Annotated in this window: 202 protein-coding genes, 6 pseudogenes and 1 riboswitch (1 of these 209 cut by a window edge); of the genes and pseudogenes, 96 read left to right on the plus strand and 112 right to left on the minus strand. The window is 69.2% G+C overall.

Annotated elements, in window-relative coordinates:
• The 3 genes from ACFYXH_RS20715 to ACFYXH_RS20725 all read right to left on the minus strand — a co-directional run.
• Nucleotides 1–388: DEAD/DEAH box helicase (locus tag ACFYXH_RS20715; protein WP_389564803.1), on the minus strand; the 388-nt coding region annotated here is incomplete at its 3' end.
• Between the two features lie 359 nt (nt 389–747).
• Entirely contained in the window at nt 748–951 is a 204-nt protein-coding gene (locus ACFYXH_RS20720; RefSeq protein WP_069775160.1) for a cold-shock protein, read from the minus strand.
• A gap of 429 nt (nt 952–1,380) precedes the next feature.
• Nucleotides 1,381–1,731: a MerR family transcriptional regulator gene (locus tag ACFYXH_RS20725; RefSeq protein WP_389564806.1), complete on the minus strand. Its 351-nt coding sequence runs from the start codon at nt 1,729–1,731 to the stop codon at nt 1,381–1,383.
• Nucleotides 1,732–2,535: 804 nt separating this feature from the next.
• Between ACFYXH_RS20725 and ACFYXH_RS20730 the strand changes: the two genes are divergently transcribed.
• A complete protein-coding gene (locus tag ACFYXH_RS20730; protein WP_389564809.1) occupies nt 2,536–4,242 on the plus strand; it encodes a ricin-type beta-trefoil lectin domain protein in 1,707 nt (568 codons plus the stop codon).
• 91 nt (nt 4,243–4,333) lie between these two features.
• The gene (locus ACFYXH_RS20735) at nt 4,334–4,720 is read left to right on the plus strand and encodes a DUF4440 domain-containing protein (protein WP_389564812.1); all 387 of its coding nucleotides are present in this window, start codon (nt 4,334–4,336) and stop codon (nt 4,718–4,720) included.
• A gap of 27 nt (nt 4,721–4,747) precedes the next feature.
• Here the strand turns inward: ACFYXH_RS20735 and ACFYXH_RS20740 are convergent, their stop codons facing one another.
• Nucleotides 4,748–5,629 (minus strand): YegS/Rv2252/BmrU family lipid kinase, encoded by an 882-nt coding sequence (locus ACFYXH_RS20740; protein ID WP_327327782.1) that lies wholly within the window; start codon nt 5,627–5,629, stop codon nt 4,748–4,750.
• A 29-nt stretch (nt 5,630–5,658) separates the two neighbouring features.
• Entirely contained in the window at nt 5,659–7,254 is a 1,596-nt protein-coding gene (locus ACFYXH_RS20745) for an FAD-binding oxidoreductase (RefSeq protein WP_389564816.1), read from the minus strand.
• A gap of 69 nt (nt 7,255–7,323) precedes the next feature.
• Between ACFYXH_RS20745 and ACFYXH_RS20750 the strand changes: the two genes are divergently transcribed.
• The 8 genes from ACFYXH_RS20750 to ACFYXH_RS20785 all read left to right on the plus strand — a co-directional run bounded on the left by ACFYXH_RS20750 (nt 7,324) and on the right by ACFYXH_RS20785 (nt 14,036).
• Entirely contained in the window at nt 7,324–7,923 is a 600-nt protein-coding gene (locus ACFYXH_RS20750) for a TetR/AcrR family transcriptional regulator (RefSeq protein WP_389564818.1), read from the plus strand.
• Nucleotides 7,920–9,476, plus strand: coding sequence for a glycerol-3-phosphate dehydrogenase/oxidase (locus ACFYXH_RS20755; RefSeq protein WP_389564821.1), 1,557 nt, complete (start codon nt 7,920–7,922; stop codon nt 9,474–9,476). Before ACFYXH_RS20750 ends, ACFYXH_RS20755 begins: the two co-directional genes overlap by 4 nt.
• A 622-nt stretch (nt 9,477–10,098) precedes the next feature.
• Nucleotides 10,099–10,557, plus strand: a complete 459-nt coding sequence (locus ACFYXH_RS20760; protein WP_389564824.1) for an Asp23/Gls24 family envelope stress response protein — start codon at nt 10,099–10,101, stop codon at nt 10,555–10,557.
• 848 nt (nt 10,558–11,405) lie between these two features.
• Entirely contained in the window at nt 11,406–11,834 is a 429-nt protein-coding gene (locus tag ACFYXH_RS20765; RefSeq protein WP_389564827.1) for a hypothetical protein, read from the plus strand.
• Nucleotides 11,828–12,061: a helix-turn-helix transcriptional regulator gene (locus tag ACFYXH_RS20770; RefSeq protein WP_327327788.1), complete on the plus strand. Its 234-nt coding sequence runs from the start codon at nt 11,828–11,830 to the stop codon at nt 12,059–12,061. Before ACFYXH_RS20765 ends, ACFYXH_RS20770 begins: the two co-directional genes overlap by 7 nt.
• Nucleotides 12,058–13,029 carry an NAD(P)-dependent alcohol dehydrogenase gene (locus ACFYXH_RS20775; RefSeq protein ID WP_389564831.1) on the plus strand — a complete coding sequence of 324 codons (972 nt, stop codon included), beginning with the start codon at nt 12,058–12,060 and terminating at the stop codon, nt 13,027–13,029. The genes ACFYXH_RS20770 and ACFYXH_RS20775 overlap by 4 nt, the downstream gene beginning before the upstream one ends.
• A gap of 127 nt (nt 13,030–13,156) precedes the next feature.
• The gene (locus tag ACFYXH_RS20780; protein ID WP_389564835.1) at nt 13,157–13,447 is read left to right on the plus strand and encodes a YkvA family protein; all 291 of its coding nucleotides are present in this window, start codon (nt 13,157–13,159) and stop codon (nt 13,445–13,447) included.
• A gap of 136 nt (nt 13,448–13,583) precedes the next feature.
• The gene (locus ACFYXH_RS20785) at nt 13,584–14,036 is read left to right on the plus strand and encodes a lamin tail domain-containing protein (protein WP_389564838.1); all 453 of its coding nucleotides are present in this window, start codon (nt 13,584–13,586) and stop codon (nt 14,034–14,036) included.
• A gap of 266 nt (nt 14,037–14,302) precedes the next feature.
• On the opposite strand, the gene ACFYXH_RS20790 is transcribed toward ACFYXH_RS20785, so the two are convergent.
• The 3 genes from ACFYXH_RS20790 to ACFYXH_RS20800 form a co-directional block, all read right to left on the minus strand.
• Nucleotides 14,303–16,201: an ABC transporter ATP-binding protein gene (locus ACFYXH_RS20790; protein WP_389564841.1), complete on the minus strand. Its 1,899-nt coding sequence runs from the start codon at nt 16,199–16,201 to the stop codon at nt 14,303–14,305.
• Between the two features lie 172 nt (nt 16,202–16,373).
• Entirely contained in the window at nt 16,374–16,931 is a 558-nt protein-coding gene (locus ACFYXH_RS20795) for a DUF6817 domain-containing protein (RefSeq protein WP_389564844.1), read from the minus strand.
• A 52-nt stretch (nt 16,932–16,983) separates the two neighbouring features.
• Nucleotides 16,984–17,739, minus strand: coding sequence for a sulfite exporter TauE/SafE family protein (locus ACFYXH_RS20800; RefSeq protein ID WP_389564847.1), 756 nt, complete (start codon nt 17,737–17,739; stop codon nt 16,984–16,986).
• Nucleotides 17,740–17,970: 231 nt separating this feature from the next.
• On the opposite strand from ACFYXH_RS20800, the gene ACFYXH_RS20805 reads away from it, so the two are divergent.
• Nucleotides 17,971–18,885 carry a LysR family transcriptional regulator gene (locus ACFYXH_RS20805; protein WP_389564850.1) on the plus strand — a complete coding sequence of 305 codons (915 nt, stop codon included), beginning with the start codon at nt 17,971–17,973 and terminating at the stop codon, nt 18,883–18,885.
• Nucleotides 18,886–19,164: 279 nt separating this feature from the next.
• Here ACFYXH_RS20805 and ACFYXH_RS20810 read toward each other — a convergent pair whose 3' ends face one another.
• Both ACFYXH_RS20810 and ACFYXH_RS20815 read right to left on the minus strand, forming a co-directional pair.
• Entirely contained in the window at nt 19,165–19,338 is a 174-nt protein-coding gene (locus tag ACFYXH_RS20810; RefSeq protein WP_389564853.1) for a CsbD family protein, read from the minus strand.
• Between the two features lie 94 nt (nt 19,339–19,432).
• Nucleotides 19,433–19,609 (minus strand): hydrophobic protein, encoded by a 177-nt coding sequence (locus ACFYXH_RS20815; protein ID WP_389564856.1) that lies wholly within the window; start codon nt 19,607–19,609, stop codon nt 19,433–19,435.
• A gap of 437 nt (nt 19,610–20,046) precedes the next feature.
• On the opposite strand from ACFYXH_RS20815, the gene ACFYXH_RS20820 reads away from it, so the two are divergent.
• On the plus strand, nt 20,047–20,838 hold the full coding sequence (locus tag ACFYXH_RS20820) for a DUF1206 domain-containing protein (RefSeq protein ID WP_389565771.1): 792 nt from the start codon (nt 20,047–20,049) through the stop codon (nt 20,836–20,838).
• Between the two features lie 4 nt (nt 20,839–20,842).
• Here the strand turns inward: ACFYXH_RS20820 and ACFYXH_RS20825 are convergent, their stop codons facing one another.
• The 7 genes from ACFYXH_RS20825 to ACFYXH_RS20855 all read right to left on the minus strand — a co-directional run bounded on the left by ACFYXH_RS20825 (nt 20,843) and on the right by ACFYXH_RS20855 (nt 26,234).
• Nucleotides 20,843–21,862, minus strand: a complete 1,020-nt coding sequence (locus tag ACFYXH_RS20825) for an acyl-CoA desaturase (protein ID WP_389564858.1) — start codon at nt 21,860–21,862, stop codon at nt 20,843–20,845.
• A gap of 118 nt (nt 21,863–21,980) precedes the next feature.
• Nucleotides 21,981–22,697, minus strand: a complete 717-nt coding sequence (locus ACFYXH_RS20830; protein ID WP_389564861.1) for a GAF and ANTAR domain-containing protein — start codon at nt 22,695–22,697, stop codon at nt 21,981–21,983.
• A 76-nt stretch (nt 22,698–22,773) separates the two neighbouring features.
• Entirely contained in the window at nt 22,774–23,550 is a 777-nt protein-coding gene (locus ACFYXH_RS20835; RefSeq protein WP_389564864.1) for a GAF and ANTAR domain-containing protein, read from the minus strand.
• The gene (locus ACFYXH_RS20840) at nt 23,547–24,149 is read right to left on the minus strand and encodes a hypothetical protein (RefSeq protein ID WP_327327797.1); all 603 of its coding nucleotides are present in this window, start codon (nt 24,147–24,149) and stop codon (nt 23,547–23,549) included. Before ACFYXH_RS20840 ends, ACFYXH_RS20835 begins: the two co-directional genes overlap by 4 nt.
• 56 nt (nt 24,150–24,205) lie before the next feature.
• Complete coding sequence (locus ACFYXH_RS20845; protein ID WP_389564866.1) at nt 24,206–24,649, minus strand: STAS domain-containing protein; 444 nt, start codon at nt 24,647–24,649, stop codon at nt 24,206–24,208.
• A gap of 770 nt (nt 24,650–25,419) precedes the next feature.
• The gene (locus ACFYXH_RS20850; protein ID WP_389564868.1) at nt 25,420–25,635 is read right to left on the minus strand and encodes a hypothetical protein; all 216 of its coding nucleotides are present in this window, start codon (nt 25,633–25,635) and stop codon (nt 25,420–25,422) included.
• 5 nt (nt 25,636–25,640) lie between these two features.
• Nucleotides 25,641–26,234 (minus strand): DUF5994 family protein, encoded by a 594-nt coding sequence (locus ACFYXH_RS20855; RefSeq protein ID WP_389564870.1) that lies wholly within the window; start codon nt 26,232–26,234, stop codon nt 25,641–25,643.
• A 260-nt stretch (nt 26,235–26,494) separates the two neighbouring features.
• Between ACFYXH_RS20855 and ACFYXH_RS20860 the strand changes: the two are divergent.
• Together ACFYXH_RS20860 and ACFYXH_RS20865 are read left to right on the plus strand one after the other, a co-directional pair.
• Nucleotides 26,495–26,720, plus strand: a pseudogene (locus ACFYXH_RS20860) (zinc-binding dehydrogenase); the annotation flags it as partial.
• Between the two features lie 297 nt (nt 26,721–27,017).
• Nucleotides 27,018–27,287: a WhiB family transcriptional regulator gene (locus ACFYXH_RS20865; RefSeq protein ID WP_389564873.1), complete on the plus strand. Its 270-nt coding sequence runs from the start codon at nt 27,018–27,020 to the stop codon at nt 27,285–27,287.
• Nucleotides 27,288–27,294: 7 nt separating this feature from the next.
• On the opposite strand, the pseudogene ACFYXH_RS20870 reads toward ACFYXH_RS20865, so the two are convergent.
• Both ACFYXH_RS20870 and ACFYXH_RS20875 read right to left on the minus strand, forming a co-directional pair.
• A pseudogene (locus tag ACFYXH_RS20870) lies at nt 27,295–27,489 on the minus strand (transposase); the annotation flags it as partial.
• Nucleotides 27,490–27,751: 262 nt separating this feature from the next.
• Nucleotides 27,752–28,405, minus strand: a complete 654-nt coding sequence (locus tag ACFYXH_RS20875) for a TetR/AcrR family transcriptional regulator (protein WP_389564876.1) — start codon at nt 28,403–28,405, stop codon at nt 27,752–27,754.
• 127 nt (nt 28,406–28,532) lie between these two features.
• On the opposite strand from ACFYXH_RS20875, the gene ACFYXH_RS20880 reads away from it, so the two are divergent.
• Nucleotides 28,533–29,510 carry an oxidoreductase gene (locus ACFYXH_RS20880; protein ID WP_389564878.1) on the plus strand — a complete coding sequence of 326 codons (978 nt, stop codon included), beginning with the start codon at nt 28,533–28,535 and terminating at the stop codon, nt 29,508–29,510.
• A gap of 53 nt (nt 29,511–29,563) precedes the next feature.
• Here the strand turns inward: ACFYXH_RS20880 and ACFYXH_RS20885 are convergent.
• The 3 genes and pseudogenes from ACFYXH_RS20885 to ACFYXH_RS20895 all read right to left on the minus strand — a co-directional run.
• Nucleotides 29,564–29,850, minus strand: a pseudogene (locus ACFYXH_RS20885) (IS982 family transposase); the annotation flags it as partial.
• Between the two features lie 92 nt (nt 29,851–29,942).
• Nucleotides 29,943–30,323: a hypothetical protein gene (locus ACFYXH_RS20890; protein WP_389564881.1), complete on the minus strand. Its 381-nt coding sequence runs from the start codon at nt 30,321–30,323 to the stop codon at nt 29,943–29,945.
• A 178-nt stretch (nt 30,324–30,501) separates the two neighbouring features.
• Nucleotides 30,502–31,062 (minus strand): hypothetical protein, encoded by a 561-nt coding sequence (locus tag ACFYXH_RS20895; RefSeq protein ID WP_389564884.1) that lies wholly within the window; start codon nt 31,060–31,062, stop codon nt 30,502–30,504.
• Nucleotides 31,063–31,294: 232 nt separating this feature from the next.
• Here ACFYXH_RS20895 and ACFYXH_RS20900 point away from each other — a divergent pair.
• Nucleotides 31,295–32,169 (plus strand): IS5 family transposase gene (locus ACFYXH_RS20900; RefSeq protein ID WP_389564886.1). Its coding sequence is split into 2 segments (ribosomal slippage): nt 31,295–31,685 and nt 31,685–32,169, totalling 876 coding nucleotides; the frame shifts between segments, so codons are not numbered across the junction.
• A gap of 21 nt (nt 32,170–32,190) precedes the next feature.
• Here the strand turns inward: ACFYXH_RS20900 and ACFYXH_RS20905 are convergent.
• Nucleotides 32,191–32,721: a GNAT family N-acetyltransferase gene (locus ACFYXH_RS20905; protein ID WP_389564889.1), complete on the minus strand. Its 531-nt coding sequence runs from the start codon at nt 32,719–32,721 to the stop codon at nt 32,191–32,193.
• 293 nt (nt 32,722–33,014) lie between these two features.
• On the opposite strand from ACFYXH_RS20905, the gene ACFYXH_RS20910 reads away from it, so the two are divergent.
• Nucleotides 33,015–33,392, plus strand: a complete 378-nt coding sequence (locus ACFYXH_RS20910) for a hypothetical protein (protein WP_385309748.1) — start codon at nt 33,015–33,017, stop codon at nt 33,390–33,392.
• A 111-nt stretch (nt 33,393–33,503) separates the two neighbouring features.
• On the opposite strand, the gene ACFYXH_RS20915 is transcribed toward ACFYXH_RS20910, so the two are convergent.
• From ACFYXH_RS20915 to ACFYXH_RS20940, 6 genes and pseudogenes are all read right to left on the minus strand, one after another.
• Nucleotides 33,504–34,226: a GntR family transcriptional regulator gene (locus tag ACFYXH_RS20915; RefSeq protein WP_389564894.1), complete on the minus strand. Its 723-nt coding sequence runs from the start codon at nt 34,224–34,226 to the stop codon at nt 33,504–33,506.
• Nucleotides 34,227–34,449: 223 nt separating this feature from the next.
• A complete protein-coding gene (locus ACFYXH_RS20920; RefSeq protein ID WP_389564896.1) occupies nt 34,450–35,451 on the minus strand; it encodes a proline racemase family protein in 1,002 nt (333 codons plus the stop codon).
• 16 nt (nt 35,452–35,467) lie between these two features.
• Nucleotides 35,468–36,376, minus strand: coding sequence for a dihydrodipicolinate synthase family protein (locus ACFYXH_RS20925; protein WP_389565774.1), 909 nt, complete (start codon nt 36,374–36,376; stop codon nt 35,468–35,470).
• Between the two features lie 72 nt (nt 36,377–36,448).
• Nucleotides 36,449–36,649: a hypothetical protein gene (locus ACFYXH_RS20930; RefSeq protein WP_389565777.1), complete on the minus strand. Its 201-nt coding sequence runs from the start codon at nt 36,647–36,649 to the stop codon at nt 36,449–36,451.
• 231 nt (nt 36,650–36,880) lie between these two features.
• Nucleotides 36,881–37,036, minus strand: a pseudogene (locus tag ACFYXH_RS20935) (FAD-dependent oxidoreductase); the annotation flags it as partial.
• Between the two features lie 133 nt (nt 37,037–37,169).
• The gene (locus ACFYXH_RS20940; protein ID WP_389564898.1) at nt 37,170–38,534 is read right to left on the minus strand and encodes an aminopeptidase P family protein; all 1,365 of its coding nucleotides are present in this window, start codon (nt 38,532–38,534) and stop codon (nt 37,170–37,172) included.
• A 171-nt stretch (nt 38,535–38,705) separates the two neighbouring features.
• Here ACFYXH_RS20940 and ACFYXH_RS20945 point away from each other — a divergent pair, with 171 nt between their 5' ends.
• On the plus strand, nt 38,706–41,027 hold the full coding sequence (locus ACFYXH_RS20945) for a collagenase (protein ID WP_389564900.1): 2,322 nt from the start codon (nt 38,706–38,708) through the stop codon (nt 41,025–41,027).
• 57 nt (nt 41,028–41,084) lie between these two features.
• Here ACFYXH_RS20945 and pgm read toward each other — a convergent pair whose 3' ends face one another.
• From pgm to ACFYXH_RS20965, 4 genes are all read right to left on the minus strand, one after another.
• Nucleotides 41,085–42,725 (minus strand): phosphoglucomutase (alpha-D-glucose-1,6-bisphosphate-dependent), encoded by a 1,641-nt coding sequence (gene pgm, locus ACFYXH_RS20950; protein WP_389564902.1) that lies wholly within the window; start codon nt 42,723–42,725, stop codon nt 41,085–41,087.
• Nucleotides 42,726–42,963: 238 nt separating this feature from the next.
• On the minus strand, nt 42,964–44,661 hold the full coding sequence (gene paaN / locus ACFYXH_RS20955) for a phenylacetic acid degradation protein PaaN (RefSeq protein WP_389564904.1): 1,698 nt from the start codon (nt 44,659–44,661) through the stop codon (nt 42,964–42,966).
• A 6-nt stretch (nt 44,662–44,667) separates the two neighbouring features.
• The gene (locus ACFYXH_RS20960; RefSeq protein ID WP_389564907.1) at nt 44,668–45,642 is read right to left on the minus strand and encodes a hypothetical protein; all 975 of its coding nucleotides are present in this window, start codon (nt 45,640–45,642) and stop codon (nt 44,668–44,670) included.
• Between the two features lie 36 nt (nt 45,643–45,678).
• Nucleotides 45,679–47,172 carry an APC family permease gene (locus ACFYXH_RS20965; RefSeq protein ID WP_389565779.1) on the minus strand — a complete coding sequence of 498 codons (1,494 nt, stop codon included), beginning with the start codon at nt 47,170–47,172 and terminating at the stop codon, nt 45,679–45,681.
• A 474-nt stretch (nt 47,173–47,646) separates the two neighbouring features.
• Here ACFYXH_RS20965 and ACFYXH_RS20970 point away from each other — a divergent pair, with 474 nt between their 5' ends.
• The 5 genes from ACFYXH_RS20970 to ACFYXH_RS20990 all read left to right on the plus strand — a co-directional run bounded on the left by ACFYXH_RS20970 (nt 47,647) and on the right by ACFYXH_RS20990 (nt 51,064).
• Nucleotides 47,647–48,474, plus strand: a complete 828-nt coding sequence (locus ACFYXH_RS20970; protein WP_389564910.1) for a class I SAM-dependent methyltransferase — start codon at nt 47,647–47,649, stop codon at nt 48,472–48,474.
• A complete protein-coding gene (locus tag ACFYXH_RS20975) occupies nt 48,471–49,022 on the plus strand; it encodes a nuclear transport factor 2 family protein (RefSeq protein WP_389564912.1) in 552 nt (183 codons plus the stop codon). The genes ACFYXH_RS20970 and ACFYXH_RS20975 overlap by 4 nt, the downstream gene beginning before the upstream one ends.
• A 1-nt stretch (nt 49,023) precedes the next feature.
• Nucleotides 49,024–49,185 carry a zinc-binding dehydrogenase gene (locus tag ACFYXH_RS20980; RefSeq protein ID WP_389565782.1) on the plus strand — a complete coding sequence of 54 codons (162 nt, stop codon included), beginning with the start codon at nt 49,024–49,026 and terminating at the stop codon, nt 49,183–49,185.
• A 164-nt stretch (nt 49,186–49,349) separates the two neighbouring features.
• The gene (locus tag ACFYXH_RS20985) at nt 49,350–50,435 is read left to right on the plus strand and encodes an S-(hydroxymethyl)mycothiol dehydrogenase (RefSeq protein ID WP_389564915.1); all 1,086 of its coding nucleotides are present in this window, start codon (nt 49,350–49,352) and stop codon (nt 50,433–50,435) included.
• Nucleotides 50,432–51,064 (plus strand): MBL fold metallo-hydrolase, encoded by a 633-nt coding sequence (locus ACFYXH_RS20990; protein WP_389564918.1) that lies wholly within the window; start codon nt 50,432–50,434, stop codon nt 51,062–51,064. The genes ACFYXH_RS20985 and ACFYXH_RS20990 overlap by 4 nt, the downstream gene beginning before the upstream one ends.
• Nucleotides 51,065–51,127: 63 nt before the next feature.
• Here ACFYXH_RS20990 and ACFYXH_RS20995 read toward each other — a convergent pair whose 3' ends face one another.
• Nucleotides 51,128–52,507 carry an L-serine ammonia-lyase gene (locus ACFYXH_RS20995; RefSeq protein ID WP_389564921.1) on the minus strand — a complete coding sequence of 460 codons (1,380 nt, stop codon included), beginning with the start codon at nt 52,505–52,507 and terminating at the stop codon, nt 51,128–51,130.
• Nucleotides 52,508–52,683: 176 nt separating this feature from the next.
• Here ACFYXH_RS20995 and ACFYXH_RS21000 point away from each other — a divergent pair, with 176 nt between their 5' ends.
• The 3 genes from ACFYXH_RS21000 (at nt 52,684) to ACFYXH_RS21010 (ending at nt 55,468) form a co-directional block, all read left to right on the plus strand.
• On the plus strand, nt 52,684–53,046 hold the full coding sequence (locus tag ACFYXH_RS21000) for a bifunctional 3-phenylpropionate/cinnamic acid dioxygenase ferredoxin subunit (protein WP_356233622.1): 363 nt from the start codon (nt 52,684–52,686) through the stop codon (nt 53,044–53,046).
• Entirely contained in the window at nt 53,043–54,206 is a 1,164-nt protein-coding gene (locus ACFYXH_RS21005) for an NAD(P)/FAD-dependent oxidoreductase (RefSeq protein WP_389564925.1), read from the plus strand. Before ACFYXH_RS21000 ends, ACFYXH_RS21005 begins: the two co-directional genes overlap by 4 nt.
• 128 nt (nt 54,207–54,334) lie before the next feature.
• Entirely contained in the window at nt 54,335–55,468 is a 1,134-nt protein-coding gene (locus ACFYXH_RS21010) for an aromatic ring-hydroxylating dioxygenase subunit alpha (protein ID WP_389564928.1), read from the plus strand.
• Between the two features lie 125 nt (nt 55,469–55,593).
• Here ACFYXH_RS21010 and ACFYXH_RS21015 read toward each other — a convergent pair whose 3' ends face one another.
• On the minus strand, nt 55,594–56,391 hold the full coding sequence (locus ACFYXH_RS21015) for an IclR family transcriptional regulator (RefSeq protein WP_327327839.1): 798 nt from the start codon (nt 56,389–56,391) through the stop codon (nt 55,594–55,596).
• A 144-nt stretch (nt 56,392–56,535) separates the two neighbouring features.
• Between ACFYXH_RS21015 and betA the strand changes: the two genes are divergently transcribed.
• Entirely contained in the window at nt 56,536–58,194 is a 1,659-nt protein-coding gene (gene betA, locus ACFYXH_RS21020) for a choline dehydrogenase (RefSeq protein WP_389564932.1), read from the plus strand.
• Entirely contained in the window at nt 58,191–59,015 is an 825-nt protein-coding gene (locus ACFYXH_RS21025) for a 5,10-methylenetetrahydrofolate reductase (RefSeq protein WP_389564935.1), read from the plus strand. The genes betA and ACFYXH_RS21025 overlap by 4 nt, the downstream gene beginning before the upstream one ends.
• A gap of 107 nt (nt 59,016–59,122) precedes the next feature.
• Here the strand turns inward: ACFYXH_RS21025 and purU are convergent, their stop codons facing one another.
• Nucleotides 59,123–59,995, minus strand: coding sequence for a formyltetrahydrofolate deformylase (gene purU / locus ACFYXH_RS21030; protein ID WP_327327842.1), 873 nt, complete (start codon nt 59,993–59,995; stop codon nt 59,123–59,125).
• A 220-nt stretch (nt 59,996–60,215) separates the two neighbouring features.
• Here purU and ACFYXH_RS21035 point away from each other — a divergent pair, with 220 nt between their 5' ends.
• The 11 genes from ACFYXH_RS21035 (at nt 60,216) to ACFYXH_RS21085 (ending at nt 76,434) form a co-directional block, all read left to right on the plus strand.
• Nucleotides 60,216–61,685 carry an aldehyde dehydrogenase family protein gene (locus ACFYXH_RS21035; protein WP_389564939.1) on the plus strand — a complete coding sequence of 490 codons (1,470 nt, stop codon included), beginning with the start codon at nt 60,216–60,218 and terminating at the stop codon, nt 61,683–61,685.
• Nucleotides 61,686–61,705: 20 nt separating this feature from the next.
• Nucleotides 61,706–62,794 carry a glycine betaine/L-proline ABC transporter ATP-binding protein gene (locus ACFYXH_RS21040; RefSeq protein ID WP_389564942.1) on the plus strand — a complete coding sequence of 363 codons (1,089 nt, stop codon included), beginning with the start codon at nt 61,706–61,708 and terminating at the stop codon, nt 62,792–62,794.
• Nucleotides 62,794–64,785 (plus strand): ABC transporter permease, encoded by a 1,992-nt coding sequence (locus ACFYXH_RS21045; protein ID WP_389564945.1) that lies wholly within the window; start codon nt 62,794–62,796, stop codon nt 64,783–64,785. Before ACFYXH_RS21040 ends, ACFYXH_RS21045 begins: the two co-directional genes overlap by 1 nt.
• Nucleotides 64,786–64,831: 46 nt before the next feature.
• Nucleotides 64,832–65,830, plus strand: coding sequence for an ABC transporter substrate-binding protein (locus ACFYXH_RS21050; RefSeq protein ID WP_389564948.1), 999 nt, complete (start codon nt 64,832–64,834; stop codon nt 65,828–65,830).
• Between the two features lie 198 nt (nt 65,831–66,028).
• The gene (locus tag ACFYXH_RS21055) at nt 66,029–68,467 is read left to right on the plus strand and encodes an FAD-dependent oxidoreductase (RefSeq protein WP_389564951.1); all 2,439 of its coding nucleotides are present in this window, start codon (nt 66,029–66,031) and stop codon (nt 68,465–68,467) included.
• Between the two features lie 27 nt (nt 68,468–68,494).
• Nucleotides 68,495–69,346: a bifunctional methylenetetrahydrofolate dehydrogenase/methenyltetrahydrofolate cyclohydrolase gene (locus ACFYXH_RS21060; protein ID WP_389564954.1), complete on the plus strand. Its 852-nt coding sequence runs from the start codon at nt 68,495–68,497 to the stop codon at nt 69,344–69,346.
• Nucleotides 69,343–70,620: a serine hydroxymethyltransferase gene (gene glyA, locus ACFYXH_RS21065; protein ID WP_389564957.1), complete on the plus strand. Its 1,278-nt coding sequence runs from the start codon at nt 69,343–69,345 to the stop codon at nt 70,618–70,620. The genes ACFYXH_RS21060 and glyA overlap by 4 nt, the downstream gene beginning before the upstream one ends.
• Nucleotides 70,617–71,849: a sarcosine oxidase subunit beta family protein gene (locus tag ACFYXH_RS21070; RefSeq protein ID WP_389564959.1), complete on the plus strand. Its 1,233-nt coding sequence runs from the start codon at nt 70,617–70,619 to the stop codon at nt 71,847–71,849. The genes glyA and ACFYXH_RS21070 overlap by 4 nt, the downstream gene beginning before the upstream one ends.
• A 12-nt stretch (nt 71,850–71,861) precedes the next feature.
• A complete protein-coding gene (locus ACFYXH_RS21075; protein ID WP_389564962.1) occupies nt 71,862–75,110 on the plus strand; it encodes a sarcosine oxidase subunit delta family protein in 3,249 nt (1,082 codons plus the stop codon).
• Entirely contained in the window at nt 75,103–75,696 is a 594-nt protein-coding gene (locus tag ACFYXH_RS21080; RefSeq protein ID WP_389564965.1) for a sarcosine oxidase subunit gamma, read from the plus strand. Before ACFYXH_RS21075 ends, ACFYXH_RS21080 begins: the two co-directional genes overlap by 8 nt.
• A 228-nt stretch (nt 75,697–75,924) precedes the next feature.
• Entirely contained in the window at nt 75,925–76,434 is a 510-nt protein-coding gene (locus ACFYXH_RS21085) for a hypothetical protein (RefSeq protein WP_389564968.1), read from the plus strand.
• Nucleotides 76,435–76,730: 296 nt separating this feature from the next.
• Here ACFYXH_RS21085 and ACFYXH_RS21090 read toward each other — a convergent pair whose 3' ends face one another.
• Nucleotides 76,731–77,099, minus strand: a complete 369-nt coding sequence (locus ACFYXH_RS21090; RefSeq protein WP_389564971.1) for a low affinity iron permease family protein — start codon at nt 77,097–77,099, stop codon at nt 76,731–76,733.
• A gap of 230 nt (nt 77,100–77,329) precedes the next feature.
• Between ACFYXH_RS21090 and ACFYXH_RS21095 the strand changes: the two genes are divergently transcribed.
• From ACFYXH_RS21095 to ACFYXH_RS21130, 8 genes are all read left to right on the plus strand, one after another.
• Nucleotides 77,330–79,114, plus strand: a complete 1,785-nt coding sequence (locus ACFYXH_RS21095) for an enoyl-CoA hydratase-related protein (RefSeq protein WP_389564974.1) — start codon at nt 77,330–77,332, stop codon at nt 79,112–79,114.
• 60 nt (nt 79,115–79,174) lie between these two features.
• Nucleotides 79,175–80,263 carry a hydrogenase expression protein HypE gene (locus tag ACFYXH_RS21100; protein WP_389564977.1) on the plus strand — a complete coding sequence of 363 codons (1,089 nt, stop codon included), beginning with the start codon at nt 79,175–79,177 and terminating at the stop codon, nt 80,261–80,263.
• A 79-nt stretch (nt 80,264–80,342) separates the two neighbouring features.
• Complete coding sequence (locus ACFYXH_RS21105) at nt 80,343–82,127, plus strand: nickel-dependent hydrogenase large subunit (protein ID WP_389564980.1); 1,785 nt, start codon at nt 80,343–80,345, stop codon at nt 82,125–82,127.
• Nucleotides 82,124–82,738, plus strand: coding sequence for a hypothetical protein (locus tag ACFYXH_RS21110; RefSeq protein WP_389564983.1), 615 nt, complete (start codon nt 82,124–82,126; stop codon nt 82,736–82,738). Before ACFYXH_RS21105 ends, ACFYXH_RS21110 begins: the two co-directional genes overlap by 4 nt.
• A 53-nt stretch (nt 82,739–82,791) precedes the next feature.
• Nucleotides 82,792–83,403 (plus strand): DUF5947 family protein, encoded by a 612-nt coding sequence (locus ACFYXH_RS21115; RefSeq protein WP_389565784.1) that lies wholly within the window; start codon nt 82,792–82,794, stop codon nt 83,401–83,403.
• Entirely contained in the window at nt 83,400–84,098 is a 699-nt protein-coding gene (locus ACFYXH_RS21120) for a DUF6084 family protein (RefSeq protein ID WP_389564985.1), read from the plus strand. Before ACFYXH_RS21115 ends, ACFYXH_RS21120 begins: the two co-directional genes overlap by 4 nt.
• Nucleotides 84,095–85,534, plus strand: a complete 1,440-nt coding sequence (locus tag ACFYXH_RS21125) for a hypothetical protein (RefSeq protein WP_389564987.1) — start codon at nt 84,095–84,097, stop codon at nt 85,532–85,534. The genes ACFYXH_RS21120 and ACFYXH_RS21125 overlap by 4 nt, the downstream gene beginning before the upstream one ends.
• Complete coding sequence (locus ACFYXH_RS21130) at nt 85,531–86,079, plus strand: hydrogenase maturation protease (RefSeq protein ID WP_389564989.1); 549 nt, start codon at nt 85,531–85,533, stop codon at nt 86,077–86,079. Before ACFYXH_RS21125 ends, ACFYXH_RS21130 begins: the two co-directional genes overlap by 4 nt.
• Nucleotides 86,080–86,227: 148 nt before the next feature.
• Here ACFYXH_RS21130 and ACFYXH_RS21135 read toward each other — a convergent pair whose 3' ends face one another.
• Nucleotides 86,228–87,034, minus strand: a complete 807-nt coding sequence (locus tag ACFYXH_RS21135; protein ID WP_389564993.1) for a transglycosylase SLT domain-containing protein — start codon at nt 87,032–87,034, stop codon at nt 86,228–86,230.
• A 4-nt stretch (nt 87,035–87,038) separates the two neighbouring features.
• Nucleotides 87,039–87,227: riboswitch (cyclic di-AMP (ydaO/yuaA leader) on the minus strand.
• A 652-nt stretch (nt 87,228–87,879) separates the two neighbouring features.
• On the opposite strand from ACFYXH_RS21135, the gene hypA reads away from it, so the two are divergent.
• The 6 genes from hypA to hypE are packed head-to-tail and all read left to right on the plus strand — an operon-like array spanning nt 87,880 to nt 94,054.
• Entirely contained in the window at nt 87,880–88,275 is a 396-nt protein-coding gene (gene hypA, locus ACFYXH_RS21140) for a hydrogenase maturation nickel metallochaperone HypA (RefSeq protein ID WP_389564997.1), read from the plus strand.
• Between the two features lie 3 nt (nt 88,276–88,278).
• Nucleotides 88,279–89,043 carry a hydrogenase nickel incorporation protein HypB gene (gene hypB / locus ACFYXH_RS21145; protein ID WP_389565000.1) on the plus strand — a complete coding sequence of 255 codons (765 nt, stop codon included), beginning with the start codon at nt 88,279–88,281 and terminating at the stop codon, nt 89,041–89,043.
• The gene (hypF, locus tag ACFYXH_RS21150) at nt 89,040–91,442 is read left to right on the plus strand and encodes a carbamoyltransferase HypF (protein ID WP_389565003.1); all 2,403 of its coding nucleotides are present in this window, start codon (nt 89,040–89,042) and stop codon (nt 91,440–91,442) included. Before hypB ends, hypF begins: the two co-directional genes overlap by 4 nt.
• A 53-nt stretch (nt 91,443–91,495) precedes the next feature.
• Nucleotides 91,496–91,819: a HypC/HybG/HupF family hydrogenase formation chaperone gene (locus ACFYXH_RS21155; RefSeq protein WP_389565006.1), complete on the plus strand. Its 324-nt coding sequence runs from the start codon at nt 91,496–91,498 to the stop codon at nt 91,817–91,819.
• Nucleotides 91,816–92,940: a hydrogenase formation protein HypD gene (gene hypD / locus ACFYXH_RS21160; protein ID WP_362686015.1), complete on the plus strand. Its 1,125-nt coding sequence runs from the start codon at nt 91,816–91,818 to the stop codon at nt 92,938–92,940. The genes ACFYXH_RS21155 and hypD overlap by 4 nt, the downstream gene beginning before the upstream one ends.
• 31 nt (nt 92,941–92,971) lie before the next feature.
• Nucleotides 92,972–94,054 (plus strand): hydrogenase expression/formation protein HypE, encoded by a 1,083-nt coding sequence (gene hypE, locus ACFYXH_RS21165; protein WP_389565786.1) that lies wholly within the window; start codon nt 92,972–92,974, stop codon nt 94,052–94,054.
• Between the two features lie 20 nt (nt 94,055–94,074).
• On the opposite strand, the gene ACFYXH_RS21170 is transcribed toward hypE, so the two are convergent.
• Nucleotides 94,075–94,416, minus strand: coding sequence for a hypothetical protein (locus tag ACFYXH_RS21170; protein ID WP_389565009.1), 342 nt, complete (start codon nt 94,414–94,416; stop codon nt 94,075–94,077).
• A gap of 730 nt (nt 94,417–95,146) precedes the next feature.
• On the opposite strand from ACFYXH_RS21170, the gene ACFYXH_RS21175 reads away from it, so the two are divergent.
• Entirely contained in the window at nt 95,147–96,004 is an 858-nt protein-coding gene (locus tag ACFYXH_RS21175) for a GNAT family N-acetyltransferase (protein ID WP_389565788.1), read from the plus strand.
• Between the two features lie 97 nt (nt 96,005–96,101).
• Here ACFYXH_RS21175 and ACFYXH_RS21180 read toward each other — a convergent pair whose 3' ends face one another.
• From ACFYXH_RS21180 to ACFYXH_RS21195, 4 genes are all read right to left on the minus strand, one after another.
• Nucleotides 96,102–96,407 carry a hypothetical protein gene (locus tag ACFYXH_RS21180; RefSeq protein WP_389565012.1) on the minus strand — a complete coding sequence of 102 codons (306 nt, stop codon included), beginning with the start codon at nt 96,405–96,407 and terminating at the stop codon, nt 96,102–96,104.
• Nucleotides 96,408–96,412: 5 nt separating this feature from the next.
• Nucleotides 96,413–97,003, minus strand: coding sequence for a RimK family alpha-L-glutamate ligase (locus tag ACFYXH_RS21185; RefSeq protein ID WP_389565015.1), 591 nt, complete (start codon nt 97,001–97,003; stop codon nt 96,413–96,415).
• A gap of 332 nt (nt 97,004–97,335) precedes the next feature.
• The gene (locus tag ACFYXH_RS21190; RefSeq protein WP_389565018.1) at nt 97,336–98,097 is read right to left on the minus strand and encodes a hypothetical protein; all 762 of its coding nucleotides are present in this window, start codon (nt 98,095–98,097) and stop codon (nt 97,336–97,338) included.
• The gene (locus tag ACFYXH_RS21195) at nt 98,094–99,764 is read right to left on the minus strand and encodes a M6 family metalloprotease domain-containing protein (RefSeq protein WP_389565021.1); all 1,671 of its coding nucleotides are present in this window, start codon (nt 99,762–99,764) and stop codon (nt 98,094–98,096) included. Before ACFYXH_RS21195 ends, ACFYXH_RS21190 begins: the two co-directional genes overlap by 4 nt.
• Nucleotides 99,765–100,115: 351 nt before the next feature.
• Between ACFYXH_RS21195 and rpmG the strand changes: the two genes are divergently transcribed.
• Complete coding sequence (rpmG, locus tag ACFYXH_RS21200) at nt 100,116–100,280, plus strand: 50S ribosomal protein L33 (protein ID WP_389565024.1); 165 nt, start codon at nt 100,116–100,118, stop codon at nt 100,278–100,280.
• 68 nt (nt 100,281–100,348) lie between these two features.
• Here the strand turns inward: rpmG and ACFYXH_RS21205 are convergent, their stop codons facing one another.
• On the minus strand, nt 100,349–100,807 hold the full coding sequence (locus tag ACFYXH_RS21205) for a DUF5709 domain-containing protein (RefSeq protein ID WP_389565027.1): 459 nt from the start codon (nt 100,805–100,807) through the stop codon (nt 100,349–100,351).
• A gap of 249 nt (nt 100,808–101,056) precedes the next feature.
• Here ACFYXH_RS21205 and ACFYXH_RS21210 point away from each other — a divergent pair, with 249 nt between their 5' ends.
• The gene (locus ACFYXH_RS21210; protein WP_389565030.1) at nt 101,057–102,232 is read left to right on the plus strand and encodes a serine hydrolase domain-containing protein; all 1,176 of its coding nucleotides are present in this window, start codon (nt 101,057–101,059) and stop codon (nt 102,230–102,232) included.
• Between the two features lie 135 nt (nt 102,233–102,367).
• On the opposite strand, the gene ACFYXH_RS21215 is transcribed toward ACFYXH_RS21210, so the two are convergent.
• The 8 genes and pseudogenes from ACFYXH_RS21215 to ACFYXH_RS21250 all read right to left on the minus strand — a co-directional run bounded on the left by ACFYXH_RS21215 (nt 102,368) and on the right by ACFYXH_RS21250 (nt 113,643).
• A complete protein-coding gene (locus tag ACFYXH_RS21215) occupies nt 102,368–103,048 on the minus strand; it encodes a formyltransferase family protein (RefSeq protein WP_389565033.1) in 681 nt (226 codons plus the stop codon).
• The gene (locus tag ACFYXH_RS21220) at nt 103,045–106,224 is read right to left on the minus strand and encodes a non-ribosomal peptide synthetase (RefSeq protein ID WP_389565037.1); all 3,180 of its coding nucleotides are present in this window, start codon (nt 106,222–106,224) and stop codon (nt 103,045–103,047) included. Before ACFYXH_RS21220 ends, ACFYXH_RS21215 begins: the two co-directional genes overlap by 4 nt.
• Before the next feature lie 2 nt (nt 106,225–106,226).
• Nucleotides 106,227–107,261 (minus strand): NAD-dependent epimerase/dehydratase family protein, encoded by a 1,035-nt coding sequence (locus ACFYXH_RS21225; protein ID WP_389565040.1) that lies wholly within the window; start codon nt 107,259–107,261, stop codon nt 106,227–106,229.
• Nucleotides 107,258–109,225, minus strand: a complete 1,968-nt coding sequence (locus ACFYXH_RS21230; protein WP_389565043.1) for a fatty acid CoA ligase family protein — start codon at nt 109,223–109,225, stop codon at nt 107,258–107,260. Before ACFYXH_RS21230 ends, ACFYXH_RS21225 begins: the two co-directional genes overlap by 4 nt.
• Entirely contained in the window at nt 109,225–110,172 is a 948-nt protein-coding gene (locus tag ACFYXH_RS21235; protein WP_389565046.1) for a hypothetical protein, read from the minus strand. The genes ACFYXH_RS21230 and ACFYXH_RS21235 overlap by 1 nt, the downstream gene beginning before the upstream one ends.
• A gap of 2 nt (nt 110,173–110,174) precedes the next feature.
• Nucleotides 110,175–111,173, minus strand: coding sequence for a 3-oxoacyl-ACP synthase III family protein (locus ACFYXH_RS21240; RefSeq protein WP_389565049.1), 999 nt, complete (start codon nt 111,171–111,173; stop codon nt 110,175–110,177).
• 738 nt (nt 111,174–111,911) lie between these two features.
• Nucleotides 111,912–112,707: pseudogene (locus tag ACFYXH_RS21245) on the minus strand (oxidoreductase).
• Between the two features lie 240 nt (nt 112,708–112,947).
• On the minus strand, nt 112,948–113,643 hold the full coding sequence (locus ACFYXH_RS21250) for a L,D-transpeptidase (protein WP_389565052.1): 696 nt from the start codon (nt 113,641–113,643) through the stop codon (nt 112,948–112,950).
• 539 nt (nt 113,644–114,182) lie between these two features.
• Here ACFYXH_RS21250 and ACFYXH_RS21255 point away from each other — a divergent pair.
• Nucleotides 114,183–114,842 (plus strand): hypothetical protein, encoded by a 660-nt coding sequence (locus ACFYXH_RS21255; RefSeq protein WP_389565055.1) that lies wholly within the window; start codon nt 114,183–114,185, stop codon nt 114,840–114,842.
• A 267-nt stretch (nt 114,843–115,109) separates the two neighbouring features.
• Nucleotides 115,110–115,271 (plus strand): hypothetical protein, encoded by a 162-nt coding sequence (locus ACFYXH_RS21260; protein ID WP_389565057.1) that lies wholly within the window; start codon nt 115,110–115,112, stop codon nt 115,269–115,271.
• A 151-nt stretch (nt 115,272–115,422) separates the two neighbouring features.
• Here ACFYXH_RS21260 and ACFYXH_RS21265 read toward each other — a convergent pair whose 3' ends face one another.
• Nucleotides 115,423–115,968 (minus strand): hypothetical protein, encoded by a 546-nt coding sequence (locus tag ACFYXH_RS21265; RefSeq protein WP_389565060.1) that lies wholly within the window; start codon nt 115,966–115,968, stop codon nt 115,423–115,425.
• 296 nt (nt 115,969–116,264) lie between these two features.
• On the opposite strand from ACFYXH_RS21265, the gene ACFYXH_RS21270 reads away from it, so the two are divergent.
• Nucleotides 116,265–116,438, plus strand: a complete 174-nt coding sequence (locus tag ACFYXH_RS21270; protein WP_389565063.1) for a DUF6333 family protein — start codon at nt 116,265–116,267, stop codon at nt 116,436–116,438.
• A gap of 195 nt (nt 116,439–116,633) precedes the next feature.
• Here ACFYXH_RS21270 and ACFYXH_RS21275 read toward each other — a convergent pair whose 3' ends face one another.
• The 3 genes from ACFYXH_RS21275 to ACFYXH_RS21285 form a co-directional block, all read right to left on the minus strand.
• On the minus strand, nt 116,634–117,758 hold the full coding sequence (locus ACFYXH_RS21275; protein ID WP_389565066.1) for a glycoside hydrolase family 26 protein: 1,125 nt from the start codon (nt 117,756–117,758) through the stop codon (nt 116,634–116,636).
• On the minus strand, nt 117,755–119,503 hold the full coding sequence (locus ACFYXH_RS21280) for a glycosyltransferase family 2 protein (RefSeq protein WP_389565069.1): 1,749 nt from the start codon (nt 119,501–119,503) through the stop codon (nt 117,755–117,757). The genes ACFYXH_RS21275 and ACFYXH_RS21280 overlap by 4 nt, the downstream gene beginning before the upstream one ends.
• A 98-nt stretch (nt 119,504–119,601) precedes the next feature.
• The gene (locus ACFYXH_RS21285) at nt 119,602–121,638 is read right to left on the minus strand and encodes a PQQ-binding-like beta-propeller repeat protein (protein ID WP_389565072.1); all 2,037 of its coding nucleotides are present in this window, start codon (nt 121,636–121,638) and stop codon (nt 119,602–119,604) included.
• A gap of 435 nt (nt 121,639–122,073) precedes the next feature.
• Here ACFYXH_RS21285 and ACFYXH_RS21290 point away from each other — a divergent pair, with 435 nt between their 5' ends.
• Both ACFYXH_RS21290 and ACFYXH_RS21295 read left to right on the plus strand, forming a co-directional pair.
• Nucleotides 122,074–123,627 carry a serine/threonine-protein kinase gene (locus tag ACFYXH_RS21290; protein ID WP_389565075.1) on the plus strand — a complete coding sequence of 518 codons (1,554 nt, stop codon included), beginning with the start codon at nt 122,074–122,076 and terminating at the stop codon, nt 123,625–123,627.
• A gap of 424 nt (nt 123,628–124,051) precedes the next feature.
• Nucleotides 124,052–124,861: a hypothetical protein gene (locus ACFYXH_RS21295; RefSeq protein WP_389565078.1), complete on the plus strand. Its 810-nt coding sequence runs from the start codon at nt 124,052–124,054 to the stop codon at nt 124,859–124,861.
• A gap of 104 nt (nt 124,862–124,965) precedes the next feature.
• On the opposite strand, the gene ACFYXH_RS21300 is transcribed toward ACFYXH_RS21295, so the two are convergent.
• A complete protein-coding gene (locus ACFYXH_RS21300) occupies nt 124,966–125,316 on the minus strand; it encodes a hypothetical protein (protein WP_389565081.1) in 351 nt (116 codons plus the stop codon).
• A gap of 179 nt (nt 125,317–125,495) precedes the next feature.
• Nucleotides 125,496–125,894 (minus strand): hypothetical protein, encoded by a 399-nt coding sequence (locus ACFYXH_RS21305; RefSeq protein WP_389565083.1) that lies wholly within the window; start codon nt 125,892–125,894, stop codon nt 125,496–125,498.
• A 336-nt stretch (nt 125,895–126,230) separates the two neighbouring features.
• On the opposite strand from ACFYXH_RS21305, the gene ACFYXH_RS21310 reads away from it, so the two are divergent.
• A complete protein-coding gene (locus ACFYXH_RS21310; RefSeq protein WP_389565086.1) occupies nt 126,231–127,142 on the plus strand; it encodes an oxidoreductase in 912 nt (303 codons plus the stop codon).
• A gap of 214 nt (nt 127,143–127,356) precedes the next feature.
• On the plus strand, nt 127,357–127,905 hold the full coding sequence (locus tag ACFYXH_RS21315; protein WP_389565089.1) for a CchlQ: 549 nt from the start codon (nt 127,357–127,359) through the stop codon (nt 127,903–127,905).
• Between the two features lie 193 nt (nt 127,906–128,098).
• Here ACFYXH_RS21315 and ACFYXH_RS21320 read toward each other — a convergent pair whose 3' ends face one another.
• The 4 genes from ACFYXH_RS21320 to ACFYXH_RS21335 form a co-directional block, all read right to left on the minus strand.
• Nucleotides 128,099–128,980 (minus strand): oxygenase MpaB family protein, encoded by an 882-nt coding sequence (locus ACFYXH_RS21320; RefSeq protein ID WP_389565092.1) that lies wholly within the window; start codon nt 128,978–128,980, stop codon nt 128,099–128,101.
• 284 nt (nt 128,981–129,264) lie between these two features.
• Entirely contained in the window at nt 129,265–130,335 is a 1,071-nt protein-coding gene (locus ACFYXH_RS21325; RefSeq protein ID WP_389565095.1) for a PP2C family protein-serine/threonine phosphatase, read from the minus strand.
• A 487-nt stretch (nt 130,336–130,822) separates the two neighbouring features.
• Entirely contained in the window at nt 130,823–131,965 is a 1,143-nt protein-coding gene (locus ACFYXH_RS21330) for a DUF1266 domain-containing protein (protein ID WP_389565098.1), read from the minus strand.
• The gene (locus tag ACFYXH_RS21335) at nt 131,962–133,116 is read right to left on the minus strand and encodes a DUF1266 domain-containing protein (RefSeq protein WP_389565101.1); all 1,155 of its coding nucleotides are present in this window, start codon (nt 133,114–133,116) and stop codon (nt 131,962–131,964) included. Before ACFYXH_RS21335 ends, ACFYXH_RS21330 begins: the two co-directional genes overlap by 4 nt.
• A 436-nt stretch (nt 133,117–133,552) precedes the next feature.
• Between ACFYXH_RS21335 and ACFYXH_RS21340 the strand changes: the two genes are divergently transcribed.
• Complete coding sequence (locus ACFYXH_RS21340; RefSeq protein ID WP_389565103.1) at nt 133,553–134,548, plus strand: glycosyltransferase family 2 protein; 996 nt, start codon at nt 133,553–133,555, stop codon at nt 134,546–134,548.
• 346 nt (nt 134,549–134,894) lie between these two features.
• Here the strand turns inward: ACFYXH_RS21340 and ACFYXH_RS21345 are convergent, their stop codons facing one another.
• Entirely contained in the window at nt 134,895–136,325 is a 1,431-nt protein-coding gene (locus tag ACFYXH_RS21345; RefSeq protein WP_389565106.1) for a DUF6056 family protein, read from the minus strand.
• A 126-nt stretch (nt 136,326–136,451) separates the two neighbouring features.
• Between ACFYXH_RS21345 and ACFYXH_RS21350 the strand changes: the two genes are divergently transcribed.
• On the plus strand, nt 136,452–136,970 hold the full coding sequence (locus ACFYXH_RS21350) for an SDR family NAD(P)-dependent oxidoreductase (RefSeq protein WP_389565791.1): 519 nt from the start codon (nt 136,452–136,454) through the stop codon (nt 136,968–136,970).
• Between the two features lie 373 nt (nt 136,971–137,343).
• Here the strand turns inward: ACFYXH_RS21350 and ACFYXH_RS21355 are convergent, their stop codons facing one another.
• From ACFYXH_RS21355 to ACFYXH_RS21365, 3 genes and pseudogenes are all read right to left on the minus strand, one after another.
• Entirely contained in the window at nt 137,344–137,940 is a 597-nt protein-coding gene (locus tag ACFYXH_RS21355) for an ATP-binding protein (RefSeq protein WP_389565109.1), read from the minus strand.
• A gap of 284 nt (nt 137,941–138,224) precedes the next feature.
• Nucleotides 138,225–138,437 (minus strand): annotated as a pseudogene (locus ACFYXH_RS21360) (IS5/IS1182 family transposase); the annotation flags it as partial.
• Nucleotides 138,438–138,483: 46 nt separating this feature from the next.
• Nucleotides 138,484–139,182: a TIGR03086 family metal-binding protein gene (locus ACFYXH_RS21365; protein ID WP_389565111.1), complete on the minus strand. Its 699-nt coding sequence runs from the start codon at nt 139,180–139,182 to the stop codon at nt 138,484–138,486.
• Between the two features lie 52 nt (nt 139,183–139,234).
• Between ACFYXH_RS21365 and ACFYXH_RS21370 the strand changes: the two genes are divergently transcribed.
• Together ACFYXH_RS21370 and ACFYXH_RS21375 are read left to right on the plus strand one after the other, a co-directional pair.
• Nucleotides 139,235–139,765: a MarR family winged helix-turn-helix transcriptional regulator gene (locus ACFYXH_RS21370; protein ID WP_389565114.1), complete on the plus strand. Its 531-nt coding sequence runs from the start codon at nt 139,235–139,237 to the stop codon at nt 139,763–139,765.
• Between the two features lie 152 nt (nt 139,766–139,917).
• Nucleotides 139,918–140,511 carry a hypothetical protein gene (locus tag ACFYXH_RS21375; protein ID WP_389565116.1) on the plus strand — a complete coding sequence of 198 codons (594 nt, stop codon included), beginning with the start codon at nt 139,918–139,920 and terminating at the stop codon, nt 140,509–140,511.
• 233 nt (nt 140,512–140,744) lie between these two features.
• On the opposite strand, the gene ACFYXH_RS21380 is transcribed toward ACFYXH_RS21375, so the two are convergent.
• On the minus strand, nt 140,745–141,446 hold the full coding sequence (locus ACFYXH_RS21380; RefSeq protein WP_389565119.1) for an NAD(P)-dependent oxidoreductase: 702 nt from the start codon (nt 141,444–141,446) through the stop codon (nt 140,745–140,747).
• A gap of 89 nt (nt 141,447–141,535) precedes the next feature.
• Here ACFYXH_RS21380 and ACFYXH_RS21385 point away from each other — a divergent pair, with 89 nt between their 5' ends.
• Nucleotides 141,536–142,261, plus strand: coding sequence for a TetR/AcrR family transcriptional regulator (locus ACFYXH_RS21385; RefSeq protein ID WP_389565122.1), 726 nt, complete (start codon nt 141,536–141,538; stop codon nt 142,259–142,261).
• Nucleotides 142,262–142,530: 269 nt separating this feature from the next.
• On the opposite strand, the gene ACFYXH_RS21390 is transcribed toward ACFYXH_RS21385, so the two are convergent.
• Nucleotides 142,531–142,890, minus strand: coding sequence for a hypothetical protein (locus ACFYXH_RS21390; protein WP_389565125.1), 360 nt, complete (start codon nt 142,888–142,890; stop codon nt 142,531–142,533).
• Between the two features lie 483 nt (nt 142,891–143,373).
• Between ACFYXH_RS21390 and ACFYXH_RS21395 the strand changes: the two genes are divergently transcribed.
• The 5 genes from ACFYXH_RS21395 to ACFYXH_RS21415 all read left to right on the plus strand — a co-directional run bounded on the left by ACFYXH_RS21395 (nt 143,374) and on the right by ACFYXH_RS21415 (nt 147,094).
• Nucleotides 143,374–143,820, plus strand: coding sequence for a hypothetical protein (locus ACFYXH_RS21395; RefSeq protein WP_389565128.1), 447 nt, complete (start codon nt 143,374–143,376; stop codon nt 143,818–143,820).
• Nucleotides 143,817–144,563: a hypothetical protein gene (locus ACFYXH_RS21400; protein ID WP_389565131.1), complete on the plus strand. Its 747-nt coding sequence runs from the start codon at nt 143,817–143,819 to the stop codon at nt 144,561–144,563. Before ACFYXH_RS21395 ends, ACFYXH_RS21400 begins: the two co-directional genes overlap by 4 nt.
• 88 nt (nt 144,564–144,651) lie before the next feature.
• Complete coding sequence (locus ACFYXH_RS21405) at nt 144,652–145,485, plus strand: transporter substrate-binding domain-containing protein (RefSeq protein ID WP_389565134.1); 834 nt, start codon at nt 144,652–144,654, stop codon at nt 145,483–145,485.
• Between the two features lie 101 nt (nt 145,486–145,586).
• On the plus strand, nt 145,587–146,384 hold the full coding sequence (locus tag ACFYXH_RS21410; RefSeq protein ID WP_389565137.1) for a DUF5984 family protein: 798 nt from the start codon (nt 145,587–145,589) through the stop codon (nt 146,382–146,384).
• 182 nt (nt 146,385–146,566) lie between these two features.
• Nucleotides 146,567–147,094, plus strand: coding sequence for a GNAT family N-acetyltransferase (locus tag ACFYXH_RS21415; RefSeq protein WP_389565141.1), 528 nt, complete (start codon nt 146,567–146,569; stop codon nt 147,092–147,094).
• A 288-nt stretch (nt 147,095–147,382) separates the two neighbouring features.
• Here ACFYXH_RS21415 and ACFYXH_RS21420 read toward each other — a convergent pair whose 3' ends face one another.
• The 4 genes from ACFYXH_RS21420 to ACFYXH_RS21435 all read right to left on the minus strand — a co-directional run bounded on the left by ACFYXH_RS21420 (nt 147,383) and on the right by ACFYXH_RS21435 (nt 154,117).
• Nucleotides 147,383–148,795, minus strand: a complete 1,413-nt coding sequence (locus tag ACFYXH_RS21420; RefSeq protein ID WP_389565144.1) for an FAD-binding oxidoreductase — start codon at nt 148,793–148,795, stop codon at nt 147,383–147,385.
• 68 nt (nt 148,796–148,863) lie between these two features.
• Nucleotides 148,864–152,073, minus strand: coding sequence for a tetratricopeptide repeat protein (locus ACFYXH_RS21425; RefSeq protein WP_389565147.1), 3,210 nt, complete (start codon nt 152,071–152,073; stop codon nt 148,864–148,866).
• A gap of 351 nt (nt 152,074–152,424) precedes the next feature.
• Complete coding sequence (locus tag ACFYXH_RS21430) at nt 152,425–153,942, minus strand: glutamate synthase subunit beta (RefSeq protein ID WP_389565150.1); 1,518 nt, start codon at nt 153,940–153,942, stop codon at nt 152,425–152,427.
• A 16-nt stretch (nt 153,943–153,958) separates the two neighbouring features.
• Nucleotides 153,959–154,117: a hypothetical protein gene (locus ACFYXH_RS21435; protein WP_389565152.1), complete on the minus strand. Its 159-nt coding sequence runs from the start codon at nt 154,115–154,117 to the stop codon at nt 153,959–153,961.
• A gap of 147 nt (nt 154,118–154,264) precedes the next feature.
• Here ACFYXH_RS21435 and ACFYXH_RS21440 point away from each other — a divergent pair, with 147 nt between their 5' ends.
• From ACFYXH_RS21440 to ACFYXH_RS21455, 4 genes are all read left to right on the plus strand, one after another.
• Complete coding sequence (locus ACFYXH_RS21440) at nt 154,265–154,438, plus strand: DUF4259 domain-containing protein (RefSeq protein ID WP_389565155.1); 174 nt, start codon at nt 154,265–154,267, stop codon at nt 154,436–154,438.
• 321 nt (nt 154,439–154,759) lie between these two features.
• Nucleotides 154,760–155,251 carry a hypothetical protein gene (locus ACFYXH_RS21445; RefSeq protein ID WP_389565157.1) on the plus strand — a complete coding sequence of 164 codons (492 nt, stop codon included), beginning with the start codon at nt 154,760–154,762 and terminating at the stop codon, nt 155,249–155,251.
• Between the two features lie 435 nt (nt 155,252–155,686).
• Nucleotides 155,687–157,225 carry a S8 family serine peptidase gene (locus ACFYXH_RS21450; RefSeq protein WP_389565160.1) on the plus strand — a complete coding sequence of 513 codons (1,539 nt, stop codon included), beginning with the start codon at nt 155,687–155,689 and terminating at the stop codon, nt 157,223–157,225.
• 329 nt (nt 157,226–157,554) lie between these two features.
• Nucleotides 157,555–158,511: an aldo/keto reductase family oxidoreductase gene (locus ACFYXH_RS21455; protein ID WP_389565163.1), complete on the plus strand. Its 957-nt coding sequence runs from the start codon at nt 157,555–157,557 to the stop codon at nt 158,509–158,511.
• A gap of 252 nt (nt 158,512–158,763) precedes the next feature.
• On the opposite strand, the gene ACFYXH_RS21460 is transcribed toward ACFYXH_RS21455, so the two are convergent.
• Nucleotides 158,764–160,251 (minus strand): PLP-dependent aminotransferase family protein, encoded by a 1,488-nt coding sequence (locus tag ACFYXH_RS21460; RefSeq protein ID WP_389565166.1) that lies wholly within the window; start codon nt 160,249–160,251, stop codon nt 158,764–158,766.
• 101 nt (nt 160,252–160,352) lie between these two features.
• On the opposite strand from ACFYXH_RS21460, the gene ACFYXH_RS21465 reads away from it, so the two are divergent.
• The 5 genes from ACFYXH_RS21465 (at nt 160,353) to ACFYXH_RS21485 (ending at nt 163,597) form a co-directional block, all read left to right on the plus strand.
• A complete protein-coding gene (locus tag ACFYXH_RS21465) occupies nt 160,353–161,114 on the plus strand; it encodes a YitT family protein (RefSeq protein ID WP_389565169.1) in 762 nt (253 codons plus the stop codon).
• Between the two features lie 874 nt (nt 161,115–161,988).
• Entirely contained in the window at nt 161,989–162,423 is a 435-nt protein-coding gene (locus tag ACFYXH_RS21470) for a DUF5959 family protein (RefSeq protein WP_389565172.1), read from the plus strand.
• Between the two features lie 80 nt (nt 162,424–162,503).
• Nucleotides 162,504–162,767: a hypothetical protein gene (locus tag ACFYXH_RS21475; RefSeq protein ID WP_389565175.1), complete on the plus strand. Its 264-nt coding sequence runs from the start codon at nt 162,504–162,506 to the stop codon at nt 162,765–162,767.
• A 2-nt stretch (nt 162,768–162,769) separates the two neighbouring features.
• Nucleotides 162,770–163,141: a fic family toxin-antitoxin system, toxin component gene (locus ACFYXH_RS21480; RefSeq protein ID WP_389565794.1), complete on the plus strand. Its 372-nt coding sequence runs from the start codon at nt 162,770–162,772 to the stop codon at nt 163,139–163,141.
• A gap of 309 nt (nt 163,142–163,450) precedes the next feature.
• Entirely contained in the window at nt 163,451–163,597 is a 147-nt protein-coding gene (locus ACFYXH_RS21485; protein WP_389565178.1) for a hypothetical protein, read from the plus strand.
• A gap of 19 nt (nt 163,598–163,616) precedes the next feature.
• Here ACFYXH_RS21485 and ACFYXH_RS21490 read toward each other — a convergent pair whose 3' ends face one another.
• The 7 genes from ACFYXH_RS21490 to ACFYXH_RS21520 all read right to left on the minus strand — a co-directional run bounded on the left by ACFYXH_RS21490 (nt 163,617) and on the right by ACFYXH_RS21520 (nt 170,014).
• On the minus strand, nt 163,617–163,787 hold the full coding sequence (locus ACFYXH_RS21490) for a hypothetical protein (protein WP_389565181.1): 171 nt from the start codon (nt 163,785–163,787) through the stop codon (nt 163,617–163,619).
• Between the two features lie 375 nt (nt 163,788–164,162).
• On the minus strand, nt 164,163–164,915 hold the full coding sequence (locus ACFYXH_RS21495; RefSeq protein ID WP_389565183.1) for a hypothetical protein: 753 nt from the start codon (nt 164,913–164,915) through the stop codon (nt 164,163–164,165).
• A 144-nt stretch (nt 164,916–165,059) separates the two neighbouring features.
• Nucleotides 165,060–166,328, minus strand: coding sequence for an RCC1 domain-containing protein (locus tag ACFYXH_RS21500; protein ID WP_389565186.1), 1,269 nt, complete (start codon nt 166,326–166,328; stop codon nt 165,060–165,062).
• A gap of 242 nt (nt 166,329–166,570) precedes the next feature.
• Nucleotides 166,571–167,437, minus strand: coding sequence for a RimK family alpha-L-glutamate ligase (locus ACFYXH_RS21505; RefSeq protein ID WP_389565189.1), 867 nt, complete (start codon nt 167,435–167,437; stop codon nt 166,571–166,573).
• Nucleotides 167,434–168,402, minus strand: coding sequence for a RimK family alpha-L-glutamate ligase (locus ACFYXH_RS21510; protein ID WP_389565192.1), 969 nt, complete (start codon nt 168,400–168,402; stop codon nt 167,434–167,436). Before ACFYXH_RS21510 ends, ACFYXH_RS21505 begins: the two co-directional genes overlap by 4 nt.
• Before the next feature lie 228 nt (nt 168,403–168,630).
• Entirely contained in the window at nt 168,631–169,047 is a 417-nt protein-coding gene (locus ACFYXH_RS21515; RefSeq protein ID WP_389565195.1) for a nuclear transport factor 2 family protein, read from the minus strand.
• A gap of 28 nt (nt 169,048–169,075) precedes the next feature.
• A complete protein-coding gene (locus ACFYXH_RS21520) occupies nt 169,076–170,014 on the minus strand; it encodes an aldo/keto reductase (protein ID WP_389565198.1) in 939 nt (312 codons plus the stop codon).
• A 546-nt stretch (nt 170,015–170,560) separates the two neighbouring features.
• Between ACFYXH_RS21520 and ACFYXH_RS21525 the strand changes: the two genes are divergently transcribed.
• Entirely contained in the window at nt 170,561–171,607 is a 1,047-nt protein-coding gene (locus ACFYXH_RS21525) for a type III polyketide synthase (protein WP_389565201.1), read from the plus strand.
• Between the two features lie 78 nt (nt 171,608–171,685).
• Here ACFYXH_RS21525 and ACFYXH_RS21530 read toward each other — a convergent pair whose 3' ends face one another.
• The gene (locus ACFYXH_RS21530) at nt 171,686–172,528 is read right to left on the minus strand and encodes a creatininase family protein (RefSeq protein ID WP_389565204.1); all 843 of its coding nucleotides are present in this window, start codon (nt 172,526–172,528) and stop codon (nt 171,686–171,688) included.
• Nucleotides 172,529–172,832: 304 nt separating this feature from the next.
• Between ACFYXH_RS21530 and ACFYXH_RS21535 the strand changes: the two genes are divergently transcribed.
• From ACFYXH_RS21535 to ACFYXH_RS21555, 5 genes are all read left to right on the plus strand, one after another.
• On the plus strand, nt 172,833–173,381 hold the full coding sequence (locus ACFYXH_RS21535; RefSeq protein WP_389565207.1) for a GNAT family N-acetyltransferase: 549 nt from the start codon (nt 172,833–172,835) through the stop codon (nt 173,379–173,381).
• Between the two features lie 198 nt (nt 173,382–173,579).
• Nucleotides 173,580–174,026 carry a MarR family winged helix-turn-helix transcriptional regulator gene (locus ACFYXH_RS21540; RefSeq protein WP_389565210.1) on the plus strand — a complete coding sequence of 149 codons (447 nt, stop codon included), beginning with the start codon at nt 173,580–173,582 and terminating at the stop codon, nt 174,024–174,026.
• A 42-nt stretch (nt 174,027–174,068) separates the two neighbouring features.
• Entirely contained in the window at nt 174,069–175,301 is a 1,233-nt protein-coding gene (locus ACFYXH_RS21545) for an epoxide hydrolase family protein (protein WP_389565212.1), read from the plus strand.
• Nucleotides 175,302–175,802: 501 nt separating this feature from the next.
• On the plus strand, nt 175,803–177,914 hold the full coding sequence (fusA, locus tag ACFYXH_RS21550) for an elongation factor G (RefSeq protein WP_389565215.1): 2,112 nt from the start codon (nt 175,803–175,805) through the stop codon (nt 177,912–177,914).
• Between the two features lie 421 nt (nt 177,915–178,335).
• Nucleotides 178,336–178,842, plus strand: coding sequence for a DUF4232 domain-containing protein (locus ACFYXH_RS21555; protein WP_389565218.1), 507 nt, complete (start codon nt 178,336–178,338; stop codon nt 178,840–178,842).
• A 221-nt stretch (nt 178,843–179,063) separates the two neighbouring features.
• On the opposite strand, the gene ACFYXH_RS21560 is transcribed toward ACFYXH_RS21555, so the two are convergent.
• Nucleotides 179,064–179,603, minus strand: coding sequence for a WD40 repeat domain-containing protein (locus ACFYXH_RS21560; RefSeq protein ID WP_389565797.1), 540 nt, complete (start codon nt 179,601–179,603; stop codon nt 179,064–179,066).
• A 1,052-nt stretch (nt 179,604–180,655) separates the two neighbouring features.
• Between ACFYXH_RS21560 and ACFYXH_RS21565 the strand changes: the two genes are divergently transcribed.
• The 3 genes from ACFYXH_RS21565 (at nt 180,656) to ACFYXH_RS21575 (ending at nt 185,472) form a co-directional block, all read left to right on the plus strand.
• Nucleotides 180,656–181,936, plus strand: a complete 1,281-nt coding sequence (locus tag ACFYXH_RS21565) for a molybdopterin-dependent oxidoreductase (protein WP_389565221.1) — start codon at nt 180,656–180,658, stop codon at nt 181,934–181,936.
• Nucleotides 181,900–182,460, plus strand: coding sequence for a hypothetical protein (locus ACFYXH_RS21570; protein ID WP_389565224.1), 561 nt, complete (start codon nt 181,900–181,902; stop codon nt 182,458–182,460). The genes ACFYXH_RS21565 and ACFYXH_RS21570 overlap by 37 nt, the downstream gene beginning before the upstream one ends.
• Nucleotides 182,461–182,646: 186 nt before the next feature.
• On the plus strand, nt 182,647–185,472 hold the full coding sequence (locus tag ACFYXH_RS21575) for a LuxR C-terminal-related transcriptional regulator (protein ID WP_389565227.1): 2,826 nt from the start codon (nt 182,647–182,649) through the stop codon (nt 185,470–185,472).
• Between the two features lie 2 nt (nt 185,473–185,474).
• Here ACFYXH_RS21575 and ACFYXH_RS21580 read toward each other — a convergent pair whose 3' ends face one another.
• From ACFYXH_RS21580 to ACFYXH_RS21695, 24 genes are all read right to left on the minus strand, one after another.
• A complete protein-coding gene (locus tag ACFYXH_RS21580; protein ID WP_389565231.1) occupies nt 185,475–188,708 on the minus strand; it encodes a DNA/RNA non-specific endonuclease in 3,234 nt (1,077 codons plus the stop codon).
• Nucleotides 188,705–190,882 (minus strand): ATP-binding protein, encoded by a 2,178-nt coding sequence (locus ACFYXH_RS21585; protein ID WP_389565234.1) that lies wholly within the window; start codon nt 190,880–190,882, stop codon nt 188,705–188,707. The genes ACFYXH_RS21580 and ACFYXH_RS21585 overlap by 4 nt, the downstream gene beginning before the upstream one ends.
• 1 nt (nt 190,883) lies before the next feature.
• The gene (locus tag ACFYXH_RS21590; RefSeq protein ID WP_389565237.1) at nt 190,884–192,851 is read right to left on the minus strand and encodes a hypothetical protein; all 1,968 of its coding nucleotides are present in this window, start codon (nt 192,849–192,851) and stop codon (nt 190,884–190,886) included.
• Between the two features lie 60 nt (nt 192,852–192,911).
• On the minus strand, nt 192,912–193,499 hold the full coding sequence (locus ACFYXH_RS21595; protein ID WP_389565240.1) for a hypothetical protein: 588 nt from the start codon (nt 193,497–193,499) through the stop codon (nt 192,912–192,914).
• A 34-nt stretch (nt 193,500–193,533) separates the two neighbouring features.
• Entirely contained in the window at nt 193,534–194,748 is a 1,215-nt protein-coding gene (locus ACFYXH_RS21600) for a hypothetical protein (RefSeq protein WP_389565242.1), read from the minus strand.
• A gap of 14 nt (nt 194,749–194,762) precedes the next feature.
• Nucleotides 194,763–195,899 carry a hypothetical protein gene (locus ACFYXH_RS21605; protein WP_389565245.1) on the minus strand — a complete coding sequence of 379 codons (1,137 nt, stop codon included), beginning with the start codon at nt 195,897–195,899 and terminating at the stop codon, nt 194,763–194,765.
• The gene (locus ACFYXH_RS21610) at nt 195,896–197,245 is read right to left on the minus strand and encodes a hypothetical protein (RefSeq protein ID WP_389565248.1); all 1,350 of its coding nucleotides are present in this window, start codon (nt 197,243–197,245) and stop codon (nt 195,896–195,898) included. The genes ACFYXH_RS21605 and ACFYXH_RS21610 overlap by 4 nt, the downstream gene beginning before the upstream one ends.
• Nucleotides 197,242–198,681, minus strand: a complete 1,440-nt coding sequence (locus ACFYXH_RS21615; RefSeq protein WP_389565251.1) for a hypothetical protein — start codon at nt 198,679–198,681, stop codon at nt 197,242–197,244. Before ACFYXH_RS21615 ends, ACFYXH_RS21610 begins: the two co-directional genes overlap by 4 nt.
• 3 nt (nt 198,682–198,684) lie before the next feature.
• A complete protein-coding gene (locus ACFYXH_RS21620) occupies nt 198,685–200,844 on the minus strand; it encodes a putative baseplate assembly protein (protein ID WP_389565254.1) in 2,160 nt (719 codons plus the stop codon).
• On the minus strand, nt 200,841–203,000 hold the full coding sequence (locus tag ACFYXH_RS21625; protein ID WP_389565257.1) for a hypothetical protein: 2,160 nt from the start codon (nt 202,998–203,000) through the stop codon (nt 200,841–200,843). Before ACFYXH_RS21625 ends, ACFYXH_RS21620 begins: the two co-directional genes overlap by 4 nt.
• A complete protein-coding gene (locus ACFYXH_RS21630; protein ID WP_389565260.1) occupies nt 202,997–203,476 on the minus strand; it encodes a GPW/gp25 family protein in 480 nt (159 codons plus the stop codon). The genes ACFYXH_RS21625 and ACFYXH_RS21630 overlap by 4 nt, the downstream gene beginning before the upstream one ends.
• Nucleotides 203,473–204,201, minus strand: a complete 729-nt coding sequence (locus ACFYXH_RS21635) for a phage baseplate assembly protein V (protein ID WP_389565263.1) — start codon at nt 204,199–204,201, stop codon at nt 203,473–203,475. Before ACFYXH_RS21635 ends, ACFYXH_RS21630 begins: the two co-directional genes overlap by 4 nt.
• 7 nt (nt 204,202–204,208) lie before the next feature.
• Entirely contained in the window at nt 204,209–205,426 is a 1,218-nt protein-coding gene (locus ACFYXH_RS21640; RefSeq protein ID WP_389565266.1) for a phage late control D family protein, read from the minus strand.
• A gap of 6 nt (nt 205,427–205,432) precedes the next feature.
• A complete protein-coding gene (locus tag ACFYXH_RS21645) occupies nt 205,433–206,134 on the minus strand; it encodes a LysM peptidoglycan-binding domain-containing protein (RefSeq protein WP_389565269.1) in 702 nt (233 codons plus the stop codon).
• On the minus strand, nt 206,134–206,355 hold the full coding sequence (locus tag ACFYXH_RS21650) for a putative phage tail protein (protein ID WP_389565272.1): 222 nt from the start codon (nt 206,353–206,355) through the stop codon (nt 206,134–206,136). Before ACFYXH_RS21650 ends, ACFYXH_RS21645 begins: the two co-directional genes overlap by 1 nt.
• Before the next feature lie 63 nt (nt 206,356–206,418).
• Nucleotides 206,419–206,934 carry a phage tail protein gene (locus ACFYXH_RS21655; RefSeq protein ID WP_389565275.1) on the minus strand — a complete coding sequence of 172 codons (516 nt, stop codon included), beginning with the start codon at nt 206,932–206,934 and terminating at the stop codon, nt 206,419–206,421.
• The gene (locus tag ACFYXH_RS21660) at nt 206,931–208,544 is read right to left on the minus strand and encodes a phage tail sheath subtilisin-like domain-containing protein (protein ID WP_389565278.1); all 1,614 of its coding nucleotides are present in this window, start codon (nt 208,542–208,544) and stop codon (nt 206,931–206,933) included. The genes ACFYXH_RS21655 and ACFYXH_RS21660 overlap by 4 nt, the downstream gene beginning before the upstream one ends.
• 13 nt (nt 208,545–208,557) lie before the next feature.
• Nucleotides 208,558–209,013: a phage tail protein gene (locus ACFYXH_RS21665; protein ID WP_266484108.1), complete on the minus strand. Its 456-nt coding sequence runs from the start codon at nt 209,011–209,013 to the stop codon at nt 208,558–208,560.
• A gap of 61 nt (nt 209,014–209,074) precedes the next feature.
• Nucleotides 209,075–210,898, minus strand: a complete 1,824-nt coding sequence (locus ACFYXH_RS21670; RefSeq protein ID WP_389565281.1) for a phage tail sheath family protein — start codon at nt 210,896–210,898, stop codon at nt 209,075–209,077.
• 14 nt (nt 210,899–210,912) lie between these two features.
• Nucleotides 210,913–211,644, minus strand: coding sequence for a hypothetical protein (locus ACFYXH_RS21675; RefSeq protein ID WP_389565284.1), 732 nt, complete (start codon nt 211,642–211,644; stop codon nt 210,913–210,915).
• Entirely contained in the window at nt 211,641–212,264 is a 624-nt protein-coding gene (locus ACFYXH_RS21680; RefSeq protein ID WP_389565287.1) for a DUF4255 domain-containing protein, read from the minus strand. The genes ACFYXH_RS21675 and ACFYXH_RS21680 overlap by 4 nt, the downstream gene beginning before the upstream one ends.
• A gap of 390 nt (nt 212,265–212,654) precedes the next feature.
• Nucleotides 212,655–213,149, minus strand: a complete 495-nt coding sequence (locus tag ACFYXH_RS21685) for a hypothetical protein (RefSeq protein ID WP_389565289.1) — start codon at nt 213,147–213,149, stop codon at nt 212,655–212,657.
• Between the two features lie 328 nt (nt 213,150–213,477).
• Nucleotides 213,478–214,302 (minus strand): trypsin-like serine peptidase, encoded by an 825-nt coding sequence (locus tag ACFYXH_RS21690; RefSeq protein WP_389565292.1) that lies wholly within the window; start codon nt 214,300–214,302, stop codon nt 213,478–213,480.
• Nucleotides 214,251–214,448: a hypothetical protein gene (locus tag ACFYXH_RS21695; RefSeq protein ID WP_389565295.1), complete on the minus strand. Its 198-nt coding sequence runs from the start codon at nt 214,446–214,448 to the stop codon at nt 214,251–214,253. Before ACFYXH_RS21695 ends, ACFYXH_RS21690 begins: the two co-directional genes overlap by 52 nt.
• Before the next feature lie 44 nt (nt 214,449–214,492).
• Here ACFYXH_RS21695 and ACFYXH_RS21700 point away from each other — a divergent pair, with 44 nt between their 5' ends.
• Both ACFYXH_RS21700 and ACFYXH_RS21705 read left to right on the plus strand, forming a co-directional pair.
• Entirely contained in the window at nt 214,493–215,299 is an 807-nt protein-coding gene (locus tag ACFYXH_RS21700) for a sensor histidine kinase (RefSeq protein WP_389565298.1), read from the plus strand.
• A 947-nt stretch (nt 215,300–216,246) separates the two neighbouring features.
• Nucleotides 216,247–217,143, plus strand: a complete 897-nt coding sequence (locus ACFYXH_RS21705) for a serine hydrolase (RefSeq protein WP_389565301.1) — start codon at nt 216,247–216,249, stop codon at nt 217,141–217,143.
• A 341-nt stretch (nt 217,144–217,484) separates the two neighbouring features.
• Here the strand turns inward: ACFYXH_RS21705 and ACFYXH_RS21710 are convergent, their stop codons facing one another.
• Entirely contained in the window at nt 217,485–219,374 is a 1,890-nt protein-coding gene (locus tag ACFYXH_RS21710) for a hypothetical protein (protein WP_389565303.1), read from the minus strand.
• A gap of 557 nt (nt 219,375–219,931) precedes the next feature.
• Here ACFYXH_RS21710 and ACFYXH_RS21715 point away from each other — a divergent pair.
• A complete protein-coding gene (locus ACFYXH_RS21715; protein ID WP_389565306.1) occupies nt 219,932–220,225 on the plus strand; it encodes a hypothetical protein in 294 nt (97 codons plus the stop codon).
• Nucleotides 220,226–220,632: 407 nt separating this feature from the next.
• Here ACFYXH_RS21715 and ACFYXH_RS21720 read toward each other — a convergent pair whose 3' ends face one another.
• Complete coding sequence (locus tag ACFYXH_RS21720) at nt 220,633–221,292, minus strand: cysteine hydrolase family protein (protein ID WP_389565309.1); 660 nt, start codon at nt 221,290–221,292, stop codon at nt 220,633–220,635.
• Between the two features lie 55 nt (nt 221,293–221,347).
• On the opposite strand from ACFYXH_RS21720, the gene ACFYXH_RS21725 reads away from it, so the two are divergent.
• Both ACFYXH_RS21725 and ACFYXH_RS21730 read left to right on the plus strand, forming a co-directional pair.
• A complete protein-coding gene (locus tag ACFYXH_RS21725; RefSeq protein WP_389565312.1) occupies nt 221,348–221,860 on the plus strand; it encodes a PadR family transcriptional regulator in 513 nt (170 codons plus the stop codon).
• 386 nt (nt 221,861–222,246) lie between these two features.
• Nucleotides 222,247–222,807, plus strand: coding sequence for a GNAT family N-acetyltransferase (locus ACFYXH_RS21730; protein WP_389565317.1), 561 nt, complete (start codon nt 222,247–222,249; stop codon nt 222,805–222,807).
• 207 nt (nt 222,808–223,014) lie between these two features.
• Here the strand turns inward: ACFYXH_RS21730 and ACFYXH_RS21735 are convergent, their stop codons facing one another.
• The 4 genes from ACFYXH_RS21735 to ACFYXH_RS21750 form a co-directional block, all read right to left on the minus strand.
• The gene (locus ACFYXH_RS21735; RefSeq protein WP_389565320.1) at nt 223,015–223,608 is read right to left on the minus strand and encodes a serine hydrolase; all 594 of its coding nucleotides are present in this window, start codon (nt 223,606–223,608) and stop codon (nt 223,015–223,017) included.
• A 948-nt stretch (nt 223,609–224,556) separates the two neighbouring features.
• A complete protein-coding gene (locus ACFYXH_RS21740) occupies nt 224,557–226,089 on the minus strand; it encodes a SpoIIE family protein phosphatase (protein ID WP_389565322.1) in 1,533 nt (510 codons plus the stop codon).
• Nucleotides 226,090–226,770: 681 nt separating this feature from the next.
• Nucleotides 226,771–227,919, minus strand: a complete 1,149-nt coding sequence (locus tag ACFYXH_RS21745; RefSeq protein WP_389565325.1) for an XdhC family protein — start codon at nt 227,917–227,919, stop codon at nt 226,771–226,773.
• Nucleotides 227,912–228,337 carry the 3' portion of a xanthine dehydrogenase family protein molybdopterin-binding subunit gene (locus ACFYXH_RS21750; protein WP_389565328.1) on the minus strand. The gene runs 1,755 nt beyond the window's last position, so only the last 426 of its 2,181 coding nucleotides appear in the window; its start codon lies off the right edge, out of view — the gene reads right to left on this strand; the stop codon is at nt 227,912–227,914. Before ACFYXH_RS21750 ends, ACFYXH_RS21745 begins: the two co-directional genes overlap by 8 nt.

Here is a 228,337-nt window from a genome sequence, read left to right on the forward strand (position 1 = left end):
AGGCGAGCGTCTTGCCCGAACCGGTACGCCCGCGGCCCAGCACGTCCCGGCCGGCCAGGGAGTTCGGCAGCGTCGCCGCCTGGATCGGGAACGGCACGGTCACCCCCTCGGTGCGAAGCGCCGCCAGCAGGGGTGCGGGTATATCCAGTTCGGCGAAGGCTTCGACAGCGGGCAGCGCCGGCGTGATGGTGACCGGCAGCGCGAACTCCCCCTGCAGTGCGGCGGGACGGCGCCCGTAGCCGCCGGAGCGGCGCGGGGCCGCCGAGCGGCCCGGAGCGCCTTGGCGTCCCTGCGACTGCGAACGGAAGCCGTCGCCCCTGCCGGAGCCGGCGTTGCCGCCCTTGCGGGTGCGGGAGTAGCGGTCGTTCGTGCGAGCTGAGCGGTTCATGCAGAACCTTCCTCGATATGGCACGTATCGAGGGATTCTCGGCAGCAATGAGCGCCACAGAAATCGCAAGAACGAGCCGAAGTAAAAACGAAGACGAAGTCCGACCGCCGACGAAATAAGCGGGGGCCGGTACGTCAAAATGACTGATATGCGCCAGGGTGTGGGATGCCGAATCAGGGAAATCGGGCGTGTCTGTGACCGGCAGGAGCCGTGGACGGATCGACTGCCGTACGGTGAGAAAACGTATTGCCTCTCGCCTCGCGTGAAACCGCTGCGGCCCTGGCTGAAACCCGGAAAAAGTAACGAGCTGGGGCCCGCACCCCAAGGTGCGGGCCCCAGCTGCGTCGTGCGTGTCAGCGTCAGGCGGGAACGATGTTCTCCGCCTGCGGGCCCTTCTGGCCCTGCGTGACGTCGAAGTTCACCTTCTGGCCCTCCTGCAGCTCACGGAAGCCCTGGGCGGCGATGTTCGAGTAGTGGGCGAACACGTCAGCGCCGCCGCCGTCCTGCTCGATGAAGCCGAAACCCTTTTCCGCGTTGAACCACTTGACGGTGCCAGTAGCCATGTCATATCTCCTTCGGGGCAGTGCCCGGTGCCCGCACTGTGCGAGCTCCGCGTCGCCGCGATGATTGCCCCGTCCGGAAAGAATCCGGCAATACAGAAGTGCACGCTCCGGAATTAACGCCGGTACGAGCACTTGAAGTCTTTGGGAACCACAACTGCAACTGAGAACAACGGTAGCACGGCGCAAGCGGCCGGGCGCGGCGAGTAATATCACTCCGCCCGCCGTGCCATAAACCCTCATCGCGCATTGCCCGAATATCTGTGCCTGCGGCAATAGATACTCGAGTGTGCGGAGCGCATGGGAGCGGAACGGACTGAGCAGCCGACGCGGCGTCGGGCATGGGAACGCGGCCTCTTCGCCGGGCCGGCGAACAGCACGCCTGTCCGGCTTTCGTGGCCGGGGCGAGGGTTCGCCGATGCTCAGGCGCAGTCAGGAGCTGACTGCCCCGCCCGAGTCTGCCGTGGGCCGGCGCAGTTCCTCGTTGATGCGCATGGCTTCCTCGAGCTGGTCTTCCAGAATGACGATGCGGCAGGCTGCGTCGATCGGTGTTCCGCTGTCGACCAGTTCGCGTGCGCGAGCGGCGATGCGCAGTTGGTAGCGGGAGTAGCGGCGATGGCCGCCTTCGGATCGCAGTGGGGTGATCAGACGGGCTTCGCCGACGGCCCGGAGGAAGCCGGGCGTGGCGCCGATCATTTCGGCGGCGCGACCCATGGTGTAGGCGGGGTAGTCGTCATCATCGAATCGGTCGGTGGTGGTGTGCGGTGGAGTTTCTGGGGGCATCTGCACCTCTTTCCGGAACGCGCGTCGAGGGGCCCCGGCGCGTACACGCCAGGGCCCCGAGGGGTATCAACACCATCTGCCGGCGCTGTGCGCTGGCTTTCTTGTTCCGCGTGTCCGTCCCTGAGGGCGGAGGTGCGGGGATCGCGGATGCGTGACCGGGGACCACCTTCCAATCGGGGCCTGCGGTACCCGGGCGTACTTGATCCTCGCCCGGGCGATCCTGATGGCGTCTGCTCCTCTCTGGTTGTTCGGTCGTACTGCTCTGAGAACTGCGGTACTGCAGGGCGAACCCGGAGGCCGCCCGGGCCGACTCCGTCGCGTTCGCTGACTTCGTCGGCTACGCGAGAAACTCTAACCGTGGAGGCGGGTAATTTCTACCCTGGACGCGATAGATTTTCCTGGTCCAGGAGAGAAATTATCGTCGCACTGCTGCAGCGGTCCGAAGCCGGGCCACCGGCCCGGGCGGTGTACAGGGGCAGGAAGGCAGGACCTGCCGGTCTCCGGTGGCTGGGAGGGGGAGGGCCCCGGCGGGTTCAAGCACGGACGGTCGGCATCAGTTGACGGTGCGCCACTTGACGCATTCATCCAATGCCGCTGCCGCAGTCGCGCTTGCCGCTGATGCAGCACCTCCTGGGTGCAGGCACGGGCACGGGGTAGCCGTCGGCGACGACTTACCCACGGAAACACCTTTCCCTGCTGATCCGGCTGCTTCACTATGGGCTCTTGTTTCCTGCAGGTAACAACGGCGTGTTTCCGCCTGGGCAGGTGGGTCGGTCGCGCCGTAGTGAACGAGGAGTCAACAGGGTGCCAGAGCTCCACAAGGTCGGTCCCGCTTCCGGGGACGAGAAGCTGCTCTACACCGCCTTGTCGGACGCGGAGCTCACCGAACGCATCCGCGCCGGTGCCCCGCCCGCCTATCCCGCCATCCAGGAGCTCAAGCGCCGCCACCTGCCTGCTGTTCTCACCTACGCCCGGCTCTGCGGACGCAACCAGGTTGCTGGAAACCAGCTGGCCGTCCAGGCCTTCGACCTCGCCGCCCGGGAGGCGTGCCGGGGCATCGAGCCCCAGGGGAACTGGCGTCACCATCTGCTGATGCTTGTTCAGCGGGTGGGGCTCAGCTGGGCCGCCGACGGTCGCCGGGACCGGCTCGAATCCGACTTCGTGGCATGGATCGATGACACTGCAGACTTCAGCGCAACGGATCTGTCTGAATCCCGGCGCCTGCGGCTCGAGGCGTCGTCGGCCATGCTGACCGGCTTCTACCGGCTGCCGGAGCTGACACGGGGCGTCCTCTGGTACGCGGTGGTCGACGAGGAGTCGGACGCCACGGTCGCCACCTTCCTCAACGTCGACCCGAACCTCGTTCCCGAGCTGCGGGACAAGGCACAGAACGCCATGCGCCAGGCCTATCTCCGGGCATATCTGGAGCAGGGCGGGGACAGGAAGTGTCTGGGATTCCGCCGCATCATCGAGGCGGCGGCGCGGCCGGGGGACCGGCGGCGCAGCGAGGATCTGGCGCTCCATCTGGCGGAATGTCCCAGCTGCACACGGCTGGTCGCGGAACTGCCGCGGTTGGCGGACGCCCCCCGGACTGTGTTGGCTGAGGGACTGCTCCGGTGGGGCGGAGCGGCCTACGCGGCGCGCGGTCCCGTGCGCGGCCTGCTCGAGGCTGTACCGGCCCAGCCCGACCGGTCGGCCCCCACGGCAGGCATGTCCGCGTTCACCGCCTCGGCGGAGTCGCCGCAGAGCGAGCAGACGCCGCGGAACGGCGCGAGGCGGCTGTCCCGGACCGTCGTCCTCGTCGCTGTGGCGGCGGCGGCCGTTGTCGTCGCAGGCACTCTGCTGGCGACCGCATCCGAGGACTCCGGTCCGGCACGCGACCGCGCCGAGGAGCCCCCGCTCCGGGAAGCCTGGCCCACCGCGGCCGTGCCCGTTCCCGCCCCGTCGACGAGCCCCAGCCGGGAGCCGTCGAAGAAGCCCTCACGCTCGCCGAGCCCCACCACGTCGGCCGCTGCCTCCAATCCTCCTGCCGCCAATCCTCCGGCGCCCGCTCCGTCGAAGAGCGTCCCGCGCCGGCCGGTGCCGATCGTCCCGGGGGGCGGCTACACCCAGGTCGTCCACACGGAATCCGGTCTGTGCCTGGACATCGCGAACGGTGTGATGGCGAACCGCACCGATGTCGTCACCGCACGCTGCAGTGGTGCCCTGACCCAGCAGTGGAGTCTGGACTCCATCGGCCTCCTGCGCAGTAACGCAGATCGCGACTTCTGCCTGGACTCGCGCGGCGACACCGACCGCGGCGTCGGCATCTGGTCCTGCGCCTCCGTCAACGGCAAGAACGGCCTGAATCTGCTCTTCACCGTCGATGGATCAGGAGCCATACGCCCACAGATCGCGCCGGACTTCGCCCTTGAACCCCTGGGCAGCTCCGAGGGCGGTCTGCTCGACTTCGACCCGGTTGACGGAGACAGCGACCAGCGCTGGACCGCCGGCGTCTCCCCGCAGAACTGAAGCGTGTTGCGGAAAGCTGTGTGCGGGCGGGCCGGCGCCGCGCGGTATCTCGGTTTGCGAAGGACGTGGCTACCGGGACGAAGATGCCTGTATGAGCGGAGAGACGGATGAGGTACGCGAAGCGATCGCGGGCGAACTGCGTCTGATGGACCCCAGCGTGCGGTCGTCACGGTCGCTTACCCGGCAGCTGCTGGACCCGGAGTTCGTAGAGGTCGGTGCTTCGGGTCGGCGGTGGACGTATGAGGAAATGCTTGCCGAGCTGCCCGAGATGCAGGGCGGCGGAGAAAACGGTCCGCGCTTTGAGCCCTCTCGTGTGACCGGTGTTCTGCTGGCGCCCGGGCTGGTGCACCTCACCTACGAGACCACGATCGGTGGAGTCCGGGCACGGCGGGCTTCGCTCTGGCGCAAGCAGCCTGCGGATGGGACATGGCGCATGTACTTCCACCAGGCCACGCCCATTCCGCCCGAGTGTGTGTAACCCAACGGTGCGAGGCACACCTCCGCGTCAGCAGAGCACGGTGAGTGCCCCCGGCTGCACCCTTGCCGTCACCGGGAGCGTCGCCTCGATCTCGCCGTCCGCGCCGTAGGGGATATCGCGATCGGCCTCGATGCGAATCTCCTTGCCCCGCAGGATCTCCACCTCCGGCCGCTGCACGTGCGCCCCTGTCTTGAGCTCATTCATGATCGCGAAAAACAGCCGCTTGGGTGCATGCCGGATCACGACCACGTCCAGCAGGCCGTCGTCGAGCCGTGCGTCGGGGGCGATCTGGCGGCCGAATCCGTAGAAGCGGGAGTTGGCGGCCACGACCGTGTAGCCGCGTCGTTCGTGCAGCACGCCGTCCACGGTGATGCGGTAGGAGACGGGTCGCCAGGTCAGCACGGCGCGCATGCCGCCCGCGTAGTACGAGGCGGCGCCCCTCAGCAGCCGGGCGGTGTTGGCGTACTGGTTGGCCACCGCGTCGACTCCCGCGTACACACTGCCCAGCACGCATGTCCCGGGGTGCACGGCTGATTCGACCTGGATGGTGTCGATCGCCCGAGGCGAGCCGTTGAGCAGCACTTCGGCCAGGGCGGGTGCGTCGGCCGGAAGTCCGAGCGCGCGGGCAAAGTCGTTGCCCCGGCCGGCCGGGACGATGCTGAACAGGGTGTCAGTGCCACTCAGTGCCCCGCCGACACAGCCGGCAATCCCGTCGCCGCCCACGGCGAGCACGACGTGCCCACGCTCGCCGGCCTGCTGTGCCACTTCCCGTGCGTGTTCCAGGCTCCGGCTGTACTGGGTGTCGAGCTGCGCCCCGGCCTCCCGCAGGAGCCGGGCCAGCGGAAGCAGGGCCGCCGTACCGCTGGAACCGCCTGCGGTGGGGTTGACGATGGCTGTGAAATGTCGCATGAATGCGCCTCCGGTCGGCACGGGGCAAGTCAGCGGACGGGGATGAGGACGCCGGGGTTGAGGACCCCGGACGGGTCGATCTCGTTCTTGACGGCCTGCAGGATGTTGACTCCGACGGGGCCGATCTCCCGCGCGTACCAGTCGCGGTGGTCGGTGCCGACTCCGTGATGGTGGCTGATGGTGCCGCCGGCGAGAAGGATCGCGTCGTTGGCGGCCCGCTTCACGGGGGCCCAGTGGGCGACCGGATCGTCCCCCTGCGCCGAGACCACGGTGAAGTAGAGGGACGCGCCGTTCTCGTACACATGGGAGATGTGGCACATGACCAGGGGCGGGGTGCCTGCGTCGGTCAGGGTCGTGGTGAGAGCCTGGCGCACCGCGTCGTACAGCGCCGGCAGGCCGGACCAGAACGTCGCCGTCTCCAGGGTCTCGGCGAACGCGCCGGCGTCCAGCAGCGCGTCACGCAGATACGGGGCGTTGTAGCGGCCGTGGGCCCACCGGTCGCCCGGTTCTGCGCCGAGGAATTCACCGCCGCAGGCGAGCAGCACCTCCCGGGCCCGGGCACGCCGGTCCGCAGTGTCCTCAGCGGTGCCCTCGTAGCCGGCGATCGCCATGCACCCGGCCGCCTGCGGGGCATCGGACCCGCCGATGGCGTCCGGCTGCGCGAGGCCGATGAAGGTCTCCGTTTCGTCCGACAGCCGCAGTACGGTCGGCAGCGGACCGTCCTGGGCGAGCTTGCGCAGTGCCAGCGCGCCCGCCTCGAAGGACGAGAATCGCCAGCCCTCGTAGATCCTGGTTTGCGGCACGGGCCGGATCCGCACGGTCACCGATGTGATGACACCCAGCGCTCCCTCGGAGCCGAGGATCAACTGGCGCAGATCCGGTCCTGCCGCCGAGCGGGGCGCGCGCCCCAGTTCCAGGGTGCCCTCCGGGGTGGCCACGGTGAGGCCGAGCACCATGTCGTCGAACCGGCCGTATCCGGCCGAGGCCTGGCCACTGGACCGCGCCGCGGCGAACCCACCGATCGAGGCCCACTCGTACGACTGCGGGAAGTGGCCCAGGGTGAAGCCCTGTTCGTTGAGGAGCGCCTCGCACTCGGGTGCGCGCAGCCCGGGCTGCAGAACGGCGGTACGGGAGACCTCGTCGAGCGCGAGCAGACTGTCCAGTCGGCGCAGGTCCAGCGCGATGAAGCAGCGCTGCGCCTCGGGGGCCAGTCCGCCGACGACGGAGGTTCCGCCTCCGAACGGCACGGCGGACACGCCGTGTTCGGCGCAGACTCGCAGCAGTGCGAGTACCTCGTCGTGGCTGCCCGGCAGTGCGACAGCTGCCGGGATGTCGTCGACCTCGCCGGCCCGGATGCGCAGCAGGTCGGGGGTGGACTTGCCCCGGGTGTGCCGGATGCGTGTCTCTGCGTCGGTGCGCAGATGCGTGGCGTCCCCCAGGCAGTCGACGAGCGCCTGACGGGTCTTGTCGGTGAGGGGGGAGTCGGGAGCGGGGATGCTGCCGATGTGCGCGGGGCCGCTCTCCCTCGGCGTGACGCCCAGCAGGTCGCGCAGCAGGCCGACCACCGTGTCGGGCAGCGGGGCCGCCTTGGCCGGGTCTCCCCAGCCGCTCCACAACATGTCCACTTGGATCCTCACCCTCGGTTTTGCGGGTCGCCGTGCCGTACGGCCTGCACTGCGATTACACTGTGACAGATGACGCCCATTCGTCACAACCGTTCGGACGGAGATGCCGTTCTCGACGCGGCACGCGACTGTGTCCTGGCTGTCGGCGTACGCCGCACCACCCTGACCGACGTGGCCCGGCGCGCCGGAGTGTCCCGTATGACGCTCTACCGCCGCTGGCCGGACGTACGGACCCTGGTCGGCGACGTGATGACCCGGGAGTGGATCGCACTCGCCGTCGGCACGATGACCGGCCCGGAGCCCGACGTCCCCACCCGGACCCGGCTCATCGACGGAATGGTCGCCGGAGTCGCCGCCTTTCGCGCCCATCCGCTCTTCCGCAAGATCATCGACGTGGACCCCGAGCTGCTGCTGCCCTACGTGCTCGACCATCGGGGTACCAGCCAGGACGCACTGCTGGGGCTCGTCACCGGTGCCCTGCGGGAGGGCCACGCCGACGGGTCCGTCCGCCGGATGAACACCGATCTTCAAGCACGCTCGCTGCTGCTCGTCGCGCAGTCCTTCACGCTCTCGCTGCGCACGATGACCGACGAAACCGACCCTGAACTCACCGAAGCAGCCTTCCTCGAAGAGCTGCGGACCCTCCTGGAGAGGACCCTTACGCCATGAGCCGCTCGAGTGGCCGTGCTCCTGCCCCCTCCTCGCTCAGCGCGGCACGCCGACGCCGCGAGCTCACCGAACTCGCCGACGGAGCCCGCGTCGACGTCCTTGTCGTCGGACTCGGCGCGACGGGCGCCGGAGCCGCACTCGACGCCGCCTCACGCGGGCTGACCGTCGCCGCCATCGACGCCCATGACCTGGCTTTCGGGACCTCACGCTGGAGCTCGAAGCTCATCCACGGCGGACTGCGCTACCTCGCCACGGGGCAGCTCGACGTCGCCCACGAAAGCGCCGTCGAACGCGGCGTCCTCATGGAACGCACCGCCCCCCACCTGGTACGGGCCCAGCCCTTCGTCCTGCCGCTCACCCCACTGGTCTCCCGCGGCCAGGCTGCGCTTGCCTGGGCCGGCTTCAAGGCCGGCGACCTCCTGCGTGCCTCCGCCCGCACCTCACGCACCACTCTGCCCGCTCCCCGCACCCTCTCCACGGTGGAGACGCGGCACATGGTCCCGGCACTGCGGCCGACAGGCCTGCGCGGGGGACTGCTGTCCTGGGACGGCCAACTCACCGACGACGCACGCCTGGTGACCGCGATAGCCCGCACAGCAGCCGCGTACGGCGCCCGCATCCTCACCCGCACCCGCGCGCTCTCGCTCACCGGCTCCGGCGCCAGGGTCCGCGACGAACTCACCGGAGAGGAACTGGAGATCCGCGCCCGCACGGTCATCAACGCCACGGGGGTGTGGGCGGGCAGCCTCGTCGACGACGTACGGCTGCGCCCCTCTCGCGGCACGCATGTGGTCCTGCGCTCGGAGGAGATCGGCAGCCTCACCGCCGGTATGCACATCCCGATCCCGGGGGAGCCCAACCGGTTCGTGCTCGTGCTGCCACAGGGTGACGGCCGGGTCTACGTGGGGCTGACCGACGAGCCGATCGACGGCACCATCCCGGACGTACCGGAAGTGCCCGAGACGGACATCGGCTTCCTCCTCGACGTGCTGGGCTCGGCCCTCGACATATCCATCACCCGAGATTCGGTGGTGGGAGCATTCGCCGGGCTGCGCCCGCTCCTGGACACCACGGCGTCGGACACGGGCCGCACCGCCGACATCTCCCGAAAGCACGCCGTTGTGACGTCGACCCAGGGTGTGGTCACGGTCGTCGGCGGCAAGCTCACCACCTACCGGCGGATGGCCCAGGACGCCGTCGACGCCGCCGTCACCGGGAGCGGTCTGAGCGCCGACCGGTGCCGCACGACCTCGATCCCGCTTGTCGGCGCCGCCCGGCCCGGCACGCTCGCGACGCTTGCCGCGCCCCGACGCCTGGTCCGCCGCTACGGATCCGAAGCCCCGGCCGTCCACGCACTCGGACTCGCCGACCCGTCTCTGGCCCTGCCCGTGGTTCCCGGACACCCCGTCACCGGCGCCGAACTGGTGTGGGCGGTCCGCCACGAGGGAGCCCTCGACGAGTCCGACATTCTCGACCGGCGCACCCGTATCGGCCTCGTCCCGCACGACCGCCAAGTCGCGTGCGAAGCCGCCCGCAGCGCACTCGCCTGCTGAGCTCACACCGAGGCCGCGTCCGGCGTGGCCGGTCCTCCTCGTCGTCTTCGAGGCGTGACCGGGCAGGGGTCCTGGCCGTGAAGCTCCTCGCGGGTCACTGAGCGGGGGGCCGTCCGCTTGTGCAGCGGCGGTGCCGCCCCCTCGTACCCGCTATGGACACCAGGGGGACTGACAGACGGTTCATCAATGGCCGTTTCGAGCTGCTCGGCAGGCATGGCAACGGCGGTACGGGGACCGGGCGGCGGGCTCGCGACATCGTGCTGCACCGCGAAGTGGTACTGAAGGAGGTGTGCCTGTCGGATCCCGCGACGCAGGGGGCGGACCCGGCCCGCGCGCGCGTGTCTCGCCGCGGACTTCAATGGCGCAGTGCTGAACAAGTTCGCGGCCGAGAACTGACCGCCCCGCTCATGGCCCTATGGCCATGAGCAAGCTCTGCAAGCTGCGGGAGCAGTGATGTGCCGCGCACCGTGGCGTGGCGTGGCACGTATTGGTGATGGATTCGCCCGAATGGCGGATGCCAAAGGCCAGGAGCACAGTGGAGTGGGGGCTGGGGCGGTGAGGAATCCCTTGTCAGGGTCCACTCCGCCGATGAGAGGAACCGACTCTGTGCGGAGGATCTCCGATGGCCAGTATCGACCGCCCAGGCGCGACCACTCTGGAGGAGAGCGCTGACGGGGACAGCGTGCGCGGCACGACCACGATTGCCGATTCCGTGGTAGCCACTATTGCGGGAATCGCGGTCCGGGACACGTACGGCATTCATTCTGTAGGTGGAGGAGCTTCCAGAGCGATGGGCGCGGTCCGGGACAAGATGTCTCGGTCCTCCGACCCCGGTCGCGGTGTCAAGGCCGAGGTCGGGGAGAAGCAGACGGCCATCGACATCGGTATCGTCGTCGAGTACGGCGTTCCGATCATGGAGGCCGCCAAGAACATCCGCAGCAATGTGACGGACGCCGTTGAGACGATGACCGGCCTGGAAGTCGTCGAGATCAACATCAACGTGCTTGACGTCTACGTGCCCGGCTCCGACGACGATGACGACGAAGCAAACACCGGAGTCAAGGGCGCCAGAGTGCGGTGACGCCTGACGGCCGCACGGTCGAATACATGCAGCTGTCGCACGACAACCGCCCGGCCCAGGTCGACGGTCAACCACCGTTCAATCGATGCGAGTTGGCTGTCGCGCGACGGACTGTCCGTCTCAGCCCGAGCTCGGCATTCGGCTGGACTCCCCAACTGTGGAGCCATCCGCGTTTCCTGTACGACCTTGCCCAGGGGCACGTCACGTCGCCCCGGTGCCGAACGTGGCCGTGTCCTGGCCGGCAGTTCGCAGCGCCCACCCCGCCCTCACCGCGGCCCTGGCCGACATCGGCACGCTTCTGGAGCAGTTGCGCGCACCGCTGAGCGGGCCGTGGGACGCCGGACGCCGTATCGAATGGGTCGTCAACTCACTTGCACCATTGGGGAGTTGGTGGTCGTACTGGCCTCCTGGTTGGACGCGCCGGGCCCTTCCGGCGCCCCGGAGGGGAAAGGAGTGCAGGGCCCGGTACCGCGGTTGGAGATGATCTGCGGTCAAGGGATCGTTGATGGCCTGCTGCCGGATGAGTTGTGGGAGCTGAGAACTGTGCCGCGCACTGGATCAGCCCACGGAAGAACCACACTTCCCCGTGCTTGTTGCGCTCGTACGCCGGCAGCAGCCACGTGAGCGCGACGATCACCACCACGGCGTCGCGACATACCCGCCGGTCCGGGTTCGACTGAATCCTGGCGCGCAAGGTGAAGCGAAGGGGCACGCGCGGCAGGCGCGTTCGCTCCGGCTCGCGTCCCTATGTCACTGGTGGCACCCGCCTTGGAAGGGCCGGGGGCCGACCGCGCACGATCATGTCAAGAAACTTTGACACGGTGTCTGTGTTGCTTTACATTCGCGGTATGCCATTCGAAGAGAAGAGCGCATGGGTCATGGGGGTGCTCGCGGTCAGTACGTACGCGGGCTACCTCGTCGTCATTCTTGGGCGAACGGGGGATACCCCTCTCGTCGAGGTGTCGTATGTGGCGACGTTGTTGTGGGCCTTGGGCATCTCGATCGCAGCGTCGATCGTGCTCCATATGCTCATTGCGATGTTCTCGCCGAAGGACACCCACAAGAAGGATCAGCGCGACAGGGAGATCAATCGGTTCGGCGAACACATCGGCCAGTCATTCGTCGTCATCGGGGGAGTGGCAGCGCTCGGTATGTCGATGGCCGAGCTGGACTACTTCTGGATCGCCAACGCGGTCTACCTGGCGTTCGTACTGTCGGCGATCCTCGGTTCCACGGCCAAGATCGTCGCGTATCGCCGAGGCTTCCAGTCATGGTGAAGCCCACCAGGGTCACGAACGCGATCCGGGCCCTCCGGTTCGCGCACGGAGAGATGACCCAAGCGGATCTGGCAGAACGCATCGGTGTGTCACGCCAGACCGTCATTGCCATCGAGCAAGGCAGATATTCGCCTTCACTCGAATTGGCATTTCAGATCGCCAGGGTGTTCACCGTCCCGCTCGACACTGTGTTCCAGTACCCGGACAGCGAAGGAAAGACACCATGAAGGCAATAGTCCGGGAGACGTACCGGTCACCCGATGGCCTGGAACTCAAGGAGATCGACAAGCCGGTTGTCGGCGATGACGACGTGCTCGTACGCGTTCACGCCGCCGGCGTCGACCAGGGAGTCTGGCACCTCGTCACGGGCCTTCCGTACCTCCTTCGCATCGTAGGATTCGGGCTGCGCAGACCCAAAACCCGTGTTCCGGGTCTGGATGTCGCGGGGCGTGTCGAGGCAGTCGGCCGGAACGTGAGCCGGTTCCAGCCCGGTGACGAGGTGTTCGGCACCTGTGCGGGCTCCTACGCCGAGTACGCCTGCGCGCGCCAGGACAAGTTCGCGCCCAAGCCGGCGAACGTCACCTTTGAGCAGGCGGCGGCAGTCCCCTCCTCCGCGTTCGCCGCCCTCCAGGGTCTTCGCCGCAGTGCACAGGTCCAGGCAGGGCAGAAGGTTCTGGTCATCGGTGCGGGCGGAGGCGTCGGGACGTTCGCGGTGCAGCTGGCCAAGGAGTTCGGAGCGAACGTCACCGGTGTGTGCAGCACGAAGAAGACGGACCTGGTCCGCTCGATCGGCGCCGACGACGTCATCGACTACACACGCGAGGACTTCGCGGACAGGCCGCGGCGCTACGACCTGATCCTCGACACCGCGGGTGGTCGTTCGTTGGCACACCTGCGGCGTGCTCTCGATCCGCGGGGAAGTCTCGTCATCGTCGGATCCGAAGGGGGAGGCCGGTGGGTGCAGGGCGTGGACCGCGCGCTCCGGGCGGCGATGCTGTCACCGTTCGTGAGTCAGAAACTGCGGATGCTGGTGTCCACGGAGAATCAGGAGGACCTCCAGTTGCTGGGGAAGCTGATCGAGGCCGGCAAACTCACTCCGATCGTCGACAGGACGTACTCGCTGAGCGAGGTTCCCAAGGCAATTCAGTACCTGAGGGCCGGCCATGCCTGCGGCAAGGTCGTCATCACGGTCTGAGGTTTCCTGAGGTCCTGAACGCATCCGCGCCACCCGTCTGACGGCACCCAGGTGAGAGCGTCCGCCGGAGCGGGGTAGCTGTTCTCGGGGTACCTGTTCTGATGAGAGGTGGGAGGTGGGAGAAGCCGTGCATACCGAAATGTGGGTGGTGGTGGCAGTCGCCACGGTCCTGATCGCCACCACCGTTGTGCTGGCCGGCGTGCTCGTGGTCAGACTTGTGAAGGCGCGGCGGCAGCTGCGGGATGCCGGAATTCCGATGGAGAACAAAGCGGTCTTCTGGGGTGCCTTGATCTACCTGGTGAGTCCGGTCGACCTGCTGCCGGACCCGGTCCTCCTCGACGACATCGGCTTTCTGCTGCTCGCACTGCGCTCGCTCCAGGCTGCGGCGCACAGCGCGGATGTGGCCCGCCGACGCTGATGCGCAGTATCGGCACAACAGGCCGACGTATCCCAGTTTTTCGAACTCCTGTCACATCGGGCCGGATAGTCCCTATTCTTGGCGTCTTGCCGGGCCCAATTTTGGGGGGTGCCCGGCCTGGCCCCGAGGAATGTTCATGCTCCGTACCCGCTCCATGGCCGCTGCCTCAATCATCGCGGCCTTCGCCGGTCTGATCGCCCTGCCTTCGCCTGCGCAGGCGGCCGGCTCGGTCCACCTGTACAAGGTCTACTACGACAGCCCCGGTTCGGACCGTGGCGCCAACTCGAGCTTGAACGCGGAGTACGTGCAGATCCGCAACACCACCGGCGCCGCGGTCAGCCTGAAGGGCTGGGTCCTGGTCGATGCGTCGAACCACAAGTACACCTTCGGCACATTCACCCTCGGCAAGGGCAAGACGGTGACGGTGCGCACCGGCAAGGGCACCAATACCGCGGCCAACCGCTACCAGGGGCGTGCGTGGTACGTGTGGAACAACGACAAGGACACCGCCACCCTCAAGAAGCCGTCGGGCAGCAAGGTGGACACCTGCTCGTACAACTCGACCCGGGTCGACTACAAAATATGCTGACCGGCTGAACCACAAGGGCGTGGCGCCGGGTCCGGTGCCACGCCCGCAGTCGACTGGCTCGCGAGGTCGCAGCCCATACGGCCCCCACCTCGACACGCCCCAGAGCCTGTTAGAGCCTCGCCGTCAGCCTTCCGGGATCGGATTCACATCCGACCGGGAGGCTTTTTCATGCCTGACATACCTGTGCGCCGTGCCTTGCGGCACCGGCAGTAGGGAAAACAACCCCGTGCCGGTGACGCGGCCGACACGCGTGCCGATGCGCTGGGTCAGTGCACGGGGTGCACGGGGTGTGCCTCCTCCGCCCCCGGGCGATCGAACTGGGTGCGGTACAGCTCCTCGTAGCGGCCTCCGGCGGCCAGGAGCTCGGTGTGGGTTCCGCGTTCGATGACGCGGCCCTCCTCGACGACCAGAATCAGGTCGGCGGCCCGTATGGTCGAGAGCCGGTGGGCGATCACCACAGCGGTACGGCCCTCCAGAGCCTCCCCCAGGGCCTCCTGGACAGCCGCCTCGGAGGTGGAGTCGAGGTGGGCTGTCGCCTCGTCGAGGATGACGACCCGCTGGCGGGCCAGCAGTAGCCGGGCGATGGTCAGCCGCTGGCGCTCGCCGCCGGAGAGCCGGTAGCCGCGCTCGCCGACGACGGTGTCCAGGCCGTCGGGCAGTGAGGCCACCAGCCCGCTCAGGCGGGACCGGTGCAGGGCGTCCCAGATGTCGTCCTCGGTGGCGTCGGGCCGGGCGAGAAGCAGGTTGGCGCGCACGGACTCGTGGAAGAGATGGCCGTCCTGGGTGACCATGCCGATCGTCTCGCGGATCGAGTCCGAGGTCAGGTCGCGTACGTCGATGCCGTTCAGCCGTACGGAGCCGCTGTCGGCGTCGTACAGCCGCGGAACGAGCTGCGCGATCGTGGACTTGCCTGCGCCGGAGGAGCCGACCAGCGCGACCATCCGGCCGGGTTCGGCGCGGAAGGAGACATCGTTCAGAACTTCCGTGCCGCCGCGGGAGTCGAGGGTGGCGACCTCCTCGAGAGAGGCGAGGGAGACCTTGTCGGCGGAGGGATAGCCGAAGCGGACCCCGTCGAACTCCACGGACACCGGCCCCTCCGGCACCCGGCGGGCGTCCGGCTTCTCGGCGATCAATGGCTTCAGGTCGAGGATCTCGAAGACCCGCTCGAAACTGACCAGGGCGCTCATTACCTCGACTCGGGCGCCGGCCAGTGCGGTCAGCGGGGCGTAGAGGCGGGTGAGGAGCAGGGCGAGGGCGACGACGGCTCCCGGGTCCAGGCTGCCGCGCAGTGCGTAGTAGCCGCCGAGCCCGTAGACCAGGGCGAGGGCCAGGGCGGACACCAGGGTGAGGGCCGTGATGAAGACGGACTGGGCCATGGCGGTACGGATACCGATGTCGCGAACCCGGCGGGCGCGCGCGGCGAATTCGGCGGACTCGTCGGCGGGCCGTCCGAAGAGTTTGACGAGAGTCGCGCCGGGGGCGGAGAAGCGTTCGGTCATCTGGGTGCCCATGGCGGCGTTGTGGTTGGCGGCCTCGCGCTGCATCTTGGCCATGCGGGAGCCCATCCGGCGGGCGGGGACGACGAACACCGGCAGCAGGACCAGGGCGAGCAGGGTGATCTGCCAGGAGATGCTGAGCATGACGGCGAGCGTCAGCAGCAGGGTGACGAGGTTGGAGACGACGCCGGACAGGGTGTTGCTGAAGGCCCGTTGGGCCCCGATGACGTCGTTGTTGAGCCGGCTGACGAGTGCGCCGGTGCGGGTGCGGGTGAAGAAGGCGACCGGCATCCGCTGGACGTGGTCGAAGACCGCCGTGCGGAGATCGAGGATCAGCCCTTCGCCGAGGGTCGCCGACAGCCAGCGCGTAAGCAGACCGAGCCCCGCCTCGGCGACGGCGATGACGGCGATCAGCAGCGCGAGCCGGGTGACCGTGCCGGTTTCCTGGCCTTTGACGATCGCATCGACGACGCGGCCCGCGAGCACGGGTGTGGCCACCGCCAGCAGTGCCGTGATCACACTGAGCAGCAGGAACTGGTACAGCTGCCGGCGGTGCGGCCTGGCGAAGGAGGCGATACGGCGCAGGGTGGCCCGGGAGAAGGGCCTCCGGTCCTGTTGGGCGTTCATCGCGCTGTGCAGCGATGTCCACGCGGTGACTTCCATGTCCATGGGGTGCCTCCGGAATCTGGGTGGGCCGACGCGGTTCCCGTCGGCCGGCGTGGCCCGGGGCGCACCCAGAACGCTATGACCTCAACCTAGCTTTAGGTCAATTGATTCCTCTCGGCCCTCGCCGAGCCGTCAGGTGTGGCGGGTGTTGGCGACCCGGGCGAGGACCAGGTTTTCAAGCAGGCTCAGCCAGGGTGAGACCAGTGAGACAGTCCTGCCAGGCCTGTTCACTCAGCAGTGGGCGTAAGCGCGTGAAGAGCACCAGGAGATCGGGCGCCCACTTCACCCGGAAGGCGGGGTCGATACGGACGATGTCCAGCTCATTCGCGACGGAGAGCTCGGCGAAGTCCTGTCGCTGCTGAATGCTCGGCGTGAAGGTGCGGCCGGTGAATCTGTCCCGGAAGGCGGCGTCGGTGTCCGCGAGCGTGGGGTACGACGGCTTCCGGTCGCAGCTTGCATAGAGGTAGACGATGGACTCGGCCTCGGGGCCGATCACTGCCTCAAGTTCGCGGCGACGGTCAATCGGCAGAAGCGCTGTGGCGAAGCCGTCGGTTCCGTAGAACGCGTGACACAGCCCGGCCAGTCGGAGCGCGGGGCGGGCTCTCCAGCGGTCGAGCTGTTGCTGAACCCGCTGCAGGTGGGCGAGTAGCGTGCCGCCGGGATGATCGAGATTCTCGGCTCCGCAGTCGCGCAGGAGATCGAGGGCGTGAGCCGTGCTTGCTGATGTGGGCACGCGGCCGGGTTCCTTTCAGTTGTTCGGCAGGGGTGTTACTTGTCCGGGAGGCCTATTGCACGGCCATGACTCCGGCCGCGGTGATGCCGATGGTGACGATGAGGGCGCGCAGCGCGGCCGGTGGCAGCTTGCGGCCCACGCGTGCGCCCAGTACGCCGCCGAGGGCGGAGCCGACGGCGATCACTGCGGCGACGGTCCAGTCGACGTCGGCAACCGCGATGAAGACGACAGCCGCGATTCCGTTCACGATGGAGGCGAGAACGTTCTTCGCAGCGTTCAGCCGCTGCAGGTCTTCCCGAAGGAAGCTGCCGAAGAGTCCCATGAGAAGGACCCCTTGTGCGGCTCCGAAGTAGCCGCCGTAGATGCCTGTGCCCAGTACGCCGAACCACATGGGGGCGCCGCCGTCATCTCGCCTGTGGCTCCGGTGTTGCTGCAGCCATCGGCCGAGCCGGGGCTGCAGCAGGACCAGCACGCAGGCGGTCAGGATCAGTACGGGCACTATTGCTTTGAATGTCTCGGCGGGCAGTCTCAGCAGGAGCAGCGCGCCGATGAGTCCACCGATGAGCGAGGCGATGCCGAACCGGATCAACCGGCCCAACTGGCCTTTGAGTTCTCTGCGGTAGCCGTATGCGGCGCTCAGTACGCCCGGCACCAGGCCGATGTTGTTGGACACATTGGCCAGCACCGGCGGATAGCCGAAGGCGAGCAGGGTGGGGAAGGTGATGAGAGTCCCGGACCCGACCACCGCGTTGATCCCGCCGGCGGCGATGCCGGCGGCTCCGACGGCCACCAACTCGATTGCTTGCACAACTCACCTTTCGAAGACACGCACAGGGGCGGGCAGCTCGGGTGACCGGACAGTCTTTGCTCCGAGCCGGTTGGGTCGGCACCTGTTCAGGGAATTTCGCGGCGGTCCGGACCGTCACGAATTCCCTGGACAGGTTGCCGCCCTGGGCCCATAAGCGATCTTCGGTGACGGTGAAATCCCAAGTCAATCCTCGGGTTTCCTTGCAGACCCCCAAGGGATACCTTCACCCTCGTGACTCTTGACGATCTACGTGTCTTCATTGCGGTGTGCAGAGCAGGCAGCCTCAGCGCGGTGGCCCGCGACCTCTCATGCACGCAGTCCGCGGTGAGCCAGCACGTCAAACGGCTGGAACGGGAACTGGACGTGAGCCTGTTGGAGAGGCATCCACGTGGTGTTGTGCCCACCTCGGCGGGGCGCATCCTCCAGGCAGCGGCCGCCGACGGTATCGGTGGCATCGACCTCGCCCTGCGCCGTCTCCAGGACCTGGTGCGCGGGGACGGGGGTTCGGTGCGGATCACCACGGGAGCGACGACCGTACGGCACTTCATGGCCGATGCCATCGTCGACTTCCGCCGGCGTTACCCCCAGGTGAGCCTGGAGTTCGAGACGGAGAACTCCAGCCGCAGCTGCTTCGACGCGCTCGCCGCGCACGACCTGGACCTCGCCTGGATCACCATCGGGACCCCGGTCCGAGGCATCGAGCAGCGCCCCGTTGTCGAACTGCCCTGGGTGCTGGCTGTCAAAGCCGACGACCCGCTGGCGGCCAAGACCCATATGGACCCCGCGGACCTGGCGGACCTGCAGCTGATCCGCCTCCCCGAGAACTCGACATCCCGAGCTCATCTCGACGCATACTTCGCGGAGTTGGGAGTCCGATGGACCGCCGACACCGGTGTCGCCGACTGGGACACCGCCATCCTCCTCGCGGAGCTCGGCCTCGGCCACGCCGTCGTACCCGCCCTGCCCGGCCGCCACGGCGCCGAACACAACAGCGTCCGCCTGATCCCGCTTCCGGCACTGCCCGCCCTGTCCGCCGGTTGGGCGGTACGCCGGTGGGACGCCCTGAGCCCACTGGCCCGCGCCTTCGCCGATACCGTCGCCCAGAACTGCGCGGAGATGCCCAGGGTGCTCGCCGACCGGACATGAGCCGCGATCGGCTGGCTGACGCGCGTCGGTCCGCCGAGGATGGCCGGGCCGGACGGCCCCATCCCGCCGGAGCCGCATGACGCGCCGCCCGGCCCCGGCGACGGCACGTCCGTGCCGGGACCCGGCTCCGCGCCGATGCTCTACAAGGCGGTGATCCGCTTGAGCAGTACCTTGGAAGCCTCCGGCGCCCCCGCCGGCCAGGGCGCCGCGTGGTCCCGGGGGCCTTTGTGCTGTTCGTACGTGACCTCCATGTGGCGGGGCGCCACCTTGGGGTCATGGTCACCGCTTGAATGCTTTCTTGGCCCTATCGGCGGACTGCTTCAGGTTCCCGGCGACTCGGTCGGTCCTGCCTTCCCTTTGCAGTCGCCTGTTCCGGGTGGTCCGGCCGATGCTTTCCGTGATCCGGCCCTTGAGTTCCTGTGCCTTGTGCCTGATGTTCTGTCCAACGCTCATGGCGGTTCCTTCTCGTCAAGTGGACGGGTTCGCGCGCGTGGTCCCCCCCCGTACAGGTCGCTCTGCTCGCGGGTGGGACAGGGCTTGGTGCGGACTACCGGCGGCTGCGGGCGTACCGATGCCCGCCACGGCTACGGCCGCGGTTGCGGAGTGCGAAGCCGGCGATCCAGATGACCAGCAGTACGACTGCGGCCCACCACAGGATCTGCAAGGCGAAACCGAACCCGAACAGAACCAGGATCAGCAGAAGGAGAAGTATCCAGAGCAGCATGGCTGCGCCTCCACGCGGTCACAGGGGCATGTCCTGCGTTCCGCGGGGGCCGGGCGAAGCGAAGGTGAAGGCTTTGTCCGGGGGTTCCGGAGCACCACAGCCCTACGCCGTCGTAGTCAGTCAACGCCGGGCGGAGACCCCTGTCAACGGGTCAGGATCGCTGGGGAGTTGTGCACGGCGGCTGGGGCCGCAGGTGTCAACGGAGCCTCGGTCGGGCAACGGGCCGACGCCGCCCGAGCTCAGCGCCGCCCGCGCGGCAGCCGGCGTCGTGGGTGGTGGCGTCGTGGGTGGTGGCGAACACATCGCCGCCCAGCAGCGTGCATCAGACGCTCAGCCGGGGGCACTCGGGGGCTCAGGAGGCGTACCGCGCGCCCACACCTGAGGGAGGCATCGTGACGTCGTCTTACGCACACTGGCGGGCCCGTGCTTCGAGATCCATGACCGGCCACTCCGCGGAGCAGGAGACCCTGACCGTCGCAGGGCGGGCGGGCTTTGTCGCCCGGGGCGTCGTGTATGTCCTCATCGGCGCGCTGGCCGTCAGGATCGCTCTGGGGAGCGGTGGCGAGGAAGCTGATCGCCAGGGCGCGCTTCGCCAGGTCGCGGAGCAGCCCTTCGGGAGGGTGATGCTGTGGGCGCTTGTCGTCGGCTTCGGCTGTATGGCGCTCTGGCGGGGCGCCCGCGCGGTGATGACCAGGGGGCCTCGGCGGAAGGCCGCCTCCCGGCTGTTGGACGGTGGCCGGGCCCTCTTCTACGCCGCGGTCTGCTGGGCAACTGCCGCGTTTGCCGCAGGGGGCGGCCAGGGCTCCAGCGGCGATGCGAAGTCTCAGGACTGGACCGCATCGACGCTGAAACTGCCGTACGGACGTGTGCTGGTGGGCGCCGCGGGCTGTCTCCTGATCGGCATCGGCGCGGTGCTCGCCGTACGGGCGGCGCTGCGGCGCTTCCTGCGGCAGTTGGACGCCGCGGCCATGAGCCGCCGCACGCGGCAGGTCGTGACCGGCCTGGGTGTGGGCGGCGGCGTGGCGCGCGGCACTGTGTTCGCCGCAGCCGGGATCTTCATCCTGGTTGCGGCGGTCCGCTTCGACCCGCACGAGGCCAAGGGCATGGACGCGACGCTCCGCAGCTTCACGCACACCCCGATGGGGCCGTGGCTCCTGGTCGCCGTCGCGGTCGGACTGATTCTCTTCGGCGTCTTCTCCTTCGCCTCAGCGCGGTGGCGCCGCCTGTGACCGTTCACCGGCGGCGGTCGTCGAGGCGGGCGGGGACCGGCCAGTGCACATCGGTCGCCCAGCCGAGCCGTTCGAAGAGGCGGATGGCGGCGGCGGTCGGGTCGAGCTGGCCGCGGTCGACGCCGTGGCGGGCGCAGGTGGGGTCGGCGTGGTGGAGGTTGTGCCAACTCTCCCCGAACGAGAGCAGCGCGAGCGGCCAGAGGTTGGTCGCGCGGTCATGGCGGCGGGTACGGAAGGGCCGTTCGCCGATCATGTGGCAGAGCGAGTTCACGCTCCAGGTCACGTGCTGGAGCAGGGCGATGCGTACAAGGCCCGCCCACAGCAGCGCGGTCAGCCCGTCGCGCACGGTGCCGCCGATGGCCCAGCCGGCCGCGAAGGGCAGCGTGAGGGAGAGCAGGCACAGCACGGGGAACGCGCGCGAGAGCGCGCGCATGGAGCGGTCGGCGAGCAGGTCGGGGGCGTAGCGGCCGGCAGGCGTGGTGTCGGCCTGGAACAGCCATCCGACGTGGGCATGGGCCAGGCCGCGGAGCTGTCCGCGCAGGCTGGTGCCGTAGCGGAACGGTGAGTGCGGGTCGCCGGGCCGGTCGGTGAAGGCATGGTGGCGGCGGTGGATGGCGACCCACCCGATCACATCGCCCTGGAAACTCATCGACCCGGCCGTGGTGAGCACGAGGAGCAGCGCGGGGGAGGCGGTGAAACTGCGGTGGGTCAGCAGGCGGTGGAAGCCGGCGGTGACGCCCAGACCGGTGAACCCGTAGAAGGCGAGGGCGAGAAGAACATCGGCGGGCCCGATCAGCCGTCCCCACAGCAGCCAGCCGCCGAGGAGGAGGGCCAGGAAGGGGAACATCACGATGAGTGCGGTCACCGCCAACTGCCCGCGCTGGGCGGGCGAGCGTGGGGGCACATCGTCACCCAGCGGGAAAGGCGCCGTACCGTCGTATGCGTCCGGCGCCTGAGGCGCTGCGTCGGGTCGTGATTCGGGTCGTGCGTCGGGCCGTGTTGCGGCTTTCGTACGGAGGGACATCCGGGGCTCCTCGGCCGTGTCGTGTGGTGTCGCGGCCGGGGGCTCGGGCTGCTTGGTGTGAAGTGCAATCACGGTGACGGGCGGATCTCGCGGCAGGCGACAGCTTCCGTGACCGTGGTCAGGTGCTCAGGCCGGTGAGCGGTTCGGTTCCGTCGATGAAGGCGCGGGCGACGTCGGACAGGCGGCGGTTGTGTGCGCGGGCGTAGCCGCGTAGTGCGGTGAAGGCCTGTTCCATGTCGATGCCCTGGCGTTCGGCGAGCTTGCCTTTGGCTTGTTCGATCAGGACGCGGCTGTTCAGCGCGGTCTGCAGCTGTTCGTTGAGGACGTTGCTGCGGTGGGTGGAGCGTTGTTGCAGGAGGCTGATGGTGGCGACGTCGGCCAGGGCTTGTGCGATGGGTGTGCCGGCCGGGTCGAAGGGGCCGGGGTGGGTGCGGAAGAGGTTGAGGGCGCCGACGACTTCGTCCCGCAGACGCATCGGCAGGGCCTGGACCGCCGCGAACCCGGTGTGGTGGGCTTGCTCGACGAAGCGCGGCCAGCGGTCGGCCTCACTGCTCAGGTCGGGGACTGTCACGGGTGCGCCGGTGCGGAAGCACTCCAGGCAGGGACCTTCGTCGTTCTGGAGCTGGAAGAGCTCGAGCAGGCGTACTTGTTCGCTGGAGGCGGCCATGACGCGGAGTTCGCCGTCCCGGTCCGCGAGCAGCACGCCGGCCGCGCTGGCGCCGAGCATGCCGACGCAGCGGTCGGTGAGCAGGCGCAGGAAGTCGATCAGGTCGAAGTCGGCGACCAGGTTGTCGGCCAGTTCGACGAATGTCTTGGCAAGGAGCTGATCATTCATCGTGTACACCCTCTGTCGAAGCTACTCCCGCCGGGGAGGGGCGGGAAGTGAGCACGTTCATTGGTCGGCTCCTGCGTCAGGGATCCTCGTCGGCCTGATCCGCGTCTGTGTCCGTGTCCGCGGTTGTGTCCGGGGGGAATTGGAGTCGGCGGGCGACCACGTCGGCGGCTACCTCGGCGAGCCGGCGTCCGTGGGCGTAGGCGTGGGCGCGCAGCCGGATGAATGCCTCCTCGATGCCGACTTCGAGCTGCACCGTGAGCATGCCGGTGGCCTGGTCGATCTCGGCCCGGTACCTGCCCAGGTCTTCGGAAGGCCCGTCCGGTGGGATCCCGACGGGTGGCGTATTCGACTCTTCGATCTGCACATCGAGCAGGACCAGGGTCGCAGTGTCGGCGAAAGCCATGGCATCGGCCAGCTCCTCCGCGGTCAGCTCGATGGGCAGGCTGGAGTAGAGGTCAAGAACTCCCGGACTGATCGCCCCGATCTGCAGAGGGAGTGCGAAGACCGCGCCCGCTCCGGCCTCCAGGGCCGCATCGGCGAACACGGGCCAGCGGCCCCGCACCTCACCGGCGCGCAGATCGGGTGTCAGAACGGCTGTGCCGAGGGTGAAGGCGTCCACGCACGGCCCCTCACCGAGGGTGAGTTGCAGTTCTTCCAGCTGCTCGCTGATGTCGTCGGTGCTGCACAAGGGGTGACTGGCTGCGGTCCGGGACATCGCGGACACCCCGGCCCCGCCGACCGGCAGGGCCGCCACGGCGGCGGTGCACACATCCACCACGCCGACCCGGGCACCACGCAGGGCCGCCTGCTCGGCCGCAAGCATGCGGATCCGTGCCGACCGGTTGCCGGTCATCGCTCCGGCCGTTGAGTCCGGGCATTGTGCGCGAGGCCGTCCGGAGTGGCCGCTGTTCGCTCCCCAAGGGCCAGGACCAGCGCCCGTGTCACTGCCGGGCCGGGCGGTCTGCGCACTTCTCCGATCTCTTGCCATCCCCAGGACTGGAAGGCGGCATACGTTGCGCGGTCGGCCTGATCCACCAGGGTCGCGCCGAGCGACGCCTGGTGGTCGGCGAGCAGTCGCTCCTGCAGTCGGCGGGCGAGGTCGCGGTCCTGCTCGTGCGGGTGGACCACGATCTCGGTGATGGCGAAGACATGCCCGGACGCTGTGAGCTGCTCGATGCTCTGCGGCAGTGTTCCGTCGAAGCCACGCCACCAGGAGCCGTCGCGCCGTACGGGGAATCCGAAGGCGCAACCGGCCAGTGTGGTGGTCTCCGCGATCAGCATGGCGAACCCCGGCCTCCGGACGTCATCTGTGAGGCGGCGCAGAAAGGCCTGGCGGTTGCGGTACTCCTCGCCGGCGGCTGTGTCGGTGGACTCGACGTACAGGTCCGCCAGGTCCTCCTTCAGGCCCTCGGCCTGCCAGCGGTTGAGCCGGCGCAGGCGAATCGCGCTCATGGCGGACGATGCGTGATCTTCCCGCTCCCGCGGGCGTCTTCGCGCAGGGCGGGCTGTCACAGCACACCGCCCGTGGCGGCGGCCGAAGCAGGCCCATGGGGGGCCGAGTGGAGAGGAGCAGGCAGTTGGGCTGGAGTGATTGCGACGATGCCCTCCCGGCGAGGCGGTGGTCCTTGAAGGGCAGGAAGGCCGCGGAGCAGGAATCCGGAGCCGGTGAGTTCGACGAGCCGAGCCAGCGTCGGAGGCGGGTAGTGCAGTTGCAGGGCCCCTCCCGCCGTCGTGGTGTGCTGCGACGCCTCGAGGAAGGCGTTGAGGCCGCTGCAGTCGCAGAAGGAGACGGGGGTCAGGTCGATGTCGACGGTGCGGATGCCGTCGCGCAGGCAGCGCTTCAGCGTCTCGCGCACAAGCGGCGCCGTTTCCAGGTCGATCTCACCGGCCAGGGTGATCAGCGCCCGGCTCTCGCTGTCGTGCCGGTAGATGGTCAGTCGCGGTAGGGGCATGACGCCTCGGTTTCAGGGGGACCCGCCGGGCACAGTCAAGCGGCGGAGCCGGATTTCCGGCTCCTCCTGGTGCGCTCACGGTAGGGGCGTACTTTCGGCGGAGGCGGGCGAATGGCCGGTCCAACAGCCTGTGCACCAGGATCGGGACCCACCAGGGGATGCGCCGGGCGACCGGACTCAGGATCCGCTCCCCGCAGACATCTGTGCTGAACAGCAACATGCCGCCGGGGTCTGGGACGTCTACACAGCAGAGTAGCCCTTGACCCGGGCCATGGACGGCTGGCAGCCAGCCATTCTCACTGACTGGGCGTTTCCCGACAGGAACCGGTGCCGCGTGCGCATATCTGCTGTACTGCACGGCACTTGGGCACAAACCGCGAAGTGCGGCGGCCGGTGGCTTTGCCGCGCGTGGCGAGGCGGCGTGAACCCCGGTCGACGTGTCGGTGACCGGGGCGCCCCGGGCGTACTGAATGCCGCGAAGCGAGTGGGGCCATGTACTCCGCCGTACGGCTCTCCCGCGGAGTCTGGTCTGCTGCTTCGGGTCCTGAATGCCTGATCCGGGCACGCTCGGCACGGCCGAAGGGCAATCTGCTGCGGAGTCGCGTTCGGAGCCGCCGACATGATGAGGGAAGGCATCGCCTCGCTCAGCGCCGGCGTCTGCTTCGCCGGGGGAGCATCGGGGGCTTGGGGGGCGACCGGTTGTGCGTGGTGACTCAGATCTACGACTCACTCCCCGCGCTCCCGCGACTCACTCCCCGCGCTCTCACGACTCACTGCCGTGTGCGACGCCACGGCCGGAGCCGCCACAGTCCGCTCGTCGCGCTGCGTGCTGCGGCGGTCCGCCCTGAACCCTTGCCCGGCGGCCGGGCACGGCCGGAGGGCAAGGTCGCGATGCGATCGTCGTGGCGCGTAGTGAACAGCTGAATCGCCAGGACGCCCACGGCAATCATCGCCAGAAGCACGATCACCGTCGCGAAGATCTCCATGCCCCTCACATGCCTTCCGCCGGAGTCGCCAGGTGGTCGATGACTGCCTCGGCGGGGGTAGAGGCCGGGCGGCGGCTGTCATGGCCGCCTTCGGAGTCCCAGACCGTCTCGCGGGTCGAGTCCCAGTCGGCCTCTGCCGCGATTCGGAAGAGCTCTGCCTCCTGTATCAGGCCGCTCGCGGTGAGACTTTGCGATGGATCAGTGGCCGCGGCCATCAGCCGGGCGGCTGTGGCCGGGCCCGTCTCCGGTGGGATCACCAGCAGGTCCCAGCGGCCGGTGGTGTAGGAGAGCAGCAGCAGCTTGTGCGGGTCCTGCTCGGCCTTGAACCAGCCCACATGCACCACATGCCCGGCGACGGGCACTTTCCGTGGGATGACCGGCCAGAACGTGGGGTTCACCGTGACGCGGGTGATCCGCCCCCACAGCGGGTCAAGTAGTGCGGTGAGCGCGGGGAGTTCCGCCGTCAAGTCGCGGGAACGCGGCCACCACGCACCGTCGATCAGAGCCGGAGCGGCGCCGGCCGGCGCCAGCATGAGTCGGAGGGGCAGCGAAGAGGCCCGGTCTTCGACCGCCGGTCTGTCCAACATGGTTGCGGTCATGACGCGGACCCTGCCCCGGGCCGGTCATACCGGCCCGGTGTCGTGAATCGCCGAAAACGACACCAGCGTGAAAGCTGGTGTACGAAGTGTCCTCAGTAGGTCCAGGGTACTCCTGGCCGGAGCCCGACGGACCGTAGCTGGGATACGGGCTGAAAACCTCTCAGCCCGTCGCCGCCGTCAGCAGATGGGACGCCGCCCGGCGCGCCTTCGTGTCGACGGCATCCTGTATTGCGCCACTCGCGCATGTCGGTTGCCATGAGGGCCAGCCCGAGCTGTACCTCACAGGTTTCTCCATCCTGTCCCTGGCCAAAACGGCACCGGACGCGCTGCGCGAGCTCGCCGAACGAGCCTTCCGTACGGCCCGCCGACGGCACGGTGGAACTCCCTGTCACCGCAGAGTTCCCGCTCGCCGAAGCGTCCGAGGCGCACCGGCTGATGGGCAGCCGCACGAGCACCGGCAAGCTGCTGCTGCGCGTCGAGGCATAGGGTCCCGCCCGGCAGCGAAGACAAGGTCGACCCTCCGGCCGTCCTGAGCAGGCACCTGCTCCCGCGGCGCCGCCGCTGCTACACGCCCCCGCGGCCGAAAGGAGAGCGCAGGAACGAGACTCGACGGGACAACCCTCCGGTGCCGGCCGATGCCGGCCGACCGGGCGGGATCCTCGGTGCGCACCGGCCGGATTTCGGACAGTCCAGCATTCGCATGCGCCTCGGCAGTTTCAGCGCGCGATCGTCGGCGACCCGTAAGGGAACCGACAATCGTCTGCGAGTGGAGGAGGAACTCCCGTGGAGAACGAGAACTGGCGTCATGAGGCGGTATGCCTCGACGAAGACCCCGACCTGTTCTTCCCCGTCGGCAACACCGGCCCGGCCCTGCTTCAGGTCGCCGAGGCCAAGTCCGTCTGCCGCCGGTGCCCGGTCCAGGAGCGGTGCCTGGAGTGGGCCATGGAGCACGGTCAGGACTCCGGTGTGTGGGGCGGACTAGGCGAGGACGAGCGCCGGGCGCTCAAGCGCCGGACGGCCCGGCGGCGGTCCCGGGCTCGGAGCGTCGGCTAGCCGTGGTGGCGGAGACGTCGGGAGTCGCGTGCACGCTCACGGCGAGCTGGCAGTTGGCCTGTCTATCCAAGGCTCCGCAGTACTTCGGGGCGACGCCGACCGGCATACGGCCGTCCTTGGGAAACGACACATCATCGACCACCCAGGCACCCGGACCGATCAACGGACCCCTCCGCTCAGCGATCCGTCGCGGCGCCGACACGAACACACCAGCCACGAAATCCGCCAACTCAAGCCGCATACCCTCTACTTGGCGCAGATCCACAGGTCCCGCATGCTCCCCGAGAAAGTAGTCGGGAAGACCTGACGGAGTCCTGCCGACCAGATGAATGAGTCCGATGTTTGTGCTGGCCGCGGCCGTGGCGAAGGGCGCCCGTTTGGCCTGTGTGTGACTACCGGCCTGGACCGTTTCCCGCGATAGCCGTGATCGTTTCCCAGTCGGCTGGTCAGGGCCACGCTGCCCTTCACGCCTGACCGGCGTCCGCTTCGGTCGCCTTGACGGCTACGGCGGAGCCCTGTGTCAGGACGCCGGCGCGGGCGGCGGCGAGCGTGATCCGCACGGCCTGGTCGGCGGTGCCCTCCTCGACCGGATCGGCACTGACCAGCAACCGAAAGTAGATCGGAGCGGCCAGCGTTTTGAACAGCTCGACCGGATCGGTCTCTGCCGGGAGTTCGCCCCGCTCGATGGCGCGGGCGACCACGGGCTCGGCCCGCCGGAACCGGTCGGCGAAGACCCGCCGCCGCGCCTCGGCGATCTCTGGCAGCCGGCCGGCGTCGGAGTACATCGTGGTCTGCACCGCCCTGCCCACCGGGCCCGTCATGCTCTGCACGAGCGCCCGCGCGAGCGCTTGCAGGTCGGTCTCAACGGCGCCGGTGTCCGGAGTGGGGATGTCGGCGGCGAAGTGCTCGGCAAGTGCGTCAACGACCAGGCTCTCGCGGTCCTTCCAGCGCCGGTAGAGCGTCGTCTTGTGCACCCCGGCCCGCTGAGCCACGCCCTCGACGGTCAGCTCGGCATATCCCCGGTCCAGCAACTCGGCGAGGGTAGCGGCGCGCACCGCCGCCTGTGCCTTGCGGCCGCGCCCGACCGGGCGGGCGGGTCCGGAGGAACCCAACTCCATTGCAACTCCCAGTTGCGTTAGCGGGCATTCACGTGTCAGGCTCCAGCGTATCGCAACTGGAAGTTGCATTGAGTGGGTTCCTGTCCAGCTGCGCGCCGGACGCCCTCAACCTAGGAGAAGGAAGGCCATGCCCAGCGCCTCCCGTACTTGGACCCTCGACTCCATCCCCGACCAATCCGGCCGCCTGGCGGTGGTGACCGGAGCCAACAGCGGCATCGGCCAGGTCACAGCAGAGGCGCTCGCTCGCCGGGGCGCCCATGTCGTGCTGGCCTGCCGCAGTCCCCAACGGGGGCAGGCCGCCCTGGATCGGCTGCTCGCCCAGGCACCCGGCGCCCATGCCGAGGTGCGCCTCCTCGACCTGGCCGATCTTGCCTCCATACGCGCCTTCGCCGACGGCTGGGACCATGACCGGCTCGATCTGCTGGTCAACAACGCCGGCGTGGCGATGGTGCCGTTTGCCCGGACCGCCGATGGTTTCGAGTCGCAGTTCGGGATCAACCACCTGGGCACCTTCGCCCTGACCGGGCTGATGCTGCCCCATCTGCTCGCCTCGCCCGATCCGCGGGTGGTCGCCGTCAGCAGCGAAGGCCAGCGGTTCGCCCGCTTCGACCTGGACAACCTCAACGCCGAACGCCGCTATCGCACCGTGTTCGCCTACCTGCAGTCCAAGCGCGCCAATCTCTACTTCGCCACCGAACTGCAACGCCGCGCCGACGCCGCCGGCCTGAGGCTGCGCAGTGTGGCCGTCGCCCCCGGACTCACCCGCACCAACGTTCTCACCGGCGGCGCCAACGGCAACCGCGGTCGACTCTATGGAGCGTTGACCCGGCTGCTGGTCCGCGTCGCCTTCCGCCCAACCCCCGAAGGCGCCAAGACCTCCCTGTACGCCGCGACCGTCCCGGACCTGCCGGGCGGAGCGTATGTCGTGCCCGACGGGCCGCTGCAGCTACGTGGCGAGCCCGTCCTGCGCAACCAGGAGCGCGCCATCCGTGACACCACCACCGCCCGCCGGCTGTGGGAGCTGTCCGAGAAGCTCACCGGCGTTCCCTTCCGGCTGTCCGAGGATGCCGCATGCTCTGCCTACCCAAGAGTCCTGGATGAGTGAGTCCAATGCTCTCAGTGGTCATATGCGATCAGAGATCGTTTGACCTTGGCGCCGAAGAACCGGGAGTGGCTGCGGCAGTAGCCGTATCCGGCGTGCCCGGCCGGCTCGATGGCTTGACGGTCTCGCGGGAAGCTGCGCAGGGCAGTGGCGTGGAGTCGATCAGCCTCAGGTCGTCCTGCCAGGTCGGCACCTGCTTGGCCAGGGCCCCGATCACGCGGCCAATCAGCGGACCCGCGGCGTCGAGCCGCTTGTTGTAGGCCGATTGCTGGGGCAGGTAGCGGAAGAGATGTCCCAGTCGGGCATGTGCGAAGCGGATCCAGTGCCGCGCGGAAGGAAAGCCGAGCGGAAGGGCGTCGAGGATGCTAGTCACACACGAGCCAACGGGTGCCCTTCGCCATGGTTGCGACCAGCACAAACATCGGACTCATTCATCTAGGTGGTGAGCAGGCGGTCGAAGAAGGACCGGTACTGCCGCAGGGCGATCCGTAGATCCTCGGTGGCGACCTCATTCCCCTGGTGCCATTGCCCTTCGAGCCTCTCTTTGTGGTCGGCGAAGGTCGAAGCGAGCAGCTGCATGACCTCGGCAACCAGCCCGTCTGCTGCCCGCACGGACTCCTGAGGGTCATCGACGAAGCCCTGCTGGATCTCGCTCCACCGCGAACGCAGCTCTTCCGCCTCCCGGGACCCGAGGAGTGGAACAGCTGTGTCCTCCTGCCCCGAGCCGGCGGGCTCATGGGCGGCGGGCCGCTGGTCACCGGGCGCGTCCGTGATTCTGCTTCTCGGCTCCGCGCGGCCGGAATCGGAGACTGGCATCGGGTCGTCCAGGGGCGGTGGCTCCGCAGGCTCTGTCTGGGGCCGGGCTATGTCCTCAGTGGAAAGCCTCTCCTCGCCGGGTGCGACACGGTCCTCGCGCCCGAATCCGCCTTCTCCCTGCATGTCGCTTCCACCTCCATGGACTGGTAAGTGACGGGATGTTGTCCATGCTCGCCGGTCATCGGCGTCCTTCATCCGATGAAGTGGTGTCGTCCTTCAGTAGTTCCTCGAACAGCGCCCGGTAGTGGACCATCGCGCTCCGCAGTTCTTCTGTGGAGGTGTCTCTGCTGCCGGTGCGTAGGTTGACCTCGTGGGCCGCGCGGTAGTGCTCCAGCGTGCGGGCATGCTCGACAGACAGGTCGCGCGATTGCTGCTCGTACCCTTCGGTCGGGTAGCCGCGCTCGCTCATCAGGGTGGTGACAAGCCGGTCCGCCTGGCCCACGGCTTGGTCGGGGCTGTCCACGAAGTGCTCCTGGACACTGGCCCAGTCCCGCGCGTACCGGTCCCGGACGGTCGACGGCAGCGCCCGGATTTCCAGATTCTCGTGGCGCTTCTCTCGTGCGGTCAGATCACGCTCGGCCGCTCGACGGCTGTCCGTGGCTTCGACGGTGCGTTCATATTCCGGCCCGAAGCGCTCCTGAAGTCGTCGACGCTGGGCCATGCTCCGCACCGCCAGCGCAACCAGGACCACAACGATCACGGCAACCACGATGATGACGATCGTCCACGTCGTGTCCATCGCATCCTCCACTGGGCAGCCGAGGGCAGGTTCCGAGTGCAGTGACCTAAGCGTCGCGGCCACCCCTCGGGGTGCGTTAGCTCGAATTTAACAATAGGAACTAATCATGACAATTGTAGAGTAATAGAGTGAATCGCTCCTCCGGATGCAATCGGCGCCGCCACAGCCCGAGCAAGGTCGGGCGTAGGGCCTGTTGTGAAAGTAGATCTTGGTCGTGAAATGATCACGTGCTGTGGCACGTGGCGATCTGACGGACGAACAATGGGCCCGGTTGGAGCCGTTGTTGCCGAAGGGCAAGAAGTCCGGGCGGCCGCCGATATGGCCGAGGCGGCAGCTGATCAACAACATACGGTGGCGGACCCGGGCAGGGACGCCGTGGCGGGACGTGCCCGAGCGGAACTGGCCGTGGGACCGGGTCTACGACCTGTTCCGGCGCTGGCAACGGGACGGTACCTGGAAGCGCATCTTCACCGCGCTGCAGTCCCAGGCGGACGCGATGGAGCTGATCACCTGGGATGTCAGCGTCGACTCGACGGTGTGCCGTGCCCATCAGCACGCCGCCGGGGCGGTCAAAAGGGGGATCTCCAGAGGGAGCCGCCCGGGGGCATCGAGACCGAGCCGGACGACCATGGCCTCAGGCGCTCACGGGGCGGGCTGACCACCAAGGTCCATCTCGCGGTCGAGCAGGGGCAAAAGCCCATGTCGATCGTGATCACGGCCGGGCAGCGCGGGGATTCCCCACAGTTCGAGCCGGTCCTGGAGCGGATCCGAGTGCCTCGGCAGGGTCTGGGGCGTCCACGCAAACGGCCCGACAAGGTGCGCGCCGACAAGGCGTACGGATCCCGGAAGAACCGCTCCTACCTGCGCCGACGCGGGATCCGCTGCACGATCCCGGAGAAGAAGGACCAGATCCGCAACCTCAAGAAGCTCGGCTCCCGCGGCGGTCGGCCACCGAGCTTCGACAAGACCGACTACCGCGAGCGCCACGCGGTCGAGTGCGGCATCAATCGCCTCAAACGCAACCGTGCTGTGGCCACCAGATATGACAAACTCGCGGTCCGCTACGAAGCGACTGTGCTGGTCGCGGCCATCAACGAGTGGCTGTAACCAGCACGGCTGCACCACTGCCTACAGAGTGATCCAGTAGCGGCGCTTGATGCCCGCGTCGGTGGTGCGGACGTCCTCCAAGACGCCACCGTTGCGCTCGATGCTGCGCGCCGATCCGACATTGTCGTCGTCGCAGGTGACGAGGACCCGCCCCAGACCGAACGCACGGGCCTCGAGTAGAACCGCCCCGAGGGCCCACGTGGCCAAGCCGCGTCTCCGGGCGGAGGGCCGGATGCTATAGCCGATGTGCCCGCCGACATCGAGCAGAAAGGCGTTCAGATAGTGCCGCAGATCGATGGCTCCCAGATAGCTGTCGCCCTCGACGATCCACCAGTGGGTGGCATGGACGCGCTCTTCTCCCACGGCAACTGACCTGTCCGACTGCTGCTGCAGTTGCTCAACCCACGCCGAGAAAACCTCGGGGCTGTCGAGGCCGGCTTCAGGTGCGAGACGCAAGCCGGTCCCGTCCTGATGGGCACCTGGAGACCACTCGTCACGCGCCGCGAGCCATGAGGACTGGAGCCGACCTGTGGGTGTGATCAGTTCAGGCATGCGGGCGACGATAACACTCGTCCGTCCCCTGTGATCAGGCATTTTGCGCTGGTCCGGGCCCACGACTGCTCGCGCATCACACCCGCATGACGCGCGATCATCCACAACCAAGATCTACTTTCACAACAGGCCCAGAAGCAGCCGGGTCTGAGAAGGATTCGCCGCCTCCATGTCCCCGTGACCGGAGATACTCCCGTCCGGCCCGACCGGGTGCGATCAACAAGGGTGACGGGTGGGTTGCTAGGGTCGCCTGCGCCTGTATGCCCATCACCCCGTCGGAGGTAGCACCACCCGTGTCCGCAACTCCGCCCCTGCATGAGCCGATCGCGTTGGTTACGGACGCGCCCCGCAAGCGCAACCGTCTGGTCCTGCTGGGGCTGGTTGTCGTCCTCGCGGGGTTGGTGGCGTTTTCCGTCTTCGGTCCGCACGACTCGAAGGACGACGCCGGGACACTGAAGGCGGGCGACTGCTTCCAGAACACCGGGACCACAGAGACCCCGGAGGTCAAGAAGCTCGGCTGCACGGATGCCCACGCCGACTACACCGTGCTCAAGACCGTCAAGGACGCGGTCTCCGGCACTCTCGCGTGCTCGGACGTCACCGGCGCGACAGGTTCCCTCACCCAGGTCGGCGCCGAGTCATTCGTGGTGTGTTTCAAAGAGAGCAAGTAGAACAACGCGTAGGAGTCAGGCCGTTCGATCCGCAACGCGTATCTGGGCGACTGACGTCCACGTAGTGCCGGGGCGGCCCAGCGGCCACAAGTCCGCCGGGCTCCCCTGCTGTCAGCCCGCGGCGGCGGACTTCCGCCGGGGCCGGCGCGCTGCGGGGGGTTCGGCGTCCTTGCGGCCTTCCGCCCACAGGGAGCGCACATGGCCCAGGTGCCGGGTCATGCAGGCCTCGGCGGCCTTTGCGTCACCGGCCAGCATCAGGTCGAGGAGCTCCAGGTGCTCCTCGGCGGACGGCAGCAGCTGGTCGCGCTCGTCCAGGGCCGTCAGTCCGTAGAGGCGGGAACGCTTGCGCAGATCGCCGACCGTCTCGACGAGACGCTCGTTGCCCGCGAGGCCGAGCAGGCTGAGATGGAACTGGCGGTCGGCCTCCAGGTAGCCGATGAGGTCGTGCTCGCGGGCGGCGCGGACGATCTCGTCGGCCACCGGCCGCAGCGCTTCCAGGTCCTCGCGGGAGGCGCTGCGGGTGATCCGGCCGACCATCGGCACTTCGATCAGGGTGCGGATCTCGGTGTACTGGTCGAGGTCGCGCTCATTGACTTCGGTGACCCGGAACCCCTTGTTCCGTACAGGCTCGACGAGGCCTTCGCGGGCCAGGTCGAGCATCGCCTCGCGCACCGGGGTGGCGGAGACGCCGAAGTCCTCCGCGAGCCCCGGCGCCGAGTAGACCTCGCCCGGGCGGAGTTCGCCGGAAATGAGCGCGGCTCGCAGGGCGTGGGCCACCTGATCGCGCAGCCGTTCCCGGGCCGTGATGAGGTTGCGCTGCTTCAGGTGCCCCATGGTGTTCCTTCCGTACTGCCGCGGATCACCAGGGTACAATGTCACGTTGCTTTCGCAGGTGCGAGGGTGTGGATGCGAGGACGTAGGTGCGGCCGGGGGAGTAGAACTCCAGGGTCGCGCGGTCCTGTTCGCGCGGTCCCACGGCCGGAGGACTGCGCACCGCGAACGGCACATGGAAGTCGACGCCGGCGGACGCGGCATTGATCCGGAACGGCGGCGGTGGTCACAGCAGGAAGCCTCCGGGGAACGGGTCGTCCGGGTCGAGGAAGTACTGGGCGGTGCCGGTGATCCAGGCACGGCCGGTGATCGTGGGCACCACGGCGGGCAGTCCGCCCACGGTGGTCTCCTCGATCAGCCGGCCGGTGAACTCGGTCCCGATGAAGGACTCGTTGACGAAGTCGCGGTGCAGCGGCAGCCGGCCGCGGGCGTGCAGCTGCGCCATCCGGGCGGAGGTGCCGGTCCCGCAGGGGGAACGGTCGAACCAGCCCGGGTGGATGGCCATGGCATGCCGTGACCGGTGCCCGTCCGAGCCGGGTGCGGCGAGATACACGTGCTTGACCCCGCCGATCTCCGGCTGCTCCGGGTGGACCGGTCGGTCGGCGGTGTTGATGGCCTCCATGATTGCCAGTCCGGCGGCCAGCAGATCGTCCTTGCGAGCCCGGTCGAAGGGCAGTCCCAGCGCGTCGAGTTCGACGAAGGCGTAGAAGTTGCCGCCGAAGGCGAGGTCGTACGTCACTTTCCCGTACCCCGGCACATCCACCGCGCGGTCCAGGCCGGCACAGAAGGCGGGCACATTGGTGAGGGTGACGGACTTTGCCGCGCCGTCCTCGACGTGTACGTCCACGGAGACCAGACCGGCCGGGGTGTCCAGGCGGACCCTGGTGACCGGCTCGGTCACGGGCACCATGCCGGTCTCCACCAGAACGGTGGCGACGCCGATGGTGCCGTGCCCGCACATCGGCAGCAGTCCGGAGACCTCGATATAGAGGACTCCGTAGTCGGCGTCGGGACGCGTGGGCGGCTGAAGGATCGCGCCGCTCATCGAAGCGTGGCCGCGGGGTTCGTACATCAGAAGCGTGCGGATGTGGTCCAGGTGCTCGATGAAGTGGAGGCGCCGCTCGGCCATGGTGGCGCCGGGGATGACGCCGACGCCGCCTGTGATGACACGGGTCGGCATGCCCTCTGTGTGCGAGTCGACGGCATGGAAGACATTGCGAGTACGCATGCGTGGGCCCCTGTGGTCAGTGATGGCCGTCGGCGACGGCCTTCTCGGTGGCGGCGCGCACAGCGGCCTCGGCGGCGCCGGTGAGCGGGAAGCGTGGCGGCCGGACCGGGCCGCCGCGGCGCCCGGCGATGTCCATGGACAACTTGATGGACTGGACGAACTCGGCCTTGGAGTCCCAGCGCAGCAGTGAGTGCAGGTACTTGTAGAGGGGCAGCGCGGTGTCCAGGTCGCCTGCGACGGCGGCGTGGTAGAGCTCTGTGCAGGTGGTCGGGAAGGCGTTCGGATAGCCGGCGATCCAGCCGACGGCTCCGGCGACGGCGAGCTCCAGCAGGACGTCGTCGGCACCGACCAACAGGTCGAGGTCGGGGGAGAGTTCGGCGATCTCGTACGCGCGGCGGACATCGCCGCTGAACTCCTTCACGGCGACGATGCTGCCGTCGCCGTGCAGTCGGGCGAGCAGCTCGGGGGTGAGGTCGACCCTTGTGTCGTGGGGGTTGTTGTACGCGACGACCGGCAGTCCGCTCCGGGCGACCTCCGCGTAGTGGGCGCGTACGGCACGGTCGTCGGCGCGGTATGCGTTGGGCGGCAGCAGCAGGACCGAGCCGGCGCCGGCCTCGGCCGCCTGGTCGGCCCAGCGGCGGGCCTCGGCGCTTCCGTAGCCGGCGACACCCGGCATGACCCGGGCTCCGTCACCGGCGGCATCCACGGCGACGCGGACGACGCGGGCCCGCTCGTCGTCGGTGAGCGTCTGGTACTCGCCGAGGGATCCGTTGGGGACGACGCCGTCGCAGCCGCTCGCGATGAGCCATGCGACGTGCTCGGCGTACGCGTCGAAGTCGACGGAGAGGTCGTCGCGCAGCGGGAGCGCGGTGGCGACCATGATGCCGCGCCACGGGTGGGCGCTGCTCCAGGAGCGGGAGGTCATGAAGTCCCCTTCGATGAGGTGTGACATTTTATTAAGACTCCTGCGGGGTGTGCAAGGGTTCGCAGAGTTGGTTCAGTCGGCGGGGTCGAGCCGGTCGGTACATCGAGCGGGACCGGCGTGGCGAGCGGCCGGCGTTCGGGGGACTCGGTTCCGCCTGCGAGGCAGGCCACGGCCTCGCCGCACGTACGGCCCTGGCGCCGGCCCATGCCCGCGCGTCATGAGCTTGACGCTGCGCGTGTCGCGGGCGCCGAGGTCGTCCACAGCCGCACGTATCCGGCCAGCGGTGACCTTCTCGCAGCGGCAGACGTCGGTGTCTTCGGTGAGTCAGCCGGGCCCACCCCGGACCGGGAGCGTGGGCGGCGCCCATCGGCTCGGCGAAGGCGCGCATCCGGGCCCGGCGGCGGCGCAGCGTCTCGGTGACGGCCGGTGTGCCGCACAGCCGTGCGGCGATCGCCCGGGCCGCCGGTTCCCCCTCCGGGAACGACGGCGACGGGGCGGCTCGTGTTCGCGGCTCGCTCCGATCGGGATCGGGCCCGCCGGCGCGCCCTCGACCACGGCCGAGGTCTGGAGCGCGGCCGAACCGCTGGCCATATCGGCCACACAGTCCGCCGCGTACACCTTGTGGCGCACCCTGCGCGGCACGGGCTCAGTGGCGAGGACGGCGGCGCCGACCACCCCGGCCCCGATGACGACGGCCGGGGATTTTGCTGTGACACGCGAGTAATATGTCACATGGTATTTAGCCTGCCAAGGTCCTGCGGAGATCGGCCGGACGCCCGCCATGGCACGGAGGTCAGCCCTCCAGGAGCGCGCCCATCCAGGACTCGATCCCCTCGGGTGTCCGCGGCAGCGCACCGGACATCAGCCGTGCCCCATCCTCGGTGATCACCAGGTCGTCCTCGATCCGTACTCCGATGCCGCGCAGCTCCGCCGGCAGCGTCTCGTCGTCCGGCTGGAAGTACAGGCCCGGCTCCACGGTGAGCACATTGCCCTCCTCCAGTACACCGTCCAGATATGTGTCGACGCGGGCCTGCGCGCAGTCGTGGACGTCGAGTCCGAGCATGTGGCCGCTGCTGCAGAGCGTGTAGCGCCGGTGCAGATCGCCGTCCGGGCTCTTCAGAACTCCCCACTCGGCCAGTCCCTCGGCGATCACCCGCATGCCCGCCCGGTGGAAGTCCCGGAAGCTCGCTCCGGGCCTGAGTGCGGCCATTCCCGCTTCCTGGGCTGCCAGCACCAGCTCGTACACCTGCAGCTGGAGGAACGAGAACCGCCCGGACAGCGGAAGGGTGCGGGTGATGTCGGCGGTGTAGAGGGAGTCGGTCTCCACGCCCGCGTCGAGCAGCAGTAGCTTCTGCGGGTCCAGCGCGCCGTCGTTACGTATCCAGTGAAGTACGCAGGCGTGCGCGCCGGATGCCGCGATGGTGTCGTAACCCGTGCCGTTTCCCTCGGCGCGGGCGCGCAGTCCGAAGACCCCCTCGATCCAGCGCTCACCGCGCGGATGCGAGAGTGCACGCGGCAGTGCCCTGACAACGTCCTCGAAACCGGACGCGGTGTGGTCGACTGCCAGCTGAAGCTGGTCCACTTCCCAGGCATCCTTGATCAGCCGCAATTCGCTCAGCACGGAGGCGAGTTCGGCGTCGTGTGACGCGTCCCGGCCGGGAGGCAGCTTTCCGTACGCGTCCAGGTGCGCGCAGGGGATGCCGGTCATCCGCTCCACCTCGCCGAGGTCGGGGCGCCGGCCGACCCAGAACTCGCCGTAGCGGCGGTCCCGGTAGAACTCCTCGCTGTCGTCGCGCGGGGAGCGGGGCCGGACGTAGAGCACGGCGTCGTGGCCGTTCGGCCCCGACGGCTCCAGCACCAGCACATGCCCCGCCTGGTCCTCGCCGGTCAGTCCGGTCAGCCAGACATACGCGCTGTGCGGGCGGAACCGGTAGTCGCAGTCGTTGGAACGGACCCTGAGCCCACCCGCGGGGATCATCAGTCGTTCGCCGGGGAAGCGGGCGGACAGCCGGTCGCGGCGGGAGGGGGTGAACCGGGCGGCGGGCAGAAGGAGCTCGCCGGGCAGCGGGCTGGCGGCCCAGTCGCGGGCCATGGCGGCCTGGAACTCGGCGGAAGGCGTCAGGTCGTGACTTCCGGTGCGGAGCGCCTGTTCGGTCATCGGATTCGTCTCCCTGGGACAAGGTTCCGGCGAAGTGGAGAGTGCACAGGGGTTGTGCAGTGCAATTTCACATTACTACGTTACACATCACATGGCGGCACCTGGTCTCTCTCACCTCAACTCCCGCCTGTGACACGGCACTTCATCCCCAACCCCCCTCAGGAGACATCGGTGTCTCGAAACAGATACGCCCCCAGACCCCTGCTGGCCGCGGTGATAACGGCCGCAGCTCTGCTGGCCCCCCTCGCACCGCTCGGCCAGGCCTCGGCGGCGCCCGTCCAGCCGAAGCGGGCAGCCGCTCCCGCCGGGGCTGTCGAACGCCACAACCAGCAGGACGAGGTGGAACGCCTCGCCACGGCACCCACCTTCACGACCCGTACCGCGCCCGCGCCCGGCGGGCTGCCGGAGGGCCGTGTCCCCGGCGCCCGTACGGCAGGCACGGCAAAGTCGGCGGCCGGCGCTCTCGCAGTTCCCTGCACACTGGACGGCATCACCCGTCTGAGCCCGGAGCAGTTCGCGGGCTTCCTCGCCGATCCGGCCGTCACCGCCGACGGCTGTCTGCGCAACCTCATCTGGACCTGGGACGCCCGCCTCGCCCCCGTCATGTCCGATGCCCACGTCCAGGCCGTCTCCCGACGGATATCCACGCTCTCCCCGGCCCATGACGGGAAGAACGGCAGTCATCTCCTGGAGATGTTCACCTACCTCCACGCTGTGGTCTACCACGACTTCTCACGCGGCGAGATCGACGTCACCGACGCCCCGACCACCGAGGCCATGCGCCGCGCCATCAACGCCTTCGGGACGGCGGCCCGCTCCTTCACCGTGACACGCACCAATGCCGAGACCCTGCGCGAAGGTCTCTACGCGGGCAGCGGCCCGGGGCTGCGCCACTCCCAGCTCGGCCTGATCCAGAAGGTGCTGGCCACCCTGGACCAGTACCACACCACCACCTACAAGGACCCGGCGTGGGGCGGCGCCGCGCTCGCCGGGCTCTCCGTCAACTACCTGGGCATCTACCCGGGCAACAACGACACCTCCTTCCGCACGCTGGTCACCCGGAACGCGACCTACCGAAACGCCTTCAAGAAGTTCGCCGGATACACCCATCTCAAGGGCACGGCGAACGAGTGGGTGGTGCGGGACGCGCTCGGCGAGTACGGCCGCTTCGGCCAGATCGAGGCACTGAAGACCGAGACCGTCTCGGGCCTGGGCGCACTGCTGCCGGCCACCACGCGCAACTTCGGCGAGGGCAGCCAGCCCTGGGCCAAGGTGGCGGGCTGGCTCAACTTCTACGAGGCATGCAAGCCGTACGGGGTGTGCAAGGACGACATCGAGCGCCGCATCTTCCCGTACACCTACAGCTACGACAACGGCGCCATAAAGGTCCGTACCGGGCTGGCCCGGGCCACCGTCGATCAGCTCTACTACGCGAGCAAGCAGGTCAAGGCGCAGTTCCACCGCGTCCTCGGCACCGACGCGCCGCTCGCCGGTGACACCAACACCTCGCTGAACATCGTGCTCTACGCCTCGCGCGCCGACTACGAGACGTACCACCCGCTGCTCACCGGGATGGGTACCAACAACGGCGGCATCTACATCGAGCGCGGCGCGACCTTCTACACCTACCAGCGGCGCGTTCCGCAGGACTCCTCGCTCACCCTGGAGGAGCTCTTCCGTCACGAGTACACGCACTACCTCAACGGCCGCTGGGCGGTGCCCGGTTACTTCGGTGAGGGACCGTGGTACCAGGACGACCGCACGACCGCGATGGACGAAGGCACGGCCGAGTTCTTCGACGGCGGCACCCGCGACGACGGCATCGCCGTGCGCAAGTCACTGGTGCAGGGCGTCATCGAGGACACAGCGGGCGGCGGACCGCGCATGACCGTCCAGCAGTTGCTGCACGCCACTTACGACGGGGACGGCTTCCGCTTCTACGACTACGCGGGCACCTTCTTCGAGTTCCTGTGGACCGAGCGGCCGTCGCTGATCCGCGAGATGTACGGGTACCTGCGCGCCGACGACCCTGCCGGCTTCGACGCCTGGCGGAACCGCCTGGGCGGGGACGCGGCGCTGCAGCGCGCGTACGACAGCTTCCTGGACGTACAGATCGCCCAGGTGGACAAGCTCTTCGTGCCGAACACCACGTTCAATCCGAACGACCGGCTGAGGGACTCCTCGGCGGAAGCCGTCCGCGCTTCCTTCGCGACCGCCACCCAGCTCAGTCCCACCTGCGCGACGGCACCGGATCCGACGACGCTCCGCTTCGTCTGCACCGGCCGGATCACCGCGACCCTCACCGACGCCTCGAGCCCCGACCGCATCTTCAAGGACATGTCCGAGACGGTCGACTATTTCATCCTGGATCGGACTCGCCCCGCGTCCACCAACCTGGCCGATATGAACTGCCACTTCGGCAAGGTCGACCTCTGGACGGACGGCCGCGCCGGCAGTGCCGACTACACCTGCGACGGCCCGCTGCGCAGCTGACGGAATGAGCCCCTGGGTCGTACGGCGCGTGGCACAACCGCCGTACGACCCGGGAGGTCAACCGCCCAGGGCCGCAGAGACGAGGGAACGTGCCTCCTCCTGCACACGGGTCAGGTGTTCGGGTCCGAGGAAGGACTCGGCGTACACCTTGTAGACGTCCTCCGTGCCCGAAGGGCGTGCGGCGAACCAGGCGTTGTCCGTCGTGACTTTGAGACCTCCGATGGGAGCCCCATTTCCCGGAGCGTGCGTGAGCACCGAGGTGATCGGCTCCCCGGCGAGGGAGTCGGCTGTCACCTGGTCGGCGGAGAGGCGGCTCAGCACGGCCTTCTCCTCCCGGGTTGCGGGAGCATCGACGCGGGCGTAGGCAGGCTCGCCGAACCGGGCCGTGAGCGATGCGTAGTGCTCGCTCGGTGTCCGCCCCGTCACCGCCAGAATCTCGGACGCGAGCAGCGCCAGGAGGATGCCGTCCTTGTCGGTGGTCCACACCGAGCCGTCGCGGCGCAGGAAGGAGGCACCGGCGGATTCCTCGCCGCCGAAGCCCAGGGTGCCCTCGGCCAGCCCGTCCACAAACCACTTGAACCCCACGGGTACTTCGACCAGCTCGCGGCCGAGGTCGGCGGCCACCCGGTTGATCATGCCGGACGACACCAGCGTCTTGCCGACGCCGGCACCGGCCGGCCACTGCTCGCGGTGGCTGAAGAGATAGTCGATCGCGGTGACGAGGTAGTGATTGGGATTCATGAGTCCGCCGTCCGGCGTGACGATGCCGTGCCGATCGGCGTCCGCGTCGTTGCCGGTGGTGATCTGGAAGCGGTCGCGGCCCTCGATCAGTGACGCCATCGCGTACGGGGAGGAGCAGTCCATCCGGATCTTGCCGTCCCAGTCGAGGGTCATGAACCGCCACGTCGGATCGGTGTGCGGGTTGAGCACCGTCAGGTCGAGACGGTGCTCCTCGGCGATGCGGCCCCAGTACGCGACCGACGCGCCTCCCAGGGGGTCGGCACCGATCCGCACGCCCGCGGCGCGCACGGCGTCCAGATCGAGTGCCGACGGCAGGTCCCGCACGTAGGAGCCGAGAAAGTCGTACCGCCCGGTGGTCGAGGCGGCCAGCGCGCGGGCGTAGGGCAGCCTGCGCACATCCTTCAGATCTCCCTCAATGATCTGGTTGGCGCGCTCCTGGATCCAACCGGTTGCCTCGGAGCCGGCCGGCCCTCCGCTCGGCGGGTTGTATTTGAACCCGCCGTCCGCCGGCGGGTTGTGCGAGGGGGTGACCACCACACCGTCGGCCAGCCCGGAGGCACGCCCGCGGTTGTGGGTAAGGATCGCGTGCGACACGGCCGGAGTGGGGGTGTAACCGTCTTCGGTATCGATCAGTACGGTCACTCCGTTGGCCGCGAAGACCTCGATGGCGGTCACGCAGGCCGGTTCCGACAGCGCATGGCTGTCCGCGCCGAGGAACAGAGGCCCGTCGGTGCCCTGACGGGCCCGGTACTCGACGATCGCCTGGCTCGTCGCGGCGATGTGATCCTCGTTGAAAGCAGTGGCGAGGGAAGACCCGCGGTGCCCCGACGTGCCGAAGGCGACGCGCTGGGAGGGTTCGGCGGGATCGGGGTGCAATGCGTAATAGGCGGTCACCAGCCGGGCTACATCGACGAGATCCTCAGGCCGCGCCGGCTGTCCCGCGCGTTCGTTCAGCATCAGTCCACTCCTCCTCCGCGACCGGTGTCTCGGCCCCAGGCAATGATCGCGCCTCAATGGCGTTTCATGCGACCGCGCCTCGGACGGATATGCCAATGAGGAATTCGCCGCGCGAGGGGCTTCACGGGACAGCGCGCACCTCTGAAAGCTGACTGTGCGGCTCAGTTGGCCAGGGTGGTCCGATTCACGCTTTCGGGTGCGCAGGCACCGAACACGGCTCCTTCGCGCCACTCACTTCTTACGCCCCGACAGAGCTCACGCCCAGTACCGGGGCCGCAGGGCGGCGGGCCTGCACGACACGGAACCGGCCGGTGACGAAGGAGGGGTCCGCGAGGGAGGTGTGAGCACCCACGGGCGCGCCCGCCTCGCAGAAGTCGCCGTACACCGCCGACTGGTCCATGAAGACATTACCGGCGAGGTTCTCCGACAGATGTACTCCGGCGTCGAGCGATGCTGCCTCTGCGGCCCCCAGGACCAGCGGGTCCGTCGAGTGGACCGAGGCGTACTGGCCGCCGTGTCCGCGCGCGGTGCGGCGGAAGATGTCCAGGCTCTGCGAGGTCGATTTGGTGGCGATCACGAAGGAGACGGGCCCGGCCCATTCGCGGGAGTACACCTGCTCGTCGTGTGCCTCCAGCCGGACGATCAGCGGGGTACGGATGTCCGCCGCCGGATGGTCGGGGTGTGCGACCGGCAGGGATGCGTGCACCACCACCCCGCATTCGGCCGCATGCGCGAGGGAGCTGCGGATGCGGTCGCTGCCAATTGCCCCGAGAATCCCTGCCGCACGCCTTGGATCCGCCAGGAGCCGCTTCACGGCGCGACTCAGATCGACGCTGAACCGCCCAATGGGCTTGTGGCCTTCGTTGGTGGTGATCCCGCCGGAAGGCACCAGGATGTTCTGCGGCGCGGTGCAGCTCTGGCCGCTGCACAGCGACAGGGACAGCGCGAGCTCGCGCAGCATTCTGCGGTAGTCGTCGGTGGAGTCCACCAGCACCGTGTTGGCCCCGACCGGTGTGGCGTATACGCCGGCTTGACGGGCATTGCGCCGCAGCCAGTCGCCGAACCGGGCCGAGCCGGTGAAGTCGATGAGTCGGACCGCGGGGTCGGTCGCGAGCCGGGACGCCAGTTTCTCACCGGGCTTTTCCGCCATCAGTGTCACCACATTGGGATCGTGCCCCGCCTTCGCCAGTACGTCCCTGGCGACCTGTACGGTCAGCGCGAGCGGCAGGACCGCGCGCGGGTGGGGCTTGACGATCACCGGATTCCCGGTCACCAGGCTTGCGAAGAGGCCCGGATAGCCGTTCCAGGTGGGGAAGTCCGGGCAGCCGATGAGCAACGAGACGCCGCGCGGGACGACAGTGCACGTGCCGTCCATCTGCACGGGGCCGCCCAACTTGCCGGGATGCTCCCAGGACAGGGCGGCGGGTCTGCGCACTGACTCGGTCAGCGCATGGGCCACCGCCTCGAGTCCCCGGTCCTGCGCCTGCGGACCGCCCGCCCGGTGGGCCGTGGTGTACGCCTGCCCAGTGGTGTGATGCAGCGCGTGCGCGATCTCATGGCTGCGGTCATGGAGTCGGCAGAGCATTTCCACCGCGAGCCCGGCCCGGCGCCGCGGTCCCGCCGCACGCCAGCCCGCCGTCGCCCGCACCGCCGCCCCCACCAACTCACTGGGTTCGGAACGGAGATAGCGCACGCCCAGGCTGAAGCCGTACGGAGACGACTCGGTCCCCACCCGCTCACGGGCACCGGGCTGCCCCAGGCTGAAGTCCTTCCCGAGCATCGACCGGAACACCGCTCCCGCACTGTGCGCCGCCCCTCTGCGACGGTCGACAGCACCGACCGGCCCCTCGGTGAACGGAGCGAAACTCGCACCGCTCACCGCAGCCTGCACCGCCTGCTCCAGCAGGCTGCCCTCGTTGAAGGAGCCGGTACGCATCAGAGGTCAGCCTTTCCGGGGATCCGTCTGCTCCGCCGCCGCACGGGACGCCCGCTCACGCCAGCGCATGTACTCGGCTTCCGCGTCGCCCGTGTACGACCACGGCGCCCGGGTGGCCCGTCCCTTGAGCAGATCGAAGACCGTCGCGGCCTCGACGAGAAGTCCGGCGTGCGCGAGACCGTGAGCGAGATGGTTGAGATCGGCGACGTCCTGCGCCCCCTCGATGGGGGATCGGACCGCTATCCAGCGTTCCATGGTCTCCAACAGGTCCCAGCGCTCCCCGGCCCAGTAGCCGACCATCGTGTGCGGCCTGGCCCCTTCGGTCTCGGTGCGGTGCCGGAACTCCTCCGCGCGAGCGATCTGCGGCATCACCAGCAACGGGGAGCCGGCCGGTGCGTAGACCGCGCAGTCACGGGCGAAGGCGTAGGCCTGGCCGTGCGAGCCGTGCCAGCGCGCCGACATGTAGCGCAGAGCCTGATGGTGCGCCTCGCGGTGGTACCGGTCGCGGGCCAGGAGTTCCGGCCACCACCGGTTCATCGAGTGGTTCCCGCTGCCGTACAGCCTGCCCAGCGTGATCAGCGATACCCAGGGATGGGGGTCCTCAGGGAAGGCCTCGGAGGCGTTGAGACAGATGTGGGCCGTGCGGTCCAGGCTGTCGGGCCCGGGCAGGGTTCCCGTACGGGCGGCCGCGAAAAGCCGCATCACCTCGGTGTCCGCCCGCAGTACGACGGCGTCCGCGCTGTTCGGCTGGGCGGTCTGCCAGGCTTCCACGATCCGCTTGTCGGCGGCGGTGTGGGCGAGCAGCCGGATGCGGTGACTGCGGCGGTCCCAGTCCTTGTGGGGGCCGGTGGCCAGCAGATCGTGTGCGCCTTCCCAGCGGCCCATGACCATGTCCTCGCATGCGGCGGACAGCGCTTTGTCGCCGAAGGTCTGGTCGTAGTGAGGTGCCGCGGAGCGTCTTCGGTTCCAGGCCGGGGCCATGGCAGGCGTCCTTTGAATGAGAAGGCGGAACTGGAGTCAGAAGTCGGTGAGGAGCTCGTCCTGGTTCCTGGTCAGGTTGACGGCGTGCGTCTCGTCGGAGTCCGCGCCGCCGAAGGAATCGTCCATGGCGCGTGCCCGGTCGGCGTCGAGGCGCCCGGGCTCGAAGTACGGCCGCTGCCGGAGCCACGCGGTGAGCATCGGCGCGAGTCCCAGGGCCAGCGTGCCGAACCCGATGATCAGCGCCGACGTGCTCAGGGAGGCAACGGACTCGATCATGATCCACAGCATGAACAACGCGCCGGCCAGCGGCCAGAGTCCCATCAGGAGGAAGTTGGACGCGGAGGTGCGCAGCAGTTTGCGGTGGACGACGACGGCGCTCAGTCCGGCGAGGCAGTAGTAGAAGGTGACCTGCAGACCCACGCCACTGACCGCGTCCGAGAGCAGCGACTCGCCGGGCTTCAGCCGGGCGGCCTCGACGATGGCGAGCGTGCTTGCGGCCACCGCGATGGTGGCGGTGGCCACCCACGGCGTATGCCGCTTGGCGTGGATACGGCCCAGGACGGGGAGAAGCGTCCTGTCCCGGCCCATGGCGAACAGGGTGCGGCTGGCCTGGATGAGGGCGGTCTCCAGCATGGCGACCGTCGACAGCAGCAGCGCGAGCACCAGCAACGTGCCGCCTACACCCGGCCAGACCTGCTGACCGAGCGCGATCAGAATGCCTTCCGGGGCGCTCGACACGGCGGTCGGCGTCATGAGGACATTGACCGCGACGGCTATCAGCGCGAACAGCAGGAACGCCAAGACCACACCGATGACCCCGCCGAACCCCGAACCACGCGAGCCGCGCCGGGTCTCCTCACCCAGATTGCTGGTCACGTCCCACCCCCAGTACGCGAAGGTGGCGATCAGCGCGCCCGTCACGAAGGATTCCTGTCCCTCGAAGTGACTGAAGCCGAACCAGGAGGGGGAGAACTCCGTCCCGCTCCCGTCGGACAGCAGCGCAGCCACCGCGAAGCCGATCAGCAGGAACAGCTGTACGGCGGTGATGACGGCCAGCGCGCGGGCTCCGATCCGGGCTCCGTACGCCACCACCCCTGCCATCAGGAGGAACCAGCCGGAGCCGACGACCGCGGCCAGCACTGGGTCACCGACCAGGCTCGGCGCGACGAGTGAGAGCGTCGCATTGCCGGCGGGCACGGTGCTGGACGCCATGAAGACGGTGCAGGCGACCACGAGCGACCAGCCGCACAGGAACCCGAGGAAGGGGTGCAACGACCGGGCGACCCAGCTGTACGCGGCCCCCGCGTTGGGGTCCACGCGGCCGAGTTGCCGGTAGGCCAGGGCGATGCCGATCACCGGTATCGCGCAATAGAGCAGAGCGGCGGGGCTTGCCACACCGACGGCAGCGATCAGCGCGGGAATCGTTCCGGCGACCGTGTATGCCGGACCACAGCCCGCGACGGCCATGACCACCATGTCGTACGTGCTGAGGGCATCCGCCCGCAGACCGCCACCGATGCCGGATCTCATGCTCAACGGACGTGCCTTTCAAGAGAAACCACAACGGCGCATCCGGCGGTGCTCCCCCATGGGACAGCAGGCCCGCCAGGGGCTGACGAAGAGGTCAGGGTGTGTCGTTTCAGCGACCCATGGGTCCACGGACAGCCAGATATGCGGCAGACCGGCGTGGACTCGGCAGATCCTGCCGAAATGAATGTGAATTTGCAAGAGTTCGAGCAGCAGAATATCCACATTCATGCGACGCTGCCGCACGCGAGTCCTGCGAGCACGCCATCCGGCTGGAGCCGGCCCGCCTGCTACGGCCTGGGCTGCTCTGCCGGCCCCGCCGTTCTCCGGCCGATTGCTACCGCGCCGGGCGGGACAGGAAGCGACCGGTCTTGACGGTCATAATGAAGGAGTACGAGACGGTGGCTGCCCCTGTTGCCCCCTGCCCCGCAGCACCCTGCTCGCGCGACGCCCCGAGGTGAAGGCGGTGACGCGTACGTGTCTGTGCCCCGCCATGACGATGCTCCGTCCCCAAGGCGGTACGGAGAAACGGTATTCAGGCCCGAGCAGAGCGGCGAGGCCGAGCGCATCGACCTTGGCGGGCTCACCTATGACGCCACCACCCTGGCCCGGCTGAGAGAGCTGGGAGCCGGCCCGGGCTGGCACTGCCTGGACGTGGGGGCGGGCACCGGCACCGTCGCAAGGCAGCTGCTGCGCCGGGCCGGGGTCGCCTCCGTGCTCGCGGTCGATCGCGACGTACGCTTCCTCGCGGCGTCTCCCACTGACGGGCTCCGGGTGCTGGAGGCCGACATCAGCGCGCCGGACTTCGACCCGGGCCGGTTCCGCCTGGTCCACGCGCGGTTCGTCCTCATGCATCTGCCCTCCTACCGGCGCATGATCACCAAACTCTGCGAGCTGGTGGCCCCGGGTGGCGTTCTGGTTCTCGGCGACGCCGTCGACCTGACGACGGCAGGCGCCCCCAGCACCCCGTACGCCGAGGTCATGCGAGCGATGTGGGAAGGCTTGCGAAACACCATCGGCACCGACGTCACCTGGGTGCCGCAGTACCCACGACTGCTGCGCGACGCGGGTCTCACCTCCGTCGCGGCCGAGATCCATGTACCTCCCCTGCTGCCCGGCAGCCCCATCAGCCGCTTCTGGGCGCAGACTTGGGACCGGGCCAGGACAAGCATCGTGGACACCGGGCTGGTCGACGAAGCGACGATCGACACGGCCATCCGTTCGCTCGACTCGTCCGAATGCGCCGCACTCTCACCCGGACTGATCACCGTTTGGGGATGGAAGCCCGAGGAGGCCCTTCCATGACGACCGACTCCGTCCGCTCGCAGTTGGAGCGCGTGTGGGAGCTCCACACCAGCAGCGAGTTCGCCACACTCGACGTCGACGCGACGATGGAGACCATGACGGACGCACCAGCGGTGCTCCATGTGCCCACTGCCATGGGCGCCCGCGGCAGGGGGCCCGTGCGCGACTTCTATCGCCGCTGGTTCATCGGCCGCAATCCACGGGACTTCACGATTGCGACCCTGACCCGGACCATCGGCGACGACCGCATCGCCGACGAGATGCTGGTCTCGTTCACCCATGACATTGAAGTCCCCTGGATCCTTCCCGGTGTGGCCCCGACGGGAAGGGCTATAAGCATCGCCGTCATAGCCGTCGTGTCGTTCGACGGCATCCTGATCGCGAGCGAGCACATCTACTGGGACCAGGCATCGGTCCTGGGGCAGGCGGGTCTCATCGAGCCCTCCACCATGGCACGGTTGCCGGTGGCGATCGACCAGCGCGCCACGCTGACCGACGGCCCTCTCAACGAGCTGGCGAGCACGGGTCGGCGTTCCCTGTCGGGGTGACATCGGTCGGGCCACGGCTCGGCCGGGCAGTCGACTACGTACGGACTCCCACGGGACCCGGCCTGTCATCGACCGCGTCTTCGCCTTCGACGAAGTGCGGGACGCCTACCGCTACTACGCCGAGGGCACCGCCTTCGGCAAGGTCGTGATCCGCATCGACTGAACTCCGTGCCCGACGCGCGGATCGACACCGTCATCCAGCATGCCTGATACGCAGGATCCTTGACCGTAGGTCGGCCCTCCATGATGCTGTTGTTGCGGCACATGAGGTGCGTGCCGTAATAAGCAACGCGTACCCCGTGGATTCGTATCAGCTGAGGAGTGGCCATGACTCACCAGGTCCGTGCTGTTGTCGCGCGGGGGAAGGGCGCCCCCGTCAGCCTGGAAACGATCATCGTGCCTGACCCCGGCCCGGGTGAGGTGCTGGTGAAAGTCGAGGCCTGCGGGGTCTGTCACACCGATCTGCACTATCGCGAGGGCGGCATCAACGACGACTTCCCCTTCCTGCTCGGCCATGAGGCGGCGGGCCGGGTCGAGGCGGTCGGCGAGGGCGTCACCGAGGTCGAACCCGGCGACTTCGTCATCTTGAACTGGCGTGCGGTCTGCGGACAGTGCCGGGCCTGTCTGCGGGGGCGGCCCTGGTACTGCTTCAACACCCACAACGCCAAGCAGAAGATGACCCTCGCCGACGGTACCGAGCTGTCCCCGGCCCTGGGCATTGGCGCCTTCGCCGAGAAGACGCTGGTGGCGGCCGGGCAGTGCACGAAGGTCGACGAGAGGGCGTCGGCCGCGGTCGCCGGGCTCCTGGGCTGCGGTGTGATGGCGGGCATCGGCGCCGCGATCAACACCGGCTCCGTCGGACGCGGCGATTCCGTCGCCGTCATCGGCTGCGGCGGCGTGGGCGACGCGGCGATCGCCGGGTCCCGGCTCGCAGGCGCGGCCAAGATCATCGCGGTGGACATCGACGAGCGGAAGCTGGCCACCGCGAAGAAGATCGGCGCCACACACACCGTCAACTCCAAGGAGACCGATCCGGTGGAGGCGGTCCGCGAACTGACCGGCGGCTTCGGCGCGGACGTCGTCATCGAGGCCGTCGGCCGTCCGGAGACGTACGAACAGGCCTTCTACGCCCGCGACCTGGCCGGGACCGTCGTCCTGGTAGGGGTGCCGACCCCGCAGATGAAACTGGAGCTGCCACTGCTGGACGTCTTCGGACGCGGCGGAGCGCTCAAGTCGTCCTGGTACGGGGACTGCCTCCCGAGCCGCGACTTCCCGATGCTGATCGACCTCCATCTGCAGGGGCGCCTGGATCTGGAGGCGTTTGTGACCGAGACCATCGCGCTGGACGATGTCGAGAAGGCCTTCGAGCGGATGCATCACGGCGACGTGCTGCGCTCGGTGGTGGTCCTGTGACGTCCGCGCGCATCGAACGACTGGTCACGTCCGGAACGTTCTCCCTGGACGGCGGCACCTGGGACGTGGACAACAACGTGTGGTTGGTCGGCGACGACAGCGAGGCGATCGTCATCGACGCCGCGCACGACGCCGACGCCATCGTGGCCGCGCTCGGGGGCCGGGCGCTTCGCGCGATCGTCTGCACGCACGCCCACAACGACCACATCGACGCCGCCCCGGTGCTCGCCGACCGGACCGGCGCTCCGATCCTGCTGCACCCGGACGACCTGCCGCTGTGGAAGCAGACCCATCCCGAGCGGCTGCCCGACGGTGAACTGGCCCACGGCCGGATCATCACGGTTGCGGGTGTCGATCTGACGGTGCTGCACACCCCCGGCCACGCCCCCGGAGCGGTCTGCCTGTACGCGCCCGCTCTGAACGCCCTTTTCAGCGGTGACACGCTCTTCGCGGGCGGGCCGGGGGCGACGGGACGGTCGTACAGCCACTTCGGCACCATCATCGAGTCGATCCGGGACCGGCTGCTGGCACTGCCGGACGACACCGTCGTGCATACCGGCCACGGGGACACGACCACCATCGCCGCCGAGGCCCCGCATCTTCAGGAGTGGATCGACCGCGGATTCTGACCGCGGGTTCTGATTGCGGGTTCTGGCCGCCTCGCGGCGGCCTCGCGGCGGCATTCCATCGGGTCAGCACTCGATGACGTTGACCGCGAGGCCTCCGCGGGAGGTCTCCTTGTACTTCACCTTCATGTCGGCGCCGGTCTCGCGCATGGTCTTGATGACCTTGTCGAGCGAGACCACATGGGTGCCGTCGCCGCGCAGCGCCATCCGCGCCGCATTGATCGCCTTGACCGAGGCGATCGCGTTCCGCTCGATGCAGGGGATCTGGACCAGTCCTCCGACCGGGTCGCAGGTCAGTCCGAGATTGTGCTCCATGCCGATCTCGGCCGCGTTCTCGACCTGTTCCGGCGTGCCGCCGAGTGCCTCGGCAAGACCGGCGGCTGCCATGGAGCAGGCGGACCCGACCTCGCCCTGGCAGCCCACCTCCGCCCCGGAGATCGAGGCGTTCTCCTTGAACAGCGCTCCCACCGCGCCGGCGGCCAACAGAAAGCGGACGACTCCGTCCTCGTCGGCCCCGGGAACGAAGCGGGTGTAGTAGTGGAGCACCGCAGGCACGATTCCGGCGGCGCCGTTGGTGGGCGCGGTCACGATGCGGCCGCCCGAGGCGTTCTCCTCGTTCACGGCCAGGGCGTAGAGATTGACCCAGTCCATGACCTTCAGCGGGTCCCCGGGCTGGGTGGTGTCCTCGGCGAGGGTGCGCAATAGCCGGGGAGCGCGGCGTGGCACCTTCAGCCGCCCGGGCAGGGTGGTCTCGGTCCGTGAGCAGCCGCGGTCGACGCACTCCCGCATCACGGTCCAGATCCTCAGCAGGCCGGCTCGGACCTCGCTCTCGCTCCGCCAGGACAGTTCGTTGGCGAGCATCACTCCGCTGAGGGGCAGGCCGGACTCGTAGGCGCGCAGCAGCAGTTCGGACGCGGAGCGGAAGGGGAGGCGTACGGGTGTGTCGTCGGCCTTGATCCGGTCGGCTCCTGTCGCGGTCTCGTCGACGACGAAGCCCCCGCCCACCGAGTAGTACGTACCTGTCCTCAGCTCGCCGCCGTCGTGGTCCAGGGCCTGGAACCGCATGCCGTTGGGGTGGAAGGGAAGAGCGCGGCGGCGGTGCAGCACCAGGTGCTCGCGCTCGCGGAAGTCCACGTCCTTGACGCCCAGGAGTCGCAGCCGGCCCGTCTCGCGGATCCGGTGCACCCGGTCGTCCACGGTGTCGGTGTCGACGGTTTCGGGGTCCTCGCCCTCCAGGCCCAGGAGTACCGCCTTGTCACTGCCGTGACCGTGGCCGGTGGCACCGAGGGAGCCGAAGAGCTCTGCCCGCACCGACGCGGCGCGGGACAGCAGGCCGTCCTCGTCCAGCGCGTTGACGAAGAGGCGGGCGGCCTTCATCGGCCCCACGGTGTGCGAGCTGGAGGGGCCGATACCCACTTTGAACAGGTCGAAGACGCTGATCGCCACGTCGTTCCTTCCGGATCGGAAGTTGTGTAGTACGCACAGCGTTGCGTAAAAAGAAACATGGAACAAGGGGTCGGCCTGTCCGGGGGATGCCTTGACACGGGCTTTGGGGGACTTCAAACTGGCGTTGCGCTTACCGCAATCTGTTTCGTTATATGCACCCGAGCACCCGAGGTGTCATGATGATTCCCGCGTGCCGTCTCGCGGATCTGCCGCGAGGCGAGGCCTACCGGCTCGACATCGATCCGCCCGTCTCGGTGTTCCACACCGATGACGGCGAGGTCTTCGCCATCGACGACACTTGCACCCACCAGGACGCGTCGCTCGCCGACGGCTGGCTGGAGGGCCGCGAAGTCGAATGCCCGCTGCACGCCTCGAAGTTCGACCTCCGGACGGGGGCCGTCGACTCACCGCCGGCCAAGCTCCCCGTCCGCACCCATGAGGTCCTGATCGAGGACGGCATGATCTACGTCCAGCCGTCCACGGCGGCCCCGAATCTGCCGCCCTGCATCGCGGCGCGGCTCGCCGGAGGTCTCGCGTGAGGACGGTGGCCGTGGTCGGCGCCTCGCTCGCGGGACTGTCGGCCGCACGCTCCCTGCGGAAACAGGGTTACGACGGACGGCTGGTCGTGATCGGTGACGAGCCGCACCGTCCGTACGACAGGCCGCCGTTGTCCAAGGAGTTCCTCGCCGGCACGATCCGCGAAGCGGATCTCGCGCTGGAGGCGGACGGTGAGGACCTTCAGGCGGAGTGGCTGCTCGGCGTGCGGGCCGCGGGATTCGACCTCGGTGACCGTGCTGTGCGGCTCGCGGACGGCCGGTCCGTCCGTGCCGACGGGGTCGTCATCGCCACCGGTGCGACCGCGCGCATGCTGCCGGGCAGCGACGGCCTGGCCGGGGTGCATACGCTGCGCACCCTGGACGACGCCCGTGCCCTGCGGGCCGACCTGACCCGGGGCGGGCGGCTGGTGGTGATCGGCGGCGGGTTCATCGGCGCCGAGGTCGCCTCGACCGCGTACGGCCTGGGACTTGACGTGACGGTCGTCGAGGCGGCACCGACTCCGCTGGCCGGCCCGCTCGGCGAGGTCATGGGAGGCGTCGTCTCCACGCTCCATGCGGACCACGGCGTACGTCTGCTCTGCGGCGTCGGCGTCAAAGGCCTGAGCGGGGCGGCCCGCGTCGAGGCGGTCCTGCTGGAGGACGGCCGCAGCATCCCGGCCGACACCGTCGTCGTCGGCGTGGGCGCCCGTCCGTGCGTCGAGTGGCTCGACGGCTGTGGCGTCGCCCTGGACGACGGCGTCACGTGCGGCGCGGACGGCCGCACAAGCGTGGCCGCTGTGGTCGCGGTCGGCGACTGCGCCTCCTGGTACGACCCGGTCGCCGGGGTCCACCGGCGCGTCGAGCACTGGACCGGCGCGCGGGAACGGCCCGACGCGGCCGTGGCCGCGCTGCTGTCCGGCGGTGCGGCAACGCCGGGAGTGCCCAAGCCGCCGTACTTCTGGTCGGACCAGTACGGCGTACGGATCCAGTTCGCCGGGCACTCCGCCGGGGCCGACAGTGTGACGGTCGAGGAGGGGCTCCCGGACGACCGCAGCTTCCTGGCGGTCTACAGGCGGTCGGGCCATCCGGTCGCGGTCCTCGGGATGAACCAGCCGCGCCTGTTCACCCGCTGGCGCAAGCAGCTCGCTGCCGCCACGCTCTGACGCCACTCGCGCGGCGTCACCCGCTGTTGCTCAGCACGCCATGTATTGCATATCGCACTACGCCGCTCGGACCACCTCGTCCCCGGCGCGACGACCGATCAACGACGTCACCCCGCGAGGAGTGCACTGTGACCTCGACCAGCCTGCCGGACAGCCTGATCGCCACGCTCCCCGGCTCCTACTACACCGATCCCGGGATCTTCGCCCAGGAGCAGGAGCACATCTTCGAGGAGATGTGGTTCTGCGTCGCGCGCTCCTCCGACCTGGCCAAGCCCGGCGCCTTCCGGACTGTGGAGGTGGGACGCGAGAGCATCCTCGTCACCCGGGCCCGGGACAACTCCGTCCGCGCCTTCTTCAATGTCTGCCGGCACCGTGGCGCCAAGCTCTGTACGGAGGAGACCGGCGAGGTCAAGCGCGCCTTCCAGTGCCCGTACCACGCGTGGACGTACGACCTGACGGGCAAGCTCGTCGCGGCGCCCAACCTCACGAAGATGCCCGACGTCGGCCGTGTCGAGTACGGCCTGGCGAATGTGGCCTCTCGCGAATGGCTGGGCTATGTCTGGGTCTGTCTGGCGGAGACCCCGCCCTCCTTCGAGGAACAGGTCGTCGGTGAGGTCGTCGCACGGCTCGGTGACGTGGAGTCGATCGAGCGCTACGACGTGGAAAGCCTCGAGGTCGGCAGGCGGATCGTCTACGACGTGAAGGCGAACTGGAAGCTGATCATCGAGAACTTCATGGAGTGCTACCACTGCGCAACGATCCACCCGGAACTCACCGAGGTTCTGCCGGAGTTCGCCGACGGCTATGCCGCGCAGTACTACGTCGGCCACGGCGCCGAATTCGGTGCGGAGGTCAAGGGCTTTACCGTGGACGGCTCCGAAGGCCTGGACCGCATCCCCGGGGTCTCCGAGGACCAGGACCGCCGCTACTACGCGATCACCGTCCCGCCGCAGGTATTCATCAATCTCGTCCCCGACCACGTGATCTTCCACCGGATGTACCCGGTTGCTGTCGACCGCACGATCGTCGAGTGCGACTGGCTCTACCTCAAGGACGTGGTGGACAGCGGCAGGGATGTCAGCCGGTCCGTGGAGCTCTTCGACCGGGTCAACCGGCAGGACTTCGACGCCTGCGAGCGCTGCCAGCCCGCGATGAGCTCCCGCCTGTACGCCAAGGGCGGCGTACTCGTACCCAGCGAGCACCACATCGGCGTGTTCCACGACTGGATCCACGAGCGCCTGGGCACCCAGCGGTCGGATTAGCGCCGACGACGGCGGCATTCGGATCGGCAGGAGCGAGACCTGGGCCGCCCGGGAATCCCCGCGGTGACCCACGCCCTGCTCATGACGCTCCGACCGCTCCTGCGGCCGGAGCGGGCGCGCCCGGGTCAGCCCAGGTAGCCCATCCGGTGACTGATCTCTTCCGCACCCTGGATCAGCAATGGGGCGAGCTCGCGCATGCGCTCCTCCGTGAACCGGTACGAGGGCCCCGAGGCGCTGAGTGCCGCGATGACCTCTCCGTCCCTGTTGCGGACCGGCGCGGCCATGGCGTGCAGCCCGAGCTCCAGTTCCTCCTTGGTCCAGGAGTAGCCGTGCTCTCTGACCTCGGCGAGGTTCTTCTCGAGCTTCGTCTTCGCGGTCAGGGTGTGCGGGGTCACCTTCTTCAGGCCTGTCTGCGACAGGAGCTCGGCACGCTCCTTGGCGGGCAGGTGGGCCAGCAGGATTTTGCCGCTGGAGGTGGCGTGCAGCGGGGTCAGCTGGCCGACCCAGTTGTGCGCCGCCACTGCGGCGGGCCCGCGCACCTGGAACAGGTTGATCGCGAAGTGCTCCTGCATGACGGCGATGTTGACGGTCTCGCCGATCTCCTCTGCGAGGCGCTCGCAGACCGGGCGGCCCTGCTGCGTGATGTCGATGCGGCCCGTGACCGCGCCGGCCAGGCGCACGATGCCGAAGCCGAGGCGGTACTTGCCGCGCTCGCCCGCCTGCTCCACCAGACCGCGCGCCTCCAGCGCGCCGAGCAGGCGGAATGCCGTGGATTTGTGGACGTCGATCTCGGCTGCCACGTCACTGACGCCCGCTTCGCCCTGTTGGGCAAGGATTTCCAGCACGCTGATGGCGCGGTCGACGGACTGGACTCCGCCGGGCTGCGAACCGGTCGTTTCGGTATCTGGACTGTAGTTGCTCACAGCGAAACTATACGCGCAGTAAACAACAGCTGGGCAGAGGAACGCACGTCTCGGTAAGTTGCGTGGCTCGCAACCTGGTGCGTATGGCGCTACCCGTACTAGCATGCCCCGCGTATCGAACGGCGCGATCGAGACGAGGTAGCCATGGCTCCCCTGCAGTACGACTTCGTCATCGTCGGCGGCGGATCGGCCGGCAGCGCACTGGCGAACCGGCTCTCCGCCGATCCGGACAACAGCGTTCTGGTGCTGGAGGCCGGACGGTCCGACTATCCGTGGGACGTGTTCATCCACATGCCCGCGGCGCTGACCTACCCCATCGGCAGCCGCTTCTACGACTGGAAGTACGAATCCGAGCCCGAGCCCCATATGGGCGGCCGCCGCGTCTACCACGCCCGCGGCAAAGTGCTCGGCGGTTCCAGCAGCATCAACGGCATGATCTTCCAGCGGGGCAACCCCATGGACTACGAGCGGTGGGCGGCCGACCCGGGGATGGAGACCTGGGACTACGCACACTGCCTGCCGTACTTCCAGCGCATGGAGAACTGCCTGGCGGCCGACCCCGACGACGAGTTCCGCGGCCACGACGGCCCTCTCGTCCTCGAACGCGGCCCGGCCTCCAGCCCGCTCTTCCCCGCCTTCCTCGAGGCCGTCCAGGAGGCCGGCTACCCCCGCACCGACGACGTCAACGGCTACCGGCAGGAAGGCTTCGCCCCGTTCGACCGCAACGTCCACCGCGGACGCCGTCTGTCAGCCGCCAAGGCGTACCTCAAGCCCGTGAAGAGGCGGCCGAATCTTGACGTCAAGACCCGTGCCCTTGTCACCCGCGTGATCTTCGAGGGCAAGCGCGCCGTCGGTGTCGAGTACCGGCGCGGCCGTGGCAAGCCCCAGCAGGTCCGCGCCCGCGAGGTGATCCTCTGCGGCGGTGCGATCAACTCCCCCCAACTGCTGCAGCTTTCCGGCGTCGGCAACGCGGAGGAACTCAAGTCCCTGGGCGTCGACGTCGTCCACCATCTGCCGGGAGTCGGCGAGAATCTGCAGGACCACCTGGAGGTGTACGTCCAGTACGCCTGCAAGCAGCCGGTCTCCATGCAGCCGTACATGGCGAAGTGGCGTGCCCCGTTCATCGGCCTCCAGTGGCTCTTCCGCAAGGGTCCGGCCGCGACCAACCACTTCGAGGCCGGCGGCTTCGCCCGCAGCAACGAGGACGTGGACTACCCCAACCTGATGTTCCACTTCCTGCCCATCGCGGTCCGCTACGACGGCACCTCGCCGGCGGGCGGGCACGGCTACCAAGTGCACGTCGGACCCATGTATTCCGACGCCCTCGGCTCCGTGAAGATCAAGAGCAAGGACCCGCGCGAGCACCCGGCGCTGCGCTTCAACTACCTGTCCACCGAACAGGACCGCCGCGAATGGGTCGAGGCGGTCCGGGTGACGCGCAAGCTCCTCAACCAGCCCGCGCTCGCCCCGTACAACGACGGGGAGATCTCACCCGGACCGTCCGTGGAGAGCGACGAGGAGATCCTCGCCTGGGTCGCGAAGGAGGGCGAGACCGCCCTGCACCCCTCCTGCACCTGCAAAATGGGCACCGATGAGATGGCCGTGGTCGACCCGGAGAGCATGCGGGTGCACGGCGTGGAGGGGCTGCGCGTCGTGGACGCCTCCGTGATGCCGTACGTCACCAACGGCAACATCTACGCACCCGTGATGATGATCGCGGAGAAGGCCGCCGACCTCATCCTCGGCAAGAAGCCGCTTCCGGCCTCCAAGGCCCAGTACTACCGGCACCGCGACCCACGGTGAGAACACTGCTGAAGAGCGTCCGCTACGAGGTCCTGCCGGCGAAGTCCACACAGGACAAGGTGCTCGCCCATGTGCCGCGCGACGTGGTGGTCACGGTCACCGCGTCGCCGGTCAAGGGCCTGGAGCCGACGCTCGACCTCGCCACCCGGCTGGCGGCGCACGGCTACCGCGTCGTCCCGCACGTGCCCGCGCGGCTGCTGCGGGACGACGCGCACCTGGCGGACGTCGTCGGCCGGCTCCGTGCGGCGGGCATCGACGACATCTTCGTCCCGGCCGGGGACGCCGACCCGCCGGCCGGGACGTACCAGGGAGCGCTGCCGGTGCTGCGCAGGCTGAGCGAGCTGGGCAGCCCCTTCACACACATCGGCATCACCGGCTACCCCGAGAGTCATCCGCTCATCGACGACGACGTCATCGTCCAGTCGATGTGGGACAAGCGCGCGCACGCCACGTACATCGTCAGCAATCTGTGCTTCGATCCTCGCGTGCTCGGCGACTGGCTCGTGCGGGTACGCCGGCGCGACATCGTGCTGCCCGTCCATGTGGGCGTCGCCGGCCCCGTTGAGCGGGCGAAGCTGCTCTCCATGGCGACAAAGATCGGGGTGGGGGAGTCGGCGCGGTTCCTGGCCGGGCACGCCTCCTGGTTTCTGCGCTTCGCGGCACCGGGCGGCTACTCGCCCGATCGGCTGCTCAGACGCAGCGCCGACGCGCTCACTGCTCCCTCGGCGGCCGTCGCGGGCCTGCACCTGTTCACCTTCAACCAGCTCGCCGAGACGGAGCGCTGGCGCCGCGGCATGCTGGAGCGCCTCGACGGTTGTTAGTCCCCGGACCCCGGTACGCCCTTCGGGCGTGTCCTCAATCGCCGTACGGGCTCCGATGGAGCCCGTACGGCGATTGAGGCGCGAGGTCCGGGGCGGAGCCCCGGGGTTCAGCGAAAGACCACCGTACGGTTCCCGTCCACCATCACGCGGCTCTCGCTGTGCCACTTCACGGCGTGCGCCAGCACCTGTGCCTCCACGTCCCGCCCAACCGTGACCAGTTCGTCCGGGTCGAGCGAGTGATCCACGCGAACCACGTCCTGCTCGATGATCTGGCCCTCGTCCAGGTCCGGCGTCACATAGTGCGCCGTGGCGCCCACGAGCTTCACGCCGCGGTCGTACGCCTGCCCGTACGGGCGTGCGCCCTTGAAGCTGGGCAGGAAGGAGTGGTGGATGTTGATGGCCCGGCCCTCGAGCTGCTTGCACAGGTCGTCCGAGAGGATCTGCATATAGCGGGCGAGCACCACCAGATCGATGTCCAGCTCGCGCACCAGCTCCAGAAGACGTGCCTCGGCGTCGGCCTTGGTGTCCCTGGTCACCGGGATGTGGTGGAAGGGGATGCCGTAGGTCCCGGCCAACTCCTCGAACTCCTCGTGGTTGGAGACGATGGCCGGGATTTCGATGTTGAGAGCGCCGGTGCGCCGACGGAAGAGGAGGTCATTCAGGCAGTGGCCGAATTTCGACACCATGATCAGCGTGCGCGTCGGCGTCGAGGCGTCCCGCAGGGTCCACGAGATCCGGTAGGCCTCGGCGACGGGGCCGAATCGGTCACGCAGTTGTTTCACGTCGGTGTCGGGGTCGGACACATCGAAGTGGACCCTCATGAAGAAACGGTCCTGAAGCCGGTCGTCGAACTGCTGGCTCTCCAGGATGTTGCCGGAGTTCCTGACCAGGTAGCCGCTCACGGCGTGCACCAGTCCGGCCTGGTCCGGGCACGAGAGGGTGAGGACGTATTCGCGGCCAGGTTGCGGTCGAGGGGACATACGCGGCCTCCGTTGGTGCGTATTGCACAACACGGTGAGTGATACGCAACATGGTCAGCCCCTCGTGGGCCGCGGTCAAGAGAAGCGGGACAACTGGGCTCCAGGGCGGAATCCGCCCGTTTTGCCCTCTTGACGTGGGTCATGCGTTCGGGCCAGGGTGTTCCACCACAAGCAATGCAGTGCATGATGCGCAACGAACTTCGGTCGAAGGGCTCCGCACGTGGCAGACCTGTATCTGGACGGAGAATGGCGCGATCCGGTGGCCGGGGGCCACCGGGAGATCCTCTGCCCCGCAGATGGCACGCTTGCGGCGGTCGTGTCCGAAGGGACCCGGGCCGACAGCGAGGCCGCGATCGCAGCGGCCCGCCGGGCTTTCGACGAAGGCCCCTGGCCGCGAACCCCCGAGCGGGAACGCGGCGCGCTGCTGCTGCGCACCGCCGATCTGATCGAGCGCGACGCCAAGGAGTTCGCCCGCGCCGAATCACTGGACACCGGCAAGCGGTTGGTGGAGAGCGAGTACGACATCGCCGATGTGGTCTCCTGTTTCCGCTACTACGGCGGGATCGCGGGCACCAGCGCCGGCCGGGTGGTCGACACCGGACGCGACGACGCCGTCAGCCGCGTCACCTACGAGCCGGTCGGAGTCTGCGGGTTGATTACCCCGTGGAACTATCCGCTGCTCCAGGCGTCGTGGAAGGTCGCCCCCGCTCTTCTGGCCGGAAACACGGTCGTGCTGAAGCCGAGCGAGCTCACCCCGTCCACATCGATCCTGCTGATGCGGGCACTTGAGGAGGCCGGTCTGCCGGCCGGCGCCGCCAACCTCGTGCTCGGCGCCGGTCCCGAGGTGGGCGCACCGCTGTCCGAAGACCCCGCCGTCGACATGATCTCCTTCACCGGGGGCCTCGACACCGGCCGAAGGATCATGGCCACGGCCGCCGCGACCGTGAAAAAGGTCGCCCTCGAACTGGGTGGCAAGAACCCCAATGTGGTCTTCGCCGACGCCGATTTCGAGGCCGCGGTGGACTTCGCTCTCACGGCCGTCTTCCTGCATTCCGGGCAGGTCTGCTCGGCCGGCGCCCGTCTGATCGTCGAGGACGAGCTCCATGACGCCTTCGTCGACGAGGTCGTACGCCGTGCCGGGCGAATCCGTCTGGGCGGCCCCTTCGATCCCGAGGCCGATACGGGACCGCTGGTCTCCGCACAGCACCGGGAGAAGGTCGAGGCCTACGTCGCCGCGGGCCTCGCCGAGGGCGCCGTACTGCGCTGCGGCGGCAGTCGCCCGGAGGACCCCGAACTCGCGAGCGGCTACTACTACCCGCCGACCGTGCTCGACGAGTGTCGCCAGGACATGCGTGTGGTGCATGAGGAGTCCTTCGGCCCCGTGCTGACCGTCGAGCGCTTCAGCGGCGAGGACGACGCCGTACGCATCGCCAATGACACCGAGTACGGACTCGCCGGAGCCGTATGGACGCAGGACGCCGGCAAGGCCCAGCGGGTCGCGCGACGGCTGCGCCACGGCACCGTGTGGATCAACGACTACCACCCCTATGTACCGCAGGCGGAATGGGGTGGCTTCGGCCACTCGGGCGTGGGCCGGGAACTGGGGCCGACGGGCCTGGACGAATATCGCGAGCCCAAGCACATCTGGCAGAACATCCAACCCCGGCCGCAACACTGGTTCCGCGGCTGAATGCCGAAGAGAGGTCGACCGTGACCCCAACAGAGACTGAACTGCCGCAGCGGCGCGGCACGTCCCAGGACCAGGACAGGCCCCCGGTCATCTCCGTGCGCGGGCTGTGGAAGGTGTTCGGGCCCAAGGCAGACCAGGTGCCGGATTCCGCGGAGCTGTGCGGACTCACGCGCCGCGAGCTCATGGACCGCACGGGATGCACCGCCGCCGTACGGGATGTGAACTTCGACGTGTCGCCCGGCGAGGTCTTCGTCGTGATGGGCCTCTCCGGTTCCGGCAAGTCCACGCTGGTGCGATGTCTCACCCGGCTGATCGAACCCACCGCGGGCGAGGTGAACTTCGAGGGCGAGGACATCCGTGGCGCGGACGCCAAACGGCTGCGCGAGCTACGGCGCCGCAAGTTCTCCATGGTCTTCCAGCACTTCGGGCTGCTGCCGCACCGCCGGGTCGTCGACAACGTCTCGTACGGCCTGGAGATACGTGGCATGGGCAAGGCGGAGCGCGTCAAGCGGGCCATGGAGGTCGTCGAACTGGTCGGCCTGGCCGGATACGAGCACTCCTACCCCGACCAGCTCTCCGGCGGCATGCAGCAGCGCGTCGGTCTCGCCCGTGCGCTCGCCGGCGATCCGGACGTGCTCTTCTTCGACGAGCCGTTCTCCGCGCTCGACCCGCTGATCCGCCGCGACATGCAGAACGAGGTCATCCGCCTGCACCACGAGGTCGGCAAGACCATGGTCTTCATCACCCACGACCTGTCCGAGGCGCTCAAGCTCGGCGATCGCATTCTCATCATGCGCGACGGCAAGATGGTCCAGTGCGGCACAGGTGACGAACTGGTCGGCGCGCCCGCCGACGATTATGTCCGCGAGTTCGTCAAGGACGTGTCCCGCGCCGAAGTCCTGACCCTGCGCTGGATCATGCGCGCCCCGGAGCCCGGCGACGCCCTCGACGGCCCGGAGCTGGGCCCGGACGTCGTGGTGCGCGAGGCGACGCGGGCGGTGCTCGCCGCCGACAGGCCGGTCAAGGTCGTCCAGGACGGCAAGCTGCTGGGCATCGTCGGCGACGAGGAGATCCTCGCGGTCGTCGCCGGACAGGAAGGCGGCGCGTGATGGCTGTCGCCGCCGACGCGGCCGCCCCGGCCCGGGCCGTGCGCCGAGTCAGCCGCCGCGTCGTGGTGGCCGCGATCGTGCTCGCCTGGCTGGTGCTGTTCGCCGCCCTGCGCGGGCGGGAGACCCTGGCGCTGGCGGCGGCCGACCTGACGGACCTGCACCGCTGGTTCAACTCGGTCAACGACAGCATCGGGGCGAACCGCAACAGCAACCCGCTCTTCCTCTACTTCTTCAACGAGATCCGGCTGGTCATCGACAATCTCGTCACCTTCATCCAGTCGCTGATCTCCCAGCCGCAGGGTGGGCGCCCGGTCCCCGTCATCGGCTGGCTGGGCGTCGTCGGCCTCGCCGGATATGTCTCCTGGGCGTTCGGGAACATACGCGTCGCGGCCCTGGCCGTGGCCGGGTTCGTCTTCCTCGGGCTGCAGGGACTGTGGCAGGAGAGCATGGACACGCTGGCCCTGACCCTGTCGGCGGTCTTCGTCTCCCTGCTCATCGGCATCCCGCTCGGCATCTGGGCCGGGCTCTCCGACCGGGTGAACCGAGCCATCACGCCGTTCCTGGACTTCATGCAGACGATGCCGACCTTCGTCTACCTGGCTCCGCTGACGCTGTTCTTCCTCATCGGCCCGGCATCCGCGACGATCGCCACGCTCATCTACGCGGCGCCGCCCGCCATACGCATCACCGCGCACGCCATCCGCTCGGTGCCCGCCACCACGGTCGAGGCCGCAGAGTCGCTGGGATCCACCCGGGGGCAGACGCTCACCAAGGTGCTGCTGCCCATGTCCAAGCGGACCGTGGTGATGGGCGTCAACCAGACCATCATGGCCGCGCTGTCCATGGTCACCATCGCCGCCCTGATCGACGCGCCCGGGCTGGGCAAGACGGTCGTCAAGGCGCTGCAGACCCTGGACGTCGGCGTCGCCTTCAACGCAGGCCTCGCGATCGTCGTCATGGCCATCGTGCTGGACCGGGTGACGACCGCGGCGGGTGACCGTGTGGAGGCCGCGAGGAAGCGCCGCGCCGGCCGCTTCACGAAGTGGCGCCGGCCCCTCCTGCTGGCCGGTGGCGCGGCGGCCGCGGTGTGCGTGTGGCTGTCCCACACCTATGTGTGGGCAGCCCAGTTCCCCGGCGACGCCTCAGTCGGCGGCGCGATCGCCCGCACGGCGGACTCGGTCACCCTGTGGACGCAGGACACCTTCGGCGGACTGACCAACGGAACCAGGGACCTGATCACCACAGCGCTGCTCAACCCCTTCGAGACACTGCTCACCGAGTCCCCCTGGTGGCTGGTCGGCGTCGTCCTCGTCGCCGTCGGTGCCGTGCTCGGCGGGTGGCGCGCGGGTGTCACGGCGGCGGTCTGTGTGGCACTGCTCGTCGGGACCGGGGTGTGGTCGGACAGCATGACGACGCTGGCCTCCACGGCGGTGGCGACTCTGATCGTGATGCTGCTCGGCGTCGTGGTCGGTGTCTGGATGGGCCGCAGTCCGCTGGTCGACCGGCTGATCAGACCCAGCCTCGACGCGGGCCAGACCATGCCCTCCTTCGTGTATCTGGTGCCGTTCCTGGCGCTGTTCGGTGCGACGCGCTTCACGGCGATCATCGCCGCGGTCGTCTTCGCGGCCCCCGTGACGATCAAGATCATCGCGGACGGTGTGCGAGCGGTGCCACAGACCACGGTGGAGGCCGCCACGGCAGCCGGCTCCAGCACCTGGCAGATCATCACCAAGGTGCAGCTCCCCATGTCACGCAGCGCCCTGACACTCGCGACCAACCAGGGACTGATCTACGTCCTGTCCATGGTGGTCGTGGGCGGTCTGGTCGGTGCGGGCGCCCTGGGCTATGACGTCGTAGCCGGTTTCTCCCAGGGCCAGTTGTACGGCAAGGGCCTGGCAGCGGGCCTGGCCATCGTTCTGCTCGGGGTCATGTTCGACCGGATAACCCAGGCAGCGGCACGGCGCACAACGAGGGCGCCCGGCGCCCGCTAGGCCGGCCACAACTCAGCGGCCACAGGAAGAAGCACAGGAGGCAGTAATGATCGGAAACTTCATTGGGCAGTCGCGGCCCGCGAGACGGCGGGCCGCGGTGGCCGGGCTGGCGGCGCTGAGCCTCGCCGCGCTCACCGCCTGCGGCGGCGCCAAGGTCGGCGAGTCGGGATCGGACAAGGCGGGGGGCGCCGGCAAGTGCGGCACGTTCAACCTCGCGATCAACCCCTGGGTCGGTTACGAGGCCAACGCGGCGGTCATCGCGTATGTCGCCGAGAATGACCTCAAGTGTCAGGTGACCAAGAAGGACCTCAAGGAAGAGGTCGCCTGGCAGGGCTTCGGCACCGGCGAGGTGGACGCCGTCGTCGAGAACTGGGGCCACGACGACCTGAAGAAGAAGTACATCAGCGACCAGAAGACCGCCGTGGAGGCCGGCGCGACCGGCAACACGGGCGTCATCGGCTGGTTCGTGCCGCCGTGGCTGGCCAAGGAGCACCCGGACATCACCGACTGGAAGAACCTCAACAAATACGCCGCCAATTTCAAGACGTCGGAGTCGGGTGCCAAGGGCCAGTTCCTCGACGGCGATCCGTCGTTCGTCACGAACGACGCCGCACTGGTGAAGAATCTCAAGCTGGATTACAAGGTCGTCTACGGTGGCAGCGAGGCGGCGCTCATCCAGGCGTTCAGACAGGCCGAGGCCAAGAAGTCCTGGGTGATCGGATACTTCTACGCGCCGCAGTGGTTCATGTCGGAGGTCGAGCTGGTGAAGGTGAATCTGCCGGCGTACAAGGACGGCTGCGACGCCGACGCGGAGAAGGTCGCCTGCGACTACCCCGAATACGAGCTGGACAAGATCGTCAGCAAGAAGTTCGCCGACTCGGGCAGTCCTGCCTATGACCTCGTCAAGAACTTCACCTGGACCAACTCGGACCAGAACCTCGTGGCCAAGTACATCGCCGAGGACAAGATGACGCCGGAGGCGGCGGCCAAGAAGTGGGTGGACGCCAACCGCGACAAGGTTGATTTCTGGCTCAAGAAGAGCTGATCCACAGGAGGGGCCGGGAGCGTTGACCGTGCCCGGCGGGCTGCCGTGACAGCCCGCCGGGCACGGCTGTTTTTTTGCCCCGGTTACGGCCGTGAAGGCCCCTTGACACCCACCCTCGGCGACCGGCATCGTGAGTTGCGCAACCTGAAGCATGTTGCGCTGACAGCAACTTAACTGCTTAAAGGCGGAGGTGCGGCGATGGCGGGACCCCGAGTGGTCATCATCGGAGCGGGCGTCGTGGGAGCGGCGCTCGCGGACGAACTGTCCTTCGCGGGCTGGACCGACATCACGGTCGTCGACCAGGGGCCCCTCCCCGCCACAGGCGGGTCGTCGTCCCATGCGCCGGGGCTGGTCTTCCAGACGAACTCCTCGAAGACCATGACCGAGCTCGCCCGCTACACCGTCGAGAAGTTCTGCAGCCTCGACGTCGACGGAGAGCCCTGCTTCCTGCAGGTGGGCGGACTCGAGGTGGCCACCACCCCGGAACGCCTGATCGAGTTGCACCGCCGCCACGGCTGGGTCACCGCCTGGGGCATCGAGTCCCGGCTGCTGAGCCCCGAGGAGTGCATCGAACTGCACCCGCTGGTGGACCCCGGACGCGTCCTCGGCGGCCTCCTGGTCCCCACCGACGGCCTGGCCAAGGCGGTGCTCGCCGTCGAAGCCCAGATCCGGCGGGCCACCGAGCGCGGCGTACGCTTCCTCGCCCGCCACGAAGTCCTCGACGTCGTACACAGCGAGGGCGAGGTCAGCGCAGTCGTCACCGACCAGGGCGAGATCCCCGCCGACATCGTCGTGTGCTGCGCGGGCATCTGGGGCCCGAAGATCGCCCGCATGGTCGGCATGAACCTGCCCCTCACCCCGCTCGCCCACCAGCTCGCCTGGACCGGTCCCGTTCCCGCACTGGAAGGCCAGGCCGAGGAGGCCGTCCGGCCGATCCTGCGCCACCAGGACGCGGATCTGTACTACCGCGACCGCTTCGACCGCATCGGCATCGGCTACTACGGCCACCGGCCCATGCCGGTCGACCCGGAGGACATCGCCTCGGTGGACGAAGCCGAGCAGATGCCCTCGGTCATGAAGTTCACCGAGGACGACTTCGCCGACGCCTGGGCCGAGACACAGGCACTGCTGCCCGCGACCCGCGACGCCAAGATCGAAGAGGGCATCAACGGTCTCTTCTCCTTCACCACCGACGGCCTGCCGCTGCTGGGCGAATCACCTGACGTCAAGGGCTTCTGGGTCGCCGAGGCCGTGTGGGTCACCCACTCGGCCGGCGTGGCCCGCGCGGTGGCCGAATGGCTCGTGGACGGCCACTGCTCGTCCTTCGATCTGCACGAGTGCGACGTCAACCGCTTCGAGCCGCATCAGCTCTCCCCGGAGTACGTCCTGGCCCGCGACTGCCAGAACTTCGTCGAGGTCTACGACATCCTCCACCCCCTCCAGCCGGCCGGCGCGCCACGCCCCCTGCGCACCAGCCCCTTCTACGCCCGTCAGCAGGAACTCGGCGCCGTCTTCCTGGAGGCCACCGGCTGGGAGCGGCCCCAGTGGTACGAAGCGAACGAACACCTGGCAGCCGGGCGTTCCATCCCCACTCCCAACGACTGGGCGGCGCGCTACTGGTCGCCCATCGTCGGCGCAGAGGCCCAGACCACGCGCGAGACCGTCGCGATGTACGACATGACCGCGCTCAAGCGCCTGGAAGTCACCGGACGTGGCGCGGCCGCGTTCCTCCAGCGGCTGTCCACCGGCAACGTCGACAAGTCGGTCGGCTCGGTGACGTACACCCTGCTCCTGGACGAAGACGGCGGCATCCGCAGCGACATCACCGTCGCCCGTCTCGGCCGCGACCACTTCCAGGTCGGCGCCAACGGCAACCTGGACCTCGACTGGTTTGGCCGGCACCTGCCGGCGGACGGGTCGGTCCAGGTACGCGACATCACCGCCGGCACCTGCTGCGTCGGTCTGTGGGGCCCGCTGGCCCGCGAGGTGCTCCAGCCGCTCGCCGACTCGGACTTCTCCAACGACGGTCTGAAGTACTTCCGCGCCAAGCGCGCCCACATCGGTTCCGTCCCCGTCACCGCGATGCGCCTGTCGTACGTCGGCGAACGCGGCTGGGAGCTGTACACCACCGCCGACATGGGCCAGAAACTCTGGGACACCCTGTGGCAGGCCGCCCAGCCCCTCGGCGGCATCGCCGCCGGCCGTGGCGCCTTCAACAGTCTGCGTCTCGAGAAGGGCTACCGCTCCTTCGGCACCGACATGACCTATGAGCACGACCCCTACGAGGCGGGCGTCGGCTTCGCCGTCAAGCTCGACAAGGACGACTTCATCGGCAAGGCCGCGCTGGAACGGCGCAAGGCCGATGTGCGGCGCCGCCTGACCTGTCTGACCATCGACGACCCACAGGCCGTGGTCATGGGGAAGGAGCCGGTGTACGACGGCGACCGCCCCGTCGGCTATGTCACCAGCGCCGCGTACGGCTACACGATCGGCAAGGGCATCGCCTATGCGTGGCTGCCCGCCGAGCTCGCCACGACCGGCCGCACCATGCACATCGGCTACTTCGACCAGCGCGTCGAAGCGGTCGTCGCCGAAGAGCCGCTGTTCGACCCCTCCATGTCCCGCCTGCGCGGCTGAGCCCCCATCCGTAAGAAGAGGAGCACCGTGAGCGCAAAGGTCCTCGACGGACGCCGTACCGCGGCTGCGATCCGCACCGAACTCGCCGAGCGCGTCGCCAAGCTGGCCGCGCGGGGAATCACGCCGGGCCTCGGCACCGTACTGGTCGGCGACGACCCCGGCAGCCACGCGTACGTCGCCGGTAAGCACCGCGACTGCGAACAGGCCGGGATCGCCTCCATCCGGCGCGAACTGCCCGCCGACGCGACGCAGGAGCAGGTGGAGGCCGTCATCGACGAGCTCAACGCCGACCCCGCCTGCACCGGCTACATCGTCCAACTGCCGCTGCCGCGGGGCCTGGACGCCAACGCGGTACTGGAGCGCATGGACCCGGCCAAGGACGCCGATGGCCTGCACCCCGTCAGCCTCGGACGCCTCGCTCTCGGCATCGAGGCCCCGCTGCCCTGCACCCCGCGCGGCATCGTGGAACTGCTGCGCCGCCACGACGTCCCCCTCGCCGGAGCGCGGGTGTGCGTCATCGGGCGAGGCATCACGGTCGGACGGCCGATCGGGCTGCTGCTCACCCGCAGGTCCGAGAACGCCACCGTGACGCTGTGCCACACCGGGACCAACGGTCTGGCCTGGCATGTACGCGAGGCGGACATCGTCATCGCGGCCGCCGGATCGCCCGGACTGATCACCCCCGAGATGCTTCGGCCCGGTGCCGTCGTCCTCGACGTCGGTATCACCCGCACCGACGAAGGGCTGATCGGGGACGTGCACCCCGATGCCGCCACGGTCGCCGGCTGGGTCGCGCCCATGCCCGGCGGCGTAGGACCCATGACGCGGGCGATGCTGCTCGCCAATGTCGTTGAGGCTGCCGAGAGGAACGCCGCATGAACACGCTGAACGCGCCGCTCGCCGAGCTGGACCCGGAGGTCCACGCCGCCGTCTCCGCGGAGCTGGACCGCCAGCAGTCCACCCTCGAAATGATCGCGTCGGAGAACTTCGCCCCCTCGGCGGTCATGGAGGCCCAGGGTTCGGTCCTGACGAACAAGTACGCCGAGGGCTACCCGGGTCGCCGCTACTACGGCGGCTGTGAACACGTCGACGTGACCGAACGGCTGGCCATCGAGCGGATCAAGTCCCTCTTCGGCGCCGGATTCGCCAATGTGCAGCCGCACTCGGGCGCGCAGGCGAACACCGCCGTCTACTTCGCCCTGCTGAAGCCCGGTGACACCATCCTCGGCCTCGACCTCGCGCACGGCGGTCACCTCACCCACGGCATGCGCATCAACTACAGCGGCAAGATGCTCAATGTCGTGCCCTACCACGTGGACGAGACCGACAACCTGGTCGACATGGACGAGGTGGAGCGGCTCGCCAAGGAGCACAGCCCCAAGATGATCATCGCGGGCTGGTCGGCGTATCCCCGACAACTGGACTTCGAAGCCTTCCGGCGGATCGCCGACGAGGTGGGCGCCTATCTGATGGTCGACATGGCCCACTTCGCGGGCCTCGTGGCCGCCGGACTGCACCCCAGTCCCGTACCGCACGCCCATGTCACCACCACGACCACCCACAAGACGCTCGGCGGCCCGCGCGGCGGCGTCATCCTCACCAATGAGGCCGACATCGCCAAGAAGATCAACTCGGCGGTGTTCCCCGGAATGCAGGGCGGCCCGCTGGAGCACGTCATCGCAGCGAAGGCGGTGTCGTTCAAGGTCGCCGCGTCGCCGGAGTTCGCCGAGCGGCAGGCCCGCACCCTGGCCGGCGCCCGCATCCTCGCCGAACGGCTCACGCAGCCGGACGCGACCGCGGCCGGAGTCAGCGTCCTCACCGGCGGCACCGATGTCCATCTGGTCCTGGTCGACCTCAGGGAGTCGGAACTGGACGGGAAGCAGGCGGAAGACCTGCTCCACGACATCGGTATCACCGTCAACCGCAACGCCGTCCCCTTCGATCCCCGCCCGCCCATGGTCACTTCGGGGCTGCGCATCGGCACCCCCGCTCTGGCCACCCGCGGCTTCACCGAAGAGGACTTCACCGAGGTCGCCGATGTGATCGCGCTCGCCCTCCAGCCCGCGCCCGATGTCGCCGCGCTCCGCGCCCGTACGCAGGCGCTGGCCGCCAAGCACCCGCTGTACCCGCACCTTTCAGGAGACGTCCGATGAGCCCCCGCACCCCGGGCGCCGACCTCCCCGAGCACCCCGACTGGCTGTGGCGCACGCCCGAGCCGAAGCGGTCGTACGACGTGGTGATCGTGGGCGGCGGCGGACACGGTCTCGCGACCGCCCACTACCTGGCGAAGAACCACGGCATCACCAATGTGGCCGTGCTGGAGAAGGGCTGGCTCGCGGGCGGCAACATGGCCCGCAACACCACCATCATCCGTTCCAACTATCTGTGGGACGAGAGCGCCGGAATCTACGAGCACGCCCTCAAGCTGTGGGAGGGGCTGGCGGACGAACTGGACTACCCGATCCTCTTCTCCCAGCGCGGTGTGCTGAACCTCGCCCACAGCCTGCAGGATGTCCGCGACAGCGTGCGCCGTGTCGAGGCCAACCGGCTCAACGGCGTCGATGCCGAATGGCTGGACCCGCAGCAGGTCAAGGACGTCTGCCCCATCGTCAACATCTCACCCGACGTGCGGTATCCGGTGATGGGCGGCACCTACCAGCCGCGGGCCGGTATCGCCAAGCACGATCACGTCGCCTGGGGGCTGGCGCGCTCCGCCGACGCTGCGGGCATCGACATCATCCAGAACTGCGAAGTCACCGGCATCGACATCCAGGGCGGGCGGGTCGTCGGCGTGCAGACCACGCTCGGCCCGATCGCCGCCGGCAAGGTGGCGCTCTGCTCGGCCGGTCACACCTCGATACTGGCAGCCATGGCGGGCTTCGAGCTGCCGCTGCAGAGCCACCCGCTGCAGGCGCTGGTCTCCGAGCTCCTGGAGCCGGTGCACCCCACGGTCGTGATGTCCAATGCGGTGCATGTGTACGTCAGCCAGGCACACAAGGGCGAACTGGTGATGGGCGCGGGCATCGACGCGTACAACGCCTACACCCAGCGCGGCGCCTTCCACATCATCGAGCATCAGATGTCCGCCGCCCTGGAACTCTTCCCGGTCTTCGCCCGTGCCCATGTACTGCGTACCTGGGGCGGCATCGTCGACGTCAGCCCCGACGCCTCGCCGATCGTCGGGCTCAGCCCTGTCGACAACCTCTACCTCAACTGCGGCTGGGGGACCGGCGGTTTCAAAGCCACCCCGGGCGTCGGCTGGGTCTACGCCCACACCATCGCCCACGACACCCCCCACCACCTCAACGCCCCCTTCTCGCTCGACCGATTCACCACCGGCGCGCTCGTCGACGAGCACGGCGCGGCCGCGGTGGCCCACTAGGGAGCCGAATCGATGCTGCTCATCCCATGCCCCTGGTGCGGGCCCCGCGACGAGGCCGAATTCCACTACGGCGGCCAGGCGCACGTGCCCTATCCCGAGGACCCCGCCGCCCTGACCGACCAGGAGTGGGCTCGCTACGTCTTCTTCCGCGACAACCCCAGGGGTCCGTTCGCGGAGCGCTGGAGCCATGCGGCCGGATGCCGTCGCTGGTTCAACGCCGTGCGAAATACGGCGACGAACGAGATCCTGAACGTGTACAGGACGGGCGAGCCGAAGCCGAATCCAGCCCGTCCGACGGAATTTGAGCCCCTCCCGCGTTTGAGAAGCGGGGTCCGGGGCGGAGCCCCGGTCACGGGAAGGGGCGGGGCGGGGGAGAACTCCCTGGCCACCGGCGCGCACCCGGCGACGAAACCTCAGGCACCCGAGGCCGCAGGCACGGGCACCGGCACTCAGCCCCTCCGCCTCACCACGGGCGGTCGCGTAGCCCGGGACGAACCACTCACGTTCACCTTCGACGGGACGACATACGAAGGCTTCCGCGGCGACACCCTCGCCTCCGCCCTGCTCGCCAACGGGATCATCCAGGCAGGCACCAGCATCAAGCTCGGCCGACCGCGCGGCATCTTCTCCGCCGGCGTCGAGGAGCCCAACGCGGTCGTCCAGATCGAGGAGCCGTTCCCCGAGCCCATGCTGCCCGCGACGGCTGTGGAGCTGTACGACGGGCTCGTCGCCGGCAGCCTCCCCGGGCAGGGACGGCTTGCCACCGAGCCCGATCCCGCGCGCTACGACGCCGTCCATGCCCACTGCGACCTGCTCGTTGTCGGCGCGGGTCCGGCCGGACTCGCGGCCGCGGCGGCCGCCGCCGGCAGCGGAGCGCGTGTCATCCTCGCCGACGACCAGCCCGAGCTGGGCGGCAGCCTCCTCGGAACAGGCCAACTCCTGGACTGGGCAACCGAGATGGGCGCGCGGCTCGGTGCCGAGCCCGAGGTTCGCGTGCTGCGCCGCACCACCGTCTTCGGCTACTACGACGACAATCACGTCCTCGCCGTCGAACGCCGCACCAACCACCTCGGCGGCGAAGCCCCCGAGCATGTCTCCCGCGAGCGTGTCTGGCGCATCCGCGCCCGCCGCGTCGTCCTGGCCACCGGAGCCCATGAGCGCTCGCTGGCCTTCGCCGACAACGACCGGCCCGGCGTCATGCTGGCGGGTTCGGCCCGTACGTACGCCAACCGCTACGGCGTCCTGCCGGGCCGTCGCGCCGTCGTCTTCACCACCAACGACAGCGCCTACGCGGCCGCGCTCGACCTGGCGGCGGCGGGCGTGGACATCGCGGCGGTCGTAGACACCCGACCCGAACCGGGGGAGTGGGCGCGCCGCGCCCAGGAGGCCGGGATCGAGGTGCTGGCCGGGCATGCCGTGACGGGTACCGAGGGCGACGCACGCCTCGCCGCGGTGACCGTTGCCCCGTACGGAGAGCCGGCGGGGCGCGAGTTCGCTGCCGACCTGCTGCTGGTCTCCGGTGGGTGGAACCCTGTCGCGCATCTGTTCAGCCAGGCGGGCGGAAAGCTGCGGTACGACGAGACGCTCGGCACCTTCGTCCCCGACTCATGCCCTCAGGCGGTCGAGGCCGCGGGCTCCGTTGCCGGCGTCTTCGATCTGCCCGGCGTTCTCGCTCAGGGCTCTGCGGCGGGCGCCCGCGCGATCGAGGCCGAGGGCTACGGGGTCGGTGCCCCCGGGCTCCCGGTTGCGGCCGGCGAACCGCAGTCCCCGTCCATGCAGGTCTTCGTCGTCCCCGGCGCCGCCGGCGCGCCCCGCTTCGTCGACCTTCAGCGTGATGTCACCGTCGACGACCTGGCCCGCGCGACGGGCGCGGGTATGCGCTCGGTCGAGCACACCAAGCGCTACACCACCGCCGGTACCGCCAACGACCAGGGCAAGACGTCCGGCGTCCTCGCCAGCGGCACCGTCGCCCAGCTCCTGGGCGTGGACATCTCCGCCCTCGGCACGACGACGTTCCGCCCTCCCTACACCCCCGTCTCCTTCGCCACCCTCGCGGGCCGCGACCGCGGCGCGCTCCATGACCCTGTGCGCGTGACCGCCCTGCACGAGTGGCACGTCGAGCATGGCGCGCTCTTCGAGAACGTCGGTCAGTGGAAGCGGCCCTGGTACTACCCCCAGGACGGCGAGGACATGAAGGCCGCCGTGCTCCGTGAGTGCCGCGCTGCCCGCGAGGGCGTCGCCTTCATGGACGCCTCCACCCTCGGCAAGATCGACGTGCAGGGGCCGGACGCCGCCGTTCTTCTCGACCGGCTCTACACCAACATGATGAGCACCCTCAAAGTCGGCATGATCCGCTACGGCGTCATGTGCCGCCTCGACGGCATGGTCTTCGACGACGGCACCGTCATCCGCCTCGCCGCGGACCGTTTCCTCGTCACCACCACGACGGGCAATGCGGCCGCCGTCCTGGACTGGATGGAGGAATGGCTGCAGACCGAGTGGCCCGAACTACGCGTCCACTGCACCTCCGTCACCGAGCAGTGGGCCACCGTCGCCCTCGTCGGCCCCCGCTCCCGCGAGCTGCTGGCCGGCCTCGCCCCTGAACTGGCCGTCGCGAACGACGACTTCCCCTTCATGGCGTGGCGCGACACGACCGTCGCCGAAATCCCGGCCCGCATCTGCCGGATCAGCTTCTCCGGCGAACTGGCCTACGAGATCAACGTGTCGCCGTGGGACGCCCGCGCGCTGTGGGAGGCGCTGTACGCGGCCGGGAGCCCGTTCGGCATCACCCCGTACGGCACCGAGACCATGCACGTGCTGCGCGCCGAGAAGGGCTATCCGATCATCGGCCAGGACACCGACGGCACGGTCACCCCGCAGGACCTCGGCATGAGCTGGGCGGTGTCCAAGAAGAAGCCCGATTTCGTCGGCAAGCGCTCCCACGCACGCGCCGACACCGTACGTGGCGACCGCAAGCACCTCGTCGGCCTGCTCCCCGAGGACCCGGACTCCTTCCTCCCCGAGGGCACCCAGCTGGTCGCCGACAGCGTGCTCCCCGAGCCGCCGGTGCCGATGCTCGGCCATGTCACCTCCAGCTACCACAGCGCGGCGCTCGGCCGGACCTTCGCACTCGCCCTGATCAAGGGCGGCCGGGAGCGCATCGGCGAGCGGTTGTACGCGCCCGTGGGCGACCGTCTGGTTCCGGTGACCGTCGCAAGCCCCGTCCTCTACGACCCCGAGGGAGCCCGCCGCGATGGCTGACACCGCAACCCGCCACAGCCCCTTGGCGCATGCCGCCGGACGCCTCACCGCGGCCACCCGCGCCTCCGGAGGAGCCGTCCGCCTGGCCGAACTGCCCTTCCTGGCCCAGGTCAACGTCCGGCTCGACCCCAAGGGCCAGGCTGCTGACGCCGTCGGGCTTTCTCTGGGTCTCCAACTGCCCCTCGAACCCGACACCGTCGTACACGCCGGTGGCCGCGCCGCCGTCTGGCTCGGCCCCGACGAATGGCTCGTCGTCGGGCCGCCCGGCAGCCAGTCGGGCCTGGAGGACCAGATCAGGGCGGCTACCGGCGACGAACCGGCATCGGTCACCGATGTCTCGGCCCAGCGAACCACCCTGCTCGTCACGGGCCCCCGCGCCCGCGACCTGCTGGCCCACGGCTGCCCGCTGGACCTGCACCCACGTGCTTTCGGCCCCGGACGCTGCGCCCAGACCACCCTGGCCCGCGCGCAGGTAGTGCTGGTCGCACGGGACGAGCCCCGGGCCGGTTTCTGGTTGCTGGTCCGTTCGTCCTTCGCCGGCTACCTGGCGGACTGGCTGCTGGACGCCGCATCGGAGTACGTCTGACGGAGCTGCTTGCCTGAACGTCGCCCGGACCAACCTGCCCGCCCAGCGGCTCTACGCCCGCCTGGGATTCACCCTCCGGGCGGCGACGAGCTGGACCTCTTCCTGCACCGGTCGTGAGAGTTGTACCGCGAACCAAAAGCCGCCGGTTCGGTCATGGCCGAAGCCAGTAGTGCCCCTCGTCTCAGGGTTCACTGGTTGCCCACAGGTTCATCGGCCATACTGCCCGTCGTGGAGCAGCGCGTAGATCCAAACATTCCGCTCGAGTACGCCGTCGGGACAGACCCGGCGTACATCCCTGGCCTCACGGCCCCCCGCTCTGCCGGGACGGCAGAGGTGGAGGAGGCAGAAGAGCCAGTCCCGGAGCAGACCGAGGAGCGAAGGTCTGACGAGGCCGTCAGTGAGGAGGTACCCGCCACCGACGATGAGGGTGTCGTCAGCGAGACGGGAGAGGAAGTGAGCGGCCCCGTCTTCGAGGTCAGAGACCGCCGCGGTTCGGTCAGGGCGGACCGCGACGGGGTCCGGTTCCGACTGGATGATGAGGAGGCCGAGTTCCGGTGGGACGAGATCGGTGCCGTCGAGGTGAAGTCCGCCCGATTTGGGCGTCGATTCACCGTCACGGTCCACTTGACGACGCGCCGTTGGTTCGACGCCGAGGTTGACGCCCCGGCCAGGAGCCTTCTCAAGGAGTGGGCAGCGGAACTCGACGCTGTCCTGGATGCCTACTTCGAGGAGTCCTGACCGGCAGTCAGCGTGCCTGTTGCGTACCGGTTCGCGGCCTGCTCAGGGGCCGCCACCGTGGTCTGCTCGCACAGGGTCGTGCCGTCCCGGGCGAAGCGAGTCTCCTTGGTGATATCCCCGGCCGCCACTGACCATGAGGTCGTGAGTTCGCACCGCTGCGGGTGCTGCCGGGACAACAACTGGATCGGGTGAGGTGGCAGGCGGCGTGATGCGCCTGCCCCTCTTCGGCGATGGCGCATTGTGCAGGGAAGGCTCACGACGGCGTCGCCGGTCCGCAGGCGTACCCAGTCCGTCCCTCAGGTCTCCTCTTCCATACGAATGGCGCTCCTGAGGTTTTCGAGCGCCTGGCCGGGTTTCTTCTCCTGCATCTCCAGCAGCGCGGCAGCGATGGCGTCGAGCTTGCGCTGGATCGCGTGCTCGGCTCTCCGTTCCGAGTTCTTGAGCAGGGCCAGAAGCAGCAGAGTGACGGCGGTCATCGATTCTCCGGCGAGCAGCAGCCACTCGTCCGGAAGTTTCATGGCATGGGCCGTCACGACGACGGCCACCAAGGCCAAGCACACTCCGAAAAAGGCCGGCGAGCTGGTGAAGTTCGAGGCGTGCTCCGCCAACCGGGCGAACCATGTGCGCTTGTCGCCACCGCGATCAGCGGGATGCTGAAGAGTCATACGACTTGCCTACCCGACCACGCGAGGACATGCAGGCCGGCCACAACCGGTGTCGGCGCGCGCCTTTCATGGGGGAAGGCCAAGAAGGCCCGAACCGCCAGGTGGCCGTCGCCATGTTCGCTTTTGGGTGACCCCGTGGCTCGGCGTCGCCATGGCCGGTTCCGTGTATTCGACGATCACAGGCGGCCGGGGAGACGCTGCCGAAGACGTTGACCGCTGGGAGGCCTGTCATGCACATCCTGCTCGTCGCCACCGCGTTCAACAGCCTCACGCAGCGACTCCACGCCGAACTGAGGGATCACGGTCACACCGTGGCGGTGGAACTCGCCCTGCACGGAGCGTCCTTGGCGGATGCCGTACGTCGTCATGAGCCGCAGCTCGTCGTCGCGCCGATACTGAAGACGGCGATCCCACGCGAGGTGTGGTCCGCGCACACGTGTCTCGTCGTCCACCCCGGCCCCGTCGGGGACCGCGGGCCTTCGTCCCTCGACTGGGCGATTCACGAGGACGTCGGCCACTGGGGTGTGACTGTCCTGCAGGCCAACGCGGAGATGGACGCGGGTGACGTGTGGGCCGCTGCCGCCTGCCCGATGCCGCCGGTAGCCAAGAGCGACCTGTACCGCGGCGAGGTGTCCGACGCGGCGGTGACTGCTGTGATGCTGGCGGTGGAACGGTTCGCCACCGGGATGTACGCCCCTCGCGCGCAGACCGGCCAAGGCAGTGGAGGAACCGGCCGAGCCCGGCCGTATCTCGATCAGAGCGTCCGGCGGATCGACTGGGCGTCGGAGTCCACCGAAACGATCGTCCGCAAGCTGCGGGCCGCGGACTCGCAGCCCGGAGTGCTCGACGAACTGCTGGGCGGCGAGTGGTACTTGCACGGGGGCCACCCCGAGGACGAGCTGTGCGGGCATCCAGGCGAACTTCTGGCCACACGAGCCGGAGCTGTCTGCCGTGCGACGACGGACGGCGCCGTGTGGATTCCCGAGCTGCGGGCCCGGCGCAGGCCCGGGCAGCCCCCCACGTTCAAGCTGCCTGCCGTTCAGGCGCTTGCCGGCCGGCTGCCCTCCTTGCCGGAGAGCCCCGCGCCCTTGCGTCTGGACGCGCATCGCCGTACCTGGACCGACATCAGCTACCGGGAGGAGCGCAACGTCGGCTTCCTCTCGTTCTCGTTCGCCGGCGGCGCGATGAGCACCACCCAGTGCCGTCGTCTGCTGGCGGCCTATCAGGAGGCCTGCTCGCGTCCCACGTCAGTGCTGGTGCTCGGCGGCAGCCGGGTCTTCTCCAACGGCATCCACCTCAACGTCATCGAGGCGGCCGAAGACCCCGGTGCGGAGTCCTGGGCCAACATCAACGCCATCGACGACCTGGTCGAGGCCGTCCTGATGACCACGGACCGGCTGGTGGTCGCTGCCGTCGGCGGACATGCCGCCGCGGGCGGGGCGATGCTCGCACTGGCAGCGGACGAGGTGTGGTGCAGATCGGGCACCGTGCTGAATCCGCACTACCGGCTGATGGGCCTGTACGGCTCGGAGTACTGGACGTACACGCTGCCTCGCCGAGTCGGTTCGGCGGTGGCAGGGCGTCTGATGCGTCAGGCCCTGCCTGTGAGCGGGCCGGCCGCGCAGCGGCTGGGCCTCGTCGAGCGACTGGTCGAGTGCACCCCGCAGGACTTCACCACAGAGGTCGCCCGGCTCGCCGGGCACCTCGCTTCCCTCCCCGGGGTGCAGCCGCGGATCGCTGCGAAGAAGGCCGAGCGGGACCACCAGGAGAGTCTCAAGCCGCTCGCTGCCTTCCGGGAGGAGGAGCTGGCCCATATGTGGCGGACTTTCTCCGACCCGGCCGCCCCCTACCACGCTTTGCGCCGCGCGTTCGTCCACAAGCAGAAGCCGCTGCAAACACCGCCGCATCTGGAGGTTCCGGTGTCTGCAGCACGCGTGACGGATCAGCTCCGGTCCCAGGCCCGTGTCACCGGACCGGACGCCGAAAACTCGGCTTCAGCACCGGATGTCTGTTAACAAGAAGGCTGAGGTCAAAATGCCGAATTTCATGACATACCTCCCCAAGGAGGCACGCTGATGAATGCAGCCACGTCGACCGCGGCCCAGGACGCGGACGCCGCCGGGGCACCCGCCGACGACGCGCCCCCGATCCATATCCTCTGGATCAATGCCGGGCTGAGCTGCGACGGTGACTCGGTAGCCCTGACGGCGGCGATGCAGCCGAGTATCGAGGAGATCGTGCTCGGCGTGCTGCCCGGCCTGCCCAAGATCGCTGTGCACTGGCCCCTGATCGACTTCGAATGTGGGCCGGTCGGGGGCGCGGACACGTTCATCGAATGGTTCTTCAAGGGCGAGCGCGGTGAGATCGACCCCTTCGTCCTGGTGATCGAGGGGTCCGTCCCCAACGAGTCGATCAAGCAGGAAGGCTACTGGTGCGGCTTCGGCGACAATCCCGAAACCGGCCAGCCGATCACCACCAGTGAATGGATCGACCGGCTCGCGCCCAAGGCGCTGGCTGTTGTCGCGATCGGAACGTGTGCCACCTATGGCGGGATCCACGCCATGGCGGGCAACCCGACCGGTGCGATGGGTGTGCCGGACTACCTGGGCTGGGACTGGACGTCCAAGGCCGGCATCCCGATCGTGTGCGTGCCCGGCTGTCCGATCCAGCCCGACAACTTCTCGGAGACCCTGACCTACCTGCTCTACCAGGCGGCGGGCGCCGCTCCGATGATCCCGCTGGACGACAAGCTCCGACCGACGTGGTTGTTCGGCGCCACCGTGCACGAGGGGTGCGATCGCGCGGGCTACTACGAACAGGGACAGTTCGCCGACACCTACGACTCGCCCAAGTGCCTCGTCAAGCTCGGCTGCTGGGGCCCCGTCGTCAAGTGCAACGTGCCCAAGCGGGGCTGGATGAACGGAATCGGCGGCTGTCCCAACGTCGGAGGCATCTGCATCGCCTGCACCATGCCGGGCTTCCCGGACAAGTTCATGCCGTTCATGGACGAACCGCCCGGCGCGAAGGTGTCCAGCACCGCCAGCGGAGCGTACGGCGCGGTGATCCGCAAGCTGCGGACCATCACGGCCAGGACCGTGGACAAGGAGCCGAAGTGGCGCCACACGGGACAGAAGCTGACCACCGGCTACCGGCCGCCCTGGTGAACCCCCGCTGAACCGAAGTACCTGCTTACGCCTCACCGCGCGACCCACCTCCAGCTTGAAGAAGGGCACGGCACTCACGATGGCACCGACGACGAAGGCGGCCGGCGACGGCAGTGGCCTGGTGGAAATGGCCTGGGATCCGATCACCCGGATTGTGGGCAGTCTCGGCATCCACACAAAGATCGACTTCAAGCAGAAGCGGGTCGCGGAGTGCTACAGCACCTCGTCGGTCTTCCGTGGCTACAGCGTCTTCATGCGCGGCAAGGACCCCCGGGACGCGCACTTCATCACCAGCCGTATCTGCGGGATCTGCGGCGACAACCACGCCACGTGTTCGGTGTACACCCAGAACATGGCCTACGGGGTGAAGCCTCCGCACCTCGCTGAGTGGATCATCAACCTCGGCGAGTCCGCCGAGTACATGTTCGACCACAACATCTTCCAGGAGAACCTGGTCGGGGTCGACTACTGCGAAAAGATGGTCCGCGAGACCAACCCCGGCGTCCTCGAGCTCGCCGAGCGCACCGAGGCGCCGCACGCCGGGGACCACGGCTACCGCACCATCGCCGACATCATGCGGTCACTCAACCCCATCGAAGGCGAGTTCTACCGGGAAGCCCTCCAGGTGAGCCGCTACACCCGGGAGATGTTCTGCCTCATGGAGGGCCGCCATGTGCACCCCTCCACGCTCTACCCCGGCGGAGTCGGCACGATTGCCTCCGTTCAGCTCTTCACGGACTATCTCAGCCGCCTCATGCGCTACGTGGAGTTCATGAAGCGAGTCGTCCCCCTGCACGACGACCTGTTCGACTTCTTCTACGAGGCTCTGCCCGGGTACGAGGAAGTCGGCCGCCGACGGGTGCTGCTCGGCTGCTGGGGCGCCCTCAACGACCCCGAGTACTGCGACTTCACCTACGCCAATATGACCGACTGGGGACGGAAGATGTTCGTCACCCCCGGCGTCATCGTCGACGGCAAGCTCGTCACCAACGACCTCACCGAGATCAACCTCGGCATCCGCATCCTGCTGGGCAGCTCGTACTACGACGACTGGCAGGGCCAGGAGCAGTTCGTCACCCACGACCCGCTCGGCAACCCCGTCGACCCGCGCCACCCGTGGAACCAGCACACCATCCCGGCCCCTCAGAAGCGGGACTTCAACGACAAGTACAGCTGGGTGATGTCCCCCCGCTGGTTCGACGGCAAGGACTACCTGCCGCTGGACACCGGCGGTGGCCCCATCGCCCGCCTGTGGTCCACGGCGCTGTCCGGGCTCGTCGACGTCGGCTATGTCAAGGCCACCGGCAACAGCGTCGTCATCAACCTGCCGCGCACGATGACCAAGCCCGAGACCACCTTCGAGTGGAAGATCCCGCGCTGGAGCAACGCGCTGGAACGAAACCGCGCCCGCACCTACTTCCAGGCCTACGCCGCGGCCATCGCCCTGCACTGCGCCGAGAAGGGGCTGAACGAAGTGCGTGCCGGCCGCACCCAGACCTGGGAGAAGTTCGAGGTGCCGGACCAGTCCATCGGCTGCGGCTTCACCGAGGCCGTACGCGGTGTCCTCTCCCACCACATGGTCATCCGGGACGGGAAGATCGCCAACTACCACCCGTACCCGCCGACTCCGTGGAACGCCAGCACTCGCGACTCCTACGGCACGCCCGGCCCGTACGAGGACGCCGTGCAGAACACACCGATCTTCGAGGAGAACTCCCCGGAGAACTTCAAGGGCATCGACATCATGCGCACGGTGCGCAGCTTCGACCCCTGCCTGCCCTGCGGCGTTCACATGTACGTCGGCGGCGGAAAGACCGTGAAGTCGATGCACGTGCCCACCGGCCTGAGCGGCCTTTCCGGATGAGCGCGGCAGCCCACACCGCCGCCCCGCCGGCCGATGCTGCCAACCGAGTCATGAACGCGGAGCAGGCAGGACGGCGCGTGGAAGAAGTCCTCGACCGACTGGCCGCCACCGGCGACGAATCGGCGTGTGCCGGGGCCGAGGAACTGGTCAGGGTCCTGATGGACTTCTACGGCGCCGGTCTGGCCCGGATCGTCCGGCTGCTCGATGCCCCCGCCGCCGGCAAATCCCCGGGCAGCCCCCTGGCCGGCCTGCTCGGAGACGAACTGGTCTCGAGCCTGCTGGTCCTGCACGACCTGCACCCCGAGGACACCGCCACGCGCATCGCGCGTGCTCTGGAGGCGGCCGGTGACCATGCCTGGGAGGTGGCGGGCTTCGACGACTCCTCCGCAACGCTGCGCCTGCGGTCTGCCGGTGGTGCGGGCTGCGGCTGCGCCGGCACAGCTGCGTCGGCACAGCAGGCAGTCGAGGACGCTCTCACCTGCTTCGCGCCTGAGGTGACGGCTGTGGAAGTGGAGGCCGGCGCCACCGCCCGGGAGCCGGCGCTGCTCCAGATCGGGAAGCCTCCCACGTCCCGCACGGCGCCCGGACCGGCCGCGGCGAAGACGCGGTGAGCGCGCCCCGGCTCCGGCCACAGCCTCCTGGGCCTGCCGGTGAACTGCGCGGCCTGCGACGGTTTCTGACCGAGCGGCCACCCCAGCAGGAGCGCTGCGAACTGTGCGGAGTGGCGGTGGCCGACAACAGCCACCGCCACCTGGTGGACACGGAGAAACGCGCACTTGCCTGCGCCTGCGTCCCGTGTTCCCTCCTGTTCGAGCGGCCCGGTGCCGCGGGCGGCCGCTTCCGGGCGGTGCCGGACCGCTATCTGGCCGACCCGGACCACCGCCTGGACGACAGCGCGTGGGAAGTTCTGCAGATCCCGGTCGGCGTCGCCTTCTTTTTCCGCAACGCGGCGCTCGACCGCCTGGTCGCGCTCTACCCGAGTCCCGCCGGCGCGACCGAGAGTGAACTCGACCCGTCGGCATGGCAGACCGTGCTGGGCGGCAGTCGGCTGGCCGCGCTCCTCGAACCCGACGTGGAGGCGCTCCTGTTGCGCCGTGTGGAAGGCCGGGCCGAGTGCTACCTCGTCCCGATCGACATCTGTTACGAACTGGTGGGCCGCATGCGCCTGTTGTGGCAGGGCTTTGACGGCGGAGCCGAGGCCCGGGCCGATCTGGAGGCCTTCTTCGCACATGTCGGCGGCCGCGCCCAAGTGGTGCAGGGGGCGGACCGGCCATGACGGAGTTCGCCTTCACGTGTACGGGCGTACGGGCCGACCAGTACGCCGCCGGTCCGACACTCGTCTTCAGGCTGCGCGTCACGGCGTCCGACAACGCCCGCGTGCACGCCCTGGCCCTGCGCTGCCAGATCCGTATCGAACCCGCGCGGCGCGGCTACGCTCCCACGGAGGCCGACGGGCTGGCCGACCTCTTCGGAGAGCGCTCACGCTGGGGCAGCACGCTCCAGCCGGTTCAGTTCGCCCAGGTCTCGCACATGGTTCCCAGCTTCACGGGAGAGACGGAAACCGACCTCGCCGTCCCCTGCACGTACGACATGGACGTCGCCGCCACCCGGTATTTCAACGCCCTCGAGGCGGGCGAGGTGCCGCTGCTCATGCTGTTCTCGGGAACGGCATTCACCGGAGCAGGCGGCTTCCGCGTCGAGCCCGTGCCGTGGGATCGGGAGGCGGCCTTCCGGATGCCGGTAAAGGTGTGGCAGGAGATGGTCGAGCAGCACTTCCCCGGCTGCGGCTGGATCCGGCTGCCGCGCGACACCATGGACGCGCTGCTCGCCTTCCGTTCGCGGCGGGCACATCCCTCCTGGGAGGCGGCCGTCCGGGCCCTGCTGGCCGAGGCCGGCACGCCGGACCCCCAGCCGGTCCACGCCCTGGACCGAGCGCTGCTGCCACGCGCTACCGGAAGGACGGCACGTTGACGACAACTGCCTTCGCACCGGCGACGGAAGCCCGGTTCGCCGTCGCCCGACAGGTGGCCGACGCGGTGCTCTTCGAGGGCTATGTGCTCTACCCGTACCGTGCTTCGGCGGCCAAGAACCGGCTGCGCTGGCAGTTCGGAGTGCTCGTGCCGCCCGCCTGGGGTTCCGAGTGCGAGGAGCACGACTTCCAGCACACGGAATGTCTGATGGAACCGAAGGCGGGCGCGACGCTGGCGGTCGAGGTGCGTTTCCTGCACGCCCGGCGCAGGACCGTGCAACAGGCCCGGCAGGACGGCGGGTTCGAGACGGTGCCCGAACTCCAACTCGAGGACCGCGTCCTGGTGCCCTGGGACGAGGGCGTCGAGGAGCGTGTCGAGGTGCTCGCAGACGTGGCGGAGCTGGCAGGAGACGGTGTCACCGTTCCCTTCACCCGCCCTGCCCGCGAAGAGACCGAGCCCGTCCTGGACGCGACCGGCCGGACGGTGGGCCGGCTGATTCGCCGATGCGAGGAGATCAGTGGCGCCGTGCGGCTGTCCGCACGTGACCTCGACGGTCCCTACCGGGTGATGCGTCTGACCGCTGTCGTGGAGAACACCAGCAGCTGGAGCCCGCCTGACGGCACGGCCGACCGTGACGCGGCGCTGCCCCGCTCGCTGGTGGCCGCACATCTGCTGATGGGCCTCAGCGCCGGGTCGTTCCTGTCGATGACGGATCCGCCCGAGTGGGCCAAGGGCGCGATTGCGTCCTGCCGCAACCTGCACACCTGGCCGGTCCTCGCCGGCGAACCCGGCCGCGCGGACCTGGTGCTGTCTTCCCCGATCATCCTGGAGGACCACCCCGCCATCGCCCCGGAGAGCCCAGGGGCGCTCTACGACGCCACCGAGATCGACGAGATTCTCGCGCTGCGCACCGCAGCCCTCACCGACGAGGAGAAGCGCGAGGCTCGTGGCACCGACGAGCGGGCCGGCGCGGTGATCGACCTGGCCGACTCGATGCCCCCTGAAGTCCTTGAGCGCCTGCACGGTGCGGTGCGTGCGCTACGGGAGGTGACCGGCCCCGACGCGTCGGACGCACCCCCGCCGCCCGCCTGTCGCGGGTTTACCGACGAATACGGCGTGGAGGCGCCGGGCACCCCGTGGTGGGACCCGGCGAGCGACTCCGGCTTCGACCCGGCCCGCGACCGGGTCGTCGTGGACGGCCGGTCGCTGGGGGCCGGGAGCCGCGTGCTGCTGCGCCCGGGCCTGCGGCGCACCGACGCACAGGACCTGTTCCTGCACGGCCGCAGCGCCAGGGTCGAGGCGGTGCTGCACGACGTGGACGGGGCAGTGCATCTGGCAGTGACCGTCGAGGGCGATCCAGGAGCCGACATCCGCCGCGAGCAGGGCCGCTTCCTGTACTTCCAGCCCGACGAGGTCGCCCCCCTGGAGGACGCATGACACGTCCTGAGCGGAACAGCGACCGGATTCTGGTCGCCGGGGTCGGAAACATCTTCCTCGGCGACGACGGCTTCGGCGTCGAGACCGTGCGCAGGCTGGCCGCGGAACAGCTGCCGGAGCACGCCGAGGTCGTGGACATCGGCGTACGGGGCGTACACCTGGCGTATCAGCTTCTCGACGGCTACGACACGCTCGTCCTGGTCGATGCCACGGCGCGCGGCGGCGAACCCGGCACGGTGTATCTGATCGAAGCCGACGGCGCGAACGGCATCGAGCCCCGGAACGCGCTGCTGGACGGTCACCGGATGTCCCCCGACGCGGTCCTGGCTCTCCTGGAGACCCTCTGCGCCGGCACCGGCGCGCGGCCCCCGCGGCGCATCCTGGTAGTGGGATGCGAACCCGCCGGGGTGGAGGAAGGCATCGGTCTCAGTCCGGCCGTGGCCGCCGCGGTGCCGGAGGCCGTACGGCTGATCATGGGCTTGCTGCGGGACGGCGAGCAGGAATCGTCCGCGCCACCGGTTGCGGTCGGCGAGGCTGCGAAGTGAGGAGAAGAGCATGAAGAAGACGATCATCGGTGGCGCGGCCGCCGCTACTGCCGCGACTGCGCTGGCCGCCGTCGTCAGGCTGGCCCTGCCGGACCTCATGCGCTATCTGCGCATCCGCAGGATGTGACGCGACTGAGGTGACCGGGCCTCAGTAGGCGCCGTTCACATTGTCGATCGAGCCGTACCTCGCGGCGGCGTAGTTGCACGCGGCGGTGATGTTGGCGACCGGGTCGTAGCTGTTCATCGACGTGCCGGGCACGTGATAGGCACGGAACGTCGGGTCGATGACCTGGAGGAGCCCCTTGGACGGGGTTCCCTTCACGGCGTTGGAGTCCCAGTTGTTGATGGCCAGCGGGTTGCCCGAGGACTCGCGCATGATGTTCCGGTGGATGCCGTTGTACGAGCCGGGGATGCCGTGCTTGGCCATGACGTCGAGCGACTCCCTGATCCAGCCGTCGAGGTTGTTCGAATAGGTCGCGGGCTTCGCGGCGGTGGCGGCGCTATTGGTGGCCAGCGTGCTCCTCTGCGCGGAGCGGCTGGCCCGATCCTCCGGAGAAGACGTGTTGGGGGTCACCTTGGCCTTTTTGCCGACCGACAGCTTGAGACCCGCGTGAATCAGCGAAGGGTTGCTACCGATTGCCCGCCGGTTGTCCTTGTACAGCCGCATCCAGCCGCCGCTCAGGGAGTGCGCCCGTGCGATCTTGGAGAGGGAGTCGCCCACAACGACGGAATAGGTGGTGGGCAGGGCCTTCTTCACAGCGACGGGCGTGGTGCCCGCGACGGCCGGCGCCACAGCCTTTTCAGCTGTGAAGGGATGCGCCGTCGGCTGCGCCGCGCCGGCAGTGGTCGCGCCGATCACCGGCAGGACGAGTGCGGCACCTCCCGCGCCCGCAGCGGCGAAACCCCGAGTGATCGGGCTGGACTTGGGACGGCGATGCTTACCCTTTGCGGGCATGGCGAGTTCCTCTCCGTCGCCTGCGAGGTCAGCTGTCGGGTTCGGGCTGGAGATGCCCGGCCGCAGTGGGAATGCGACTTCACCCCGAGCCGTTCCGGATTCCGGATCGGCGGCTTACCTGGGTTCCCCGCTCCTGCCGTACGTAAGTGGGTGGGTTTTACCGGACGGCGGCAGGATTCGGCGTTCCGTCCGGATTGCGGTGACCGTAAGCGAAAAGGGCTGGATGGAACAAGCCCTGAATTCACCACTGCAATCCATGCGGCGGATTCTGCGGCGGAAAATCCCGTGATCCACCGAGGGCGGGAAACTCAACTTTCTTTCTGGGACACGGGACTGAGCCAGGCCGGCGCCCTTCGCGCAGCGTCACGGACGTGACCCATATCACGGGCTTCGATGTGGGACCGGTCTGCCCCGCGGCGCCGCGAAAATGCATGACAAGTCGCGCGATTTCCCGCAAAATGGATGTCGGGAGCAATGTCGAGCAAACGCCCATTCCGGACACTTCGAAGCGGGATCGCGCTCCCGGAGTGCGTATTCAATCCCTACATTCGACCTATGCGTGCATTAGTGCCCTATAGATACGTTCTGTCCGTTTAGGTGGTAATCGGGGCCGCCCTTCCGGCCGGGCTGTTCTGTGGCGACGTGCACCCCGAGACCGGTACGGCTTCCGCCGCTGCCCCGAACGGTGTACGCGGCCGGGTGGCGTCGGCGTGCCGGGCTCCCGGCCGCCGTATCCCGGCCTGTAATGGTGCCGAACGGCCCCAGCGCTCAGCTTGCGCGGGCGGGCGACGCCCACCGGGCCCAGAGCGTTCGACGGCGGTCGGCCAGTGCCAGGACGGAGAGCGATGCACGAGATGTCCATCGCGTTGGCTGTCGTCGGCCAGGTGGAGCAGGCGGCGGCCGAAGCAGGCGGTGTCACCGCGGTGACGTCCGTACGGCTCCAGGTCGGCGAGTTGGCCGGAGTGGTCCCCGACGCTCTCTCCTTCTGCTTCGAACTGGCCTGTGCCGGGACCGTTCTGGAAGGTGCCGAGTTGGTCGCGGAGTCCGTGCCCGGTCGTGCCCGCTGCGAACCGTGCGCGGATGAATGGGCGGTCGGAATGCCGCCGCAATTGTGCTGTCCGATGTGCGGAGAGGCGACCGCCGAGCTGCTCTCGGGCCGCGAACTGCAGATCGTCAGCGTGCACTGGGAGGACGGCCAGGAGCACGAACGGGCCCGTGAACCCATTTTCGAGGAGTGCTGAAGCATGTGCCGTGTGGTCGATCTGCAACAGGCGGTCCTCGCCAAGAACGATGCGACCGCGCACACGCTGCGCGCCGAACTTGCCGCACGCGGCACCACGATCGTCAATCTGCTGTCCAGCCCCGGCAGTGGGAAGACCGCGCTGCTGGAGGGCGAGCTGCTGCTGGCACGGGAGCGGGGAGTACGGGTCGCGGCCCTGACCGCCGACCTCGCCACCGAGAACGACGCTGTGCGCCTGGCTCGTTCAGGAGTCCCGGTCAAGCAGGTGCTGACCGACGGTCTGTGCCATCTGGAGGCCGGGATGCTGAGCCGGCACCTGGACGGATGGCTGTCCGAGGACACCCGGCTGCTGTTCGTGGAGAACGTCGGCAACCTGGTCTGTCCGGCCTCGTACGACCTCGGTGAGTCCTTGCGGGTCGTGCTCGCCTCCGTGACGGAGGGGGAGGACAAGCCGCTGAAGTACCCCACCGCCTTCGGTCTGGCGCACCTGGTGGTGGTGACCAAGACCGACATCGCAGAGGCGGTCGAGTTCGACGAGGCGGCGTTCCGGGCGAACGTCGCGCAGGTCAACCCGGGGGTGGAAGTGCTGCTGACCTCCGCGCGTCGGGGCGACGGCGTCGGCGCGTTGCTGGACCGGGCGACGGCGGCAGCGGACGGCGGGCCGGTCCACGCGCCCGTCATGGCCGGTCAGGAGCATCTTCATCACCACGAACACGGTACGCATACCCATACGGCGGCCTCCGGCGCCATGGCGCAGTCCGGCTCGTGAGCGGTCCGCAGTCGGCTGCCGCCGTCGCGGAGGAGGCGGTGCAGCGCAGGCGGGTCACCGTCCGGGGCGTGGTTCAAGGCGTCGGGTTCCGGCCGTTCCTGTACACACTCGCCACCGGGCTCGACCTGGTCGGCCATGTGACCAACACCGGTGAGGGCGTTGTCGCGGAAGTCGAAGGGCCACCCGCTGACGTCGCTCTCTTCTGTGCCCGCATCTCCGCGGACGCGCCGCCTCTCGCGCGGGTGGAGTCCGTCGACCATCAGGAGGTCCCCACCACCGGGGGTGACGGGTTCACCATCGCCGCATCCACCACGGGCGGACCCGCGCGCACCCTGGTGTCGCCGGACATGGCGACTTGCGCCGCCTGCCTCGCGGAACTGGCCGATCCGGCCGACCGGCGTCACCGCCACCCCTTCATCACCTGTACGCACTGCGGCCCCCGCTTCACGATCGTCCGCGGTCTTCCGTACGACCGGGACCACACGACCATGGCCGGCTTCCCGATGTGCGCCGACTGCGCCCGGGAGTACGCCGATCCGGCCGACCGCCGCTTTCATGCGCAGCCGGTCGCCTGCCACGCCTGCGGCCCCCGCCTGCGTCTGCTCGTGGCGCAAGCGAATACGGAAGATGCGCCTCGGCCCGTATCCGCCGAGGACCCCATCACCGAGGCCCGCAGGCTCCTGTCCCAAGGCGCGATCCTCGCCGTGAAGGGCCTCGGCGGCTACCACCTCGCTTGCGACGCCTCCAACTCCCGGGCCGTGGCCACGTTGCGCCACCGCAAGGCCCGGGGGAACAAACCGTTCGCCCTGATGGCCAGGAGCATCGCCGACATCGAGCACCTTGTGCACCTGGGACCCCAGGAGCGAAGCCTGCTGACGGGCGGCCTCAGGCCCATCGTCCTGCTGCGCCGTCGGCCTGACGCTGTGCCGCCGGGACTGCCGAGGCCATCGGAGGAGGTCGCCCCCGGCAGTCCCGATCTCGGCGTGATGCTTGCCTACACACCTCTGCACCATCTGCTTCTCGGCCTGCCCGGCGATACCGACGGGCCGTGCCTGCTCGTGATGACCAGCGGGAATGTGGCGGGGGAGCCGATCGTCACCGAAGACACCGACGCACTGACCCGGCTGGCGCACCTGGCAGACGCCTGGCTCACGCACGACCGCGGGATCCACGTGCCGTGCGACGACTCCGTGGTGCGGGTGTGCGACGGGGAGCCGCTGATGATCCGCCGCGCTCGTGGCTACGCCCCGTTGCCCGTCGTACTGCCCCTACCCGTGCAGGCGGCCCTCGCTGTCGGGGGCGACCTCAAGAACGCGTTCTGTCTCGCGGAAGGGCACAGGGCCTGGCTGTCGGCCCATATCGGAGACATGGACGACCTCGCCACACAGCAGGCGTTCGAGCGCGCCGAAACACAGTTGGAGTCGATCACCGGGGTGAACCCTGAGCTGTTGGCGGCCGACCGGCATCCCGGCTATCGCTCCGGACAGTGGGCCGGCCGGCACGCGGCCGGCCGGCCGGTCGTGCGGGTCCAGCACCATCACGCCCACGTTGCCGCCGCGATGGCGGAGCACGGACTGGACGGGAGCCGCCCCGTGATCGGGGTCGCGTTCGACGGCACTGGCTACGGTGACGACGGGGCGGTGTGGGGCGGGGAGTTCTTGCTGGCGGACTACGACGGGTTCAGCCGCTTCGGACACGTCGCTTATGTCTCCCTGCCGGGCGGCGACGCCGCGGTGCGCCGGCCGTACCGAATGGCACTCGCACATCTGCGCGCAGCCGGCATCGCCTGGTCCCAGGACCTTCCCTGTACTGCCGCCTGCCCTCCCGACGAACTCCGAGTGCTGGAACACCAGTTGGAGCGGAACCTGAACTGTGTGCCTACGTCCAGCATGGGGCGGCTCTTCGATGCCGTCTCCTCGCTCGCGGGCGTCTGCCATCAGTCCGGATACGAAGCCCAGGCAGCCATCGAGCTGGAGGCGGCCGCACTGACGGCGGCGGCCGAGGACGTCGTCGGCTACGCGTTCGCCCTGCGGCCTCCGGGTGATGGTCGGGCTGCGGTGGCCGCTGACCCTGCACCCGTTCTGGCAGCAGTCGTCGACGACGTACGGGCGGGCACACCTCCGGCCCTTGTCGCCGCGCGCTTCCACCGGGCCGTCGCCGATCTCGTACACAAGATCTGCGTCATGGCGCGAGACGAGCGCGGACTGGACACCGTAACCCTGACCGGCGGTGTCTTCGCCAACACTCTGCTCTCCTCGGCGTGCGCACAGACGCTTCGCGAGGACGGCTTCACCGTCCTGCGCCACCACCAAGTCCCGCCGAACGACGGGGGACTGGCGCTCGGTCAACTGATGGTGGCCGCACATGCCGCCGTGGCCCTGCGCGCAGGCGGCGACTGACGACGTGCCCCGGGGAGACCGGGCGACGAAACACCCACAGCGAGGAGAAGGACATGTGCCTGGCGGTACCCGGGAGAGTCCTGGACATCGAGGAACGCGACGGCACCCGTATGGCCCGCGTTGACTTCGGCGGTGTCGTCAAGGAGGTGTGCCTGGAGTATCTGCCGGACCTCCAGGTCGGCGAGTACGCCATCGTGCATGTGGGGTTCGCCCTGCAGCGCCTGGACGAGGAGTCGGCCAAGAAGACCCTCGAGCTCTTTGCCACGCTCGGGTTGCTCCAGGAGGAGTTCGGCGATCCGTGGGAGCCGGTGGCGCAAGCCGGCGGATCCCCGTTGCCCGCCGCCGGCACCGACACACCCCAGGAGGCCAAGAAGTGAAGTACATCGACGAGTTCCAGGACCCGGATCTGGCGCGCCGCCTGCTCGATGACATCCATTCCACCGTGACCAGACCGTGGGCACTGATGGAGGTCTGCGGGGGACAGACGCACACGATCATCCGGCACGGCATCGACCAGTTGCTCCCTGACCAGGTGGAATTGATCCACGGACCCGGCTGTCCCGTGTGTGTCACCCCGCTGGAGGTCATCGACAAGGCGCTGGAGATCGCCTCCCGCCCCGAGGTGATCTTCTGCTCCTTCGGTGACATGCTCCGCGTGCCCGGCACCGGCCGTGACCTGTTCCAGGTCCGTAGCGAAGGCGGCGATGTACGGGTCGTCTACTCGCCGCTCGACGCCCTGAAGATCGCTCAGCAGAACCCGGACCGGGAAGTGGTGTTCTTCGGTATCGGATTCGAGACGACTGCGCCGCCCAATGCCATGACGGTGTATCAGGCGCGCAGGCTCGGCATCCAGAACTTCAGTTTGCTGGTGTCCCATGTCAGGGTGCCTCCTGCGATCGAGGCGATCATGCAGTCCCCGAGCTGCCGGGTGCAGGCCTTTCTCGCGGCCGGGCATGTGTGCAGCGTGATGGGCGTCGCGGAGTATCCCGAGCTGGCCGAGCGGTTCCGTGTCCCGATCGTCGTGACCGGATTCGAACCGCTGGACATCCTGGAGGGGGTGCGCAGGACCGTACAGCAGCTGGAACGCGGTGAGCACACCGTGGACAACGCCTACCCGCGTGCCGTGCGCCCCGAGGGAAACCGCGCCGCTCAAGCGATGCTGGCGGATGTCTTCGAGGTCACCGATCGCGCCTGGCGCGGCATCGGAACGATCCCCGGCAGCGGCTGGCGGCTGTCCTCGCGGTACCGGGAGTACGACGCCGAGTACCGCTTCTCGGTCACCGGTATCCAGACCAGGGAGCCGGCGGAGTGCCGCAGCGGCGAGGTCCTGCAGGGTCTGCTGAAGCCTCATGAATGCGAGGCCTTCGGCACGCTGTGCACGCCGCGGACCCCGCTCGGCGCCACCATGGTCTCCAGTGAGGGCGCGTGCGCCGCGTACTACCTCTACCGGCGGCTGGACATCACGAACGCATCGCTGGAGGCGAGCCCCGTTGTCTGAGACCACAGAAGCGCTCTCGATCGATACGCCGTTGAACGGCTCACCGCAGGCCGCCGGGCCGGGGCTGCCGGACCTCACGGCGTGGACCTGCCCAGCCCCGCTGCGGGGCCAGAGCCGGGTGGTGATGGGGCACGGCGGTGGCGGCGTGCTCTCCGCCGAGCTCGTCCAGCACATTTTCGCGCCGGCCTTCGGGGGAGAGGTGCTCGGCCGGCTGGGCGATTCCGCGGCGCTCTCACTCGGCGGAGTCCGGCTGGCCTTCTCCACGGATTCCTTCGTGGTGCGGCCGCTGTTCTTCCCCGGCGGCAGTATCGGTGACCTGGCTGTCAACGGCACCGTCAATGACCTTGCCATGAGCGGCGCCCAAGCCGCTTATCTCTCCTGCGGATTCATCCTGGAGGAGGGGGTCGAGCTCTCGGTGGTCTCGCGCGTGTCGCAGGCGCTCGGTTCGGCCGCGCGCACCGCGGGGGTCGAAGTGGTGACGGGCGACACCAAGGTGGTCGAAGCCGGCCACGGTGACGGGATCTTCATCAACACCGCGGGGATCGGCATCATCCCGACGGGCGTCGATCTGCGGCCGCAGCGCGTCGTCCCCGGTGATGTTGTGATCGTCAGCGGCGCGATCGGCGTCCATGGCGTCGCGATCATGAGCGTCCGCGAGGGCCTCGAGTTCGGTGTGGAGATCGAAAGCGATTGCGCGGCGCTCGGTGGCCTGGTGGAGACGATGCTCGCTGTCACCCCGGACCTGCATGTGCTGCGCGATCCCACGCGCGGAGGCCTGGCAGCCGCCCTGAACGAGATCGCGGCGGCCTCCGGCGCCGGAGTCGTCATCCAGGAGCGCACCATTCCTGTCCCTCCACCCGTGGCCAATGCCTGTGCCATCCTGGGGCTGGACCCGATGTACGTCGCCAACGAGGGCAAGCTCGTGGCGTTCGTTCCGCGCGAGCACGCGGAGCCGGTCCTGGAAGCGATGCGCTCGCACCCTCTGGGCGCTGACGCGACTGTGATCGGCGAAGCTGTGGAGACGCACCCCGGAATGGTGGTGGCGCGTACCGGACTTGGCGGCACGCGGGTGGTGGACCTGCCGATCGGGGAGCAGTTGCCACGAATCTGCTGATGCCGTCGTTGCGGAACGCGTCACACATCCACGTTCACGCCACCGGGCCAGGCGCTGGTGTCGTGCTGGCGCATCGTCACTGTCTTCCAGGCGGCGGTTGAGCCGATATTGAGACAGGAATCGAATGCGTAGACATACGTGTACACCGGACCGTACTGGCCCTGCCACATGTGCCCGTCATCGGACTCGGCGTACCAGTAGAAGTACTGCTGATTGTTGGGTGCGAGCAGTACGCGCTCATAGGGCTTGATGCGCCACCAGCCCTTGGTCCGGTAGTTTCCGTACGACCCGCATGCCTGCGGGTCGAAGTACATGCCGACCACCTGGATCGTGGAGGAATGATTGTTGCGGAAGTACGGCATGCTCAGCCTCCCTCTTGTCCGGATGCCTCTATGTGTTCCTGCCACCGCGCCGCGAGAGTGGTTCGTGGTATGTCTTCCGCTGACGCGATGGGAGGCTGCGGAACCGCCGACATGTCGCTGTCAGGGACTCTTGTGTCGAGGCCGCTACGGGCCTCCTCCTCCGGTGCCTCGCGGAGCAGGTCAACAGCCGGCTCGAAGTTCTGCAGCGGAGCCGGGGAATCGAACGATATCGGGCCATTGGTCATGGCGAAATACCTCATGACTTTCTTGGATGTGCCTTGGATTCGCGGGATGAGAACGGACCGCGAGGGCTGATCACTGCGCATGGCCCGTGATCTCGAAGTGTTCAGCGGTGCCGCTGGTGGACGGATCCGGATGCACCGAGTCCGCACTTCTTCGATTCTGCTCCCGCTCTTGTCGCTTTGCATCCCGGCGCTCCTGCCAATTTCTTTGAAGGCGCAACCGTGATCCAGCAGCAGACGCGAAGTGTCCGTCCCGTCAGAAGTGCCGCCTTGCCGGGGCGATTGCTCGCCACTAAGAACGGCTCACACAATGAGGTGGATAGTCCCTGATGGCCGTGCCCGTAGCGGGAGTTGAGCGCTCGGCTCGGTGTGGGACCTCGCCGTGGATCGTGTCGGACGAGCAGTGGGACCGGGTCAACCGGCAACTGGGCCGGGCGGTCGCCCCGGACCGCAATTCCGGATGCGGTGCGGCGCCGCCCCGTGATGAGATGCGCGGCGTGAGTGATCTTTCCCTGCGTGCCTGCATCGAGCAGTACTACGCCACCGTGCCGCTGATGTTCGCCGACGCAGAGGAGTTCGGCCCTCTGCGCTTGTTTGTACGAAAAGCAGCAGGCGCCCCGTACTACGGCGGCCCGAACCACGCTCAGCCCACCTCGGCAGGATCGGCGACGGTCACCATCGCCGACATCGCCCGGGTGCGCGCCCGGCAGCGTGAGCTCGGCGTGCCGGAGGCCTTCGAGTGGCTCGCCGAGGTGGCGCCGTCGCTGCGCGCCCGCATCGAGGCCGCGGGCCTCCCGGTGACGGAACGCCCGTTGATGGCCCTCGACCCACACCACCCGCTGCCCCCGCAGTCCCTGCCCGAGGGCGTCACGATCCGCGCCCTGGAAGCCGACGACCCGGCCCTGCCGGCCGCCCTCGCCGTCCCCCGTCTGGCCTTCGCCGAAGAGGGCACCGCGGTCGGTTCTATGGGTCGCCCGGAACTGGCGGTGGCCGCCGAGAGGCTCACGGCGGACGGCACGGTGGCAACGACCCGCCCCACCATCCGCGCCGGTCACAAGACGGTCGTCGCTGCCCTCGCCCCCGACGGCACCCCGCTCGCCGTGGGCCACTATCACCCGGCCAACGGCACTACCGAGATCGGCGGCATCGGCACGCTTCCCACCGCCCGCCGCCAAGGCCTCGGCGCCGCCGTCGCGGCGGCCCTGGCCGCCCATGCCCGCGACCACGGCGTGCGCACCATCTTCCTCGCCTACGCGGAGGAGGCCGTCGCCCGTATCTACGCCCGCCTGGGCTTCCGCCCGGCCGGCACCACTCTGCTGATCGCCAACCAGCCCGCCCGTTCGTAGGGGCGGGGCGGAGGCCTTTGACGTAGGAGTCGCTCTGCCTGTGGTGGTACGTGGCGTTCGCGGTCCGCTGTCCGCTGTCCGTTCACGAACTGACGGATCATGAGGGCGGTTCGACCGTGAAAGAGCCGGGGGCGGGGTGGGATTCGGCCATGACTTCGCCCAGGGCCAATCTGGCCCGAAGACGAATGGTTGCCCCTGGCGCCACGCCCTGCATCAGTTCGTGGAGAACGCCCATTTCCAGGCGCTCTCCGACGCGCTGTGACAACAGGTCGGCGTATCCGGGTACCGGTTCGGCGCCGAGGACGTCCACCACCACCCGGTCCCAGCCCGCCAATCGCGGACAGGGGCCGGATTCGATCAGACGGGTGGTCAGAACCGTGAGGTTTTCGACTGCTTGCACCATCGTTCTCACGTCTCAGTGGAAGTGTGAAGGCGTACGTCGGCGAGCAGGCGCACCAGCGCGGCGGAGATGGGCAACCCTGCCCGTGCTTCGTAGTAACTGTAGGCGGGCATGGTGTTGACCTCGAAACACACCCATGAGCCGTCGGGCCGGCGACGCAGGTCGATGCCGGCGAACGGTAGGCCGAGCATCGCCGCCAGCCGAACGCAGCGCCGAGCGACCGCGTCCGGCAGATCGGCCCTGCTGAGGCTCGTCTGCCCACCGTCGCCCACGGAGTACCGGTAGTCGATGGCGCCACTGGTGACCTGTGCGGCGTAGGTCTGTCGGCCCACGACATGCACGCGTATGTCGTGTCCGGGCACGTAGGCCTGGAACTGCGTGGGGAGGCCTCGGACAAGGTGCAGCCGCGGTTCGTCCGCGGCGGTGAGCTCCCGGACGACGGACCGGATGCCGCTGACGGACTTGTAGACGACCCGGCCGTGGCGTTCACGGAACAACCGGACCTCGTCCGGATCGCTCGTGATCAGAGTGTCGGGGACGAGGAATCCGAATCGGGCGATGAGCTGCGCCTGGTAAGGCTTGGAAGCATTGGATGCCATGCGACATGGCCGATTGACGACAAAGGCGTCGGCCGTGTCCAGCCAGTCGAGCCACTCCTGGTGGACAGCGGCGCACCGGGAGGGTGACGACCTGTCAGCGGATGCCGTGCGCGCGGCCAAGGGGCGCGCATACACGGCCGTGATGTGCGCGGATGGCACCTCTCGCCCGTTCACTCGAAGCCGGCTGCCACAACCGTCGGCGCCCTGGGTCGGATTCAGGTCGAAGTCGTCGAGCCGTTCCTGGTCAATCACGAGGTGGTCGATCCCGGCGTCGTGAGCGGCCTTGACAGCCAGGGCGAGCGGTTCGTCGTCCCGGCGTCCGTAGAACGCGATCAACGGGGACCGCCGGGTGTTGTGCGCTCGGCGAGACCGATCAGCAGATCGGCCACGGCCGAGGCGTGCTCCGGCTGGTCCAGCGGAGGGCGCAGATCGACGTCCGCGGCCACGTGTGACATCTCCGCCTCGGTGAAGCGCACCTCCAGGAGGTCCGTCCCGAGGCGGCCGGCCAGGCGGCGGCAGGCAGTTCCGTAGCGCTCGGCCAGGCTTCCGACGACGTCGGCTCCCACCACCAGCAGGCGCCCGCTTCGGGTGACGTGCAGCGGGCGTGCAGTCGGTCCCTGCGGGGCGGGCACCGCTCCGTGACTGTGCCGGACGACGGGCAGGCCGCACCGCGAAGCGTGCGCCTGCGCTGCCACGGCGGACAGCCGACCGGGCGCGGTGCCGTAGGCGCAGAGGGAGCCGACGACCCGCCCTGCCAGTCCGAGCAACCAGGCGGCAACGAGCGCGTTCAGCTCGGCGCGTGCGTATGCACGGTCCTGCACCCTCGCCATGCGGAACGCGCCGAGGGGCACGCCGGGCAGTCGGTGGAGGACCGCACCAATGCCGTGGTCGTCGAGGATCCGCCCACCGGGCAGGACCACACGTGTGGTCACGGCACCGCACTCGCTGATCCGCTGGCTCCACCGCGCGCGAGCGAGGTCGGCAGGACGGACGGCGAGCACGTGGTGTCCGCCGAGGCGAGCGGCGACGGCGTTGGTGACCGCCGCCGCTCCCTCGTCCTGCACGTCGGCCAGGACGACGACCGTGGCGGTCACCGAGGCGGCAGAGTGTCGTACTGCCGCTTGGTGTGTGCGTCGCCGGCCGTCGTGGCCATCTGCGGTGTTCCCGCCGATTCCACACCGTCCAACTCGGGCCGCAGGCCACCGTTGATGAACGGCTCGATGTTCCTCCAGACATCTCCCGCGAGGGCCTGCTCGACCACGGCAAGCCGTACCTGCAGGTCGTGGATCGTTTCAGGCAGTCCGGCGGCGGCCGTCCCATTGTGCAGGCCCACGCCCGCACGGGCGCGACTCTTGCGCATCTCCTTGACGGGCGCGGCGCGGGTCACATCCACGGTGGCCGTCATCGTGGCGGCGGAGGCGGAGATGTCGGTGATGGACACTCCGGTTGTGGCACCCGCGTAGGACTTGGAGCTGGGCATGCTGGTCGCGGTGAAGGACGTGTTGCCGGTGCTGCCCGGGTAGGGGTCGCCGTTGTCGCCGCGGTTGCCGCTCTCTTCGAGTTCGCATCTGTTGTCGGCCTGGACCAGGCCCACTTTGTAGTGGCTCTCGTCGGAGTTGTCCTGCTGGTGCTCGTCGACGTGCCAGATCAGCAGTCCGTCACCCGGCAGCGAGACGTCGTATCCCGTGCGCTGGCGGTTCTCGACCAGGAAGTACTCAGCTCCGGGCCTGCCGTCCGTCCAGACCCGGTGCACCTGGAAGCCGGTCTTCACGTCCGGGATCGACAACGTTCCGGTGCCCGTGACGTTGGTCGTGGAGGCCCATCCCTGGTTGACCTTGCACCACGCGGATGGATGCACCGGCACATCGCCGCCACCGCCCCACGATCCGGCGCCCATGAGGCACCAGTTGCCGACACCTTCGGAGGTGCCGTCGATGTCGTAGAGGTCGGGGAAACCGAAGAGCAGGTGACCCAGCTCGTGAGCGCAGACACCGATCTTGGCGTCCTCGGGGATGGTGAGATAGGCGAAGATCTTCGCGCCGTCTGCGTTGTAGGCGCTGGGGAGCACCCACTTGTGCGACCAGATGTCGCCGGGGACGCCGGTGGCTTCGCCGCCCGCCCCGGCGTGCACGACGATGAAGGCGTCGACAAAGCCGTTGCCGTCGTTGTCGTACGGGGCGAAGTTGATTGCAGGGTCGGCGCTCATGGCGGCGTCCCGGGCCATGATGTTCGCACGGGCCTCGCCGCCCGGACGGCCGATACCGAAACTGTGGTTGGCGTACCAGGAGAGCTTCTTCGGCATCCGTACCGGCCCGACGACCTCACCCACAATGTCGACCAGACCGTGTGTCACTTCTTTGAAGTATTCCCGCACGCTTCCGTGCGGGAGTACTCCGGTCGAGAAGAACAGCTGCTCGAAGTGCTCCGTGGTGGCCGTCATCTGCTTGTCGGAGAAGTCCGCCAGGACGACCACGACCCGCACAGTCCCACTCAGTGGCTCACGCTCGGCGGCCGCGGCCTTGATGGCGGCGAGAGGCGTGCCGAGAGGGAATTCGTCCGGCGGAAGGATGGTGCCGTCGTCGAAGCCGAGCCGGCGCGGCGTATGGCTCACACCTATCTGGCTTGCGAGATCCGACTCGCTGGAACGGATCCTCTGCAGCTCTTGCTGCACCCGTTCGCGCAGCTCCGGACTGGGTGATACGGCACAGAAGTCGGACCAGACAGCGACGGCATTGCCTCCGTCGACGAAGCGATCAGCCACGGCGAATCCTTCCGAATGAGTTGATTGCGCGATCTTGTCCAGTGACACATGCCGTCACGTCGGCCGCAACCGCTCGATGGCGCGACAAACGGGCCGATCGGGGGAGTGGTTTCGGTGTCGCCGATCTGCTGCCCGGCCGCTCTCTGGAGGCAGCCTGTTGCAGCTCACCGGCGGGCCATCCGCCGGCTGGGGACCGCCGAACCCGTGAGCCTTCCGGGGGACACCACCGAAGCGTGGCGGCCCCCGGGAATGCGGCGGAGTCGTGGTTCGTTACTGCCGTCAGCGCATCGATGAAAACGAAAACCATCCCTCTTATGGGATGGGTCCAGTGGAATCGCCGGGAGGCACCCCATGGCACGAAGCGACACCCGACCGGTCATCACCCTGCGGTCGACTGCCGGGACCGGTCAGACCTATGCCACCCGCAAGAGCCGGCGCAACGACCCCGACCGCCTGCTCCTGCGCAAGTACGACGCCACCGTCGGCCGGCACGTTCTGTTCCGTGAGGAACGCTGACGCCGGAGTCTCTGTCGGACGCCCCGCGGTGGGCGCTCGGTCGAGCGCCGAGCCGAGCCTTGCGCAGATCAGAACTGCTCGGATTCCGGGATCACATGCATCGCCGCCTCCTCCGCCGAGGCGGCGCCGTCAATGCCGACGTCGGTAGCGACCAGCTCCTTCTCCAGGTCGGAGTGGGCCCCCTCGTCAGGGGCCACAAGCCGCCCTGCGCGGTCCGCCCCGACCTCGTCGTCGATCAGCTCGCCGTCGGTATCCGAGGCGTCCCCCAGCCCATCGCCCGTGGGAACAGTGACGTCCGGTGCCTCCTCGGCCAGCCGCTCCTCAAGGCTCTCGCCCCGGTGCTGCTCCGCTGCGGTGGTGCCCACCCGGTCCACGGCCCACGGTCGCTCCGGCGGGGAGTACCCGTCGGAGAGGATCTGCAGCGCCGGATCCTCGAGTGTGTCCTCGGCGTCCAGCAGCCCGGCATCGTCCTGCACCTCGGACCCGTCCGGCTGGTAGACCTCGTCGCCCATGGTGCTCTCGGTCATGTCTCCTCCTCACGGCTCCGTGCTCCCTGCTTTCAGTTTCCGCCAGGCTGCGGTGCCGGGCGCCCTGTGGAGGGCCGTTTCGCAAGCCCCATGTCGGCTTAGAGGTGCGGTGCGGTTCTGAGGAGCTCCTGGAAATCCTCTGAAGCGCGCCGGCTGACACCGACGGTTAGCATGCGAAACGAGGCCCTCAACGGCGACAAGTGGGGATCGCAGGGCCGGCGTCCTTCGACCTTGCATGGAGGCTCCACCGTGCGTACACCCAAGGTAGTCACCCTCACGTTGCTGCAATTGCTTTTGGGTGCTTCGCTGGCGGGTTGCGTCGACGGTGAGGCCGCGAGCGCTGCGAAGGCGTGTCCGTCCGGCCAGATCTCTCAAGGCGGCACGTGCATTCCGGCCGACACCGCCGACTTCACGAAAAAGCAGGTCGAAGAATCCCTGAAGAAGTACAAACTCAGTGCAGCCATGGCAGGGATATGGGTCGACGGCAAGAGAATTTCGAATGCCGCTTCAGGGGAGTCGATGACGGGCGTTCCTGTTTCGACGGACATGCATTTCCGGATTGGCTCGGTTGCGATTCCCTATTTGACGACGGAAATTCTCATGCTCGTCGACGAGGGCAAGGTTGAGCTTGACGACAAGATTTCTCGGTGGCGCCCCGACCTTCCGCACGCGGACGAGATCACACTGAAGATGCTGGCCTCTACCACCTCTGGATACTCGGACTATGTCCGGGATCGTGAGTTCTTGGCCGAGCTCTACAAGAATCCGTTCCGGCAATGGACGGCGGAAGAACTGGTGAAAATCTCCGTCTCCAAGCCGCTCGAGAAAACCCCGGGAACGGGTTTCGTGTACTCGCACGCCAATTGGGTGATCCTTGGTGACATCATCTCGAAAGTGGAGAAGAAGCCCCTGGCGGAAGTGATGCGGAATGACATCCTGAAGCCCCTCGGCTTGACCCAGACCGAAAACCCGTCAACGGCGGAGATCACCGCCCCGGTACTCCATGCCTTCGACAGTGAACGGGGCGTATTCGAGGACTCCACCTACTGGAATCCGTCATGGACGCTGGCCCCGGGAGCGGTCATGACGGGAACGTTGGAAGATATGGGGAAGTCGGTGATGGCGCTGGGCGAGGGGAAGTTGCTGACGCCCGAGTCGCACAAGGTACAGATCACACCCGTATCGAAGCTGTCGCCGACAGTCTCCTATGCCCTTGGGCTGGCCGTGCAGAACACCTGGCTCCTGCAGAATCCGTCATTCGCCGGCTATCAGGGAACGATCGCCTATCTGCCTTCCAAGAAGATCGCGATCGCGACGGTCGCGACACAAGGGATCGGCAGCAACACCGCCAAGAATTTCAGCACCGAGCTCTTGATCTCGGTCGCCAACCATGTCGCCCCGGACACCCCCTTGAGCGGCGGCTGAGGAGTACTCACCGCGGCCGCTCCCTCCAGCCGGCCGTCGGGGAAGCCGAGCAGGGGGTGCGCGTCCTGGGCCGGGGGCTCGCCGCCTGCCCGGACCCAGCCGCTGCCCGCGGCCGGTGCGGATGGCTGCCCGGCTTCATGCCAACGCTGCGGCGAGCTCCGGGAGGTAGCCGGCCAGGAAACCCAGGTCGGTGGCGCGCCCGAAATTCGGGTTACTGCGGTGCTCGGGCAGACGGATCAGTGCCTCGCGGCCGAAGTAGCCGCCGCCGTCGGCCCCCATGGGTGGGGTGGGCTCGCCGATCCACTCAGGGTCGGCTGCGGCGAGGGGCAGGCAGCGCTCGAAGAGGTGGTGGCAGGTTTGTAAACCGCGGCGCAGCACCACGTGGTACGGGTCGTTCGGGCCGATCGGATAGGGCTCGGCGGCCAGCGTACGGCCCGTGTCGATGCCCTCGTCCACCTGGTGGAGTGTCGCGGAGAACTCCCGCTCGCCGCGCAGCATCGCGTACACCAGAGCCACCTCGGGCAGCCCCCGATAGGCAGGTAGCGGGCCGTGGTGGACGTTCAGGATGCGCAGCCCGGTGGAGAGGACCGGAGCGCGGAAGATCATCCGGTTGTTGACCGACCAGACAAGGCCGTCCGTGCTGGCGGCGGCCAGTTCGGCAGCGACGGTGTTGACGTCCGTGGCGGCCAGGAAGGGCACGTCGGGCCGAGCCGTCCGCGCGGCGGCAGGGCCGCAGACCAGGTCCACGGCCAGGCCGCTGTCCAGAGTGTGCTGTACGGCGCGCCAGAGCAGCGCGCCCTCACCGACGAAGATCACGACGTGCTCCGCAGCGCGTCGACGGTCTCGACGACCCGGCCGAGCGTCAGATTCTCGCTCAGGGAACCGAGCTGGGTCAGGAACTGCTGCTCCATGGACTGTCCCAGCAGTTCGTCGCCGAGCGCGGCCAGCATCTCCAGGACGGCGAGAGAGTCGCCGCCCAGTGCATGGAAGTCGGAGGAGGCATCGAGGCGAGTGGCATCGCAGTGCAGGATGCGGGACCAGATCCCGGCGGTCACCGCCGCAGTGCCGCCTCCCGGAGCAGGGAGGGCCCCGGGGGGCCTTGTGTCCGTGGGGTTCGCGGCGGGCGCTCCCGAGGCGACCGGCTTCCCGGGCCCTGCGGCTTCGTCGGCTGCTTCGGCTTCTTCGTCGAAAGGATTCGGCAGCGCGTTGCGGTCGGTCTTGCCGCTGGCCGTCTCCGGCAGCCCGGGCACCGTACACACCACCGAGGGCACCAGGTGGGACGGCAGCGTACGCCCCAACTCCGCCCGTACGGTTGCCTCGTCGAGGGGCGCCGCACCCTCGGCGGGGACCACGTAGGCGCACAGTGCCTGCGGGCCGGTGTGGTGCCTGCGGCGCGCGACCACGGCGGCCTGTGCGATGTCCGGCAGCGCGGTGAGCGCCGCCTCGACCTCGGCCGGCTCGACCCGGTGACCCCGGATCTTGACCTGCGTGTCGATCCGGCCCGCGTACTCGAGCTGCCCGTCCGGCAGTTGCTGCACCAGGTCGCCGGTCCGGTAGGCGCGCCGGCCGTCCGGGAGGTAGACGAAGCGGTCGGCCGTCAGGTCGGGGCGGCCGAGGTAGCCGCGGGCCAGTTGAACACCCGTTACATAGAGCTCGCCCAACTCGCCGTCCCGGACATCGTTCCGCTGCTCGTCCAGCACGGCCACAGAGGTGCGGTGCACCGGCACTCCGATCGGTGTGGAGGCGCGTGTGGCGTCGTCACCGACGACGGCGACCGTACAGGCCACCGTCGCCTCGGTGGGGCCGTAGATATTGACGATCAGACAGTCGGGCCCGAACGACGTGCGTGCCCACTGGCTGCTGGCCGTGGTGAGGTTCTCGCCGCCGAGATGGAGCGCGCGGATGCCGTCCGGTCGGAGGCCGAGCCGGGCGGCGAGCTCGAGGTGGGTCGGGGTCAGCGCCAGGGTGTTGGCTTGCAGCCCCGAGAACATCTCACGCAGTTTGACGGGGTCGAGCTCGCCGGGCACTGGTACGACGGCGCCACCGTGCAGCAGCGGCGGGAAGATCTGCATCATCGAGAGGTCGAAGCCGGGCGAGAAGGAGTACGCGAGCCGGGTCTGCTCGTCGCAGCGCAGAAACGGGGCTATCCAGCCGACCACGTTGACGAGGCTCCGGTGCTCGATCTGGACGCCCTTGGGCTTCCCGGTGGAACCGGAGGTGTAGATCACATACGCCAGATCGTCCGGGTCCGGAGCGGCAGCGGCCAGGACGCCGTGCGCCTGCCCGTCGAGCGTGGTGTGGTCGCTGCCCACTTCCTCGAGGAGGATCGTTGTGCAGTCGGCCCCCTCCGCCGTGTCGGCAGAGGCAGCGTCCGTCAGACAGAAGCGGACCTGAGCGTCGTGCAGCAACTCCTTGACCCGCTGCGCCGGATTGCGGATGTCCATGGGCAAGAACGCGGCGCCTGCCTTGAGGACACCCCAGACCCCGGCCAGGCCGAGCGCCGAGCGGTCGGCCAGCACACCGACCACCTCGCCGCGCTTGACCCCCCGGGCGAGCAGCACGGCCGCGACGGAGTCCGAGCGGCGGTCCAGATCCCCGTACGACCACGAATGGCTGCCGCCGATCACTGCGGGTGCCTCGGGCCGCCGGGCGGCCTGCGCCCGGAACAGCTGCACCACTGTGGTGTCCAGCGGCGGAAGCCCGTCAGGTCCGGGTGCGAGCAGTCGGTCGGCGGCGCCGGGCTCGCGAGGCGGTGCCGCCGGCGGCGCGCACGAGACTGGCACGGCCGTGCCCAGCGCGGTCTCGATCCGGTCCAGCAGCGACTCGCAGCGCTCGCCGACGTCCGCGGCCCCGCGGGCTGAGATCACCAGTTCGGTGTGCTCGGGCAGTTCGAGCAGTGCGATGCTGACAGGAACCAGGGGGGCATGCACCGGCAGGGCGTACACGGTCGCCGCCGTGAACTCCCCAGTGCTGAATTCCTCGAGCGCCAGTCGGCCGGCGTTGGACACGATTGCCGACGCCAGATACCGGTGCCGGGCGTACGCGGCGGCGCGCGAAGCCCCGACCAGTGCTGCGGCTGCGGGCAGCGGCAGCCGGGCGAGCGCCGTCTCCGCCCCGGCCGCCAGTTCCCGGCGCTCGGCCAGAGCGTTGAGCAACCGCCGGTGCACCGCATCCGTGCCTTGGCCGGCCGGGACGTCGAGGAACACCGGCAGCGCCAGGTTGGCCGTCGACGACACGGTCGGGACGTGCCGCCGCAGATCCACCGGGACCATGATCCGGGCCGCGGAACCACCGACGGCACCGGCAACCGCCGCCGCCACCTTCGCGGCCAGCGCCGCGTGTCGGCCCGGAACCGTACGCCGCCGCCACACTGAGCCGCTGCCCGGCCGGCCGGGCAGCGGCGAGCGCTGGTCGAGGCCGAGGCGGGGCCGCTGCCCGGGGCGGCCGAGCGTGTCCAGCAACTGGTAGTCGGCCAGGGAACCGGCGGCGCCGTGCAGCGGTTCACCACGCAGAGCGCGGAAGACCTCGGCGGCCCAGATCGCCGTGCCCTTGAGGTCCATCACGGCGTGGGAGGCGCGGAACACCACGGTGCTGGGTTCGCCGGTGAGTAGCAGAACCTCGCAGCCGGAGCGGCCTTCCGCGTCGGCCAGCTGGCCGGTGAGCTCCGGCAAGCCGGTGAGCGTACTGCGGTCGAAGGCCCGGCCATCGGCGACCACGATCCGGGCCGGCAGGCCGCTGTCGACCCACATCCTGCCGCGGCGTACCAGGCGCGAGCCCGGGCACGACGCCGAGGCCTGCGCCACGGCGCGGCTCAAGGCCAGGGCGTCGATCGGCCCGGTGCCCTCGACCACCAGCTGGAGCACCAGTAGCTCACCCAGACGGGCTGCGGCCAGATAGGACCACTCGGTCGGTGAGACGGGCCGACGGAAGGCGGTGCTGCTCCCAGTACCGGCCCCAGGACCAATGCCCGTGGCGGCATGCTGCGCAGTCATGGCTATTTCACCTTCCGGATGAACTCGTTGACGCCGCCGATGCTGTTGATCCAGGCCTCCAGTTGAGCCATCCCGGCTTCGTGGCCCACCCGCGGCGCCGCCAGATCCCGCCGCGCCGCCGATATGTCATATGTCGCCGAACGGGTCAGCAGCGCCAGCGAGTAGCGGGAGAGCGGAGGCGAGGAGTGCTTGGCGAGCGGCGGCAGTTTCCAGACCATGTCCGCCGTGAAGGCGATTGCGCGTAGGAGGCTGTGGGAGACGCGCTTGGTCGGAGGCCTGCCTCCGAACCGTTCGGCGAGGCCGGCGAGCGTGCTCCAGATCTCCACCGGCTGTCCGTCGGCTATGAAGTACGCCCTGCCGCCAACGCCGTCGGCACGCGCCGCCCGCACACAGGCATCGGCGGCGTTCTCGCAATAGCACAGCGAGGCGTACACCGGCCTGCCCCCGGAGAGGTCGGGCAGGCTGCCCGTCATCATCTTCGCGAGTAGCCGCGGCATGAAACCGGAGTGGTCGCGCGGGCCCCACACGGCGCGCGGGCGCAGCGCGACGGTGGTGAAGTCCGCGCGGTCCGCGGCCAGCACCAGGCGCTCCGCGGCGGCCTTGGTCTCCGAGTAGAGGTTGAGGTGGCGTGCGGGGAAGTGCTCGCTCTCGTCGATGTCGAGCCGGTCGCCGCCCTTGATGCTCATCAGTGCGCTGGGGCTGCTGATGAAGACGAAGCGTTGTGCCCCGGCTTCCTGGGCGGCCGACATGAGGCGCTCCGTGCCCGAGACGTTCTCGTCCCAGAACTGGACGCGGGTGCCCCTGTCGGTGACCCGCGCCGCGCTGTGGTGCACCGCATCGATCCCGACCATCGCCCGGCGTATGGAGGAGGCGTCGCGCAGGTCGCCGTACGCGAACTCGACACCTGCAACGGTGCGCAGATAGCTCAGGTCGCTCTCTTTGCGCACCAGCACCCGCACTTTGTCGCCGGCGCGTACACAGGCGTCGACGATATGGCTGCCGAGGAACCCGGATGCGCCCGTCACCAGCACCTTCATGCGGAAGCGCCCTTCCTCTTGCGGAGCTGTGTCCGCCACCACGTGGCTCCGAAGAGCATCGTGAGCGCGGCTGTCGCCCATGGTTTGCGCCCGGTGGCGAGTTCCTGCTCCGCGCGGAGCGCGGACGGTATCTGGACCGCGTGGACGACAACGCTCAGGAAGGCGTCGACCCACCACAGAGCGGTCAGCGCGACATGGTCCAGGGGCAGCATCGGCCAGGCCGCCAGGTACGCCCACCCGAGCAGCGGGACGGTGCGCAGCGCCCGGTCGGCCGCCGTTGGGCGACGACTTCCGGTGAGCTGGTCGTCGGCCCATCCGGCCAGCAGCTCCCGGCGGATCTTGGCGTTGTGGCGGACGTCGACGGGAAACGCGGGGTGCGGCAGGAAGTCCGCGATCGCCTTGGTCATGGGGCTGCGCGCGCCCAGTTCGAGCAACTCGCCCTCGATCCGGGCCCATTGCTTACGGTCGGTGCCCGGTGCCAGCTCCACGCACAGCACCGGCCGCTGCTCGCCGTGGGGGCCGAAGCCCACCAGCGCCGTGCGCTTCACCTGCGGGTGGGTGTTGAAGACGCTCTCGCAGCGCACCGTGTGCAGGTCGCCGTCGGCGGCGCGGACCCGGTGGCTCTTGCGCCCGCAGAACCAGATCCTTCCCTCACCGTCGATCCACCCGACATCACCGGTGCGATGCCAACGGCGCTCGCCGTCCTGGATCTTGTGCTCGGCGTCGGCTTGGGGCGTTTGGAAATAGCGCGGGCTGACCGCCTCACCGCTGACCACGATTTCGCCCATCTCACCGACTGCCACCGGCAGTTTGCGGGTCCATCGGGGGACCGGCCCGTCGCTGACCGCGATGGTGCGCACCGCTGTGCCAGGTGCGGGCCGGCCGACACAGACACCCAGGCCCTCAGCCGGGCCGGCGGCCGGCCCGGCCAGCGCTTCTCTGCTCTCCACCAGTGCTATCGGCAGCGCCTCGGTCGCCCCGTAGGTGCTGAACACACGTGCCTCGTCGGGCAGTACGGCGCGCAGCGCGCCCATCAGCTCGGGGCTCACCGGTGCGCCACCGGAGACGATCATGTGCAGCGACGGCACGTGGGTGCCGGTCGCTGCCAGATGGGCCGAGAGCGGACCCAGCAGCGCGGGGGAGGCGAACATGGCGTTGACGGAGAAGCGTTGGATCGCGTCGGTCAGCAGCGCCGGGTCGGCGGCGCCGACCCGGCCCATGTTCATCTTCGGCACCACGGCCGTGCGGCCCGCCGCGAGGTCGAACACGCCCATCAGGGGCAGGGTGACCAGGGTGCTTGTCATGTCGGCGGTGAAGTGGCCCTTTTCGACGCCGTACGCCATGCCCCGCAGCATGCCGACGGTCAGCTCGACCGGCTTGGCCGGGCCGGTACTGCCGGTGGTGTAGCCGATCAGTGCGAGGTCGTCGGGCCCGGACTCCAACGGAGGCAACTGCGGCAGGCCCGCACCGAGGGCGGTCAACTCCTCCAGTGCGGTGCCGCTCCCGCCGCCCACCTTGATCAGGCTCCGCACTCCGGCAAAGGCACGCGGGCGCAGGCGCCGCAGGATGTGTGCGGCCGGTACGCCGATGAATGCCTGGACACCCACCCGGTGCAGGCAGTCCAGCATGCGGTTCAGCCCCATGCCGGGATCGACCACCACCGGAACCGCGCCGACGTGCAGCAGAGCGAAGACCAGCGTCAGCAGATCGACGCCCGGAGTCACCAGCAGGGCTGTACGGGTGCCGCGGCGGATGCCGTGCTCTTCCAGTGCGGCGGCGCAGGCGGTGACGCAGGCGGCGAATTCGGCGTAGCCGACCGAGGCGTAGGCAGGTCGGCCGGCCGACTCCATCCGGTCGCCGTCCGGGTGGATGACGGCCGGCTTGTCGGGCGTGCGGACGGCGTGCCAGGCAAGCAGTTCGGTCAGGAACGCGTCCTGGCGCAGTCCGGTTGTGGTGCCAGGCATCAGCGCGCCGCTCCGTCGCTGTCGCCGGCCAGGTGGTAGAGGGAGGCTGCCGAACTCAGCCCGGCGCCAACGGCGAGGAAGAGGATCCGGTCGAAGCCCGCGAGCCTGCCCGCGTCTTGCGCCTGTCGCCAGCCGTAGGCGAGTGCCGAGGTGTGCGGGTCGCCCTGCACCCCTTCGACGGTGACGGCGGCATCGGATGCCACTCCCAGGCGCTTGGCGAGCTGGGCGGGGAAGTCGGGCGACGGCTGGGATGTGATCAGGAGCGTGCGGTCGAGTACCGCTGTCGCTCCGTCGGCGTCGGTGCCCTCCTCGGCCGCGAGGCAGCCGAGTACGGAGTCGACGGCCAGGTCGAGCATCAGCTCCAGGACGCCGCTGTCGCGGTCGACGACGATGGTGTTACGCCCTTCGGAGCCGGCCTCGTGCAGCGGCAGATACCCGTTGACGCCGTGTGCCCCCGGCGCCGATCGGTGGTGCACCCGGCCGAAGCCACGGGCGTCGTCGGTGCGTTCCAGCAGCAGCGCCGCGCCGGTGCTCGCGTACGGGAACTCTGCAGTACCCGCCTTCGACGGGTCCATCGAGGGATGCGTGTCGGCGGAGACCACCAACACCCGGCGGGCGCTCCCGGTTGCCAGCAGGGCACCGGCCGCCTGGACGGCGTTGAGCATGCCGCAGGCGCCGTTCATGAGGTCGAACGAGAACGCGGCCCGCCTGTCGGGGGCGTGCAGGTATTCCAGGTTGATACCGATGCGCTTTTGGATGAGCGCGGCGACGGACGGTTCGGAGATGTTGGAGTCGCGGTAGACACCGACGTTGATCAGGACGTCGACGTCCGCGGCGGTGAGCCCGGCTTGTTCCAGGCAGGCGCTGCCGGCCGATGCCGCGTACCCGATCGCGCTGCCGGTGTCGTCGGCCGGGCTGAGGGCGGTGGAGGTGATGACGGTGGCCATGGTCATACCTCCAGGGAGGAGACGGTCGCGGACAGGAAACCGGTCACCACACCCGAGGCGGCGGGTACCAGGAGGATCTTGGACCCCTTGGGTATTCGGCTTTCCGCCAGTGCCTGGTGGAGTACCAGGTAGTGGGAGGTGGTCGCGGTGTTGGCGAACTTCTCGACGACCGAGAGCGTCTGCGGCATCGGTGTGTCGAAGATGTTCTCGCCCACGTGGTTCATGAAGTCGATGAACCGGCTGCCGACCTGGTGCTGGACGACGAAGTCGTATCCCTCGTCAGCGAATTGGCGACCGTCTTCGGCCAGCTTGTCGCGGTGGAACGTCGGCCACAGCGAGAGCCTGTCCTGGGCGTGCATCTCTTTGTTGTTCGTGTACATGGCCAGATCGCCGGTGTCGTCACTGGGCATGCCCAGGCACAGATGCGAGTACTCCGAGCAGGTCATCAGCTCGATGTCGTGGATCACGTCTGCTTCGTCGGTGGCGCGATCGACCATCACGGCGACGGCCGAGTCGCCCACGGAGAGGGACGCGAACTGGGGGTCCCGGCTGTCCTCCATCTCGCGTGCGGCAGTGAAGGCGATCGGAGTGATGTGCTCCCCACTGAGCACCAGGCCGTTGCGCACTTCACCGGAGCGGATCATCCGGTCCAGCAGGTAGACGCCGGTCATCATGCCCGCGCAGGCGTTGGAGACATCGAAGTGAATGGCGGAGATCGCGCCGATCTCCTTGGCGATGCGGTGGGCGAATGACGGCTCGAACTGGTGGCGCCGGCCGTCCGTCGTGCGGCTGATGGAGCAGGAAATCACGACGTCGATCTCGGCCGGGGCGTAGCGCGAGCGATCCAGGCAGTCGCGGGCTGCCGAGACTGCCATCGTGAGGCAGTCCTCGGGGAGGTCGGCAGTGTCGTTCGCGACGCGGCGCTCGGCCATTCCGGTAATCTTGAAGAGGTCGAATTCCGGAGATTTCTCCATGTGGGTGAGGAGTTCCGGAGTACTCATAACAGCCGAGGGGAGATACGTCCCGATGGACTCTAATCGACTCTTATTCATAAACCTCTCCTGGTGATTCCTTGTTCACGCGACGCGCTGACGGGGTGAAAGCCTCAATTGATTCCGGCTTCATCGCCGAGCCGGGCCTGGTCATGGTTCATGAAATCCCCGACTTCGGTGCGCCGCCCGATGACGTTAGCGCACTGCTCAGGGGGGTCTGGCGCCACGAGCCTGTGATGATCACCACTCTGTGGTTACAGGGGTGTTGCCGAGCGTGATGGCCGAAAACCGGCTGCCGGTATTGCGGCAGGATGCCGGCGAGTTCGGCGCGGAATACCGGAGCGGGCTGGAGGGATGGGACCTTCCTCGGCGGAATCGCGCCGGAGCTGCGGGCCTCGCCGCGCCTGCCGGATGCGGGGAGGTGAACCCGGTTTTCGAGAGCGCTGGTTGTGCGCAATCCGCGCGATGTCTGTCCGGATCTCGATCATACGAATGTGGTGCTCTGCGCCGGCCGCTGCCGCGCAGATTAAGAGTCGCACCTGGGGGCACGGGCCTGTGAGCGTATTGGAACGTCCACGTACGGGTGCCCGGCTGTGACCGGAAAACCGCAACACGCATCTCCAGTCCCGGCTGGACGAGTTGGATGCGGTGGAGGCAATAGGAACGGATACCGTATTCCGCTGACCACCGCACACCTCGGGCCGGAGTGGCGTGGGGCAGCATCACCCGGACATGGTTTGTGACCGGTCAGGTGGTCTTGATCTGGCCGCCGTCGATGACGAATTCGGCACCGGTGATGTTGCCGGCGCGGGGGGAGGCCAGGAAGACAGCGAGGTCGGCCACCTCCTGGGGCTCGGTGATCCGTCCGGTGGAGATGCCCATCTGCCGGGGCACGACCTCGCCCAGGGCCTCCTCGGCGGTACTGCCCGCGCCGGCGGCGACGGCGTCGGCGAATCCGCCGGGGTCGGTCCAGAACGGGATCCGGACCGGCCCCGGAGCGATGGCGTTGACGCGTACGCCGCGCGGGGCGAACTCCTCTGACAAAGCCTTGGTGAGGTTGCTCAACGCGGCTTTGGCCGCTGAGTAATCCACCACCATGGAGAAGGGCAGCCGGGCGTTGATGGAACTGATGTTGACGATTGCCCCGCCGCCGTCGGCGAGTAGATGCGGCAGCGAGGCACGGCTGGCGCGGACCGCACTGAAGAACGTCAGATCGAAGGCCCGTTCCCACTCGGCGTCATCGACGTCCAGGAAGCCGGAGCGGGGGCGGGTCGCGCCGAGGTTGTTGACCAGCAGGTCGATCCTGCCGTGTCGGTCCGCTGCAGCCTGGACCAGCAGGCCCGCACCGTCGGCGGTGGCCAGATCGACGGGGGTGAAGGCGACGTCGTACCTCTCGCGCAGCGCCGCAAGCTCAGGCGTCTCAGTACGGCTGGCCGGCGACAACACGCGCGCCTTCACGGCCGAGCGCCTCGGCGACGGCCAAGCCAATGCCCTTGCTGGCACCAGTGACGACGGCGACCTTGTCAGTGAGGTTCAGATCCATCGGCATGCACTCCTGCGTCGTGAACCCAGCATGAAATCCACCCAAATCGGGCGCGTGGGGTCAGTATCACGCCTTGTACCAGCGCAGATGCCCATCGCCACGAGCTCGTCGGGGGAGGAGTTGACCGTGCGCCGCCTGCAGGGCGGCATCCGTTGTCGCCGGCCTTGGGCGGGGGCCGGAACATGGTTCCGGCCCCCTCCGGGCGACGCTTGTACGGGCACTGCCGGGGCGTGAGGTGTCTCAGGTTCCCGGCTTGCGGCCGTAGACGAAGACGTCGTCGCCGTTACGGAGCAGGCTCCAGTACTTGGCGGCGTCGCTCTTGGTCATGTTCACGCACCCGTGCGAGCCGGGCGGTGCCCAGACGCTGATGCCCACGGAGTGGAAGGCCTGGCCGCCGTCGAAGAACTGGCTGTACGGCATCGGCACGTTGTAGAGGGTGGACACGTGGTCGATGTCGCGCCAGTAGATCTTCTTCAGGCCGGTCCGCGTCTCGTGTCCGTCGCGGCCGGTACGCACCGCGACCGGCCCGTACACCAACTTCTCGCCGTCCTGGATCCAGCTGAGCTGGAGTGTCAGGTCGACGCAGGCGACGCGGCCCTTGTTTGTGGGGCACTTGCCGGACTTGTTCGGGTTCTTCCCGACGGCTTTCTGCTTGTTCATGAGATCCATGACGCCCCAGGTGATGGGTCCCGCCAGTCCGGCGTTCGGGCTGATCGAGTGCTTCGTCTGGAATGCCTGGATCGCCTTACAGTCGGCGGCCGACTGCTTTCCGTCCACCGGGCGGCCGAGGAACTTCTCGACCTGCTTCTGGTACGCCCCGGTCTGCGTTGTGCACGAGGCCGCCTGAGCGGTCGTGCTTCCCATGGCCAGAGTGAGCGGGGCCACCAGCGCGGTGATCCCGAGTGTGACGACTCCTCGTCGGCGTATGTCCCCCACGGCTGTCGACTCCTTATGCGGGCGTGTTGCGAGTTCCGCCTGGTAGACGGCAGCGGGGACGTAGTAGTTGCACGGGGAAAGAAGACGGTTCCGTAACAGCTGCCCAGGCGGGCGACCTGGTGGGCCGGGGGCGCCGAGGCCTCGATGGGCGGCGCTACGTGGTGGGGAGTGCCGCTACGACAATGCCCGGCTCGCCGACGATCACCCTCGCGGGCGAGCCATCGCCCAGCAGCACCCGATGGGCGCTCGGCCTACGGGGACACGACCGGGCCGGGGGTCTGTGACGCGAACCGGACTGGTGGCACGATAGGCGCACAGACCGTACCGGCGGTCGGTACACGTTTTTTGGGGCACCTATGAACATCTGGCTCCCATTCCGACTCTTCGCCGCAACAGCCGTGACCGGCCTGATGCTCACCGCCTGCGGGAGTTCTGGCGGGCCCCCGGACGCGTCGGGATCGCCTTCCGCCGCACCGGGGACGTCCTCGCCGTCGCTGTCGCCCACCACGCCCGTTCCCTCGGCCCCGTCGGCGACCACATTGCCGGACACACAAGCGCCGACCACGCCCGCACCCGGCGGCAGCGCGCCGGCGCTCGGCTCCGGGCGCCTCCAGCCGATGTGGCCGTTCGCCACGCTCGCCGAGGCCCAGGCGTGGCAGCGTGACTATCGCTCCGGGGGACACCAGCCCTGGCATCTCGACCCGGACCGGACCGCACTGTCCTTCACCCAGGGCTACCTCGGCTTCCGGGACATCGGCCGAATCTCCGCGCACACCGTCAAGGGTCCGCACGCCCGCATCGGCGTCGCACTGCTCGGGTCCGAGGGCGGCACCGCGGCGATTGTCCACCTCGTGCGGTACGGCACCGGCCCGGACGCCCCGTGGGAGGTCGTGGGTACCGACGACACGACGTTCTCCATGACCATGCCCGGATACGGGGCGCTCGTGCGTTCCCCGATGCTGGTGGGTGGGCGGATCACCGGCGTGGACGAGAGCATCCGCGTGCAGGTACGCCAACCGTCGTCCGCGGCGCCGTTGGGCACCGCGTGCTGCATCTCGGCGGGCGGCAACGGCCAGCCCTGGAAACACTCGGTGCCCTTCTCCGGCGCCCGCGACCCGGTGCTCACGGTTGTCGCCTCCACCGGCGGGCACATCGCCGAGGTCGAACGCTTCACAGTCACGGCGGTGCGCACCGGCTGACCGGCTCACTTGATGCTCCTGTCCCCGGAGCCCGCCCCACGTCGACAACGCCACCTCACGCGTTCGCCCTTGGGCCCACCGCCTACTGTGGTGCCGCCAGGTCGTGGACGTGAAAGACAGACCAACGACGCGTGACGGAGCGGAACGGGGCGAGGGCGACGACGGGGGATACGAACGGCGGGGAGCTGTTCGGCACGGTCATAGGCGGGCGTTACCGGGTGACCGGGCAGTTGGGCCGGGGCCGGGCCGTACGCGACATGCTCCGACGTGGCACAGACCCAATCAGGAGCAAAGGTCTGGTACCACTGCTACGTCGTCAGCTCCCACGGCCACACCTGGACGTACATGCGGATCGCCGGCACCAACACATCGGGCTGGATGTCCAACGACAACCTCACCAAGCAGAACGGCCCCGCTTTCCGTTGTTGAGCGCCGACCAGAACCCTGCGGCAAGCTCGCCCCAGGGACTGTCGGCTGGGGCTGCGCTGGTTGTCCCGCGCTGCGGCCGCACGGGGGGCAGGGCAGGCGGCCCCGGTGTGTTTCTGTCGGGGTCGCCTGCCCTGCTCGCTGGCACTTGGGGTCAGGAGTGGTCTGCGTTCGAGGAGCCCGGTTGCGGAGCGGGAGGGCAGTCCACCTGGGTGACAGGGGTGTTGTGGATGCCGTCCTTGGCGCTCTGGTGTCCGTTGTACTCGTAGTAGAGGTACGAGTAGAACGAGATGCTGCCGTTGCAGCCGGAGTCGGGGGCGATCTGGAACGTGAGAGTGACGGTGCGGCTGGCGCCCGGGGCGAGGGGGAGGGCGTAGTTCACTCCGAGCCCGGTCGTGCCGGTGCCGGTACACGTGGCGCCCTCGGAGGTGCACGAAGTGAACGAGTACTTCAGATCGCTGCGTTGTGATGTGGCCCAGGTCGGCTGAATCGACTGATAGACGAACGCGACGTCGGTGGCCTGGTTGTTGGTGAGCGTCATCGTCAGGTTCACGGTGGAGCCCGGAGCCGCGACTGGCTGATCGACGGTGAAGGTCAGGTCGGGTGTGTCGGCAGCGGCCGGCTGGGCCAGTCCGAGGAGGGCGACGGCGATGGCGAGGACCGCGGCGAGGGCGATCCGTCTCAGGTGTGTGAGGCGCATGGCGAGGGAGGCTAGGAGACCGCGCGGCGCCCCGTCTGCACCCACTGGGCCCCGTCGGCCGCCCTCCCGGCCGGAACCCTCCGCTCTCCGGGAGCCGCCGTCATTGCCTCCGGCATGGGCGTACACCCCGTGTAACGGGCTGCGGGCGGTCCGTGAGCGCCATCAGGCCGAGGTTCAGAGGGCAGACCGGCAATGGCTCATTCCGCACCGGCAGATGAGGGGCGCGGGAGCCGGCGAGGGAAAGCGGCAGCGTTCTCCGTCGCACCAGGGGCGAAGAACGAGAGAGGGGGCGGACGGTGTCGCGCCACCCCGGTGCCTTCGCCTGGGAAGGTCGTACGCGGCTCGCCCTCCAGCGCGTCACCCCGCTGCTCCGCAAGGGCCGCACACTGTCCGTGTTCCGCGTCCGGCACACCGAAGAGACCACCGGCGACCTGGAAGACACCTGGATCGGCGAATTCGACGAGCTCTGACCGTAAACGATCCGAAAACACAAGCGAGTTGGCGGGTACGTGCCGTCTGGTGAGGCCGGCCCGCGAGCTACGATCAGCAGGCACACGCCTAAGCCGCAGCCTTGATCAATCGACTGCTCGCGCTCGAGATCCGGTACGAGTCCCTGTACGGCGGTGAGAACTTTCAAGTCGTCCTGCATCCGCACCTTGAATGGCTTACCGAAGACGTGGCGTCATACCTGGCTCCCACTTCTGCTGGTACCGGCTCGCCAAGGCCCCGGCGGTGAAGGCGGCTGAGGATGCCTGGGACGTGCCCACGCGCCAGTCGATCTCCTTCACCGCCTGGTACCAGATAATGCCGATGATGTCGCGGTGGCGCGGCAGCGCACGGAACATGCCGGTGATCCACTCTGCTTTCCGCCCGGCGGCGTCCGTGGCGCCGAGTTCGGTGATGACGAGCGGCTTGCGGGTGATGCGGCGCAGTTCGGTCCTCGTCGGAGTGAAGAGGTGGTCGAACGACTGGTAGTTCTCCTTGCCCACGGTGCCGTAGTAGCCGGACAGACCCACCCAGTCCACGTATGCGTCTCCCGGGTAGAGCCGGGTAAGCGGTGTGGAGTTCGTGTAGCTGACGTTGGGGCTCCACACCCACAGGGCATTACGTGCTCCCACCGCGTCAAAGATCTTGTGCACATGACGCCACGCTCGGACGTACTCCCCACGGCGGTTGCTGTTGGACTGCTCGCACCAGGGGTACCAGTAGCCGTTCATCTCGTGAGCGAAGCGGATGGCCACCGGGTAGCTGAGCGACTTGATGCCCAGCGCCCATGAGCGTATGTACGAATCGAAGGAGCCGTGGATGATCCTCGACAGCCGGTACTCGGGCTGCTCTCCACGCAGCGTGGGTTCCTCGGCCTCGGCTCTGTGGTCCCATGGCTCCCAGGCGACCATGGGCAGCATGCCCCGCTTGGCCACACGGTTGATGGCCTCAGCGTCGAAGTGATCGGTCTCCCAGTCGGCCGAGAACTCGTACACCTGCGGGCGGTGCCGGGTCTGCCGGGCGAAATCGGCCGCCTCTGTGAAGTCGTGGGTGCCCGCGGACGTGAAGACGCCGATGAACGCCTTTCCCGCGGAGGGGAAGGAGACCGTGGGCCTCTGCGGGGCGGGGTGGTGCGGCGTGCGATCGTCGTCCGGCAGCACGGTCGTCGGTGGCAGCACCGCGTCGGCGCGCGCGGCTGCCTCGCGACGTTCGCGGTCCGCCAGATCCGGCGCCACCTGGAAGGTGTACCAGGACAGTAGGGCGGCACACAGCAGCGCGAGCACCCGTGGGGTAGTGACCCTCACTTGTCGGCCCTCGCGGTGCGCAAGCGTGTGGAGACACCTTGGGCCAGGGCGAGCAGCGGCGGGGCAGAGCCGGCCGTAAGGGCCAGCAGCGTCCAGATCCGCATGCCGGTGTAGTCATGGTCGTTGAGGAAGCTGATGGTCAGCAGACCCCCGGCCAGCAGGGCCCACATCAGGTGCAGCCGGAAGGTGCGCAGCGACTCCGAACTGCGCAGCTCGCCCTTGGCGGTGACCACATACGCCAGCGGTCGGCGCAGCAGGGCGTTCGCCGCGGCGGCGATGTAGACAGGCCCGGCGAAGAGCGACAGGAGGATCCCCGCCATACCGATCTCCCGTCGCTCATGCTCGGCGAGGTTGAATCGGCGCAGCCAGAGCCACAGGGCGAATGAGCCGCCCATGCCCGCCGACCACAGCAGGAACCAGGGCAGCCCCGGCAGTTGGATGGACGAGACCCCGAGCAGCATGTACAGGGCGGTGGCGAGGGTGCCGAGGGTCAGGCTCATGGCGACGCTCGGGTAGTAGAACTGAACCAGGTCGTACAGCAGCCGCTGGCGGGGCCGGAGCCGGATGCCCTGCCTCAGCCGCGGGTTGAGTTTGATCTCCCAGATGCCATAGGCCCAGCGCCTCTGCTGATTGAAGTAGTCGGTCCAGGTGGTCGGGCCCTCGCCCACGGCAACGACGTCGGGGGTGTAGACCCCTTTCCAGCCGTTTCCGGTGGCGGGATTGAGCGTGCCGTGGACCCTCATGCTCGTCAGATGGTCCTCGATGATGGAGTCCTGATAGCCGCCGATCTGCTGCCATGTGGCGACCCGGTAGAGATGATTGGTGCCGATCAGCAAGGGGGCGTCCAGACCGTTGCCGCCCCGCTCGACGATGCTGCTGAACAGGTACTGCTGCACCGAGGCGCCGTGGGCGACCCAGTTCTCGTAGGCGTTGCCGTACACCTGGGGGGCGACCACGAACGCGGTGTCCGGGTCGTGGAAGTAGCCCAGGGTCCTCTCCAGGAAGCAGGGCAGCGGCACGTGGTCCGGGTCCATCTGGGCGACCACGTCGTACTCGTTCTCGTGCTCGGCGCGCCAGGCGTTGTGGTTTCCCGACTTGGTACGCGCATGGAACGGGCCGGACGGCATGTTGTACTCCGGCCGGTCCTTGCGGCTGAAGTGGTGGATCCCCAGGCGTGCGGCCATCTGCCGTACGGTCGGATCGTTTCCCTCGTCCAGGATCCAGACGTCCACGGTGCAGTCCCAGCGCGCCACCTCCAGCATGGCCCGCAGCGTCCGCTGAACGACGGCAATCGGCTCCTTGGACGGCACAATGGTGGTCAGCATGGCGACCCGCAGTCCGCGCGGCGGCACCATGGGGATGGGGTCCTTCGCCCGGAAGGCGAACACCCAGATCGCCACCGCCTGCACGATTTTGATCGTCTCGACCGCGATGACCAAGCAGAACCCGAGCCGGGCCAGGAACAGCCAGCCGTTACCGACGCCGGTCACCCCGGGCCCGGGCACATGTTCGGGCAGCAGCAGCCAGCCGATGAATACGATGTCGGCCAGGGCGGTGGCGGCGGTCAGAACTGTGAGCGACACCCGATGGCCCGGTCGCAGCACCGAGCGGAACTCCACTTCCCGGCCCGGGTTGGCCAGCGGGCCGCAGGTCCGGGCAGCACGGGCGTAGGCAGCGACGGCTGAAGCGTTGCGGCGATTCCTCCTCTCGGCGCGCCGATCCAGCCGCGATGAATATCTTGACATGTCCCCCCTTGGTAACAAACAGCGTCACTCAGACATGAAAAAGCCATTACCTGCAGTGAGTAGGACTGCTTGCGTCTGCTGCCCGGTTCCCGGTTGGTTCAGATACGAACGGCGTACAGGGTGCTGTCGTCGCTGCCGAAATACACCGTGTCCTGCGCGACTGTCGGCGAGTGCACCGCAGCGGAGGCGGAGTAGGCCCAAAGCTGCTCTCCTGTGGCAGCGTTCACCGCGTAGAGCTTGGTGTCATCGCTCCCCACGTACACCACCGCTCCAGCTGTGGCCGGCGCATGGACGTCTCCTGTGGCCGTGAACTCCCATCTGGGCTTGCCGGTACCGGCGTCCAGCGCGTGCAGCGTCTTGCCGCCTCCCACGTACACCACTCCCTTGGCAATGGCGGGGTTGGACCCGACGGAGGCACCCCCGAATTGCCAGACTTGCTTCCCTGTGTCTGCGTCGACGGCGTAGAAGTTTCCGTCGGTGCTGCCGAAGTAGACGAAACCGCCCGCTACGGACGGGATGCCGGACACTGCCCCGCGTGTGGTGAAGGCCCACCGCTTCTCGCCCGTGTTCGCGTTCACCGCGTAGAGGCTGGTGTCGCTGCTGCCCACGTACACCGTTTCGCCGGACACGGCGGGGGAGTGGGTATCGTTGCCGGCGGCGAAGGCCCACCGACGCTTTCCGCTGGCCGTGTCCACGGCGTAGAGCCGATGGTCCGCGCTGCCGACGTACGCGACGCCCCCTGTCACGACCGGGGTATGGACGATGCCTCCCGTGGTGAACCGCCAACGGACCTTCCCCGAAAGCGCGTCGAAGGCGTACAGGATGCGGTCGTCGCTGCCGAGGTACACGCTGCCGCCCAGCACGGTGGGTGCGGAGCCGATGGCTGCGGCGGTCGTGTACTTCCACCGTCGCAGCCCGTCGGCGGTGGTCAGCGCGTACAGCGTGCCGTCGTTGCTCGCCGCGTAGATCAGATCCCCGGCCACGCTGGGGTAGGACAGGACCGTGCCGGTGGTGGTGAATCGCCAGCGCAGCGATCCGGCGACGGCCGACTTGCCGTCCCGCGTCATCGCCCAGGTGGCGGCTGCCAGCCCGCCGGCTCCCAGGGTGCCGGCTGCGGCGTACAGCAGTCGGCGACGGCTGACCGGCCGCTGTTGCAGGGGCTCCGGCAGACTCTGCGGCTGCTCTGGGGCGGGGGCTGGGAAGGAGGCGGGGGCTGGGAAGGGAACGGGGGTGTGCCGCGCCGCAGTCGAGGTGGGCACGTCCGGGAAAGCGGGCGTCCCCGCCGCGTCTTCGCCCTGCCAGGCCTTCGGCAGCCAGCCCGCGTCGAGCAGTTCCACCGGTGACCGGCCGCCGGTCAGAGCGGGCATCAGAGCCGAAAGCGCCGGACGGTCGGCGGGCTCCTTCGCAAGGCACCAACTGATCAGCGAGCGCAACTCGGCTGGTATTGCTTGGAGATTGGGCTCCTCGTGCACTACGCGAAACAACAGTGCCGGCACAGACGCCTCACCGAAGGGGCCGGCGCCCATCGCGGCGAAGGCCAGAACCGAGCCGAGCGAGAACACGTCGGACGAGGGCTCGATCGGGAGTCCCTGGATCTGCTCGGGCGACATATAGCCCGGAGATCCGATCGTGGTGCCGGTGAGCGTCAGTCCGCTGTGCTCGGCGAGCCGGGAGATCCCGAAGTCGATCACACGTGGCCCGTCCTGGGCCAGGAGCACATTGGCGGGCTTGAGATCCCGGTGGATCAGAGCCGCACCATGAATTGCCGTCAGCGCTTCCACCAGCGCCGCGCCGAGCGCCCGCACGGACCGCTCCGGCAGGGGGCCGCTCTTCTGCACCGCTTGCTGCAGTGAGGGGCCGGGAATGTACGCGGTCGCCAGCCATGGCTGGCGACCTTCGGGGTCTGCATCGACCACCCCGGCTGTGAAGAACCCGCTCACGGCGCGGGAGGCGATCACCTCGCGGGCGAAGCGCTGCCGGAAGGCGGGCTCCTGTACGTACTCCGGACGGATGACCTTGATCGCGACCTGCCGGCCGCTCGGCGAGTACCCGAGGTAGACCCGGCCCATGCCGCCACTGCCCAACTGGGCGGCCAGTCGGTACGGCCCCACGACGGCGGGGTCGTCAGGCCCCAATGGTTCCAAGGTGCCCCCCCGGGTCACATCCTGGACAAACAACCATTTCGCTTGCCGCGGAAGTGTATCGGATACTCATCGAAATCAGATATCGAAGTCGGTCATCTCCATAAGTAGGATGAGATGAACACATGTTGTGTTCGGGTTGTTGGGTATGAGCCTGCGCGACGACTCTGTTGCAGAGCATCACCGTGGGCCGGTTGTGGCGATCCTGCGTGGATGGTCGATGCGAGCCGAGCGCCGTCGGACGGGTGAGCGCACGGGCGGGCCGTACCTGCCAACATGACCTGGGATGTAGTCAGTTCCCCGAAGGCGTCGGCGTGGACCGGTACGTCCTGACGCGGCCAGAGGGGAGCCAGCCATCGTTGGATACGGTTGTCGCGGTACGGCGGGGTTAGCCTGGCTGCCGGTGTGAAGGGGCGGGGGCGGCGGCGTATGGAGATGCTGGACGGGTCGGATCCGGTGGCTGTTGGTGGCTATCCGCTGTTGGCGCGGCTCGGTGAAGGTGGCATGGGGCGGGTGTATCTGTCGCGGACTGTGTCGGGGCGTCCGCTGGCGTTGAAGATGGTGCGTGCCGAGTTCGGGCGGGAGCCGGGGTTCGAGGAGCGGTTCGCCCGCGAGATCCGCAACAGCGACCGGGTGCGATCTCCGTGGACTGTTTCGGTCGTGGACTACAGCCCCGTGGGGCAGCGGCCGCAGTGGCTCGCTACGGAGTACGTTGCCGCGCCCTCGTTGGCGGAGTGGGTGCAGCGGTACGGGCCGCTGCCCGAGCGGTCCGTACTGGCTCTGGCAGTTGAGCTTTCGGCGGCGCTGGGGGCCGTGCATGCGGCAGGGCTCGCGCACCGGGACGTCAAACCGTCCAATGTGCTGTTGAGCCGCCGTGGTCCCCTGCTCATCGATTTCGGAATCGCCCGTGCCGCCGAGGACTCGCGCCACACGCGAACCGGCGGCGTGATCGGCTCTCCCGGCTATCTGTCGCCCGAGCAGGCGAGCGCCGGGGGTTCGGGCGGACCGGGTGACGTCTTCTCGTTGGCTGCGGTGCTGGTGTACGCGGCGACCGGAACCGGCCCGTTTTCCCACTCCGGCGAGGAGGTCTCTGCAGCGGTGCTGCTGTACCGCATCGTGCACGAGGAACCGACTCTCGACGGAGTACCGGCAGCCCTGGCCTCGCTGCTGCGGTCCTGCCTGGCCAAGGACCCGCAGCAGCGGCCCACGGCGAGCACCGTCGGCGCGCTGCTGGAGGGTCTCGGCGGCCGGACCGGGGACTGGCCGCAGCTGCTGCCTGAGGCGTTGGAGACGGATCTCGCCGCGCGGGAGACGCAGACACACGCGCTGGTCTCCGCGCCGGTGCGCCCCCCGTCCCCGGCGTCCGTATCGGGTGAGGCGGCGCGCGGCCCAGATTCTGACGGGGGGAGAGCCGTCGGCCCGTCCGCTACCGGTTCCCCGCGATGGCAGTCGTCCGGCCGTGCCGCCTGGGCGATCGCAGGCGCCATCGCCGCGGCTCTGCTCGCGACGGCGGGTACGCTCGCGCTGCAGCATCGCGAGGCTGACGACGCGACCGGCGGGAAGCCGTCACAGTCTCCCAGCGTCGCTTCCCTGCCCGCGTCCTGGACAGGCACATGGGTGGGCACCAGCCCGGGCACCCCGTCCGCCGACGGGATCACTCAGGCCCGGACCAACCATTTCGCCGTCACCCTGACGCTGCATCCTGCGCAGCGGGGTGAGCTGGCGGGCAAGCAGGTCAGTGAGGTGACCGAAGTGGGCACCGGCCGCGAGCTGGGCTGCACCGAAGCCCTGGAGCTGCAGGAGGTACGCAAGACATCCATGGTCTTCGAGGCGGTCACCAGCCACCCCACCGACCAATCGGCCGTCGCATCCTGCCCCAAGGGCAATATCTACGTGGTCACGATGACCGGCCGCGACACCTTGAGCCTGGGCGACGAGGGCGCGCAGTCGCCCGGCGCGCCATCCGCCCTCACCAGGCGTTGATGGGCGCGGCCGCTGACTGTTGACCGCCGCGATCATGGACGTGAGGGCGGCGTCGCCTGCGCCGAGCTGCGGGGTCGGGTGGCGGCGTCAACCTCTTTGACCACATGCGCTCTTTGCCGAGCCGGTCGCATCCGCGCCTGTCGTGGCTGCCGGAGGACGCCCAGTTGCCGCGACTGCCCTTGAACACCCGGCGATACACGAGGGATTAGGTAGTGGAATCCCCCAAGTGCCCGGCTGTTGATGGTGTGTCACGGCGGGCTCGTTCCGTGATCCCACCCGGCCCATCGGGTCCACCTCGACGGACGGGATCCGGTGACGCGTTCATGATCAGCTAAGTTGACGGACGCCTGGCGCCGAAGCTGGGCTGCCATCACATGTGAACACGTACCGGAGAGCGTAGTTGACTACCCGTCATTCCCTGAACATGCTGGTCAGAGCAGTGCCCAGTCCCATAGCCGCGGCTTCGGCACTGACCAGCCCCTCCCGCCCGGACCGTATTGAAGACCCCGTCATCGCCCGGATGCAGCGCGTCCGCACGGCGCTGGGGCTGGTGGCCATGGCGTGGCTGCTCCTGGCCTATCCGTTGCGCGAAGGGCGCGAGGATTTCGTGCTCGGCAAGCTGGAGGAGCTGCTGATCGGCTGTTGCATCGTTGTGGTGGCCGGTGTCGTCGGCGTCAGCCTCTTCATCTTCTCGGCCCGAGCGCCCCTGGGGCGCATGTATGCGGGCCGCATCGGAGGCCCTCTGTCCGCGTTGGGTGCGGTGCCCCTCGGAGCGGGCGTGGTCTGGCTGACGGTGGCCGCCCTGGGCGGCGACATCGTCTCGACCGCGGATGTGGGTCCTCACGACTTCACCTTCGGGCTGTTCGGTCACACCGTGGGCACGCTGATCAGTGGTTTGGTGATCGCTCTGCTGTTCATCGCGGCCGGGCTCGCCTGCGCTGCCGTTCTCGTCGCGGCGGTGTGCTTCACCCTTGCGGCCGCTGTCACCGGACTGAATTCCTGCTTCCGCACCGGGGACGTTCATAAGCTGCTGCCGGCCCTGCTCTCACCGCTGCTGGTCTGGTCGCTCTTCGGTCTTCAGCTCTTCGACGACGCGGATGTGGCCGCGCCTCCGCTCGTGATCTACGCCTTCTCGCTCGGCGGCCCGCTGTCGGTGTCCGCGCTGTCGCTCTGGGAAGTGCGGCGGCTGCGCACCCGGTATGGCATGACGCTCCGGTCGGTGCTGGGCCGGTAGTTCGGTCAGAGCCCCGGGTGCCTCGGCGAGCCGGGCACTGGCGACGTCCCAGGCCGCATGAGTGCCGGACACCACAGCCGGATCGTGGATGCCGCCGCCCGAAGCTAGACCGAGACTTCCTGGCCCATTCCACGCTCAGGTGCGGCGGCCAGGACCGAGCGCGACTCCACGAACAGCAGCGCGTCGACGACGGTGTGGTCGTCGATCTCCCGGCCTTGCGGGTTGTAGCCGACCGAGGTGATGTGTGTGCCCGGTTTGATCCATTCACGGCGGACGACCGGCACTTGTGCGTACGTTGCCGCGCAGACGACATCGGCATCATCGAGTGCTTCCTCGTACGATCCGACGGCCCGAACCGCCACCCCGGCGGTAGCCGGGTCGTCCGAGACCTCCTCTGCCAGCCTCGGGCGGAGTATGAAAGCGCGGCCCCGGACTCCGTGAACGGGGGATGACACGGAGGCCGGGGCTCGCTGTACTCAACCTAGCGTTCAAGGCGATGCAGAACGTACCTGTGGCGTGAATCGGCCAATCCGGAGCCGTGGCGTCAGGGCGGTTACAGGGTGCCGCCGGTGGCTCCGGCGGCACCCTGTGACGAGAGGAGGGTTGATCCCTCAGATGTCGCTTTCCTGATGCCTCAGGAGTCGGCTCCGCCGAGCGCGCCCCTGTCGATGCCGGGTGTTGTCCTGGCAAGGCGGGCCTTGCCGGCCGGGGCGGGGAGCGTCCAGTTGTCGGCGAGCTGCTTGAGACCAGGCGTCTCGATCGACGTGAACTTGCCTCCGTCGGCCGCCGTGGTGTAGCCGCCGTTCGGCGAGCACATCAGGGGCCGATACTTCTTCGGGGTCAGTACGCATTCGAACTCGGCGACCTTGCCGTCACCGTTGAGGTCCTTGTTCGGGTGGTCCAGGCCGACCAGGTGCCCGATCTCGTGGTTGACGGCGTTCCTGGTTATGGCCGCGTTGATTGCCTTGTTGCTGCTGAACCAGTCGGGCCTCGACCAGTACTCCGTGTCGATCCACGACCACCCGCCCCACACACTGTGGTCACCGGTGTTGTAGCAGTGTCACCGCTATCCAGGTGGGGCAGGGCGGCCCTGCGCATCGTCGGCGTCCACGTCCTGATCGCCGTCGGCGTCAACGCCGTCGGCCAACGCGGGGCCCACGGCGTCGGCTTCGCCACCTGGCGGGGCGCAGCTGACTGGCCGATGAGCCCGCCGGCAGCTGTTGTCTGCCGGAGCATCAGGTCTTCGTCCCCCGGCTCGCTGTCGGCTCCGAGGCCGAGCTGATCACTGGGGCCGCGAGCGGATGTGTTGTCTCTGGCAGGTTGTTGCCACCTTGAGGCGCTCCGAAGGGGTCTGACACAGACTCCGGCCATGACCTCAGAAACGATCACCGCGGCGGCCGCGGGCACCTGGGAACTCGGCGACCTGACAGTCAACCGGATCGGGTTCGGCTCGATGCGCCTGACGCAGAACGGCGGCGCGTTCGGGAACGGCATCCCGAGCGATCGTGACCGGGCAATCAGCGTGCTGCGCCGCGCCGTTGAGCTCGGTGTGAACCACATCGACACCGCCGCGTTCTACTTCTCGCCGCTGCGCTCCGCCAACGAGCTGATCAACCGCGCACTGGCCCCGTACCCGGAAGATCTGGTCATCACCACCAAGGTCGGGCCGGGCCGGGATCCTTCGGGTGAGTGGCTGTGGGCCACGCCCGGGCAGTTGCGCGGCCAGGTCGAGGAGAACCTGCGCCAGCTCGGCCGTGACCACCTCGACGTGGTGAACCTGCGCATCCCACGAAGCCTGGCAACCGGCTCGATCGCCGAGCATTTCGGTGCGCTGGCCGGTCTGCGCGACTCCGGGCTGATCCGCCACCTGGGCATCTCCAACGTCAGGCCCGAACAGCTCGCCGAGGCCCGGACCATCGCGCCGGTGGTTTGCGTGCAGAACTCCTACGGCGTTGGCGCACGGCCCGAGGATCACGAGTTCCTGCGCGCCTGCGGGGACCAGGGCGTCGCGTTCGTACCGTTCTACGCAATCGCCAGTGCCGGGGGTGACGCGGGTGCGAGCGCCACCGACAGCGAAGGGGTACTCGCCGTCGCACGCGCGCACGGCGCGACGGCCGCGCAGGTCCGGCTGGCGTGGACGCTTCAGCAAGGACCGCACGTGCTGGCCATCCCCGGCACCGGCAATCCGGACCACCTCGTCGAGAACGTGGCCGCGAGCGCGCTACGGCTCTCTGCGGACGAACTGGCCCTCCTCGATTCACTCCACACGGGCGGAGAGTGAGGGGAGGCTGACCACGAACTCCACGTCTGCCTGTCGACGTATCTCGCTGCCACTTGGGCGATTTCGATCCAGCAGGGTCTGCGCGCGCGTCTCCTGCAGCGTTGTGACGCAGTGCCCCCTGCGCGGCAACTGGGCCTGGCTTGACCTCTGTTCTTCGAGAGAAGCCGCGCGTAGATTCCAGACGTCGACGTTGTGATCACTGCTGGGGGCAGACGTGGACTGGGGGACGCTCGTTGCGGCGGTGAGTGGTGGCTCTCTTGCCATTTCCGGCACAGTTCTGGCTGACTACCTGCGCCATCGCCACGAAGATGACCGGGGAGTTGGGGCACGGCGGCGGGCTGTGTACATCGAGTTCATCGGAGCCGCTGGGGCGTGCCACGCGCGGTTGCGCCAGATCGCGCAAGCCCCTGGTGCCGAAGTCGACCTGGGCACAGCCACCCGCGCGGCACTGAGCGATGCCGCGATCTATGAAGTACGTGAACGGCTGTTCATCGATGCGACCGCGGCCGTCGCCGGTGCCGGGCAGGTGATGTTCGAGCGGCTCCGTGCTCTTCAACGTGCGGTCGCGGCAGGGGCTTCGCCGCTGTCACCCGCCTTCCATGACGTCTACCACCCCTACATCGGCGCGGTCTGGTCCTATCGGGTCGCCGTACGCAAGGAGCTTGAAGGCCAGTCCCTCTCGCCCGCGGTTTTCGGGTGGGACGGGTGGGACGGCAAGGACCGGTGCCCGATATGCCAAGGGGCGGTCGCTGCGGGAGAGTGAACGACACGGTCCCCCGCCTACGACCGAGACGCTGCACTCGCAGTCCCGACGCCGGCCCCGGCGCCCGCGGCGGGGGAGCGCCCTGGGGACAGGGCCGGGCCCGGGGCTGAAGGCTCCCGCCGGCTGCGAGGTCGAGGTCATGCGGTAGTCGACAGGGGGTGTTGGCAGGGCGAGCGGACGCAGTGTCCGCTGATCAGGTCGTGTGCGTGACGGGCCGGGAAGGCTTCATGGCCCATCGGATCGTCGTGATCAGCGCATGTCCACCCAGTCGTACGCAGGTTTCCTCGATCCCCGGCAGATAAGGCAGCCTCAGCGGCTTGCGGGCCCACAGCGGAAGTGTGGACACCGCGTTGGCGGTGAGGACGGCGTACGGGACTCGGGCGATCCAGGGCAGGGGCGGGTGGAGGAGTATGAAGCGCGCTGCCTCGCGGGCCTCTTGGGTCGCGCGCAGTTCCGGGCGGTAGGCAGCGAGCCGGTCGGCCAGCTCGCCCTGGTCCCGTGGAGGGTCGGTCACACCGAGCGCGGCTGCGACGCGTGCAGTGTCGGCGACGTATTCGTCGCACCCGGTGGCATCCAGGGGATGCGCGCCGTAGCGCTGGTGGGCCTGAAGGAAGCTGTCTACCTCGGCGATGTGCACCCAGGCGAGCAGATGCGGGTCGGCGGCGTGGTAAGTCTCCCCGGTGGGGGTGGTCCCTTTCACGCGGTCGTGCACCGCTCGGACGCGGTCGACCGCTTGCTGGGCGTCGTCGGCGGTGCCGTAGGTCGTCACGGCGAGGAATGTGCTGGTGCGCTGCAGCCGCCCCCACGGGTCACCCTGGTAGCCGGAGTGAGCTGCCACCGCGGCCATGGCCAGCGGGTGCAAGGACTGCAGCAACAGGGCTCTCAGTCCGCCGATGAACATCGAGGCGTCGCCGTGGACGGTACGGATTGGCCTGTCCGGACCGAACCAGCGAGGTCCCGGTGTGTCATGAATGCGGGCACGATTGTCCGGGCCCGCGGGGCCTGCGACGCGGGTGAAGAGGCTGCTGGCAAGTCGCTCCCGCAGGTCGAAGGCCCCGGGCACTGACACGTTCACCCAACAAGTATCCGCCTGGACACGAGCGCGATGGCCGGGCGCCGACGAGTGCGCCTTGAAGATCGCCGACTGGTCCTGGTCCAGCTGGCCAGCCCTGACATCGGCTGATTCGAGGACCACGCGGGAGACGTTGATCGGACCCGTGGTCGTCGAGGTGGTGCAGCACTGCCGCGTGTAGCCGGCCCCACACACCGGCCCGTGACCACATCATGAACCGACGGTGGACCGTCGACTTCCCCGAGCCATGAACAATCCAACGAGCGGTCACCGCATGGGAGGCAGCCCTATTTGTCCAATTCCACGTCGAGCCGGTCAACGAGGACCATCGCCACATCGTCCGCCAGGTGGCCCTGGGTGTGGCGGACCAATCCCTGGTGCAGTTGTTCCAGGAACTCGGGCGGGGTGCGGTCGTTCAGCGCTTCCATGGCCTCGGGCAGAGCGAAGAAGTTGTTCTCGCTGTTGCGGGCTTCTGTCACGCCGTCGGTGTACAGCAGCAGGCGGTCGCCGCATGCGAACGGATGGCTCTCCGCCTTGGCCGGAGGGCCGGTGATGAACTCTTCCAGACCAAGGGGCGGCAGTGGTGAAGCGGGCATCACGGCCCGAACCTTGCCCTCACTCAGCACCAGGGGAGGCAGATGGCCACGGTTGACGAACTCCACTACGGGCCCGTCCGGCACCTGAGCCACGAGCGCGGTGACGAACGATTCCGACTGATCTTCATCAGCGTCCTGATCGATCCCGCGCGGCATGGCGCGCTCCCGTCGCAGCGCAGCCGCACAGTGATTGATGACCTCCACAAGGTCATCTTCATAGTGCACGGCCTCCCGGAAGGCGCCCAGCACGGCTGCGGCCGAGCGCACAGCAGGAAGCCCCTTGCCGCGGACGTCTCCGACGATCATCCGGACCCCGTACCGGGTCTGCACAACCTCGTACAGATCACCGCCGATCTGCGCCCCCGTCTCCGCCGCGATATACATGCTCGCCGCCCGCACTGGGCCGAGTCGGTCGGGTACGGGCCGCAGCAGCACCCGTTGGGCCGCCACGGCAATCCGGCGAATCTGGTTGAGCTCGTTCTGCCTGTGAGTGTGCACCGCGCTACTGGTCGTGACACTGGCCGCGGAGACCAGGAAGAGAGCCAGAAAGTTGGTGTAGACCTGCTGGCTACCCCACGCCTGGTTGTAGGTGGCGGTGGTAACACTGATGGCCAAAGCGAAAGCCGCTGCCGCGAAGGTGCCTTTGGGGCCCATCGCTACCGCGGCCAACGCCGGAGTCGCGGTGAGGAGGGGACCGGTGTACAGAAAGTGCGCAGGTGAGAGCTCGATAACCACCACCAGCACTGCGATCGCGAAGGGCACACACTCCGCCAGTGTGTAGAGGGCCCGGCTATGGCCGCCCGCCCCTGGTCGGGGAGAGGGGCGGAAGAGCAACCGCATGGATACAGCGTGCCTCGTCGCAGCTCCATGCTCCACTCGGCGGCGCCCATAGCACCCGCCAACTCACGTGCCGACTCGCTGTGGCGTCGTAGTGCCCGCGGTGACCTGGGCTGGTCGCGCCGCGCGATCCCGCCGCTGCACAACCATCCGATGGAACCGCACGCCGCCGCCGCGGAGTGGCAGGACGGGCGGCTGACCGTCGATTCCAGCCAGGGGCCGACCAAGGTCCGCGAACTCCTGGCCGGGCTGTTCGCTGCCGGAAACAGGCGGCGGTGCCCGGGCGCGTCATGTATGCGTCGCCGCACAGCCGCACCAGCCACCGCGTTGTGGCGCTCGCACCCTGTCGTGATGCGCGAGCACGCCCGCCGGCCGGTGGCTGTGCCCGCATGGAACGAGCCGAGCGGGGTGGTCAGTTCCAGCGGATGTTCCGCCAGGGGCTGCCCTCGTTCTCCATCAGGATCCGGTGGGACGACAGCGCGTCCTCGTAGTAGGGGCCGTACTCCTCGTCGTCGAAGCGCAGCACCCTGCCCAGCACATAGCCGGCGCAGAAGTCCTGCCACGACCCGTACGCCGCCTTGGCGAGCGCGCCCGCGTGCACGATGGCCTGCTCCGCCTCGTGGGGTGTGCAGAACCGGGCGGCCAGCCCCCAGCGGGCCACGGAGGGCGCCCGTCCGTAGTCGTACGCGGCGGCTGTGGCAACCCTGCCGTCATCGGGCAGCAGTCCGTCGGCCCGGAATCTGGCCTCGTACCGCAAGATGCGGCGCACCAGCTCCTCCATCTCCGTGACGACGGACTGCGGCGCGCCCTGGTCGTGCAGCGTTCCGGCAGCGGTCTCGCGCCACAGGTTCGCGGGCGGGAGCTCGCCCATTCCCCTGCGCAGGTGCTCGCGCACACGTAGCGCGAACTCGGGCTCTGGCGGGCTGTTGGAGTAGTCCAGCAGGGCCGTCATCTGCTTGTGCCAGCTCGCGTTGTCGCTGATCGCCCAGGATTTGCGCAGCATGCACCGCTGGGAGTAGTAGTCGAGATAGACCGTGCCGGCCTCGTTCCAGGGCACGCCGTTGGCCACGGCGAGGTGCGCCCCGCAGGCGAGCCCGAAGGCGAGCGGCCCGAACAGCGGTCCGGTGTGCAGGGCATTCAGCCGGTTCTGCGTCGTGCGGTCGTTCTCCGCGTGGTAGCGGCGCCACAGGGCGCGGTCCTGCGGCGAGGCCGGCAGACTCACGGCGGCGGGCGTTCCCGGGTTGACCGCGAGCCACACTGTGGGATCCGGCCATTGATAGTCGGCGATCCAGTCCAGATCCACCTCATGGAAGATCCAGTCCGGGTGCCATGGCGGCAGCATGCCTCGGGTGAGCAGAAGCTTGCAGGGTGACCCGGTCACCGGGTGTGCGACCGGCCGCCAGCGGACGATGCCCGGCTCGGCGTCGACTTCGGCCCGGTGCTGCCCGATGTACAGCTCCTCCGCCGCCAGCACCTTCAGCTGCGCATCCACGTCGCCGCGCAGGCCGGCCTCGTACAGCAGACGCTCGACCTGTGTCGGTGGTGTCCAGTTCATGACCACGGCAGGATCCGGTAGGGAGTCTGGGGGGCCTGGGTCAGAATGCGGTGCTGGACCACCGACTCCTGGTAGGTCCGCCCGAACTCCTCGTTGTCGAAGGCGAGTACACGAGCGAGCGAGTACGCGGCGGAGAACGCCTCCCACGAGGCATAGGTCTCCCGGCTCAGCCTGCCGGCCTTGAGGACGGCCTCTTCCGCTTCCCCGGGATCGGTCAGGCGAGCTCCGAGGCCCATCCGTACGAAAATGATGATTCGCCCGTAGTCGAAGGCGTTCAGTGAGTCGACGCGTTCATCTGCGCCGAGTACCCCGTCGGCGCGGAACTGCTCCTCGTAGCGGGCGATCCGCCCCGCGGTCCGCCGGACCTCCTCGACGGTTTCCTCGTCGGCCCTGCGCAGGACCGCGGACCGGATTACGGCATCCAGCCACTCTCCCCCGGAGGGCGTTCTGCCCAGGCGTTCGGCCAGCCCGGCACGCGCGCTCAGGGCGATGGCCTCCTCCCAGCCGGAGAGCTGGGCCCCGTACAGGGCGGCGAGCGTGCGGAGATACTGGCCGCGGTTCGTCACCTTCCAGGTGTTGCGCAGTGTGCCGACGTCCCTGCGGTAGTCGAAGTACGTCGTGCCGAGTTCGTTCCACGCGATGCTGTTGTGCACCGACAGATGCGCACCGCAGGCCAGACCGTGGGCCAAGGCGCCCTGCAGCGGGCCGCCCGCGTGCGTGACCAGCAGCCCGCGGGGTGGGCCGCCGTTCTCGGAGGTCGCCTTCAGCCATGCCTGACGGTGGGACCGCTTGGCCTCGAGGCTGACGGCACACGGCGTACCCGTGTTGACCGAGAGCCGCCATTTGTCGTTCGGCCAGATCTGGGCGAGCTCCGCAAGAGTGGTGGACCAGTGCACCCACTCCGGATGCCAGGGCGGCAGCATGCCCGCCGTGTGGACCGAGATGCTCCACTTGCCGGTCTGGAGGTCCTTGGCCGGAACGAACGGGACGGTGGAGCCGGGGGTGTCCGCGTAGAGCCGACCGACCGGCAGGAAGAGCGTGGCGCGGGCGAGCACACCCAGTTCCGCCTCGACGGCGCCCGCCGCCCTTGCTTCGTACAGCAGTTGCTCGGTCTCTGTCGGCGGGACCCACCCCGTTGTCCTCGTTGTCACGGGCTCGATCTTATGAACTGCCCCCACGCTGCCGGGTCAGGGGGTCACTGCACGTATTCGTCCGGCTCCTGCTTTCCCGCTCGGCTGACCGGTCAAAGCGCGGTGGTGGCGCGAGTCAGGGACCGCAGGATGAGCCACCGGTCGACACCACAGATCCTCGCCGTCACACGATCGGGGCGGCAGAGCGAATCGTCCGCACTCCGGCAGGACAAAGGTCACCGCGGGCCGCACAACCCGCTCAAGGGGAAACCTGGGCCCAGACGCGACGGTTTGGGCAAGCTCCCCGACGAAGTCCAGCGAGTCATCCCGCTGTTCCACCATGACTTCGGTGCCCTGTGAATCCGGGAGGCAACCTCTACGGCCCGCCGACCATCCTCCATACGCGACGACTTGCAGAGTTACGCAGCCGGCCCACACCTCAGCACCATGGAGAGAGATGACAACGGTTCATACTTCGGTCGTCGTACCCTGCTTCAACGAGAGTGAAGTGATCGACGCCTTTCACACGGCGCTGGTCGCCGCTCTCGAGTCGACTGGTACCGCCTTCGAGATCTGTTACGTCGACGACGGCAGCAGCGACCACACCCGTATCCACCTCCGGGACCTTGCGACAGCGGACCCCCGCGTGCGCTACACCTCCTTCAGCCGTAACTTCGGCAAGGAGTCGGCGATGCTCGCCGGGCTGAGGATGTCCGACGGTGAAGTGGTCGTCCTCATGGACGCCGATCTGCAGCACCCTCCGGAGCTTGTGCCCCGCATGCTGGAGCTGCATCGGCACGGCTTCGACCAAGTCGTCGCCCGGCGCGACCGTGTCGGAGAAGGCGCGGTTCGCAGGACGCTCAGCCGCGCGTACTACGGTCTGGTGCGCCGCTTCATGGAGGTCGAAGTCGTCGACGGGGCAGGCGACTTCCGGCTGCTCTCGCGCCGTGCTGTCGACGCCGTCCTCTCTCTCCCGGAGAGCAACCGCTTCTCCAAGGGGCTCTTCTCCTGGATCGGCTTCGACACCGTCAGCTTCACCTACCAGAATGTGGAGCGGGCGGCCGGGCAGTCCAAGTGGGGCGGCCGGCGCCTGCTCAACTACGGCATCGACGGGCTGCTCTCCTTCAACAGCCGCCCACTGCGCATGGCGATACACACCGGACTCTGGCTCTTCCTGTCCGCCCTCGGCTATGCGCTGTGGATCATCGCGAACGTCCTGCTCGACGGGGTGGACACGCCCGGTTACGCGACCCTGATCACTGCCATCGTCGCACTCAGCGGCATACAGCTCGCCACGCTCGGTGTCATCGGCGAGTACGTGGGACGTATCTACCACGAGGCGAAGCGGCGGCCGCACTACGTAGTCCGGGAGACAAACGTCTCCCACGCGGCGGCCACCTCCGCATCCGAGCTCAGGGACGCTTTGTCGAGTAACGGTGTCACCCGCAATTGAGTTCGGGGCGTGCCGGCATGGTGGTTCGTCGTTCGGCGGGTGGTCAGCAGGCGATGGCCGCAGCTCGGCGTTGGTGTGCTCGACGCAGATCCGGGCTGATGACTGCCGGCGCCGCGCTTCGCGCCAGGCGTGCTTGTCGGTAGGAGAAGGGCGCGATGGCCTTCCAGCTGTCCTCCGTGGCCAATGCCGGCCCCGATGGTTTCAAGGGCTGCGTAGGCCGCCGGGAACCAAGGCTCGTCCTTGCGGAGCCGCGCGGTCTCGCGCCGGGTCTCCCCGGTGATCGCGATGCCGACGGCCCTGGTCAACGGCATGCCACTTCGGACGCCACAACACAGCCACCCCACGATCAATCGTGGGTGCGACCGTAAGTGACCTTGTCCAGGTGGTAGTAGTCGGCGACACACTGCGCCGGCCAGATCCTGCGGCCCTGGTTGCTGAACGGCTCCAGCATCCTGGCGACCGAAACGGGTGTGTACGGCGCAACCTTGGCACCGTCCGCCGCCTGCTCGCGCAGATTCCGGTCCTGACGGTCCCACTTCGTGGCCCGTACCTCCATCGCGTCCCCGAGTCCGTTCAGCGGGCCGACCAGTCCCAGCACGGCCGTGGCGCAAACCGCTGCGGCCGCCGCGGTCGCCACCCCCGTGCGGCGCCCACGCAGCCGAAGTGAGCGCCCGATGAAGGCACCGACGCCGACCAGCAGCATGACGTAGAGCAGGAGGTAGTCGTTCCAAGTGCGTTCCGTCGTCACCACGTCTGCTCCGAAGACGGGGTAGGTGATGACGGTGCACAGGTAGCCGGAGACCAGGAAAGCGGCCGCGCCGAGAGTGGTGAGCAGCAGCGGGCGGCAGGGGAGCAGGACGGCGGGCCGCCGAGCCTGGCCGCGTGCCAGCAGACCGAGGAGTACGCCGGCCGCGACAGCTCCGGCGTACTGCCAGGTGGTGAGGATCGTCTCGAGGATCTGCGCATATCCCCGCAGGGAGCCCAGCAGCGACTCGGGGGCGAACATGGATGCACGGTCGGCGCCGTAGTGCTCGCGGCGATTGCGCGAACCAGGAGATGTCACCAGCACGACCGTGCCGATGGCGATGCCGGCCATCCCGAGCAGCGACCAGCGGCGTGCGAAGGCCTTTACCCGCACGGCGAAGACGCGGTGCGCGAACAGCACCACACATGACAGCACCACCAGGGCGACGACCGACGCCTCTTCGGAGAGCGTGCCCATGAAGACGCCTGCCGTGAACACGATGGTCAGGGCGGCAATACGGCTGCGGCGGCCACCTGCGCGCAGCAGCGGGATGGCGACAGCGCAGGCGAGCACCGGTGCGACTGTGTGCGAGACGGAGGCCGCGGGCCAGTAGAACGTCTTGTACGTATTGGGGGTTGCGAAGAGGAACACCGCGGTGATCATGGACGTCACGAGCAGCGGGAGACCGCGCGGCACCTCCAGATCGGCCCTGCGCAGGAGTTGAACGGTCAGCGCCCACAGCAGCGCCAGCATGAGCACGCCGCTGATCAGCCCGAACCACTGGTGCCCGGCGACGGGGAACTGCGCGTACAGCCCGACCAGCAGGCCGTTGCCGACCCGTCCGTTGTCGGTGAAATAGAACTTCCCGATCAGCCCGGAGATGCCGTGGTCACGCACGCTCGGCAGGAAGCACCACTCGTCCGCGCTCGGGCGCACGTGCCTGCCGATCCACGACGCCACGACGAGCAGACCGAGCGGCAGCAGCGACAGAGCCAGAGGCCAGGCGGTCCGCCATGACGACGAGTCTTGCACGCCGTTCCATCGCTCATCACCGGACTCCTGGTCATGCTCTCGTGCGACGCTCGATGCGTCGACCGCCATATCAACACTGCCTTTCGGGAAAGTACTGGTGCGTCACCCTAGAGGTGAATCTTGGGTGTGCCGTTCCATCTTCGGCGCGGCAGGATTGACGAGTCGCTGCCCGTGCCGACCATCTGGCGGCCGCCTGGCAGGGGGCGTAGGGCGTCAGCCGGACCCGCCAACTTCGGCACGCTGGGCGTGGTCCGGGCCTTCGCGCCCGTCCTGGCCGTCAACGGCGGCGGAGCGATCCTCAACGTCCGGTCGGCGACGTCGTGGCTGTCCTACGACGCGGCCAATGCCTACAGCGCGGCGAAGTCGGCCGAGTGGAGCTTCACCAAGGGCATTCGCCTCGAACTGGCCGGTCAGGGAACCACAGTGACAGGCCTGCACCTGGCCAGCCCCGACACCGACATGATGGCCGGCTGGGATGTGGAGAAGAACGACCCCGCCGACGTTGTGCGCACCGCACCTGACGGCCTTGAGGCCGGCAGGGTCGAGATCCTCGCCGACGAAGGCAGCGCCCGGATTCATCAGCATGATCGTCTGCACCGAGCTGTTTCACGCTTCCAGTGGCTTCGACTTTTCTCTACCGCGTGACGCTGCGCGACCGCACCCGGCGGGCGGCAGTCCGGTGGAGCCGCTCGGAGCGCGTGAGGGGCCAGCCCTGGCAGGTCAGGTGCCGCTACGCCTCGCAGATCCGATACTCACTGGTAAGTACCCGATGGGCAGCTCGATCGAGGTCGTCCAGGTCGGCGCGTGCTTGCTTCAGCACGTCCCGCAGCTGGGCCCGTTCGAACGCGACCGTGGCTCCCTCGGGTTCGCGCTCGTCGGCGTTGGAAGTCTGTCTGTGCTGGTCAGGGGCGCCTGTTTTTGAGTGTGATCCGCGCGCATCAGCACGGCGCCGGGGCCCGCAACAGAAGGGCCCCGGCAGGCGAGCCCACCTGGCCGCCGACAGCCGGTACCGGACGGGTCAGCCGTGATGCACAGCCCTGCGGTCACCTGGGCCTCGCCGTTGAAAGTGCATCACCGGGCATGCGTCGGCCAGACATGCCGCGAGGTCCGCGGTGTCCGCGGAGTCGGCGGCGGGGAAGAGCGCCCGGACTTCCTTGCCGCGCGCGGGCACCCTGCGTACCTGCAACGCGCCGCCTGCCTCGCGGGCGAGGCTGTCGACGATCATCAGGCCCCGTCCGCATTCCTGTCCGGAATCGGCCGTGGGCAGGGGCTGCGGCAGAAAGGGGTGTTCGTCGTGCACCGCCAGCGCCAGCGTCGTCCCGGTTCTGGTGAGCATCACCGTGGTTCTGGCCGAGTGCGGGATGGCGTGCCGTGCGGCATTGCCGACCAGCTCGGAGATCACTAGCGCGGCCGTGTTCAGCCCGTCCTCGTGGAGCCCCCAGCCCCGCAGGACGCAGGTCGCCCTCTTCCGGGCGACGGGGACCTCGGCGGGTACCGCTGGCACGGTGAAGGTGTAAACGGAAACGGCGTTGCCCGGCCCGCGACGAGAGGCCGCGACACGGTGTGCGATGGTGCCGCGCCGCGCCGTGGACGGATTCAAGACGGTGGTTCGCATGGCGATTTCCCGGTGGATTTGCTCGGCAGGGTTTCCTGCGGCTGTTCAACCGCGCCCTCGGGCGTGCTCTGACCAGCGGCGCGCCACGCTGCGTCGACCGCTGCACACGATCGGCTCCACGAAGTGCCCCGACCGTTGTTCGACATTGCCGAACCCTAATCGCGTTCCGCCTACGGGACAAGGGTCAGTTCGACGTATATGCGGCAGCCCGCGCCTCGCGCGACGGAGGCGGAGACGGCGTCACCGCCGCCCTGAACCGCCGCGCCACCTCACCGTCACCGCAGGCGGTGGCCGATCTGGTCGCGGGGCTGCGGGGTGACAGCGAGGCTGCCGCGGCGGCGGAGATGCCCGCGGACCGCACGGGACGAATACATGAAGACTTCGAAGACCGGCGCGTCACCGACCTGGCCTGCGGTGACGAAGAGGGCGAGAGGCCGCGTTTTGCCGTCACTGGCCAGATGCACCTTGGTGCTCAGCCCTCCACGAGAGCGTCCGAGCGCGTGATCGGACGGGGGCGGTCGGCGCGGTGCGTCCGCAAGGACCTCAGCAAGTGGTGCCGGGGGCAGCCGCGCCGCACTCCGGGCCGGCGTGGTTGTCGCGGAAGAGGGGGGTGCGCCAGTCCGGCGAGCGGCCGAGAGCCGCCAGGATCTTCTCCAGTGTGCCCGTGTCGTCGTCCGCGGCCAGCCCCGGCCGGAAGGCGCTGCCTGGGGCGAGCCGGGAGTCGCCGTCCGGGACGGCGCGGGCTATCGGCAGTGCGGCCTGCAGGAGTTCGGAGCCGGGTGCGTACGTGATGCCCAGGGTGCGGGCGACGTCCCAGCTGTGCACCACGTAGTCGATGAGGTGGAAGCCAATCGCGCGGGCGGCGGGGAAGGTCTGAGCTTGGGTGAATTCGGGGAGGGCGAACTCGTGGTCGGGGCTCTCCAGGGTCGTGAACGCGGCGATGACGTTCTGGGCTGCGTCGCCGTATTGCGTGACGGGATCCTCGCCGAGCGGGCGGACCGACCAGTGCGACAGGTCCTGCCCGTGCCCGAGCGCCGCCGCCGCGAATCCGTGGTGCTGGGCCGTCATGTGGGCGAGCAGATCGGTCAGTGTCCACGCCGAGCAGGGGGTTGGCCTGAGGAGATCGCCGGGGGTCATCCGGCGTATCAGGTTCACGCTGTCCCGGACCGCCTGGGCGTTGAGGCGCCGGAGGCGTGCGAAGTCCGCGTGCGATGCGGGCGCATCCGCATGATTCATAGGCATGTGCTTACGATCTGTGTGAGCACATGAATTGTCAACGGGTATTTTCTTGACCATGGCCGACAACGCAGCCGACAGTGGCACCACATCCGGGGGGCGGCCGACCCGTCCCGATCTGGCGGCGATGATCGTGCCCCTGGGCCGTGCGCTCATGGCAGCCGAGCAGCCGATCCTCGACGCGCACGGTCTGACGATGTGGGCATACTCGGTACTGCTGCACCTCGACGAGTCACCGATCCGCACTCAAGCGGCGCTGGCCGAGGCCATCCGGGCGGACAAGACCCGCATCATCGCCGTCCTCGACGACCTGGAGGCACGGGAGCTGATCCGCCGTCAGCCGGATCCCAAGGACCGACGGGTACGTCTGCTGTCGCTCACCGCCGCGGGCCAACGGCTGCGGGATGCGGTACAGGCTGCGATCCAGCAAGGCGAGGAGCAACTGCTCACCCAGCTGCCGGCCGCCGACCGTGCCGGCTTCCTGAAGGGGCTGCAGGCCCTGTCCGCGCTGCCGGAACTGACGTCGCGGAAGCCTGGACGGGGCTCGCTGCAATCCTCGGCTGGACCCGGCGCCGACCATCCCACTTGAGGTGGAAAAGCTCATGTGCTCGGACTGGCTGGGAATGTGCGGCGTCAAGGACTGCCGGCCGCGGTGCTGCTTCTTCACCAGTGACGCGGTCCATTGTCGGAGGGGGATGGCATCGTGGGTTCCGCTGACTGATCAAGGGGGACTGAAGGGCGATGGGTGACTTCTTCGAGCGGATCGTCGATGTCGAGGTGACGGCCGAGGAGGCCGGGGTGCTCGCGGAGCGGATGGTCGACTGGATGGTTGCCGAAAGCCTACTCACGCGCGAGATGTCCAGTGACGCGATGTACAGCCTGAACGTGGACGAGGGCTACGTGCCGGGCCCCAACTGGAAGCGGACTGCGGAAGATTGGGGTTCGGACTGGATACCGGGCCCGGTGGCCGTCATCGTCGGGCGGGATGACCACATCGGGGGGCAGGGGGAAAGCGAGCCGGAATCCGCCACGTGCCCACGCTGCCGGACGAAGACCGTGATCATCAACTATCCGGAGGAGTGGGAGGCGGACGAGGAGGCCTGGCAGCCTTTCCAGGACGGCATCGACGCATGGCGGGAAACGGGGGAGGGGAGGGCCGTCTGTTCCTCCTGCAGTGTGCCCGTCCCGGTCACCGAGTGGGAGTGGCCGACCGGCTTCGCCCTCGGGGCGCTCGCCTTCGACTTCTGGGGGTGGCCGCCGCTCACCGACAGCTTTTTCGCGGAGTTCCGTGAGCAGTTGGGGCACCGCACTGAAGAGCACATGGGCAAGTTCTGATACACGCCGTCGGTGCCTGTGGCTGTGTCTGTTTCGTCAGGTTCTGGCTCAACTCCTTCGGGACGTTGCACGAAAACAGGCCCGACCTGTCGGGGGAGGCTGACAGCCAGGTATCTGCCGGAGCGGCGCCACTTCCGGGGCTGCCAGGCAGTCAGGTCCAGGGGAGGGCCGAGCCCACCACGATGAGCGTGGCTATGGCGCCGGCCCGCCGCTGATGTCCCGTCGGCGACCGTTCAGTAGCCGATCGTGAAGCGGCGCTGGACGAAGCGGGGCAGTTCCGCCTCGTCGACAAGCGCGACGGCGGCGTCCTCCATGGAGATGCTGCTGCGCCCGTCGGCGTCGAGGACCGGCTGGTCGCCGCCGATCCGGAACCGGCCCGTGCGCTCGCCGGGAGCGATGTTCTCCGCGGGGCTGAAGTAGGTCCATAGCCGGTTGGACATGCGCAGGACATTCAGGGCATCCCGATGACCGCGTACTGCGGCGGCGTACTCTCTCGGAAGTCCGAGCAGATCGAGGCTCTCGTGCAGGTGCTCGTCGGAGTCCGCCCGTACTGATCCGGGTTCGACCTCCAGGCTGCCGGCGCCGCCGATAACTATCAGCCGGGTCCGGGGGTGGCTCTCCAACGCCTTCAACAGCGCCTGCGCGGCGGTGGCGTAGACCGTGGGATCGGCGATCGAACGCTCCACGGTATCCGCGATGTTCCTGGCACCGTTGCCGGGCTGGAATCCGCTGATCAGTACGTCCAGGCCGGGGACGACCGCGGCGACACTGCCGGCGTCGAGGACGTCGACGCTCTTCCAGGCGACGTTCTCCCGGTCCTCGCTGATCTGCGTGGCGTCCCGGGTGAACGCTGTGACGTGGTGCCCGCGGCCGAGGGCTTCGGTGACGACGCGACTGCCGATGCTGCCCGTGGCTCCGATGACTCCGATGTGCATGGTTCTCCCTTGCTGTGACGGCGTGCGAAAACTATACGCCGTGAAGTTAAGATACGGCAATCAATCTTGAGACGCTGTAGAGTGGTGCCGTGGAAAGCGCGACTGTGGGAAGCACAAGGGGACGCCGCGAGCGGCTGCGGGCCGAGACGACGGCGGAAATCAAGCAGGTCGCACTCGAGTTGATGGCTTCGGGTGGGCCCGACGCCATCACGCTGCGGGCCATCGCCCGCGAGATGGGCATGACCGCCAACGCCATCTACGGCTACTTCGCCACCCGCGACGACCTGGTCACCACGCTGATCAACGACGTGTACACCTCGCTGGCCGACGCCGTGGACGCCGCCTGGGACACGGCCCCCGCCAAGGACCCGGCCCGCCGGATCCAGGCATGGGCGTCCGCCTTCCGGGACTGGGCCCTGGCCAACCCGGAGGGCTTCCGCCTCATCTACGGCGATCCCGTACCCGGCTACCGAGCCCCAGAGGGCGGCGCCGCACCGGACGCCGCGCACCGGGTCTGCACCGGCCTCACCGCCCTCGCGGCTGCCGCCTGGCCGCACGCCGGACACCTCTACGCGGACAGCGATTTCCAGTGGTCCGACTTCGATGCCGGCCTGCTCGGCAAGGTCCGCCCGGCATTCCCTGACCTCCCCCCAGCCGCCGTGGCACTCGCCCTGCGCATGTGGGGCCACCTGCACGGCCTGGTGTCACTGGAGGTCTACGGCCATCTGCATACCCAGACAATCAGCCCGGACAAGCTCTTCCGAGAGGAACTGGCCCAGCTCGTCCGCTCGTTGGGTATCGTGCCGAAGGGCTGACGGCCCTTCCCAACAGGCGAACCTGTGACTGTGGACCGAGCCTCCGCGACACCAGTGGTGGCTCGACCTCGCCCGCATGTTCTTCTACATGGCTGTGCGCCACGACGCCGGCGGCGGGTTCGCAGACCTCGAGCCCAACGACAGCCTGTACACGGCTCCCTGGCCACATTCTGTGCAACCTCCGCAAGATGGGCGGCAAGAGCCCGCGCCAAAGCCGGAAGTACCCGCAGCTGCTGAGCCACCGACAACGCCGAGGAGAAGTGCGAAACCTAAACGCCCTGGACAGGGGACAGGTTCTCCTCCGCGCCCGCGCTCGTGGCAGCGGTACTCCTGTCCGTGCGGGTCGCCGAGCGGCAGGCGGCAGCCGCGCGCGTGCGCAGAGCGGCCCTGCGCGCGGTAGCCTCCCGCCCGCGCAGTGCATATCTGCCGCATCCGCGCCACTGCGAAGGTGACACGCGTGCTCGCTGCCCGCTGTGGGCGATCATCGCGTTGACCGATGTCAGCGGGTCCGAGCCCATAGCCTTGGCCAGCAGCATGCCGGCCGCCAGTGGCAGCAGGACAACGGCCAGCGCCGTGCCGGTGTTGGTGACGTGCTGCATGCGGGGGTGGCGCGCTGTGTCAGGAGTCATGGTTCTCATTCGACCAGCAGCGGCGCCGGTGGGAATCGGCCGACGTACTCAGCCCGTCCGGGCTGACGTACTCACACTCGGCCGGACAGTACTGGGTGACAGCAGTCGACTCCCTGGGGGCGCGATGCAGCTCGGTCTACCCCGATGACCGAATCTTGGACGCCGGCGTCCTTGCACACTGCCTCACGTCCGGTCCGCCGGCTCATTGCCACGGCAGAGCCCAGTTACGAAGTTTGCGGACCAGACCGGCACGGCCAAGCTGTCGAGCCGCGCCCACCGCTCCTCACGTGACCCGTTCCGGCCGCATCAGCACACACTCGGACTCGCAGCTGACAGCATCGGAGAAATACCGTCAGAAGAGTCCATCCGGCATGCGGCACATTCGCTTTCCGTAGCCTCGAAAGCCAGCTGAACGAGGCCAAAACGCGCTGCGTGAGGCGTACGAGTGCGGCCTGTGCGAGTGCTGCCGAGGATGGGAAAGCCATGTCTGATCTGCTGGCAGCTGCAGCCGCCGTTACCCCGTTCGTGACCGCAGCAGCGGGCACCTTCGCCGGCACGCTGGCCCAGTCGGTACAGAACCGACTCGCGGACAGTGCCGTGGAGCGCGGCCGCGCCCTTCTCGGCGGACTACTGCGCAGGCAGGCCGACGCCTCGGCGGGGAGCCCGGAGGAAGCAGCTGCCGTCGAAGCCGTCGCCAACCTGACAGCAGGCGACCGGCTGGTACTGGAGACGGCGATCGGTCGGTGGCTGGCGGAGGGTTCGCTGACGGGCGAAGCCCTGCTCACTCACGTACGACGGGCCATGGAGTCGAACCGGCCCGGTGACACCATCACGGTGACGTCCCACGGTGAAAACTCACCGGCTATCGGCCGGATCACGCACGCTGACTTCCACTTCGGCCGTCGCCCGGACGGTGGAGCCGCTTGGTGACTCCCCACCGCTCCACCGACACCTATCACGTGAACTCAACAGGCTCTGGATCGCTGACGATCGGCAAGGTCGGCAGGGTGGTCCTCACCCTCTTCACAGGTGATGTCAGCGAGGTCTCCGGCAGAGCCAAGCGCTGGAGCGGCTGGAACTGGCCACCCTTCTTTCTGGTACTGGCACTGGGCGCCACAGCGCTGATCGCGGGGCCGGCCGGACCGGCTCGTCAGTTCTCCTGGGTGTACGCCGCCATCGGTACGGCCGTGGTGCTGTCCTTCTGCCGGGTCGTGGGCGTGGTGGGCAACAGCCGCTCGCCCGTACCGCGTGCGCTCGTGCAAGGCTTCGCCCTGCTGCTCGCGGTCCTGGGGCTCGTGGGAATGGATCATCTCGCCGAGCACGGCGAGATCGACGTCACCGGACGCACGCACCTTTCCCCCTCGGGTCCGATGACGCACACGTCCGCCGCGCGGATCGTCGTCGACGGCTCCGTGAAACGTTCCTGGCTGCGCCTGACGATGGCGGTCGAGGACGCCGATCCGCTGCAGCAGTCCTGCACGCCCGAGAGTGAACTCACGCTGCAACTCATCGGGGGGAGCAAGACAGGCCGGGTCGAGGGGGTGCGCGCGGGGACGCCCGTCGACCTCCCACTCGGCGGCTCACGCACCGAGGTTCGCGTTCAGGTCACCCTGTCCGCCGAAGAGGGCTGCCTGCTAGCTGTTTCCGTCGCCAGTGCGGCGTTCCACGACTGAGGGGGAGACCATGTCTCGCACACCGCGCCCACGGCCGGCCGGCCAACCGCCACGACGGCCGTCGGCCTGCGTCGCGGCCGCGCTTGCCGTGGCGGTCACCGCTGCCCTTACGGCCTGCGGCCCGCCGTCGGGCGAGCCACACTTCCTCGGTGCCGAGAGGGTCACCGTTGCCACGCACAACGATCTGCCGGGGATCTCCTATTCCGAGAACTATGACCGTTCGGGCATGGACTATCTGCTCTTCGAGCGCGTGAAGGAGGAATTGGGGGTCCCGTTCAGCCAGCCGGTCGACGTTTCGTCGGGGGACCGAATCGCTCAACTGGAGGACGGCACGGCGGACATGGTGATCGCCTCGTTCTCCATCACGCCGGAACGGATGCGCAAGGTTGATTTCGTCGGTCCCTATTTCAAGACTCGCCAGGGATTTCTCGTGGGCTCAAACGGCTGGGACATCACGGCACTTGAGGATCTGCGAGGCAAGCGGGTCTGCACCTGGGACGGCACCACGTCGCAGGAGGCGCTGACCAACCTCAAGGGGATGGGCGTGGTCGTGCAGGTCCTCGACGACGCCTCCGACTGCATTGAGGCTCTGGTGGACGGTCAGGTCGCCGCCGTCTCGACCGACCAGGCAATCCTTTACGGATTTGCCCAGCAGCACGCTGCGGACAACCTGCGCGTGCTCCCCGGGCTCACCATCGGCGCGCCTCAGCTCTACGGAATCGGGCTGCCCAAGGGGCATCGTGCAGACTGCCGGAGACTGGCCACCTGGCTGAAGAGGTTCGTGGGCACCAGCGAGTGGATCGGGGACATCGTGACGTCCCTGCCCGGGTTGCCCATCGCGGACCCCGGCTGGATCAGCACCCACAAGCCGAGCGGCCCCTCGATCGACGCCCGCTCCTGCCGCGACAAGCCGAGTCCTTGAGGGGGCTCGACCGTCCCCACTCCGCCTTCGGACACGCCCTTGGCGCACCCTTGCTGATGCTGTCGAGTTACCTCGGGTGAGCGAACTGGGACACTGGACCGGTGATCCATACTGCGCCCGCGATTCGCTTCCGCTTCGGACTGACTCCGCTGGAGTTGGTCAGGCCGTGGGGCGGGGAGCGTCCCGAACTTCACTGGTTCGCGCTGACCGACGGCTGGTACTGCATCGACCTGGGCGGCCATGAAGTGCTGCGTTACTCGGAGCGCACTGTCCAGGAACTGCGGAACGACAGTGACGCCGAGCCACCCAACCCTTATGTGGACTACTACGTCGTCCGACTGTGGGAAGACGTGATCGCGCTCGTGTCGGAGGCGATGCAACCGGTGCCACAGGATTTGGTGGACGTCGCGGCTGACATCTCGCCGGACTGGGCCTGGCTGGACACGCCGGAGGCTGAGGCGGCGTTGACCTGGCACAGCGCGGGCTACTTGTACGCCAGCTATCTGCGCATCGCCCCGCACGTACGTTGCTGGCGCACCATCGTCGGCGAGGACGACGCCGTGACCGTCACTTGGGAGCACCGGGCGGACCCTGAAGGCGTGATCGAGTTCGTCGGCCCGCAGACGGGTCGGGTGACCATGCCGACGAGCGAGTTCCTCGCCGCGGTGACCGAACTCGACCGGGCGCTGTTCGCCGCGATGGACCAGCGCATCAGCGAGCTGGAGGATGCAGGCCCTCCGCCCGGTGTCCAACTGGACATGGAGCAGTTGCGCCATGAGCACAGGGACCGGGCGACCTGGCTGCAGCGTGCGCGGGACCGTGACCCGGGCACTGACTGGGACGTCGTACGGGTCGGTGCGCGCATGCTCCTTGCCCCGAGGGCAGCGGAGGAGGACTAAGAGTACACAGATGTCACTCCGATGAGTGACAAGCAGTGCGCGAAGCGTAATCGATATGGCGTGAACATCCCTTGAATCGGCTGGGGAGTGGAAAAAGACTGCTCCTGTGCCAAGGCGGACATGCCCCCAGAAGGGGCTCCGCGGCACACCAATCACGTTCGCCTATGTGAGGAGAGCGCCGCATGCCCGACGCCGGCCCTCGAGGCCCCGCACACCCGATCACGCTGACCGACGGCACCACCACCCGGACCCGGGAGGTGACACCCGCCGACCTCGGGCCCATCCAGGCCCTGCACCGCCGTTGCTCGCCGGGTAGCCGAGCCTTGCGTTACCACGCGGGTAAACCTGAGATGTCTGCGGCCGGATGGCGGCTGCTGTCCGACCCGGAGCGCGGCACCACCTTGGTCACCACCACCGCCCAGCGCACGGACCGCATCATCGCCATGACCAACGTCATGCGCACCGATCAGCAAGGGGTCGGCGAACTCGCCGTGCTGATCGAGGACGAATGGCAGTCCAAGGGGCTCGGCACCGCATTGGCCGCACACGCGGCCGACGTGGCCCGCCGGGCCGGACACCACACCCTGACCGCGACTGTCTCCGCGGTCAACAAGCCGATGCTCCACGTCCTGGAGAGTCTGGACGCGCCACCAGCCCGCGCCGGCGGTGCCGTCCTCGATATCCACATCCCCATCGCGAGGTACCCCTGAGAGGAGCACGTGACCACTGGGGCGTAGGTCCAGGTGCTTCCAGCACGGGATCCAGGAATCAGCACGCGGGTCACACGCACGGCGTCCGTCCTGTATGCGAGCGGACTGCGACCACCAGCCCCAAAGTTGGACCCTTGCGGTGCCGCGCTGCGGCGGCATCGCAAGGGCCGGCGGCACCACGCTCGCACCGCAACCGCTGGCCGCACGGCCCAGCCCGCGCCGACTGTCGGGCAGGAGGAACCGACACAGTGGTCCCGGTACCGCCCACGCGGTCTGGAGTGCACCAGGTCAGCTCGCTGAGGACGGGCGGATGTTCTGATTGAGCCGGAACAGGTTCGTGGGGTCGTACTCATCCTTCACCTGCACGAGCCGGTCGTGCACCGCGCCCGGATACGAGGCGCGCACCTTGTCCTCTGCCGCGTCACCGGTGAAGTTGACGTACATGGCACCGTCGCCGTGGCGCGCGATCTCCTCCCGTGCCGCGCGTGCCCACGCGGCGTGCCCGTCGAAGCCTGCCGGCTTGTCGGAGCGCGCGATCACGTTGCACAGGACGCCTGCGTCGCGTTGGCTGAACGCGGTCGCGTCCGCGGGGATGCGACCGTACGCGCCACCGAGATGGTGCAGGTGCAGCTCGCTGGAGGGCGTCGGCGTGGTGAGGTGCAGGCGCATCAGCGCATCGATCGCCGTGTCGGATGGCTCGATGAATGCCGAGGTGAAGTAGTTGTACGCGCCGGGCGTCCACAGCGGGTCCAGCAGCGACTGCATTCCGACGTAGGGCATGGGCCCCATGAGGTCGGCGATCGGGGTACCGAGCATGCGCAACGGACGGACCGCTGCCTCACCGGCCTCGATGGCACCGGCGTACATGCCGGCGACGACCACGACCCGGGTGCCGTGCACCGCCTCCGGCAGGAACGGCAGCGGGGGCGCTGTGGTCAGGTTGACCAGTGTCGTCAGTTCGTCGGGCATCTCGGCGGTCAGGTCGCGCCACCGGGTGAGGACTTGGCGTGCCTCGGTGAGGGGGTAGAAGATCAGGCCTGCGAGGACCTGCGGGCCGACCGGGTGCAGCCGGTACTCGAGCGATGTGGCCACACCGAAGTTGCCGCCGCCGCCCCGGAGCGCCCAGAACAGGTCGGGGTTCTCCTCCGCACTGGCGTGCACGAGCCGGCCGTCCGCGGTGACGACATCGGCTGCCACCAGATTGTCGGAGGCCAGGCCGTAGCGGCGGACAAGCCAGCCCACCCCACCACCCAGGGTGAAACCGGAGATACCGGTCGTCGAGACCAGGCCGCCGGTCATGGCAAGGCCGAACGCCTGGGTCTCGTGGTCGAATTCGCCCCATGTCAGCCCGGGCTGTGCGACGACCCGGCGTCCCACGGGGTCGACACGCGCCCCCTTCATGGCGGACAGGTCGATGACGATCCCGTCGTCGCAGGTCGAGAACCCGGCGATGCTGTGTGCGCCGCCCCGCACCGCGACAGGCAGGTCCTGGCTGCGCGCGAACTCGACCGCCCGGATCACATCGGCGGTCCCGGCGCAGCGCACTATCAGGGCCGGCCGCCGATCGTGCGCGGCGTTCCAAATCGACCGGGCCTCGTCGTACGACGCGTCGCCCGGCCTTACTACCGTCCCACGCAGAGCCGCTTCCAGCTCACCGATGGTGGCGTCCCCCAGGACACCCCTTGCTGTCTCGATCGACATCGTCGGCCTCCTTGGTGTGGTCTTCGCTCCGACATCAAGGACCGTAGGAGGTGCCGCTTAGCACCGGGTTAGCGTCGGCTTTGCGCCCGTGTCCCGGCGCGACGCAGGTGAGCCAGGCCCCTCATGTCGCCCACTCGCGTGAAGAGGCCCAGCGCACGGGCGGTGAAAGCGTCCGCGCCGGTACGGTCGCCCGCTTCCTCCGCCAGCCGGGACAGCATGGCCGCCACCCACCCGGCGGCGCACGTCGAACCGGCCACGTGTTCCAGGTCCAGGGCGCGGGTGAGCAGATCCCGCGCCGTGGCGGCGTCGCCCGCAGCCCGGGCGACGAGCCCGAGGTGGAGCAGGCTGTTCGTCGTCCCCGGGATGTCGTCGGTCTCCTCGAAACCCGCGAGGGCCCGGCCGATCGCCGCCCGTGCGCCGTCGACGTCGCCGACGGCCATGGCCAGCAGGCCGAGGTTGCCGAGTGTGATCCCGACCTCGCGGCGGTCGCCGAGCCGGCGTCTGATCCGGAGGCTGGCGTCGAGGTACTGCCGCGCTGCGTCGTACTCCCGATGGGTGCGGCAGATGTTTCCGAGGGTGTTGAGGGCCAGCGACTCCCCGTGGGGGTCGCCGAGCACGCGGAAGCAGTCCACGCTCTGTTCGGCCGCTGTTCTGGCCTCCTGCGCATCGCCGTTCAGCCGGGTGGCCCACGCGAGATTGGACAACGCGTACCCGCGAGCCTGTGCCGCGCCCACCAGCCGCCCGACCATCACGGTCTCCTCGAAGAACACCGACATCCTGCGCTCGGCGTCCTCCTCCGCCATGTACCCGGGTGTCATGACGGGGAAGAACGGCCGGGTCCCGTTGGCGAGGCCGGCGAGCAGACGCAGACTCTCGGCGAAGGCCTCGCGGGCCGCTCTCCCGTCATCCCGGCAGACGGCCCAGATTCCCCGCTGGTGCGCGGCGGCCGCGAGAACGGACGACTCGCCGCCGGCGAGCGCACATGCCTCGTCGAGTGCCGTCCGTGCCTCGTCCCAGGTGCCGCGCATCCACAACAGGACCGCCTGCTGGTAGCAGGCGTACGCCAGTGCCGCCGGGTCTCCTTGCGCCCGGTGGATCGCCACGATCTCCGCACCGATCGACGCAAGCCGGGAGCCGTCACCGAGTCGTACCGCGAGCACGCCCTGACCGGTGAGCGCCCGCGCCCGTAGCGGGGTCGGCGCCCGCGCGGCGGCGAGGGCGTCGTCCAGCCAGCGCCGCCCCTCGGCGAAGTAGCCTCGCTCGGACCAGAACAGCCGCAACGCGACCGCCAGCCGTAGCGCGGTGTCCGGGTCACTCTCAAGGGCCGATCTCAGTGCGGCGCGGAGGTTGTCGTGGTCGACTTCGAGCTGGAGCGACGTCTCGCCGGAGATCCGGGTCGTCAGCTCGGGGTCATGCGATTCGGCGAGTGCGAGATAGAAGCCGCGATGGCGGCTCTCGGTCTCCAGCAGTTCCCCGGTCTCGCGCAGCCGCTCCCGCGCGTACTGCCGGATCGCTTCCAGCAGTCGATACTGCGCCTCGTCGCCGTGGCGTTCCACCAGGACGAGCGACTTGTCGACGAGTCGGCCGAGCAGATCCAGCACGGATGCGGGGTCGATGTCCTTGGTGCACACCTCCTCCACCGCGGCCAGGGAGAAGCCGCCGGCGAAGACCGCGAGCCGACGAAAGAGCAGTCGCTCCTCGGGGTCGAGCAGCTGGTGACTCCACTGCAGGGTGGCGAGCAGCGTCTGCTGCCGAGTCACCGTATGCCTGCTGCCCTGCCCGAGGAGGCTGAGCGCGTCGTCGAGCCGCTCGGCGATCTGTCGCGGTGTCAGCATGCGTACCCGCGCGGCCGCGAGTTCCAAGGCCAGGGGCATCCCGTCGAGCCGGAAGCAAATCTGCGCGATGGCGGCCGCATTGTCCGCGTCCAGTTGGAAACGCGGGACGGCCTCCGTGGCCCGCTCCACGAACAGCCGCACGGATGAGACACGGCCGAGCTCGGCCGGCGGTGGCAGCCGACGCACGTCCGGCAGCCCGAGTGAAGGCACCCTCCATGTGCGTTCGCCGTAGGCCTGCAGCGGCTCGCGGCTGGTGGCCAGCACAACGACTCCCCGACAGTGGGCCAGAACGTCCGCGACCAGGGCGGCGCAAGAGTCGACCAGGTGCTCACAGTTGTCGAGCACGAGCAGCAGCTCCCGCCCGGCGAGCTGCGTGACCAGCGCCGCTTGCGTCCTGTTGCTCGGCGAGAGCTGGATGTCGAGCACCGCGGCGACCGCGTCCGGAACGGACCTGGGGTCTGTGAGCGCGGCGAGGTCGACAAACCACACACCATCGCGGACAGCCTCGACGTGGTGGGCTGCGACGGCCACGGCGAGTCGCGTCTTGCCGCAACCGCCAGGGCCGGTCAGGGTCAGCAGCCGGCTTCGCGCGAGGAGTTCCTCCACTTCGACGATCTCGCGTTCCCGGCCGATGAAGCTGGTCATCTGCGCCGGCAGGTTGTGACGATGGACGGGACGGCGACCGGCCGGCTCCTCGACCGAACCGACCAGCAGAGTGCGGTAGAACTCGCGGGTCTGCGGGTCCGGGTCGGATCCGGCGTCACCACGGAGCGCGTCGCGCAGCTGCTCGTACACCGCCAGCGACTCCCGCCGTCGCCCCGCAGCTGCAAGGACCCGCATGAGTGCCCGGTGGCCTGGCTCGTTCAATTCATCGTCGGCGATCAGAGACCGCAGCACCTCGACCGCCTCGGCGGCGCGGCCCTCCCGCTCGAGCGTCTCGGCGAGAGCCAGTCTCAGCCCGGTGCGCCGCACACCTATGGCACTGCGCACCTCCTGCGTCCATGGCTCGAAGGTGTCCTCGGGCAACAGTTCATGCTCGGCCAGGGCAAGCGCGGCGCGGTAATCCGCCGGCCTGCCGCCGGCCGATGCCCGTCGTGTCGCCTCCTCCAGCTCGTCGAGGTCGACTCGGACGCCGCCGTCCGGGCCGAGTACGACCATGTCGTCTCGAAGGACGACGACATCGCCGGGTGTCCCGGCCGTCGCCAACGCGCGCCGGACAGCATGCAACACCTGGTGCAGGTTGTTGGAAGCGGCTTCGGGATCCAGGTCGGGCCACAGCAGGTCGTACAACCGGTCCCGGTGCAGCCTGTGGCCTGGTGCCAAGGCCAGCAGTTTCAGTACGCTCCTGGCCTTGCGCAGCCGCCACGCCCCGGCGGCGACACGGCGGTCTCCGACCGCCACGTCCAAGCCACCGAGCAGACCGATGCGCACCTCGTCGGCCACGTCCGCCCCTATGGCCGGCTACCGAGGGCGGCTGGATCCATCGGCGGTCGGTCCGGTCGGTGACGCGATCCTTCAGTAGCTGCTCCCAGGGCCACTGACCCTGGGCCCTGGCACAGATACAGACCAGGCCCACCGCCAGCTGCACGGCGGCACCGTCGAGGCCGAGCACTGCGGGACTGGTTCCACGTGACCATGCGCATCACCGTCACGACCCAGATGGCCATTTCCCTGCGCTCACCAGCGGGTTCGACAGCCAGGGGCACACAGGAGTTACACCGGTCACTTTACAGCCGAGGGGAGGATGCGCGGCAGGTTCGGGCCGCGCCCGCGGGGGCAGCGGCAGCCCGGGCATCACGCCGCCAGGGGCCGGTCCTTTGCAGTGATGGGGGCCGGGAGCACGGTGGAGCCGGTCAGATAGCGGTCCGTGGCCGCCGCGACGGCACGTCCCTCCGCGATGGCCCACACCACGAGGGACTGGCCGCGTCCCGCGTCGCCCGCGACGAAGATCCCGTCCGTCTTGGTGCGGACGGTCCGCTCGGCCTGCTCCGCCGTCTCGGCCGTCTCGGCCGCGAAGGCGGCGTCCCGCGCGAAGTTTCCGCGCTCGTCCAGCGTGAGCCCGAGCTGCTTCATCAGGCCGGTGCCCCGTTCGGGACCGGAGAAGCCAAGGGCGAGCAGGACCAGCTCCGCCGGGATCACCCGCTCGGTGCCCGACAGCGGCCTTCTGGCCTCGGGTTCCACTTCCGTCAGGCGCAGCGTGTGCACGTGGCCGGCCGGGCCCCCTTCGAAGCGGAGGGTGGCGGAGGAGAAGACCCTCGGATCCGTGCCCTCCCGCCCCCGGGCCTCTTGGTGGGCATGGGAGATCCGGTAGACCTTCGGATACGTGGGCCAGGGGTCGGTGTCCGGCCGGGCATCGCCGGGCTCCGGGTTGATGTCCAGCTGCACCACGGAGGCGGCGCCCTGGCGGAGGGCGGTGCCCAGACAGTCCGAGCCGGTGTCCCCGCCACCGACTATCACCACATGCTTGCCCTCGGCGGTGACGGGGGGCGAGGCGTAGTCGCCTTCCCTGACCCGGTCGGCGAGGGTCAGGTAGTCCACGGCCTGATGGATGCCGTACAGCTCGCGGCCGGGGACGGGGAGCTCCCGGCGCTCCATGGCTCCGACGGCGACGACGATCGCGTCGTAACGCCTCCTGAGCTCGGTGGCGTCGAGATCGCTGCCGACGTCCACTTCCGTGCGGAACTTGGTGCCCTCCGCCCGCATCTGCTCGAGGCGGCGGTCCAGGTGCCGTTTCTCCAGCTTGAAGGCGGGGATGCCGTAGCGCAGCAGTCCGCCGACTCGGTCCGCGCGCTCGTACACCGCGACCGTGTGGCCCGCCCGGGTCAGCTGCTGGGCCGCTGCCAGTCCCGCGGGTCCGGAGCCGATGATGGCGACGGTCTTGCCGCTGAGCCGCTCGGGCGGCTGCGGTGGCGCGTACCCGCGTTCCCAGATCTGGTCGGCGATGGCCTGCTCGACGTTCTTGATCGTCACGGGATCGGCATTGATGGCCAGCACACAGGCGTCCTCACACGGCGCCGGGCACAGGCGCCCGGTGAACTCGGGGAAGTTGTTTGTCGCGTGCAGCCGCTCGGCCGCGGCTCGCCAGTCGCCCTGCGTCGCGTACGCGTTCCACTCGGGGATGAGATTCCCCAGCGGGCAGCCGCTGTGGCAGAACGGTAGGCCGCAGTCCATGCAGCGCCCGGCCTGCTCGGACACGAGCGGAAGCAGCGCCTGGCCCGCGTAGACCTCGTTCCAGTCGCTCAGCCGTTCCTCGACGGGGCGCGGCGGAACGGGCCGACGGGGAATCTTGAGGAAGCCGTGAGGGTCGGTCATGCGCCGCCTCCAGCGTTCACTCGCGGTGCAATACGGCGTTCTGCCAGCGTACGCCTGCTTTGTGCTGCTTTTTCGGTTCGGCGGGCTCAAGCATCTGGCGCTCGAGCATCTTGATCCGGTTGACGTGTCCTTCGACGAAACCCGAGTTCGAGGGCAGGGTCAGGCCCGCGATCACAGTGCCGCGGTCGCCCCACTCTCCGCCACCTCGATGGCCGCAGCGCACAGCACCGGCAAGGTGGCACTCCGCCTGCGCCGAACTCGCGGAGGAATCGCCTGCCGCTCCTGACCACGCCGGCACCGCGGACTCCTGGAGGAGATCACCATGGGCACCTGGGGCATCGGCCCCTTCGACAACGACGACGCCGCAGACTTCGCCGTCGAGCCAACACCGCGGACTCACTGGACGCCTCCGACGTCATGGCGGTGCGTATCCGGCGGACAATTCGTGACCATTGCGCAGGTCGGGCGTTGCCCATCACGTGATCATTGGGGCTGACGAATGGCGCCGTGAACTGGCCGTCCCCAGACGCGGACCCGCGCCGCGGAGGAACCTCCTGAGACTCAGGGTCCTGCGGCGCTCCACTGGCATGCGCACCGCCATCGTTGTCGCTTCCGTCGCCCTCGGCATCGCCGGACCGGCAATGGGCGAAGCCGTAGTCAGGCCCGGCCTGACAACCACGACGACCGTTTCGGTCAACGGCACTACCGGCACATGGGCGGCCCGCAATCCCCACGCCACGCCAGCAGCCAACGGCGCACCTGTACCCCCCTCCAGCTTGTCGGCCGCGAGGCTTCATCCCGATGTAAAGGAACCCCCATGCGCCTCAACACGAAAATCCGCACCGTGCTCGGCGTCACCGTCGTCGGCACAATCCTCGGGATCGGCGGATTCGCCATCGCTGCGTTCATCCAGCAGAGCACATCGGACGCCGTGACAGGCTCCGCCGAGTCCTTCGCCCCCATCACGGTCACCGGCGGGCAAACCGGCAAGATGCTGCCCGGCGAAACCGCAGACGTCACCCTCACGTTCACCAACCCGAATAGCAACGTAAGGGCCAAGCTGATCTCCATCGCCGCCGACGACGTCGTTGTCGACACCGTTGCGAACGCCGACGACATGACCTACTGCCACGATCAGATCGAACTGTCCGCAACCGGCGTGGGCACGCTGCCCACGCTTGACCTCAGCCAGGCCAACCTGCCATTCGTGCTGGCTGACGCTGTGAAGTTGAAGGAAGACACCGACATTCGCTGTCAAGGGATGACGTTTCACACCACGTGGACGGTCCAGTCCGAGGCTGTCCGCTGAGCGCGGTCCTCGCGACCTACGCATGAACCCTGCTGCCCGTTGACCGTTGTCGGTACCCCACACCAGGGGCCAACGTAAGATCAACTATTTGGCCCCTGGTGCCACGGTTCTTACCAACACCCCAGTACCGCGAGGACTCTTGATCGTGTGGGCTGGAGATGCAGCCGGCCGCCGACCCGGTGCGATCGGGAAGCACCAGCAACCACGGGGTGACCACCCTGGCCGGGCTGTCGCCCCGGACGCACCGCCACCGACGGAAGCGATCTTCAGCATCGCACGGTGGGCGAAATGTCTACGGGGAGTCGGAAACAAGTAAGGAAGCCTATTGCCGTTGGCCATTGATACGCACGCTTGATCGACGCTAGCTTGCTTCGTCACGTACCTCGCCCGTGCGTACACAATTCGGGCAGCCCTTTGATGATGTGGAGTACCTCCATGGCTCATCTGCGCTCCAGACGCCTGCGTGCCGCCCTCGCGGTACCGGCCGGACTGGCGCTCACCGCGTCGCTCGGCTTTCTGCCGGGCGTCGCCTCCGCCCAGGCCGCCGTGCAGGACACCCCTGCCACAGCGACCACGGACGGCCCCAAGCTCTCGTACGTGGTCAACACCAAGGCGAACCACGGCAAAATCAAGGCCGTTGAGAAGGCGATAGCCGAAGCCGGCGGCACCGTTGTCATAACTTACGAGAAGATCGGCGTCATCGTCGTCCACTCGGCGAACCCCGACTTCGCCAAGCAGATACGCACGGTCAAGGGCGTGCAGAGCGCGGGTGCCACGCGTACCGCCGCACTCGCCCCTGCGAGCACCACCGAGATGGGCGCCCCGGAGTACGTGGACAGCGCCAAGGCCCAGGCCCGTACGGCCGCCACCGATGGCACCGAGCCGCTCGAGGCCGACCAGTGGGACCTGCGCGCCATCGGCGCGGACAAGGCAGCCAAGGTCAACCCGGGCAGCAGGAACGTCACCGTCGCCGTGATCGACACGGGTGTGGACGACACCCACCCCGACCTCGCCGCGAACTTCTCCAAGCGTCAGTCCGCCAACTGCGTGGGCGGCGTCGCGGACACCAGCGAGGGTGCCTGGCGTCCCTACGACCCGGCGGAGGACTACCACGGCACGCACGTCGCCGGTGAGATAGCCGCCGCCCGCAACGGCATCGGCGTGGCCGGCGTTGCTCCGGGCGTCAAGGTCGCATCGATCAAGGTGAGCGACCCGAAGACCAGCCTCTTCTTCCCGGAGAGTGTCGTCTGCGCGTTCGTGTTCGCCGCCGACCATGGCGTCGAGATCACCAACAACAGCTACTACATCGACCCGTGGCTCTACAACTGCCTCGACGACCCGGACCAGAAGGCCATCGTCGACGCGGTCAACCGGGCTTCGTTGTACGCACAGAGCAAGGGCACGCTGCACGTCGCGTCCGCGGGCAACTCGAACCACGACCTCGACTCCGACGCGATCGTCGACGAATCCAGCCCCGACGACACCACCCCGGCCCCGCGGACCGTAGACCCGCACAAGTGCTTCGACATCCCCACCCAGCTGCCGGGTGTCGTCACGGTCTCCGCGACCGGCGTGCAGAACCTGAAGTCCTACTACTCCAGCTACGGACTCGGCGTCGTCGACGTCGCGGCCCCGGGCGGCGACAAGTACCAGATCCCGGACACCCCGTCGAAGAACGGCCGGATCCTGGCCACCATGCCCAACAACGGGTACGCCTTCCTGCAGGGCACCTCGATGGCCGGCCCGCACGTGGCCGGTGTCGCGGCTCTCCTCAAGAGCACCCACCCGTGGGCCGGCCCGCAGGCTCTGCAGGCGCTGCTCAAGGCCCAGGCGGACAACCCCGGTTGCCCGACCGGACTGTACGACCCCGACGGCAACGGCATCGAAGACTCGACCTGCAAAGGCCACAGGCGGGTGAACGGCTTCTACGGCTACGGCATCGTCAACGCACTCGACGCCGTCACGAAGCACTGACACTCCGCGCCCTGAGGTCTGCATCATCTGCAGGCCTCAGGGCGTCGGCCCGGTGCCGACCGCACCGGGCCGCTCTCTCCGCAGGGAACTGCGGGCCGTCTGACGGGAACTGGCACGACGAGAAATGGGGTCGGCCGTCTGACGCCGGATCCCCAAAAGAGAGCGGCGTCCAACCCGGTTGCACCGTCCGAAACCCTGAGCGAAGCGGGCGCCGGTGACCTCGAAGCAGTCGGGGCGGCATCGGCCTCCATTGATCCTCAGGGGACAGGATCGATCGTCCGAACGGTCCATGGACAGCTGCTGCTGATGCTGCGTCGTAGGGTGACGGTGTGACGACGAATGCTGGGACGAGCGGTGGGCGGCTGCTGTACGGGTGTATGGGGCTCGGCGGCAGTTGGGATACCGAGCCCTACGGCGCGCCGGAGATTGCAGATGCCGAGGCAGCAATCGAGGCGGCGCTGGACTGCGGGATCAGCACGTTCGACCACGCCGACATCTACCGGCACGGGAAGGCTGAAGCAGTCTTCGGTGAGGTTCTCGCCCGCACCCCAGGACTGCGTGAGCGCATCGTGGTGCAGACCAAGTGCGGTATCCGTCTTGCAGACGGCGAGCGGCCCGGCATCTACGACCTCCGCGGGCAGAGCATCGCCCGGCGGGTCGAGGAGAGCCTGGCTCGTCTGCGTACCGACGTCATCGATGTACTGCTATTGCACCGGCCGGATCCCTTGGCAGACCCGGACGAGATCACCGAGGCACTGACATCGCTGCACCGGCAGGGCATTGTGCGACGGTTCGGTGTGTCGAACATGGGCGCCGTGCAGATGGCCCCTCTCCAGGCACGTCTCGACGTCCCGCTGGTCGCCAATCAGCTGGAGATGAGCCTGCAGCGGCGGGACTGGCTCGAAGCCGGTGTCCTCGTGAACACCCCGGAAGCCGCTGCAATCGGCTTCCCGTTCGGGACGGTCGAGTTCTGCCGGGCGAACGGCATTTCCCTGCAGGCATGGGGGGCACTCGCGCAGGGCCGTTTCACGGGTCGGCAGCAGACGCCGGACGAGTACGCGACCGCGCAGCTCATCACGTCCTTGGCCGACAAGAAAGGCACGACGCCGGAGACGATTCTGCTGTGGTGGCTCCAGCGGCATCCGGCCGGGATCGTGCCGGTGATCGGAAGCGCGCGTCCTGAACGTATCCGCGCCTGCCGTGACGCCGCGCAGCAGGAACCAGACCTCACCCGAGAAGAGTGGTACGAACTCTGGCTCACTGCCCGCGGCGCTCCTCTTCCCTGATCTTCCCTGATCGGCTCAAGGGCGTCCCGCGCGGATGCCTTTCCGATCAGTACGAACCGGGAGTCACCCACCGGGTCGAACAGCGCCTCGTCGCCCGGCACCCCGTCCTCGACGGGTATCGCCGCGGCCCGTAGGACGGCAACGTCGGTCGGGCCCTCGGCGCCGGACGCGGCGGTGGCATGGGGATCGGCCGTTGGCTTCCGTTCGGTTGGGAGTCCGGGAACGGTGAAGCGACGGCAGGAAGGGCCGCTCTCAGGCGACCCAGTGCGGTCGTCGGGTAGTGGACGGGAGCGAGCGGCCATCGGCGAGGGCGGCGGCCATGCGGTGTACAGCTTCGCGCAGGGTTTCTGGGGGTGTGGTGTAGGGGATGCGGAGCCGTTGTTCGAAAATGCCCGGGTCGGTGGCGAAGTAGGCGCCGCTCTCGATGCGTACCCCGTTGTCCAATGCCCGCTCGGCCAGCGCCGAGGCGACGGGCTCGCCCAGGTCGACCCACAGCGACAGCCCGCCTGGCGGCAGTTGCCAGGTCCACCGCGGGATGTGCTCGGCCAGGGCCGCGGCCAGAGCAGCGCGCTGCTGGCGCATCTGTTCCAGGCGGGGCGGCATTAGTTCCCCGGCCCTAGCCAGCAGGGCGAGGGCCAGGAGTTGGTCCAGGACTGAGCCGCCCATATCGGTGGCGACCCGCTGGCCGGCAAGTTCGGTGACCAGCCGCGCGGGGGCACGCAGCCAGCCGATGCGCAGACCGCCCCAGTGCGTCTTGCTCATCGAGCCGATGGTGATGACCTGGCCGGTTCCACCGGGCGTGGTGTGGGAGGCGAAGGGCGGCGGGGCGGGGACGTCGAGGGCGAGGTCGGCCAGGGTCTCGTCGACGACCAGCCAGGTGCCGGAGCGCGCCGCGGCGCTCAGGATGCGAACGCGCTCGTGCTCGGGCATGAGGCAGCCCGTCGGATTGTGGAAGTCGGGGATCAGATAGGCCAGTTGGGGCACCACCTGGCGGAAGGTCGATTCGATGATCTCGATATCCCAGCCGGTATCGGTCACGGGGACCGACACGGTGCGCAGCCGAGCGCGGCGCATGGCCTCCAGAGCGTTGGGGTAGGACGGGTTCTCGACCATGACCCGGTCGCCAGGGCGGCACAGCAGCCCTATGACGAGCGTGAGTGCGTGCTGAGCGCCGGAGGTCACCAGGATCTGTTCGGGCACGGTGAGCAGGCCCCGTTGGGTGAATCGCTCGGCGATGGCGGCGCGCAGTTCCGGCAGGCCGTAGGGGTGGTAGCCGGGAGTGTGCGCGTGCTCGGCCAGCCGAGGGGTGACTTGGACGAGTGCATCGATGAGCGTCTGCTCCGGCAGTCCGGGTGCGGCTCTGGCCAGGTCGATCGCGGTGTCCTCGGGTCCGAGGAGCCGTGTAATGCCGCTGGGAGTACGGCCTTCGGGCAGGGTCGTCCAGGTACCGGAGCCCTGGCGGCTGTGCGCGTAGCCGCTCTCGCGCAGCAGGTCGTACATGGCGGTGATGGTGGTCCTGCTGGTGTTGAGGGCGGCGGCCAGTTCCCGTTCGGCGGGGAGTTTGACGTGCAACGCGATGCGTCCGTCCAGGATCAGTGCGCTGATCGCCTGGGCCAAGTGACGGTAGGCGGGCCTCGTTCCTGCCGGGTCGGGCAGCATCGCGGCAAGCTTTCGGCTCCCCAGGGTGCGGTCCGTGCGGCCGACCCTGCCCACGAGCGGGAACGGATTCGTGTCAGCCACACCATTCTCCCAAGATTGGCCATGTTATCTGGGCCAATCACTCTACAGAGTTGCCCCATTGGCCTTGAAGGCGCACGAGCACATTATGGAGGCAACCAGGCATGCACCAGGACATCACGGACCGCTCCGAGCCCGAACTCCAGGGCGGTCACGAGGATCGCACCGCGACTCCGCTCAGGTCCCGTATGGGCCCGCCCCCGCCCCCACTCACCTACGTCCCTCTCGGTGAGCGTCCGCTGCGACGCCTGCCCCAACTGTTCACCGGCCTCGCTCTGTACGGATTCAGCCTCGCGGTCATGGTCCGGGCCTCGCTGGGCGTCACCCCCTGGACCGTCCTGTCCGAGGGTCTGGAGCACCACACCTTCCTGAGCTTCGGCACGATCACCGCCGTCGTGGGTGTTCTCGTGCTGCTGTTGTGGATCCCCCTCAAGCAGAGGCCGAAGTTCGGCACCGTCGCCAACATCATCGTCCTGGCGTACTCGGCCGATCTCGGTCTCTCGCTCATCCCCGAGCACCTCGGATTTCCCGCCCGGGTCGGTCTGCTCGGCGGTGGTGTCCTCCTCAACGGATTGTCTGTCGCCGTCTACGTCGGCGCGCGCTTCGGACCCGGGCCCCGGGACGGGCTGATGACCGGCGCGTCCGCCGCAACGGGGCGTTCCATCCGGCTCATCCGCACCCTGATCGAAATCACCGTGCTCGCCGTGGGCTGGCTGCTCGGTGGGAGCGTGGGTGTCGGCACCGTGCTGTACGCACTGGCGGTCGGCCCGACCACCCAGTTCTTCATGCCCTGGTTCGCGTACAGGAGGACTGCCGAGAGCATGGGTGACGCAGCGCTGTCCGAGGAGGCGAATCCAACGGAATGATCAAGGACTGAGGCCTGGTTGGCAAGCTCGGCGTCCATCGTGGCAGGAGCTCTGGGCTCGGAGTTCGAAAGCGATGAGCCACCGTGCGGCCTACGGACGGTCACGGACCTCGTGACGGGTGCGGTCGTGCGTAACTTTCCTGACAGGGAACGAAGTTGGCGCCTCACGCTTCCGTGCGGCGTACATGCGCATGAAACCGGGTTGCCGGGCTCGTGGGCGTCGAGGACGTCGATCCGCTCGACGGCGAGACCGTGAGCGTGGAGGAGTAACTCCCAGAGCTCCATGGTGAGGACCCACATGTGGACCGTGAGGCCGCCGCCGGCCGGCGGGAGAATCTCGGGGCGCGCCGCGAGAGTGCTGGAGAGCGGCGCTCCGGCGCCCTCCGCCTGCACAGAGGACCCGCCTGGTCGTAGCCGTCGGCGGCGGGTGGGGCATCACCGCGGAGCGGGCTGAAGTCGACGTCCAGGCGTGGGTCGTACGCCTGGGGCTGGATGCCGAGTTCGTGGGTGGAGTATTCGCCGAAGCGGCGGATGGATCGTCCGCTTGCCGCTCGGATCGGCGTCGAGGGGCGGCTTTCGAAAGGCAGCGGTGGGGGTCTCATGCGGCCGGGAGAGCCGGTTGGCGGCCGCTGGGCTTGCCGGTGCGGCCGGACCAGGTGGCGGCTCATGAGCGTGATGGTGGCTCAACGGATGTGCGCCGGCCGCATGGGGGTCATGCGCTCGTAGGCCCTCGCGTTGCGGCGGGCCCGCATGGCTCGCGAACTGCTCCTCTCCACACCATGCACACGTGTCATGCAGTATCCACGTCGGTGAGACGGCGTCAGCGCCGTCGGCTATGGTGCCGGGCACAAGTACCGGGGAGGGTGGGAGCAGCGATGGAGTCCGAGGGCCCGATCGACCTGATCAGTCTGGAGGGCGAGGGCACCAGCGTGATCGTACGGATCACCGGGAAGAAGTCCGCCCAGGACCAGCCCCGCACCGACGCGTTGGTCGGAGAAATCATCGTCGACACCGCTTTCGTACGCGGAAGTATCGCGACGTGGATCTTCCCAGAGGACCTGACGGAATGGCAGGGAGTGCTGGACGCGCTCGATGGCGGGGCGGACGTCGCGTGGCCTGAGGGCAAGCGCGCGACCGAGATGCTCATCGAGCTCGATCCGGACGGTGAGCGGGCCCACGTCACCATCGCGGACGGCTCGATGTCGCTCACTACCGTGACGGTCACTGTCGTTCTGACCGACGCCTGGTTCGACGACGCATATCACCGCCTGGACCAGGTTCTGCAGACCTGGCCGTTGGAAGGCGCCTGAATCCGCATGCGCGCCCGCGAGTTGTATCGCCGGTCCAATCCAGCCCCCTTGGCTGCTACCACCCTGCTACCCTCGGTTGTATGAGCAGCGCGAAGAAGCAGACGCAGGTGCGACTCGAGCCCGGCGTACTCGCCGCCGGAAAGGACGCCGCAGCCGCCCGCGGGCTCGATTTCAACCGGTATATCGAGCGTCTCATCGCCGAGGACACCTCCGGTGCCCGGGCGGCAGGCATGGCCGCCGCCCAGCGCCTCATCGACACTCACGGTGCCTTCCTCGACGATCTGGAAGCCGGCATGGACGCCCAGTACGCCACCGCCCCCAGTCCGCGGGGCGCCGCTGCGTGAGCATGTCCCTGCACGTCGATCTGTCCTGGATCCTGGAGGTGGCCGAGCGTGCCGGCCACCGCGATCCCGCCCCTGACGACCTCGGCGTGCCCATCAGTGCAGTCGCCCGCCACCGCGCCGAGCTCCTGGAGCAACCCGTCTACGGCGGCCCCTTCGCGCGCGCCGCTGCTCTGGTCCACACGCTGGGCCGCTGCCGGTGGCTGGAGCGCTCCAACCTCACGGTCGCCTGCGCCGTCGCCGTCATGTACCTCGAGGCCAGTGGCATCCCCGTCACTCCCACCCGAGAGGAGCTCACCGCCCTGGCTCGCGACCTGTACGACCCGCGCTGCACTGCCGGCCGCGTCGCCGAGCACCTGCGCACCTGGCGGCCCTAAGCGCCTGTGACGAGCCCGGGAGGGGCCCGTGGGTGACGCATGCGATTCCCTTCCGCCGGCGGCGACTGCCACCCCCGGAAGGCCCGAAATGCATCGGCGGGCCGCGTGGGCGCCGCGTTTTCGAGCGCCCGCCGGCCGCTTCGCGGTGACCCTGGGTGGCTGTACCGGCATGGCGCGCCGCCGGGGCTGCGGCCGACGCGAGCTCGATGTGATCCACGCGGACCGAGTCACAGGAAATTCGTTGCATAATTATGCGCACTATGTCATAGTTTTGCTGTGTATAGCCCTCTACCCGAGGAGCACGACCTGATGACCACTGGAGCCCACCCCAACGCTCCTGCCCCCCGCGCGAACAGCGCCCTGGCTCGCGACTGCGACGAGTGCCGCGGCTGGGGGAGCGTGGTGAACGATGGCCGCTACGAACTCTGCCCCGCCTGCCAGACTCTGGGTGCTTGACCGACGGATCGCCGGAGGGTCAGTTGTGGCCGAACTTCCGCTGCTGCTTATGGGAGACCGGCTCCGAGATCGGGCGCACCGTCTCATGTGTGGCCGATGTCTTCGCTTGCTCCTTCGCCTCCACGGTGGCGCTGCGCTCATGGCCGCCGGTGCGGGCGCCGCGGTTCTGCCGGCTCTGTTTCTTGCCCACGATCGTGCCTCCTGTAGCGGATGTCGGACGATGGGCTGCTACCAGACTTGCATGCGAATACGAAGAGCGCATTTCGGGTATGCGTCGCAGCCGACCGCTGCCGGCGCCCCCGCTGTCGAGATCTTCGGCGGCTCCGAAGACAAAGTCCGGCACCCGCCCGCGCCGACGCGCGCAATGCAATTGACCAGGAGATGGGCGGCGGGACAAGCATCTGCTTCTGTAGGGCAACGTCGCAGGTCAGTTGCCGCTTAGGGCGCCTGGGACAGAAGTCGCCGCTGCGTGAATGCGTTGCGGTGACGGCAAGCCGAAACGGCGATCAACCCCGATATGGGATTCATTGCCGTTGGGCATCGAAATGTCAGCGGATTTGGAAATCTAGGCGGCCTCAGCCGGCTCTCCATCTGGCCGGTCGGGCAGCACTTGCTCGCTGCATTCTGCCGTCAGCCACTGTCGCCAGACGTGACGCGTATGGGGAACTTCGGGGCGATCGAGAAGCCAGAGAATGTAGCCGGCGTGGCGTCGCGCCCATGGATTGTCCGTGCGGGCGGCCGTGTTGAGCCTGCCGCGCAGGTCATCGCTGTCCACGGCCCGGGCAACGCGTACATACTCGTGATCCTTGCAGCGGTAGGGACGCTGTACGACGATCTCGATCAGGTCGGCGAGCTTGGCCCGGGTGGTCTCGTCGTGGTGAGTGACAGCCAGGTCTCGGATCATGTGCTCCTTCGTGCCCCATGCCTTGGCATGCTGTGTCCACTCACGCGGATATCTCGCCTCCCACTCCAGGTACAGAAGCGCGTAAGGGAGTCCGGGCCACGCGGCGATGTCTGTGCCGGGTGGGCGGTCCCACAAAGCCCCGGGCAGCGAATGCTTCAGGGCCTCGTAGTAGTTTCCGGCGGCCCTGTTCCTGCCCAGGGGCAACCTTCGTCGCCACGCTTCGTGCATCCGGTCGTGAGCGTCAGAGATCTTCCTGTGGCTGTTGGACAACTGGGTCAGCGCCGCCGCCCGCTCTCCCGGATCGTCGGCTACGAGACCGTATGCCCAACTCAGCCGCTCATCCCACCGTCCGGCTTCGTTGTCGAGACTCGCTCCCGATCCCGCACTCGCTTTCTCTGCCACGGCGGAGATCATCCCTGACTCAGGCCAAGGACCCAACTTCATTTCGGTCAGCCTCACCCCGCACACGCGGGGACGTTCCCCCCCACCCACACCAGCCGCTTCGCTCCCGCGCCGCTTCCCTGGCGGGGGAGCGAAGCGGCTGGTGTGGGCGCGGGCTCAGACGGCGATGCTGTGACCTCCGCCTGTCCAGACGGCGCGGACGCCGGCGAGCCCGGTGACCGGGACGGGCGTTTGACGATCGGTGACGGTGCCGTCGCCCAGCTGCCCGGTGTCGTTGTGCCCCCAGCCCTTGACGGTGCCGTCGCACAGCAGGGCGATGCTGTGGAACATTCCCCCGGCGATGGTGCGGACGCCGGTGAGCCCGGTGACGGTGACCGGGGCCCGGCGGTCGGTGAAGGTTCCGTCGCCGAGCTGGCCGTAGGCGTTCCATCCCCACGCCTTGGCCGTGCCGTCCGCCCGCACAGCGAGGCTGTGGGCCCAGCCGCCGCCGATCGCGCGCACGTCCTTGAGCCCGGTGACCTGGACCGGGGGCACCGCCCTCCCGGCGCGCTCGCGCAGCGGCCCGTTGCCGAGCTGGCCGAGCTCGTTGTTTCCCCAGGCGATGACGGTGCCTCCCGTGCAGGAACCGCACCCCACGCGGGGGGCGATCAGAGCGAGGCTGTGATAGCCGCCGGCGGCTACGGCGCGGACCCGGGTGACGCCGGGGACGGCGACGGGCGTGAGGCGGTCGATCTCGGTGCCGTCGCCGACCTGACCGGAGTCGTTGAACCCCCAGGCCTTGACGGTGCCGTCGGAGAGCAGGGCAAGGTTGTGGTTCGCCCCGGCCGAGATGGCGCGGACGCGGGTGAGGCCGGTGACGGTGACGGGTGTGAGGCGGTCGGTCGTGGTGCCGTCGCCCAGCTGCCCGGTCGCGTTGCGGCCCCAGGCCTTGACGGTGCCGTCATCCAGCAGGGCGAGGCTGTGGTGCAGGCCCGCCGCCACAGCTCGGACGTGCGACAGCCCGGGGACGGTGACGGGCGTGAGGCGGTCGGTCGTGGTGCCGTCACCGAGCTGCCCGGTCAGATTGAGCCCCCACGCCTTCACGGTGCCGTCGGAGAGCGCGGCGAGGCTGTGATGCACGCCGCCCGCGGCGGCGCGGACCCGGGTGAGCCCGGGGACGGTGACGGGTGTGAGGCGGTCGGTGGTGGTGCCGTCACCGACCTGGCCGTACGGGTTCCATCCCCAGGCCTTGGTGGTCCGCTGCGAGGCGGCGACGTGGCCCGACTGCGGGTCGGCGACAGCCTGCGGGGTGGGCGCCAGCCATGCCGTCAGGCCCAGCAGCAGGGCGGGCAGCAGGACCCGCCGTCCGGCGGGCGCGGGGCCGGTGCGCGCGGGACCGGCGGACTTCCCGCCGACACGCAGCCGTGTGGGCAGCAGCTTCCTCATGTGCGTTCCTCGCAAGGTAGGGCCCCGCCGCGCCGCCTCCCACGACGCCTGGGTGAACCGATCACCTGCCATTAGTGACGGAGCCTCGTGCCCATGTCCCCCGGACACGCCGGACGCCCCGCACAATGCGCCGAGCGGGTCGCCGTCCCGCCCTCACCCACCGGTCCTCACGACCCGGCGGCTGCTTGGCCGACAGGACGATCAGCGGCGTCACTCCTTCGTATTTCAAGTACGCCGGCCTCTCAGGAAGCAGGAGTGGCTGCAGTCGCGCTCGACGTGCCCCGCGCCCCAGTCACCCGTCGCGTGCCGGCAGTCGATGACCGGTTGGTTCTGCGCAGGGTCAGTGCCGCCAGGGCCTCCGGAGCACCGGCCTGACCCCGGACTCCGGGGAAGGCGTTGATGTCCACAATCAGCGGGGCGCCATCGCCCGTGTCGATGACGTCCACGCCGTAGACGTCGAGTTCGAAAACCTCGCCGACCCGGCGCGCGAAGGCGGGCCAGCCTGGCGGCAGATCATCGAGGGCGAGCGGGCGTGCGGAGCCCCGCCCTGCGGGCGATAGTTCGGAACGGCGCAGGGCGGCGAAGAGCTGGTCTCCGATCACCCACAGTTTGTGGTCCCAGCCGCTGTTCGGTGCGAACTCCTGGACCACGACCGGCTCCTGTGGGTATGCGGCGGCGAGCTCCCGCAGTTGTCTGTCGTTGTCGATGCGGGCCACCAGGTCGTGCTTTCGGCTGTGGCGGCTCTTGACCACGACCGGGCCGGGGAGCCGTGGGCCGGACGCCAGTTGAGCGAGCGCGGTGAAGGTGCGGGTAGCGGCGAACGGAAGGCCGGCCCGCCGGGCCTGTTCCGCCATCGCCGTACGGTCCTGGCACAGCGCGGTCGCCGCAGCCGAGTTCACCACTGGGGCGCCCCGCTGCTCCAGGTCGCGGGCGAGGGCCAGGGCACGTGGCGTACGCGACTTCAGCAGGTAGACGTCGGCGAGCGGCTCGAGGACGTCGACCACCGTTTTCGGGTCCAGCGTCTCCACCACATGGTCGGGGGTGAGCAGGGCGGCGGTGGCGGCCAGCAGGGGATGGTCGGGCTCGGGCGTGATCAGACCAATCCTCATGCGCTCTCACCCGCCGCCGCAGGAACCTGCACCGGAGTCGGGACCTGAACCGGGACCTGCGCAGGGTGCGGGCGCGGTGTCAACGACGACCGGCCGACCTCGCTGTGCTGTTCCGGCGGACGGGGGTGGGGCAGCGTGGCCGCGCCGGACGCCTGGCCTGTGCGGGCCAGCCCGAGCACGGCTCGTGCCACCCGGGCCGCCGCGTCCGGGACCTGACGGAAACTCGGGAAATCGTTCACATCGACGACCACAGGACCGTCGGGTCCCAGCAGCACGTCCACGCCGTACAGATCCAGGCCGTAGACCGCCCCGACCTGGGCGACTATCCCGGCCACCTCGGCCGACAGCGGGACGCGGCGTTCTTTCACCGAGCGGTCCGGGTGGAGCGGGGAGCAGCGCTCGGTCGCGTACAGCTCGCCGCCGACGCAGTACACCTTGACGTCGATGCCCGGGTTGGTCACATACGGCTGGGCGATGAGCATGCCCTCCCTCGCCAGTTCGGGGAGCATTGCGGCGAGTCGATCCGGTGACGACACCAGGTGCACGGCCCGCCCCGAGCTTCCGTCGGCGGGTTTGACCACCAGCGGGTACTCCGACGCCGGTATTTCCGCCAGCAGCTCGGGCCGCGCAGCCGCGTAGGTCTGTGGCAGAGGAAGCCCGCGGCTGCGACCGATCGCCGCGGCCAGTGCCTTGTCCCGTACACCTCGTATCGACCGGGCGTCGTTGACTGTCGTCATCCCGGCCGCGGCCGCGGCTTCGAGCAAGGTGAGCCCTGGGCCGCCGGAGACGGTCTTGAGAACCCAAGCGTCATGGGTGCCCGCTTGCACCGTCTCGGTCATGCTCAACAGGGAACCGCCCGGCCGCACCACGTCCACCTGGTGTCCCCAAGATGTCAGTTGACGGATCACCTCAATCGGCATGCCGTCGTGACGGTAGTGCTCCTCCACCAGGAAGCAGAGCCTCATCGACCTTCCCCGTAACCCCCGGACGTCCGCCGATCCAGCCCCGGCGAGTTGTGATGTCACAGGATGTCATGAACACCGTGCGGCGATCTCCCGGGTGCCAGGCTGATCTTCCTGCGCCCAACCGACGGTCAGACGGCCGTCGTCGCGCATCAGGTACCAGAGGGAGACGGGCCCGGACGGGCCTCGGCCCCGCCGCGCCCGCACGGGCTCGGCGGGGCCGACCAGCGTTCAGGGCGCCACGGGTTCGGTACCGCCGGTCAGGGACCGGTCGAGGAGGAGCGGGTCATAAGCGTGCTCCCAGTGCTCGACGATCCTGCCGCCCTTGAAGCGCCAGAGTCCGCAGAAGGGCATCGCGATGTCCCGGCGGTTGCGATGTGCTCGCAGTGTTCCGAGCACCGCCCCGAATTCGTCGTTGGCCGTGACGTGCTCCACGTCCATGACCAGGGTGTGGCCCGTCAGGCGGATGAGGTCGCGTTCATGCGCCAGGACGGCTTCCTTGCCGTGTACCTTCGACGGCCGGCCGACGATCCCTCGCTGCGCGGTGTGCAGCACCACGTCGTCATCGACGTAGTCGGCGATGCGGGCGAGGTCTGCGTACAAGGAGCGCAGAACGGTGGCATTGGGGTGCACGTATGAGGTGTCCATGAGTCCTCCGTCGTCGCGTGGTTGACGCTCACCGCACCGGCACGGGGGCGATGCCGACGGACCGGCTGCGGTCGACCTCGTAGGTGATGGTGTTCCAGTCGTCGTCGCTCAGCCGGATGTCGGCCGCGCGCATGTTCTCTTCCAGGTGGGTGAGGGAAGCGGTGCCCGGGATCAGCAGGGTGGCCGGTGAGCAGTGCAGCAGCCAGGCCAGGGCGAGCTGCGAGGCCGTCACGCCGTACCGCGCGGCGATCGGGGTGAGCAGACCGTCGGGCCCGACGAGCTCTCCGTGCCCCATGGGAAACCATGGGATGAAGGCGATACGGTGCTCCTCCGCGTAGCGCAGGGCGTCTTCGCCGACGCGGTCGGCGACGTTGTAGCGGTTCTCCACTGCGACGAGGGCCGCGGTCTTGCGAGCCTGCTCGAGTTGCTCCACGGTGACTCCGGGCTGTCCGGAGATGCCGATGTGGCGGATCTTGCCCTGCTCCTGGAGCCTGACCAGTTCGCCGAGCTGGTCGGCCAGAGGGACGGCCGGATCGATGCTGTGCAGCTGGTACAGGTCGATGCGTTCCACGCCGAGGTTGCGCAAACTCATCTCGACCTGCTGGCGGAGGTATTCCGGACGGCCCAGGGGGACGATGTACAGCTCGCCCTCGTCCGGCCAGTCATCCGGCCCGGAGCGCAGCATGCCGCCCTTCGTACAGATCACCAGTTCGCCGGGGTAGGGATGCAGAGCTTCACGGATGATGCGTTCGTTGTCGCCGGGCCCATAGGCGTCGGCGGTGTCGATGAAGGTGACGCCCAGGTCCACGGCGCGGCGGAGCACGGCGATGGCGTTGTCGGGGTCCTCCGGCGGGCCCCACATGCCGGGGCCGGTGAGGTGCATCGCGCCGAAGCCGAGGCGGTTGATTGTCAGGTCGCCTCCGATGGTCAGCTGCTTGTTGTTCTCCGGGGGTGCTGCTGGCGTCATGTGGGGGTCCTTCCGGGCCGGACAGCGCGATGGGGAGGGTGGGCGTACCAGTGGTGGTCCACATGCCGAGGCAGATGCCGGCGGTGCCGCCGGTCCCCGGCGATCAGACAGCGCCCGTTGTCGGCGCCTGCGCCCGTCCAGTGGCGGCATGGAGCGCACAGGACGGCTGCGGAGGTCGAACGAATCCACCGTCCACTTCAACCGACCGGCTGGCCGATGACCAGCCGCAATGCTCCGAACGGGTGACCCTCGCGTCGGATGCGAACCGCTGCCGCGGTCGGCATGCACGCTCCACCCGCCTGGCGTAGCGTTGTGGGTCGTTGGCCAACCGCGTGGCGGATGCGGATCCAGTCATATGGCGAGCGCTCTGCTCGCGACGGTCCACCTGTCTGCGCCGTCTCAGGATTGTCGGCCTCAACGCCGCCGGAACCACTGGGCGCTCTTAGCCCTCCGCGCGCATCAAGCCGCGCGTGCGTCACCTGATGAATGACCCCAAATCCGGCCAAGGCTATGCCGTATGGACCATCAGACGCTGGGAGGATATCCATGGCGGTTCTGTGCAAACCGGCAGTAACGGTACCCGACAACGTCATCACCAACGAGGAAACTCTCGAACTGGCAACGCGATTGCATGCAGACCATCCGCAACTCCCTCTGATCCTCAGTCTGATCGAGCACACTGGGGTACAGAAGCGACATCTGATCCAGCCGATAGAAAAGGTGCTGCAGCACCCGGGGTTCGATGCCCGCAGCGCCGTCTACGAAGCGGAATCCAAAGCCCGAGTGCCCGCGGTGGTGCGCCAGGCGCTCGATCATGCGGAACTGGAGCCGCAGGAGATCGATCTGATCATCTATGTCTCCTGCACGGGATTCATGATGCCGTCGCTGACCGCATGGCTCATCAACACGATGGGTTTCCGCCCGGAAACACGGCAGTTGCCCATCGCGCAACTCGGATGCGCCGGAGGCGGTGCGGCCGTCAACCGCGCCCACGACTTCTGTACGGCGTATCCCGACGCCAATGTGCTCGTCGTCGCCTGCGAGTTCTGCTCGTTGTGCTACCAGCCCAGCGACCTGGGCGTGGGATCGCTGCTGTCCAATGGCCTGTTCGGCGACGGGATCGCCGCCGCGGCGGTCCGAGGCAACGGTGGCACCGGGATCCGACTGGAATTCAACGGCTCGTACCTCATCCCTCACACCGAGGACTGGATCTCCTACGCGGTCCGGCCGACGGGGTTCCACTTCCAGCTCGACAAGCGCGTGCCCGGGACCATGGAGCCGCTCGCCCCGGCGCTGCGTGCTGTTGCCGAACAGCACCAGTGGAACGCCTCCAAGCTGGACTTCTACATCATCCACGCGGGCGGTCCGCGGATACTGGACGACCTCAGCCGCTTCCTGGACGTACGCCCCGAAGCGTTCCGCTTCAGTCGCGCCACGCTCACCGAGTACGGCAACATCGCCAGCGCCGTGGTGCTCGATGCCCTGGCCCGCATGTTCGACGAGGCATCAGCCCTTGAGGGGCAAAAAGGTCTGCTGGCCGGTTTCGGGCCCGGCATCACTGCCGAGATGAGTCTCGGCACCTGGTCCGGCTAGGGTCCGTCTTCAAGTGATCTTGCAGGTGAGGGGATCATCTGCCGGTGCGTCGACATGAACTGACCGATGAATGCCGCATCATCGTTGGGCTCGGTGAGAAGGTGACAGTGACGCGGTCACAAGATCCGCCATGGCTGCGGCCATGCGCTGGTGAAAGCGCCACAGGAAGGGGTCACGGGGGCTGGGTGCACCGAAGAATCCCTGCGGTGTCACCCGGCGGGCGTGCTCGCCTCCCTTCCGCCATTCTGTGAGGTCATCGGGGCTCAGGCCCGTCGGCTTCAGTGCGGCCATGGCGTCGTAGTCGACAAGTTCGGGGAACCAGCGCATCATCAGGGCGCTTTCGATCTCTTCGGCGTGAACGCCGAGTTCGCCCGTCAGTTCCAGGCCCTCAAACAGCGGCTGCATGGCGAAGGAGGCCAGAGCGGGGGTCGGCGAGCAACCGAGCCGGTCGGCGATAAAGTCGGGTTCCAGCAGCACGACCCCGGCGCGTCCTTGCTCGTGCTGGCGCTGCACCACGTCCAGCAGCATCTGGTTGTGTGCGATGTCCCCCTGATGATTGATCACGAAGATCCGGTCGAACCCGTCCGTGGCCAGGGAGTCCAGGATGTCGGTGTGCAGAGCTACGGCGGTCTCGGGGCGGGTACGGAAGGTTCCGGCGAACGCCGACGACACCTGGTTGATCCCCCAGAAGACCGGCGGGGCGATCAGAGCCTCCACCCCGCGCTGCTCCAGCTCTGCCATCACGAGTCGGCAGAGTTGGTAGGCACCGTAGGCATCGGTGCCCAGTGGCAGGTGAGGGCCGTGCTGTTCGATGACCCCGGTGGGCAGTAGAACGCATGCTCCCCGCTCGGCTGCCGCCTCTACCTCTGGGTACGTAAGGTCAGCGATCGTCCGAGCGAAAATCGAGTACCCGTCGTTCATGAAGCTCCCCCTTGACTGGCTTTGCGTCGAGTGGTGTTCACCTGCCGGGCCATCCTTTCGGGGAGCGAGTGTTGTGCGCGAACCAGAGCCCCGCCAGGCTTCTGACCGGCATGTTGTAGAAAGATCACAAATGGCACCTGGTCCGCATACCGCCCCGACGCCATCAGCTCCGCGGCGGTGAACTTCACTGGTTCTCACCACAGTTCGCTCGCTCTTCGCAACTCCTGGATCGGACACGGCTCACCGCACTGGCGGAGATTGCCCGGCCCTTGCCGGTCCGGACCGGTGAATTAGTGTCTGCCCGATGAGCGACGATCACGTGACATTGCGGCCCATAGGCGAGCCCGATCTCCCGCTGCTCGAACGGTTCCTGACCGAACCGGAGGCGGCCGGGTCGTTCCAGTGGCACGGCTGGTCCGACCCGGGAGTCTGGCGGCGCCGCTGGGCGGAGAACGGCCTGCTCGGCGAGGACGGTGGCCAGCTTCTGGTGGTGACCGGCGCCGAACGGCACGGCTTCGTCGCCTGGCGGAAGATGGTGGCCTCCCGCACCTCCTACTACTGGAACATCGGCGCCCAACTACTGCCCGACTCCCGGGGCCGCGGCATCGGCACCCAAGCCCAACGGGCCCTGGTCCACTACCTGTTTACGTACACCCAGGTGGTCAGGCTTGAGGCGGACACGGAGGCGGAGAACATCGGTGAGCAGCGCGCGCTGGAGAAGTGCGGCTTCACTCGGGAGGGCGTGCTGCGCAGCGTCGTGTTCCGGGCCGGACGCTGGCGGGACGGGGTCCGCTACAGCATGCTGCGCGACGACATCGCCCTGGATGACGCCCTCAACAGCTCGGCGCCATGACGGCACTCCCAAAGGACGGGCGACCGCGTCGGCCGGCAGCACCGGGTCGCCCCCCGGCGACTTGCACGGCCACGACGCACCTCCGATGTCAGAGGGCGCCGTCACCCGTGTCGATGACATCAGGTCCGGCAGCCCGCGCTGCGGCACGACGCGGAATTGCATAAGCGGCTTACATAAGTCAGTGATACATTCGGGTTCATGGCAGGACACCGCAACCCGGACTTCGACGCCGACGAACTCGCCTCGGCCATAGAGGAGTTCACCCGCAGCAACATCCGGCTCCCGGCCAGCGACAAGCACAGCTTCACCACGCTGTCCGTCCTGCACACCCTGACCCGCAAAGGCCCCATGCGGCTGACCGCGTTGACAGCGACCGAGCAGATCACCCAGCCGGCCGTCACCCAGCTCGTCACCCGCCTGGAACGCGAGGGACTGGTCGAACGCCATCCCGACCCGGACGACCGCCGCGCCGTCCTGGTCCGGGTGACGGAGGCCGGCGCGCGGGTCATCCACGGCCGCCGCCAGGAACGGGTCCTCCGCTTCTCCCAACTGGCCGACCAACTCACCCCCGAGGAACGGCACTCCATCGCCGCCGCCCTTCCCGCGCTGACCCGCATGGCCGCGCTCATGGACAGCGGGCTCTGACACCCGGCGGCGCCGCTCCTCCCGCACAGGAAGGAATCCACCGTGGCAGACACACCGCGCTTCCCGCTGGACCCCACGCCCGTCCACGTGCCCGACGCCGTACTGGACGACCTCAGGAGGCGACTGGAGCTCACCCGCTGGCCCGACGACGCCGGAAACAGCGACTGGTTCTACGGCGTTGGCCGCGCCTACCTCCAGGAACTGGCCGAGTACTGGCTCCACCACTACGACTGGCGCAAGGCCGAAGCCGCCATCAACGCCTACCAGCACTACCAGGTGCGTGTGAACGGCGTACCGGTCCACTTCATGCGCAAGCCCGGAGTCGGCCCCGCCCCGATCCCGCTCATCCTCACCCACGGCTGGCCCTGGACCTTCTGGCACTGGTCCAAGGTCATCGACCCCCTCGCCTACCCCGCCGCCTTCGGCGGCGACCCGGCCGACGCCTTCGACGTCATCGTCCCCTCCTTGCCCGGCTTCGGCTTCTCCACCCCGCTGCCCGATCACCCGGACATGAACTTCTGGAAGGTCGCCGACATCTGGCACACCCTCATGACCGACACCCTCGGCCACACCCGGTACGCCGCCGGCGGCTGCGACATCGGCGCCCTGGTCACCGGCCAACTCGGCCACAAGTACGCGGACGAGCTCCACGGCATCCACATCGGCTCCGGTCTGAACCTCACCTTCTTCAACGGCGACCGCGCCTGGGACCTCAGCGGAGGCCGGCCCATCCCCGACGGACTGCCCGACGACATCCACGCCCGGATCATCGCCTTCGACCGCCGCTTCGCCGTCCACCTGGCCGCTCACGTCCTCGATCCCAGCACGCTCTCGTACGGTCTGAGCGACTCTCCCGTCGGCCTGCTCGCCTGGATCCTGGAACGCTGGGTCAACTGGAGCGACAACCACGGCGACATCGAGACCGTCTTCACCAAGGACGACCTCCTCACCCACGCCATGATCTTCTGGGCCAACAACGCCATCGGCACCTCGATGCGCTACTACGCCAATGCCAACCGCTACCCCTGGACCCCCGCGCACCCCCGCACCCCTGCCATCGAAGCCCCCACCGGCATCACCTTCGTCGGCTACGAGAACCCGCCCGGCGTCACCACCCCACAGCAGCGCGTCGACAACTGGCTCGCCGGCGACCGTGCCGACTGGTACAACCACGTCAATCTCACCGCCCACGACGAAGGCGGCCACTTCATCCCCTGGGAAGTCCCCGGCGCCTGGATCGACGACATGCGCCGAACCTTCCGAAGCCGCCGCTGAGGCACGGACCGCATGTGGGATGCGGACCCCACCGAGGCGGCCCTGTCGGATCCTCGTCGGCTGGAAGGCAGTGGACCGCGGCAGTCGAGCGGTTCACGGCGAAAGCCGCCCGGACCGCCGGCTCGAAAATCCGGTGCACGGGCTCATCCTGGCTTACTACACTCGCCTCGCGCGCTGCCACAACATCGCAGTGCGCGCTTCGACGAGTGAGGGGAGCCGACCGTGCGTTACCGCACCGCTGTCGTCGTTCCCCGTTCACGGTACGACGTGATCCTGATGTCTATGTGTGCCCGGTGCCGGCTGCGCGGCCGCCACTGGACGTCCGTGACGAACGCCTGATCCCTGCCTGCCCGGTGAGCCGACTGGCCGAGTACGTCCCGATGCCGTCGTGCTGCACCAGCGGATGATGCTGGATCAGGGGACGCCGCCGGCTTGACCCCAGGCCGTTTCGTCCGGGAATCGCGCTGCCTTGATCTCGATCATCCTGAAAGGCCTTGGGCCGTGCGTACCAACCTGCAACGTCATCTCACCAGTCCGCTGACCGATGTCCGAAATCTGGGCATCCTCGCCCACGTTGATGCCGGCAAGACCACCATCACCGAACGGATCCTGTACGTCACCGGGGCCACCCACAAGCGGGGCGAGGTCCATGACGGGACGACCGTCACCGACTTCGACTCACAGGAGCGCGATCGTGGGATCACCATCTTCGCCGCGGCGGTGAGCTGCGACTGGGACGGTCACCGGATCAATCTGATCGACACACCGGGCCACGTCGACTTCTCCGACGAGGTGGAGCGCTCGCTGCGGGTGCTTGATGGCGCGATAGCGGTGTTCGACGGTGTCGCGGGGGTCGAACCGCAGAGCGAGTCGGTGTGGCGACAGGCCGACCGGCACCAAGTGCCGCGGATCGCCTTCGTCAACAAGCTGGACCGTGCCGGTGCCGACCTCGACACGGCGGTCGAGTCGATCCGAGCGCGGCTGCACACGGTCCCGATGGTGGTCCAGCTGCCGATCGGGCAGGAGGACGGGTTCACCGGGGTGGTTGATCTGCTGCGTATGCGCTCGCTGGTGTGGGGCGCCGGCCGCGACACGTTCGAGGAGGGCCCGGTTCCCGACGCCCTGCGGGAGGAGGCGCACCGCCGCCGCCGACTGCTCGAGGAGGCTGTGGCGGAACTCCATCCGGTCGTGTTGGAGGAGTTCTGCACGGAGTCGACGGTCTCCGCACAGACTCTGGCCGCAGCACTGCGCGACCTGACGCGTAGTGGTGAGTGCGTGGTGGTGTTGTGCGGATCGGCTTACCGCAACTGCGGGATCGAGCCGCTGCTGGAGGCTGTCGGGGCCTACCTCCCGTCGCCTCTGGACGTGCCGGCGGTACGCGGCACCTTGCGCGGCACGGTGCAGGAGCGGGTCGCCGACCCGGCGGCGCCGTTCGCTGCACTGGTCTTCAAGGTGAATTCGACCGCCACGGGGCGGCTGACCTACCTGCGCGTGTATTCAGGAACGATCCAGAAGGGAGACGCGGTGCTCGACGTGGGCGCGGACCGCACCGAGCGGGTCGGCCGCATCCTGCGCGTGCAGGCCGACCGCCACGCGGAGGTGGACCGGGCGGTGGCCGGGGACATCGTCGCCGTGGTCGGCCTGAAGGCCGCCCGTGCCGGGGCCACCCTGTGCACACCCGCAGCGCCATTGCTCTTCGAATCGGCCACCGTGGCCGATCCGGTCGTCTCCGTGGCGGTCGAGGCCCGCAGCAGCCTCGAAACCGGCCGGCTGGCGTCGGCGTTGGCACGGCTGGTCGAGGAGGATCCTTCACTGGCGGTCCGGACCGACCCCGAGACCGGCCAGACGGTGCTGTCCGGGATGGGCGAGCTGCATCTGGAGGTCGCGGTGGAGAAGATCCGGCGCGCCCAAGGGCTGGATGTCGGCGTCGGCCGACCGCAGGTGGCCTACCGTGAGACGGTCGCCCGCGGGGTGTCCGGGCTGGTGTACCGGCACGTCAAGCAGGACGGAGGCGCCGGCCAGTTCGCCCACGTCGTCCTTGACGTGGAGGCTCTGGAAATTGCGGCCGACGCCGCCGGTGACAACGCCGGTGGCGGTGCAGGGGACTTCGTGTTCCGGTCGACCATTGTTGGTGGACGGGTGCCGCAGGAGTACATCCGCGCGGTGGAAGCCGGTTGTCGCGATGCTCTGGCCGAGGGCCCGCTCGGCGGCCACCCGGTGACCGGACTGCGGGTCACACTGACCGACGGGGCCACCCATTCCAAGGACTCCTCGGAGATGGCGTTCCGGACAGCAGGCCGGCTCGCACTTCGGGAGGCACTGCGGGCCAGCGTGATGGCGCTCCTGGAACCGGTGGTTGAGCTCACGGCCACCGTGCCCGACGACGCCGTGGGCGGGGTGCTCGGCGACCTGGCGGCACGACGCGGCCGGGTCTCGGGCCAGGCCGCGCGGGCCGGCACAGCGGTTGTCACCGCGACCGTGCCGCTGGCCGAGTTGTTCGGCTATGCGTCCCGGCTGCGCAGTCGGACCCAGGGCCGGGGAACCTTCACCACCCGGGCCACCGGCTACGCCCCTGTGCCGGCCGCGGTGTCCAACGGGATGCTGTCCCGGTAGATCCCAATGATGGCCCCGCCCGTACCCGGGCGGGGCCATCCGGCCGGCGTCCGCAGGCGCGCTGATGGGCGTGACGATGCTGGTGGGACGCGGGGCGGTTGCATTGATCCGGCATTGTCACCGATGTGTCACAGACGATCAATGGCCGAAACCTGATGTCGGCGGGCGCTGTCTGTAGTGACGAGTGCCGGCGAGAGGCCGGTACCTGTCCACTTCTCAATCGGGGGGCGTCATGAAGTACGGAAAGAGCATCCGCAGAGCCGGGATGGCGATGGTCGCGGCGTCGGCGGCCACACTGCTGGTGACAGGGTGTCAGCCTGGCGGCGGCGATGCAGCGGAGTCCGGGTCGCCGACGGCGGGAGGCTCTTCGGGGGCGCCGGACTCTGCTGCCTCAAAGCCGGCCGAGGGGGGCACATCGGCGGTGCCGGCGGCGAGCGCTTCTCCCTCGACGCCGGGTTCGGGGACCGGATCGGCGGGCGACGAGGCCCGAACCTGTCCGGGGACGGGGCTGAAGGCGACCGCGTATCAGGCCGCTGTTCGCCCTGAGGGCACGGGCATCGGTGCGGCGGTCGTCGAGTTCGCCAACACCTCTGGGCACGCTTGCACTCTGCAGGGCCACCCGACGGTGGCGGGGGCGGGCAATGGTTCCCCGCAGAAAAACGCTCCGCTGACGGTGACGCGCACGGGATCGGCGTCTCCGGTGCGGCTGGCACCGGGCGGCAAGGCATGGGTGAAGCTGACCTTCGTCCAGGTCCAGGGCGAGGCGGACGGCTACTGCAAGTCCGGCTCCGAGCCCGTCGTGTACCCGACGCTGGTGGTCGGTCTGCCGGGGTCGGGGGCGCACCAAGTCGCCCTGGAGGACGGGCTTTTCGCCGAGTGCGACAACAAGGTGACCGTCACCGCCGTGACGGCGGTGAAGCCTTCCTGACGCCTGAGTTCACAACTTGCCCGCTTCGGATTGGTGAGTGCCCGAGAGCCCAGTCAAGGGCGCCTTCGGCGTCGCGACGACGCGGCTCCGGGGCGCTCGACTGGGCCGGGGACGACGCGACATGCTGACCGAACCACGGGGCCCGCAACATGCGTATCGCGGGACACCCGAGGGAGTCTGACGAGGTGCCTGCCGCCCTGTCGGGCGGTGCCGCAGATTGTCTACGGCACGTAGGCCAGCGCGTACGTTCCAATTCCGCCGGCGACGCAGAGCAACGCGGCGCCGGGGTGCCAGGCGATCCCGGTCAGGTCGCTGGCAACACGCAGGGCGCAGTGGCGGCGACCGGTGGGCACCTGCCACAGCCGCACCGTTTGATCGCGGCCGATTGTTGCGAGCAGCGTGCCGTCCGGGGAGAACGCGCAATTCTCCACCCAACTGGAATGGCCGGTCATCACCGCCTGTTCGGTGCCGTCGGAGACTCGCCACAGCCGCACCGTTCGGTCGTCGCTGGTGGTGGCGACCAGAGTGCCGTCCGGGGAGAAGGCACAGCCGGTTAGCCCGTCGGTGTGGCCGATGAGGACCGCCTGTGCGGTGCCGCCGGCGATCTGCCAGAGCCGCACGGTGCGGTCATTACCGGCGGTGGCGAGCAGAGTGCCGTCGGGAGAGAAGGCTCTGCCAGGTCCGCGCCGTGGATCTCCTGGCCCAGAGTCACCCACAGCAGACCGCCCGGATAGCGTTCCGCGATCTCGGGGCGGTGGCACACCCAAGCCGCCGGGGTCGTCCTGCCGAACCCTCCCGCCCCCCGAAGCCCGGTGGTCATGCCCACCCTGCTCGGTTCCGGTGCCGTCAGCTCAGCCACCAGTCGACCAGCCAGCTCGGGTCGCTCGATCATCCGGTCCAGCGGGGGAGCCATCCACGGTTGCTCATGGCTTCCCTCCGCACGCCCACGTCTGTGGCCGACGCCGCGGCCACCACCAGGACTGCGTTGAGGCGCCGCATGCGGCTCCTGGCTCGCACGCCATGCCTCGAACCCGACCCACACCGCGACCCACACCAGTAGACCGGCACCAACAGACCGGCACCAACAGACCAGGTCCACTGGGACGTCGCCACGTTGGCCAGTACCCCCGAGCCGAAGCCGAGCAGCGTCGACGCCGCGGCCGCCGCGCCCTGCGTGGGTCCCGAATTGCGGACTTTCATCGACTGCTTGGCGGTGAGAGGCAGTTGCCCGGCCACTGCGGTCGTACAAGCGTCGCGCCGGCCGCAGGGAATCTCTTCGTATGCGTCGGGGCGACGCATACGTGCGGAGACGCTCGCCCCACCGTGGCGGGCAGTTTCCACGCGGCGGGTTCGAGAGGCGAGATGCCGCTGCCTCGGCAGTTGCTTCAGAGACAGTCGGTCGGCGCCGGAGTCACCAGAAGACAACCGCAATGAATGCCATCAATTCTTGACATTCGGGTCTACTGTTCGGCGTTGGGCGGTGGCCAGCCGTTCCGTGAACCGCACAAGGGATCCAATGGGCGACACGCACGGTAAGGACGAGCCGTCCAAGGCGGATGAGCCGACCGCGAGCGCCGGCGGGTTGGGTCGTCGTGGCGCTGACGACACGTCAGCGCAACAAGGGGATGCGACGAACGAGCATCCGGGCGGGGTGAGCGGCACCGAGTCGTCGGCGGGAGACGAGGAATCTGGCGGCCGGGGTCGCGGCACATCCTCGGGCGAGCCGCCCGAGGGGCGCGAAAGAGGCGACCGCCCTCCGGGTACTTCAACGGCCGGTTCAAGCCCAAAGGCGTCGAGGGAACGCCTTGCGGACATGCTGCGGGAGGGCCCACCGGCCGGTCCGTCCCGGCCGGGTTTTTGGCGTAGTCCTTTGCGGGGGCCGTGGCTGACGTCGGTTTTCGCCTCGGTTCTGCTCGTCGGTGTCCCGGTGTTGTTCGTGACCGGACTGCTCTCCTACGCCGCCTACAACCCGGATCTTGCGGGCAACGACCAGACCCCCGAGAGGGGGTGGCTGGGCTTCTATCTGTTCGCCTGGCCCACCGATCCGTACTGGCTGTACCGCCTCAACCAGGGCGTCCATGTCACGCTCGGCATCGTGCTGATCCCGGTGCTGCTTGCGAAGCTGTGGTCGGTGATTCCCCGGCTGTTCGGCTGGCCGCCTGTGAGATCGGTCAGCCAGGCGCTCGAACGACTGTCTCTGCTGCTGCTTGTGGGCGGGGTGTTGTTCGAGTTCGCCACCGGTGTGCTCAATATCCAGTTGGACTACATCTTTCCCGGCTCCTTCTACGTCCTGCACTTCTACGGGGCGTGGGTGTTCATCGGCGCCTTCGTTGTGCATATCGCCTTCCGTATTCCCCTGGTGATCCGGACACTGCGCAGCGGCGCCCTCGGTGACGAGCTGCGCACGCCGATCGGCCGCAAGCAAGCAGCACCCGCGGACGAGACCGGCCTGGTGACCCCGAACCCGGCTCCGCCGACGATGTCGCGGCGGGGTGCTCTGGGCATGGTGGGGGCGGGCTCGCTGGTACTGCTCGCGGTGACGGCCGGACAGAGCATCGGCGGTTCCCTCAGAACCACCGCCCTGCTCGCCCCGCACGGCCAGGAGCCAGGGCAAGGACCGAACGGTTTCCAGATCAACAAGACCGCGGCAGGTGTGGGAATCCGTGCCCGCGATATCGGCCCCGGCTGGCGGCTGGTCGTGCGGGGCGGGGGCCGCGAGAGCATCCTCACCCGCGACCAGGTGCTGGCGTTGCCGCAACACAGTGCGGCGCTGCCCATCGCCTGCGTGGAAGGGTGGTCCACCGACGATCAGGAGTGGAGCGGGGTGCGGCTGGCAGACCTCGCCGCACTCGTCGGCTTCGCGGATCGAGCGCCGGGTGTGTTCGTCGAATCCGCCCAGCGCAGCGGGGCCTTCCGCTCGGCCATGCTGCGCGACAACCAGGTCCGCGACGCGCGCTCGCTGCTGGCGTTGCGGGTCAACGGAACTGACTTGTCGTTGGATCACGGGTATCCGGCTCGCGTCATCGTCCCGGCCAACCCGGGGGTCCACAACACCAAATGGGTCACCCGGCTGACTTTCGGGGAGGGCGCGTGAGGGGCTTCCGGGCGCGTTACGGGGCTTCGCCGCTGCACCTGCTTCTGGTGCTGTGCTCCTTTGCCCTGGCCGGGTATGCGGGTATCCGGCTGCTGGACGGAGAGGAACCGTGGATGGTCGTCGTGTGGTTCGTCGGAGCGGCCCTCCTGCACGACCTGGTCTTTCTCCCCCTCTATACGCTCACCGACCGGGCCGCCCTGACCGTACTGGGCCGACGTCGAGAACCTGCCGCTGAGGGCAACCCGCCGATGTGGGGATGGACCAACTACGTCCGGGTGCCCGTCTACCTCTCCGGCGTCCTGCTCCTGACCTACTTTCCCCTGATCCTGGGACAGGTGGACAACTTCACGGCTTACACCGGCCTCCCCGATGACGTGTTCCTCGGCCGCTGGTTACTGATCACCGCCGTACTGTTCGGCCTCTCCGCTCTCCTGCTGCTGGCACGCATGTGGTCTTCCCGCCCGGCCAAGCGGGCACCGGAGCCTGCTCCAGGGCCTGGGTCGGGCAGGGAATCCGCTCCGTGACCAACGAGCGGGTAGGCGGCCGCGGGGAACGCAGCGTGGGCATGTGCTCGTCGGTCGGCGCGACGCAATTTGCTGTTCCGCCAGGCCAGGTACGGCAGCGAGCACGCGTCCGACGCTGGAACGCCGGGTCCACCGCTGGGAGGCCGATTGAATGTCGGGTATTTCCCGGTTCTGCTGGACCGCCGCATGTCAGACTGGCGCAGGGGGGAAGCGGCACCGGAGACGCGGGGCCACGCGTCTGATGCCCGGACCGCCGCGCGCACTGTGCTCGGGAGGACCGCCGAAACATCCGCACTGGCCCGGTTGCTCCGTGACACGGCATCAGGGCGTGGCGGTGCGCTGTTCATCATAGGAGAACCGGGGCTGGGACGGACCACGCTGCTCCGCAACCTCCTCACCCTCGACGACACCTTCCGATCGGTGTCCCTCGCGGGCACCGCAGCCGAATCGGGACTGCCCTACGCGGGCCTGCACCAGGTCGTCCAGGCGCACCGCTGCTATCTGCCGCAGCTCCCCACGCCCCAGCGCGATCTGCTCGGCCACCTCTTGGCCACCGGGCACCAACGGCCCGGGGACACCGGTCTTGCGGTCGGCGCCGCGGCCCTCGGTCTGCTCGGCGCCGCGGCCGCCCGGCGTCCGCTGCTACTCGCGATCGACGATGCGCATCTGCTGGACGCCCCGTCCCTGGACGTGCTGCTCTTCGTGGCCCGGCGCATCGCGGGCGAGCCGATCGCCATGCTCCTCACGGCCGAACACCGCTGCTCCGCCGCCATGTCCGCCATCCGCCCGGCAATCACCGGCGTACCGGAGCTGCGACTGGGACCGCTGGACGCGGCCGACGCGCGGACCCTGCTCCAGCAGTCCGCCCCGCACCCGCTGCGGCGTTACGTCGCCGAGCGGCTGCTCGCCGTCGCGGAGGGTAATCCGCTCGCACTCACCGAACTGCCGGCCGCCCTCACGCCGGGCCAGTGCGCGGGAAACCTGCCGCTCGACGACCCGCTCACCCCCGGTGAACGGCTGCGCGACTCCCATCTGCCGACGCTTGCCCGGCTCCCGGATACCGCCCGCGCCGCTCTGCTGGTGCCCGCCGCGGCCGGAGACGGCCGCAGTGGCGACGTACAGCGCGCACTGGCGCTGCTCCGCCATGAGCCCGATGCGCTGCTGCCCGCCGAAGAGGACGGCGTCATCGAGCTGCGCCGGGGGCGGCTGGTCTTCACCGACCGGCGGCTGCGCCTGGTCGCGTACCACGACGCCTGTACATCGCGGCGGCGCGCCGTCCACCGGGCGCTCGCGCAGGTCCAGCACGGCACGGCCGCGGCACGCCACCTGGCCGCCGCGCACATCGGCCCGAGCCCGGCTGTGGCGCAAGCCATCGAGGCGGCGGCGAGCGCGGCCGCGGAGGCGGACCCGGACACGTGCGCCGAACTGTACGAGCGCGCCGCGGGGTTCGCCGACGATGGCGACCACGCGGCCCGGCTGCTGGGCCTGGCAGCGGGCTGCCGGCAGCGGGCCGGAGCTGCGGAGCATGTGGCGGTGCTGCTGGGAAAGGCGATGGCGCTCGCCCGCGAGCCGGCGCTGCGCCGGGAACTGGGCGTCCTCCAGGCACGCCAGCGCGGTGCGACCGGGCATCCGCGGACGGCGCACCGGGTGCTGCGCGATGCGGCCGGGCGGCTGGCGGGTGAGCCCTCCCGGGCGGCCGAACTGCTGCTGGAGGCGGCCGATTCCGCGGTCCGTGCGGCGGACAGTCGTGCCGCGTTGGGCAGCGCGTGGCAGGCGTATGGGCTCACCCGGCTGTGCGGCGGGGACCTGGCGGAGGCCGCGGCCGTCCATCTCGCGCAGGTGTTGGCCCTGCGGGGGGAACGCGCGCAGGCCGGTGAACTGCTGTTGGCGCAGATGGCGGGCGAGGCGGCGGGGACGCTCGTGGGGCGGGCGGAAGTGCTGGGCTGGCTGGAGGAGTACGAGGCGGCCTGCGTGCTCCTGGACCGGGTACTGGGGGAGCAGCCCGGCGCCGAGCGAGGGGCGGACGCGGTGCGGAGGGCGGCCGCGCTCGGCTGCCGGGCCTGGATCCGGCTGTGGACCGGGGACTGGCATGGCGCCCGCTCTGACGCGATGGAAGCGGTCGAGTGCGCGGAGCGGCGGCTGGAGACCGCTTCGCTGGCCCAGGGACTGGTGGCGCTGGGGCGGCTCGAAGCCGCGCAGGGCCGGGTCACCGAGTGCGGAGCGGTGCTGGCCCGCGCCGCCGGAGTGGCGCGGGCGCACGGCCTCGAACTCGTCATGGGCCAGGTAGCGGTGGCCGAGGGTCTGTTGGCTCTCGGCGCGGGCAAGTACGAGGAGGCGGTGGCCGGTTACGAGCGGGCCGGCGCCCTGGCGCGGAGCGCGGGAATCGCGGACCCGTCGGTGGCCCCGTGGGCGGCGAACCTGATCGAGGCCTACGTGCGCAGCGGGCGGATCGGGGAAGCGGTGCACGAGCACGCCCGTTTCGACGCCGAAATGCGGCGCTCGGGCCCCTCCTGGGCGCTTGCGGTGAGCGCCCGCTGCCGCGCCCTGCTGCTGGAGGCCGACGGTCGGGGCACGCCCGGTGCCGTCGAGGCGGCCTTCCATGAGGCCCTGGAATGGCATGCGCGCGGCGCCGTCGTCTTCGAGCGGGCGCGGACCGTGTTCTGCTACGGGCAGTGGCTGCGCCGTACGGGGCGCTGCCCGCAGGCGCGCGACGCCCTGGAGGAGGCGCTGTCGGTCTTCGGGGCGCTCGGCGCGGTCCCGTGGGAGGAGGCGGTCCGCAGCGAACTGCGCGCGGCGGGTGGGCGCGCCGCACGGGCCTGCGGGCAACTCACGGAGCAGGAAGGCCGTATCGCAGCGCTGGTGGCGGGTGGCGCCACCAACAAGGAGACGGCAGCGGCTCTTTTCCTCAGCCCGAAGACGGTGGAGTTCCATCTCGGCAATGTGTATCGGAAGTTGGGGGTGCGGTCGCGGAGTGAATTGGCGCGGACGTACGACACGGTCGCTGGGGCGTGACGTCAGCTCCGCTTGTTGGGTACGTTGGTCTCAAAGAGTTTCTTGTTGTTCTTTCCCCAAGTAGCTTTCATCTCCATCGAAATGGGTCGGAGGGTAGCCTTGGTGACCCGCTGGAAGTCCTTTTTGTATATGGCCTCGACGCGGTACGTCAATACCTGGCCTGACTCCAGCGCCTTGTTCTTCACCATGCGTTCGAATTTGCTCATTCCGGGATGGTTGGCGCGAGCGTACAGGGAGACGAAATTCTTCCGGTGCGAGTTGGAGCCGCCGAGGTTGGCGGCGATCAAATGGGACCTCTGGAGGCCCTTTTTACTTTCCCAGCCGGGAGGATTGAAGCTTGGCTTGGTGTGTCCGCCTAGCGTATCCACGGAAATCTTTGCCTTTGCCCACGTTGGGCGTTCCATATCCAGTTGACCGTATTGGGTCTCGGCGGCACGCTCGGCCGACGCCTTTTTGGACTTCTTCGTGGTCTTCTTTTTGGACTTCGGATTCAGGCTTCCTTCCACGCTCCACACGCCGTCGTCCTCCACCGGCTCAAGGGACTTGAGCCGGTACCGGATCCGGATGGCGAGGAGAGCGGCTTTGAGGATCTTCCCGTCGAGGAAGGTTCCTTTGACCTTGTTGATTGTCGTGACACCGAGCTTGACGGCGGCCTGAACATCGCGCCGCTTCTCCTCCGTCGTTCGCCGGTCCGCCTTGCCGACCAGTTTGCCGAGGGCCTTCTTTCCGCCTGCCATGAGTTTCTTGCCATAGGCGGCGGCCTTGGCGATCATCTTGGAGATGAAGCCCCGGACGGGGGCGCCGACCTTCTCCAGCACGCTCTTGATCTTGGCGGGGATAGCGCCGAGCTTGAGCACCCGGGCGAGCAGGTCGATCGCGAGCGGGAGGGTCCGGGCGAGAGAGTCCTCGATCTTCGTGGCGACCTTCTGGGACACGCCGTTGCAGACCTCTTCGAGCGTGTCGAGGATGCCGTTGACGAACTCGGCGAGTGCGCGTGCCTTTTCCACCAGGAAGGTGACGAAGTCGTAGACGGCCATGACTGCCTTGACCAGGGCGCCCGCCGGAGTGATCAGGGACAGCAGCCAGGTGATGCCCGCCTTGAGAACGGTCTCGACGACAAAGCCCTTGATCATCTCGAAGGCCTGCTGCTTGAGGTCCCCGATCTTCCCCTTGATCTCCTCCCACAGGCCCCCGATGCCCTTGTCCCTGATCACCCCGATGATCTTGATGGCGCCGATCACGGCGTTCAGTACCGGCTCGGGCATGTGCTTGAGCAGCTCGGCGCGGATGAAGGCCCAGCTGATCCCGAAGAGTGACAGCACCATCTTGACGATGCCGCGCAGATCCCACTGCTCCGGCAGTTCCACCCCGGCCGCGGCCAGATTGCCGAACAGCCATTCCTGCAACGCCGCCTTGAGGTGTTTGACGATGTTCGACAGGAACTGCATCAGCCCGGCCTTGACTGAGGCGCCCAGATTGCTGAGGAAGCGGATCGGGTCCTTGATGATCCGTTCGGCCACACCGGCCGCCCGTTTCACCACACCGACCAGCAGGTTCTTCAGATCGATCAGGATCTTGATCGCGCCGACCACGGCGTCGCGGGCACGCTCCCACAGGCCCTTGTTGGACTCCTTCACCTCGGCCAGCGCCGCGTTCGTCGCCTCCTGCGCCTGCGCGTAGGACTCGGCGAGCTGGTCGACGACCGCGTCGGCCTTCTCGTCGATGGACGCTTCCAACTCGTCAAACTTCGCGGCGAATCCGGCGGCCGTCTGCTCCCCGAACCCGCGCATCGCGGGCTCGAGGCCCGCGACGAAATCGGCCATCCGGCGGCGGCCGTCCGCGGCCTTCTGCCGGGCGTCGTTGACGCGCTTCTCCACGACGGTGGCGACTTCGTCGACCACGCCCCGGATTTCGGCGGTGTAGGCGGCCGAGTGCTTCGCATAGTCGGGGTCGCCGGAGAAGAAGTCCCACCAACTCTTCTCGCACGCGGCGAGGAAACGCTTGCGCGCCTGCCCGGCCCGGTCGTCGAAGAGCGTGCGGACCGTGTCGTCCAGGCCCGCGAGCGCGGCCTCGACGTTGCGTTTGGTCTCCTCGTAGATCCCGGTCAGCTGTGCCGTGATCTCAGCGCGGCGTGCCTCGGTACGTGCCTGGGCAGCCTGTTTGCCGCCCGCCACAGACTTGCCCGTAGCGGCACGCACACCGGCCATGGCGGCCATCGCCGTCTTGCCAGCGGCGGCCGCCCGTTGCTCGGCTGTGGCCCGCTGCTCCGCCTCCTTGGCCCGGAAGGAGCCCGGCGCCGCGGCGGAGTTCTTCTCCGCGGCCTTCTTGGACTGCAGGGCGGTTGAGAACGTGGGTTCGTTGGCGCGCCGCAGGGTCTCGTCGGTGAGCCCCGCCTTGTTCATTTCGGCCGTCGTCCCGCTCGCATGGGCGGAGAGGTCCACCGTGGCGGCAGGTACCGGCGCCGGTACGGCGTCCGCCGCTTTGGGCGGGGCCGGGACGGGCGGCGGGCGGTCGGGCGAGAGGGGTACGGCGGGACGCTCGGGTACGCGCGCCGGGTCCGGCGGGGCCGCCGCGGTCGCCCGCACCTCACTCGATGAGGCGTCTGCGGCGGCGTGTACCTCGCCGGAGAGCTGAGGGGTGAGGGTGTCGGGACGGGCCGGGTCCGCGAGTGCCTTGGCCTCGTCCGCGGTGGCCGGCTGCTGCTCCTTGATGCGCTTCTCGAACTTCGCGATGAATTCGGCCCGGGCGAAGGGCTTTGCCTGTGCTGAGGCGATCGCGGCCGCCTGGTCCTGCCCGGCGAACGCGGCACGCTCACCGGGCGGCGCCACTGCCGCGCGTTGGGCGGCCGTAGCCTCGGCGGCGGGCGCGGGGTGCCGGGTCAGGAGGCGCTTGCCCGCGGTGACCTGGGCGGCGATCCGGCGCAGCCCCGGCGCGGCGGCCTTCTTGCCGGCGGCGGCACGTCCAGGGGGCTTGCCCTGGGCGTGGCCGGTCGGCGCCTTGGCGCCGCGGGCGGCGAGCGCCGCGGTGGCGGCGTTGCCGACGGCGGGCCGCGCCCGGCCGGGGCGCTTGGTGGGGGAGACGGTGGCGGTCCCGCGCTCCTTCGCCGGAGCGGCTGCCACCTGGGCCGGTCGTTTCCGTACCGTCTTGAGCTTGCCGGGTGAGGGCCGCGCGGGCCGGGCGCCTGCCTGTGCCACGGCGGGAGGTGGCGTCGAGGGGGTCCGCGCGAGGGCGCTCATGGCAGCACGCAAGGGGTCATTGCCGCCACCGGTGCTGAGTCCCGTACGGGCACCGGGCCGAGCGCCAGCTCCAGTTCGCCGGACCGCGGCAGCCGCGACTCCTGCCGGAACTGGCGCGCGACCGCCTCGGCGAGATGCTCCCGGCCGATGACCGCGCTTCCGCTCTCCGCCGCCAGTAGCGCGGCGCCGCGCGCGGCGGCCATGATGCCCGCGCCGGTGAGATCGAGCCGTGCGAGCCCCTCCAGAGTCAACTGAGGGTCCAGGGGGGCGTTTTGGGGGAATGCCATCCGCCACAGCCGGTATCGCTCCCGGTCGCCGGGCCGGGTGAAGTGCACCACGAACTGGAATCGGCGGGTGAAAGCCTCATCCAGATTGCCCTGGAGGTTGGTGGTGAGGACGACCAACGCGGGGCTGCGCTCGAGGCGTTGCAGCAGATAGCCGACCTCGAGATTGGCGTATCGGTCGGTGCCGCGGCTCACCGTGCCGCGCTTGCCGAAGACGGCGTCCGCCTCGTCGAAGAGCAGCAGTGCGTTGGCGGCCTCCGCGTGGCTGAAGGCCTCATCGAGGTTCTTCTCGGTCTCGCCGACCCACTTGGAGACGGTCTGAGCGAGATCGACCCTGATCAGGTCGACTCCGAGCGTGGCGGCGACCACCTCGGCGGCGAGGCTCTTGCCGGTGCCGGGCTCGCCGGTGAACAGGGCCTTGAGGCCGGGGCCGCCGTGCCGCCCGCCGAAACCCCACTCCTGGGAGACCTTGGGCCAGGCCCGGAACGCGGCGGCGAGCTCGCCGATCTGCTGCGCCTGTTCGGCGGGGAGTACGAGGTTCGAAACGTCGCGGGTGGGCGTACGGACATCGGCGAGGCGGCCGGGAGTTGCGGCCAGGACGCGGGGCACTGCCGTATCCAGCGACATGCCGCCGGACTCGGCGAGCCGTACGGCTGACCGCAGTTGGGCGGGCGACAGCCGGAAGCGGGCGGCCAGGTCGTCGAGGACGCGGGGATCCGCGCCCGCCTCGGCGGTGGCGGTGCTCCAGAGCGTGCGGCGTTCCCGGTAGCCGGGTTCGTCCGCGGATTGCTCCGCGTAGCGGCCTGAGGAGAGCAGTTCGAGTGGGCGCCACGGCGCCTGCCCGGTGAGGACGACCGGGACGCCGGCCCGTGTCAGCACGTCGGCGGCCGACGCCGTGCCCCATCGTGCGTCGGGGTCATGGAAACGGTCGACGGGCAGCCACAGTGCCGTTCCGAGCACGGCCGCCGCGGCCAGGGCCCGGCCGGTGACAGCCCGCACCTCGTCGGGGGTTCGGCACATCTCCAGGTCAGGAGCGCGGCGCAGCGCGAGCCCCGCTTGCTCCGCTACGGCGTATGCCGCGTCGAGCTGGCTGCCCTCCGGCAGCCCCCAAAGGGCGGCGATTCCGGCTGGGTGCGCCCGCAGGTGGGCGGCCAGTCGTGCGGTGCGGCCGCGCGTCGGCCCGTCCAGCAGTGCAGGGCGCGGTGCGGGCACCTGGCCGGGGTCGTACGCGAGGAGTCCGGGGTCCCCGAGGCCGTGCAGAAGGAAGGCGGGCAGTTCGGGGCGGATGTGCAGCGGGCGCAGCAGGTCGGCGCCGGAGGCTTCCGGTCCGCCGTACGCGTCCGGATCGCCGTCCTGGATCAGCAGCCCGAAGCGGCGCAGCCGCCCGTACGCCCCCAGCGCGGGCAGCCGGTCGTACCGCTCGCTGGGGGAGGGCGCCAGGACGGTGAGGATCAACTCGGCGGTGGGACGGCGCTGGTCGAGGTCGTCGACGAGATAGCCGAACAGCAGGGCGTGCTCGGGGGCCAGCGCGGGTGCCAGGCAGAGCAGCAGCGCGTCGCACTCGAAAGGATCAAGGTCTGCGGCGGAGGCCAACGCATCGAGCGGCAGCGAGCCGTCCTCTGCGGCGGCCTGGCGGCGGAGGTCGCGTTCCGCGTGGGTCTGTGCGGCCGGCGGCTCGCCGGGTCGGGGGGCCGGGTGCACGACGGCGGGGTCGGTGAGGTCGAGCAGCATTCCGGCCTGCTGGTCGGTGACGTAGTACGGGGACAGTTCCGCCCTGGCGAGCAGCGCGGAACGCTTCGCGCGGCCAGCCGCGGCTGCCCGCAGCGCGCGGTGGATCGCGCCGTAGCGAAGGGTCAAGTGGGCCGCGGCTGCGGCTGATCGGGTCGGCATCTCACCCTCCTGTGAACACGACGGTGCGGCCGCCGAACCACGGCACGTCCGGTACGTCGGCGAGCAGCCGGTGGCGGTAGAGGTCGGCGTGGCGGGCGCCCAGCGGAAGGCGCACCTCGACGGTGCTGTCGTGGAACGCCACGCGGGCCCCTAGATCGGCGAAGCGGTCAAGCGCGCACAGCGGGTCGGTGGGCTCCAGCTCGGACCAGAGTTTCCAGGAGAGATCGGCCAGGGCGACCGCGGCGGCCAGCGTCACTGTGCGTTCGACCGCAGGGGCCTGGTCCGCTCGGACGGCGGGGCGCAGCTCGACCAGCGCCTCGGTGAACCGGGCGGCGCGGGACGCCTCGTACGTCAGCCGCTGTGCGACACCGACCAGCGCGTCGTCCGGGGCGGAGCGGGAGGGGAGCCGTGCTCCGGTGTTGGTCCAGCAGCGGCGCGGAGCGGGCACCCGGCTCAACTGCTCGCCGCGGGTGGGGGGCAGGTCGGTCACGAAGCCGATGCCCAGGGCGTCCAGAGCGAGCGTCAGCCCGGCAGCCGCGGGGACATCGGGCTGGGAGGGAAGCATGACGAGGGGCGTCCCGGCCACTTCCCACGGCCGGAGCAGTTCTGCCGGCTGCGTCGCGTCCCACACCGGGTACAGGCCGTCGACGTCCAGCAGGAGCAGCCGGCCCGGGGCCACCGCGCGCAGCAGAAGGGGGCTTGTGGCGGTATGTTCTTCGGCTGCTTGGAGTCCGAGCCGGGCGTCGAGCAGGGCCAGGAGGGGGCCCAGATGGCGTTCGAGATCCAACGCGGAGATGACGGGCGCGCCGTGGCCCGTCGGCGTCGTGCCTGCGAAGACGGCGACCGCGTGCGTGTCCTGCGGTGAGCGCAGCCAGCCGTGCGCGGGCGGCGGTAGCACCTTGTGCGCGAGGCAGGCGGCGAAGGCCGCACCGTCGTGGGCCTGTGCGCCACCACCGGTCAGGACGGCGGCCACCGCTTCCAGATAGCCGCGGTCGTGCAGTGGAGGCAGCAGCAGGAAGGGGAGTACGCGGTCGATATCGGTCACCGTGCCGGACGCATGACCCGCGTGGTGCTGCTCTGACCGGCGGGGGGCCGGGGGGACCTGCGGGTGGAGGCCGGGCAGTGCGGTGCCGGGGGCGGGCTCGGGGCCGGTGGCAGCGAGCGGGGTGTCCGTCCGCACGGTTGGCTCTGACCGCAGCGCCGCCAAGAGGGCGGCGGCGAGGGCGCCGGGGTCGGGGTCCCCGGCTTCGCCGGGGACTGCTCCGGCCCTACCGGGGACCGGAGTTGCCGGGCCGGTCGCCGAGCCGGGGTCGGACGCCGTACGGCTCCCCGCCGCATCGAGGGCGCGCAACAGGAGCAGCAGCGCATCGTGTGGAAGCCCCGCCAGTACGGTGTCGAACGCCCCGCACGCGGAGGCTTCGTTGAGGAGGCCGACCAGCACCCGATCACGGTCGAAGGCCGACGCGGGCGGCACCGGTTGGCCGGGTCCCCGGAGGGCTTCGGCGCCGGCTTCGGCACCGGATTCGAGATCGGATCCGGCATCACGGGGAAGCGCCGTCGTGCCCGGAGCTGATGGGTCCGCGTGACCGCGGTGGGGGAGCGCTGCCGCGTCAGGACCGGATCCGGCCGCGCTAGTCCGGTCCGCCGTGTGGGCGGCACCCGCCAGCTCGTCGAGAGTGGCACAGGACCTTATGTGCACGGGGACGGTCACCTCCATGTCCTGCGGGATGAGGCCTGAGTGCGGGGCGTGTCCTGCGACGGACGGGGGCAGCGGCATACCGATGCGGTGAAGTGCACCGGCGAGGTACCTCTCCACCACGTGGGGGAGCATCGCGACCGCGCCGAGGGCCAGTTCGGAGGGATCGGGTCCCCAGCTCCAGCCGTCGGTCCTGACCACGCGCACCCGGCATTCGAGCACGGTGCAGCCGCCGAGGGCGGCGATCAGACCGCCGTCGGTCGTCGAATCCATGTGAACCGTCACCATGCCTGTCACACCTGCGTCCTGGCCTTGTCCGTGCCCGGGTCTCCGTCAGCCGATCCGGACCGGGATGTACACGGTCACCGGCCGCCCCCGGACGAAGGCCAGGGCTTCGTCGGAATCGTTGACGGCGCCACTGCCCAGCAGAGCCGCTCCGTTCGTGCCGAGGGCATCGCGGATCTGGAGGCTGACGGCGCTACCGGCGCCCCACTGGGCGGTCGGATGGACCAGCGCGAGGACGGGGGCCGCGCCGTCGCCGGCGGAGGTGATGTCGAGCGATCCGGCGTTGAGATCGACGGAGGGTGCGTCGCCGGAGACCGGCTTGAGCCGTGGTGTTGCTGGGGTGGCGGCCTGCGGGCCGCCGGTGTCCACATACCAGCGCCAGGGCGCGGCCAGGATGTCCCGGGGCGCGCTGAGTTCCTCGGTCGTGAGGAGTTCGGCCGGCACCAGGACGAGCCCGGAGGCGCCCGGGACGGCCAGTGGGAAGGCGCTTTGCGTCAGCTGCCGTACGGCGGGCGGGGGACCGGCAGTGGCGCGGGTGAGTGCGGCGACCACATGGCCGGTGTGTTCGAGGCGGACGACCGTGACGGTCAACTCCGTTGTCTGCGCCACCGATCGGTCCCGCTCGGTGATCGTCATGGTTGCTCTCCCTCGTCGCTGGCGTGCGGATGGATCAGGTGGTCGGGCGGGCCGTGACCAGTACGAAGTAGTCGGCGGCGCCCGGCAGTACGGAGGGAAGGCCGAGTTCCCGGCCGGGGCCGAACCCGCCGTACCACGCGATCAGACAGCTCAGCCGGCGCTGGGCGTCCACCTCGCAGCGCAGTACCACAGGCAGTGCGCCGAAGCCGGATCCGTCGACACCGCCTTCGGACGGGCCGCCGTACGTCTGGAGCCGCGGCGTCACCTGGAGGTGCAGAACAACCTCGCCCGACTCCACCTGATCCGCCGTCACCGACGGGGGCAGCGGCAGGATGACGCCATGTGTCGCGGTGCCGGACTGGACGAGGACGCTACCGGTGACGAGCGGGCTGTCCACGGCGCCGGTGACGGTCAGCCCGCCGGTGATCTTCACATCGCCGTGGATCCGGGTGCTGCCGTCGCCGAGGACGCGTAGCGCCGGGGCGAGCGCGCCGGCCGCGTTGAACCGGCCGATGTCCAGGCTGCCGTCCTCACCGCCGATCCGGACGCCCACCTTTCCGGCCACCGGGCGCGGCTCGGCCGCGAGTTCCAGCGTGCCGCCGCGCGCGGACACCCGGTCGGCGAGAACGCCCGCGTACCGGCGGCCGACCCCGTTCGCCCGGGGCAGTATCGAGGTGAAGCCGCCGCCGTCTTCGCCGTCGGCCCAGGTCACGAACGAGAGCAGCACCCGGCCCCGGTCGCCGCCGCCGAGCCGGTCGGGTCCCGCGTCGGGCGGGGGCGGCTGCTGGTCGCCGAGGTCGAGTTCGTCGCCGGGGGCGCCGACCACGAGGACGAAGCCCTCCGAGGTTCGCGCTGCGGCGCCGTTCGCGGAGCAGCCGCCCGAGGACACGGTCGCGCCGCCGGTGGAGGGCCGGTCGCTCCACATGAGCATGAGCGGGCGGGGAGAGGTGTCGTCGGGGTCGGTGATCACGAAACCCTGGTCCGGGGTGGAGAGTTCCACCGGCGCCGGCACCACGATCTCCCGCCCCGACGGGTCGACAAGGGTGCCGCTGCCGACGATGACTGTCTTGTAGAGGTCCGAGCCGGTCCGCGCGCGGACCGTCACCTCCAGGCCCGAGGCGATCCCCCAGGTGTGCAGGTGCCGGTGGTGGCGCGCGGTGGCCTCACGGTCGTAACGCACCACGGCCGACAGGTCGTCGGCGGCCAGGATCTGGCCCTCGTGGAATTCTGGCCGCTGGGGTGCCGGCATGGTCTGCGCTCCTTCTAGGTCTCGGTCGGCTGCAGGAGGCAGCCGGTGAGGTCGAGGAGGTCCAGCAGGAACCCCAGCAACTCCGCCGTGCTGACCTCGTGTTCGAAGAGCCGGGCCAGTTGGATTCGCCACTGCTGTTCCACCGGATCGGGCAGCTGGGCGCCACGCCGTCCGGCCGGCACGGCCCGTACGACATCGCAGCCGTCCAGCGTCACCTCGGCGATCAGCACTTCCGGGGCGCAGCCGCTGGGGCAGGGAATGACGAGGAGCGAGCGGACAGCGGCGCGCAGATACGCCTCGAAGGCGCGGCAAGCGCCCACCTTGCGGAGCAGGTTGTGTTGAACGTCGTTGCCGGACGGTTTGGGCGGCACGTCGCACAGCAGCGCCAGGGGAGTGCGGTCGCACAGGTCGCCGTTGACGTCGAGGCGGGAGGTGAGCCAGTCCGTGAGATCGTCCGACGACGGCCGGCTCTTCTCGCTCCGGCAGGACTCCAGGAACTCCCGGTCGTCACCGAACCGGCGGCGCAGCAGTGCGCAGAGCCGGTCGGAAGGCTGGGCGGGCACGCAGCCCACGGAGTAGCGGTGGCCCTCCCGTACTCGCGTGGGTACGCAGCCGACCGGCGTGCAGCCGTCGCCGGGATCGTAGGGGACGACGGGCTCGGCGAACTCCTCCTCGTAGCGCAGGAAGAGGCCGTAGGTGCGCTCGGGCCCGGGCGGGCAGGGGTCGGGGCAGCCGCCGCCACTGGCACGGAACTCCCGTACCAGGGCGACGACATCCACATCCTCGACGCAGATCACCGGGATGTCGTTGCCCGCGCCGTCCACTGCGTGGCCATCGCCGATGCGCACCACACCGCGGGCGCATGAGTCGCAGCTGACGGCGAGCCCGCACAGGACCGCGCCCTGTCCTTCGGGCGATACGTAACGCAGCCGGTTGTGGAGGCGGATGCGCCCGGTGGTCCAGGAGGCGAGCTGTCCGAGGTCGTCCTCGGTGAGCAGCTGGCCCGCGAAAAAGACCGGGCGGACCGGTCCGCCCGTGCGGAATCCGGCAGTTGAGGCGATCGCCACGGTGCTGCCGCTGCTGCTGCCGCCTCCGCCGCAACCGCAGCCGCAGTCACGTGGGCCGGCGGTGTGGGTGCCGGACGTGGTCATGGCCGCCCCTCAGTGGTGTCGCTGTCGTTGGTCCCGCTGTCGTCGGCCGCGTCCTCCGGCCGGTCGGCGGGTTCCGCCTCGGCCTCGGCGTCGGCGTCGTGGTCCGGCCGGTGGTTGTCGATGAAGATCCAGCTCTCGAAGACGCCGGCCGCGCCTGCGGGCGTCCCGGAGGTGCGGGGGCCGGAGCCGTCGGGCGGCAGTAGCCCCGGCCGGTGGGCGACCGGGCCGCCGGGCTGCGGTACGAGCCCGCCGGAGTGGGTGCCGTCCACGGGGTCGCCGCAGATGTCGAGGATGAACGGGGTGCGCAGCACCAGGTGGATCCGGTCGCCGTCGTTGAGGTACTCGCAGTCCGTCTGCCGGATCGTGATACGGCCCGTGGTCTCGTCGTCCTGCCGGTCCGAGTCGATCCGGGTCTCCAGGCGCATGACGGTGCCGTGGACGCCCCGCCCGCCCGTGACCTGGAACAGGTCGGCGATACCCGGGTCCTGGAGGGTCACCGCGCGCACCGGCCGCGAGAAGCGGATCCGCAGGCCTCGTTCGCCCAGCAGCACGCGGGCCTGCTGGGTGGTCAGCCGGCTGCCGTGCGGCCAGGAGATGCCGGTGATCACGGTCGCGGGACGCCGGGAGAGGGGTCGGCGGACTTCGGGATGGATCTGCCCGGGGGCCAGCGCGCGGTCGGGGTGTACGTGGTCCACGCGGGCGAGCAGCAGCCCGGGTCCGAAGATCTTGCCGTCACCGCATCCGTGCTCGTCCGGCGCGCCCTCGGCGGGCGGCTCGCAGGGGCATGGGGGGTCGCAGGAGTCCGGCTCGGGCCGCCGGGTCGTCGCCCGCAGAGCGAAGCCTTCGCGGATACGGGCGTAGGCGGTGCGCGGGAGGCCGTCGCAGGCCCCGGTGTAGACGGCGCGGACGCTGTCGACCGGCTCCTCGCAGTGGTGGATCGTCAGATAGACGGTGACGCCCTCGCAGCCGGAGCGGAGCTCCTCCAGGGCGCGGCACCGTTCATCCTCGTCGAGCAGCTGCCACAGATCGTGCCTGGGCAGGACGCCGCACGGCACGATCAATTCGTCACCGTGCCGGTCGACGGCCACGCCGTCGGTCACCTCGAGCCAGGGGGCCGCGCGCTGGGGGTCGGGGCACTCGCCGACGGGTGGTGGCACCGGGCGCGTCCACAGCCCGTAGGCCACGCCGTAGCCGTGCAGGGCGAGGTTGTGCAGGCGCAGCCGTGCGAGGAACTGCCCCTGCTCCTGGCGGAGATCCTGGGCGGACAGCAACTGGCCGTGGAAGTACGTCAGCCGCCGCCGGCCGGTCCGCGGGGCGCTGTCACGCCCGGTCGGGGGAGCCGTCATGGGGTCCTGCCTCTCTTCTCGTCGGGGTGTCCGCCGGTGCCGCCGTCCTCGAGGGCCACCGTGCGGATGCCCGCACCTGACGTTCCGTCCAACCGGATGCCGCGCCGCCCCGAACGGTCCGCCCCGAGCACGGTGTCCGCGCCGAGGACGGCCACGCCGGCCGGGGACGGCGCTGGGCTGACGAGGAGGGTGTCCACGCCGACCGCGCTGCGCTCGCCGACGGTGAAGCCGAGCCCGCCGATGGACACAGTCGCCGTGGTGTGGGCGGGGGAGAGCCGTTCGACCAGGTCGGCAGCGGCCCTGGCCATGCCGTCGATCGACGCGGGACGCCCGGTGCGTCGCGGCGGGCCCGGGGGGACGAGTACGCGGAAGCGGAACGCGGTACCGGACAGTGGATCGTCGTCCGGGTCGCCGAGCGAACGCATAGGCGCTCCGCCCCGGCGGGCGCCGGATCCTGCCAGCCGCGAACCGAGGACCGCGGGGCCGCCGAGCCGCACCCGCACCGCCGACCGCCCGAACAGCCGCACCTCACCCAGGCGCGTGTCCCGGCCCACCGCGCCCCACGGCGCAGCGGCCGGTTCCAGGATCGCCGGGCGCACCCCCAGCACGATCTCCAGCGCGAGGGCGAGCCCGCAGGGAGTGCCCCGCCGTCTGCGCAACTCGGGCGCCGCGGCGATGAGTCGGCGCAGTACGGCAGGCGGGAGCTGCGCGGTCCCCGGGTCCGGCGCGCCGGGGTTCGTGCTGCTCGCGGAGCCGCCGCCGGAACTCGCGCCCGGCGCCGGGTCGGAGTCGGGCCCCAGATCGATGCCGAGCAGACCCGCGATCCAGGGCAGCACGCCGTCCGGCACGCCGTCCGGGTCGAGCAGTGCGGGGGCCCGTTCCGTGGCCCGGTCGAGGGTCTCGACCACCGAGTCGAACAGGGCGAGGAACCGCTCGGTGAAGTCGTCGGCGGTCGGATCCTCGCGGTAGACGGCCGGGAGGAGGTCGGCGGAGGTGGCGCGGGGAAGGTCCAGGCGCAGCTGCCGTACAGCGGGCCCCCGCGCGGAGGCGTCTGTACGGCCGAGCAGCAGCCGCACGACGAGGTACCGGCCCGGCGGCTGGTCCACCAGGACGTCGTAGGTCGGTCCTGCGGCCGTCTGCCAGTCGTCGGGTCCCGGCACGCCGTCGGGATCGTCGCCGGTGGTGGCCAGTTGGACGACCAGTGCGCTGCCCGACGGCACATCGGCGTCGATACGGATTCGGTGCCAGCGGCACCGGGAGATGCCGCTGTCGAGCGGGACGGTGACCAGTGCCGCCTCTCTCACGCCGGGCGGCAGGACCAGCGCGTCGCGGTCCTGGACGGGTTCGGGGAGGGGATCTGCCGCTCCGGCAGCCGGGCGCCAGCCCGAGGCGGAGTCCAGCAGCAGGTGCGCGGGTGCGTCGGTGCGGATGTCCATGGGTCACCTCCCCTTCTGTGCCGTGGTGTTGGCGACGACGGAGGCCGTCACCCGTCCGGCGCGGATCAGCGCGTGCGGCGGCAGCGGCGTATCGGTGCAGGGCGGCACCGGCAGGCCGTCCACCGTGAGCGTCAGCAGCGGTACGGCCGCCACCTCGTCGTCGGCGAGCAGCCGGCGCAGCAGCGCGGTGTGGACGAGTGGTCCGCCGAAGGGCCAGCCGTCGCCATCGGCGCCTCCGTCGAGTGGGTGCAGGAAGCGGCGCAGCCCGTCCTCGGCGCGGCGTACGGCTGCGGCACGGTCGGCGCCCGTGGCGAGGGCAAGTACGATCCGGGCGTCGACGCGGACATACCGGGGTGCCGCGGCCACGACGGTGATACCGGTCGGGGCGAGGCTGCGCGTCAGGTGATCCGCGACGGCTTCGAGGTCGCCGGGTGTGGGGAGCGGCGCACCGGTCGTGGCGGGGTCCTCGTCGGGCGGCACCAGGTAGACGCCGACGATGCCGGGCAGCCGGGCGCCGGGATGGTCCGGGTGGTGCCCGGGTACGGCGTGGGCGCGGGCGATGCGCGCACCCGGGACGCGCAGCGCGAGCAGCGCGTGGTCCGCGGGGGTGACGGCGCGCCCGGCGGTGCGGATCTCGGCGGCGCCCCGCCGTACGGTCGCGCCGAACGGTTCGGTGTCCGTTCCGCCCGTCCCGGGCAGTGGGTTGGTCACCGAAGCGACCCCGGGCACTGCGGTGCGCAGCACGTTGGCCGCGTCCGCCGCGACGGCGCCCTGCCTGCCGCCTCCGGTGCGGTAGCCGACGGCCCGTACGTTGCCCACGCCGGGCTGCAGCGCGACCCCGTGCACACCGTCGCCGAAGGTGAGGACGCCGGTGTCGGGGTCGAGCGCGAACACGCGGTCGGCGGGGCCCGCGAGGGCCAGATCGGGTACCTCCCGCCACACGGTCGGCGGGCTTTGCGCGGTGGGGGCCGCGCCTTCGACGGGGAAGAGCGGCGCGGCGGGGTCGTCGGCGACGGTGACGGTCAGAGATCCCGGGACGACGGGCGTTGTCGCCACCCGCAGCCGTACGCCCGCGCCGCCGTCCTGCTCCCGGGGATCCGCGGGCGCCGGGCTCAACACCTCGTCGCGCACGGTACGTACGGCGCCGGCCAGCACCGTGTGCGGCAGGACGGCGACGAGCCGCGGCGGCTCGGCGTACGTCCCTGCGGTGAGCCGCACCCACAGCCAGCGGGCCTCGGGCAGCTGGGCCCCACCCGGCGGCCGGCCCGGCCGCCAGCCCGCCGGCAGCCGCAGCTGTACGGTCCCGGTCTCGGTGAGACCGCCGGTGTGGTCCACCACCACGTCGGCCGCCCGGAAGGCGTCCCCGTCCAGGACGGACCATCGCAGTTGCGGCGGGGCCGCCTCGGGCGGAGCGACGGCTCCCCGCGCGGCGGCGGCCGGACCGTCGGGCCGCGGGGCCGCGACGAAGGCGAGCGAGAGACCGCCCTCCAGTGCCTGGGGGGCGGTGAACCCCAGCCACAGGGCCGAGCCGGGCGCGCCCTGGGCGCCGAACGGGAGGAAGCCGTCGGCATGGAGATCCTGACCCGGCGTCACCTCATCCACGGGGCCCGGCAGAATGCCGGTCGCCGGGCGGCCCACGGCCAGGGAAGTGAGCTCGGCGGGAGACACCCACATGTCGTCCACGGTCTCCATCACCACTTCGGACCCGTCTTCGCCGGGTGCGCCGGCCTGGAAGCCCGCGGGCACCTGAACTCCCGCTCCTGCGGCGGCCGTTGCCGTGAGGCGCAGCAGCACCTGGGCGGGCGAGGCGGGCAGCGGGGAGACCCCGGCGATCCGCAGATGCTCGACGAGCAGCTTGTCGGGCAGCCGGTCGACACGTGCGGCCACCGCCTCGGCCATCAGCGCGAACAGCCGCAGCAGCGCGTCCCCCGCGTCGTCAGGGCCGCTCCCGGTCCAGTCGGGGGTGAAGCCGCCGACCCGGGCGCGCAGCGCGGCGACCAGGTCGTCCCGCGCGGCACCCAGCAGCACCGGGCGGCCGTCCGCGTCGAGCAGCGCCGTCCGCGCGGCTCCGGCGGACAGCGTCCACCACGGTTCGTCCGCCCCGGGGGCGAGCCTCGCGGAGGGATCGACAGCGGCGGAACGGTCGGGGCCGTGGGCGTTCATGCGCGCACCTCCCGTGGAGCGGCACCGGAAGGCTCCGTGCTGCACACGAGGACCCCGACGGGGCCGGGAAGTTCACCGGGGCGCAGCGACAGATCGCCACAGGATTCGTAGGGGCCGTCGTCCAGGGCCGCGGCGATCGCCTGCACCGGGGTGCGGTCGCCCGCCGCTTCCAGTGCCCGTTCGGCCGCGCGCAGCAGTGCCGAGGGGCGCAGGACGCCGCCGAAGGGCCAGCCGGTGCCGTCGTCGCCGCCGGTGAGGGGGTCGAGGAAGCGACGCAGTGCCGCATCGAGGAGCTGTCGGCGGGCGGTGTCCGCGGGGAGGGTGATGCGGACGCGGACCGGGCGGTAGCGCGGGGGCGCGGCGAACACCCCGGCGCCGAGCAGGCGTGCGACCTCCAGCCGGGCGCGTACGGCGGTCAGCGCGCCGGGGTCGGGAACGGGCATGGGTACGGCGTCGGGCGCCGTGCTGTCGCCGGGGGCGCGTGGCACCCGGGGGACGACGATGGTGGTCACGGCGCCCGGCACGTTCCGCGCCGGGTGCGACGGGTGGGCGCCGACCAGTGCGTAAGCGCGGGCGACGGCGACCCCGGGGGTGGACAGGGCGAGTTCCTCGTGGTCGGCGGCGATCACGGCCCGGGTGACGACGGCGAGCGCGGTGGCGGCCCGGCGGCGGGCGGCGGCCGGGGTCTCGGGCTCGGCCCCGCCCACGGAGGGGACGAGGGCGCGCGCGGTGCACGGGGCGTCGGGTGGTTCGGTGTCCGAGGATCCGCCGGTGAACAGCCAGTCCCCGGGCGGCGATTCCTCCTCGGCCGCGCGCGGCTGCGGGCGGGCGAATCCAGCCAGCGCGGGGAAGGCCAGCAGCGCTGCCGGTTCGGCAGCGCGGGCGGGGACGCTCACTGCCGGGTCCGCGCCGCCATTGCCGGACGGCCCGCCGCCCAGCCGGTACTCCGCCCGCAGCACGGTGCCCGGCCCGGTGACGTCGGGCCGGGGGACCCGCCCGGTCTGGCCGTCGCCGAAGCGCAGCGCCCCGAAGGCCCGGTCCACGGTGAACACCCGGTCCAGCGGCCCGCTGAAAGCCAGATCCGGCACGGCTGTCCAGTCGTGGGCGCGACCGCTCCCGGCGTCGTCCGTTTCGCGCAGTGTGAAGTGCCCGACGTCGATCAGCCGTCCGGCTGCGTCGCCGGGCAGCACGACGGTGAGGCCGGGAAGCGGCGGGTGATCGGCGAGTTGGGCCACCACCGGCCCGTCGGGGCCCTCCTCCAGGCGGACGCGCTGCGCGTGGTGCGCGGGGACGGAGTTGGGTGACAGCCGCAGCAGTCGCGGCGGCGCGGCGTAGGTGGCGGCGGGCGTGGCCAGCACCAGCTCCATCTCGGCCCCGGCGGCCGTCGCCGGCAGGGTCAGCCGGACCAGGCCGGACCGGCGCAGCCCGCCGGTGCCGTCCGCCACAGCCCCCTCGGGCAGCGGCGCCGGATCCCCAACGGGCCCGTAGGACCAGCTGAGTTGAGCCGGGGAAGGCACGTCGGGCACGGCCCCCGCGGCCCAGCCGTCAGCCGTCCGGTTCCCGGTCCACGGTCCCGGCGGCTGCTCCAGTACGAGCAGCAGCGAAAGGGTTCCGCCGTCCGGAAAACCGTCGCCGGAAACGGTCAGCCGTACCCGGACCCGTGCGGGACGGCCGTAGGCGCCGGCCAGGGGCACCGGGCGTCCGGCGGCGAGGTCGGCGGTGCGGTCCCGGTCGCCCGTCGTGTCCCGCACCGACAACCCGGCCACGCGCACCGGCAGTACGTCCAGGTCCCGCTCGAGGTGGAAGTCCCTCCCGCGCCCCGGTTCACGGCTGAACGACGCGCCCTCCCGGATCCGCAGCCGGGTGCCGGGCGCCGCCGGGAGGATCTGCAGCACCGTCACTGCGGCCGTCGCCGGTGCCGGTCCCGGCACGCCCAGCAGCCGGAGCACCGCGTGCACGACCGCGTCCGGGACCTGGTCGAGCCGGTAGACCTGCTGCTCCAGCAGATAGGCCTGGAGGTCCAGCAGCGTCATGCCCGGGTCGACGGGGGCGTGCAGGGTCCAGCGGCCCGAGGATTCGGCGGGGATCCGGGAGCGGACCGCGTCCACCAGATCGGCCCAGGACAGATCGTCCAGCCGCAGCGGCGCCAGGGTCATGACGCTTCACCCCCGCCTGCCGGTCCGGCTGCCCCGAACGCGCCCGCGCCGCCCACCAGTCCCGAGCCGCCGTCGAGGTAGTAGGGGAAGACCAGCGTCTCGTGCCGACCGGTCGCCCTGACCCGGTAGTCGACGAAGACCGTCACCCGCCACTCCTCGCCCGGCTGCGCCTGCGCCCGTACGTCGTCCACCGCCGCCCGCGGCTCGAAGTCGCGGATGGCGATCCGTACCGAGTCCTCGAGCTCGCGCAGTGAGCGCGAACTGCCGGGCGCGAAGACCAGCTCCGGGGCGCGGGTGCCCAGCGTGGGGCGCATCACCCGCTCGCCCAGCGCGGTGCGCACCAGCACCAGCAGGCAGTCGCGGACGCTGTCCTCGCCGGCCGTGTATGCCAGCTGCCCCGAGGCGTCCGGCAGCAGCGGGAAGCGCCAGCCCTGCCCGAGGAAGGCCTCCGCGCCGCCGCACGCGCCGCCGTTCACAGCGCCACCTGCACTGTCGTCGACATCGGCGCGGGGCCGGTGTAGGTCACGGGACCAGTGGCCACGGGCGAAACGACCGGGTGGGTGTGGGTGCGGAACCAGTCCTCGAAGGTGGTTCCCGGAAGCACAGGCTCCGAGGTGCCGGTGCCCAGCTTCACCTGCGGTGCGTCCAGCGTCACCGAGCCGCCGGTTACCGTCACGGGACCGGAACCGGCGCTGATCTCCACCGAACCGTCGGCGGTCACCGTCACCTTGCCGCCGGACGCGGTGCGCACCACCACCGAGCTGCCCGCGTCGTCCAGTTCGATGCGGTGCCCGGCGGACGACGTGAGCCGTACGGCTTCCTTGCCGGAGCTGTCGTCGAGAGCCAGTTCGTGGCCGTGCTTGGTCCGTAGCAGCTTCTCGTCCCGGCTGCCGGAACGGTGCGTGGGCGGTTTGTCGACGCCGTTGTAGAGGCAGCCGATGACGATGGGGAACCGCATATCGCCCTGGTCGAAGGCGACGAGCACCTCATCGCCCTTCTCCGGCACGAAGCTCGCCCCGTACCCGTTGCCCGCGTAGGGCTGTGCCACCCTGCACCACTCGGTGATCGTGGCGCCGTCGAACCACGGCAGACTCAACTGCACCCGGCACTCCTTCTCCGGGTCGTCCTCCACCCGCTCCACCACACCCGTCATCACACCGAAGTACCGCTTGTCGACGGCCGGTCCCGGCATTCCCGTCATCGCTCCGTCACCGCCCCTCGGAAGTACGCCGTGCCTCGAACGAGGTCAAGAATCCGGATGAGTTGAAGGAGTGCGTCACCTTGGTCGTGTAGTAGGTGCCGCCGAACCTGCTCCCCACCCCGCCGATCCGGAGCGAATCGCTCGGCACCAGATCGGGGAGGCCGGCCAACTGGCCCGCACAGGTGACGAATTCATACGACTTGCCGCGCAGCACGCTCACCGCCAGCGCCCGCGCCTCCTGCTCCGAGCTCACCGGGCGGTCCACGATGACCTCTTCCCTCTCGCCCATCTCCTGTGCGGCGGCCGCGGGACCGCTGCGCCCGGCGTCGCGCTCCGCCTGCAGATCCGCCCGTGTCGCACTGCCGACGATCGCCTTCTTCGTCCGGGGATCCCAGCCGCGCACCGTGACCTTGGCGACCTGCCCCGACAGGGTCAGGGTCGGGCGGAACGAGATCAGGTTGGGTGCGGGGGAGGTCCTGGACGCCTCGCCCTGTTCCGGGCGTCCGGAGCGGGCGCCACGGGCCAGTACCGCGTACCAGAGGTCGAAGGTGCGCGGTCGGCGGGCCGTCGAGCCGGCCCTGCCGTCGGCGGGGGAGACGAAGTACAGCTGCTCCACCCCGCTCTTCGGGTCGGGCGCCACGTAGCACTCCCGGTCGACGCCTTTCGCCCGTTCCAGCAGGAAGGCGACATCGTCCTGGTTCTTCTGCATCACCAGCGGATGCACCACGCCCTCCTTCTCGGCCACCAGCTCCAGCCCGTGCCGCTCCGCGACCTTCTGCGCGATCTGCCAGTCGGCGAGGCCCAGATACTTCTTCACCTCGTCGGCCCGTGGCTTACGGGCCTTCATCTGCGCCGTGCGGTCCTGGCAGGAGACCTGCAGCGTCGGCGGCCCCGACGAGGGGAAGTCCGGCTGGATCGTGGTGACCTGGCCCTTGGCCACCACCGGCGGCCGGGGCTGTGAGGTGTAGCCGAGCCGGACCTCCACCAGCTGGCCGGGGGCGAAGTGCTTCGGGTCGTCGAAACGCAGCCGCAGATGCAGCTCGTCCCAGTTGCTCAGCGCCAGCGAGAACGTGCCGGTCTTGTCCAGCTCACGGACCACCTGGATGTCGAGCACGCAACTGCGCATCTGCTCGGCGATCTCGGAGCCGTCCAAGGCGACCTCGAAACACGGGGCGTAGGTATCGGCCGGCAGCGGTGTCGCGGTCGTGTTCCCCAGTAGCGCCATCACCCCTCACCCCCGGTCCAGCGCGGGGACGACGAGCGCCATCCCCGGGGCGAGCGCCCGCGGATCGGCGAGGGCGTTGGCGGCCGCCAGTTCCCGCCAGCGCCCGGAGTCCCGGTACACCGCGGCCGCGATGGAGGAGAGCGTGTCGCCGCGCCGCACCGTCCAGACCTTCTGCACGGTCGGAGAACTCAAGGGCGTGGTGAGCTTCTGCTCCTCCGCCGTCTTGAACTCCTTGAGCGACAGCGACACTTTGGCCCGGGTCGGTGTGCCGTCCCGGTCGAAGAGCACGTAGGTGATGGAGAGGCTGTCCACCACGCCGGTGAACGAGGGATTGGCGCCCCAGGCGAAGGTCACCACCGGCGGTGCGTGGGTAGTGCCTTGACGGACGGTCAGGGTCTGGAAGCCATTGAGCCACCGCTTCTGTACGTTGCGGAGCCCGCGCACCGGCTCCTCGGCCGCGTCGACCAGCGCGTCCAGTTTGAGGGTCCGCGCGCCGCCCCGTACGAACTGCAGCGGGGGCGCGTCCAGGCCCGGGACGCCGATCTCGGCGAACGTCACCGCCTTGGAAACGGCGTACTCCGTCGGATTGACCGGCAGCGTCAGCAGCGGGGTCGTGGGCCCGGACACGGAACCGGGCGGGTGCACGGTCAGGGTCGCCGGCGTCGGAGCGGCGTCCCGTCCCGACGGGAGGCCGGGCAGCGAAAGCATCAGGCACCCCCGCAGCAGCCGGCCCCGGAGCCGCCGGAGGAGTTCTGGCCCGGCTCGTCACCGGTCAGGGACGCCTCCCGGGCCAGTAGCCGGCCGCGGGCCCTGACGTCCTCCTGCCGCTGCGACCACTCCCGGATGTGTTCCGCGAAGAGCCGGGCGAAGACCGCCGTGTCATCGCCGCCGACCTCGAAGTCGACGGAAAGGTGATGGATCGTCAGCATTGCTCTCTCCCGAACCGTGATCACGACATGCGGTGCTCATCCCTGCGGTCGTTCCTCCGTACGTCAGCCCAGCCCCGGCACCGCCTGCTCCACCGCCACCAGACCCTCGTGCGCGATCTCCAGCTGCTCCACGGCCACTTCGCTGCGCTCCGCGTGCAGATCGGGGCCCGTCCACTTCGAGGCCAGGCCGCCCCGGAACGCCCACACCGCGCCGGGCAGTCCTGCCCCGTCCAGCAGCAGCACCGCGCCGCTGCGGCGCGCGCCCAGCGGATTGCTGAGCCCGGCCTGGTACCAGGCCCACAGGCCCGTGCCCCGGGCCACCCCGCGGTGCAGCACGATCCGGTTCCAGGAGTGGCGCACCGGGAACTGCCGAACCCGGTCGTTGACCCCGCCCTCCGGATACGCCGTGACCTCCAGCTGCGCGCCGAGCCCGGTGACCTGCTGGAAAGCGCCCTGGGCAGTGAGCGGCAGCAACGCCGTCTGCGCGGGCGGCAGATGGGCGGCGGCCGGGCCGAGCACCACCAGGAACCGGTACTTCGGCAGCGGCTCGGCGAAGAACTCCAGCGCCTGCTCGGTCATCCCTCCACCACCTCCAACCGGTCCCGCCCGCCCATCAGCAGCCGGATCGCGATGAATTCCATGGGTGCGGCCGGAGCCACTTCCACCTGGCAGACCACCTGCCCGAGCGTTGCCCGCTCCGGAGGGTTCAGCCCTTCGTCGCACCGCACCCGGAAGGCCTCCGCGGGCCGGTCCCCGGCCAGCGCGCCCGCCTCGAACAGGCCGAGCAGTACTTCGGTCAACCCCTGGACGAGCAGCAGCCGCAGACCGGGTGTGTCGGGCTCGAAGAGCAGCGGCTCGGCCACCTCGCGGGCCGCCCGCACCAGCCGGTGGACGAGCCTGCGGTGGGCGATGAACCAGCCGTGGCCCACGCCCTGGGCCTGCAGTTGCGGCACCGCCGTACGGCCGCCCCACACAAGCGGGCCTCTGCCGGGCGGGCAGCGCAGCAGATTGGCGCCTGACGCGTAGACCGCCACTTCCTGATCGGGGCGCAGTACGTGGGCGAGGTCGACGACGTCCTCGAGCGAGGCGTTGGCCGGGGTCGCGAACACGCCTCGCTCGCCGTCCAACCGCGCCGCCGTTCCGGCGACATGGCCGGAGGCGGGCACCGTACGCAGCGCCGGGAGCGTGGTCGCCAGCGGGTCGGGCACCCGCAGCGGCGGCCAGTGGACGGCGCAGGCCTGCAGGCCCGGTATGTCGTGACGCTGCCGCAGGGCGTCCATCCAGCCGGTGGCCTGCCGGGCGGCCGCGGCGGGGTCGAAGGTCCTGGCGCCCGTGAGAGGCGGGTCGAGCAGTGCCAGCCGGTCGAGCGCGTCCGCGCACCGCTCGACCAGCAGATCGGCCAGGTCTTCGCGGTGGGTCTCCCCGACCCCGGAGCGGTCCAGGTCGGGCAGTGCCAGCAGGGCGGGTTCCGGTAGTTCCGTCATGGCTCGTACGGCCTCGGCGTAGGCGTCGGCGAGGGTACCGCTGTCATCGGGGCTGCCGGGGGCGGGAGTTCCTCCGGTGAGGGTGGCGGTGTGCGTTCCCGCGTGCGCGGCCGCTGTGTGGCCGGCGGGTGCGGGACCGTCGGGGATCAGCCGGATGAGCCGGGAGATGGCTTCTACGGCGTCGGGTAGTTCGGCGGGGTGCAACCAGCCGAACGACTCGGGGGACTCCCCGGGCGCGTCGACCCGCACCAGCACCTGGGGGTGCCCGGCGGATCCGGCCAGGCGATGACGGACCGTCAACCGGGTGCCGTCGGCCCAGCCGCCCGGGGACGCGGCCTCGATCCGGCAGCCCGCCGCGGGTGCGAAGGGTGAGTGTGCCCCGGCCGGCCAGGCGGCCGTGGCGGCGGTCGCGCCCGCCGGTTCTGTCCGCAGCACCCACAGTGCGGTGCCGCCGTTGGCGAAGAATCCGCGGACCGCGTAGGGCAGATCGAGTGCGGCGTCAAGACCGCCGAAGGCCGCGGTGTAGGCCGCCCAGTCCGTGACGCGGACCGGGGCGGCCACCGGGCCGCGCCGGGTGCGGCCCGCGAAGCAGGCCACATCGGTGCGCAGCGGCTGGACGGGATCGGCCGCCGCGGCTGCCGTCGCGGTCAGTCCCGGCAGCAACGGCTCGGCGGGCAGAGATGGTTCGAGGGCGGATGCGGACACGGCGGTCTCCCGGTCAGACGTCGATCTGGAGGTCTTCGACGCAGAGTTCGAGCGTCTCCATCGCGATCTCGTTCTTGGTCGCGCCGAGCGAGGGCCCGGTGTACTTCACCGGCCAGCCGCGGTCGAAGTTCCAGCGCATGACTTCCTGCCGGTTCTCGTCGAGGAGGAGGATCGCCCCCGGAGCGCGCTGGGTCTGGCCGTTCATCGACTTCTTGATCCAGTTCCAGAACTCCGGATGGCCGGTGATGCCGCGCTTCAGCGTCAGGTTGGAGAATTTCTTGAGGCCGGGGATCTTGCGTACCCGGATGTCCTCGCTGCCGTTGCGGTAGTCGATCGGCTGGATGTCCACGGTGAGCCCGGAGACCTCGGTGAAGGACGCCTGGACGTCCTGGCCGTTGGCGGCGACGCCGGTGACCTGCACGAGGAAGTTATAGGCGCCGTACGGATCGTCACGCTGAACGGGTGGCACAGCCGTCCCCTTTCTTTTGCGGCGGTTGAAGCGTTTTCAGTGGTCGCGGCGATCTGGGTGTTCAGGACGTGATCGACTCGCGGGTCGCCTGCTGGATCCGCACGATCACGAACTCGGCGGGGAAGACGGGGGCGACCCCGACCTGGCAGACCAGGCGACCCTGCGCGAGGTCGTCCTCGGTCATCGTGGTCCGGTCGCAGACGACGTAGAACGCTTCTTCCGGTGTGGTGCCGGCCAGCGCGCCGGCCCGCCAGACCTCGGTCAGGAAGCTGCTGATGCTCTGCCGGACCGAGGCCCACAGCTGCTCGGCGTTGGGCTCGAAGACGACCCACTGCAGTCCCTCGTCGAGCGACTCCTCGATGAAGAGGAAGAGCCGCCGGACGTTGACGTACCGCCACCGGGTGTCGTCGGACAGGGTCCGCGCGCCCCACACCCGCTGGCCCAGATTGGGGAAGGCCCGCAGCACGTTGATCCCGACGGGATTGAGGGTGTCCTGCTCGCGCCGGGTGACGTCGGAGGCCAGACCCGCGCCGGGGACGATACCGCGCAGCACCGTGTTGGCCGGTGCCTTGTGGACTCCCCGCTCCACATCCGTACGGGCATAGACGCCGATCATGTGCCCCGACGGCGGCGCCTTCGCCGTACCGGCACCCGCCGGATTCGGCACCTGGAGCCAGGGGTAGTACAGGGCCGCCCGGTCGGTGGACAGCGGTGCGCGGAAGTCCCTGATGGCTTCGAGGTCGGCCGCCGGAGGCCCGTCGAACACGGCGAACCGGTCGCCGAGGATCTCGCAGTGCGTGTTGAGTCCGTCGAGGACGGACGGCTCCCAGACGCCGGGCACGGCGCAGATCGCCACCTCGTCGATGTCCTCGAGCGCCTGGATGCCCGTACGGTTCCCGCTTCCTCCGTCCACGCCGATGTAGTCGGCGGGCGTGAGACCGCCCGCGCCGCTGGCGCCGCCGGCCGGATCGAGTGTGGCGAGCGGCCGGCCCGGGTCGGTCCTGGAGATGTCGCTGCCCAGGAACGGCAGCGGATCGGCGCCGATCGTGAACGAGAGCAGCGCGTCCGGGTCCGCGCCGACAGCCGTAGCGAGCGTCGCCAGATCGGCGGCTGGTGGGTTGAGCGCCGAGGGGACCGTCCGGGTCTGCCGCGGGACGCCGGGCGGCGCGTCGACGATCTCCAGCCGGAAGCCGGCCAGAACGAGGGTGTCGCCCGCGACGGCCGCGGCTGCGGGCGGGCGGTCCAGGGTGAGCGTGACGTTGACGCCGTCGGGGGCGTGACTCAGGACCGTGTGCAGACTGGGTTGCTGGGTACGGTCGGCGGGGACGAGGAGGACCGTGCTGCCGGTATCGATCGCGCCCAGACCGGCGATCGTCACGGTGGCCGGGAGATCGCCCGCGGGTGGCGCGGTCGGCGCCACCACGGCGGAGGTGGCAGACCGCGCGAGCCGCAGCACGGCATGCAGGCTGTTGCCGCCCTCGCCCGCCTGCACAGCCTCCGCGGCGAGGACCGGCACCGGCGGGGCGGCCTGGTCCACAAGAGTCGCGGAGGCCTTGGTGCTGCCTGCGGCCGGGGGCACGATCCGCTTGACGTAGAGCCGTTGTCCGCCGTTGTCGAAGAACCCCTTCACCGCCAGCGGTAGCAGCCACCACCGGATGCCGTTCGCGTCGGCGGCGGCGACGTCGGCGTCGCTCGGCCGGGGCAGGAAGCCGCCGAAGAGCCGGTGGAAGTCCAACAGGCTGGTCACCAGCTTGGGTTTGCCCGAGTCCGGACCCCGGGCGGTCACCCCGACCATGCCGGCGGTGCTGGTGGCCACCCCGGTGATGGGCCGCGGGCCGGTGGAGATCTCCTCGACAAAGACGCCTGGGCTGAGATATTCGGGCATCGGGACTTCCTCCGCTACGGGATCTCGATGAGCTGCTCGGTACCGCTGATGTCCTGCGCGGTCAGATGGATCGACGCCTCGGGGCCGCCGGCCTGGCCGGGAGCCGCGAGCGCCGTGACCGTGAACCACTCGGCCTCGGGCGCGGCGGGATCCGGGCCGGGCAGTTGCGGCTTGCTGCCGGGACGCCGCAGCGGCAGCCGGAAGGCGCCGTCCCATGCCGTCGCCGCGTACTCCGCCCACTCGGCGACCCGCGGGAGAGAGCCCGCGTCCGCACGGGCCCGGCCGGTGACCGCCGCTCCGGCCACGGCCGCACCCGTGGGCCCGCCACGCCGTACCCGCCCGCGCAGCAGCCGGGTTCCGGGTGGGAACGGGTAGGCGGGCAGCGGATACAGCCGTACCCGCGTCACCGCGGGCGCCGCCGATACCGGGGCGTCGAACTCCACGCCGCCCGGGTGCTCCGCGTCCAGCAGATACGGCGAGACGAGCCGGATCCGCAGCCGCTGTACGCCGCCCGGCGCGGGAGCCGGATGCGCACTCGCCAGGGACGGCAGCACGATCGCGCCGCCCGGAGTCGTCACCACGGGTACGTCGTCCTCGGCGGCCCACTGCCCGCCTGCCAGGCGCCGCTCGACCACGGCGGTGACCCGCAGGACGGGCGCGCGCCCGGTGAAGGCGTCCAGCGGCAGCAGGCAGACTGGTCCCGGTGCGATCCGTACGGTGTCCACCGCCGCGCCGCCGGCCGTCACGGGCGGGCTCCCGCGCGCTGTCCGACGCCGACGCCGCCGCTGGTGACGGCCGTCTCCGCGGTGATGTCGCGGGAGGCCAGATTGACCACCCGCACCTCGTAGTTGAGGGAGAGCCGGTACGGCTGCGAGATCGCCCACCACACCTTCGCCCGCTCGTCGAGCGACAGCGGGGCCAGGCGTAACTTCAGCGACTCCCCGGCCTCGGCCACGCTGTTGCTCTCCGCGGCCGGCACCAGCAACGGGCCCTGCAGGATGGCGTCGTCGTACAGCGCCCGCATCGCCCGGCCGAGCATCCGCTGCTGGGCATCGGGGGTGCCGCCGGTCGGGACGAGCAGATAGCGCAGCAACAGGGCCATGTCGGCCCTGCGGCGTTCCTTGCGGACCGCGCCGGTGACCGGGTCCTCCACCACTGTGTGGCGGGGGCCGCGGTTGCGTGCGCTGGGGTCCTCGGCGACCTCGTAGAGGAAGAGCTCGAGACCGAGCCCCCCGTTGCCGTCCGGCCGTTGTCCGATGAGGTCGACGAGACGCACCTGGGGCTGGGAGCCGGGCTCGCGCACCGAGTCGGTCAGTACCTTCAGCAGGATGTCGGACACATCGCCGATCACGTCGGGACTGCCCACCGCGATCACCCCCCTGATCGTGCGGATGCGGCTCGGATGCTGCCCGACAGCTGTGTGCCGGACCGGTCAACCACCTGCGAGGCTAGGGCCGGGTGACACCCTGGCTCTTCCGGGAAATCCCTGGTTCACTCCCTGGATCCGCAGGCCACTGCCGGGCCGGAGGCGGCGCCGGGACACCAGGGCCTGATACAGCCGCTCTCCTGACAACGGCACATGGTCCGTCAGACACCCGGCCTCATCTCGCGCCGGTACGTCCCGAACCTCCGTGGGTTCACCAAATCTGAAGGGTCCACAGTTCGGGCCTCGGTGACCTCGCGCTCCATGCCAGAGCTCACAACCGCATGGGGCTAAGGAACAAGCTCAGCCCTGGGCGTGCTGTGGCGAGAGGGGTCAGTGCACGAGATGGAGGGTGAAGGCGCCGCCCGACTCAGCGGTGCGGGCGATGTGAGCGTAGCCGCGGACAGTGGCGTACGCACCGGTGCCGCCGGTGATGGCGATGTCGAAGTCGCTGGGCGGGGTGCCGATGGGGGTGGTCTTCAGGTGTTGCCATGACACCTGTCCACGGGGAAGGCTGAAGGTGCCCGAGCAGAGGGTGGTGTCTGTTGCCACTCGAGTGCACACCGCCCCCTCGGTGCCATAGTCGGCACCGTTGCGGAAGAGGTTCGCGCTGATGATGATCTGATCGCCGATCCCGGGTCCGGATGTACCGTTGTCGACCACCGTGGTTCCCGTACTCGTCGACGTCAGTCGGATGGCCTCTGTGCGCACTCTTCCCATGCCCCTGTCCAGGGAGTACGGGTCATGGAATGCAGAGGCAGAACCCGCGAGAGCTGCCAGCGAGGCCGCCGTTGTCGCCACCACACCCCACTTTGAAACGGAAAGCATTCTTCCTCCCCTCATGAAAATGGATCCTTGAGTGCGCCTCAGAATTGCCATTGTGTGATGTAGCGTCAATTACCAAACACATCAAAAATGCCTGGTTCATCCATTCGGCCGTCTCTCGCCGCCTCGCCTGCCGGCGGCGGAGGCTCCCGGCCCCGCACGGGTAAGCCGAGGTATCTGGTGGCGTCTCGATCGGCGTGGCGTCCGGCCGCGAAAAGGACCGTGACCGCATCAGTCACGTCCGTCGACAACCGCCGATCGGGTTGAGTCGCTGCTCGCCGCCGCGGCGAAAGGGGCTGTGCTGCGGACATGAGGCTTTGCTGCTTGAGGCTCAGGAAGTCGGGCCTGCGGGCGGGTCGCCGGCGATCGCGGCGCGGTAGAGGGCATGAGTGGCGGCGCCGAAGTAGGAGCTGTAGGAGACCTGGGGGGTGTTGCCGCCGGTGTGGTAGCCGCCGATGACCCCGATCACCGCCCAGCCGCCTGGCCACGGCACCAGCATCGGCCCGCCGCTGGTCCCGCCGACGAAGGCGTCGCAGGCGATGCGCGGGAAAGTGCCCGGGTCGGCCGGGTCGTCGCTGGCCCACTTGGTGGTCCAGCTCCAGCACTCCAGCGGCTTCTGCGCCTTCGCCGGATACCCGATCATCCGCACCGGGGCGTGGAAGTACCCCGTCCCGGTGAGCAGCCGCACCCCACCGACCGCGTCCTGGAGCCGCGTCCCGTCCTGGTTGGGCTCGGTGACCGCGAAGGCGAAGTCGTACTCGGCCCCGGCGTGCTCGCCCCGGTCGTAGTACTGCTGCGGGACGTAGACGCCGTTGTTCCTGATCGGGAAGATGCCGAAGGGCTTGAGGCCGTCGTGGTACTGCGGCACGAAGCCCAGGTTGCGCTTGGGGGAAGTGCCGGAGTAGCCCTTCAGGCAGTGCCCGGCGCTGAGCACCAGGTCGTGGCCGGGGCTGCGCACCACAGAGCCGCTGCAGGTGCGCCCGGTGCCGGTGGCGTCGGTCCAGAAGAAGGTGCCGGCCTGGGGGATCCCGTCGAAGCTCTTGCTGGGCGGGATGTACTCGCCCGGCCGAGGCCCGTCCACCGTGGGGGAGGCGGCTGGGGTCGTCAGTCCGGTCTCGGAGCCTTTGCCGGTGTCGCCGGGCAGTGCGCCCGCCATCCGGGCTGGGTCCAGTAGACGTTGAGCTGGACGGCGACCGGATTCGGCCCGGCCGGGGGGCCGTCGGCGGAGGCTGCCGGGGCGAGCCCGGCGGAGAGCAGCAGGGCTGCCGCGAACGCTGCGGCGTGTCGGATCGGCGAGTGCATGGTTCGCAGCCGGGCGGGTGCTCCGGCCGGTGGAGGCCATCCGGATGAGGTTCTCCGAGCTGAGCGCTCACCACCTCGACCGGCGCGTTCCAGTCCCCGGCGCGGAGAACGAGATCAGCCGGCTGGCCCGGACCATGAACGCGACGCTTGACCGCTTGCAGGGCGCAGTCAACCAGCAGCACCGTTTCACAGCCGACGCCTCTCATGAACTGCGCACACCTCTGGCGGCCTTACGCGCCGAGCTCGAGATCGCTCTGGCCCTGCCGGAGCATGCCGACTGGCCGCGCGTCGTGAACGACGCGCTGGGAGACACGATGCGCCTGCAGCGTCTCACCACGGACCTGCTGCTCCTCGCGCGTCTGGACGCCCACGCCACCTTCCGGCATTCCTGCCAGCCGGTCGATCTCCACCAGCCTGTACGCGCGGAAACCGCCGGCCGCCGTCCACCCGCCCACCTCACATTGACCACCACCACCGGCCCGGACGCATCCGTCGTCGACGGCCACGCCACCCTTATCGCGCGCGTGCTGGGCAACCTCCTCGACAACGCCGAGCGCCACGCCGCCCGCTCCATCACCGTCAGCGTCAGCCACGACGCCGAGCACCACCTCGCCGTTCTCGAGGTTCTCGACGACGGTCCAGGCATCCCGCCCGAAGACCGCGCCCGCGTCTTCGAACGCTTCACACGCGTCGATGAAGCCCGCACGCAGCAGACCGGCGGGGCCGGCCTGGGCCTCGCAATTGCCCAGCACATCACCGTGCTCCACCACGGCACGGTCGAAATCGCCGACAGCGACCGTGGAGCACGCCTGGTCGCCCGATTCCCCACCATCGACTGCGGCGCTGTCTGATCCTGGTGTGTGACAGGTGTTGCGAGACGCAGAGCGCGGCGGCCGTCCTTGTGGTGCAAGAACCGTGCGCCTTCGCCGGTCTCCTCAGTGTCGCGGTAGGCGGTCCACGTCCGCCGGAGCAGTGCGGGACATCGGGAGAGACACAGGTCCCGTGAGACTTCCTGCGCAGGGCGACACTCCGTATCGGAGGAATGTGGCGCCCAGGGCCGTGGTCGGCAAAGACGACGGTGATCGCTGATGGCGGCTGTCCAGGGACCGGGCGGATCATGCCGCACCGCCGCTCCCCGGGTGAGGAGTTGCTCGACGGGAGGCAGGAGCACAACCGCTCGCCCAAGCGGGTTCGTGCCCGGGCCGAGCACACCCGCGCGCACAGTGTTGGAAGACCTCGACGACTGTCGACTCACGGTGTTCCTCGAAGTCGCGTTCTTCGGCAGGCCAGTTGCAGCCGATGAGATTGGCCGGGGTTGTCAGGACCTCGCCCAAGGGAGCCCACTCCGGGTAGTGGTCGAGGCCAGGGCGGTCGTGACCCAGGGCGGTGAGGAGGGCAGCGGCGCGTGCCGCATAGCCCCTGAAGCCGTGCGAGGTCAGAGAGGAAGGAGCCCGAAGCCCGGCCACACGAAGTAGGTTGACAAGCATCACACACGAGCAAAAGGTGCAAAACGGACAATTCTGCATCTTCTTCGTGTTGTTCTCGCCCCCGCCCCTGTAAGGTCACCGGTGTTCGGGGACCGGGACGCTCGTCAGGCTGCCCGCCGGTGAACCGGCCCGGGGCTCCTGCACCGCGTCCCGTTCTGCGCTCTGCCGCGCCGGCCTCGCGGGGTGGCATCCACGTCCTGCGACGAGACAGCGGCCAAAGCCCGTCGGCACTTGCAGGGCGTCGAACTCGTAAAACCGATCGCGGCCGGGCTGCCGACGTGATCGCAGACACGGAGCGGGACGGAATTTTCATGCTCGGAACGCATATATCGCGCCGCGCGCGGCGAGGCCTGGCCACGGTCCTGGTTGCCGGGACAACGCTCGCTGCGCTCGCGACGGCCGCCCCGGCCGAGGCGGGCACCGCCAGCGCAACGGTCGGCGGCGCGCAGGTCACGTGCACTTCGCGGCTGCCGGGGCTGGCGGGCCGACTGTCGAAGGACATCGCCGGCGCACTCCACGGGCGCCAGGGCTCCTCCGCGCTCGCGCTCTACGACCGGCCCACGGCAACCTCCTGCACGTACAAAGCCGACGCGACATTCGATTCGGCAAGTGTGGTAAAGGTCACGGTGCTCGGAGCTCTGTTGCGGCTGGCCATGGAGGAGCACCGCAGCCTCACACCGCACGAGGTGGACCTGACCACCGCCATGATCACCAAGTCGGACAACGACGCGACGTCCGCTCTGTGGCGACAGATCGGCCGCAAGGGCATCCAGCACTTCCTGACCCTGGCGGGAATGCGGGACACCGTTGCGGGGCCGAAGGGATATTGGGGGCGCACCCAGATCACTGCGAGTGACGAGCTCAAACTGCTGCGGCTGCTCACCTCGGACAACTCGGTCCTCGACCGGAACACACGCGCCTACGCCCTCGGCCTGATGAACCGAGTCGTCCCCGACCAGCGGTGGGGGGTGTCGGCCGGGGTACCCGGCTCGGCGACGGTCCATCTGAAGAACGGCTGGTTGCCGCGTGCGACCAAGGGCTGGCGGGTGCACAGCATCGGCGCGTTCACCGGCGGAGGTCACGAGTACGGGATCGTCGTGCTTTCCCACGGCAACCGCTCGATGAACGACGGCATCGCCACCATCGAAGGCGCTGCACGCATCATCAACCGCGACCTGACCTCGCCGACGGTCCCGACGGCTTCCTAGGCTCCGCAGCGGCAAGTGGAGAGGGCGCTGCTCGCATCTGCTCGCCCAGGTAGTACGCCGCCGCCCGACAGGCTCTCTGTGACCGCCGCCACGACTCGAGCCTGGATGAGAGGGGATCGTCGACGCGGCGCTGCGCCGGCACTGCGCGGAGATCACCCCGCCGCCCCCGCGCCAGAGGACCGCACCTGCGGCGCCGACTGACATCGTGGACGCTTAAGAAGAACCACCTCGGAGTGCTGGCCGACACGTGGGAAGAACGGGAACCCCGTGGCGTCGGCGCGACCGGGTCGATCAAAGCGAGCGCGCGGTCGAGGCGCCGGCGCCAACCACGCACGAGCCCGTTAGGTGCGGCGCAGCACCCGTCCCGCGCCGGCTGCGACCGTGGTCGCGAGGAGCCAGCCCGTGCCGATCAATACGACGGCCGCCCACTGCAGGGCGCCGTCCGGGGCGTAGGAGCGTTCTTGGCCCAGGTCCACAAGGGGCAGCAGCAGGTCGAGTGTGTAGATGGCCGCCTGGAAGTGCGGTGCCTTGCCGTCCCCCACCACCGTCGGGGGCCATGCAGTGAACAGTGCCGTTCCCAGGGTCAGGAAGCCCAGCAGGAGCACCACTGCACGCATGGGGCGGTAGCCGTAGCCGACCGTCGCGTCCTGGAGGAGACTCCACAGCCGGGCCGGCGGCGTCAGCGTGGGGCGCATGCTGCGGTGCTTTGCGACGAGTACGGTGCGGGCCTCGGCGTCCTGGCCCTGGCGTTGGCAGGTGGCGGCGAGCTGCTCGTAGGGCTGAGGGACGAAGCCGGCAGGGTCGCGGCCGAGCCAGGGCAGACGAGTGCGGGCCGGAAGAGCGGGCTGGACGCTGTCGTAGACGGCTCCGTCGAGGACAAGTCCGGCGGGCCAGGCGGCGGGATCGTCGCGCAGCATCCCGAATCTGCTCTGCCGCAGATCGATGATGCCGGCCGATGCCTCACGGGTGTGCAGCGACAGCGTGGCCGCGGATGATCCTCGGCAGGACAGCGCCGTTCCGCCGGCGGGTACGTCGAGGGCGGCGTCGTCGAAGCAGATGCGGCTGCGGACCGTGACACTGTTGAGGGAGATCCTGCCGTGCGCCGTGAATCCGTCGCACAGATTGAGCACGCCGCCGGTCTCGATTCCGTTGCCGCGCAAGGCGGGCTGACTGTCGTGGGCTGTGAGGTCGGCGCCCTCAAGGAGAACGGAACCGCCGACGCGGGCGTCGCAGAGGTCGATTGTGCCGTACGCGACGAGACCGCCCCGGAGGTCGAGGTCGCCGCCGACGCGCAGACGGGCCGCGTTGAGCGCGAGACCCGATTCGGAGGGGTTGTGGAACCGGGCGCCCCTGAGGACGACGCTGCCCCGTACCGAGGTATCCCGGAGGTCGACGGGACCGTGCACGGTCAGGCCGCCCCCGACCGACTCGATATCGCCTCCTATCTCCGCGCACGCCAGGTGCAAAGCCTGCCGACCGGGCACGTGGGGAGCGAGGGTGCTGTCGCCCAGCGAGACCGAGCCGCCCACTGACGCCCCATAGAGATTGACCATGCCGGTGCAGGCGAACCCCCGGCCCAGGTACAGCCCGCCGCCCACGGTGAGTTCGGGTGCCTGAAGGTATGCGCCCGAGCCGTTGATGCGCGCGCCGCCGAGCACCAGGACATCCTGTATCCGCGCACTGTTCAGGTAGACCGGCCCCGTGCACTGCAGGCCGGGGGCATAGAGGTCCTCTCCCACGGCGACGGACTGTGCGTCGATCGCGGCTCGGCCGTCCGGCGGGCGTACCGATGTGTCCTTGAGGGACAGCCAATTGCCGACGGTGAGGGAGCGCAGGTCCAGCGTGTCTGTGACCGTGCAGGCAACGATCTCGCACTCCTGAGTGATGCGGGTGCCGAGCGCGCTCACCCCTGGCAACTCGCAGTTGGTGAGTTCCAGGGCTTCGAGCTGAGCGCCGTCGAGGCAAGGCATCTCGTCGAAACGGCATCCGTGCAGACGGATCGATCCAAGCACGGTGACCTCGGCGAGGTCGACGTCTCCCGTCACGTGCGTGTCGCGCAGCCGGAGGCGGGCCTGGCAGCCGGGGTGGGGCGGAGGCGCGGAAATCAGCAGCCTGCGGAGGCTGTCGCCGCCGACCTCGGGCGCGTCGTCGCACCACGTGCCGCGCCGGTACGCCTCCCACATCCGCCGCTCCTGCGGACTCCATCCGTCCGGCGGATCGTGCTGCGTCACGGTTGCCTTCCTATCCCTTGTTCGGCGGCCGGTTGACAGGAGCAGCTCTTCGTTACCCCCCGACTGCGGCGGTCATGCCTCGCGGGGCGTTGTTGGTCACGTGCACCCTTCAGTTCTTGCGAACTCGTTGGTCCCAGCCACCGCTGCCATCCCCGGGCCAGACACCGGTCGCTCGGTGGACGGCGTAGCTCTCGACCGGTCGGCAGCACTGCATACAACAGCAAAGATCGCGCCCTCCACGGCGGCTGCCGAACGCGAGCTTGATTGCCGCGCCAGGCGTCGGCTCGCGCTCTCATGGCTTCTGACGTATCCAGCGCTGACGAGCCACACTCGGCCCGGCGAAGAGCACGGCCATGCGCGGAATGACGCCTTCAACTGCAGTACGGCGTCGCCGGTCCCTCCCCGCAGGAATAGCGACCCGGGTCAGCGGACAACAGCCACTACGTACACCTTCGCCCGTCTCCGGACAGACCTGCACTCCGCAACTCGACAACGCTGGGAACAACATGACCAATCCTTCTCGCTCCCGTGTACTCCCCGAACGAGACACATCAGACATGGACGAGCCCATCCCTTCGGCCAGAGCCGCGTGGTCTTCCGTTCGTGAACAGGCCACTGGGATGACACACCACGAGGCCAAAGCCGCGCTCCGAGCCATACAGCACTCTCTGGAAGAGAGCTCCGCAGCAGACGAGCAGCGTGAGCGGAGGGAATCCGAGGAAGAGGAATGGCAGCGCATCTTGGAAACCCTGGCGGACCACGACGGGCCCTACGACCCTGCGAGTGACCCGTTCGTGCAAGGCGAGCTGGCCGGCCAACAGGACCGGGAGGCAGCCGACCAGACTTGGTGAACCGCACGAGGCTCTTCCTCGCCGCCGGGCTGCCGTCTGTTCCCGGGCGAGCGCCGCCGCCACCGCGTCATCGATCGGACCAGGTGTATCAGCGTCTGGACTCGGCGGCCGACCGCACCACTGGCTGCCCCGGCCAGTCGCTCCCTCCGGTCCGCGTGTTGCTGTCGTTCGCGTGGCACGGCCTGTCGCCGGGACGGCGCGACAAGTGCGGCAGCACCGGCGGGGTTCGCATGGGGGAGTCTCGGGAGCTTCGCAGTCGACGTCAGCAACTTGCTGACGGTTCGGGGGGATCGTGGAGCTGTGCTGAAGCCTGAGCCGGTGGGCCCAGTCACGTGTGACTCACAGTGCGACTACAACTTGCCTGCAAATGCCCACTAATGCCGCATCAGGCTACGTTTGCCGGGTCCTCATCTGGAGGCGTTTCCGGTCAACTGGTTCGTGATCTCATCGGCGGTGAGCACCAGTGCGAAGCCTTTGCGTAGTACGGCGAGTTCTGACTCCTGCCGGGACTCGTCGTCGGTGGCTGTGACGTCGGATCCGAACACGACTTTGTAACCGCGTTCGTATGCCTGTCGGGCTGTGGTGCCGCAGCAGTAGTTGGTGAGCGTTCCCGTGACGATCACTGTGTCGCGGCCGAGGTTTCGCAGCGTTGTGTCGAGCGGGGTGTCGTAGAACGCGCCATAGGAGGGCTTTCGGATCAGGACCTCGTCGGCGCGGTGGTCCATCTCCTCCCACACCTCGGCGGGGCCCGGCCTGTGCCAGACGGTGTCGGCGTGCGGGAGGTATCGCAGGGCGTGCGGCCGGTCCAGTCCGAGGTGCGTGTCGTCGAAGATGGTCCAGATCACCGGGACCGAGACGGCCCGGCATGCCTCAACCAGCCGGCGCAGCCTTGGCGCCATCCGGGTGGCCGCCGGCACCCAGTAGGGGCTCCAACCGGGCCGGGTGAATTCGTCCTGCATGTCGATGACCAGCAGAGCTGAGCACTCGGGCCGCACTTCGAACGATGCCCGGCCGTGCTCGTAGGCGTCACGCGCCCGCGCGGTCACCCATTCCTCGGTATACGTCATTCCCACCCCATGCATCGATTCGAGGTACCTCGTTTCGATGTGCGAGAGTAGCAGTATGCTCGAACTCGCGATCCTGGGATTTCTGGCCGACGGGCCACTGCACGGATACCAACTGCGCCGCCGGATAGCGCACTTGTCCGGCCACTCCCGACCGGTCAGCGACGGCAGCCTCTATCCGGCGATCAACCGCCTTGTCAACGCCGGGCTGTTGGACCGGCGGACCGAGCCAGGCGTCTCGGCCGCTCAGCGGCACACCCTGAGCCTGACCGCCGTCGGCCGCACCGAGCTGCTGCGCCGGCTTCGAGAGCCCGACACACTGGACATCAGCGACAGCACCCGGTACTTCACGATCCTGGCCTTCCTCTCCCAGCTTCCCGACGCCGCCGACCAGCACGCGGTGCTGCGCCGACGGCTGGAATTCCTGGAACAGCCTGCGAGCTTCTTCCACGATGGTGACCGCCCACTGGGCGCTGATGACACGGACGACCCGTACCGCCGGGGCATGCTCGTCATCGCCCGCGCCACCAGCCGCGCGGAACGGTCCTGGCTACGGGAGACGCTGGCATGATGTCGCCTCAGAAGACCGCCCGGTCCGGGCTCCGGACGCTCCCCCTTTCCGCGAAGGTGTGCGGTTGGCAGAGCGAGTGCGTGTCCGTGAGATCGACGATGACGAGGGACGGCGCCTGCTGCGGATCATCCGCAGGGGCACCGGGGCGGTCCGCGGTCAGGTCCGCCTGGCACGCGACTACGAAGCCCTGCCTCAGCGGTCCCGGGCAATGATCCAGTGCGCCGTTCGAGCCGCTGCTGCCGAAGCGGGAGCACCGGTCTCGGCCGTTGGACCGGCCAGAGGCATCGGACCGCCGGAGTGCCACGCCGTCGCAGTCGCCCGTGACGCCGCCCGTGAGAAGATCCCTTCGCGTCGTGTGTGCTGGTTCCGACCGTGGAAGGGTGACGATGTACGCGATATCCCTGGGCGACGACGGGGCCGAGCTGCGCCCGCTCGAACCGTGGCGGGCCGAGGAGTTCCTGACCCACGTGGACCGAGGTCGGGAGTTCATCGGGCAGCACAACGCGCTACCGGACGTCGTAACGGACCTGGAGTCGAGCCGGGCGTTCCTCCAGGCGTACGCGGAGAAGGCCGCAGCCGACGCCGGGCGGCTCTACGGCATCTGGACGGACGGCAAGCTGGTCGGCGCGGTCCTCTTCCGGAGGATGGACGTCGAGCAGGGCACCGCCGAGGCGGGCTGCTGGCTGGAGCCGTCGGCGGTGGGCAAGGGGCTGGTGACCCGGGCCGCGCGCGTGATCATCGATTGGGCCGTCGAGGAGCGGGGCATCCACCGCGTGGAGTGGTGGGTCTCGGCGGCGAACGAGGCCAGCATCGCCGTGGCGGGGCGGCTCGGGATGACGAAAGACGGCGTGCTGCGGGAGAGTTACCTGTACCGGGGGAAGCGGCACGACGAGGAGGTCTGGTCGGTGCTTGCACCGGAGTGGCGGGCGGGCAAGCGGGCGTCTTGAGCTCCTGACGCAATGTGGGGCGCAGGGGCGTCAAGCTCGTCGAGGGTCGCGAACACCGCCTCATATGCAACTGCTCGTGCCGGTGGGACGAGATCATCTCTGTTCGCTCCAACGGCAAGAAGCTGCTGGGCGGACGGCAGTTGATCGCCCACCAGGTCCTCCTTCTCCGCAAGCAGGGGATGCGGCCTCGGGCCGGCTGGGCTGAGGTCAGCGGATGATCGGGGACACAGGAGGGGGCGTGCTGCAAAGGACATGTACGGCCGACTGCGCTGCCTGCTCCACGGCGGAGATGCCCTGGGACATGCTCGGGCTGCCGTGAGAGAGGATCACGAGGTAGAACGTGCTCCCGTGTGCCTTGACCCGCCCCATGCTGTTGATTTCCCAGCGTTGGGAGTGGGGGCGCGGCAGCCAGCCGTTCTTGAGTTGCCAACGGCTGCCTGCCGCGGACACCCCCCAGTCCTGGTCGGCGTCTATCTGGCCCATGAAGGACTGGATCAGGTCGCGTGAGGCTCGATTCAGCGGTGAATGGTCGTCGAACACGGCGGACAGCAGGGCCAGCTGGTCTGCCGCGGTGGTCTGGGTGAGGCCCCACTGTGGGCCTGGCCCCGCTTGGGTGGAGGTCAACCCCAGGGTCCTGTTGGCCTCAGTGAGTCCGTGGCCGCCGCCGATACGCTGCCACAGGGCATTGGCGGCGGCGTTGTCGCTGCTCTGGATCATCGAAGCGGCGGTCGATACCTCCCACCGGGTGAGCGACCGTCTCTCGCGCTGGGCACTCAGCAGCAGGGTCGCCAGAATATCCACCTTCACCAGGCTCGCGGTGACGTGCCCTTGTGAGCCGTACACCGCCCGCCGACCGTTCCGGGGCTCCAGAACAGCGACCGACACCTGAGCGCCGCTTCGCGTTCGGACCGGTTCGAGAGAGCGGGCGAGCACACTGTTCACATCCGTCGGGGCCGGCGCCCGTGTGCCGGGGCTGCTTGGCGGCGCTTTGGCCGGCTTCCCGTTCCCCGACGTCACCGGCGTCTGGTGCTGCGCCGTGGGGCGTCCACCCCGGTCACCGGCTGCGTTCTGACCGGCAGCGAAGCAGCCCGTGAGCAGTATGCCCGCAGCTGAGCATGCCAGCGACCGCGGTATCCGCCCCCGGCCCGCGCAGGCCTCGCCGTGTCTGCCCGGGGCGGGCGGGACAGGCTCCTGTTCTATCCCCTGGGACGAACAGGCAGCACCAAGCGGATTCATTGGGAACCTCAATCGCACAAGCGGGCGGCAACTGACACTGAAAATCTGCCCATAGTCTTTTCCGGGGTGAGGTGCGCCGCATCCCGGCGAGGTCTCTCCCAAAGGCGCAAAAGCGCTCACCGCAGACCTCCACCTGACGACCTTTGGGACGAAACGAAGGCCGATCGCTGCCCGGCCCTCTGCACCTGCCCCGCGCCGCTATGTCGTGCAAGGTGAGGACTGTTCTGCAGGTGGGGCAGATGTTGCCGCAGCTTGGGCCGTTGCGGTGCATGGGGGTCGCGCACAGGGTGCAGGGGCCGATTTCTCAAGGCGGGCAGCGTAGCTCGACACGGCGCGGGTCGTGGCGGTTGCGGGTGCGGACGGGAAGGTGTTCACCGTCCGCGCTGGTGACGACGAGTTGATCCAGCGCGGTGGCGCGTTCCTGGGGAATGCGCAGGGCTGGAAGGGGCCAGCCGCTGTGGAACTTGCCGCACGTGCTGCCGGTCTCGGGGCAGGCACGTTCCCTTGGAGTTCTCAGGCCACGGGCGGCTCTGTGCCATCGCGGCTGAGCACGGAGGGCAGGACTCGGGCGATGAGCAGCGCGACGTCGTCGTGGTCGCCGGGGTGGCGCAGTGTGTGCAGGAGCAGCTCGCAGGTTGCGTCCAAGGAGCGATGGGGGTCGTCCAGGAGGGCGAGCAGGGTGTCCAGGCATGCGTCGATGGGCTGGTCGCGCCTCTCGACCAGCCCATCGGTGTACAGGACGAGCTGATCGCCCGGATGCAGGGCCAGTGTGGTGGTGCGGAAGTCGACGTCGCCGACGCCCAGCGGGGTTCCGGTGGGCAGCTTGAGCAGTTCGTGCTCTCCGTCCAGGCGGAGGAGAGCAGGGGGCAGGTGGCCGGCGAGGGAGATGCGGCACTGCGCGCTGTGCGGGTCGTAGACGGCGTAGACGCAAGTGGCGATCGTGTCCTGCTCCAGGTCCTCGGTAATGTGGTCGAGTTGCTGGAGGACCTGGGCGGGGTCGAGGTCGAGGCCGGCCAAGGTGCGGGTGGCGGTGCGGAGCTGGCCCATGCTGGCGGCGGCGCTGACGCCGCTGCCCATGACATCACCGACGACGAGGGCGGTCTTGTCGCCACCGAGCGCAATGACGTCGAACCAGTCGCCGCCGATCTCGCTGGCCGCCAGGGCCGGCTGGTACCGGGAGGCGACAGCCAGCCCCGGCCGCTGCGGTGGCGAGCGGGGTAGCAGGCTGTGCTGGAGGGTGAGCACGGTGCGGCGTTGTTCCTGGACGGCACGGTGCCGCTCGGTGACGTCCACGCTGGAGGTCACCACCCCCAGCACCTTCCCGTTGGGCGCTTCGAGCCGGTGGAAAGAGATCGACCAGGCATGCTCGTTGTCCGGGTCGGCTGGAGTGCGGCCGACTGTGTACTGGTCCACGACCGGGGTGCCAGTATCCAAAACCGCGCGCATCGTCGCTTCGAAGGACTCGTCCAAGAAGGGAAGCACCTCATGGACGTGCCGGCCCACATGCTCGGCGGCAGGCACGCCGTTCATCCGCTCCTCCGCCGGGTTGACCGAGACGTACCGAAGGTCAGTGTCCAGTACACCCAGTCCGATCGGCGACTGGGACACCAGTCGGGCGGACAATGCCAGGTCCCGTTCGACCTGCCGTAGCGTTGCCTGATCCGTGGCCAGCCCCAGGGCGTAGTAGTCCCCCTGGTCGTCCAGCAGCCGCATGTTGCGGAACTCCACCAGCCGCGTGCTGCCGTCCTTGTGCCGGACGGGGAAGACTCCGGCCCAGCTGCCACCACCCGCCATGACCTGGGCGAACAGCTCCAGCACCGCCTCCAGGTGCTCCTCATGGATCAGCAGGCGGCCCGCGAACTCGCCGAGGGCCTCCTCGGCGCTGTAGCCGAACAGGTCCTCCGCCTGCGGGCTCCAGAGATCGATCCTGCCCTCGGCGTCAATGAGAACGGCCGCCACGCTGAGCACATCGAGGAGGCCACCAGACGCGGTCGGAGCGACGCCCGCCGTGTCGGGACCGCTCCGCAAGGACTCGGCTGCACACATCCCAGGCTCTCCTCACTGCACACGCCGCCACCCAGTGGTGTCAGGGCGCTACCCGAGCCCGCGGCTCGGCTTGCGTGGCCCTGCCTCCCCCCATCGTCTCCGCTAGGGGCTGCTCCCGCAGCTATGGCAGTCGCGAGCCCGGCAGCCGGGCGACTCGGCTGCCCGAGAGGGCCCCGCGTAGCGGCCTCCGGCCGCCGCAGGGTGCTGCGGCCGTCTGAAGCATCGTGCCTGCTCTGGCATGGCGAGCTCGCCCGCTCAGCTGTGACAAGGTCCTCGAGCGTTGCCGCGATCTCGCAGGCCGTCCCGGTCTCCTGGAGGCGGCGCGCCGGCGAGTAGCCGCCGGGGAGTGTCCGCGGCCGACTGCGTGGTCCTGGACGCCGCCGCCCCGGCTGCTGCCACAGCACACGCGGCCGGGATGCGCTGCATCGCGATCCCCGTACGTCTGCCGTAGGCCGAGGCGCCCCGGCGTGCGCCACAGCGGGCTGCAGCTGCTGCGCGGTGGCCAGGACGAGTACGGCTCAGGCCGTGTGGCTGGCTGGCGGACTCGGCTCCGGGTTCCCGACCGCCCGAGGGGGTCTGAGCTGCCTCTCGGCCACCCACGACGTGGACTTCAGCGGCCCTGAGCAGGGCGAGGCCGACCACGGTTTCTCGGACTCCGCGACGCCTTCCATCCGAACCGGGTCACGCCGCGGCTCGGGAGCGGCCCTCGCCCTCCTCCCTCCCGTCCACGTCATGGTGAATGGGAGTCCCTGAACCGGTCAGCGGAACCCCCGTCCCGCCCCGGCGCGCCGCGACGATCTCCGCCGCGATGGACAGGGCGGTCTCCTCGGGGGTGCGGGCGCCGAGGTCGAGGCCGATCGGGGAGCGCAGGCGGGCCAACTCGCGGTCGGTGACGCCGACTTCGCGCAGGCGCCGGTTGCGGTCCTCATGGGTGCGGCGCGAGCCCATCGCGCCGACGAACGCGACCGGCAGCCGCAGGGCCGTCTCCAGCAGAGGAACGTCGAATTTGGCGTCATGGGTGAGCACGCACAGGACGGTTCGTTCGTCGGTTGCGGTGCGCCGGAGGTAGCGGTGCGGCCAGTCGACCACGACGTCGTCGGCCTCGGGGAACCGGACGCGGGTGGCGAAGACCGGCCGGGCGTCGCACACGGTCACGTGGTAGCCGAGGAACTTGCCCGCCCGTACGAGCGCCGTCGCGAAGTCCACGGCGCCGAAGACGATCATCCGGGGCGGCGGCACCCTCGACTCCACGAACAGCGTCACGCCGCCCGGGCATCGCGACCCGTCCTCCGTGATCTCGATGGTGCCCGTGCGGCCGGTGTCCAGCATCGCGCGGGCCTCCTCCGCCGCCGTCCGGTCCAGTTCCGGATGTCCGTCGAGGCTGCCCTCGTACGATCCGTCGGGGTAGACGAGCAGCGCCCCGCCGAGCAGTTCTCCCGGGCCCCGGGCCACCCGGGCGAGGGCCGCCGCCTCTCCTCGGTCCGCGGCCGCGACCCCTGCCTGGAACACCGGCGCGTCCGCGCGCACCGCCGTGACCAGGACTTCGATGACGCCGCCGCAGGTAAGTCCCACCGCGAAGGCGTCCTCGTCGCTGTATCCGAACCGCTCGCGCACCGTCCGGCCGTCCTGGAGCGCCTGGACGCACAGGTCGTACACCGCCCCTTCCACGCAACCGCCGGAGACGGAACCGATGGCGGTGCCGTGACTGTCGACGGCCAGGGCGGCGCCGGGACCGCGCGGCGCGCTGCCGCGGGCGGCCACGACGGTGGCGACGGCGAAGTCCCGGCCCTGATCGAACCAGCGGTTCAACTCCTCGGCAATGTCAAGCACTCCGGGCTCCCTCCGCCGCCCGACGTCGGGCTTCGTCCGCCGCCCGCAGGACGCGGTCCGGTCGGATCGGCAGGTCCCGGTGGCGTACGCCGGTCGCGTGCCACACCGCGTTGGCGATCGCGGCGGCGACGCCCACGACGCCGATCTCGCCGATGCCCTTGATCCCGACCGGGTCGTCCGGGGCGGGGTCGTCCACCCAGTCCGCCTCGATGAGCGGCACGTCGGCGTGCGCGGCGAAGTGATAGCCGGCGAGGTCGGCGCCGACGTGGCCGCCGGAGGCCTGGTCCCTGATCGCCTCCTCGTGGAGGGCCATGGACAGCCCCCAGGTCATTCCGCCGATGAACTGGCTGCGGGCGGTGAGCGGGTTGACGATGGTACCCGCGGCGTAGATGCCGAGCAGCCGTCGCACGCGCACCTC

The organism is Streptomyces sp. NPDC002730 (genome assembly GCF_042888805.1).
In the GTDB taxonomy this organism is placed as follows: domain Bacteria; phylum Actinomycetota; class Actinomycetes; order Streptomycetales; family Streptomycetaceae; genus Streptomyces.

Coding starts and splice junctions, on each gene's coding strand:
- ACFYXH_RS21500 (WP_389565186.1), bottom strand. CDS start 166,328: ATGAGGAAGCTGCTGCCCACACGGCTGCGTGTCGGCGGGAAGTCCGCC.
- ACFYXH_RS20790 (WP_389564841.1), bottom strand. CDS start 16,201: ATGGACATGGAAGTCACCGCGTGGACATCGCTGCACAGCGCGATGAAC.
- ACFYXH_RS21280 (WP_389565069.1), bottom strand. CDS start 119,503: ATGTCAAGATATTCATCGCGGCTGGATCGGCGCGCCGAGAGGAGGAAT.
- ACFYXH_RS21055 (WP_389564951.1), top strand. CDS start 66,029: ATGGCGGGACCCCGAGTGGTCATCATCGGAGCGGGCGTCGTGGGAGCG.
- ACFYXH_RS21615 (WP_389565251.1), bottom strand. CDS start 198,681: ATGGACATCCGCACCGACGCACCCGCGCACCTGCTGCTGGACTCCGCC.
- ACFYXH_RS21440 (WP_389565155.1), top strand. CDS start 154,265: ATGGGCACCTGGGGCATCGGCCCCTTCGACAACGACGACGCCGCAGAC.
- ACFYXH_RS21605 (WP_389565245.1), bottom strand. CDS start 195,899: ATGACCACGTCCGGCACCCACACCGCCGGCCCACGTGACTGCGGCTGC.
- ACFYXH_RS21205 (WP_389565027.1), bottom strand. CDS start 100,807: ATGACCGAGAGCACCATGGGCGACGAGGTCTACCAGCCGGACGGGTCC.
- ACFYXH_RS20915 (WP_389564894.1), bottom strand. CDS start 34,226: ATGGGGCACCTGAAGCAGCGCAACCTCATCACGGCCCGGGAACGGCTG.
- ACFYXH_RS21525 (WP_389565201.1), top strand. CDS start 170,561: ATGGCGGTTCTGTGCAAACCGGCAGTAACGGTACCCGACAACGTCATC.
- hypA (WP_389564997.1), top strand. CDS start 87,880: ATGCACGAGATGTCCATCGCGTTGGCTGTCGTCGGCCAGGTGGAGCAG.
- ACFYXH_RS21475 (WP_389565175.1), top strand. CDS start 162,504: ATGAGCAGCGCGAAGAAGCAGACGCAGGTGCGACTCGAGCCCGGCGTA.
- purU (WP_327327842.1), bottom strand. CDS start 59,995: ATGTCCCCTCGACCGCAACCTGGCCGCGAATACGTCCTCACCCTCTCG.
- ACFYXH_RS21170 (WP_389565009.1), bottom strand. CDS start 94,416: ATGCCGTACTTCCGCAACAATCATTCCTCCACGATCCAGGTGGTCGGC.
- hypB (WP_389565000.1), top strand. CDS start 88,279: ATGTGCCGTGTGGTCGATCTGCAACAGGCGGTCCTCGCCAAGAACGAT.
- ACFYXH_RS21415 (WP_389565141.1), top strand. CDS start 146,567: ATGCCCGACGCCGGCCCTCGAGGCCCCGCACACCCGATCACGCTGACC.
- ACFYXH_RS21310 (WP_389565086.1), top strand. CDS start 126,231: ATGACCTCAGAAACGATCACCGCGGCGGCCGCGGGCACCTGGGAACTC.
- ACFYXH_RS20845 (WP_389564866.1), bottom strand. CDS start 24,649: ATGCCCCTACCGCGACTGACCATCTACCGGCACGACAGCGAGAGCCGG.
- ACFYXH_RS21510 (WP_389565192.1), bottom strand. CDS start 168,402: ATGAGGCTCTGCTTCCTGGTGGAGGAGCACTACCGTCACGACGGCATG.
- ACFYXH_RS20735 (WP_389564812.1), top strand. CDS start 4,334: ATGAGCGGAGAGACGGATGAGGTACGCGAAGCGATCGCGGGCGAACTG.
- ACFYXH_RS21370 (WP_389565114.1), top strand. CDS start 139,235: ATGGCCGACAACGCAGCCGACAGTGGCACCACATCCGGGGGGCGGCCG.
- ACFYXH_RS20890 (WP_389564881.1), bottom strand. CDS start 30,323: ATGCCAGTCTCCGATTCCGGCCGCGCGGAGCCGAGAAGCAGAATCACG.
- ACFYXH_RS21240 (WP_389565049.1), bottom strand. CDS start 111,173: ATGAGTACTCCGGAACTCCTCACCCACATGGAGAAATCTCCGGAATTC.
- ACFYXH_RS21045 (WP_389564945.1), top strand. CDS start 62,794: ATGGCTGTCGCCGCCGACGCGGCCGCCCCGGCCCGGGCCGTGCGCCGA.
- ACFYXH_RS20740 (WP_327327782.1), bottom strand. CDS start 5,629: ATGCGACATTTCACAGCCATCGTCAACCCCACCGCAGGCGGTTCCAGC.
- ACFYXH_RS20840 (WP_327327797.1), bottom strand. CDS start 24,149: ATGAGCGCGATTCGCCTGCGCCGGCTCAACCGCTGGCAGGCCGAGGGC.
- ACFYXH_RS21670 (WP_389565281.1), bottom strand. CDS start 210,898: ATGCCCGAATATCTCAGCCCAGGCGTCTTTGTCGAGGAGATCTCCACC.
- ACFYXH_RS21235 (WP_389565046.1), bottom strand. CDS start 110,172: ATGGCCACCGTCATCACCTCCACCGCCCTCAGCCCGGCCGACGACACC.
- ACFYXH_RS21090 (WP_389564971.1), bottom strand. CDS start 77,099: ATGACTCTTCAGCATCCCGCTGATCGCGGTGGCGACAAGCGCACATGG.
- ACFYXH_RS21575 (WP_389565227.1), top strand. CDS start 182,647: ATGTCAGACTGGCGCAGGGGGGAAGCGGCACCGGAGACGCGGGGCCAC.
- ACFYXH_RS21290 (WP_389565075.1), top strand. CDS start 122,074: ATGGAGATGCTGGACGGGTCGGATCCGGTGGCTGTTGGTGGCTATCCG.
- ACFYXH_RS21485 (WP_389565178.1), top strand. CDS start 163,451: ATGACCACTGGAGCCCACCCCAACGCTCCTGCCCCCCGCGCGAACAGC.
- ACFYXH_RS21265 (WP_389565060.1), bottom strand. CDS start 115,968: ATGCGCCTCACACACCTGAGACGGATCGCCCTCGCCGCGGTCCTCGCC.
- ACFYXH_RS21725 (WP_389565312.1), top strand. CDS start 221,348: ATGCTCGAACTCGCGATCCTGGGATTTCTGGCCGACGGGCCACTGCAC.
- ACFYXH_RS21530 (WP_389565204.1), bottom strand. CDS start 172,528: ATGAACGACGGGTACTCGATTTTCGCTCGGACGATCGCTGACCTTACG.
- ACFYXH_RS21095 (WP_389564974.1), top strand. CDS start 77,330: ATGCACATCCTGCTCGTCGCCACCGCGTTCAACAGCCTCACGCAGCGA.
- ACFYXH_RS21070 (WP_389564959.1), top strand. CDS start 70,617: ATGAGCCCCCGCACCCCGGGCGCCGACCTCCCCGAGCACCCCGACTGG.
- ACFYXH_RS21480 (WP_389565794.1), top strand. CDS start 162,770: ATGTCCCTGCACGTCGATCTGTCCTGGATCCTGGAGGTGGCCGAGCGT.
- ACFYXH_RS20770 (WP_327327788.1), top strand. CDS start 11,828: ATGGTGAAGCCCACCAGGGTCACGAACGCGATCCGGGCCCTCCGGTTC.
- ACFYXH_RS21110 (WP_389564983.1), top strand. CDS start 82,124: ATGAGCGCGGCAGCCCACACCGCCGCCCCGCCGGCCGATGCTGCCAAC.
- ACFYXH_RS21565 (WP_389565221.1), top strand. CDS start 180,656: ATGCTGCGGGAGGGCCCACCGGCCGGTCCGTCCCGGCCGGGTTTTTGG.
- ACFYXH_RS21180 (WP_389565012.1), bottom strand. CDS start 96,407: ATGGTGCAAGCAGTCGAAAACCTCACGGTTCTGACCACCCGTCTGATC.
- ACFYXH_RS21640 (WP_389565266.1), bottom strand. CDS start 205,426: ATGGCGCTACTGGGGAACACGACCGCGACACCGCTGCCGGCCGATACC.
- ACFYXH_RS21100 (WP_389564977.1), top strand. CDS start 79,175: ATGAATGCAGCCACGTCGACCGCGGCCCAGGACGCGGACGCCGCCGGG.
- ACFYXH_RS20925 (WP_389565774.1), bottom strand. CDS start 36,376: ATGACCTCCCGCTCCTGGAGCAGCGCCCACCCGTGGCGCGGCATCATG.
- ACFYXH_RS21175 (WP_389565788.1), top strand. CDS start 95,147: ATGCGCGGCGTGAGTGATCTTTCCCTGCGTGCCTGCATCGAGCAGTAC.
- ACFYXH_RS21600 (WP_389565242.1), bottom strand. CDS start 194,748: ATGCCGGCACCCCAGCGGCCAGAATTCCACGAGGGCCAGATCCTGGCC.
- ACFYXH_RS21430 (WP_389565150.1), bottom strand. CDS start 153,942: ATGACCGACCCTCACGGCTTCCTCAAGATTCCCCGTCGGCCCGTTCCG.
- paaN (WP_389564904.1), bottom strand. CDS start 44,661: ATGCGTACCGGCTCCTTCAACGAGGGCAGCCTGCTGGAGCAGGCGGTG.
- ACFYXH_RS21690 (WP_389565292.1), bottom strand. CDS start 214,302: ATGGCGGGCGCACTGCCCGGCGACACCGGCAAAGGCTCCGAGACCGGA.
- ACFYXH_RS20965 (WP_389565779.1), bottom strand. CDS start 47,172: ATGAGATCCGGCATCGGTGGCGGTCTGCGGGCGGATGCCCTCAGCACG.
- ACFYXH_RS20975 (WP_389564912.1), top strand. CDS start 48,471: ATGACGACCGACTCCGTCCGCTCGCAGTTGGAGCGCGTGTGGGAGCTC.
- ACFYXH_RS20765 (WP_389564827.1), top strand. CDS start 11,406: ATGCCATTCGAAGAGAAGAGCGCATGGGTCATGGGGGTGCTCGCGGTC.
- ACFYXH_RS20830 (WP_389564861.1), bottom strand. CDS start 22,697: ATGAATGATCAGCTCCTTGCCAAGACATTCGTCGAACTGGCCGACAAC.
- ACFYXH_RS20750 (WP_389564818.1), top strand. CDS start 7,324: ATGACGCCCATTCGTCACAACCGTTCGGACGGAGATGCCGTTCTCGAC.
- ACFYXH_RS21705 (WP_389565301.1), top strand. CDS start 216,247: ATGCTCGGAACGCATATATCGCGCCGCGCGCGGCGAGGCCTGGCCACG.
- ACFYXH_RS21495 (WP_389565183.1), bottom strand. CDS start 164,915: ATGATCTCCGCCGTGGCAGAGAAAGCGAGTGCGGGATCGGGAGCGAGT.
- ACFYXH_RS21220 (WP_389565037.1), bottom strand. CDS start 106,224: ATGACTGCGCAGCATGCCGCCACGGGCATTGGTCCTGGGGCCGGTACT.
- ACFYXH_RS20905 (WP_389564889.1), bottom strand. CDS start 32,721: ATGCCTGAACTGATCACACCCACAGGTCGGCTCCAGTCCTCATGGCTC.
- ACFYXH_RS21465 (WP_389565169.1), top strand. CDS start 160,353: ATGCACCAGGACATCACGGACCGCTCCGAGCCCGAACTCCAGGGCGGT.
- ACFYXH_RS21365 (WP_389565111.1), bottom strand. CDS start 139,182: ATGCCTATGAATCATGCGGATGCGCCCGCATCGCACGCGGACTTCGCA.
- ACFYXH_RS21225 (WP_389565040.1), bottom strand. CDS start 107,261: ATGAAGGTGCTGGTGACGGGCGCATCCGGGTTCCTCGGCAGCCATATC.
- ACFYXH_RS21585 (WP_389565234.1), bottom strand. CDS start 190,882: ATGCCGACCCGATCAGCCGCAGCCGCGGCCCACTTGACCCTTCGCTAC.
- ACFYXH_RS21130 (WP_389564989.1), top strand. CDS start 85,531: ATGACACGTCCTGAGCGGAACAGCGACCGGATTCTGGTCGCCGGGGTC.
- ACFYXH_RS21635 (WP_389565263.1), bottom strand. CDS start 204,201: ATGACGGGAATGCCGGGACCGGCCGTCGACAAGCGGTACTTCGGTGTG.
- ACFYXH_RS21535 (WP_389565207.1), top strand. CDS start 172,833: ATGAGCGACGATCACGTGACATTGCGGCCCATAGGCGAGCCCGATCTC.
- ACFYXH_RS21295 (WP_389565078.1), top strand. CDS start 124,052: ATGCTGGTCAGAGCAGTGCCCAGTCCCATAGCCGCGGCTTCGGCACTG.
- ACFYXH_RS21515 (WP_389565195.1), bottom strand. CDS start 169,047: ATGGACACCTCATACGTGCACCCCAATGCCACCGTTCTGCGCTCCTTG.
- ACFYXH_RS20720 (WP_069775160.1), bottom strand. CDS start 951: ATGGCTACTGGCACCGTCAAGTGGTTCAACGCGGAAAAGGGTTTCGGC.
- ACFYXH_RS21625 (WP_389565257.1), bottom strand. CDS start 203,000: ATGACCCTGGCGCCGCTGCGGCTGGACGATCTGTCCTGGGCCGATCTG.
- ACFYXH_RS21050 (WP_389564948.1), top strand. CDS start 64,832: ATGATCGGAAACTTCATTGGGCAGTCGCGGCCCGCGAGACGGCGGGCC.
- ACFYXH_RS20850 (WP_389564868.1), bottom strand. CDS start 25,635: ATGGAGATCTTCGCGACGGTGATCGTGCTTCTGGCGATGATTGCCGTG.
- ACFYXH_RS21185 (WP_389565015.1), bottom strand. CDS start 97,003: ATGGCATCCAATGCTTCCAAGCCTTACCAGGCGCAGCTCATCGCCCGA.
- ACFYXH_RS21355 (WP_389565109.1), bottom strand. CDS start 137,940: ATGCGAACCACCGTCTTGAATCCGTCCACGGCGCGGCGCGGCACCATC.
- ACFYXH_RS21645 (WP_389565269.1), bottom strand. CDS start 206,134: ATGCTTTCGCTGCCCGGCCTCCCGTCGGGACGGGACGCCGCTCCGACG.
- ACFYXH_RS21135 (WP_389564993.1), bottom strand. CDS start 87,034: ATGCCCGCAAAGGGTAAGCATCGCCGTCCCAAGTCCAGCCCGATCACT.
- ACFYXH_RS21595 (WP_389565240.1), bottom strand. CDS start 193,499: ATGACGATCACCGAGCGGGACCGATCGGTGGCGCAGACAACGGAGTTG.
- ACFYXH_RS20775 (WP_389564831.1), top strand. CDS start 12,058: ATGAAGGCAATAGTCCGGGAGACGTACCGGTCACCCGATGGCCTGGAA.
- ACFYXH_RS20920 (WP_389564896.1), bottom strand. CDS start 35,451: ATGCGTACTCGCAATGTCTTCCATGCCGTCGACTCGCACACAGAGGGC.
- ACFYXH_RS20895 (WP_389564884.1), bottom strand. CDS start 31,062: ATGGACACGACGTGGACGATCGTCATCATCGTGGTTGCCGTGATCGTT.
- ACFYXH_RS21730 (WP_389565317.1), top strand. CDS start 222,247: ATGTACGCGATATCCCTGGGCGACGACGGGGCCGAGCTGCGCCCGCTC.
- ACFYXH_RS21700 (WP_389565298.1), top strand. CDS start 214,493: ATGAGGTTCTCCGAGCTGAGCGCTCACCACCTCGACCGGCGCGTTCCA.
- ACFYXH_RS21395 (WP_389565128.1), top strand. CDS start 143,374: ATGTCTGATCTGCTGGCAGCTGCAGCCGCCGTTACCCCGTTCGTGACC.
- ACFYXH_RS21570 (WP_389565224.1), top strand. CDS start 181,900: ATGGGTCACCCGGCTGACTTTCGGGGAGGGCGCGTGAGGGGCTTCCGG.
- ACFYXH_RS21340 (WP_389565103.1), top strand. CDS start 133,553: ATGACAACGGTTCATACTTCGGTCGTCGTACCCTGCTTCAACGAGAGT.
- ACFYXH_RS21655 (WP_389565275.1), bottom strand. CDS start 206,934: ATGACCGAGCAGGCGCTGGAGTTCTTCGCCGAGCCGCTGCCGAAGTAC.
- ACFYXH_RS20825 (WP_389564858.1), bottom strand. CDS start 21,862: ATGTCCCTCCGTACGAAAGCCGCAACACGGCCCGACGCACGACCCGAA.
- ACFYXH_RS21590 (WP_389565237.1), bottom strand. CDS start 192,851: ATGGATTCGACGACCGACGGCGGTCTGATCGCCGCCCTCGGCGGCTGC.
- ACFYXH_RS21390 (WP_389565125.1), bottom strand. CDS start 142,890: ATGACTCCTGACACAGCGCGCCACCCCCGCATGCAGCACGTCACCAAC.
- ACFYXH_RS21105 (WP_389564980.1), top strand. CDS start 80,343: ATGGCACCGACGACGAAGGCGGCCGGCGACGGCAGTGGCCTGGTGGAA.
- ACFYXH_RS21695 (WP_389565295.1), bottom strand. CDS start 214,448: ATGCACTCGCCGATCCGACACGCCGCAGCGTTCGCGGCAGCCCTGCTG.
- ACFYXH_RS20960 (WP_389564907.1), bottom strand. CDS start 45,642: ATGGCCCCGGCCTGGAACCGAAGACGCTCCGCGGCACCTCACTACGAC.
- ACFYXH_RS21540 (WP_389565210.1), top strand. CDS start 173,580: ATGGCAGGACACCGCAACCCGGACTTCGACGCCGACGAACTCGCCTCG.
- ACFYXH_RS21155 (WP_389565006.1), top strand. CDS start 91,496: ATGTGCCTGGCGGTACCCGGGAGAGTCCTGGACATCGAGGAACGCGAC.
- ACFYXH_RS21715 (WP_389565306.1), top strand. CDS start 219,932: ATGGACGAGCCCATCCCTTCGGCCAGAGCCGCGTGGTCTTCCGTTCGT.
- ACFYXH_RS20785 (WP_389564838.1), top strand. CDS start 13,584: ATGCTCCGTACCCGCTCCATGGCCGCTGCCTCAATCATCGCGGCCTTC.
- ACFYXH_RS21230 (WP_389565043.1), bottom strand. CDS start 109,225: ATGCCTGGCACCACAACCGGACTGCGCCAGGACGCGTTCCTGACCGAA.
- ACFYXH_RS21505 (WP_389565189.1), bottom strand. CDS start 167,437: ATGAGGATTGGTCTGATCACGCCCGAGCCCGACCATCCCCTGCTGGCC.
- ACFYXH_RS20985 (WP_389564915.1), top strand. CDS start 49,350: ATGACTCACCAGGTCCGTGCTGTTGTCGCGCGGGGGAAGGGCGCCCCC.
- ACFYXH_RS21445 (WP_389565157.1), top strand. CDS start 154,760: ATGCGCCTCAACACGAAAATCCGCACCGTGCTCGGCGTCACCGTCGTC.
- ACFYXH_RS20835 (WP_389564864.1), bottom strand. CDS start 23,550: ATGACCGGCAACCGGTCGGCACGGATCCGCATGCTTGCGGCCGAGCAG.
- rpmG (WP_389565024.1), top strand. CDS start 100,116: ATGGCACGAAGCGACACCCGACCGGTCATCACCCTGCGGTCGACTGCC.
- ACFYXH_RS21610 (WP_389565248.1), bottom strand. CDS start 197,245: ATGACGGCTCCCCCGACCGGGCGTGACAGCGCCCCGCGGACCGGCCGG.
- ACFYXH_RS20725 (WP_389564806.1), bottom strand. CDS start 1,731: ATGCCCCCAGAAACTCCACCGCACACCACCACCGACCGATTCGATGAT.
- ACFYXH_RS21740 (WP_389565322.1), bottom strand. CDS start 226,089: ATGTGTGCAGCCGAGTCCTTGCGGAGCGGTCCCGACACGGCGGGCGTC.
- ACFYXH_RS20855 (WP_389564870.1), bottom strand. CDS start 26,234: ATGACCGCAACCATGTTGGACAGACCGGCGGTCGAAGACCGGGCCTCT.
- ACFYXH_RS21580 (WP_389565231.1), bottom strand. CDS start 188,708: ATGAGCGCCCTCGCGCGGACCCCCTCGACGCCACCTCCCGCCGTGGCA.
- glyA (WP_389564957.1), top strand. CDS start 69,343: ATGAACACGCTGAACGCGCCGCTCGCCGAGCTGGACCCGGAGGTCCAC.
- ACFYXH_RS21420 (WP_389565144.1), bottom strand. CDS start 148,795: ATGTCGATCGAGACAGCAAGGGGTGTCCTGGGGGACGCCACCATCGGT.
- ACFYXH_RS21080 (WP_389564965.1), top strand. CDS start 75,103: ATGGCTGACACCGCAACCCGCCACAGCCCCTTGGCGCATGCCGCCGGA.
- ACFYXH_RS20755 (WP_389564821.1), top strand. CDS start 7,920: ATGAGCCGCTCGAGTGGCCGTGCTCCTGCCCCCTCCTCGCTCAGCGCG.
- ACFYXH_RS21000 (WP_356233622.1), top strand. CDS start 52,684: ATGATGATTCCCGCGTGCCGTCTCGCGGATCTGCCGCGAGGCGAGGCC.
- ACFYXH_RS20940 (WP_389564898.1), bottom strand. CDS start 38,534: ATGACCGAACAGGCGCTCCGCACCGGAAGTCACGACCTGACGCCTTCC.
- pgm (WP_389564902.1), bottom strand. CDS start 42,725: ATGCTGAACGAACGCGCGGGACAGCCGGCGCGGCCTGAGGATCTCGTC.
- ACFYXH_RS21330 (WP_389565098.1), bottom strand. CDS start 131,965: ATGAACTGGACACCACCGACACAGGTCGAGCGTCTGCTGTACGAGGCC.
- ACFYXH_RS20820 (WP_389565771.1), top strand. CDS start 20,047: ATGACCGGCCACTCCGCGGAGCAGGAGACCCTGACCGTCGCAGGGCGG.
- ACFYXH_RS21620 (WP_389565254.1), bottom strand. CDS start 200,844: ATGAACGCCCACGGCCCCGACCGTTCCGCCGCTGTCGATCCCTCCGCG.
- ACFYXH_RS20760 (WP_389564824.1), top strand. CDS start 10,099: ATGGCCAGTATCGACCGCCCAGGCGCGACCACTCTGGAGGAGAGCGCT.
- ACFYXH_RS20880 (WP_389564878.1), top strand. CDS start 28,533: ATGCCCAGCGCCTCCCGTACTTGGACCCTCGACTCCATCCCCGACCAA.
- ACFYXH_RS20815 (WP_389564856.1), bottom strand. CDS start 19,609: ATGCTGCTCTGGATACTTCTCCTTCTGCTGATCCTGGTTCTGTTCGGG.
- ACFYXH_RS21470 (WP_389565172.1), top strand. CDS start 161,989: ATGGAGTCCGAGGGCCCGATCGACCTGATCAGTCTGGAGGGCGAGGGC.
- ACFYXH_RS21650 (WP_389565272.1), bottom strand. CDS start 206,355: ATGCTGACGATCCATCACCTTTCCGTCGACTTCGAGGTCGGCGGCGAT.
- ACFYXH_RS21075 (WP_389564962.1), top strand. CDS start 71,862: ATGCTGCTCATCCCATGCCCCTGGTGCGGGCCCCGCGACGAGGCCGAA.
- ACFYXH_RS21685 (WP_389565289.1), bottom strand. CDS start 213,149: ATGCTTTCCGTTTCAAAGTGGGGTGTGGTGGCGACAACGGCGGCCTCG.
- betA (WP_389564932.1), top strand. CDS start 56,536: ATGGCTCCCCTGCAGTACGACTTCGTCATCGTCGGCGGCGGATCGGCC.
- ACFYXH_RS21375 (WP_389565116.1), top strand. CDS start 139,918: ATGGGTGACTTCTTCGAGCGGATCGTCGATGTCGAGGTGACGGCCGAG.
- ACFYXH_RS21120 (WP_389564985.1), top strand. CDS start 83,400: ATGACGGAGTTCGCCTTCACGTGTACGGGCGTACGGGCCGACCAGTAC.
- ACFYXH_RS21380 (WP_389565119.1), bottom strand. CDS start 141,446: ATGCACATCGGAGTCATCGGAGCCACGGGCAGCATCGGCAGTCGCGTC.
- ACFYXH_RS21720 (WP_389565309.1), bottom strand. CDS start 221,292: ATGACGTATACCGAGGAATGGGTGACCGCGCGGGCGCGTGACGCCTAC.
- ACFYXH_RS21520 (WP_389565198.1), bottom strand. CDS start 170,014: ATGACGCCAGCAGCACCCCCGGAGAACAACAAGCAGCTGACCATCGGA.
- ACFYXH_RS21450 (WP_389565160.1), top strand. CDS start 155,687: ATGGCTCATCTGCGCTCCAGACGCCTGCGTGCCGCCCTCGCGGTACCG.
- ACFYXH_RS20875 (WP_389564876.1), bottom strand. CDS start 28,405: ATGGAGTTGGGTTCCTCCGGACCCGCCCGCCCGGTCGGGCGCGGCCGC.
- ACFYXH_RS20810 (WP_389564853.1), bottom strand. CDS start 19,338: ATGAGCGTTGGACAGAACATCAGGCACAAGGCACAGGAACTCAAGGGC.